224 protein-coding genes (2 of these 224 running past the window's edge) are annotated in these 230,686 nt (G+C 35.6%); 128 read left to right on the forward strand and 96 right to left on the reverse strand.

Annotated features, from left to right (window positions below; translation table 11 throughout):
• Positions 1 to 381: the 5' end (the start) of a sensor histidine kinase gene (locus ACTIEI_RS03715; RefSeq protein WP_439504936.1), read on the reverse strand. It extends 1,440 nt beyond the left edge of the window; only the first 381 of its 1,821 coding nucleotides appear in the window; it begins with the start codon at positions 379 to 381; its stop codon lies off the left edge, out of view.
• Between the two features lie 61 nt (positions 382 to 442).
• Here ACTIEI_RS03715 and ACTIEI_RS03720 point away from each other — a divergent pair, with 61 nt between their 5' ends.
• The 10 genes from ACTIEI_RS03720 to ACTIEI_RS03765 all read left to right on the forward strand — a co-directional run bounded on the left by ACTIEI_RS03720 (position 443) and on the right by ACTIEI_RS03765 (position 12,010).
• Positions 443 to 1,171, forward strand: a complete 729-nt coding sequence (locus tag ACTIEI_RS03720) for a LytR/AlgR family response regulator transcription factor (RefSeq protein WP_439504937.1) — start codon at positions 443 to 445, stop codon at positions 1,169 to 1,171.
• Positions 1,172 to 1,284: 113 nt separating this feature from the next.
• Positions 1,285 to 2,817 carry a sodium:solute symporter family transporter gene (locus ACTIEI_RS03725; protein WP_439504938.1) on the forward strand — a complete coding sequence of 511 codons (1,533 nt, stop codon included), beginning with the start codon at positions 1,285 to 1,287 and terminating at the stop codon, positions 2,815 to 2,817.
• Positions 2,814 to 3,731, forward strand: a complete 918-nt coding sequence (locus ACTIEI_RS03730; RefSeq protein ID WP_439504939.1) for an alpha/beta fold hydrolase — start codon at positions 2,814 to 2,816, stop codon at positions 3,729 to 3,731. Before ACTIEI_RS03725 ends, ACTIEI_RS03730 begins: the two co-directional genes overlap by 4 nt.
• 21 nt (positions 3,732 to 3,752) lie before the next feature.
• Positions 3,753 to 6,293 (forward strand): TonB-dependent receptor, encoded by a 2,541-nt coding sequence (locus ACTIEI_RS03735; protein WP_439504940.1) that lies wholly within the window; start codon positions 3,753 to 3,755, stop codon positions 6,291 to 6,293.
• Positions 6,294 to 6,363: 70 nt separating this feature from the next.
• A complete protein-coding gene (locus tag ACTIEI_RS03740; protein WP_439504941.1) occupies positions 6,364 to 7,908 on the forward strand; it encodes a class I adenylate-forming enzyme family protein in 1,545 nt (514 codons plus the stop codon).
• Positions 7,898 to 8,746 (forward strand): alpha/beta fold hydrolase, encoded by an 849-nt coding sequence (locus tag ACTIEI_RS03745; RefSeq protein ID WP_439504942.1) that lies wholly within the window; start codon positions 7,898 to 7,900, stop codon positions 8,744 to 8,746. The genes ACTIEI_RS03740 and ACTIEI_RS03745 overlap by 11 nt, the downstream gene beginning before the upstream one ends.
• Before the next feature lie 6 nt (positions 8,747 to 8,752).
• Positions 8,753 to 9,544, forward strand: coding sequence for an SDR family NAD(P)-dependent oxidoreductase (locus ACTIEI_RS03750; RefSeq protein WP_439504943.1), 792 nt, complete (start codon positions 8,753 to 8,755; stop codon positions 9,542 to 9,544).
• A 17-nt stretch (positions 9,545 to 9,561) separates the two neighbouring features.
• Positions 9,562 to 9,984: a hypothetical protein gene (locus ACTIEI_RS03755; protein WP_439504944.1), complete on the forward strand. Its 423-nt coding sequence runs from the start codon at positions 9,562 to 9,564 to the stop codon at positions 9,982 to 9,984.
• 71 nt (positions 9,985 to 10,055) lie between these two features.
• On the forward strand, positions 10,056 to 10,634 hold the full coding sequence (locus ACTIEI_RS03760) for a PhnA domain-containing protein (protein ID WP_439504945.1): 579 nt from the start codon (positions 10,056 to 10,058) through the stop codon (positions 10,632 to 10,634).
• Positions 10,635 to 10,648: 14 nt separating this feature from the next.
• Complete coding sequence (locus tag ACTIEI_RS03765; protein ID WP_439504946.1) at positions 10,649 to 12,010, forward strand: aldehyde dehydrogenase family protein; 1,362 nt, start codon at positions 10,649 to 10,651, stop codon at positions 12,008 to 12,010.
• Here the strand turns inward: ACTIEI_RS03765 and ACTIEI_RS03770 are convergent.
• A complete protein-coding gene (locus ACTIEI_RS03770; protein ID WP_439504947.1) occupies positions 12,000 to 12,776 on the reverse strand; it encodes an SDR family oxidoreductase in 777 nt (258 codons plus the stop codon). The genes ACTIEI_RS03765 and ACTIEI_RS03770 overlap by 11 nt on opposite strands.
• Positions 12,777 to 12,788: 12 nt before the next feature.
• Positions 12,789 to 13,121, reverse strand: coding sequence for a hypothetical protein (locus tag ACTIEI_RS03775; RefSeq protein ID WP_439504948.1), 333 nt, complete (start codon positions 13,119 to 13,121; stop codon positions 12,789 to 12,791).
• A gap of 103 nt (positions 13,122 to 13,224) precedes the next feature.
• Here ACTIEI_RS03775 and ACTIEI_RS03780 point away from each other — a divergent pair, with 103 nt between their 5' ends.
• Positions 13,225 to 14,262 carry a nucleoid-associated protein gene (locus tag ACTIEI_RS03780; protein WP_439504949.1) on the forward strand — a complete coding sequence of 346 codons (1,038 nt, stop codon included), beginning with the start codon at positions 13,225 to 13,227 and terminating at the stop codon, positions 14,260 to 14,262.
• Here the strand turns inward: ACTIEI_RS03780 and ACTIEI_RS03785 are convergent, their stop codons facing one another.
• Positions 14,263 to 14,736 (reverse strand): hypothetical protein, encoded by a 474-nt coding sequence (locus ACTIEI_RS03785; protein ID WP_439504950.1) that lies wholly within the window; start codon positions 14,734 to 14,736, stop codon positions 14,263 to 14,265.
• Between the two features lie 42 nt (positions 14,737 to 14,778).
• Between ACTIEI_RS03785 and ACTIEI_RS03790 the strand changes: the two genes are divergently transcribed.
• Together ACTIEI_RS03790 and ACTIEI_RS03795 are read left to right on the forward strand one after the other, a co-directional pair.
• Positions 14,779 to 15,693, forward strand: coding sequence for a TIM barrel protein (locus ACTIEI_RS03790; protein ID WP_439504951.1), 915 nt, complete (start codon positions 14,779 to 14,781; stop codon positions 15,691 to 15,693).
• A gap of 44 nt (positions 15,694 to 15,737) precedes the next feature.
• Positions 15,738 to 17,927, forward strand: a complete 2,190-nt coding sequence (locus tag ACTIEI_RS03795) for a penicillin acylase family protein (RefSeq protein WP_439504952.1) — start codon at positions 15,738 to 15,740, stop codon at positions 17,925 to 17,927.
• Position 17,928: 1 nt separating this feature from the next.
• Here the strand turns inward: ACTIEI_RS03795 and cysS are convergent, their stop codons facing one another.
• The 6 genes from cysS to rlmD are packed head-to-tail and all read right to left on the reverse strand — an operon-like array spanning position 17,929 to position 24,893.
• Positions 17,929 to 19,437, reverse strand: a complete 1,509-nt coding sequence (cysS, locus tag ACTIEI_RS03800) for a cysteine--tRNA ligase (protein ID WP_439505532.1) — start codon at positions 19,435 to 19,437, stop codon at positions 17,929 to 17,931.
• Between the two features lie 14 nt (positions 19,438 to 19,451).
• Positions 19,452 to 20,555, reverse strand: a complete 1,104-nt coding sequence (locus tag ACTIEI_RS03805; RefSeq protein ID WP_439504953.1) for an endonuclease/exonuclease/phosphatase family protein — start codon at positions 20,553 to 20,555, stop codon at positions 19,452 to 19,454.
• Positions 20,556 to 20,574: 19 nt separating this feature from the next.
• On the reverse strand, positions 20,575 to 21,699 hold the full coding sequence (locus ACTIEI_RS03810) for an endonuclease/exonuclease/phosphatase family protein (RefSeq protein ID WP_439504954.1): 1,125 nt from the start codon (positions 21,697 to 21,699) through the stop codon (positions 20,575 to 20,577).
• Entirely contained in the window at positions 21,699 to 22,622 is a 924-nt protein-coding gene (locus tag ACTIEI_RS03815) for a rhomboid family intramembrane serine protease (protein WP_439504955.1), read from the reverse strand. The genes ACTIEI_RS03810 and ACTIEI_RS03815 overlap by 1 nt, the downstream gene beginning before the upstream one ends.
• Position 22,623: 1 nt before the next feature.
• Complete coding sequence (locus ACTIEI_RS03820) at positions 22,624 to 23,466, reverse strand: rhomboid family intramembrane serine protease (protein ID WP_439504956.1); 843 nt, start codon at positions 23,464 to 23,466, stop codon at positions 22,624 to 22,626.
• A 2-nt stretch (positions 23,467 to 23,468) separates the two neighbouring features.
• Positions 23,469 to 24,893: a 23S rRNA (uracil(1939)-C(5))-methyltransferase RlmD gene (gene rlmD / locus ACTIEI_RS03825; RefSeq protein WP_439504957.1), complete on the reverse strand. Its 1,425-nt coding sequence runs from the start codon at positions 24,891 to 24,893 to the stop codon at positions 23,469 to 23,471.
• A gap of 67 nt (positions 24,894 to 24,960) precedes the next feature.
• Between rlmD and ACTIEI_RS03830 the strand changes: the two genes are divergently transcribed.
• The 6 genes from ACTIEI_RS03830 (at position 24,961) to ACTIEI_RS03855 (ending at position 31,415) form a co-directional block, all read left to right on the forward strand.
• Positions 24,961 to 26,451 (forward strand): redoxin domain-containing protein, encoded by a 1,491-nt coding sequence (locus ACTIEI_RS03830; RefSeq protein WP_439504958.1) that lies wholly within the window; start codon positions 24,961 to 24,963, stop codon positions 26,449 to 26,451.
• Positions 26,452 to 26,588: 137 nt separating this feature from the next.
• A complete protein-coding gene (locus tag ACTIEI_RS03835) occupies positions 26,589 to 27,236 on the forward strand; it encodes a response regulator (RefSeq protein ID WP_439504959.1) in 648 nt (215 codons plus the stop codon).
• 15 nt (positions 27,237 to 27,251) lie between these two features.
• The gene (locus ACTIEI_RS03840) at positions 27,252 to 27,647 is read left to right on the forward strand and encodes a response regulator (RefSeq protein ID WP_439504960.1); all 396 of its coding nucleotides are present in this window, start codon (positions 27,252 to 27,254) and stop codon (positions 27,645 to 27,647) included.
• A 7-nt stretch (positions 27,648 to 27,654) separates the two neighbouring features.
• Positions 27,655 to 29,559, forward strand: a complete 1,905-nt coding sequence (locus ACTIEI_RS03845; RefSeq protein ID WP_439504961.1) for an ATP-binding protein — start codon at positions 27,655 to 27,657, stop codon at positions 29,557 to 29,559.
• Positions 29,556 to 30,632, forward strand: coding sequence for a hybrid sensor histidine kinase/response regulator (locus tag ACTIEI_RS03850; RefSeq protein ID WP_439504962.1), 1,077 nt, complete (start codon positions 29,556 to 29,558; stop codon positions 30,630 to 30,632). The genes ACTIEI_RS03845 and ACTIEI_RS03850 overlap by 4 nt, the downstream gene beginning before the upstream one ends.
• 15 nt (positions 30,633 to 30,647) lie before the next feature.
• Entirely contained in the window at positions 30,648 to 31,415 is a 768-nt protein-coding gene (locus ACTIEI_RS03855; protein ID WP_439504963.1) for a response regulator, read from the forward strand.
• A 2-nt stretch (positions 31,416 to 31,417) separates the two neighbouring features.
• On the opposite strand, the gene ACTIEI_RS03860 is transcribed toward ACTIEI_RS03855, so the two are convergent.
• Positions 31,418 to 33,406 (reverse strand): sensor histidine kinase, encoded by a 1,989-nt coding sequence (locus ACTIEI_RS03860; protein WP_439504964.1) that lies wholly within the window; start codon positions 33,404 to 33,406, stop codon positions 31,418 to 31,420.
• Positions 33,407 to 33,504: 98 nt separating this feature from the next.
• On the reverse strand, positions 33,505 to 34,479 hold the full coding sequence (locus tag ACTIEI_RS03865) for a methylenetetrahydrofolate reductase (protein ID WP_439504965.1): 975 nt from the start codon (positions 34,477 to 34,479) through the stop codon (positions 33,505 to 33,507).
• Positions 34,480 to 34,504: 25 nt separating this feature from the next.
• Here ACTIEI_RS03865 and lptB point away from each other — a divergent pair, with 25 nt between their 5' ends.
• From lptB to ACTIEI_RS03940, 15 genes are all read left to right on the forward strand, one after another.
• A complete protein-coding gene (lptB, locus tag ACTIEI_RS03870) occupies positions 34,505 to 35,284 on the forward strand; it encodes an LPS export ABC transporter ATP-binding protein (protein WP_439504966.1) in 780 nt (259 codons plus the stop codon).
• Positions 35,281 to 36,789, forward strand: coding sequence for a GH3 auxin-responsive promoter family protein (locus ACTIEI_RS03875; protein ID WP_439504967.1), 1,509 nt, complete (start codon positions 35,281 to 35,283; stop codon positions 36,787 to 36,789). Before lptB ends, ACTIEI_RS03875 begins: the two co-directional genes overlap by 4 nt.
• A gap of 19 nt (positions 36,790 to 36,808) precedes the next feature.
• Positions 36,809 to 37,564, forward strand: coding sequence for a 3-oxoacyl-[acyl-carrier-protein] reductase (gene fabG / locus ACTIEI_RS03880; protein ID WP_439504968.1), 756 nt, complete (start codon positions 36,809 to 36,811; stop codon positions 37,562 to 37,564).
• Position 37,565: 1 nt separating this feature from the next.
• On the forward strand, positions 37,566 to 39,116 hold the full coding sequence (locus tag ACTIEI_RS03885; RefSeq protein WP_439504969.1) for a SulP family inorganic anion transporter: 1,551 nt from the start codon (positions 37,566 to 37,568) through the stop codon (positions 39,114 to 39,116).
• A 9-nt stretch (positions 39,117 to 39,125) separates the two neighbouring features.
• Positions 39,126 to 39,758: a carbonate dehydratase gene (gene can, locus ACTIEI_RS03890; RefSeq protein ID WP_439504970.1), complete on the forward strand. Its 633-nt coding sequence runs from the start codon at positions 39,126 to 39,128 to the stop codon at positions 39,756 to 39,758.
• Between the two features lie 111 nt (positions 39,759 to 39,869).
• Positions 39,870 to 41,591, forward strand: a complete 1,722-nt coding sequence (locus ACTIEI_RS03895) for a peptidase domain-containing ABC transporter (RefSeq protein ID WP_439504971.1) — start codon at positions 39,870 to 39,872, stop codon at positions 41,589 to 41,591.
• Positions 41,581 to 42,945 carry an HlyD family secretion protein gene (locus ACTIEI_RS03900; protein ID WP_439504972.1) on the forward strand — a complete coding sequence of 455 codons (1,365 nt, stop codon included), beginning with the start codon at positions 41,581 to 41,583 and terminating at the stop codon, positions 42,943 to 42,945. The genes ACTIEI_RS03895 and ACTIEI_RS03900 overlap by 11 nt, the downstream gene beginning before the upstream one ends.
• 2 nt (positions 42,946 to 42,947) lie before the next feature.
• Positions 42,948 to 44,330, forward strand: a complete 1,383-nt coding sequence (locus ACTIEI_RS03905; protein WP_439504973.1) for a TolC family protein — start codon at positions 42,948 to 42,950, stop codon at positions 44,328 to 44,330.
• Between the two features lie 87 nt (positions 44,331 to 44,417).
• Entirely contained in the window at positions 44,418 to 44,996 is a 579-nt protein-coding gene (locus ACTIEI_RS03910) for an RNA polymerase sigma factor (protein WP_439504974.1), read from the forward strand.
• Entirely contained in the window at positions 44,989 to 46,170 is a 1,182-nt protein-coding gene (locus ACTIEI_RS03915; RefSeq protein ID WP_439504975.1) for an outer membrane beta-barrel protein, read from the forward strand. The genes ACTIEI_RS03910 and ACTIEI_RS03915 overlap by 8 nt, the downstream gene beginning before the upstream one ends.
• Positions 46,171 to 46,241: 71 nt before the next feature.
• Positions 46,242 to 46,916, forward strand: a complete 675-nt coding sequence (locus ACTIEI_RS03920; protein ID WP_439504976.1) for a hypothetical protein — start codon at positions 46,242 to 46,244, stop codon at positions 46,914 to 46,916.
• A gap of 10 nt (positions 46,917 to 46,926) precedes the next feature.
• A complete protein-coding gene (locus tag ACTIEI_RS03925) occupies positions 46,927 to 47,292 on the forward strand; it encodes a c-type cytochrome (protein ID WP_439504977.1) in 366 nt (121 codons plus the stop codon).
• Between the two features lie 9 nt (positions 47,293 to 47,301).
• Positions 47,302 to 47,715 (forward strand): OB-fold protein, encoded by a 414-nt coding sequence (locus ACTIEI_RS03930; RefSeq protein WP_439504978.1) that lies wholly within the window; start codon positions 47,302 to 47,304, stop codon positions 47,713 to 47,715.
• Between the two features lie 3 nt (positions 47,716 to 47,718).
• On the forward strand, positions 47,719 to 48,255 hold the full coding sequence (locus ACTIEI_RS03935) for a YceI family protein (protein WP_439504979.1): 537 nt from the start codon (positions 47,719 to 47,721) through the stop codon (positions 48,253 to 48,255).
• A 9-nt stretch (positions 48,256 to 48,264) separates the two neighbouring features.
• Positions 48,265 to 49,170, forward strand: coding sequence for a DUF5777 family beta-barrel protein (locus tag ACTIEI_RS03940; RefSeq protein ID WP_439504980.1), 906 nt, complete (start codon positions 48,265 to 48,267; stop codon positions 49,168 to 49,170).
• A 9-nt stretch (positions 49,171 to 49,179) separates the two neighbouring features.
• Here the strand turns inward: ACTIEI_RS03940 and ACTIEI_RS03945 are convergent, their stop codons facing one another.
• The 3 genes from ACTIEI_RS03945 to ACTIEI_RS03955 form a co-directional block, all read right to left on the reverse strand.
• Complete coding sequence (locus tag ACTIEI_RS03945; RefSeq protein WP_439504981.1) at positions 49,180 to 49,956, reverse strand: enoyl-CoA hydratase/isomerase family protein; 777 nt, start codon at positions 49,954 to 49,956, stop codon at positions 49,180 to 49,182.
• 10 nt (positions 49,957 to 49,966) lie between these two features.
• On the reverse strand, positions 49,967 to 52,018 hold the full coding sequence (gene paaZ / locus ACTIEI_RS03950; RefSeq protein ID WP_439504982.1) for a phenylacetic acid degradation bifunctional protein PaaZ: 2,052 nt from the start codon (positions 52,016 to 52,018) through the stop codon (positions 49,967 to 49,969).
• A gap of 137 nt (positions 52,019 to 52,155) precedes the next feature.
• Complete coding sequence (locus ACTIEI_RS03955; protein ID WP_439504983.1) at positions 52,156 to 52,734, reverse strand: adenylate kinase; 579 nt, start codon at positions 52,732 to 52,734, stop codon at positions 52,156 to 52,158.
• Between the two features lie 179 nt (positions 52,735 to 52,913).
• Here ACTIEI_RS03955 and msrB point away from each other — a divergent pair, with 179 nt between their 5' ends.
• Positions 52,914 to 53,474: a peptide-methionine (R)-S-oxide reductase MsrB gene (gene msrB / locus ACTIEI_RS03960; protein ID WP_439504984.1), complete on the forward strand. Its 561-nt coding sequence runs from the start codon at positions 52,914 to 52,916 to the stop codon at positions 53,472 to 53,474.
• Positions 53,475 to 53,537: 63 nt separating this feature from the next.
• On the opposite strand, the gene ACTIEI_RS03965 is transcribed toward msrB, so the two are convergent.
• Together ACTIEI_RS03965 and ACTIEI_RS03970 are read right to left on the reverse strand one after the other, a co-directional pair.
• Positions 53,538 to 54,419 carry a bestrophin family protein gene (locus tag ACTIEI_RS03965; RefSeq protein WP_439504985.1) on the reverse strand — a complete coding sequence of 294 codons (882 nt, stop codon included), beginning with the start codon at positions 54,417 to 54,419 and terminating at the stop codon, positions 53,538 to 53,540.
• Positions 54,412 to 55,716 (reverse strand): DUF5690 family protein, encoded by a 1,305-nt coding sequence (locus ACTIEI_RS03970; protein WP_439504986.1) that lies wholly within the window; start codon positions 55,714 to 55,716, stop codon positions 54,412 to 54,414. Before ACTIEI_RS03970 ends, ACTIEI_RS03965 begins: the two co-directional genes overlap by 8 nt.
• A gap of 64 nt (positions 55,717 to 55,780) precedes the next feature.
• Here ACTIEI_RS03970 and ACTIEI_RS03975 point away from each other — a divergent pair, with 64 nt between their 5' ends.
• Positions 55,781 to 58,963 (forward strand): VPS10 domain-containing protein, encoded by a 3,183-nt coding sequence (locus tag ACTIEI_RS03975; protein WP_439504987.1) that lies wholly within the window; start codon positions 55,781 to 55,783, stop codon positions 58,961 to 58,963.
• Between the two features lie 63 nt (positions 58,964 to 59,026).
• On the opposite strand, the gene ACTIEI_RS03980 is transcribed toward ACTIEI_RS03975, so the two are convergent.
• Positions 59,027 to 60,178 carry a hypothetical protein gene (locus tag ACTIEI_RS03980; protein WP_439504988.1) on the reverse strand — a complete coding sequence of 384 codons (1,152 nt, stop codon included), beginning with the start codon at positions 60,176 to 60,178 and terminating at the stop codon, positions 59,027 to 59,029.
• 24 nt (positions 60,179 to 60,202) lie between these two features.
• A complete protein-coding gene (locus ACTIEI_RS03985) occupies positions 60,203 to 60,385 on the reverse strand; it encodes a hypothetical protein (protein WP_439504989.1) in 183 nt (60 codons plus the stop codon).
• A gap of 109 nt (positions 60,386 to 60,494) precedes the next feature.
• On the opposite strand from ACTIEI_RS03985, the gene ACTIEI_RS03990 reads away from it, so the two are divergent.
• The gene (locus ACTIEI_RS03990; RefSeq protein ID WP_439504990.1) at positions 60,495 to 61,754 is read left to right on the forward strand and encodes a pyridoxal phosphate-dependent aminotransferase; all 1,260 of its coding nucleotides are present in this window, start codon (positions 60,495 to 60,497) and stop codon (positions 61,752 to 61,754) included.
• A gap of 46 nt (positions 61,755 to 61,800) precedes the next feature.
• Here ACTIEI_RS03990 and ACTIEI_RS03995 read toward each other — a convergent pair whose 3' ends face one another.
• Entirely contained in the window at positions 61,801 to 62,040 is a 240-nt protein-coding gene (locus ACTIEI_RS03995; RefSeq protein ID WP_439504991.1) for a hypothetical protein, read from the reverse strand.
• Positions 62,041 to 62,221: 181 nt separating this feature from the next.
• Here ACTIEI_RS03995 and ACTIEI_RS04000 point away from each other — a divergent pair, with 181 nt between their 5' ends.
• Positions 62,222 to 63,310, forward strand: a complete 1,089-nt coding sequence (locus ACTIEI_RS04000) for a glycosyltransferase (protein ID WP_439504992.1) — start codon at positions 62,222 to 62,224, stop codon at positions 63,308 to 63,310.
• The gene (locus tag ACTIEI_RS04005; protein WP_439504993.1) at positions 63,307 to 64,209 is read left to right on the forward strand and encodes a DMT family transporter; all 903 of its coding nucleotides are present in this window, start codon (positions 63,307 to 63,309) and stop codon (positions 64,207 to 64,209) included. The genes ACTIEI_RS04000 and ACTIEI_RS04005 overlap by 4 nt, the downstream gene beginning before the upstream one ends.
• Here ACTIEI_RS04005 and ACTIEI_RS04010 read toward each other — a convergent pair.
• Positions 64,196 to 64,687: a SixA phosphatase family protein gene (locus ACTIEI_RS04010; RefSeq protein WP_439504994.1), complete on the reverse strand. Its 492-nt coding sequence runs from the start codon at positions 64,685 to 64,687 to the stop codon at positions 64,196 to 64,198. The genes ACTIEI_RS04005 and ACTIEI_RS04010 overlap by 14 nt on opposite strands.
• Before the next feature lie 38 nt (positions 64,688 to 64,725).
• On the opposite strand from ACTIEI_RS04010, the gene mnmH reads away from it, so the two are divergent.
• Positions 64,726 to 65,766 (forward strand): tRNA 2-selenouridine(34) synthase MnmH, encoded by a 1,041-nt coding sequence (gene mnmH, locus ACTIEI_RS04015; protein WP_439504995.1) that lies wholly within the window; start codon positions 64,726 to 64,728, stop codon positions 65,764 to 65,766.
• Between the two features lie 23 nt (positions 65,767 to 65,789).
• Here mnmH and ACTIEI_RS04020 read toward each other — a convergent pair whose 3' ends face one another.
• Genes ACTIEI_RS04020 through pxpB form a run of 4 tightly spaced genes read right to left on the reverse strand, consistent with a single transcriptional unit; the run spans position 65,790 to position 69,417 of the window.
• Positions 65,790 to 66,989, reverse strand: coding sequence for an NRAMP family divalent metal transporter (locus ACTIEI_RS04020; protein WP_439504996.1), 1,200 nt, complete (start codon positions 66,987 to 66,989; stop codon positions 65,790 to 65,792).
• Positions 66,983 to 67,738 (reverse strand): 5-oxoprolinase subunit PxpA, encoded by a 756-nt coding sequence (locus tag ACTIEI_RS04025; RefSeq protein ID WP_439504997.1) that lies wholly within the window; start codon positions 67,736 to 67,738, stop codon positions 66,983 to 66,985. The genes ACTIEI_RS04020 and ACTIEI_RS04025 overlap by 7 nt, the downstream gene beginning before the upstream one ends.
• Positions 67,719 to 68,699: a biotin-dependent carboxyltransferase family protein gene (locus tag ACTIEI_RS04030; protein ID WP_439504998.1), complete on the reverse strand. Its 981-nt coding sequence runs from the start codon at positions 68,697 to 68,699 to the stop codon at positions 67,719 to 67,721. Before ACTIEI_RS04030 ends, ACTIEI_RS04025 begins: the two co-directional genes overlap by 20 nt.
• 4 nt (positions 68,700 to 68,703) lie before the next feature.
• The gene (pxpB, locus tag ACTIEI_RS04035; protein WP_439504999.1) at positions 68,704 to 69,417 is read right to left on the reverse strand and encodes a 5-oxoprolinase subunit PxpB; all 714 of its coding nucleotides are present in this window, start codon (positions 69,415 to 69,417) and stop codon (positions 68,704 to 68,706) included.
• A gap of 90 nt (positions 69,418 to 69,507) precedes the next feature.
• Between pxpB and ACTIEI_RS04040 the strand changes: the two genes are divergently transcribed.
• Positions 69,508 to 72,708: a S41 family peptidase gene (locus ACTIEI_RS04040; protein ID WP_439505000.1), complete on the forward strand. Its 3,201-nt coding sequence runs from the start codon at positions 69,508 to 69,510 to the stop codon at positions 72,706 to 72,708.
• A gap of 74 nt (positions 72,709 to 72,782) precedes the next feature.
• On the opposite strand, the gene ACTIEI_RS04045 is transcribed toward ACTIEI_RS04040, so the two are convergent.
• From ACTIEI_RS04045 to ACTIEI_RS04055, 3 genes are read right to left on the reverse strand one after another with little or no spacing between them, the layout of a single operon-like run.
• A complete protein-coding gene (locus tag ACTIEI_RS04045; protein WP_439505001.1) occupies positions 72,783 to 73,976 on the reverse strand; it encodes a hypothetical protein in 1,194 nt (397 codons plus the stop codon).
• Positions 73,973 to 75,280, reverse strand: coding sequence for a UDP-N-acetylglucosamine 1-carboxyvinyltransferase (gene murA, locus ACTIEI_RS04050; protein ID WP_439505002.1), 1,308 nt, complete (start codon positions 75,278 to 75,280; stop codon positions 73,973 to 73,975). The genes ACTIEI_RS04045 and murA overlap by 4 nt, the downstream gene beginning before the upstream one ends.
• A 5-nt stretch (positions 75,281 to 75,285) precedes the next feature.
• Positions 75,286 to 76,062, reverse strand: coding sequence for a DUF4290 domain-containing protein (locus ACTIEI_RS04055; RefSeq protein ID WP_439505003.1), 777 nt, complete (start codon positions 76,060 to 76,062; stop codon positions 75,286 to 75,288).
• Between the two features lie 48 nt (positions 76,063 to 76,110).
• On the opposite strand from ACTIEI_RS04055, the gene pheS reads away from it, so the two are divergent.
• The 3 genes from pheS (at position 76,111) to recO (ending at position 78,801) form a co-directional block, all read left to right on the forward strand.
• Positions 76,111 to 77,163 carry a phenylalanine--tRNA ligase subunit alpha gene (pheS, locus tag ACTIEI_RS04060; RefSeq protein ID WP_439505004.1) on the forward strand — a complete coding sequence of 351 codons (1,053 nt, stop codon included), beginning with the start codon at positions 76,111 to 76,113 and terminating at the stop codon, positions 77,161 to 77,163.
• Positions 77,164 to 77,253: 90 nt separating this feature from the next.
• The gene (locus ACTIEI_RS04065) at positions 77,254 to 78,048 is read left to right on the forward strand and encodes an acyl-CoA desaturase (RefSeq protein ID WP_439505005.1); all 795 of its coding nucleotides are present in this window, start codon (positions 77,254 to 77,256) and stop codon (positions 78,046 to 78,048) included.
• A gap of 9 nt (positions 78,049 to 78,057) precedes the next feature.
• Positions 78,058 to 78,801 carry a DNA repair protein RecO gene (gene recO / locus ACTIEI_RS04070; RefSeq protein WP_439505006.1) on the forward strand — a complete coding sequence of 248 codons (744 nt, stop codon included), beginning with the start codon at positions 78,058 to 78,060 and terminating at the stop codon, positions 78,799 to 78,801.
• On the opposite strand, the gene ACTIEI_RS04075 is transcribed toward recO, so the two are convergent.
• Both ACTIEI_RS04075 and ACTIEI_RS04080 read right to left on the reverse strand, forming a co-directional pair.
• On the reverse strand, positions 78,798 to 79,469 hold the full coding sequence (locus tag ACTIEI_RS04075; protein ID WP_439505007.1) for a response regulator transcription factor: 672 nt from the start codon (positions 79,467 to 79,469) through the stop codon (positions 78,798 to 78,800). The two genes, recO and ACTIEI_RS04075, sit on opposite strands and share 4 nt — an antisense overlap.
• Before the next feature lie 31 nt (positions 79,470 to 79,500).
• Complete coding sequence (locus tag ACTIEI_RS04080; RefSeq protein WP_439505008.1) at positions 79,501 to 82,452, reverse strand: histidine kinase; 2,952 nt, start codon at positions 82,450 to 82,452, stop codon at positions 79,501 to 79,503.
• Between the two features lie 154 nt (positions 82,453 to 82,606).
• On the opposite strand from ACTIEI_RS04080, the gene ACTIEI_RS04085 reads away from it, so the two are divergent.
• From ACTIEI_RS04085 to ACTIEI_RS04105, 5 genes are all read left to right on the forward strand, one after another.
• Positions 82,607 to 84,328 (forward strand): hypothetical protein, encoded by a 1,722-nt coding sequence (locus ACTIEI_RS04085; protein ID WP_439505009.1) that lies wholly within the window; start codon positions 82,607 to 82,609, stop codon positions 84,326 to 84,328.
• Positions 84,329 to 84,380: 52 nt separating this feature from the next.
• Positions 84,381 to 85,367 (forward strand): hypothetical protein, encoded by a 987-nt coding sequence (locus ACTIEI_RS04090; RefSeq protein WP_439505010.1) that lies wholly within the window; start codon positions 84,381 to 84,383, stop codon positions 85,365 to 85,367.
• A gap of 272 nt (positions 85,368 to 85,639) precedes the next feature.
• Positions 85,640 to 86,377: a bacteriorhodopsin-like gene (locus tag ACTIEI_RS04095; RefSeq protein WP_439505011.1), complete on the forward strand. Its 738-nt coding sequence runs from the start codon at positions 85,640 to 85,642 to the stop codon at positions 86,375 to 86,377.
• A 60-nt stretch (positions 86,378 to 86,437) separates the two neighbouring features.
• On the forward strand, positions 86,438 to 87,580 hold the full coding sequence (locus tag ACTIEI_RS04100) for a lycopene cyclase family protein (RefSeq protein ID WP_439505012.1): 1,143 nt from the start codon (positions 86,438 to 86,440) through the stop codon (positions 87,578 to 87,580).
• Positions 87,570 to 88,544, forward strand: a complete 975-nt coding sequence (locus ACTIEI_RS04105) for a Brp/Blh family beta-carotene 15,15'-dioxygenase (RefSeq protein WP_439505013.1) — start codon at positions 87,570 to 87,572, stop codon at positions 88,542 to 88,544. Before ACTIEI_RS04100 ends, ACTIEI_RS04105 begins: the two co-directional genes overlap by 11 nt.
• Before the next feature lie 34 nt (positions 88,545 to 88,578).
• Here ACTIEI_RS04105 and ACTIEI_RS04110 read toward each other — a convergent pair whose 3' ends face one another.
• Positions 88,579 to 89,802: an amidohydrolase family protein gene (locus tag ACTIEI_RS04110; protein ID WP_439505014.1), complete on the reverse strand. Its 1,224-nt coding sequence runs from the start codon at positions 89,800 to 89,802 to the stop codon at positions 88,579 to 88,581.
• A gap of 188 nt (positions 89,803 to 89,990) precedes the next feature.
• On the opposite strand from ACTIEI_RS04110, the gene rplM reads away from it, so the two are divergent.
• The 4 genes from rplM to tsf are packed head-to-tail and all read left to right on the forward strand — an operon-like array spanning position 89,991 to position 92,699.
• Complete coding sequence (gene rplM, locus ACTIEI_RS04115; RefSeq protein WP_439505015.1) at positions 89,991 to 90,434, forward strand: 50S ribosomal protein L13; 444 nt, start codon at positions 89,991 to 89,993, stop codon at positions 90,432 to 90,434.
• 42 nt (positions 90,435 to 90,476) lie between these two features.
• Positions 90,477 to 90,866 (forward strand): 30S ribosomal protein S9, encoded by a 390-nt coding sequence (gene rpsI, locus ACTIEI_RS04120; protein ID WP_295187469.1) that lies wholly within the window; start codon positions 90,477 to 90,479, stop codon positions 90,864 to 90,866.
• Positions 90,867 to 90,923: 57 nt separating this feature from the next.
• A complete protein-coding gene (gene rpsB, locus ACTIEI_RS04125) occupies positions 90,924 to 91,829 on the forward strand; it encodes a 30S ribosomal protein S2 (RefSeq protein WP_439505016.1) in 906 nt (301 codons plus the stop codon).
• Positions 91,830 to 91,862: 33 nt separating this feature from the next.
• Positions 91,863 to 92,699 carry a translation elongation factor Ts gene (gene tsf / locus ACTIEI_RS04130; protein WP_439505017.1) on the forward strand — a complete coding sequence of 279 codons (837 nt, stop codon included), beginning with the start codon at positions 91,863 to 91,865 and terminating at the stop codon, positions 92,697 to 92,699.
• A 50-nt stretch (positions 92,700 to 92,749) separates the two neighbouring features.
• Here the strand turns inward: tsf and ACTIEI_RS04135 are convergent, their stop codons facing one another.
• Positions 92,750 to 93,283: a hypothetical protein gene (locus ACTIEI_RS04135; RefSeq protein WP_439505018.1), complete on the reverse strand. Its 534-nt coding sequence runs from the start codon at positions 93,281 to 93,283 to the stop codon at positions 92,750 to 92,752.
• Positions 93,284 to 93,456: 173 nt separating this feature from the next.
• On the opposite strand from ACTIEI_RS04135, the gene pyrH reads away from it, so the two are divergent.
• The 5 genes from pyrH to ACTIEI_RS04160 are packed head-to-tail and all read left to right on the forward strand — an operon-like array spanning position 93,457 to position 97,851.
• Positions 93,457 to 94,173, forward strand: a complete 717-nt coding sequence (pyrH, locus tag ACTIEI_RS04140) for a UMP kinase (RefSeq protein ID WP_295187479.1) — start codon at positions 93,457 to 93,459, stop codon at positions 94,171 to 94,173.
• Positions 94,174 to 94,230: 57 nt separating this feature from the next.
• On the forward strand, positions 94,231 to 95,535 hold the full coding sequence (locus tag ACTIEI_RS04145; RefSeq protein WP_439505019.1) for a TolC family protein: 1,305 nt from the start codon (positions 94,231 to 94,233) through the stop codon (positions 95,533 to 95,535).
• 10 nt (positions 95,536 to 95,545) lie between these two features.
• Positions 95,546 to 96,694 carry a methionine aminotransferase gene (locus ACTIEI_RS04150; RefSeq protein WP_439505020.1) on the forward strand — a complete coding sequence of 383 codons (1,149 nt, stop codon included), beginning with the start codon at positions 95,546 to 95,548 and terminating at the stop codon, positions 96,692 to 96,694.
• Between the two features lie 52 nt (positions 96,695 to 96,746).
• Positions 96,747 to 97,151: a helix-turn-helix domain-containing protein gene (locus ACTIEI_RS04155; RefSeq protein ID WP_439505021.1), complete on the forward strand. Its 405-nt coding sequence runs from the start codon at positions 96,747 to 96,749 to the stop codon at positions 97,149 to 97,151.
• Positions 97,152 to 97,173: 22 nt separating this feature from the next.
• Entirely contained in the window at positions 97,174 to 97,851 is a 678-nt protein-coding gene (locus ACTIEI_RS04160) for a response regulator transcription factor (protein ID WP_439505022.1), read from the forward strand.
• On the opposite strand, the gene ACTIEI_RS04165 is transcribed toward ACTIEI_RS04160, so the two are convergent.
• From ACTIEI_RS04165 to ACTIEI_RS04185, 5 genes are read right to left on the reverse strand one after another with little or no spacing between them, the layout of a single operon-like run.
• Positions 97,828 to 98,619, reverse strand: a complete 792-nt coding sequence (locus tag ACTIEI_RS04165) for a TIGR00266 family protein (RefSeq protein ID WP_439505023.1) — start codon at positions 98,617 to 98,619, stop codon at positions 97,828 to 97,830. The genes ACTIEI_RS04160 and ACTIEI_RS04165 overlap by 24 nt on opposite strands.
• Before the next feature lie 3 nt (positions 98,620 to 98,622).
• Positions 98,623 to 102,183 carry an efflux RND transporter permease subunit gene (locus ACTIEI_RS04170; RefSeq protein ID WP_439505024.1) on the reverse strand — a complete coding sequence of 1,187 codons (3,561 nt, stop codon included), beginning with the start codon at positions 102,181 to 102,183 and terminating at the stop codon, positions 98,623 to 98,625.
• A 12-nt stretch (positions 102,184 to 102,195) separates the two neighbouring features.
• A complete protein-coding gene (locus tag ACTIEI_RS04175) occupies positions 102,196 to 103,401 on the reverse strand; it encodes an efflux RND transporter periplasmic adaptor subunit (RefSeq protein ID WP_439505025.1) in 1,206 nt (401 codons plus the stop codon).
• Between the two features lie 19 nt (positions 103,402 to 103,420).
• Positions 103,421 to 104,821 carry a TolC family protein gene (locus tag ACTIEI_RS04180; RefSeq protein ID WP_439505026.1) on the reverse strand — a complete coding sequence of 467 codons (1,401 nt, stop codon included), beginning with the start codon at positions 104,819 to 104,821 and terminating at the stop codon, positions 103,421 to 103,423.
• 5 nt (positions 104,822 to 104,826) lie between these two features.
• Positions 104,827 to 105,432, reverse strand: a complete 606-nt coding sequence (locus ACTIEI_RS04185; RefSeq protein WP_439505027.1) for a TetR/AcrR family transcriptional regulator — start codon at positions 105,430 to 105,432, stop codon at positions 104,827 to 104,829.
• 169 nt (positions 105,433 to 105,601) lie between these two features.
• Here ACTIEI_RS04185 and ACTIEI_RS04190 point away from each other — a divergent pair, with 169 nt between their 5' ends.
• The 17 genes from ACTIEI_RS04190 (at position 105,602) to yidD (ending at position 118,902) form a co-directional block, all read left to right on the forward strand.
• Positions 105,602 to 106,210, forward strand: coding sequence for a DUF502 domain-containing protein (locus tag ACTIEI_RS04190; RefSeq protein WP_439505028.1), 609 nt, complete (start codon positions 105,602 to 105,604; stop codon positions 106,208 to 106,210).
• 27 nt (positions 106,211 to 106,237) lie between these two features.
• Positions 106,238 to 107,371, forward strand: a complete 1,134-nt coding sequence (locus ACTIEI_RS04195; RefSeq protein WP_439505029.1) for a glycosyltransferase family 4 protein — start codon at positions 106,238 to 106,240, stop codon at positions 107,369 to 107,371.
• Positions 107,372 to 107,395: 24 nt separating this feature from the next.
• Positions 107,396 to 107,740 (forward strand): gliding motility protein GldC, encoded by a 345-nt coding sequence (gldC, locus tag ACTIEI_RS04200; RefSeq protein WP_439505030.1) that lies wholly within the window; start codon positions 107,396 to 107,398, stop codon positions 107,738 to 107,740.
• Positions 107,741 to 107,746: 6 nt separating this feature from the next.
• A complete protein-coding gene (locus ACTIEI_RS04205) occupies positions 107,747 to 108,199 on the forward strand; it encodes a GatB/YqeY domain-containing protein (RefSeq protein WP_439505031.1) in 453 nt (150 codons plus the stop codon).
• A gap of 5 nt (positions 108,200 to 108,204) precedes the next feature.
• Positions 108,205 to 108,741 carry a CvpA family protein gene (locus tag ACTIEI_RS04210; RefSeq protein WP_439505032.1) on the forward strand — a complete coding sequence of 179 codons (537 nt, stop codon included), beginning with the start codon at positions 108,205 to 108,207 and terminating at the stop codon, positions 108,739 to 108,741.
• Positions 108,742 to 108,801: 60 nt separating this feature from the next.
• Positions 108,802 to 109,563 (forward strand): alpha/beta fold hydrolase, encoded by a 762-nt coding sequence (locus ACTIEI_RS04215; RefSeq protein WP_439505033.1) that lies wholly within the window; start codon positions 108,802 to 108,804, stop codon positions 109,561 to 109,563.
• A gap of 40 nt (positions 109,564 to 109,603) precedes the next feature.
• Positions 109,604 to 110,263, forward strand: coding sequence for a CBS domain-containing protein (locus ACTIEI_RS04220; RefSeq protein ID WP_439505034.1), 660 nt, complete (start codon positions 109,604 to 109,606; stop codon positions 110,261 to 110,263).
• Between the two features lie 18 nt (positions 110,264 to 110,281).
• Complete coding sequence (locus ACTIEI_RS04225) at positions 110,282 to 111,160, forward strand: NAD kinase (RefSeq protein ID WP_439505035.1); 879 nt, start codon at positions 110,282 to 110,284, stop codon at positions 111,158 to 111,160.
• A gap of 60 nt (positions 111,161 to 111,220) precedes the next feature.
• Positions 111,221 to 112,069, forward strand: a complete 849-nt coding sequence (locus ACTIEI_RS04230; RefSeq protein WP_439505036.1) for a DUF6089 family protein — start codon at positions 111,221 to 111,223, stop codon at positions 112,067 to 112,069.
• A gap of 76 nt (positions 112,070 to 112,145) precedes the next feature.
• Positions 112,146 to 112,916, forward strand: a complete 771-nt coding sequence (locus ACTIEI_RS04235) for an isoprenyl transferase (RefSeq protein ID WP_439505037.1) — start codon at positions 112,146 to 112,148, stop codon at positions 112,914 to 112,916.
• Positions 112,917 to 113,029: 113 nt separating this feature from the next.
• Entirely contained in the window at positions 113,030 to 115,765 is a 2,736-nt protein-coding gene (locus ACTIEI_RS04240; RefSeq protein WP_439505038.1) for a BamA/OMP85 family outer membrane protein, read from the forward strand.
• A 16-nt stretch (positions 115,766 to 115,781) separates the two neighbouring features.
• A complete protein-coding gene (locus ACTIEI_RS04245; RefSeq protein ID WP_439505039.1) occupies positions 115,782 to 116,300 on the forward strand; it encodes an OmpH family outer membrane protein in 519 nt (172 codons plus the stop codon).
• A gap of 32 nt (positions 116,301 to 116,332) precedes the next feature.
• The gene (locus tag ACTIEI_RS04250) at positions 116,333 to 116,941 is read left to right on the forward strand and encodes an OmpH family outer membrane protein (RefSeq protein ID WP_439505040.1); all 609 of its coding nucleotides are present in this window, start codon (positions 116,333 to 116,335) and stop codon (positions 116,939 to 116,941) included.
• Positions 116,942 to 117,031: 90 nt separating this feature from the next.
• Entirely contained in the window at positions 117,032 to 117,862 is an 831-nt protein-coding gene (murI, locus tag ACTIEI_RS04255; protein ID WP_439505041.1) for a glutamate racemase, read from the forward strand.
• Between the two features lie 99 nt (positions 117,863 to 117,961).
• A complete protein-coding gene (gene rpmH, locus ACTIEI_RS04260) occupies positions 117,962 to 118,117 on the forward strand; it encodes a 50S ribosomal protein L34 (protein WP_071840084.1) in 156 nt (51 codons plus the stop codon).
• 100 nt (positions 118,118 to 118,217) lie between these two features.
• A complete protein-coding gene (locus ACTIEI_RS04265) occupies positions 118,218 to 118,637 on the forward strand; it encodes a ribonuclease P protein component (protein WP_439505042.1) in 420 nt (139 codons plus the stop codon).
• Positions 118,621 to 118,902 (forward strand): membrane protein insertion efficiency factor YidD, encoded by a 282-nt coding sequence (gene yidD, locus ACTIEI_RS04270; protein ID WP_439505043.1) that lies wholly within the window; start codon positions 118,621 to 118,623, stop codon positions 118,900 to 118,902. Before ACTIEI_RS04265 ends, yidD begins: the two co-directional genes overlap by 17 nt.
• A gap of 44 nt (positions 118,903 to 118,946) precedes the next feature.
• Here yidD and ACTIEI_RS04275 read toward each other — a convergent pair whose 3' ends face one another.
• From ACTIEI_RS04275 to ACTIEI_RS04330, 12 genes are all read right to left on the reverse strand, one after another.
• Positions 118,947 to 119,543 (reverse strand): hypothetical protein, encoded by a 597-nt coding sequence (locus ACTIEI_RS04275; RefSeq protein ID WP_439505044.1) that lies wholly within the window; start codon positions 119,541 to 119,543, stop codon positions 118,947 to 118,949.
• A 68-nt stretch (positions 119,544 to 119,611) separates the two neighbouring features.
• On the reverse strand, positions 119,612 to 120,217 hold the full coding sequence (locus ACTIEI_RS04280) for a superoxide dismutase (RefSeq protein WP_439505045.1): 606 nt from the start codon (positions 120,215 to 120,217) through the stop codon (positions 119,612 to 119,614).
• A gap of 357 nt (positions 120,218 to 120,574) precedes the next feature.
• Positions 120,575 to 121,081: a hypothetical protein gene (locus ACTIEI_RS04285; RefSeq protein WP_439505046.1), complete on the reverse strand. Its 507-nt coding sequence runs from the start codon at positions 121,079 to 121,081 to the stop codon at positions 120,575 to 120,577.
• 12 nt (positions 121,082 to 121,093) lie between these two features.
• Positions 121,094 to 121,564, reverse strand: a complete 471-nt coding sequence (locus tag ACTIEI_RS04290) for a lysozyme inhibitor LprI family protein (protein WP_439505047.1) — start codon at positions 121,562 to 121,564, stop codon at positions 121,094 to 121,096.
• A 53-nt stretch (positions 121,565 to 121,617) separates the two neighbouring features.
• A complete protein-coding gene (locus tag ACTIEI_RS04295; RefSeq protein ID WP_439505048.1) occupies positions 121,618 to 121,989 on the reverse strand; it encodes a hypothetical protein in 372 nt (123 codons plus the stop codon).
• A gap of 20 nt (positions 121,990 to 122,009) precedes the next feature.
• Positions 122,010 to 122,552 (reverse strand): hypothetical protein, encoded by a 543-nt coding sequence (locus ACTIEI_RS04300; protein WP_439505049.1) that lies wholly within the window; start codon positions 122,550 to 122,552, stop codon positions 122,010 to 122,012.
• Between the two features lie 3 nt (positions 122,553 to 122,555).
• Positions 122,556 to 123,095, reverse strand: a complete 540-nt coding sequence (locus tag ACTIEI_RS04305) for a CIA30 family protein (protein ID WP_439505050.1) — start codon at positions 123,093 to 123,095, stop codon at positions 122,556 to 122,558.
• 244 nt (positions 123,096 to 123,339) lie between these two features.
• Positions 123,340 to 123,786 carry a nucleoside deaminase gene (locus ACTIEI_RS04310; protein WP_439505051.1) on the reverse strand — a complete coding sequence of 149 codons (447 nt, stop codon included), beginning with the start codon at positions 123,784 to 123,786 and terminating at the stop codon, positions 123,340 to 123,342.
• Positions 123,786 to 124,541, reverse strand: coding sequence for a 3-keto-disaccharide hydrolase (locus ACTIEI_RS04315; RefSeq protein ID WP_439505052.1), 756 nt, complete (start codon positions 124,539 to 124,541; stop codon positions 123,786 to 123,788). Before ACTIEI_RS04315 ends, ACTIEI_RS04310 begins: the two co-directional genes overlap by 1 nt.
• Before the next feature lie 5 nt (positions 124,542 to 124,546).
• Complete coding sequence (locus ACTIEI_RS04320) at positions 124,547 to 124,942, reverse strand: c-type cytochrome (RefSeq protein ID WP_439505053.1); 396 nt, start codon at positions 124,940 to 124,942, stop codon at positions 124,547 to 124,549.
• Positions 124,943 to 124,996: 54 nt separating this feature from the next.
• On the reverse strand, positions 124,997 to 126,052 hold the full coding sequence (locus ACTIEI_RS04325) for a sugar phosphate isomerase/epimerase family protein (RefSeq protein WP_439505054.1): 1,056 nt from the start codon (positions 126,050 to 126,052) through the stop codon (positions 124,997 to 124,999).
• Positions 126,053 to 126,055: 3 nt separating this feature from the next.
• Positions 126,056 to 127,222: a Gfo/Idh/MocA family protein gene (locus ACTIEI_RS04330; RefSeq protein ID WP_439505055.1), complete on the reverse strand. Its 1,167-nt coding sequence runs from the start codon at positions 127,220 to 127,222 to the stop codon at positions 126,056 to 126,058.
• A gap of 192 nt (positions 127,223 to 127,414) precedes the next feature.
• Between ACTIEI_RS04330 and ACTIEI_RS04335 the strand changes: the two genes are divergently transcribed.
• The 4 genes from ACTIEI_RS04335 to ACTIEI_RS04350 are packed head-to-tail and all read left to right on the forward strand — an operon-like array spanning position 127,415 to position 131,528.
• The gene (locus ACTIEI_RS04335) at positions 127,415 to 128,296 is read left to right on the forward strand and encodes a hydroxypyruvate isomerase family protein (RefSeq protein WP_439505056.1); all 882 of its coding nucleotides are present in this window, start codon (positions 127,415 to 127,417) and stop codon (positions 128,294 to 128,296) included.
• A gap of 38 nt (positions 128,297 to 128,334) precedes the next feature.
• A complete protein-coding gene (locus ACTIEI_RS04340) occupies positions 128,335 to 130,014 on the forward strand; it encodes a GMC oxidoreductase (protein ID WP_439505057.1) in 1,680 nt (559 codons plus the stop codon).
• A gap of 20 nt (positions 130,015 to 130,034) precedes the next feature.
• The gene (locus ACTIEI_RS04345) at positions 130,035 to 130,604 is read left to right on the forward strand and encodes a gluconate 2-dehydrogenase subunit 3 family protein (RefSeq protein ID WP_439505058.1); all 570 of its coding nucleotides are present in this window, start codon (positions 130,035 to 130,037) and stop codon (positions 130,602 to 130,604) included.
• Positions 130,605 to 130,658: 54 nt separating this feature from the next.
• A complete protein-coding gene (locus tag ACTIEI_RS04350) occupies positions 130,659 to 131,528 on the forward strand; it encodes a TIM barrel protein (RefSeq protein WP_439505059.1) in 870 nt (289 codons plus the stop codon).
• A gap of 47 nt (positions 131,529 to 131,575) precedes the next feature.
• Here ACTIEI_RS04350 and ACTIEI_RS04355 read toward each other — a convergent pair whose 3' ends face one another.
• Both ACTIEI_RS04355 and ACTIEI_RS04360 read right to left on the reverse strand, forming a co-directional pair.
• A complete protein-coding gene (locus ACTIEI_RS04355) occupies positions 131,576 to 132,286 on the reverse strand; it encodes a hypothetical protein (RefSeq protein WP_439505060.1) in 711 nt (236 codons plus the stop codon).
• Between the two features lie 65 nt (positions 132,287 to 132,351).
• A complete protein-coding gene (locus ACTIEI_RS04360; RefSeq protein ID WP_439505061.1) occupies positions 132,352 to 133,821 on the reverse strand; it encodes a Gfo/Idh/MocA family protein in 1,470 nt (489 codons plus the stop codon).
• A gap of 208 nt (positions 133,822 to 134,029) precedes the next feature.
• Between ACTIEI_RS04360 and ACTIEI_RS04365 the strand changes: the two genes are divergently transcribed.
• From ACTIEI_RS04365 to ACTIEI_RS04380, 4 genes are all read left to right on the forward strand, one after another.
• Positions 134,030 to 134,359 (forward strand): hypothetical protein, encoded by a 330-nt coding sequence (locus tag ACTIEI_RS04365; RefSeq protein WP_439505062.1) that lies wholly within the window; start codon positions 134,030 to 134,032, stop codon positions 134,357 to 134,359.
• 75 nt (positions 134,360 to 134,434) lie between these two features.
• Positions 134,435 to 136,057, forward strand: coding sequence for a peptidase dimerization domain-containing protein (locus ACTIEI_RS04370; protein ID WP_439505063.1), 1,623 nt, complete (start codon positions 134,435 to 134,437; stop codon positions 136,055 to 136,057).
• A gap of 31 nt (positions 136,058 to 136,088) precedes the next feature.
• Positions 136,089 to 137,465 (forward strand): aldehyde dehydrogenase, encoded by a 1,377-nt coding sequence (locus tag ACTIEI_RS04375; RefSeq protein ID WP_439505064.1) that lies wholly within the window; start codon positions 136,089 to 136,091, stop codon positions 137,463 to 137,465.
• 42 nt (positions 137,466 to 137,507) lie between these two features.
• Complete coding sequence (locus tag ACTIEI_RS04380; RefSeq protein ID WP_439505065.1) at positions 137,508 to 138,152, forward strand: glutathione peroxidase; 645 nt, start codon at positions 137,508 to 137,510, stop codon at positions 138,150 to 138,152.
• On the opposite strand, the gene dusB is transcribed toward ACTIEI_RS04380, so the two are convergent.
• The gene (gene dusB, locus ACTIEI_RS04385; RefSeq protein ID WP_439505066.1) at positions 138,145 to 139,185 is read right to left on the reverse strand and encodes a tRNA dihydrouridine synthase DusB; all 1,041 of its coding nucleotides are present in this window, start codon (positions 139,183 to 139,185) and stop codon (positions 138,145 to 138,147) included. The two genes, ACTIEI_RS04380 and dusB, sit on opposite strands and share 8 nt — an antisense overlap.
• Positions 139,186 to 139,268: 83 nt before the next feature.
• On the opposite strand from dusB, the gene ACTIEI_RS04390 reads away from it, so the two are divergent.
• The 5 genes from ACTIEI_RS04390 to ACTIEI_RS04410 all read left to right on the forward strand — a co-directional run bounded on the left by ACTIEI_RS04390 (position 139,269) and on the right by ACTIEI_RS04410 (position 142,238).
• Complete coding sequence (locus ACTIEI_RS04390; protein ID WP_439505067.1) at positions 139,269 to 140,171, forward strand: lysostaphin resistance A-like protein; 903 nt, start codon at positions 139,269 to 139,271, stop codon at positions 140,169 to 140,171.
• Positions 140,155 to 140,361, forward strand: coding sequence for a hypothetical protein (locus tag ACTIEI_RS04395; protein ID WP_439505068.1), 207 nt, complete (start codon positions 140,155 to 140,157; stop codon positions 140,359 to 140,361). Before ACTIEI_RS04390 ends, ACTIEI_RS04395 begins: the two co-directional genes overlap by 17 nt.
• Positions 140,362 to 140,385: 24 nt before the next feature.
• Positions 140,386 to 141,246, forward strand: a complete 861-nt coding sequence (locus tag ACTIEI_RS04400; protein ID WP_439505069.1) for a phosphatidate cytidylyltransferase — start codon at positions 140,386 to 140,388, stop codon at positions 141,244 to 141,246.
• A gap of 47 nt (positions 141,247 to 141,293) precedes the next feature.
• Positions 141,294 to 141,950 carry a phosphatidylserine decarboxylase family protein gene (locus ACTIEI_RS04405; RefSeq protein WP_439505070.1) on the forward strand — a complete coding sequence of 219 codons (657 nt, stop codon included), beginning with the start codon at positions 141,294 to 141,296 and terminating at the stop codon, positions 141,948 to 141,950.
• Between the two features lie 84 nt (positions 141,951 to 142,034).
• Positions 142,035 to 142,238 (forward strand): hypothetical protein, encoded by a 204-nt coding sequence (locus tag ACTIEI_RS04410; RefSeq protein WP_439505071.1) that lies wholly within the window; start codon positions 142,035 to 142,037, stop codon positions 142,236 to 142,238.
• A 57-nt stretch (positions 142,239 to 142,295) separates the two neighbouring features.
• Here ACTIEI_RS04410 and ACTIEI_RS04415 read toward each other — a convergent pair whose 3' ends face one another.
• Positions 142,296 to 142,991: a YjjG family noncanonical pyrimidine nucleotidase gene (locus ACTIEI_RS04415; protein WP_439505072.1), complete on the reverse strand. Its 696-nt coding sequence runs from the start codon at positions 142,989 to 142,991 to the stop codon at positions 142,296 to 142,298.
• A gap of 25 nt (positions 142,992 to 143,016) precedes the next feature.
• Here ACTIEI_RS04415 and ACTIEI_RS04420 point away from each other — a divergent pair, with 25 nt between their 5' ends.
• The 3 genes from ACTIEI_RS04420 (at position 143,017) to ACTIEI_RS04430 (ending at position 145,211) form a co-directional block, all read left to right on the forward strand.
• Entirely contained in the window at positions 143,017 to 143,715 is a 699-nt protein-coding gene (locus tag ACTIEI_RS04420; RefSeq protein WP_439505073.1) for an SDR family oxidoreductase, read from the forward strand.
• 69 nt (positions 143,716 to 143,784) lie between these two features.
• Entirely contained in the window at positions 143,785 to 144,342 is a 558-nt protein-coding gene (locus ACTIEI_RS04425; RefSeq protein ID WP_439505074.1) for a cupin domain-containing protein, read from the forward strand.
• Positions 144,343 to 144,365: 23 nt separating this feature from the next.
• Positions 144,366 to 145,211 (forward strand): helix-turn-helix domain-containing protein, encoded by an 846-nt coding sequence (locus ACTIEI_RS04430; protein ID WP_439505075.1) that lies wholly within the window; start codon positions 144,366 to 144,368, stop codon positions 145,209 to 145,211.
• Between the two features lie 18 nt (positions 145,212 to 145,229).
• On the opposite strand, the gene ACTIEI_RS04435 is transcribed toward ACTIEI_RS04430, so the two are convergent.
• Both ACTIEI_RS04435 and ACTIEI_RS04440 read right to left on the reverse strand, forming a co-directional pair.
• A complete protein-coding gene (locus ACTIEI_RS04435) occupies positions 145,230 to 146,117 on the reverse strand; it encodes a flavin reductase family protein (RefSeq protein ID WP_439505076.1) in 888 nt (295 codons plus the stop codon).
• Positions 146,118 to 146,126: 9 nt separating this feature from the next.
• Entirely contained in the window at positions 146,127 to 147,134 is a 1,008-nt protein-coding gene (locus tag ACTIEI_RS04440; protein ID WP_439505077.1) for a fumarylacetoacetate hydrolase family protein, read from the reverse strand.
• Between the two features lie 75 nt (positions 147,135 to 147,209).
• On the opposite strand from ACTIEI_RS04440, the gene ACTIEI_RS04445 reads away from it, so the two are divergent.
• Positions 147,210 to 149,720: a glycoside hydrolase family 9 protein gene (locus tag ACTIEI_RS04445; RefSeq protein ID WP_439505078.1), complete on the forward strand. Its 2,511-nt coding sequence runs from the start codon at positions 147,210 to 147,212 to the stop codon at positions 149,718 to 149,720.
• A 2-nt stretch (positions 149,721 to 149,722) separates the two neighbouring features.
• Here the strand turns inward: ACTIEI_RS04445 and ACTIEI_RS04450 are convergent, their stop codons facing one another.
• The 13 genes from ACTIEI_RS04450 to ACTIEI_RS04510 form a co-directional block, all read right to left on the reverse strand.
• Positions 149,723 to 150,007, reverse strand: a complete 285-nt coding sequence (locus tag ACTIEI_RS04450; protein WP_439505079.1) for a hypothetical protein — start codon at positions 150,005 to 150,007, stop codon at positions 149,723 to 149,725.
• Between the two features lie 8 nt (positions 150,008 to 150,015).
• On the reverse strand, positions 150,016 to 150,789 hold the full coding sequence (locus tag ACTIEI_RS04455) for a TIGR02757 family protein (RefSeq protein WP_439505080.1): 774 nt from the start codon (positions 150,787 to 150,789) through the stop codon (positions 150,016 to 150,018).
• Entirely contained in the window at positions 150,790 to 151,851 is a 1,062-nt protein-coding gene (locus ACTIEI_RS04460; protein WP_439505081.1) for a serine hydrolase domain-containing protein, read from the reverse strand.
• Positions 151,851 to 152,990 (reverse strand): cystathionine gamma-synthase, encoded by a 1,140-nt coding sequence (locus ACTIEI_RS04465; RefSeq protein ID WP_439505082.1) that lies wholly within the window; start codon positions 152,988 to 152,990, stop codon positions 151,851 to 151,853. Before ACTIEI_RS04465 ends, ACTIEI_RS04460 begins: the two co-directional genes overlap by 1 nt.
• Positions 152,991 to 152,997: 7 nt before the next feature.
• Complete coding sequence (locus ACTIEI_RS04470) at positions 152,998 to 153,573, reverse strand: DUF2911 domain-containing protein (protein WP_439505083.1); 576 nt, start codon at positions 153,571 to 153,573, stop codon at positions 152,998 to 153,000.
• A gap of 28 nt (positions 153,574 to 153,601) precedes the next feature.
• Positions 153,602 to 154,195 (reverse strand): ACP phosphodiesterase, encoded by a 594-nt coding sequence (locus ACTIEI_RS04475; protein ID WP_439505084.1) that lies wholly within the window; start codon positions 154,193 to 154,195, stop codon positions 153,602 to 153,604.
• 2 nt (positions 154,196 to 154,197) lie between these two features.
• The gene (locus ACTIEI_RS04480) at positions 154,198 to 155,634 is read right to left on the reverse strand and encodes an alpha/beta hydrolase family protein (protein WP_439505085.1); all 1,437 of its coding nucleotides are present in this window, start codon (positions 155,632 to 155,634) and stop codon (positions 154,198 to 154,200) included.
• Positions 155,631 to 156,293 (reverse strand): SdpI family protein, encoded by a 663-nt coding sequence (locus ACTIEI_RS04485; RefSeq protein WP_439505086.1) that lies wholly within the window; start codon positions 156,291 to 156,293, stop codon positions 155,631 to 155,633. The genes ACTIEI_RS04480 and ACTIEI_RS04485 overlap by 4 nt, the downstream gene beginning before the upstream one ends.
• Positions 156,294 to 156,297: 4 nt before the next feature.
• Positions 156,298 to 156,558 (reverse strand): autorepressor SdpR family transcription factor, encoded by a 261-nt coding sequence (locus tag ACTIEI_RS04490; RefSeq protein ID WP_439505087.1) that lies wholly within the window; start codon positions 156,556 to 156,558, stop codon positions 156,298 to 156,300.
• Positions 156,559 to 156,624: 66 nt separating this feature from the next.
• Positions 156,625 to 157,395, reverse strand: coding sequence for a hypothetical protein (locus ACTIEI_RS04495; RefSeq protein WP_439505088.1), 771 nt, complete (start codon positions 157,393 to 157,395; stop codon positions 156,625 to 156,627).
• The gene (locus ACTIEI_RS04500; protein ID WP_439505089.1) at positions 157,392 to 158,321 is read right to left on the reverse strand and encodes a glycosyltransferase family 2 protein; all 930 of its coding nucleotides are present in this window, start codon (positions 158,319 to 158,321) and stop codon (positions 157,392 to 157,394) included. Before ACTIEI_RS04500 ends, ACTIEI_RS04495 begins: the two co-directional genes overlap by 4 nt.
• Entirely contained in the window at positions 158,318 to 159,523 is a 1,206-nt protein-coding gene (locus tag ACTIEI_RS04505; RefSeq protein ID WP_439505090.1) for a glycosyltransferase family 87 protein, read from the reverse strand. The genes ACTIEI_RS04500 and ACTIEI_RS04505 overlap by 4 nt, the downstream gene beginning before the upstream one ends.
• Positions 159,520 to 160,284, reverse strand: a complete 765-nt coding sequence (locus tag ACTIEI_RS04510) for a class I SAM-dependent methyltransferase (protein WP_439505091.1) — start codon at positions 160,282 to 160,284, stop codon at positions 159,520 to 159,522. The genes ACTIEI_RS04505 and ACTIEI_RS04510 overlap by 4 nt, the downstream gene beginning before the upstream one ends.
• Positions 160,285 to 160,384: 100 nt before the next feature.
• Between ACTIEI_RS04510 and ACTIEI_RS04515 the strand changes: the two genes are divergently transcribed.
• Positions 160,385 to 161,359: a deoxyhypusine synthase family protein gene (locus tag ACTIEI_RS04515; protein WP_439505092.1), complete on the forward strand. Its 975-nt coding sequence runs from the start codon at positions 160,385 to 160,387 to the stop codon at positions 161,357 to 161,359.
• Positions 161,360 to 161,463: 104 nt separating this feature from the next.
• Here ACTIEI_RS04515 and ACTIEI_RS04520 read toward each other — a convergent pair whose 3' ends face one another.
• The 12 genes from ACTIEI_RS04520 to ACTIEI_RS04575 all read right to left on the reverse strand — a co-directional run bounded on the left by ACTIEI_RS04520 (position 161,464) and on the right by ACTIEI_RS04575 (position 172,773).
• On the reverse strand, positions 161,464 to 163,011 hold the full coding sequence (locus ACTIEI_RS04520; RefSeq protein WP_439505093.1) for a M28 family peptidase: 1,548 nt from the start codon (positions 163,009 to 163,011) through the stop codon (positions 161,464 to 161,466).
• A gap of 11 nt (positions 163,012 to 163,022) precedes the next feature.
• Positions 163,023 to 163,478 (reverse strand): ribose 5-phosphate isomerase B, encoded by a 456-nt coding sequence (gene rpiB, locus ACTIEI_RS04525; protein WP_439505094.1) that lies wholly within the window; start codon positions 163,476 to 163,478, stop codon positions 163,023 to 163,025.
• Positions 163,479 to 163,511: 33 nt separating this feature from the next.
• Positions 163,512 to 164,366 carry a twin-arginine translocase subunit TatC gene (gene tatC, locus ACTIEI_RS04530; protein WP_439505095.1) on the reverse strand — a complete coding sequence of 285 codons (855 nt, stop codon included), beginning with the start codon at positions 164,364 to 164,366 and terminating at the stop codon, positions 163,512 to 163,514.
• Positions 164,367 to 164,368: 2 nt separating this feature from the next.
• On the reverse strand, positions 164,369 to 165,628 hold the full coding sequence (locus tag ACTIEI_RS04535) for a hemolysin family protein (protein ID WP_439505096.1): 1,260 nt from the start codon (positions 165,626 to 165,628) through the stop codon (positions 164,369 to 164,371).
• 107 nt (positions 165,629 to 165,735) lie between these two features.
• Positions 165,736 to 167,061 carry a hypothetical protein gene (locus ACTIEI_RS04540; RefSeq protein ID WP_439505097.1) on the reverse strand — a complete coding sequence of 442 codons (1,326 nt, stop codon included), beginning with the start codon at positions 167,059 to 167,061 and terminating at the stop codon, positions 165,736 to 165,738.
• A gap of 10 nt (positions 167,062 to 167,071) precedes the next feature.
• Positions 167,072 to 167,848: a hypothetical protein gene (locus tag ACTIEI_RS04545; protein WP_439505098.1), complete on the reverse strand. Its 777-nt coding sequence runs from the start codon at positions 167,846 to 167,848 to the stop codon at positions 167,072 to 167,074.
• Positions 167,841 to 168,380, reverse strand: coding sequence for an RNA polymerase sigma factor (locus ACTIEI_RS04550; protein ID WP_439505099.1), 540 nt, complete (start codon positions 168,378 to 168,380; stop codon positions 167,841 to 167,843). Before ACTIEI_RS04550 ends, ACTIEI_RS04545 begins: the two co-directional genes overlap by 8 nt.
• 81 nt (positions 168,381 to 168,461) lie before the next feature.
• Complete coding sequence (locus ACTIEI_RS04555) at positions 168,462 to 169,451, reverse strand: potassium channel beta subunit family protein (RefSeq protein ID WP_439505100.1); 990 nt, start codon at positions 169,449 to 169,451, stop codon at positions 168,462 to 168,464.
• Between the two features lie 10 nt (positions 169,452 to 169,461).
• Positions 169,462 to 170,055, reverse strand: a complete 594-nt coding sequence (gene lptC / locus ACTIEI_RS04560) for an LPS export ABC transporter periplasmic protein LptC (RefSeq protein WP_439505101.1) — start codon at positions 170,053 to 170,055, stop codon at positions 169,462 to 169,464.
• Positions 170,048 to 171,427: a hypothetical protein gene (locus tag ACTIEI_RS04565; protein WP_439505102.1), complete on the reverse strand. Its 1,380-nt coding sequence runs from the start codon at positions 171,425 to 171,427 to the stop codon at positions 170,048 to 170,050. Before ACTIEI_RS04565 ends, lptC begins: the two co-directional genes overlap by 8 nt.
• Entirely contained in the window at positions 171,399 to 172,127 is a 729-nt protein-coding gene (locus ACTIEI_RS04570) for a type III pantothenate kinase (protein WP_439505103.1), read from the reverse strand. The genes ACTIEI_RS04565 and ACTIEI_RS04570 overlap by 29 nt, the downstream gene beginning before the upstream one ends.
• A gap of 7 nt (positions 172,128 to 172,134) precedes the next feature.
• The gene (locus tag ACTIEI_RS04575; RefSeq protein ID WP_439505104.1) at positions 172,135 to 172,773 is read right to left on the reverse strand and encodes an LON peptidase substrate-binding domain-containing protein; all 639 of its coding nucleotides are present in this window, start codon (positions 172,771 to 172,773) and stop codon (positions 172,135 to 172,137) included.
• 66 nt (positions 172,774 to 172,839) lie between these two features.
• On the opposite strand from ACTIEI_RS04575, the gene ACTIEI_RS04580 reads away from it, so the two are divergent.
• The 4 genes from ACTIEI_RS04580 to ACTIEI_RS04595 all read left to right on the forward strand — a co-directional run bounded on the left by ACTIEI_RS04580 (position 172,840) and on the right by ACTIEI_RS04595 (position 179,407).
• Complete coding sequence (locus ACTIEI_RS04580) at positions 172,840 to 173,712, forward strand: glycosyltransferase family 2 protein (RefSeq protein WP_439505105.1); 873 nt, start codon at positions 172,840 to 172,842, stop codon at positions 173,710 to 173,712.
• Positions 173,713 to 173,885: 173 nt separating this feature from the next.
• Positions 173,886 to 177,119, forward strand: a complete 3,234-nt coding sequence (locus tag ACTIEI_RS04585) for a SusC/RagA family TonB-linked outer membrane protein (RefSeq protein ID WP_439505106.1) — start codon at positions 173,886 to 173,888, stop codon at positions 177,117 to 177,119.
• 23 nt (positions 177,120 to 177,142) lie between these two features.
• A complete protein-coding gene (locus ACTIEI_RS04590) occupies positions 177,143 to 178,822 on the forward strand; it encodes a SusD/RagB family nutrient-binding outer membrane lipoprotein (protein ID WP_439505107.1) in 1,680 nt (559 codons plus the stop codon).
• Positions 178,823 to 178,849: 27 nt separating this feature from the next.
• Positions 178,850 to 179,407: a hypothetical protein gene (locus ACTIEI_RS04595; protein ID WP_439505108.1), complete on the forward strand. Its 558-nt coding sequence runs from the start codon at positions 178,850 to 178,852 to the stop codon at positions 179,405 to 179,407.
• A gap of 17 nt (positions 179,408 to 179,424) precedes the next feature.
• Here ACTIEI_RS04595 and ACTIEI_RS04600 read toward each other — a convergent pair whose 3' ends face one another.
• Positions 179,425 to 180,627: an O-antigen ligase family protein gene (locus tag ACTIEI_RS04600; RefSeq protein ID WP_439505109.1), complete on the reverse strand. Its 1,203-nt coding sequence runs from the start codon at positions 180,625 to 180,627 to the stop codon at positions 179,425 to 179,427.
• A 34-nt stretch (positions 180,628 to 180,661) separates the two neighbouring features.
• On the opposite strand from ACTIEI_RS04600, the gene meaB reads away from it, so the two are divergent.
• Both meaB and ACTIEI_RS04610 read left to right on the forward strand, forming a co-directional pair.
• Positions 180,662 to 181,573 (forward strand): methylmalonyl Co-A mutase-associated GTPase MeaB, encoded by a 912-nt coding sequence (meaB, locus tag ACTIEI_RS04605; RefSeq protein ID WP_439505110.1) that lies wholly within the window; start codon positions 180,662 to 180,664, stop codon positions 181,571 to 181,573.
• 3 nt (positions 181,574 to 181,576) lie between these two features.
• A complete protein-coding gene (locus ACTIEI_RS04610; protein ID WP_439505111.1) occupies positions 181,577 to 182,641 on the forward strand; it encodes a glycosyltransferase family 4 protein in 1,065 nt (354 codons plus the stop codon).
• Here the strand turns inward: ACTIEI_RS04610 and ACTIEI_RS04615 are convergent.
• On the reverse strand, positions 182,638 to 183,576 hold the full coding sequence (locus ACTIEI_RS04615; protein ID WP_439505112.1) for a glycosyltransferase family 2 protein: 939 nt from the start codon (positions 183,574 to 183,576) through the stop codon (positions 182,638 to 182,640). The genes ACTIEI_RS04610 and ACTIEI_RS04615 overlap by 4 nt on opposite strands.
• 66 nt (positions 183,577 to 183,642) lie before the next feature.
• On the opposite strand from ACTIEI_RS04615, the gene ACTIEI_RS04620 reads away from it, so the two are divergent.
• Positions 183,643 to 184,551, forward strand: coding sequence for a glycosyltransferase (locus tag ACTIEI_RS04620; protein ID WP_439505113.1), 909 nt, complete (start codon positions 183,643 to 183,645; stop codon positions 184,549 to 184,551).
• A gap of 34 nt (positions 184,552 to 184,585) precedes the next feature.
• On the forward strand, positions 184,586 to 185,326 hold the full coding sequence (locus ACTIEI_RS04625; RefSeq protein ID WP_439505114.1) for an FkbM family methyltransferase: 741 nt from the start codon (positions 184,586 to 184,588) through the stop codon (positions 185,324 to 185,326).
• A 33-nt stretch (positions 185,327 to 185,359) separates the two neighbouring features.
• Here ACTIEI_RS04625 and ACTIEI_RS04630 read toward each other — a convergent pair whose 3' ends face one another.
• Positions 185,360 to 185,605 carry a hypothetical protein gene (locus ACTIEI_RS04630; RefSeq protein ID WP_439505115.1) on the reverse strand — a complete coding sequence of 82 codons (246 nt, stop codon included), beginning with the start codon at positions 185,603 to 185,605 and terminating at the stop codon, positions 185,360 to 185,362.
• A gap of 75 nt (positions 185,606 to 185,680) precedes the next feature.
• Between ACTIEI_RS04630 and ACTIEI_RS04635 the strand changes: the two genes are divergently transcribed.
• Positions 185,681 to 186,976: an aminotransferase class V-fold PLP-dependent enzyme gene (locus ACTIEI_RS04635; RefSeq protein ID WP_439505116.1), complete on the forward strand. Its 1,296-nt coding sequence runs from the start codon at positions 185,681 to 185,683 to the stop codon at positions 186,974 to 186,976.
• A 55-nt stretch (positions 186,977 to 187,031) separates the two neighbouring features.
• On the opposite strand, the gene ACTIEI_RS04640 is transcribed toward ACTIEI_RS04635, so the two are convergent.
• From ACTIEI_RS04640 to ACTIEI_RS04660, 5 genes are all read right to left on the reverse strand, one after another.
• Positions 187,032 to 187,229 carry a 30S ribosomal protein THX gene (locus tag ACTIEI_RS04640; protein WP_439505533.1) on the reverse strand — a complete coding sequence of 66 codons (198 nt, stop codon included), beginning with the start codon at positions 187,227 to 187,229 and terminating at the stop codon, positions 187,032 to 187,034.
• 19 nt (positions 187,230 to 187,248) lie between these two features.
• On the reverse strand, positions 187,249 to 187,518 hold the full coding sequence (locus ACTIEI_RS04645) for an HU family DNA-binding protein (protein ID WP_439505117.1): 270 nt from the start codon (positions 187,516 to 187,518) through the stop codon (positions 187,249 to 187,251).
• Positions 187,519 to 187,818: 300 nt separating this feature from the next.
• Positions 187,819 to 188,124 (reverse strand): DUF4286 family protein, encoded by a 306-nt coding sequence (locus ACTIEI_RS04650; protein WP_439505118.1) that lies wholly within the window; start codon positions 188,122 to 188,124, stop codon positions 187,819 to 187,821.
• A gap of 2 nt (positions 188,125 to 188,126) precedes the next feature.
• Positions 188,127 to 188,894 carry an exodeoxyribonuclease III gene (locus ACTIEI_RS04655; protein WP_439505119.1) on the reverse strand — a complete coding sequence of 256 codons (768 nt, stop codon included), beginning with the start codon at positions 188,892 to 188,894 and terminating at the stop codon, positions 188,127 to 188,129.
• A gap of 5 nt (positions 188,895 to 188,899) precedes the next feature.
• Positions 188,900 to 190,240 (reverse strand): hypothetical protein, encoded by a 1,341-nt coding sequence (locus tag ACTIEI_RS04660; RefSeq protein WP_439505120.1) that lies wholly within the window; start codon positions 190,238 to 190,240, stop codon positions 188,900 to 188,902.
• 76 nt (positions 190,241 to 190,316) lie between these two features.
• On the opposite strand from ACTIEI_RS04660, the gene ACTIEI_RS04665 reads away from it, so the two are divergent.
• On the forward strand, positions 190,317 to 191,051 hold the full coding sequence (locus ACTIEI_RS04665) for a TIGR00730 family Rossman fold protein (RefSeq protein WP_439505121.1): 735 nt from the start codon (positions 190,317 to 190,319) through the stop codon (positions 191,049 to 191,051).
• 1 nt (position 191,052) lies between these two features.
• On the opposite strand, the gene ACTIEI_RS04670 is transcribed toward ACTIEI_RS04665, so the two are convergent.
• Positions 191,053 to 191,688, reverse strand: coding sequence for a response regulator (locus ACTIEI_RS04670; RefSeq protein WP_439505122.1), 636 nt, complete (start codon positions 191,686 to 191,688; stop codon positions 191,053 to 191,055).
• Positions 191,689 to 191,963: 275 nt separating this feature from the next.
• Here ACTIEI_RS04670 and ACTIEI_RS04675 point away from each other — a divergent pair, with 275 nt between their 5' ends.
• The 14 genes from ACTIEI_RS04675 (at position 191,964) to ACTIEI_RS04740 (ending at position 209,710) form a co-directional block, all read left to right on the forward strand.
• The gene (locus ACTIEI_RS04675) at positions 191,964 to 193,076 is read left to right on the forward strand and encodes a TlpA family protein disulfide reductase (protein ID WP_439505123.1); all 1,113 of its coding nucleotides are present in this window, start codon (positions 191,964 to 191,966) and stop codon (positions 193,074 to 193,076) included.
• Between the two features lie 51 nt (positions 193,077 to 193,127).
• Complete coding sequence (locus ACTIEI_RS04680; RefSeq protein ID WP_439505124.1) at positions 193,128 to 193,307, forward strand: hypothetical protein; 180 nt, start codon at positions 193,128 to 193,130, stop codon at positions 193,305 to 193,307.
• A 23-nt stretch (positions 193,308 to 193,330) separates the two neighbouring features.
• Positions 193,331 to 194,398, forward strand: a complete 1,068-nt coding sequence (locus tag ACTIEI_RS04685; protein ID WP_439505125.1) for a thioredoxin-like domain-containing protein — start codon at positions 193,331 to 193,333, stop codon at positions 194,396 to 194,398.
• Positions 194,399 to 195,015: 617 nt separating this feature from the next.
• Positions 195,016 to 196,287 (forward strand): TlpA family protein disulfide reductase, encoded by a 1,272-nt coding sequence (locus ACTIEI_RS04690; RefSeq protein ID WP_439505126.1) that lies wholly within the window; start codon positions 195,016 to 195,018, stop codon positions 196,285 to 196,287.
• A 330-nt stretch (positions 196,288 to 196,617) separates the two neighbouring features.
• Entirely contained in the window at positions 196,618 to 198,222 is a 1,605-nt protein-coding gene (locus ACTIEI_RS04695) for a vitamin K epoxide reductase family protein (RefSeq protein ID WP_439505127.1), read from the forward strand.
• Between the two features lie 173 nt (positions 198,223 to 198,395).
• Complete coding sequence (locus ACTIEI_RS04700) at positions 198,396 to 198,623, forward strand: hypothetical protein (protein WP_439505128.1); 228 nt, start codon at positions 198,396 to 198,398, stop codon at positions 198,621 to 198,623.
• Positions 198,624 to 198,679: 56 nt separating this feature from the next.
• Complete coding sequence (locus ACTIEI_RS04705; protein ID WP_439505129.1) at positions 198,680 to 199,831, forward strand: redoxin domain-containing protein; 1,152 nt, start codon at positions 198,680 to 198,682, stop codon at positions 199,829 to 199,831.
• A gap of 330 nt (positions 199,832 to 200,161) precedes the next feature.
• A complete protein-coding gene (locus tag ACTIEI_RS04710; protein ID WP_439505130.1) occupies positions 200,162 to 201,070 on the forward strand; it encodes a TlpA family protein disulfide reductase in 909 nt (302 codons plus the stop codon).
• Positions 201,071 to 201,327: 257 nt separating this feature from the next.
• Positions 201,328 to 203,580 (forward strand): peptidase domain-containing ABC transporter, encoded by a 2,253-nt coding sequence (locus tag ACTIEI_RS04715; RefSeq protein ID WP_439505131.1) that lies wholly within the window; start codon positions 201,328 to 201,330, stop codon positions 203,578 to 203,580.
• A gap of 9 nt (positions 203,581 to 203,589) precedes the next feature.
• On the forward strand, positions 203,590 to 204,927 hold the full coding sequence (locus ACTIEI_RS04720) for an HlyD family efflux transporter periplasmic adaptor subunit (RefSeq protein ID WP_439505132.1): 1,338 nt from the start codon (positions 203,590 to 203,592) through the stop codon (positions 204,925 to 204,927).
• A 258-nt stretch (positions 204,928 to 205,185) separates the two neighbouring features.
• Positions 205,186 to 205,386: a hypothetical protein gene (locus ACTIEI_RS04725; protein ID WP_439505133.1), complete on the forward strand. Its 201-nt coding sequence runs from the start codon at positions 205,186 to 205,188 to the stop codon at positions 205,384 to 205,386.
• Between the two features lie 58 nt (positions 205,387 to 205,444).
• The gene (locus ACTIEI_RS04730) at positions 205,445 to 206,638 is read left to right on the forward strand and encodes a TlpA disulfide reductase family protein (RefSeq protein ID WP_295234682.1); all 1,194 of its coding nucleotides are present in this window, start codon (positions 205,445 to 205,447) and stop codon (positions 206,636 to 206,638) included.
• A gap of 479 nt (positions 206,639 to 207,117) precedes the next feature.
• Positions 207,118 to 208,359 (forward strand): hypothetical protein, encoded by a 1,242-nt coding sequence (locus ACTIEI_RS04735; protein ID WP_439505134.1) that lies wholly within the window; start codon positions 207,118 to 207,120, stop codon positions 208,357 to 208,359.
• A 4-nt stretch (positions 208,360 to 208,363) separates the two neighbouring features.
• Positions 208,364 to 209,710: a TlpA family protein disulfide reductase gene (locus tag ACTIEI_RS04740; protein WP_439505135.1), complete on the forward strand. Its 1,347-nt coding sequence runs from the start codon at positions 208,364 to 208,366 to the stop codon at positions 209,708 to 209,710.
• Between the two features lie 2 nt (positions 209,711 to 209,712).
• Here ACTIEI_RS04740 and ACTIEI_RS04745 read toward each other — a convergent pair whose 3' ends face one another.
• From ACTIEI_RS04745 to recR, 6 genes are all read right to left on the reverse strand, one after another.
• Positions 209,713 to 210,903: an ATP-binding protein gene (locus ACTIEI_RS04745; protein WP_439505136.1), complete on the reverse strand. Its 1,191-nt coding sequence runs from the start codon at positions 210,901 to 210,903 to the stop codon at positions 209,713 to 209,715.
• Between the two features lie 61 nt (positions 210,904 to 210,964).
• A complete protein-coding gene (metH, locus tag ACTIEI_RS04750) occupies positions 210,965 to 213,670 on the reverse strand; it encodes a methionine synthase (protein ID WP_439505137.1) in 2,706 nt (901 codons plus the stop codon).
• Positions 213,671 to 213,673: 3 nt separating this feature from the next.
• Positions 213,674 to 214,705 (reverse strand): homocysteine S-methyltransferase family protein, encoded by a 1,032-nt coding sequence (locus tag ACTIEI_RS04755; RefSeq protein WP_439505138.1) that lies wholly within the window; start codon positions 214,703 to 214,705, stop codon positions 213,674 to 213,676.
• 202 nt (positions 214,706 to 214,907) lie between these two features.
• A complete protein-coding gene (locus ACTIEI_RS04760) occupies positions 214,908 to 215,429 on the reverse strand; it encodes a YceI family protein (protein ID WP_439505139.1) in 522 nt (173 codons plus the stop codon).
• Positions 215,430 to 215,471: 42 nt separating this feature from the next.
• The gene (locus ACTIEI_RS04765; RefSeq protein ID WP_439505140.1) at positions 215,472 to 215,888 is read right to left on the reverse strand and encodes an OB-fold protein; all 417 of its coding nucleotides are present in this window, start codon (positions 215,886 to 215,888) and stop codon (positions 215,472 to 215,474) included.
• Between the two features lie 64 nt (positions 215,889 to 215,952).
• Positions 215,953 to 216,567: a recombination mediator RecR gene (gene recR / locus ACTIEI_RS04770; protein WP_439505141.1), complete on the reverse strand. Its 615-nt coding sequence runs from the start codon at positions 216,565 to 216,567 to the stop codon at positions 215,953 to 215,955.
• A gap of 43 nt (positions 216,568 to 216,610) precedes the next feature.
• On the opposite strand from recR, the gene serC reads away from it, so the two are divergent.
• The 5 genes from serC to ACTIEI_RS04795 all read left to right on the forward strand — a co-directional run bounded on the left by serC (position 216,611) and on the right by ACTIEI_RS04795 (position 223,328).
• Positions 216,611 to 217,681 (forward strand): 3-phosphoserine/phosphohydroxythreonine transaminase, encoded by a 1,071-nt coding sequence (gene serC, locus ACTIEI_RS04775; RefSeq protein WP_439505142.1) that lies wholly within the window; start codon positions 216,611 to 216,613, stop codon positions 217,679 to 217,681.
• Between the two features lie 52 nt (positions 217,682 to 217,733).
• On the forward strand, positions 217,734 to 218,969 hold the full coding sequence (locus ACTIEI_RS04780; RefSeq protein ID WP_439505143.1) for a DUF1015 domain-containing protein: 1,236 nt from the start codon (positions 217,734 to 217,736) through the stop codon (positions 218,967 to 218,969).
• A 6-nt stretch (positions 218,970 to 218,975) separates the two neighbouring features.
• Positions 218,976 to 219,992, forward strand: a complete 1,017-nt coding sequence (locus ACTIEI_RS04785) for a tetratricopeptide repeat protein (RefSeq protein WP_439505144.1) — start codon at positions 218,976 to 218,978, stop codon at positions 219,990 to 219,992.
• 107 nt (positions 219,993 to 220,099) lie between these two features.
• Positions 220,100 to 221,884: an AMP-dependent synthetase/ligase gene (locus tag ACTIEI_RS04790; RefSeq protein ID WP_439505145.1), complete on the forward strand. Its 1,785-nt coding sequence runs from the start codon at positions 220,100 to 220,102 to the stop codon at positions 221,882 to 221,884.
• Complete coding sequence (locus ACTIEI_RS04795; protein WP_439505146.1) at positions 221,877 to 223,328, forward strand: response regulator; 1,452 nt, start codon at positions 221,877 to 221,879, stop codon at positions 223,326 to 223,328. Before ACTIEI_RS04790 ends, ACTIEI_RS04795 begins: the two co-directional genes overlap by 8 nt.
• Here ACTIEI_RS04795 and ACTIEI_RS04800 read toward each other — a convergent pair.
• Positions 223,315 to 224,874: a hypothetical protein gene (locus ACTIEI_RS04800; RefSeq protein WP_439505147.1), complete on the reverse strand. Its 1,560-nt coding sequence runs from the start codon at positions 224,872 to 224,874 to the stop codon at positions 223,315 to 223,317. The genes ACTIEI_RS04795 and ACTIEI_RS04800 overlap by 14 nt on opposite strands.
• A 208-nt stretch (positions 224,875 to 225,082) precedes the next feature.
• Between ACTIEI_RS04800 and ACTIEI_RS04805 the strand changes: the two genes are divergently transcribed.
• The 6 genes in view from ACTIEI_RS04805 to ilvD are tightly spaced (at most 37 nt apart) and all read left to right on the forward strand, a layout consistent with a single transcriptional unit that may run on beyond the window.
• On the forward strand, positions 225,083 to 226,249 hold the full coding sequence (locus ACTIEI_RS04805; RefSeq protein ID WP_439505148.1) for a 2-isopropylmalate synthase: 1,167 nt from the start codon (positions 225,083 to 225,085) through the stop codon (positions 226,247 to 226,249).
• A gap of 10 nt (positions 226,250 to 226,259) precedes the next feature.
• On the forward strand, positions 226,260 to 227,669 hold the full coding sequence (gene leuC / locus ACTIEI_RS04810; RefSeq protein WP_439505149.1) for a 3-isopropylmalate dehydratase large subunit: 1,410 nt from the start codon (positions 226,260 to 226,262) through the stop codon (positions 227,667 to 227,669).
• 13 nt (positions 227,670 to 227,682) lie between these two features.
• Positions 227,683 to 228,267 carry a 3-isopropylmalate dehydratase small subunit gene (gene leuD / locus ACTIEI_RS04815; protein WP_439505150.1) on the forward strand — a complete coding sequence of 195 codons (585 nt, stop codon included), beginning with the start codon at positions 227,683 to 227,685 and terminating at the stop codon, positions 228,265 to 228,267.
• A gap of 1 nt (position 228,268) precedes the next feature.
• Positions 228,269 to 229,381: a 3-isopropylmalate dehydrogenase gene (gene leuB, locus ACTIEI_RS04820; protein WP_439505151.1), complete on the forward strand. Its 1,113-nt coding sequence runs from the start codon at positions 228,269 to 228,271 to the stop codon at positions 229,379 to 229,381.
• Between the two features lie 37 nt (positions 229,382 to 229,418).
• Positions 229,419 to 230,300: a branched-chain-amino-acid transaminase gene (gene ilvE / locus ACTIEI_RS04825; protein WP_439505152.1), complete on the forward strand. Its 882-nt coding sequence runs from the start codon at positions 229,419 to 229,421 to the stop codon at positions 230,298 to 230,300.
• Positions 230,301 to 230,317: 17 nt separating this feature from the next.
• Positions 230,318 to 230,686, forward strand: partial view of a dihydroxy-acid dehydratase gene (ilvD, locus tag ACTIEI_RS04830; protein WP_439505153.1) — the beginning only. It continues 1,311 nt past the right edge of the window; 369 of the gene's 1,680 nt are visible here — the first part of the coding sequence; it begins with the start codon at positions 230,318 to 230,320; the stop codon falls past the right edge of the window.

Here is a 230,686-nt window from a genome sequence, read left to right on the forward strand (position 1 = left end):
TTTAGCTGGATTATATATGCTATAAACAGGCTCATAGTATATATCAACTTTATATGGTTGGTTTTTGATTAAAGAAAATTGGACTGCATTAATATTAGATGGATGGCTTCTTTTATTTAATGGAAGCAAAGCGCCTGTTAACAATTCTTGTGTTTTGCCTGAGTCGCTGGTTAGAACTACACGTACTTTTCCGGTTTTTGAAAATTGTATAATCAGGTCTTGATCTGTTTTTGTAGCACTGATTAAAGTAAATGAACCTTGATAGTAGTACTTGTTCGGATGATGTTTCTTCTTAGTCCAACTGACTTCTTTTTCAATAACAATTGGTTTCCCCTTAAATGATATAATGGCTTCTTTTGCATAGCTACTTGCAGCAAGCATTATAAAAAGGAATATGTAAAGGGATTGCTTCAGAAAAAAATATTTGCCCTAAATTTAACGAATGAGCGGTATTAAAATTTTATTAGTTGAAGATGATTGGATAATTGCCAAAGAGATTTCTCTTTCTTTAAATGATCTTGGTTTTGAAGTGCTAGCGCATGTAGAGTCTGGAGAAGATGCTTTAAAAAAAATACCTGAACTAAAACCAGACCTTGTTTTATTAGACATTGGGTTAAGTGGAGAAATGTCGGGGATTGAGACAGCACAGCTTATTAAAAAAGACTTTCAGATACCTTTTATATTTTTAACGGCTTTAGCAGACAGCTCTACAATTGAAAAAGCTAAGTTAACTGAGCCTTATGCTTATTTAGTAAAACCGGTCAAAATTGAAACCCTTTATTCTACTATTGAAATTACGTTATACAATGCTGCACAACGTAAAGAAGTGACTCCTATATTAAAAGAGGGGCTCACAATTGACGATTCTATTTTTGTTAAAACCAAGGGTAGACTTGAAAAACTTCAATTGAATCAAGTATTGTGGGTTGAAGCTTCTGATATATATGCGTTGGTTTGCACTGCTGCTGGAAAATATTTATTAAATACCAGCCTTGCTGCAGTTGAAGAAAAATTTCCTTCTTCTCACTTTTTAAGAGTGCATCGTTCATATATTGTAAATGTTGATAAGATTGAAGCCATCGAAAAAGATGAATTGTTTATTAACCAGCAACGTATTCCTATTGGAAAAACCTATAAGGATAAGCTAATGAGTAAATTATCTTTTCTCTAAAAAACACTTTGACCATTCTTTTTTTGCAGTTCGCCTTGTTTTTTTAGTCGTTGGCAAGGTTTTATAAATCGGAATTAGTTACAATGATAATTTCATAGTAACGATTTGCCATTATGAACCAACTTGCTTCGCCCGGTATGGTTACTGCCATCTGGATTGCCCTCATTCTTTACATGTGTACCATTGTTTTCTTTGTGGTACGCGGTGCTATGAAAACACATAGCATGAATGATTTTGCCTTAGGAAGCATGCAGTTTAATCCTTCATTCTTAGGTCTTTCTTTAGCTGCTTCTATGAGTAGTGCAGCCACTTTCATTATTAATCCTGGATTTGTAGCTTACTATGGGGTGAGTGGAGTATTAAGCATGGCTGTTTTTTTACCCATTGGCACATTGGTTTCTTTGGCTATTCTTTCTAAACGGTTTCGCAAATATGGTCAAACGGTAAATGCCAAAACTATTGCACAGTGGATGGGCATAAGGTACCAGAGTAAGGGATTCGCCTTATTTTTTGGCTTCCTTTCTTTATTGATGATGGCATTTATTGTAATGATTTGTGTTGGTTTAACCCAAGTAGTCTCAAGGTCACTTAATTTAGAAGTATTACCTACTTTAATTGGAGTTATTACTTTCACATTCACTTATATGATGTTTGGAGGTGCCAATAGTATGGTTTATACCAATACTGTTCAAGCGTTTTTGAAAATAATTGTGACGGTTATTTTACTTGGTTCTGGCTATGATTATTTTGCTGAAGGTGTATATGGATTTTTAAATAAGTTATCGGCTATTGATCCTCAATTAGCTAGTCCGTTTAATGCATCAAGTCCTTTGTTCAGGGATTTCTTTGAGGTAGCTATTTGTCAATTAATTGTTGGTACAGCAGTTGTATGTCAACCCCATATTTTAACAAGGTCTCTCCTCTTAAAAAATGATAAGGACATGAATCGTTTTTTAACGGTAGCTATTATTGCATTGGCTTTGTTCTTTTTAGTTGTTTTTGTTGGCTTGTATGCGAGACTGCTATTTCCATCATTAAGCTTGAATGGTAAGTCTATTCCGCTAGATGGAGTGATGAGTCAGTTTGTTGTGAGTCGTTTTCCTGTTTATATCGCAATTGTATTAGTGTTAGGCTTGATTTCTGCTGGAATGGCAACTTTAGAAGGATTGATTCAAAGTTTAAGTACCACTTTCACCTCTGATATTATTAAACCACTTACGGGTAATAGCATTATAAAAAATCCCAATCTTGCTGGTGGCTTAGTATCAGAGTTGGTAATGAATAGAGTGGTTATTGTTTTAATGGGAGTTGTTGCCACTTATATTTCTTATAATCAATTAATGGCACCCGATTTAAGTGTGGGGATATTTGCACAAAACGGTGTCTACGCTTATTTCTGCGGTGCTTTTGTTCCTGTTTTATTTGGAATATTTACCAAAGACTGTCCTAAAATAGCAGCTGTTGGAGCTAGTGTAACTGCGGTTATTGTGCACTTCTCTGTTTATTATGGGCGCCTAACTCCTTATATGCAAAATGGAACCAGAAATCCCGGAGTGGCTTCTTCCATAGCAATTGTTTGCTCTTTGGTGATAGGACTTATTTTATATTACGCCTTTAGAAATAAAACCAATATTCAAAAGGCATGAAAAAATTAGCAATCATATTCATTTTTCTGTTTAGCATCGGGCATTTGTATTGCCAGTGTTTACCTAATTATGGTATTGCAACTAAACAACTTAAGATTGACTCAGTCAATATAAATTATGTAGACCAGGGTGTAGGCAACACAATTTTGATGATACATGGTTTAGGTGGCAATGCTTCGCATTGGAACAAAATGATTGAAACACTTTCTATTAAGAATAGGTGTATTGCGATTGACTTGCCTGGATATGGTGGAAGTTCTTCTGTTAATATAATAGATGCTAATAAAGTATTAGATTTTTATGCAAATATTATTACACAATTCATTCAATCGATGCAGTTAAAAAATCTAACTGTAATGGGTCATTCAATGGGTGGGCAAGTAGCAATGATTTTGGCTTTACAAGAACCTAGTTTAATTACCCAATTGATTTTAGTTGCACCTGCTGGTTTAGAAACATTTACTGAAAATGAAGCGTCCTTATTAATTAAATATGCAACTCCTGCATTCTATGAATCGCAAGATAGTGCTACTATATTTCGAAATTATAGGGCAAACTTTTTTAAGTCTAATCAAGAAACAGATAGATTAATACTTGAAAGAATCAATTTAACCTATTGCCCAAATTTTAAAAATTATTGTGCTCAAATAGTGTTGGGTGTGAAAGGTATGTTAGGACATCCTGTAAAATCGCAACTAAATTTAATTAGGCAAAAGACATTGATTGTGTTTGGAGAAAATGATGCATTGATTCCTAATAAATTGTTGCATCCAACTTTAAGTGTTCAGGATATAGTAGATATAGGCAAACAAATTCCATCCGCCAAATTAGCCATTATTCCAAATGCAGGTCACTTATTACAATTAGATCAACCTGCTGCATTAATTAAAATTGTTCAAAACTTTTTACCATAAAAACCAATAAAACAAACCAAGATGAAAAAACTGTTTGTAATAATCGTACTTGCGCTGGTTCAGTTAACTGCAATGGCCCAAGGAACCAAAACAACTGGTCGAATTACTGATGCGGCAACAGGTATGCCATTAGAAGGTGCTAGTGTTACCATTAAGTCTACTGGTATGGGTACTTCTACTGATGTTAATGGAAAATTCTCCTTACTGTCTGCTAAAACAGGTAAAATCACTTTGCGTATTTCTTATGTAGGCTATGCAGATATCGAAAAAACAGTTGAAGCTGGTGCTGCGATAGAAGTTACTCTTAAAGAAGAGCAAGGCCGAGGAAATGATGTGGTGGTGAGTGCATCTAAGCGACCTGAAAAAATTACTAGAGCTCCTGCTACTATTAGTGTAATTAGCGCAAAAGATTTAGACCAAACTTCTTCATTTAATATTGGTGAGTTGGCTTCTAAAATTCAAGGGGTAGAGTTTGTTAGAACGGGTGTAAACGGAGTTGGTTTTAATGCACGTGGGTTTAACAATGCATTCAATGCTAAAATTCTTCAAATGACTGATGGTAGAAATTCAATGATGGCTGGTGGTAGTGGTTTGCCTTCTGGAATTATGAATACAGTTATTAAGGAAGATGTTGAAAGATTAGAAATTGTATTAGGTCCTAATTCTGCATTATACGGTCCTAATGCACATAATGGTATTGCCAATACAATTACCAAAGATCCGCGTAAACATCAAGGAACCACATTAGTTATTGGTGCAGGTAACCGAGATGTTTTCTCTGGAAGATTTAGAACTGCCTCTAAAATAAATAATAAATGGGCTTATAAAATTACTGGTGAATATACTACTGGTAGAGATTTTGAATTCAACGATAGTATTTATGCTGGTGGCAGTTTTTATGGTCCTGCAGTAGCTATTCCGGAGCGTATTCCAAATTACAATTTTAAACATGTTCGTGGTGCTGCTGATGTATATTATGCAGTTAATTCAAAATCGGATATCATTGTATCTTATGGTGGTAGTAACAACAATTTTTTAAGTGTAAATAACACCGGACGCAATCAAATTAAAGATTGGAAGTTCTCTTATTTGCAAGTGAAATATGTTAGCCCTCGTTTTTTTGCTCAAGCTTATGAAACTTGGACTAATGTGGGTAACTCTTATGGAATACCTGGCTATACCAGAGATTACTGGAATAGAACCCATAGTACTATTACAGACCCTGCTAATCCATTATTTGCTGCAGTTGGTCAGTTATATCCAGACCAAGCTGAAGCTTTTGCAACTCGATTAGGTAATCGTTTTAAGGAGACTTCTAAAAGATTTAATGCAGAAGCACAATACAATAATAATTTTGAAAAAGCAGGTTTAAGTTTAGTAGTAGGTATGTCTTACCAAAAAGATAAACCCAATACTTATGGTACCAGTTTAATTGATGCAAATCAACTGGTTGAGGTAACTCAATATGGTGGTGCTATTCAATTAGAAAAAACCTTGCCTTCTGATTTTAAATTGGTTGCAGCTGCAAGACTAGATCACCATAGCTTATTTAAGAATATGTTTTCTCCTAAATTAGCTTTAGTTAAAGGTGTTCCTGGCGGTAGTGTACGTTTAACCTATGGAAAAGCCTTTGCTGCACCTATCATTTTATTTCAAAGAGCCAGTGTGTTTGGTCTGGTATTTGGAAATGGTGATGGTATAAGTTATGTTCCAAATGGTGCACCACTAACTACAACTGCTAATACCGTTCCTTTGCAACCAGAGCAAATCAATACTTGGGAATTCGGCTACAAGGGTACTGTTGGTAAAAAATTATATGTAGATATTAATGGTTACTATAGCAACAGTAAAAATTTCTTAAGCCCTGCCATTACTGTTGGTGGAAGAGCTTTAAGTGTAGGTAATATTCCTATTACTACGCCTTTATTATTACCTGGGGCTGTTACTGGTGGTATATTGAATGGTGCTGCTTTCTCTACTTATTTCAATTATGGCGAAGTGGCTTCTTATGGAGTAGACTTAGGATTGAATTATTATTTTAATGATAATGTGAGTTGGGCTGTTAAATATTCATGGTTTGGTAGCGATATCACTAAGAATAATATTAAAAACGATGCCAATAGAGACGGTTATGTTTCTTTAGAAGAAAGAAGTTTAAATGCTCCTGCTAATCGTTTCTCTTCTACCTTAAGTTTCCAAAATATGGCAAAGGGTAAAATGTTCTTGAATATCTCTATGCGTTGGGTTGAATCTTATGATTTATATAGCGGTAACCAAATTGGAACCAAAGTTGGTGCTGGAAGCAGAGGTGTGGTATACGGCGGCATTAATCCCCTCACAAACCTACCTAGAAATTATGTCAAGAATTTTAACTGGGGCGCATTAGGTGGCTTTACTACTTTCGATATCAGTACAGGTGTAAAATTAAATAGTCAGTTATCTATTGGTGCTGGAATCAGCAATGTGTTTAATGTAAAACAATTAGAGTTTGTTGGTTCTCCTTCTATTGGAAGATTATTCTCTTTAGAGTTAAAAGCACATATCCCTAATAGTAAAAAATAGTTCATTGTTAAGTTTAGTTTTCAATTAGTGGCGGCCCTTAGGTCGCCACTTTCCTATTCAAATAAAGGTTATGTATAGCAATCATTTAACCATTCAGCATTGGCTTACTAATCATGCAAAATTTAAGCCCAATAAAACCGCTATAGTTTGCGGCCAGCATCGTTTAAGTTTTACTCAATTAAATGCCAATGTGAATCAATTGATACATGCTTTTAAGCATGTTGGCATTAAAAAAGGAGATAAAATAGCAACCGTTTTGCCCAATTGTTTAGAATTGTGGGAAGTATATTGGGCTTGTGCTAAAATGGGCGCAGTAGCTGTTCCACTAAGTCCTTTATTAAGAGGTCATGGTTTAGCTAATTTGATTATCAATGCGGATACTTCTTTAATTATTATTAATAAAGAAACGCTTCCTTATTTAAATGAAATTCAACCGCTTTTGCATTTGAATAATGAAGCTAAAATTTGGGTAACTAATGCTGAATCATCTACTGGTATTGGTTCCTATCATATGCAGAAAGCTGCATTTGATACAACTGAACCGATCGTTGAAACTTTAGTAGGGGATGATACTTATAATATTATTTACAGCAGTGGTACAACTGGATTACCTAAAGGGATTGTCATTTCTCATGCAGTAAGAGCGCTATATGGTTCTTTGTTTGCAAACTATTATAGAATGACTCCTGAAAGTGTAGTCATGCATTCGGGTTCAATTATTTTTAATGGCTCTTTTTTGACATTGATGCCTGCCATGTTTTTAGGCTGTACGTATATTTTGCAAGACCATTTTGATCCTGAGCAAGTTGTTTCAGCCATTCAACAAGAAAAAGTAACGCATACCATTTTGGTTCCCTCTCAAATTATTGCTTGTTTACAACAACCTGCTTTTGCAAAAGAAAGTCTTCCTTCCATTGAATATATTTTATCTGTTGGTGCGCCACTTTTATTAGAGCATAAGCAGGCTTTGAATAAACAATTGCCTGGAGTTTTTTATGAGCTATACGGTTTAACCGAAGGATTCATGACTATTTTAGATAAATCAGATTCAATGCGCAAAACGGGTTCAGTAGGGTATCCTCCTAGTTTTATGCAAATCAAAATTAAAGACGACCAAGGGAATGATTTACCTGTTGGGTCTACTGGTGAAATTGTTGGAACGGGCCCTCTTTTAATGGATGGTTATTATAAGAATGCCGAACAAACCGCTGCGGCGCTAAAAGATGGTTGGCTATATACAGGTGATTTGGGTTATATAGACGAGGAAGGTTTTTTATATTTAACTGGAAGAAAAAAAGATTTAATTATATCTGGTGGAGTAAACGTATACCCTGCAGATATTGAAGAAGTGATTATTCAACACGAAGCAGTTAGCGATGTTGCTGTTTTTGGTGTGCCACACTCTGAATGGGGAGAAACCCCTGTTGCAGCTGTTGTTCTTAAAGAGCATAAGCGGGCTTCTTCTTCCATTGAAATTCAAAATTGGGTGAATAATCATATTGATGCAAGATTTCAGAAACTTAGTGAAATCATGATAGTTGCAGAATTGCCTAGAAATATTGCTGGTAAGGTATTAAAGCATGAACTGAAAAAAAGCTATGAAAATGCAAAGTAAGTTTGTACAAACCAATGGCATTCAGCTGCATTTACTGGATAGTGCTGATGATTGTGTTAACCAGTTAGAGCCAATTTTATTCATTCATGGACTTACGGCTAATGCGCATGCTTTTGATGCAGTTATTCAAAGTGGTTTAGCTGGAAAATGTAGAATTATTTCGGTTGATCTTAGGGGCCGTGGATTCAGTGATCAACCAATTACTGGATATACCATGCTTGATCATGCAAAAGATATTATTGGTTTGCTCAATGAATTAGCGATCTCATCTATTCATATTGTTGGGCATTCTTTTGGTGGCTTTTTAGGATTGTATTTAGCTATTTACTATCCTGACATGGTAAAAAAATTAGTGCTACTTGATGCTGCAGTTAATATGCATCCCAATACCAAAGAAATGCTAGGTCCTGCTTTGGGTAGGCTTGGTAAAACCTTTGATAGTTTTAATGACTATATTAATAAAGTTAAACAAGCTCCTTATCTTTCCTTTTGGGATGAAGCAATGTTATCATATTATAAAGCCGATGTTTTTCATAATGCTGATGGAACAGTTACTCCTAGGAGCAAGCCAGAACATATGATGGAAGCGGTTTTGAAAGGAAGCTTAGGCTTGCCTTGGGGAGAAATCATTGGTTTGTGTAAACATGAAACCATTTTAATTAATGCGCCTGGTATATATAATTTAGGTGCTGCTTTATTACCTGAAGAGTTAGCTAAAGAAACGGTGAGTCTATTGCCCAATGCACAATATCATCAGGTAGCTGGCAATCATCAAACTATGTTATACGGGGAAGGGGCTAAACAAATAGCGGTTTTGATCCAATCATTTATAAAATAATTTAATATGCAAATTAAAAATAGTGTTGTAGTTATTACGGGTGCTGCTAGTGGGCTTGGGGAAGAAGCTGCTCGTTCATTGAGTTCTTTAGGTGCAAGCGTAGTTTTAGCTGATATGAATGAAGAAAAGTTACAGTTAATCACTAAAGATTTAATTGCCGTTGGATTAAATGCAAAATATAAAGTTACTGATGTTACTGATGAAATTTCGGTTAGTGCTTTAATGAATTTTGCTATGAATGAGTTTGGTGCAATCAATATTGTATTGGCTTGTGCAGGCATTATTAGAGACAGCTATATGATTACCCCGGATCGTGAAACAGGGAAAGTTAAAAAATTCATGAGTACTGAGCAGTTCAAACAAGTGATTGATGTGAATTTGACAGGAGTATTTATAACGCTAAGAGAAGCAGCTATTAAAATGGTTGACAATCAATGTAAGGGAGTATTGATTCCTATTTCTTCTATCAATAAAGTAGGCGAATTAGGACAACTCAATTATGCTTCTACTAAAGCTGCCATTGCGCTTTGGCCCAAAATTTTAGCTGGCGAATTTCATGCTCGTAATATCAATCATATCCGAGTTGCCGCCATTGCACCTGGTTATGTGGCGACTCCTATGTTAACTTCTATTAATCCTGATATTTTACAAAAAATTGTGGCCGATATTCCTTTAGGTAGATTGGTAAATCCTGAAGAGATTATGCAAACCATTCGTTTTATTATTGAAAACGAAGCTGTACATGGTACTACATTAGAAGTTAGTGGTGGAATTATTGGAAAGGGCTTAGCAAAGTGATTTTGTATCTTTGACCCATGCCTAAAGGGAAATTAGATATTATAGATAGGGTGCTTGAGATTTGTTATAAGCATAATCCTGATGCGCTATTTGTAATGAGTTTAATGCACCAATACGAAGAGAGGGGTAGTTTAAGCAAAAAACAGTTACAAGGTTTATTGGCTAAAGCGAGTAAAGTACCTGACATGCCTGCAAATTTATTGGCAACATTGGAAGCCACTATCAATAGAATGCATACCAGAGAAAAAGCACCTGCAACTGTTGGTAAGCCAATATTTGAAAAAGATTTACCATTGGGTGAAAAAATGGAAGCCATCTTGGCCAAGTATCCTCATCATAAAAGGGTCATATTTTTATTTGATAAATACAATCGAAAAGAACATTTAACGCCCATTGAAAAGGATGAAGTAATCAAATTCCATAAGCTATTGATAAAATAGCATATGATTTTTATCATATTGGTTAACTACTAAAAAGTATACCTTGGGCGTTTTAGCATAAAACATTTTTTATGAAGTTAGAACAGATCCTTGTCCAACGAAGCCAAAACCAATGCGAGCTTTGTGCTGCCACAACCCCATTGTCTTTATATGAAGTTCCTCCTGTAGACAGAACTACTGAGGATAATTGTATTATGATTTGCAGTAAATGCTTACAACAAATAGAAAAGAAAGAAGCACTTGATAGTAAACATTGGAACTGTTTAAGCACGGCTATGTGGAGTGAAGTGTCAGGTATTCAAGTTGTTTCATGGAGAATGTTGAATAGATTAAGTAATGAATCTTGGGCCGCAGATTTATTAGATATGCTTTATTTGGATGAGGATAAATTGGCCTGGGCTAAAGCCACTGGTGATCATGATAATGATGGCACGGTAGACTTACATTTAGATAGTAATGGCCAACAACTATTTGCAGGAGACTCCATTGTTTTAACCAAGTCTTTAGACGTTAAAGGCACTAGTTTAAATGCTAAAATGGGCACGGTAGTCAAAAATATTCGTTTAGTGCCGGATAATACCGAACAAATTGAAGGAAAAATTGAGGGACAAATGATTGTTATTCTCACAAAATATGTTCGCAAAGCATAACTTTATATGCGAATATGCGAGTTAGAAATCCTAGAACTGGAGCGTACGATTATGAATTTCCGGATTGTACTACAGCGCAATTAATTAAATGTTGCAAGAAATTACGAAATGGTCAAGATGCCTGGCTGCGAATGGGTATCAGTAACCGAATTGCCGTATTACAAGAGTGGAAGCAATTAATTATTGCTAATAAAGAATTACTAGTTGGTGCGCTTTCAACAGATACTGGCAGAAAATGGGAAACGACTGCTGAAGTGGATTGGGTAATTGACGCTATTGATAAGTGGTGTGTTACTGCTAAAGATTTTTATCAAGACTATGCCAATTGGATTCCCTATCAACTAGTGACAGTAATTAGTCCATGGAATTTTCCTTTGGCTTTATCTATGATGGATACAATTCCTGCTTTACTTTCTGGAGCTGCTGTTTTAGTAAAGCCTAGTGAAATAACCCCTCGTTTCATTGAAGTAATAAATAAAACTATTCTGTCGGTTCCTGGCTTACCTCAGGTACTTTTATTTACTCCAGGGGATGCTGCTATTGGCGCTTTAATGGTAGATCAAGCAGACTTGGTTTGTTTTACGGGTTCGGTAAATACTGCCAAGAAAATTGCGTTTGCCGCTAGTAAAAAACTGACACCTGTATTAATGGAAGTTGGCGCAAAAGATCCTGCTATTGTGTTAGCTGGGGCAGATTTGGAAATGGCTGCAAATGCAATTGTGAAAGGCAGCACTACCAATGCAGGCCAGAATTGTTTAAGCTTCGAAAGAATTTATGTGCATGAATCTATTCATGATCAATTGATAGATCATTTAGTTGAAAAAACAAAAGCATTAAGTTTAACTGTAGACAATCAGACTGACGGAAAAATTGGTCCTATCATTTTTGAAAAACAAGTCCTTACGATCAATACCCATTTAGAAGATGCAAAAGCATTAGGTGCTATTATTTTAACTGGGAGTGACCGTTGTGAAGAGATTCATGGGGGATTTTATTGCAGACCAACGATTGTGGTAAATATTACCCATAATATGTTATTAATGAAAGAGGAAACATTTGGTCCTATCATGCCCATCATGTCTTTTAGTACTACAGAAGAATTAATTGAATTAGCCAACGCAACACAATATTCTTTAGGGGCTGCAGTTTTTGCTGCAACAGATGAGGAAGCATTGGATATTGCTACTAGAATAAATGCCGCCTCTGTAAGTATTAATGAAGCAGCATTAACCGCGATCTTACATTATGGAGACAATCTTAGTTTTAATATGAGTGGGGTTGGGGGTCTCCGAATTGGCAAAGAGAATTTTAGTAGATTTTTGAAAAAGCAAACCATTCATTTGTTAAAGAAATCTAATGCTATAGTTAACCCATAATCCCTTTAACTGCACCACCATCTATTGTAATGGTTTGACCTGTTATAAACTTACTTTGCGGGCTCAATAACCAAAGGGCCAATCCAGCAAAGTCTGCTGCTTCCCCTAGTTTGCCTACTGGAATTTGCTGAATACCCAATTCTTTTACATGATCAAATGGTAATCCAGTTTGTTCTGCTTTTTTAGTGTAGAGTCGGTTGATTGCGGGAGTGTTATGTGAACCTGGTCCTAATACATTTAGCGTAACACCCGTTGTAGCTATTTCTTGTGAAAGTGTTTTAACCATACCTACAACCGCTAATCTTAATGAGGTACTCAAAACTAAATTTTCTACAGGTTGTTTTACAGCAACGCTTTCTATGTAAACTATTCTGCCATATCCGGCACTCACCATTTTAGGAACGATTGCTTGAGTTAGTGCCACTTTCCATCTTAAAATTGTATGGTAAGCTTTATCCCAATCTTCTAATGTGGTTTCTAATACCATTTTTGCTGGAGGCCCTCCAGCATTAACAACCATACCATGTATTGGCTGATCTTTAATTAAATCTAGCAACCTAGATAACGTATCTTCTTCCGCTAAGTCGCCTGCTAAAATTTTAATTTGGTTAGGAGCAGACAATTGAAGTTCTTCCAATTTATCCATTCCTCTTGCAATTGCGATAACCGATGCGCCTTCATTTACTAAAGCCTGCGTAATTGCTTTTCCAAATCCTGAAGTTGCTCCGCCAACTATGAAAAGTTGATCTTCTATGCTTAGATTCATTAAAGAAAAAAATTATTCTGCTGGTAATTCTGCGGCCACTCCTTTAATAAGAAGCTGAAACTTAGTATTAAGTGATACGGTAAACTCTCCGCCTTCTAAAATCAATTTAGTATTGGCATCATCTAGCATTACACTAGCCAGGTCAGACGCTAAAGCTGAGCTGCTGATTAGGTTAGCTACTTTACCATTTTTAAATTCAATGGTGAATTTGTACCCAGCTTTTCTTCCAGTTCCCATACGCTCAAAATCGATTCTGTTTAAATCAAGCACTTGATTATCCTGCTTGGTTCTCTTTAATAAAATGCGGATGATGGGTAGGTACTTGGTCCAAATCTGGGCGTACATGTAGCTGTGTTAAAGGTTAAGAATAATGCAAAGGTCCGAAATTTATTGACGATTTCCGAATTTGGTTTTTAAAAGGCTGCTTATCTTATATATTCGCAGTAATATGAACGAGATTTCAAGTGTTACCATTAATAAGCTAATTGTACACCAGGCGGGCAATGCAGCCCAAGGTGGCACCCTTATTTTGTCTGAAACCACCCATGATATTCCAGATGAATTTTGGCAACAGACCTTGGCCCATTTTTTCCTAAAACCCTTTAATGAGGCTGAACAATACCGTTTAGCCCTCGAAAATAACTTGGTTTATAATACGGTTGTACAGGTGTTTGAAGATCAGTCCTCATTTTTAAACGCCAGTAAAATACTTGCCGAGCATTTTCATTTAAAAAGCCAATCAGTATTTGCAAAATCTGGGGAGTTTTATACGGTATTTTTCGAAAACATTCCATTTGATGGAGGTTATACCGATGCAATTGGTCTTTTTCATACCAGCACAAAGGATCAATTCTTAAAAATTCATACAAAACCTACCGGTGTCAATTTGTCTATAGAGGATGGAATTGACCTAAAAAAGCCCGAAAAAGGGGTTCTTTTGCTTAGAAAAGACCAAAATCAGGGTTTTTTGGCCCTTATTCATGAATCTGCTGCCTCCAAACAAGGGGACGCTGCCTTTTGGAAAACTGCTTTTTTACAAGCTTCTCCTATCATTAACAGTTACCACAATACCAACGAAACACTAGGTATGTGCAAGCTTTTCATCAGTAAAGAGTTAAATGAGCATTTTGATACGAACAAGGCCGATCAAATTGATATGCTGCAAAGAAGTATGGATTACTTTAAAACACATGACCAATTTCAGTTGGAAGAATTTAACAAAGAAGTTTTATATCACCCCGAAGTCATCGAAAGCTTTACGCAATACAAACAGCAGTACGAAGTGGCTAAACAGGTGAATATTGAAGAAGAGTTTGCCATTAATCCAGCGGCTATTCAAAAACAACAACGTCATTTTAAGAGCATTTTAAAGCTCGATAAAAACTTCCATGTATACGTTCATGGCCGTAGAGACTTGATTGAAAAGGGATACGATGAAATGACTGGCAAACATTATTATAAACTTTACTTTGATCAAGAGCAATAATTAACATTCTTTGATCATTTGTAAGTAATCATATTGCAGGTCTTCATGTAGGGTACTCAATGCTGTATTCATTTTTTTGATTTGTTGTTTATACAAATTAGCTAATGCAGTGCTTTTCATAAACGGTATTCCTGATTTTTTTAAGCTCAAACAAAAATGCAATAAAATGGCTACTTCCGCCTGCTTAGAACCTATGTAGCGAATATGTTTATTGGCTATTCTAAGTATTTTCCGGATGGATTTTTTTACAAAATATAGATTCTGACCTGGATCAATCTCACTGAATTCGATGGTAATCTGTTGGTTTACTTCAGCAATATAGCCCTCCTCATTATGCGCTTCAAATAATAAATAAGTCAGTAATTCCTTGTTTTCTTTTTTAAATTTTGCCAGTCTTAAACAGAGTTCTGTTAACTGTTTGGCGGAGTTGCCCAATAATGCTTGTTTGATCTCGTGCACAGATGCTGCTTTCATACAAAATTTGCGTACTTTGGTTATTACAAAAAAAATAGAAATATGCAATTGAATCGCCGTACATTTTTACAACAAGGCACACTAGCTGCGCTAGCTACTGTAACAATTCCTTCTTGGGCTTCTGCAGCTGCTAAAAAGAAATTTATTACTGGTATTCAACTATATTCTGTGCGTGAAGATATGCGTAAAGACCCATTCGCTACTTTAAAAGCAGTAGCAGAAATGGGATATAAAAATGTGGAGCATGCTAATTATTCCAATAGAAAGTTCTATGGTTATACCGCTACTGAATTTAAAAAAATATTAGCTGATTTAGGTATGAAAATGCCTTCTGGTCATACGGTGATGGGTGCCAATCATTGGGATGCAACTAAGAAAGATTTTACTGATGTATGGAAGTATACCATTGAAGACGCAGCAGTAGTAGGGCAAGAGTTAGTCATAAGCCCCTCTTTAGAATCTGGATTACGTAAGTCTAAAGACGAGATGTTGCGATTCATGGAAGTTTTTAATAAATGTGGTGAGCTATGCAAAAAATCTGGGATGCGATTTGGCTATCATAATCATGATTTTGAATTTACTCAAATGATGGGTAATGAAACCATGTACGAAGTAATGTTGAACAATACTGATCCATCGATGGTAACTCAACAATTTGATATGGGTAATTTATATGGTACTGGTGCAGATGCCTTGGCTATTGTAAAAAAGTATCCTGGTCGTTTTGTTTCAATGCATGTTAAGGATGAAATTAAAAGGGCAAACGGTAATGGTTACGAAAGCACCATCTTAGGCAAAGGGGTTCAGCAAGTAAAAGAAATAGTGGAAGAGGGCTTAAAAAATGGAGGAACCATTCACTTGATTGTAGAACAAGAAGCATACCAGGGTATTGCGCCATTAGATTGTATAAAAGAAGATTTAAACGTAATGAAAAAGTGGGGCTTTAAGGGACAATAATTTTTTTATTGCTTTAGGATTAACCAAAAGTTTAAAATTAGTTTATGAAAATAGGGTTCTTTGCGTTTTGTAGTTTGATTGTAGTCTCCGCTTTTGCTCAATCGCCTAGCACGGCAGAAGTAAGGCGATGGGAAGCTCAAGCTAAACAAGTAAATATTGTTCGAGATAAGTATGGAGTTCCGCATATTTATGGAAAAACGGATGCTGATGCTGTTTTTGGATTAATGTATACGCAATGTGAAGAAAACTTTGAACGCGTTGAGCGAAATTACTTAGAAATGCTAGGAAGAAGGGCTGAGATGGAAGGAGAAAAAGTGGTTTATAATGATTTATTGATGCGAATGATTGCAGACAGCAATGATGCAAAAAAAGATTATTTACAAAGCCCTTTATGGTTAAAAAAATTATTGAATGCACATGCTGATGGAATAAATTATTTCCTGTACAAGCATCCCGAAGTAAGACCTGCAGTATTAAATAAATTTGAGCCTTGGTTTCATTTAATGTATACGGATGGTAGTGTTTCTGCTACAAGTACTGGTGGCGCGTCAATTGAAGAAATTAAACAGTTTTATGAAAACGGTCCTGAAACTAATTCAACAGCTTATCATCAAATAAAAGAGATAGAAGAAAGAGGCTCTAATGGCTTTGCTATTGGACCTAAAAGATCAGCTTCAGGAAATGCAATGCTCTATATAAATCCACATGTGCCTTTCTACTTTAGATCCGAAGCGCAAATAGTGAGTGAAGAGGGCTTAAATGCCTATGGTGCCGCTACCTGGGGACAGTTTTTTATTTACCAAGGATTTAATGAACATGTAGGTTGGATGCATACATCAGGTTATACCGATGTAGCTGATTTATATGAAGAAAAAATTACTAAAAATGCAAAAGGCTGGGTATATGAGTATGATAAAAAAATGCTGCCAGTCAAATCAAAACAGATTACTATTTATTACACAGTAAACGGCGAAAAACAATCTAAAACATTCACTACATTTTATACGCATCATGGTCCAATAGTAGCTAAAAGAAATGGCAAATGGCTGGCACTAAAAGAGTATAATCGATCTTTGAAAGCGTTGGTGCAAAGTTGGAAAACTACTAAAGCCAACAACTTAGAAGAGTATACTGTTGCAATGAAAGGATTGTCTAATACTACCAATAATACGGTGTATGCAGATGACCAGGGCAATATTGCTTATTGGCATGGCAACTTTATTCCTAAAAGAAATCCTGGGTTCGATTTTACCTTACCTGTTGATGGTTCTATTACTGCAACAGAATGGCAAGGCATTCATCCTCTGGAGGAAACAGTTCATCTAATAAATCCTGCAAGTGGATGGATGCAAAACTGTAATGCAACACCCTTTACTTTAGCAGGTGAAAGTAGTCCCAATAGAAATAATTATCCCTATTATATGGCTCCCGATGGTCAAAATGCTAGAGGAATAAATGCTATACGATTATTGAATAATAGAGACAGCATTACTTTAGATCAATTAATCGAAATCGGATATGATCGTTATTTAGCAGCATTTGATATTTTATTGCCTGCTTTATTTAAAGCTTATGATGCAACTAGTAATACTGATTCTATAAAAATTAAAGTAAAACCAGCAATAGACATATTGAAGGCTTGGAATAAGATTACCGATACAAGTTCTGTGGCAACAACATTAGCCATCGATTGGGCTACTAAAATTAATTCGCTTTGGCCTAGGGCTAAAACCCAAGAAGAAAATACAGAATGGATAGGCCGATTTAATGCAATGGCCAATGGAATTAATGGAAAAAAACAGTTAGAGCAATTGAATGAAGTAATCAATGAGTTGAAAGCAAAATATGGTCATTGGCAAGTTAGATGGGGATCAATCAATCGCTACCAACGATTGACTGGTAAGTTTTCGGAAATATACGATGACAACAAGGAAAGCTTAGCAGTTCCTTTGAGTTCTTCTAGATGGGGATCTTTGCCAGCCTTCGAAAGCAGGTCTATGTATAGTTCAAAGGGGCGTTATGGCTTTTCAGGTAATAGTTTTATTGCAGCAGTAGAGTTTGGTAAAAGAATAATAGCAAAAACAATTGTTACGGGCGGCCATAGCAATAATCCTTTGTCGCCTCATTTTAAAGATCAGGCTGATGGATTTGTTTATGGTAAGTTTAAAGATGTATTCTTTTATAAAGAAGATGTTATGAAAAATAAAGAAAAGGAATACCATCCGGGAGAATAATCTACTGGATGGTATAACTCATACCACCATCTTTTTCATCTTTTAATTGAATGCCCAAAGCATTTAATTCATTCCTGATTTTATCTGAAGTAACAAAATCTTTGCGTTGCTTCGCCTCTTTACGCATATTGATGAGTAATTGTAAAACACCTTCCAGTTTATGATTGTTATTAGCTTTGCTACTCTCTAAACCGAAAATATCTACAATAAATGCAGTTAGTTGTTTCTTCATCAATACCAATGTATGGCTGTCTAAAGAAGATGCATTAATATGTTTGTCCTTTAAAGAATTAATTATTGGCACCAATTCAAACATATTAGCAATCACTTTTGCAGTATTTATATCATCATTCATGAATTCATCAAACGCCGACACCAACTTTATTACTTTCTCATTTAATGCACTATCACTAGCCGTATTGTTTTCTGCATATTCAAAACTCATCAGCCACTCATAAGCATCCATTAATCTTCTAAGTGCTTTTTCACTTGCTTGTAAAGCTTCATTACTAAAATCGAGCGTGCTTCTGTATTGAGATTGTAAGATGAAAAAACGAACCGTAGAAGGTGCGTATGCTTGTTCTAATATTGGATGCGTTCCTGCAAATAATTCACTCAGTTTTATCACATTGTTATAGCTCTTCCCCATTTTTTTACCATTAATGGTAATCATATTGTTGTGGAGCCAATACCTTGCAGGCATTTGATGATTGCAAACAGTGCTTTGCGCTATTTCACATTCATGGTGGGGGAATTGTAAGTCCATGCCTCCTCCGTGAATATCAAATTCTTTGCCCAAATACTTTGTACTCATTGCTGAACATTCAATATGCCAGCCTGGGAATCCTTCGCCCCATGGACTCTGCCATCGCATGATATGTTCAGGTGGTGCGTTTTTCCAAAGGGCAAAATCACTTTTATTTCTTTTTTCTTCCTGATTATCTAATTCTCTAGTACTTTCAATTTGCTCGTCTAAAACTCTTCCACTTAAAATACCATAGGGTTGCCCCTTCGCACTAAAATCGGTATTATATTTTTCTACATCAAAGTAAACAGATCCATTAGATTCATAAGCATAACCATCCTCAATGATTTTCTTAATCATTTCTATTTGCTCAACAATATGACCGGTAGCTGTTGGTTCAATACTTGGCGGTAAATTGTTAAACTGATTCATGGCCCAATGGTACATATTGGTATATTTCTGTACCAGTTCCATTGGCTCAAGCTTTTCAAGAACAGCTTTTGAACTTATTTTATCTTCTGCAGCTCTACCTTCCTCTTCAAAATGCCCAGCATCGGTAATATTTCTTACATATCTTACCTTATAGCCTAAGTACATTAGATACCTATACAGCACATCAAAAGTGATAAAAGGCCTCGCATGTCCTAAGTGGCTTTCCCCACTTACTGTAGGTCCACAAACATACATACCCACATAAGGAGGGTTAATAGGTTCAAATAATTCTTTCTTTCGGGTAAGCGAGTTGTATACTTTCAGCGACATGATGCTGCAAAGTTATTTTATTTTTTTAAACGAATGTCAGCAACTAGCATGATATGATCGCTCAATGCCTCATCTACCATATCAAATTGCTTTACTTCAAATTGTTGATCTAATAAAATATAGTCAATCCTCAGGGTGGGTGCAATAGATATAAATGTTCGGCCTAAGCCAAAGCTTCTTTGTAAAAAGGCATCATTTTTTGATCCTTTAATATTAAAATAAGTAAACGAGTTAGGCACATCATTAAAGTCGCCAGTAATTATAGTAGGGTATGGGCTTCTTTCAAGCGCTGTACTTACTAAAGAAGTTTGTACCCCTCTTTTTTGATATGCTGCTTTCATCTTGCGCATTAAACTCAAAGAGGCACTGAATGAACTCTCATCTGTTTCTTTTATCTTTTCGATATCGGCATAATCTTTCTTTTTAAACTTAAAAGATTGTAAATGAGTCGTAAAAATTCTAATAGTATCGCTCCCCTTTAAAATATCTGCGTAAATAAGGCTTTCTTCAGATGGGAAAGTTACCCTTCCTGAATCTATCATAGGGTATTTTGAAAAGATGATACAGCCTGCTTGATAAGTGCCATCATTTCTTTGATAGTCTTTAGAAAAAAAATGATAAGGATGGGTTCGATTAAATAAACTGATATTGTTTTCTGCTGTAGCATTATTGAATTCTTGTAAACAGATGATATCTGGATAGGTTTTTAAAATGCTAGTGGCAACTTCGTCGCGAACCATTTTTTTGGCTAATGCATTCTTTGATAATCCATTAAAACTTTGAATATTCCAATTCACTATTCTAAAATGATTCTCTGCCTTTCTTTTGGTGAATATTGAATTACCCGTCCAAGCAAAAACAACTGCAATTTGTTGCCAGCCTATTAATAATGCTATAACCGGCAGAAGCGCCAGAATGGGCTTTGTAATTAGCCAAAATAAAACAAATAAAATTAGAGAAAGAATTAAGTAAGGGGTGGTTAAGGCTATTAATCCATGTAGCCAAAAATCATTGGGATTTATATACGGAGACAGGGCAGCAAGTAAAAAAAAGAATACCAGCAGTGCGTTGATTGAAATAAAAACTTTCTTAGTTGTTCTGCGAAACCAGCCTTTAGCCATAATTAAAATTACAAAAAAATTAATTGGCAAGTTGGATGTCTGCAATAACTGGATTGTGATCAGATAAATGCAACTTAGGAGAGTAATATTGTTTTACACTTATTTCTTTACCTGTAAGAATGTAATCTATCCTAGAAATAAATTCTGCACGTTTATAAGTGCCTCCGACACCTGCCCCTTTTTCTAAAAAAGCATCTTTTGTATTTTTTCTTAATAAACGGTAGGTATAGCTTCCTGGAACAGCGTTTAGATCGGCGCAAAAAATAAATGGAATACTTGTTTGATTAAATGCTTCTATTACTTGCTTTGCTTGATTGGTATGAATTCGATCATAATATTCTAGCCTTTCTAATCTGGTTGATTTAAAAAGAAATCCAGTATCTTCTTTCACATATTTTAATTCTCCCAAAACTTCTTTTGATAAAAGATTATGATGTAAGAACATTGATCTAAAGTGAGTATTAAATACCCTAAGGGCTTTTGTACCAATTAAGACATCCGCATAAGCAATGCTTTCAGGATGTAGCTTTTGATTATAAATGATTCTTCCGCTATCCTTTATCGGAAATTTAGATAAAATGATTGTTCCATAAGCAAGACCATCTTCACTAAAAAATTGATGCGTATATCCTAATGAGTCATGTAGAAATTTGGGTATATCTCTTTCGGCCCAGCCTGGAGCAATAATAAAATCTTGAAAACATAAAATATCTGCATTCATTTCTTTGATGAACGTAAGCATTTTCTGTTGATCATATTTCCATGATTCATCTTCTGGTCTGCTAAATAAAAACTCATTTACATTCCACGATAAAATCCTTACCTGATTGGTTGGCTTTTCAAGATTAAAATCTTGTTTTCTTTGAAAAGAATAAATATTGGTTAAATTAAAATAAGCGGGTAGTAAAAATAAAAAGCAGATCCAATAGGCTTTTCCATATAAAAAAACGCCAATCAAACACCAAATAAACGCAGCAATAAATACTATAGGAAAACCTATCGCTAAAAAAGTAATTCCTTTAAAAAAAAGGGGATTGATCCAACTGCTAAAACAACTTATTAAAAAAACTATTAAAAGAAAAATGCCTGATAAAGCAAATGCTTTTTTGAAATGCGTAAATAATGTTTCTTTATTTAAATTCATTATAGTTCTTGGTCGCTGGCTCTCTTTAGAAAGGCCTTCTCCTCTTCCGTTAAAAACGCATATCCATGCTGATTTATTTTATCGAGGATATCGTCTAATCTTTGTTGTGTTATATTGGCAATTTTTTCATAAGGTTTTCTATTGGCCCTATAAAAATGTTTCTCACTTTGTTTTTGTTGGGCTACTTTTTTTTCAGGATTAAATAGGTTGTCAAACCAATCTACTAAAGCAATCATCCATAAGCTCCAGTCTTTACCCTTGTTGAGCTGTTTTACAAAAAAGAAACCCATTGCGCCACCTGCTAAATGAGCTGCTCCTGTTCCTGCATTCCCACCTGATAGGGTAGCAAAATCGATTGCCACAAAAACTAAAGTAAGTACCCATAGCGGTATACCCCCATTGATTAAGGGGAATAATCGATAGTCTGGAGCAAGTGTTGTAGTGGCCACAGCAACTGCCATAACAGCGGCACCTCCTCCAATCATGGCTGGTGTTGTAAGTATATTTCTTTCTAAAACGGGAAATAGATTATTGGTTAGTAAAAACACCAATGCCCCTACAAATCCTCCATATAAATAGATGGGTAATAATTTGCTATTCCCTGCTAAGTCTTGTAAAATATATCCAAAAGCCCATAGCCACAATAATGTGCTAATAAGTTGCCAAATACTTAAATGAGTGAACATGGCTGTAAAAATCGTCCATGGCCTACTAAAAAAAACATCTGGAACAGGAGATAAAGTAAACCAGTCTAAGATTTGCTTATTAAAAAATTCCAATGGAATGTCTGAAAGGTAATAGACAATCCTGATGAAGTTAATCAATACAAAAACCAATGAATTGATGGCAAATAAGAATACCAATGCATTGTTGTCTTGACCTAATAGAATATTCCTTGGACTTCTTTGTGAAAGTAGCGACATACTAGTAAAACGTTTTTTTTCTGGTTTTGTTCCAAGTAATAACAATCAATAATCCAACAATAGCTCCTCCAATATGGGCCCATCTGGCAACATTGTCTCCTGCAGAGTTTTTTAAGGCAAAAAAGAATTCATACGAGAAATAAATCAACCCTATCCATTTTGCCTTGATTGGGAACAAAAAATAGATATAAATATAAGTATTAGGGAACAGGTAAATAAATGCAGCCAATATACCAAAAACTGCCCCGCTTGCACCTAATGTAGCCGTATTGATGTTTTTTTCATAGAAACTGGTTAAAGCTTCAAACATTTGTGCACTGGCAATGCCATTGTCTGGATTTAACCTTAAACTGCTAATGATTTCACTATGATTTTCAAATCGGATATTATAGGTATCTATAAAACGAATCATGGCATTATTTAAAGCAGCCCCTCCATCTTCGTGTAAGTTAAAAATGACTTTATAGTCGTTCATCAATGGAACAAATTCATAACTCAGGAACAATAAATGAATTAAGGCGGCACCTAATCCACAAATCAAGTAAAATGTTAAAAATCTTTTAGAGCCCCATAAATTTTCTAAAACGGACCCAAACATCCATAAAGCAAACATATTACCTAGAATATGTCCAAAATCTCCATGCATAAACATATGGGTGATCAGTTGCCATGGCTCAAACAAGCCACTTTGCCATCCATGTAAAGCAAAAATGTTTTCCATATTCAAGAGTCCATTAGGTCCTGAAATAACATTTTGTGCCAGAAAAAAAAGCCCGTTGATAATCAACAAGTTTTTAACGATGGTAGGTAATATTTCGAATCTACTGGGTCTAAACTCTGTCATAATTAATTAATCAATTTCAATTGAACTACATTCTCAATATGCAAGGTATGCGGAAACATATCTACTGGTTGAATTTTGGTTACCTGATATTTTTCGCTTAGTAAGGCCAAATCTCTTGCTTGCGTTGCAGGATTACAACTTACATAAACCACCGTAGGGGCGGCAATTTCTAAAAGCTTCTTTACCAACTTTTCGTGCATTCCAGCTCTAGGGGGGTCAGTAATCACCACATCCGCTTTGCCGTGTTCCTCAAAAAATGCATCATTGCAAATATCTATTACGTCTCCTGCAAAAAAAGAAGCGTGCTGTACCCCATTTAATGCTGCATTTTCTTTGGCATCTTCAATGGCATCGGCTACCATTTCTACCCCAATCAGCTTTTTGGCGAATTTGCTCACAAATAAACCGATACTTCCAGTACCACAATACAAATCATAAACAAGTTGGTTGCCATTCAGTTCGGCAAAATCTCTAGTTACTGCATATAATTTTTCTGCCTGTTTGGTATTGGTTTGAAAAAACGATTTAGGGCTTATCTTAAAAGAAAGATCTTCTAATTTTTCAATGATATAGCCTTTCCCATGATAAACTATGGGTTCTTGATCGTGTAAACTATCATTTCGCTTACTATTAATGGTATATAAAAGCGTAGTTATTTGTGGAAACGATTGTAATAACTGATCTAATAGTGCAATTCGATGTTCCTTGTCCTCATAAGCAATCACCATATTAACCATTAACTCTCCATTAGTGCTATTTCTCACAAGGAGGTTTCTAATCCACCCCTGATGGGTTTTAATATTATAAAATGGCAATTCATTGGCTAGAACATATGCTGCTACTGCCTTTCTAATGAAGTTAGTTGGTTCTTCCTGTAAATGGCAGGTATCTATTTCAACCACTTTGTCAAAAAAACCTCTCACATGAAATCCTGCAGCCCCAGGTTGATTATTAAAATCTATGCCTTCTGCTTTCATCCGTCTAAATTCATCTGTAGGGATGTATTTACGCGTAGCAAAAGTGTATTCCATTTTATTTCTATACCCACGCGTAAAATCGGCTCCTATAATTGGGGCTATTTCGGGGAGATTAATTTTTGCAATCCTTGTTAGGTTATCAGAAACCTGCTTTTGTTTATAAAACAATTGCTTTTCATAAGGAAGCATTTGCCATTGGCAGCCCCCACATACCCCAAAATGTTCGCAAAAAGGGGTCACCCTATCCGAAGAATGGCTGTGTACATGGATGGTATGACCTTCGGCCCAATCTGCTTTGTTTTTAGACAATTGAACGTCTACTACGTCGCCTGGTATGGCCCCTTCTATAAAAACCACTTTGCCATCTACTCTAGCCAAAGATTTTCCTTCGGCAGCATAATCTTGTACCAGTACTTTTTCTAGTACAACTGTTTTTCGTTGTTTTCTCACGGCGTAAAGGTAGGTCGTTTTCTTTTTAGCCCTCCAAATTGCGTAATTTTAGCTTTAAATAAGGATTATGCGTTTTTTGATGATTGTTATATTGATTTTAAGTCAATTGTTAGATTTGTATGCCCAACAAAAACCAGTAGCAGCAAAAGCTAGTATTAGTGCTAAAAAGCCAATTGTAAAGCGTCCGGTAAATACAAGTGGAAGGGAAATTGCTATTACGCTCACCCCCCTTAAAAATTGCACTGTATACTTAGGTAGTTATTTCGGGAAAGGCATGACGCTGGTTGACTCTGCTCGTTTAGACCAAAATAGTAAGGGGGTATTTAAAGGTCCTAAAAAACTTACCACTGGTATTTATTTTGTAGTATCTCCTAGTTATACCATTCAATTTGAATTGTTGATGGACGAAAAACAACAGTTTAGTATACTAGCAGATACTAGTGCAAAAGAATCGGTTATCATTAATGGTTCACCTGATAATGATTTATTTAAAGATTATGCCAGTTTTTCTAATGTAAAAGGGAGAACCCTGCAAGAGTTGAAAAAGGCTTTGCAAGCTGCAAATGGCGGAGAAGCTAATCAAATAAAGCTTTCAATAACGGCCACAGAAAAAGAAATTAAACAGTACCAATCGAATATTCATAAAAAATATCCCCAATCTTTATTATCTGCATTGTTTCATATTATGCAACGTCCTGAATTACCTCCAGTCCCTGTTGTTAATGGCAAGCCAGATTCTGTTTATCCGTATCAATATGTAAAACAACACTTTTGGGATAATGTATTATTTAATGAAGATAGATTATTAAGAACTCCGTTTTTTGAACCAAAATTAGATGAGTATTTTAAATATTATGTGTCTGCAGATCCTGATTCAATTATAGTTGAAGTGAAGCAAATGTTGCTTATGGCTAAAACTGGGAAGGAAATTTATCCCTATTTATTAACCAAATTCACTAATAAATATATCCAACCTGAATTCATGGGGCAAGACAAAGTATTTGTATATCTTTTTGAAAATTTCTATGCAAAAGGAGATACCGTCTTGTTGAATCCCGCTTCACGTAAATCCATTACAGAAAGGGCTTACAGCTTAATGGCTAATCAAATTGGTCAGCAAGCACCTGTATTAAATTTGACAGATACTAGTGGGAAAAAAATAGGATTATACAGTATTAAAGCGCCATTTACTATTGTAACATTTTGGGATCCTAATTGCGGTCATTGTAAAGATGAAATTCCTCGTTATGATTCAATTTATAAAGCCAAGTGGAAAATGAATGGGGTTGCTATTTATTCTGTTAATATTTACGAAAACGAAAACACCGCTTGGAAAAAATTTATCACAGATAAACAATTGTCTTCGGATTGGTACCAAGTATATCAAACAAAAGAAGATAAGATGGCAGAGGAAAAAGCAGGCTTGCCTAATTATAGGCAGTTATACGATATTTTTAAAACTCCTACCGTCTATTTATTAGACGACAAAAAACGCATTTTGGCCAAACAACTGTCCTTAGAACAGTTTGATGCATTGATGGATGCTAAGAAACGCTGATTTCGTTCAATTTTTAGTAAATTGTAAGTGGAGCGATATCCCTAGTTTAAGGGAAAAACGCGCATCCTTATTTAGCTAAATTTGTATAAGTTTTTAGTACAGATTCCTAATTATTACAAGAAACCTAAAAATCGAACATGTATTTAATTGGTATAATAGAAGATGATGTTCAACTGAGAAAGACGGTGGAGAATTATATCTCTCTACAGCATGATCTTTCATTGGTTTTTTCTTGCAATAGAATAGAAAAGTGGATTAGTATAAGACAAGATGCAGGAATTGTACCAGATTGTATTTTACTAGATATTGGATTGCCGGGTATTTCTGGTTTAGACGCTATTTCAATTATAAGTAGTTATTATCCTGGTGTGAAAATACTAGTTATAACTGGAATGGAGGATCCATTAGTAGCATGGCAAGCAATGATGAATGGTGCAAATGGGTTTTTGCTAAAGCCTTTTAGATTGGCAGAATTACAAAGTCAATTAGAAATTCTAAAATCTGGTGGTACCGTATTAGAGCCAGAAACAGTAACTGGATTAATTCAAACTGCAAGGTCAAGGTTTAATACTGATGGAGGAATTGAAAGGTTTCAGGAATTTGGTTTAACTCAGAGAGAGATACAGGTTGCAGAATTGTTGCTTGCGGGGTCTAGTTATAAGGAAATTTCTACTATTCTAAATGTTTCATACACTACCGTAAATGAACATATAAAGAACATTTACAAAAAAGTAAAAGTGAATTCTAAAATGGCTTTTATTAATAGGGTATCAAGAAAAAACTAAATTAACTATCACTGCATGACAGACTCAAATCACAAATACAAAATATTAATAGCAGATGATGATGAAATTAATAGGGTAATACTTAAACATATGCTGAAGTCATTGGATGTAGATATTAATAGTGCTTGTGATGGTTTAGAGGTTATGGAATATTTAAAAATACAAGAGGGCAAAGTGATTCTTTTACTAGATTTAAATATGCCTAATATGGATGGTACTGAAGTGATAACGGCTATAAATAACAATCTTGATTTAAGTAAAAGGGTTAAAATTATTGTAATTACAGCAAATTTATTATCTGGTTTTATGGGAGATGATTTAAATAGTAGGGTCTTAGCATGTTTTGAGAAACCAGTAGGTAGAGAAGAATTAATCAACACAATAAACATTGGCGTTGGTCAATTAAATTAGTTAAGTAATGAATCTGACGAAGGATCAATTATCTTTTATATTCAATAGTTTACCGCATGCGATACTATTTGAATCGTCGGATCATACTGTAGTATATGTTAATCAACCTTTTTGCACCATCTTTGGAATAGACGCTCCAAGCGAAATTTTAATTGGAACAAATTGCAAAGATAACGCAGTTGATTCTGCAGTATATTTTTTAGAGCCTTCTTTGTTTTTATCAAGAATTGAATCCATTTATGCTAATGGGATAGAAGTATTAAATGAAGAAATCAAATTTGCGAATGGTCAGGTATTGCTAAGAGATTATAAACCGATGACTAACAATGGAGATATCATTGGTCATTTATGGTTTTACAAAAAGCCAGAAGCTGAGATAGATATCATCAGTACTTCTCATTCGCAACGTCACTTTTATGAAGATTTATTAGATAATATACCAGCCGATATTGCCATTTTTGACCCGTCTCATCGTTATTTGTTTGTAAATAAATTGGCTATTTCAAAAAAAGAAATTAGAGAGTGGATTATTGGCAAAGACGATTTTGAATATTGCAGGTTCTACAATAAATCACTCGAGCCTGCCACTAGACGTAGGAAGTATTTTGAAAAAGCCATCCAAAATAAAAAGACCATCGAGTTCGAAGAAATCAATTTAGATGGTTTAGGTAATAAGGTATTTAATCTAAGAAGATTCTCCCCTGTTTTGGGAAAGGGTGGAATAGTTGAGTATATAATTGGGTATGGAATAAATATTACTAATATTAGAGAGAGTGAATTGAGGCTTCAGCAATATTATGATGAGCTCCGTTCTATGTTTAATAATATTGATCAGTTGGTTATTACCTTAGATATGACAGGTACGGTCAACTTTGTTAATTCCCAGTGGTTAAAATTAACTGGGCTGGGAAAAGATATGCTTGGAGAGAACAGCATATTTAGACTAATTGAGTCTGGGTTAGAGCAGTTTAGAAAAACCTTGTTTAGTGTATTCAGTGGATTTCCCGTTTTGCCCGGAAAAGAAAATCAAATTATTATTACCGATAAATCTGGACGGCTTAGAAATCTCCGTTATTATATGGCCAGGTTCAATCAAGTTGAAGAAAGGGGGCAAATAGTAGCCATCTTTTTTTCTGATATAACCGATCAATTAAATGCAGAAAAAGATTTGTTGGATACTGCACTGCGGGAGCGTAGCTTAAGTGATATGAAAACCAATTTTATGTCGATGGTTTCTCATGAATTAAGAACGCCGCTTTCTGTTATTTTATCAAGTGCAGAGATATTAGAAATGATTTACGGTAAGCTTGCTTCTAATGAAGCGAAAAAGGGTGAAACGTATATTAATAGGATAATTGGGCAGGTAGATAAAATGACCCAATTAATGAATGATTTTTTATTCATAAGTAAAATTGAGTCTGGCAAAATTCAACCGCAATTTGAATGGATTGATGTTGAGGAATTACTCGAAGAAATAAAAGAAGAGTCCTATGATCCTTGGAATGATGGACGTGTATTAGAAGTGCGCATAAAAGGGAATGCAAAAGTTGTCAAGTTTGATAAAACAATGCTTAGGCATATTTTGATCAATCTTTTGAATAATGCGTTTAAGTATTCAGTTAATACTACTGTAGCCCCTTTAATTAGAGTGAGTTATACTCCATCTTGGTGGTTTATAACAATCTCAGATAATGGTATTGGGATTGAAGAAGCTGATATAAATAAGTTAGGAGAGCCATTTATTAGAGGTTCAAATGTAGGTGATATTGAAGGCACCGGTTTAGGCCTAATGACTATAAAATATTTTACCGAACACCATAAAGGATTTTTACGAGTTAGAAGTAAAAAAAATAAAGGAACAATTGTAACGATTAGATTTTCTTATAATCTCAACAAAACAATGCAACCATGAATAAGCATATTTTAGTAGTAGAAGACGAAAAAGATATTCGAGATTCTCTAAAAACGATTTTAGAATTGAACGATTTTATTGTTGATGTTGCTGAAAATGGACAAGTTGGTCTTGAAAAAGCAACCGCAAATAAACCTGATTTAATTCTTTGCGATGTAATGATGCCCGTGTTAGATGGATTTGGTTTATTAGAGCAATTGAGGAGTAATGGAATTGAAACACCATTGATTTTTTTAACTGCAAAGGCACAGTATAATGATTTAAGAACAGGAATGAATTTAGGCGCCGATGATTATATCTTTAAGCCTTTTAAGAGTGCCGAATTATTACAGTCTATAGAAAGAAGGTTAGAGAGAAAAGATCAATTAGAGCAACACTTAAAGAGTTTAGTCAATAGCTTGGAACAAACCATTATGTTAATGGTTGGTCATGAGTTCAATACGCCAATGCATGGAATTCTTTCTTTTACTAATCTAATAAAAAAGAAAGCAAATGACTTGGCTAATCATGAAATAGAAGATTTCTGTAATTATTTAGAAAAGTCTAGTCATCGGCTGCAACAGACGTTTAGTAAAATAAAAGTGTATTATGATTTGAAATTATCGGGTATTGCCCCAATGAGTGACCGGACTAAGTTTAGGGTAGATTTATTGATTCAGAATTTGGCTACAAAGATTGCAGGAGATTATAATCGTTCATCTGATTTGGTTTTTGCGAATATAGAAGCATCTGAAATTAATGTTAGTTTAGAACTGTTCTCTATTGCATTGTATGAATTAATTGATAACGCATTTAAGTTCAGTGAGAAAAATGCTAAAGTAACTATCGCTGTTACCAATGATTCAAATAGAGTTAGTATATCAATTTTAGATCAGGGTACTATTTGTAAAGCTGCAGAGTTGCGTATCCAATCTGGATTTATAGGTCAAATTAAGCGATCTAAGTTTGAGCAACAAGGGTTAGGAATAGGTCTTGCCCTTTCTTTATTAATTATAAATAGCCAAAATGGTCAATTGTATTTTGAAGACATTGAGCCAAATGGTATTAGAACAGAAATTTCTTTGAATCAATAATTTTTACTCATGAGCATGAAAAAGAAGGTATTAATAGTAGAGGACACCAAAATGTTAAGAATGTCACTTGAGGTAATTCTTCAAGAAACATACGATGTTGCGGGGGCTGCAGATGGTAACGAAGCATTAGAGATTTTACGCGACTTTAGTCCAGATATTATTTTATTAGATTTAATGTTACCTTATCCTTTGGATGGGTTCTCTTTGTTAAGACTATTTAAAAGTAATCCAACTACCAATAGAGTACCCGTCATCATTATTTCGGGTATGTCAGGAGAAGATAAAATCATTCAAGGATTAGAATTGGGCGCTAATGATTTTTTAGTTAAACCTATTAAGTCAAAGGAACTCTTACTAAAAATCAGGAATCTAACTGGTATTGTTCAGGTTAATGAAGAAAATGCTAAGCAGAGTAGGCTTTTGTCTACCCGTGGAACTGCGGTAAATAATTCAAAAGATTTTTTTGAAGACTCTTTTGAAGCAATTGTAGAAAAATTGAATGAAGATGATTTAAATACCATACCGTCCATTGCCAAGAAATTGTCTGTTAGTGTGTCTACACTTGAAAGAATGATTAAGGCAAAATATAAAATGACTCCCAAGCAATATATTACCGAAATCAAGTTAATGAAGGCTGAAGTAATGTTGCGTCAAGGAAATACCAGTGTAAAACAGGTTTCATTTCAATCCGGGTTCAACTCAGTAGCTTATTTTTGTCATTGCTTTAAAAAGAAATATGGTAAACCGCCAAAGTCTTATTCAAGTGCATTTGTTTCAAAATAGGCTTATGCAATTGTAGGTAAACATAGTGTTACCGTGGTGCCTTTGTTAATGGTGCTTGTTAAACTGATTTTTCCTCCATGCAATTCCATAAATTGTTTAGCTACAGAAAGACCAAGCCCTGATCCTTGATAAGTGATGGTATTAGAAGCTCTATAAAATGAGTGAAATACTTTTTCAATTTCATCTTCAGGAATACCAATGCCATAATCTTCTACAATAATAATTGCTAGATTGTCTTTATATGAAATAGACAATTGAGGATTAGGACAACCTTTTGAATACTTAAATGCATTGGATATAATGTTGGTAAGTACATGCATGAATAATAATTCATCTGCAGCAACTTCTTTTTCCGCTATTTCTTCTTTAATAATTAAAATTCTTCCATCAGCCTCTTTCTGAAAATAAGTTTTTATAATCGAACGAATAAAGTCTGACAAATTAATTGGCTGAAGATTATATGCCAATTGTTTTGCATCATATCTACCTACTAAGAGGATATTATCCATTAATTGAGTCATACGGTCAATTTGATCTTTAATCATTTCGGCCGATTCTTTTATCGTGTTAGATAAAGCAATATTTAACTTTTTTGCAGTTAGTTCAATGACTTCTATATTAGAAAAGATGACTGTTAAAGGAGTTCTAAATTGATGGGAAGTTAATGATACAAACCCTGCTTTTAATTCTGCTAACTCTTTTTCTTTTTCTAATGCTATTTTTTTATCGTGAATATCAATGATACTGCCTGCTATAAAATAATCTTTTACAGATGCTGCTTTATTTTCTCTTAAAGTTAATTCTACCCAACGCCATCCATTGCCCTTTTGTTTTAGTTTAACCTCAATGGTTGTTCTGCCTTTATCTGAGTCTTTAAGTGATTCAATTTGTTCATAAATATAATCTGACTCCGTTCTTTCAAAAAAAGTAGTGATAGCTTCCATTAAACAATCAGATACTTTAAAGCCAGTTAATTCCTTCCAGTAACTGTTCATGAAAGTGATTTGGTTGTAACTATTTAGTCTAAAAACCGCTTCTCCTAGATTATTAATCAGCCTATCGAATTCGTTTTTTTGCTCTTCTAATATTTCTTGCTGTTTTTTTAATGGAGTGATATCTACATGGGTCCCAACCATATAAATTGGCTTTCCGGTTTCATCTCTTTTTGCAATACCGAATCCATTAATCCAAATATAATGACCGGATTTATGTTGAATCCTGAATTCGTTTTGATAGGTCTCAGTTGCATTAGTGAAATATTCTTGGAGGGTTTTTTCAGTATGTTGAACATCATCCGGATGAACCCTTATTTTCCAATTCTCATAGGTATGTTCAAATTCATTTGGCTCATAGCCAAGCATTTCCATGAAAATGGGAGAGTAATTTAATTTATTATTGGCTATATCCCATTCCCACATCCCTTGCTGAGATGCTTTGATGGTCATTTCAAATCTTTCTAATAATTTATTTTGTTCTATGGTTGCTTTTTCTCTGGATAATCTGATACCAATATTCCTTGCCACAGTGTAAAGCGACTGAACTACTTCTGGCTCCCATTTGTCTTTAGTAGTACAATTATCATATCCCATCCATCCCCAATATTCACCATCACAAAATATAGGAGTGAATAAATAGGTTAGAATACCTTGAGACTCCATTATTTCTTTAAAAATTGGATTAGTAGACTCTTCAACTAATCCATAGGTAAATTTGTCTTGTGATAATGTGTCGTATAACGTGGGAAATAAATCATAAGAGAGATTGCTTAGTTCTGGATTGCCAATTTGTACCTCAATCCCCTCCCTACACCATTCATGGGTATAAAATAATCTTACTTCGTTGCTGATATTTTTATTTGTGAAAACGTAAACACGATCTACCTGTGTTGCATAGCCCAAGATTGCAATTACTTCATTGATTGCTTTGTCTATATCACCTTCTGAAAGTAAGGCACTATTGGCTCGAGAAATGCTATTAAGTAAGTGAAGCATTGGGGGTTTAATTGATTTCCCCAAAATTATCAATATTTAAGCGGGAGGCTTATCAATTAATCGCTAATCAAATATCAATTATTCGGATTAAACAAATTTTAATAAACAGCCTTCACTACATTCCAAATAATCTTAGGTTTTCCGAGGGTATAATAGTGTAAAACGGGTACACCAAAGGCTTTGAGTTCTTTGCTTTGTTGTATGAGCCACTCAGTTCCTACTTGCTCACAGTCGGCATCTGTTTTACATTTTGAAATGGCATTGGATAAATCGGTTGGGATGTCTACATGAAATATTCTTGGTAATACAGACAACTGTTTTTTATTGGTAATAGGCTTTAGTCCTGGTATGATGGGCACCGTAATCCCCATATCTCTACAGGCTTTTACGTAATCGTAAAACTTTTGATTATCAAAAAACATTTGAGTCATGATATAGTCTGCACCTGCGTCTACTTTATCTTTCAATCGTTGTAAATCAATTTCTAAATTAGGTGCTTCAAAATGTTTTTCTGGATAACCTGCAGTGCCAATACAGAAATTGGTTTTACCTCCATTTTGTATGTCTTCGTCTAAATAAATACCACTGTTTAAATTCACCACTTGTTTTTGTAAGTCGATGGCATATTTATGACCGTCTGCCTCTGGTTCAAAACTGGCTTCATTTTTTGCAGCATCTCCTCTTAAGACCAATACATTATCAATTCCTAAAAAGTTGAGGTCTATCAAAGCGTCTTCACTTTCTCTTTTGTTAAATCCTCCACAAATAAAGTGCGGTACGGTGTCGATGCGGTAATGGTTCATAATAGCGGCACAAATCCCAACGGTACCTGGGCGCTTGCGCACTTCTACTTTTTCAAATGTGCCGTCTACCTTTTTCTTGAAAGCGGTTTCACTTCTATGATAGGTCACATTAATCCATGAAGGTTTGAATTCCATCAACGGGTTCAAATGATCAAAAACATGTTGGATGGTTTTACCTTTTAATGGGGGTAAAACTTCAAATGAAATTAATGTGTCTTTGGCCTGTTGAATATGTTCAGTAACTTTCATGCCGCAATATACAAACGACATATTACATTTGTACAAAGCGTTACCGGTGAACTTGACTATACAAACCAATAACCTCTACAAAAGTTACAAGGGCAGGACCGTTGTGAATAACGTATCTGTAAACGTAAAGCAAGGAGAAATAGTGGGTTTGTTGGGCCCTAATGGTGCTGGCAAAACTACCAGTTTTTACATGGTGGTTGGGTTGATTAAACCCGATGAAGGCAGTGTGTTCTTAAACGATCAGGATATTACCAAATTGCCTATGTATAAACGGGCTCAAATGGGTATTGGATATTTGCCTCAGGAAGCCAGTGTATTTAGAAAATTGACCGTTGAAGATAATATCATGGCGGTCTTAGAAATGACCACTTTAACAAAGGCAGAAAGACATCAGAAATTGGAGTCTCTATTAGACGAGTTCAATCTCCATCATGTTCGGAAAAATAACGGTGATAGCTTAAGTGGGGGAGAAAGAAGACGAACTGAGATAGCCCGTGCATTAGCAGTTGATCCAAAATTTATTTTATTGGATGAGCCATTTGCAGGTGTTGATCCTATTGCTGTTGAAGATATACAGGCTGTTGTTGCAAAGTTAAAATATAAGAATATTGGTATTCTAATTACCGATCATAATGTGAATGAAACCCTTTCCATTTGTGATAGGGCCTACCTATTAATTGAAGGTAAAATCTTTAAGCATGGCACTGCAGAAGAGTTAGCCGAAGATGAGCAAGTCCGCAGGCTCTATTTAGGAACTAATTTTGAATTAAAACGAAAAGATTGGATTATTGATATGGCAAAGGAAAATAGCGAACAAAACCTATGAAGTTATTAAGTCCTGCAATATCTCGTTTGGCCCGAATAAGGCATTGGCGCATAGAACAATGGGTAAATGAGCCTATTGCATCCCAACGTGAAGTACTCCAAGATTTAATCACCCACGGGCAATACACTGAGTTTGGTAGGAAGTACGGTTTCAATCAACTTTTCAATATTAGAAAGTTTAAAGAAGCGGTCCCGATTCATGAATACGAAGACCTAAAGCCTTATATAGACCGCATCATGGCGGGTGAAGAGAATGTGCTTTGGAATACTCCCATTAATTGGTTTGCCAAAAGTAGTGGCACCACAAATGATAAAAGTAAATTTATTCCTATTACTCAGGAAAGTTTAGAAGATTGTCATTTTCAGAGTGCAAAAGATGTGCTCACGATGTACTATAATAGCAGGACAGAAAGTGATTTATTAACTGGAAAGGGCTTGGTAATTGGTGGAAGTCATCAAATTAGTCAACTGAACGAAGACATTCAATTTGGCGATTTAAGTGCAGTTTTATTACAAAATACACCTATCTGGGCTAATTGGATTAGAACTCCGGAACTCTCCATTGCTTTAATGGACGAGTGGGAAGAAAAGATTGAAAAAATTGCCCAGCATACGATTAATGAAGATGTAACTTCTATTTCAGGTGTTCCTACTTGGACGTTGATTCTAATCAAAAGGATTTTGGCTATTACTGGCAAACAAACACTAAAAGAAGTATGGCCTAATTTGGAGTTGTATATACATGGTGGGGTTTCTTTCACGCCTTACAAATCGCAGTTTCAGCAGCTTATCGGAGAAGGTTGCAGTTACTTAGAAATGTATAATGCCAGTGAAGGATTTTTTGCTGCCCAGGTTTCTCCCGAAGAAGAGGGTATGTTGTTATTTACTGAAAATGGTATTTTTTACGAATTCATGCCTGTTCAAGAATATGGAAAACCTAATCCCAAAACAATTGGGTTAAAAGACGTGGTGGTTGGTGAGAATTATGCGTTGGTGATTAGCACTAATGGTGGATTATGGCGTTATTTAGTAGGAGACACCGTGCAGTTTGTAAGCAAATTTCCGTTTAAACTTAAAGTTACTGGTAGACTTAAACAATATATCAATGCTTTTGGCGAAGAATTAATTGCAGACAATACAGATAAGGCAATTGCAATTGCTTGCGAAAAAACGGGTTTATTGGTAAGTGATTATACTGCAGCACCTATTTATTTTGGAGAACAAAATCAGGGTGCACATGAATGGTTGATTGAATTTGAGCAAAAACCTAATTCTATTGACTCATTTGTGTTTGAATTGGATGCTGCTTTAAAAAGTTTGAACAGTGATTATGAAGCCAAACGGTATAAGGATATTGCGCTTTCTATGCCTGTGGTTCAAGTGTTAAGTCCTGGCTCTTTTAATAACTGGCTAAAGCAGAAAGGCAAACTAGGTGGTCAGCATAAAGTGCCTAGGCTAAGTAATGAGCGTATATTCATAGATGAAATAAAAAGTTTTTATTTGTAGACTATATTAATTGAATCAAATGAAATTGTTAGAAGGAAAAGTTTCTATTGTAACTGGAGCGGCTCGTGGAATAGGAGCAGCTATTGCATTAAAATTAGCAGAGCAAGGAAGTCATATTGTTTTTACGTATGTAAGTGATGGCAGTGCAGAAAAAGCTGCTGCATTAGCTTCACAAATAGAAGCATTAGGGGTAAGGGTTAAAGCCGTAAAAAGCAATGCAGGTGTTTTTGCTGACTGCGAAACTTTAGTAAATGATACGGTAAAAGAATTTGGTGCCATCGATATTTGTGTCAACAATGCCGGTATTTCAAAAGACAATTTGCTGTTGCGTATGACAGAGGAGCAATGGGATGAAGTGATTGATATTAATTTGAAGAGTATTTATAATATGACCAAGCAAGTAATTCGTCCTATGATGAAAGCAAAGCAAGGTAGCATCATCAATATGAGTTCAATAATTGGGATTAGAGGCAATGCTGGTCAAAGTAGTTATGCTGCAAGCAAAGCAGGTATCATAGGGTTTACCAAATCTATTGCAGCAGAGCTAGGTTCAAGAAATATTCGTTGCAATGCCATTGCACCTGGGTTTGTTGAAACAGATATGACACACTATTTAAAAGATGGGGAAGGTGCCACTCAATTTTTACAAAAGATTCCTTTGGGAAGATTTGGAAAAGCAGAAGAAATTGCCAATACTACCTTATTCTTAGCAAGTGATATGAGTTCGTATATTACGGGTCAAGTGATCAGCGTCTGTGGCGGATTAAATATTTAAAATGAAAAAAAATCTACAGCATACAGCATCAGATATTTTAGTTTCTATTGTTGTATTGCTGATCGGGCTGCCCCTTTGCCTAGGAATTGCCTTAGGCTCTGGGGCACCTTTGTTTTCAGGTATTATTGCTGGTATTGTAGGTGGAATTGTTGTTGGTTTTTTAAGCGGATCACAACTGAGTGTTTCGGGGCCAGCTGCTGCTTTAACAGGAATAGTTGTAGTTGGAATTAGTAATCTTGGTTCATTCGAAGCCTTCTTAGTTTCGGTTGTTTTAGCAGGTGTTTTCCAGCTAATTTTTGGTTATTTAAAAGCGGGGGTAATTGCACATTATGTGCCTAATTCAGTAATCAAAGGAATGGTTATGGCAATTGGACTGATTTTGATATTAAAACAAGTGCCTCATTTTTTAGGTTATGATGCAGACTTTGAAGGCGATGAAGGATTTTTACAAAACGACCAACACAATACTTTTACGGAGATTTCTTATGCATTTACTTCAATAAATACTTCTGCATTTATCATTGGATTGATAAGTCTTTTTACTTTATTGATTTGGCAAAGCAAACTGGTTAAAAAGAATAATTTCTCTATGGGATTACCGGGTCCATTATTGGTTGTTTTAATAGCACTTTCACTCACTTATTTTCTACCCTTTTTCGGATCAGAATTTATCTTAGCTCCTTCGCATTTGGTCAATCTCCCAATAGCAAAAAGTTTTACTGATTTCTTTACTTTTTTTACATTACCTCAATTTAATCATATAACCAATCCCTCTGTTTGGGTAACTGCTTTTTCGTTAGCAGTTATAGCAAGTTTAGAAACACTTTTGGCTATTGAAGCAGTTGACAAATTAGATCCTTTAAAAAGAATCACTCCAACTAACCAAGAATTGAAAGCACAAGGGATAGGAAATATTTTATCAGGCTTAATAGGCGGGCTGCCACTTGCTTCTGTAATTATTAGAAGTTCGGTAAATGTGAAATCAGGTGCAAAATCAAAATTTTCTACCATTTTTAATGGAATCTTGTTGCTATTCTGTGTGATATTTATTCCTGCTGTCTTGAGTAAAATTCCTTTGTCTGCTCTTGCAGCTGTTTTATTATACACTGGATTTCAATTGGTCAACTTTAATGAAATCAAAGCTATTTATGCCAAAGGCTTGGATCAGTTCATGCCCTTTTTGGCAACTGTACTATCGATCTTATTTACTGACATGCTTACAGGTATAGTAATTGGTATATTAGTAAGCTTATTCTATTTAGTTAGGAGTAATTTTAGATCGGCCATATTGGTAGCAAGTGATAATAATAATTTTTTAATCCGATTAAGAAAAGATGTTTCCTTTTTGAATAAGCCCATCGTTAAAAAACACCTAGAGTCTTTTCCTCCCAATTCAAACGTAATTATTGATGCTACCAGAGCAGATTTTATTGATAAGGATATCATAGAAGAGATCAATGATTTTATCAGTATTGCCCCCTCAAGAGGTATTTCTGTTTCTATCAAAAAAGGAAATTATCAACCCACCCATTTATTATTTAAACAGCCATAATCTTTATTTATGAATTCTTATGAACGTTTACTACTAGAAAATAAAGCTTGGGCGAAAGAAAAATTACAAGACGATCCAGATTATTTTAAACGCTTGGTTGATGTTCAGTCGCCTGATTTTTTATGGATTGGCTGTAGCGATAGTAGGGTACCTGCAAATGAAATTACTGGAACACAACCTGGAGAAATATTTGTACATCGGAATATCGCTAATATGGTCATTCATACTGATCTTAATTTATTAAGTGTTTTACAATATGCCGTTGAGGTTTTAAAAGTGAAGCATATCATTGTATGTGGTCATTATGGTTGTGGAGGAGTAAAAGCAGCCATGACTAACCATAATTTTGGAATTATTAACAAATGGATTCGAAATATTAAAGATGTACATCGTTTTCATCGAGACGAAATTGATGCAATTGAAAATGAAGATGCCCAATTGAATCGAATGATTGAACTAAACGTTCAAGAGCAAGTCTTAAATTTAGCCAAAACCTCCATTATTCAGAAATCATGGAAAGAGCGACAAGCACCCGACCTGCATGGCTGGGTGTACGACCTACATGATGGCATTGTTAAACCAATTTATGAGTTAAGCGCTGGCACTCATATAGATGATATTTATGAATTTGATGATTTATAATGAAAGTTTTAGCTGAATTATTCATATTAGGAATATCCAGAAGATTACTTTCACAAAAGCTTATTGACTTTAAACCTACTTTAGGTACAATACTTGTAATATTTGCCCGCAATGGAAAAAAATAAGAATGCTGTTTCACCCATGGGAGCTGCTCGAAAGATCTTGGAGCTCTTAAGTCTAGACAAGAAAGATGTTTCCTCCATATATGCATTTGCTATACTTGCAGGAATTCTTAGTCTAGCGATGCCTTTAGGTATTCAAACTATTATTGGATTCGTAATGGCTGGTTCTTTGTCTACCTCAATAGTCATACTAATTATTTTGGTGGTTGCTGCTGTATTAATTTATGGACTTTTACAAGTAAGACAGTTACAAGTAACTGAAAAAATCCAGCAAAAATTATTTGTTCGTTACTCCTTAGAGTTTGCGGATCGGTTACCAAAAATGAATATTGAAAAATTAGACGCCTACTATCTACCTGAATTAGTTAATCGATTTTTTGATACCGTCTCATTGCAAAAAGCGGTTGAGAAATTACTCTTAGATGTTCCTGCTGCTATTATTCAGATTTTCTTCGGTCTGATTTTGCTTTCCATGTATCACCCCGTTTTTATTGGGTTTGGAGCGGTACTTACCTTAATCGTATACTTAATCATGCGATATACTTTGCCAGCCGGATTTCAGGCTAGTATAGAAGCAAGTGATCAAAAATTTGCTACTGCTGCTTGGCTAGAAGAAATGGCAAGAGTAATTAAATCATTTAAATATTCACGAGGTACTAAGCTCAATATTCGAAAGACAGATGGAATTGTAACTAAATACTTAGATGCTAGAACCAGTTATTTTAAAGTACTTCTTACCCAATACTGGAGTCTTATTTTATTTAAAGTAGTTATAACCGCAGCTATGTTAATAGTTGGGGCTATATTATTAGTAGATCAGCAAATTAATATTGGTCAATTTATTGCTGCTGATATAGTAATCTTAAGCATTATTGCTTCAGTTGAGAAGCTGATTTTGAATATGGATAAAGTGTATGATTTGCTTACTTCGGTTGAGAAATTGAGTAAAATAACCGAAAGTGAAATAGAAAAACATGGCACTGTAAAATTGGCAGATACCAATAAGGGAGTATCATTATTATTTGAAAATGTAGGATTTACCTATGGAAATAACTCAAAAGCCTTAGAAGGATTGAATTTAAATATAGACCCAGGTGATAAAGTTTGTTTAATGGGTGAATCTGGATCTGGAAAGTCTACTATTTTAAGATTACTGACAGGGGCGTTTAATAATTTTACTGGATCCATTTTATTAGATGGCATGCCAATGGGGAACTATAATTTAAATTCTGTTAGAGCTCAAACGGGAATATTACTGAGCCAACAGGATATTTTTCACGGAACCATTTGGGAAAATATTACCATGGGCAGTGAAGAAATTAGTTATGAAGAAGTAACAGATTTGGTAAATAAATGCGGATTAACCTCTTTTGTTCAGAGTGTACCAAAAGGGTATGACACTATTTTAGATCCAACTGGAAAGCGATTGAATAGTAAAATACGCCAAGATATTTTATTGTTGAGAGCACTATTAGGTAAGAAAAGACTCTTATTATTAGAAGAGCCACTTAATTTTTTAGAGAAAACGTATAAGCGAAATATTCAAGACTATATATTTTCAGAAGAGAATGCAACAGTTATTATTGCAACAAATGATGTTGAAATTGCAGCTCGCTGTAACAAGATTATTTACCTAAAAGATGGCTTTGTTAAAGCATCTGGTAATTGGTCTACTATTGCTCCACTTTTAAATGAAAATTATGGACAGTAATAAATTTATCAGTACTGTAATAGAAGATGCTTTAGAGAATAGTCCAGTTCACTCTTACCAGCATATTTATAGAATACAGAATAAGAATAATGTTAAGAAATGGCTATGGGCTTCTTTGATATTATTGGTTGTAGTGTTGTTTTTGCCTTGGACCCAAAATATAAGAGCCAAGGGCGCGGTTACTGCATTAAGACAAGAGGATCGTCCACAAGAATTGAATACCATTCTTGCTGGTAGTGTAGTAAAGTGGTATGTAAAGGAAGGCGATTTTGTAAAAAAAGGCGACACCATTATGCAAATTGGGGAGGTAAAAACAGATTATTTTGATCCTCAATTACTTAATAGGACTAAGAAACAAATTGATGCAAAACAAATTGCCGTAGAAGGCTATGGTAATAAAGCAGCAACTGCTGTTTCTCAAATCAATGCTTTGGAAGAAGCTCGAGATTTGAAGTTAGATCAGTTAGATGTAAAACTTCGCCAACAAAACTTAAAAGTAATCAGTGATAGTATTGATTTAGGTGCTGTCATGAATGAAGTAGCTGTAGCGAAAAGACAGATTGATGCTGCTAAAAATATGTTGGATAGTGGGGTCATTTCTTTGGTAGATTTCGAAAGAAGAAAAGTTACTTTCCAAAATGCAATGGCTAAAAAAATCAGTGCTGAGAATAAGTTTTTGCAATCCAAACAGGAATTAACTGCCATTCGTATAGAAAAGAATGGGACAATTCAAGAATACACAGATAAAATTGCAAAAGCACAAGGGGAGCAATTTGGATCATTGTCTAATATGGCAACTGGCGAAGCAGATGTAGCAAAATTGCAGAATGCCTATAGCAATTATGATATTCGTAATAAGCTCTATTATATTACTGCTCCGCAAGACGGCCAAATTACCAAAGCTCGTAAAGCTGGTATTGGCGAAATGGTAAAAGAGGGTGATATGATTGTTGAAATTGTTCCAGATAAAATTAAATATGCAGTTGAATTATTTGCAGATCCCATGGACTTGCCTTTATTGGCAATTGGTCAAAAAATTCGATTTGTTTTTGATGGGTTTCCTGCAATTGTATTCACAGGATGGCCTGCTGCTTCCTACGGAACTTTTGGTGGTAGAGTTGCTGCGGTAGAAACTTCTGTAAGTAATAATGGAAAATTCAGGTTACTAGTGGTTGAAGATCCTGGAGAAAAACCTTGGCCAAGACAATTAAGAATGGGTGGCGGTGCAAATGGAATTGCATTATTAAAAGATGTACCTATTGGATATGAATTATGGCGAAATATCAATGGATTCCCTCCAGAGTATTACCAGCCTATGCAAGGCAATGATTTAAAAGATAAAAAAGGGAAATAGCCATGAAAAAAATGCTCTTCATTTTTTGCTGTAATTTGGCTGTTCAGTTAAATGCACAAATACTGACCCCTGATGCTTTTATATCACAGGTTAGGTCATTTCATCCTATTGCTAAGCAAGCTGATATAAAAGTAGATAAAGCAAATGCTGCGTTGTTAAGCGCGAAAGGTGGTTTTGATCCCACCATTGAAATGGAAGCCAGCAGAAAAACATTTGATGGAAAGAATTACTATTTCTATACGAATCCTGAATTTAAAGTTCCTACTAAATTGGGGGGATTAGATATAAAGGCAGGACTTGAAGACAATGGTGGTTTGTTTCTTAATAATCAAGTTACTCGAGGGCAAAGTAGCTATTTGGGTTTAGAAATGCCCTTATTAAAAGGCTTATTAATTGATCAACGAAGGGCCAATTTGCAACAAGCTACTTTGTTTACCAAGCAAAGCGAACAAGATCGATTGAAGATGCAGAACGACTTACTGTATGATGCATATAATGCATATTGGCAGTGGGCTGGATCTTATAAACTATATAGTATTTACAAACAGTTTTTGCAAGTAAGTTTAGACCGTTTTAGACTGGTTAAATTAGCTTATCAAAATGGAGATAGGGCATTGATTGATACTATTGAAGCGCTTACACAAGTGCAGCAGTTTCAAATGTTACAAGCTGATGCTAAAGTAAAATTAACTGCCGCACAACTAGAATTAGCGAATTTTTTATGGAATGAAAATGATGCAGCTTATTTGTTAAATGAAAAATTTGTGCCTGATACTGTTCAGTTTCAAATGTATTTAACGGTTGATAAGCCAGATGATATAATCAACAGGGCCAATTTAGAGAATCCCAGTTTAAGAAGTTTGGCTTTTGAGTTAGATGCACTTGAAGTAGAAAGAAAATTAAAACTTCAATCTTTGTTACCTTCTTTAAATATCAAAGCCAATATTTTAAATAGAGGATACAATGTGCTCAAAGATTTTGGCGGTGCATTTCTACAAAATAATTATGTGTGGGGAGTGCAGTTTAAAATACCCATTTTCTTGCGCGAAGGACAAGGCTCTTATAAACAGGCAAAATTAAAAATTGCGGAAACCAATTATGAGCTGAATCTTAAGCAATGGGCAACGGCAAATAAGATCAGAAATTACTACGCAGAGTCTTTACTCTTAAAAGAACAAATAGCGGCTGCACAACAAGCATACAACGGTTTTACGGCCTTGTTAAAAGCGGAAAGCCTCCGATTCCAAAATGGGGAGAGCTCTTTGTTTTTACTGAACACTCGCGAAAACAAAGTAATTGAAACTGCCGAGAAGCTGATTCAATTACGTGCAAAATACCTCAAAGCAACCTATGGAATTAGTTGGGCTGCAGGTGTTATACGTTGATTTCCAGCCAAAATTATATTTAGTGTAGGCAACCGGAATGCTAACTTTGCTGTATTATTAACAGAATAGATTAATTATTAGCAAGGCTTGAGTTTATCTGATGAGCAAATTAGGCATATAATTGATGGCTGTCGAAATAATAATCGACAAAGCCAAAGGGATCTTTATGAGTGGTTGCAAGGATATGCTTATACTGTTTGTAAGAGGTATGCAAATGAGGTAAACTTAGTAGAAGATTTGGTCATGGATGGCTTCATGAAAATATTTAAAAATATTGCACAATACGATATTCATAATTATGCTGTTTCAGAAGGCGCTTTCAAAGGCTGGTCTAAAAGAGTATTAATTAATAATTGTATTAACTATTCTAGAAAATATTTTTCAAGTACTGTTTCGTTAGAGGAAATAACCGAACATAATCAATATGAACCTGCAATTAATGAAGAATCTATTCAAAAATTGGGATACCAAGAAATCATACAAATGGTAATGAGTTTATCCTTAAGTTATAAAACTGTTTTTTGTTTGCACTGCATTGATGGATACACTCATCAAGAAATTGCCAGCTTGTTAGGCATTAATGAGGGAACTTCTAAATCTAATTTATTTAAAGCCAAGCGTCATTTACAATTATTGTTGTCATCTAAAAGCAAATTGAATGGATAAATTCTACTCAAAATCAATAGAAGATCTTGCCAAGAATGCTTTTGAAAAAGAAGCAGATGACGCCATTAGTAATTCTACTAATTGGGACAAGATGCAGGAATTATTAGATTTAGAAATGCCTCAAAAAAGAAAAAAAAGACCTGTTATTTTTTGGTTCTTTATTTTTTTAATGGCCGGATTATTGATTACAGGAGCTACTAAATACTTTACAGGGAAAAAATCAGCTGATACAGTTAAGTCTGTTGTAAATAAAAACGACTACACTGGTAATAGAGCACCAATTGTAGTAAATAAAGAATCTAAATCAGCAACCAAATTTGAATCAACAGAAGAACCTTTACAAAATAGTGAAAATAGTGATCCTAATAAGCATTTACAAGCAATTGTGCCCGATCAAAATCATCAAAAACAGGTAGAGACAGTAGATTCTGTAAAGCATGAATTTGTAAATATGCATACTGATTCAACAGCTTCAAAGGTTGAAAGTAAAAATCCAATAGCTGAGGATACAAGTATTGCGCAAATCAATAATGAAATTACTGAAAAGAAACCTTCTAAGTGGGAATGGAATTTAACCGTTGCACCTGATTTTCTATTGGCCAATGTGCAACCATTGTATCAACCTGGGTTTACGATAGGAGTAGGAATCAATTACCAGTTATCTCCTAAATGGCGTATCAGATCGGGTTTGTTGTATAATTATACCCCTGTAAATGCTTCTGGTGATGGGTATTTGTATAAGCCATCGCCTAATTTACCCAGTTATACTAGTTTAGAATTAAGAAATGTGAAAGGCAATTTGCATGTATTTGAAGTGCCACTATCACTAAGATATACTGCTCAGCCTAGTAAAAAAGTTTCCTTTATTTCTTCTGTAGGATTGTCTTCTTTGTTTTTTATAAAACAACAATATACCTATGATTTATTGTTAAATGGAAATACTCCTTTGCTTTGGAATAGTGCCAATGATACAGATGATGCTGGCGAGTCGCATATTTTAAATAACCTTACTATTGGTGCGGGTTTATCTGTTAAGACAAAGCGAAATCTAGTTCTAGAAATTGAACCAATGTTTAAGCTTCCTTTAGAAGAACTGGGCGAAGGACACAATAAACTTGGAACTATTGCTCTGTATTTTAATTTGCGCATGCCAATTTTCAAGCAAAAAAAATAATTTTTTGAGGCAACCCCTTTTTCAATAATAGTGTATTGACTATTATGAAAAAGCTAATAATTTCGAGTTTAATGGCCACAATATTCTTGTTGGCTTGTAAGCATGAATTTTTAAATTCTGCAATTAATCCTACACCAGTTGTTGTACAAGGTGGAGTAACAGGTGGAGGCACTACAGTTTCTGATACGGTATGTTTTCAAAATGATATCCTTCCTCTTTATGTTAGTTACTGCGCCAGTGCTGGTTGTCATAATGCCAATACAAGAGCAGACGGGGTTCAAACAACCGATTATACTTCAATCATGAAAGGCATTAAACCTAGGGATGCAGCCAATAGTAAATACTATAAAGAAATTACAAAAGGCGAAATGCCCCCAAGAGGTTATCCTGCTTTGAGTACTGCACAAATAAGTTTAATAAAAAAATGGATAGACCAAGGCGCTTTAAATACCAACTGTGTCAATAGCTGTGACACTACCAAGTTTACTTATACTACCTCTGTTCAAACCATCTTGTCTAATAACTGTAACGGTTGTCATGGTGTTGCTCCGGGTTCGGGCAATGTTTATTTAGGAACACTTGCTGCAACACAATCATACATCAATGCAAATAAACAATTATTCTTAGATGCCATTAATCATGCCCCTAGTTTGCCTGCTGCTAAACGAATGCCAATTGGCAATCCAATGGATGCTTGTAAGATTAAGCAAATGACAAAATGGATTAATGCAGGTATGCCTCAATAAAAATTTAATTATGCGAAGTTTGTTTTTATTATTTTTTACTTTATTACTTTTTTCTGCTTGTTATTATGATAAGGCCGAGTTAGTATATCCAGCTGTTGCAACATGTGATACAACTAATATAAAATTTAGTACCAGCTTAATGCCCATTTTAAATGCTTCATGTAATAGTTGTCATGGTGGAACAGCTGCAGCTGGCGCTGGAATTGTTCTGGATAATTACGCAGGTGTTAGGGCCTCGGTGTTGGGTGGTAAGTTCATGAACTCTATTATTCAAAATGGACAAGCTTCTGCTATGCCAAAAGGAGGAGGAAAATTATCGGCTTGTGATATTTCAAAATTTCAAGTTTGGATTAATGCGGGTATGTTAAACAACTAAATATCTTCTATGAAAAAATGGATAATAATAATTAGTTCTATTGTTTTAATTGTCGCTGCAATACTTTATTATGTATTTATTTATGCTGCACAATACAAAAGAAATATAAACGACGAGAAAGCGATTGCTATTAGTGCAGTGGAGCTGGTAAGTGCCTATAATAACAATGAGTCTGAAGCAAATACTAAATATTTAAACCAAGCATTATTGGTAGAAGGATTTGTGAAAGAGGTTGGTCAGAATCAAGAGGGTAATACTACTATTACTATTGATGGCGCCAACGATTTTTCTGCAGTTTTCTGCACATTAAAAGAAGCAAATAATACTGTTGAGGTTAATAAAAAAATTAACATTAAAGGAGTATGCATTGGATTTACCAGTGATGTGGTAATCACGGATGCATTTATTCAAATTAAAAATTAGTTTATGAGAAAATATCTTTTTTTATTCTTGTTGATGAGTTCAGCTCATTGTGTGAGCGCTCAATCATTGTTATCTACTAAATCTGGAGTTGCAAAATTTAATGCAACAGGTGGGTTAGTAAAAATTGAAGCAGTGAATAATCAGGTTGATTGTAAAATGCTTCCTTCTAATGGACAAATTGTTTTTGCCTTACTAGTAAAAGGTTTTCGATTCGAAAACCAGTTAATGGAAGATCATTTTAATGAGAATTATTTAGAGAGTACCAAATTTCCTAAAGCAAGTTTTAAAGGATATATCACCAATATTGCTACTGTTAATTTTACTGTAGATGGGGTTTATAAAGTAATAGCTGATGGAGTACTTACTATTCATGGCGTTGATCAAAAAATTCAAACCCCAGGTACTATTACTGTTAAATCTGGTAAAGCAATTTTAAAGAGTGATTTCAGTGTAAAACTAGCTGACTATAAAATCAGTGGTTCGTATATCGGCGAAAAAATTGCTCCTGAAGCTAATATTCAAATCAATTGTAATTTTTAAAATAGGGCTATGAAATTGAATCTAAGACAAGTCTTTTTTCTGGTTATTTGTATTTTAAGTACCGTTGCGCTTGAAGCACAAGAAGTTGATTTATTTAAAATGCAGGAAAAAGAAGAAAAGGAAAAAGAAAAAAACATTACTGATATTACCACAGCAATATTTAAGACCACTCGTATTGTAAATGGACATTCAATTGAAAATATCGGTGCTGGGTTGTTAGATGTAAAAATCAATCATCGTTTTGGTAGACTTAATACTGGCGGATACAATTTATTTGGATTAGATCAGGCTTCCATGCGAATGGGATTAGATTATGGTATTAATAGCAGATTAATGGTTGGAATAGGAAGAAGTACTTACCTAAAGCAATATGACGGTTTTGTGAAGTATAGAATATTAAGACAAAGCACTGGTAAGATTAATATGCCTTTATCAATAAGCTATGCAGGAGGAGTTATTTGGAAAACAATTGATAATCCTGCTGGCGCAGGATTTTATTACACCGATCGATTTAGTTATTTTAATCAAATTTTAATTGCTAAAAAATTCAATGACTATTTTTCATTGCAGCTAACGCCAACCATGGTTCATTATAATAATGTTCCTTTAGCAACCGACCCCAATGATCTTTTCTCATTAGGTATTGCTACCAGAATCAGAATCAGTAGAAGAGTAAATATTACTGGCGAATATTATTACCAGTTTCAACAGTTAAATGGTTATTATAATAGTCTTTCAATTGGGGTAGACATAGAAACAGGTGGGCATGTATTTCAAATGCATTTCTCCAATTCTACCGGTATGACAGAAAGAACTTTTATTCATGAAACAGATGGTCAATGGGGAAAAGGCGATATCCATTTTGGTTTTAATATCGCCCGTATATTTACTATTAAAAAAGCAAAAGTCATTTAGTTCACCACTTTAAGAAAGTTTCTGTTTAAATCGTTGAATAAAGGCTTTGCTGTGTTCGCTTAAAATAAGTCTACCACTAATGGCTGCTCTTTCTTTCAATAGTTCATCCCAGTGTTCCGTTCCTTTCCAGAAAATAGTTTTTAACTCATGCAAAGCAGCTGGATTGGAGTGAGATAATGTAGTAGATAGTCTAATAATTGATTCGTCCATACCTGCCACATCTGGATGTAACTCTGCAAATAACCCTTTTCTTCTAGCCCAGTCTGCTGGTCTAAAAGTTACCGCATCAATGGTCAATTGTGAGAATGCAGATAGACCAATTTTTCTTTCGACAGCAGGTCCTACAACAAATGGCCCTATTCCTACTGCTAATTCGCTTAATTTAACATCGGCGCCTTCGCATGCAATAGCATAATCCGCAGCAGCAGCCAGCCCCACTCCACCCCCAATACATTTACCCTGAATTCTTGCAATAATAATTTTTCCGCAAGTCCGCATGGCATTTATTACATGGGCGAATCCGCTGAAAAATTTCAAACCTGCTTCCTCAGAAGAAATCATAGATAGTTCATCAAATGATGCGCCAGAACAAAATACTTTTTCACCTCCAGAACGCAACACAATTACTTTGGTGTCTGGGTTGAGGCCTTCACTATATATTTCTTTTGCTAGAGTTTCTAATATTTTTCCTGGCAATGAATTGCTTTGTGGATGAAAAAATTCGATGGTAGCGATTCCGTGTTCACGGTCTACTTTTACAAATCCTTCTTTAATATGCTCTATCATACAGATGATTTTATGCGTTAGGTTTTTTTGCTACCATGGTTAAGATGGTTGCTATGCCAGTTAATTCATTGCTTTCATCAATCATTTCTACCAACCATTTAACAATACCCTTGTCTATATCAGTTGGTTCTTTTTTCTCTTGCCTAATTTTTTCTTTGCAGGTAAATCGAATATGCATTTCGCTTCCCGGATATACCGGTTTGGTAAAACGCAATTCGTCAATACCATAGTTCAATAGTACAGGGTTTTTTTCATAGCTGTCTACAAATAATCCTGCTGCCATACTCATGAGTAAATAACCATGTGCAACTTGTCGCTCAAACATGGTGCCATTGAAATCAGTGCCTTCTATATGCGCATAAAAATGGTCACCGCTTAAATCGGCAAAAGCATTGATATCTTCTGCTGTAATTAATCTTTTTTCGGTGATTAATTGATCACCTACTGAAAGCTCTTCGTAATATTTTTTAAAGGGGTGAATGGTGTTGGTATTTCCTGTTGCACCAGGCTGATAAACTTTACTGATAGCAGTAATCATATCTGGCGAACCCTGCACGGCTACTCGCTGCATATAATGTTTAACGCCCCTTAATCCCCCCATTTCTTCTCCACCACCTGCTCTTCCAGGGCCTCCATGTACCAATAAGGGCAATGGTGAACCATGTCCCGTACTTTCTTTTGCACATTGTTCATTCAATACCAATATTCTTCCATGATAATTGCCTGCGCCAATAACATATTCTGTTGCAATTTTTGGGTCAGCTGTAACAATACTGCTCACCAATGAGCCCTTTCCTAATTTGGCCAATGAAATGGCTTCTTCTGTTTGTTTATATGGCATTAATGTGGCTACTGGTCCAAATGCTTCCACTTCATGAACACTTGAATTACCAAAAGGATTCTCATTCAATAATAATAATGGACTTACGAATGCGCCTTTTACAGGATCTGCGTCTAATACTTCTACCGAGTCTAATGAACCGTATAAAATACTAGAAGTTTCTAACAGTTTTGCAACTTGAGCCTTTACTTCTTTACGCTGAGATTCTCCAGCCAATGAACCCATTCTTACTTTTGGATTCAACGGATTGCCAATTACATTTTGAGCAAGTGCACTACTTAGTGCTTTTTGAACTCCTTCAATTTTATTTTCAGGAACAAAAATTCTTCTAACCGCTGTACAACGTTGCCCTGATTTGGTGGTGATTTCTCTTCTTACTTCTTTAATAAAAATATCCCACTCTGGCATTTCAGGTGTTACGTCTTCGCCTAATACAATACAGTTTAATGAATCTGCCTCCATAGTGAAGGGTACATTTTCCGCTAATATTTTTTTGCCTGATTTTAATAATAATCCTGTTGTAGCAGAACCAGTAAATGTTACTACATCTTGTGATTGTACATGGTCTAATAAATCACCAGCACTCCCACAAATCAATTGCAATGCGCCATCTGGCAATATACCCGATGCAATAATTCGCTTTACAACAGCTTCTGTTAAATAAGAGGTAACAGTAGCTGGTTTTACAATGGCTGGAACACCTGCTAATAAATTCACCGCTATTTTTTCTAACATACCCCAAACTGGAAAGTTAAATGCATTGATATGTATTGCTACCCCTTCTTTAGGAATCAATAAGTGGTGCCCCATGAATGTATTGGCTTTTCCCAATGGATGGTGTTCTCCATCTAAACAATAAGGCGTGTCTGGTAATTTCCTTCTTAAAGAAGCATAGGAAAATAAATTGCCTATCCCTCCTTCAATATCTACCCAGCTATCTGCTTTGGTGGCCCCTGTTTGGTAGCTAATAGTATATAATTCTTCTAAATGTTCTCTTAAATAAATGGCCAATGCTCTCAACATTAACCCCCTTTCGTGAAAACTCATTTTTCTTAGGGCAGGATTACCCTTGCTTCGAGCATAATGAAGGGCAGCTCCAAAGTCTAATCCTTTAGAGGTAGCGTTTGCAATTGGGTCTCCAGTAACGGCATTATATAACAATTGTCCGTCCCCTTCGCCTTTTACCCATTGGCCCATTAAATAGTTTTCTACTGTATACATATGGTTCTGCTTCGTTTCGTTGCAAAGCTAACGATTGATAGCTTTATTTGTTGGGAGATAAAAAAACCCGTCCCGAGATTATCGGGACGGGTATAGCAGTTGGTTATTGGTCAAATAAACTTTAACAGTTCTTATAGTTAAGACAGTCTTTTATCAATTTCGCTGCAAAGATCAGAAAAAATTTCTTCAACGGTTCCTTCTCCCTTGATAGTCACCACTTTATCAAATTGTTCATAGTAGTTGGCAACAACGGTTGTCTTTTGCTTGTATTCAACAATACGTGCTCTAATCACCGTTTCGTTCGTGTCATCACTTCTTCCGCTAGTTAATCCACGGTTCAGTAAACGCTTTACTAATTCCTCTTCTGAAACTTCCATTGCTAGTAAAACCCCTATTTCCGTTTGTTTCAGTTTTAATAATTTATCCAAAGCTTCACTTTGGGCGGTTGTTCTAGGGAATCCGTCAAATAAGAAGCCTTTTGCATCTGGATTTGCTTCTAAAGCAGAAGAAATCATGCCTATTACAACTTCATCAGGAACTAACTGGCCCTTGTCCATTAAGTTCTTTGCTTCAAGACCCAGCGGAGTTTGGCGTGCTATTTCGCTACGGAGTAAATCTCCTGTAGACAAATGTTTTAAACCATATTTTTCGATTAGTTTCTCGCTCTGCGTTCCTTTGCCACTTCCGGGAGGACCGAATAAAATAATATTAAACATGTAGGTTCGATGCTTGCTTGAATTACAAATATACAAAGGGCTTGTTAAAAATCCTTTAACAAATGGGTTGAATACTTTAAAATCATAGGTTTTAGGCTTTTTTTAAACCTTATAGCTAAACAAGAGCAATCTTTAACTGTCATATAAACGTAGATTAGCTAAATACAATAATTATTTATATGAAATGGACTTCCACTTTGTTATTGGTTCTTTTAAGCCTTGTTAGTTGTCAGGCACAGAACAATTCAAGCAACAAACTTGTTAAAGATAGTATGAGCAAAAAAGACAACCCCTATTTTGCAAAAGGAGAAAAGGGAAAACTGACTGTAAAAGACAGTGAATGGAAAAAAGTACTCTCTCCTGAGGTTTACTACATTGCCAGAGAAAAAGGTACCGAACGTCCTTGGACTAGTAAGTTTGAAAACTTTAAAGAAGTAGGAACCTACTACTGTGCAGTATGTGGTAATGGTCTATTTAAAAGCGATACCAAATTTGATAGCGGCTGCGGTTGGCCTAGTTTTTATGAGCCACTTTCTAAAGGAGCCATTATTTATTTACCAGATAATTCGCATGGCATGCAGCGAACCGAAGTTCAATGTGGTCGTTGTAAATCACACTTAGGCCATGTTTTTGAAGATGGTCCTCCACCAACAGGTTTGCGTTTTTGTATTAATGGTGTGGTGTTAGATTTTGAAAAAGCTGCTGAAGCAGAAAAAAAATACAACGAGAAGACAGGATAGTGAGACTGAGAATGAAGGGGCCGGATTTATCCGGCCCTATTTTTTTGTATACGCAAGCTAGTGCTATGCTAAGATATCTTGTACATTCTTATTAATATTCGCTGCAATCCTTTCCATTGGCAAATCATTGTCGTCGTTGCCAAATGGATCTTCAATTTCTTCGGCAATCAATTCTAAACTAGCCAATACATAGGAAATAAATAAAGTGGCAGGAATGGTAAAATAGCCAAGGGTTAAAGCAAACCCAAGAGGCAATGTTACAATATATAAGAAAATGAATTTCTTGATGAATGCACTATATGAATAAGGAATAGGGGTGTTCTTAATTCTTTCACAAGCTCCGCAGATATCCATAAAGGATTGCAATTCATTATTAATGAACAAGAGTTCATATTCAGTAATAACTTGGTCTCTTTTCAATAAATGAACTTTATTCAAAAGAACTGCTACCACTTGATTGGGTATATGTTTACTGGTATCGAAGCCGGTGATTTCAGGATGCGGTTGTACATCTAATTCCAGTCTTGTTTTTTCGTTCAGTAAATGGTTTTTTAATTCGAATGCAAATAGGGGAATAATTTTTTTGAAAAAGCTCCTATTTTTTTCGTCATCTTGTGGCAGCAAACTATTCATTTTTAAGGCGAGATTGCGGCTGTTATTGACCAACGATCCCCAAAGCTTTCTGCCTTCCCACCAACGATCATAAGCCGTATTGGTTCTAAATACCAATAACATCGAAATGGCAAAACCCAATAAGCTATGCATCACAGTAATATTCTTTGCATAGTTGGTACTAGACAATCGCAAATAGTTGATTTCAATGTACACGATTGCCCAAGAAAAAATACCCACACCCAAAATCAATGGCAATAACTGTCTTGCCGTGTCAGTTTTATCAAATTGAAAAATAAAACGCAACCAATCTTTTGGGTTATAACTAATCATGAATTGCTTTTTGCTTATGGTAAAAATAATACATTGAATAACCGGTAATCAATACCCCTGCAACTGATAATAACATTACACTATTCGAAAAAAAATGTACCCAGTTTAATTGTACTTTAAAAATTTCTTTGCTCAATAAAACACTTACACTTCCTAAATAACCAAATGAGTCTGCAACATAAATTAAAAAACCTGCATTGCCCGTGAATCGGAATGCAGCAATCATGCGTTCAAAAAAAACAGAGTTAAAAGGAATATACACCATGTATAAACCCAGCCCTACCAATGTCATCCACCAAATGGGAGCAATGGATCCCTTACTGAACAACCAAGTGCTCAAACCCGCTACCACAAAGCCTAATCCAATAAATATATGTGCCAGCATAAATGCTTTGAAACTATTTTTAATCAACACCATACTTCCAATCAACACCAAAATAATTAAGGTAATAGGTGTCTCCGTTTTAGAAAAAATGGCTGGTTGATTTAAGTAACCCATTTCCTTCCACATATCTGCACTAAAATTATCTCTGATATCTCTGAAGATGGTGGCGAATGCATAAATCAATACTGCTGCAACAATGCCCGGTAAAAAATGCTGGATGAATTTTTTTCTATCCTTCGCATTCATAGCCGTTCGGTGCATGCGCAATTCAATGTCTTCTTGAGTGGGCGGAGGAATCCGCTCCATCAAATAAATAAATAATAATAAGGGTAGCGCAAATACCAAGCCTGTTGCAAAGGGCACCCAGAATTCACTCATATTAAATTGCATGATGAGCCAACCTCCCACCGACTTCACAAAACCCGATGAAAAAATAAAGCTCACTGCCAGTGCTGCGCCAATAAAATCAGTGGTTTTCCTTCCCTCTATATAAGAGAAAATAACGCCCCATAACATGCCCAATGGAAAGCCGTTAATGAAAAGAAATACTATATTAAAAGGAGCTGGCACAAGGGCAAATAATAACCAAGCCAACCAGGCTATGCCTACCAAGACCAAGACAATTTTATCGCGCCCCAATCTTTTTAATTCAGAAATAAATTTAATGCCGTAAAACTTCGCCATTAAATAGCCCATCATTTGGCTTAATACCAATAAGGTTTTATACCCCAAACCCCAATAAGCCATGCCGTCGAAAGTGCACACGGTAAAGGATTTGCGAAAACCAAAAATCATGGTATAAGTAAGAAACGCAACAATAGCAGCGTATATGCCTATCTTAAAGCTGCTCTGATCTAGGGATAAATTGTTTTTCAATGGCGTTGTTTCTACCGATAAATATAAGCCACTCATCCTTAGTTTTTGGCAATTGGGGCTTTATTTCAGAAATTACCCCCTCTTAAAACTAAACTTGAATATGAGAAAATTACTCTTGGCCTTAGTAGCAATCACGGCTGTATGCAGTGTGTATGCGCAACAGGTAGATTTTTCCAAGCATTTTAAAAGCATGAAGCCTCGTAATATCGGGCCTGCAGGAATGAGTGGTCGTGTTACTGCTATTGATGCAGTATGGACCAATCCCAATATCATCTTTTTAGGTACTGCCAGTGGTGGTGTTTGGAAAACAGAAAATGGGGGTGCTTCATGGACGCCTATTTTTGATGATCAACCCATTCAAAATATTGGGGCTATTGCATTGGTGCAATCTAATCCTAGTGTGGTTTGGGCAGGAACAGGAGAAGGAAATCCCCGTAACTCTATAAGCTTAGGTGAAGGCATTTATAAAAGCTTAGACGGTGGAAGAACTTGGAAGCGCATGGGTTTAGAAAAGACGCGCAATATTCACCGTATTATTATTGATCCAACCAATCCAGATATAGTATATGTGGGTGCCATGGGTAATCCATTTGCAGATCATCCGGAAAGAGGCGTATATAAAACAACCGATGGTGGTGAAACATGGAAACAAATTTTATACACTAACCAAAATAGTGGAGTAGGTGATATGGTGATGGATCCAGCCAATCCCAATAAGTTGTTCGTGAATATGTACGAGCACAAAAGAACTCCTTGGAGTTTAAAAGGTGGTGGTGCTGGAAGTGGTTTTTATGTAACCATGGATGGTGGAAAATCTTTTACCAAATTAGGTAAGGAGCATGGTTTACCCGAGGGGGATTATGGCCGTATCGGTATCAGCATTGCTCGCACAGATCCAAACCGTGTATATGCGTTGGTTGAAGCCACTAAAAATGGTTTGTACAAATCGGATGATGGTGGATTTAAATGGGAGCTCGTAAACAGTGATCCTGCAGTTGTTACCAATCGTGCATTTTATTTTCAGGACATCGCAGTTGATACTAAAAATGAAAATAGAATTTACAATATCAATCAAGTCATTAATGTGAGTGATGATGCAGGAAAAACATGGAAGCCTGTGATACCGTACAGTGGTATACACCCTGATCACCATGCATGGTGGATTCATCCTTATGATGCCAATTTCATTATTGATGGAAACGATGGTGGTATTGGAATTACACGCGATCGTGGTAAGACTTGGCAGTTCGACGAAAAATTACCTTTAGGTCAATACTATCACGTGAATGTAGACAACCAAATTCCTTATAATGTAATGGGTGGTTTGCAAGACAATGGTAGCTGGCATGGTCCTGCTTATGTTTGGAGAAGATCAGGAATCAGAAATGCATTTTGGCAAGGAGTAAGTGGTGGAGATGGATTTGATGTAATGCCCGATGCAGAAGACCCAAATTGGGTGTACACCATGAGCCAAGGAGGAAGTGTTTCTCGTTATAATATTGCAACAGGTGAACAATGGAGCATTAGACCTCCACGTCCTAGTAAAAATGTAAAACAACGTTTTAACTGGAATGCAGCGATTGCACAAGATCCATTTGATAAAGCCACCATTTATTATGGTAGTCAGTTTGTAAATAAGAGCACCAACAAAGGGGCTGCTTGGGAACAAATTTCTGGAGACCTTACCACCAATGATTCAGCAAAAATTGATCAAAGCAATAACGGCGGAATATCTGTTGACATTACTGGTGCAGAAAACCACTGTACTATTTTAACCATTGAACCTTCCCCTAAAGAGCAAGGTGTTATTTGGGTAGGTACCGATGATGGTAATGTTCAGTTAACCAGAGATGGCGGAAAAACTTGGACCAACTTTAGAGGCAAGTTACCTGGAATGCCTTTAGGAGCTTGGGTTCCACAAATCAAAGCATCTAAGCACAATAGTGGAGAAGCTTTTGTAGTAGTGAACGATTATAGAAGAGGTGAAATGCGTCCATTCGTTTATAGAACTTCTGATTATGGAAAAACTTGGACAAGAATGGTGGATGAGAAAAAAGTAGTGGGTTATGCATTGTGTGTGATTCAAGATCCAGTTGAACCCAATTTAATTTTTGTTGGTACAGAACAAGGATTATTCATCAGCTTAGACAATGGCGTTAATTTTCAACAATTCAAAAATGGCTATCCTTCCGTATCTACTTATGATATGGCCATTCAAGAAAGAGAAGCTGATTTAGTGATTGCTACATTTGGTCGTGCATTATGGATATTAGATGATATTCGTCCATTGAGAAAATTGGCTTCTAACAAGGGACAATTATTTGCAAAAAAATTAGTTGCATTTGAAGCGCCTCAAGCTTATCAAGCTAAAATGAAAAACGCATCTGGCATTGAATACAGTACTTATGGTACTTATGAAGGCGAGAACAAAAGAACAGGTGCACCTTTAACTTTCTTTGTCAATAAAACTGCAGCAGATACTGGCAAGAATAGAATTTCAGACACTTTACAAATTGCTATTTACGATGCCAATGGAGTGAATGTGAGAAACCTCAGAACCCGTGCAGATTCTGGCTTCAATAAATATTATTGGGGGATGGAAGGTCGCGGAATTCGCCAAGCTGGTGGTGGCGGAAGAGGCGGTGGCGGCGGTGGCCGTTTTGGAGGAGCCGGTGGTGGTGCTGCTGAACCTGGAGGTTTACCAGTTGATCCAGGAACTTATAAAGTAGTGATGAGTTTGGGTAGAGATTTAAAAGACAGTACCATGGTAGTGGTGAATGATGATCCAAATGCACCAACTCCGTTAGCTGTAAGAAAAGCCATTCGCGAAGCCAATGCAAGAATGGAAAAATCAATCATAAAATTAACTGCTTTGAATGATCGCTTAACTGAAGTTGATGAGATCATGAAAAAAGTAGAAGCAGGCTATGCAAGCATGGATCGCAAAGCAGCAGATACGATTCGTAAAGCAGCGAAAGCTGTAGCAGATGGTCTGAAAGAAATTCGCGAAATGCTGAATGGCAAACCACAATTAAAGCAAGGCTATGGCAATATTCCACAAGAGACCGTGAATGGACTTGTAGGAGAAGCTCGTCAAGTAGTAATGGGTAAAACTGCTATGCCCGGCGAACAAGAAAATCGCATCATGGGCTATGCAGAAGAAGCAGTCAATGGCGTAATAGTAAAAGCGAATGCCTTGTTTGAAGGCAGCTGGAAACAGTACCGCGCATTAGCAGAAGCTGCACCGCTTAAGTTCTTTAAAGATTATAAGCCATTGGAATAATCAATTGATTTATATTTCGACTTATAATAAACCCCCACTGCTTTAATTAGGAGTGGGGGTTTATTATTTCCAAACGCTATCAAACGCTGTATATCCTCTTAGAATAAATGAAAATTTTGCTCCATTGTTATCTATATACTTTCCTTTTTTAGTGTAGATGGCAATAGCACCCCCAAACCCTGTGGTAGAACTGTATTGAAAAGGAGGTCTGAATACTTTAATCATAGCAATATCTCTAGGAAACACCATCATTTGTTCACCTGGCATTACTTCAAATTCATCAATAAAAATGGTACAGAGCTCATCTCTCCATTTAAATACTTCATTATTAGCAGAATCAATAGCCACATTTAATCCTGGAACTTTTTGTTGTAAAAACCAGGCCAAAGATTGAGATTGCGCCAATTCATCGTTCTCTAATCCGTCAAATACATATGCGTTATCATTTTTGAATAATCCACTCGTGTAAGTCTCTTCGTATTGCTGCAGTTTCGTTTTTGCCTTTGTATATACGGTTACATTTGGTAAATCGCTACTTAAGTCAGGGTCATCTAATGAAAGCGTATAGTCGTATTTTTTTTCAATATAAGTTCCTTCTTTTCCTACATTAAAAAAAACCGTTTGTGTGACTACGGGTTCAAATACAGAATCAACAGGCGTTTTCAATAAAATAGCTAAATAATTTTTCTTAGGTTTTTTTGCAGGAGAAAAATAAAATGATGCCGTGTCTTGAAACAACATTGGTTTCATCGTGAAAAAGCCTTTTGCATCTACTTTTACTCGGTCTACCATCATTTGCTTGGTACTAGTACGCATCATATAGTTAATGACGGTATCTTGCTTTTCCCGTTCAACCACCTGCCCTTGCATTCTGTAAAATCCTGATTGAATCAAACAGCTAATAGCGTAGTTGCCGCTGGGTATTTGCTCACTTATTTTTAAAGCAGCATTTACTTCTCCTTCAATCATGGGATAGCGAAACTTCCATCTTTGTTTGGTACCTAAGTGATCTATCCAAATATGTGCAGTAGCCGATTTTAATTTCTTGTTGATATAATTTGGATAATATATTCTAAGCTCTAACGAATCACCTTGTATATAAACCGGTTTTGATAAATTGATAGAAATAGAATCATTTTCACTCTGACCATAAATTTTAGAAATACTCAGTGATGCTATCAATACAATAACAGTGACAAAATACTTTTTCATCATATACTGGCGTTGCGCTGAGAAAGTCTAAGATGCTTTTCTAGGAGTTACCGAAAATCCACCACCCTTTTTAGCAGAAGAGAAGTTTTTATTGTTCATAGCTCCGGGTGCTTTATTTACCATGCCAGATGGCCCAGTAGCTTTAGAAATCATGCCTGATGCAGGTGTAGCTTTCTTAGTGTTTTTTCTGGTTGATTTTGCCTTTCCCATATATTTTATATTTCACTAAAGTTAACAGCTTTTGGTTTAATGCAACATGTTAAAATAGTATGGTCGGTCATAAATAAATGCAATTGCTTAACTTGCATGAAATTTTTTTATGAGTCAGTTGAGCCATTTAGCGGAAACCTTAATAGGAAGTGAAATTGTAAAGTTGGGTAATGCCATCAACGAAAGAATTAGAAACGGAGAGACTATTTATAATTATACCATTGGTGATTTTAATCCGAGTGAATTCCCAATTCCTGCTGAATTGGAACAGTTAATTATTGAAGCCTATCAACAAAAAAAGACCAGCTATCCAGCAGCAGAAGGAATCTTAGATTTACGTAAAGCCATCAGCGGATTTATTCAAGAATGGGAGGGTCTTAGTTTTACTCCTGCTGAAATTCAAGTTGCTTCAGGTGGCCGCCCTCTCATTTATGCTTTATTCAAAGTGATTGTAGACAAAGGCGATAAGGTAATTTATGGTGTTCCATCTTGGAATAATAATCACTATGTTCATTTAACCGATGGCACACATTGCGAAGTGCCTTGTATGCCTGAAAACGATTTCATGCCAACAGTGGAAGATATCAGGCCGCACATTAAAGGAGCTACTTTAATATGTTTATGTACACCACAAAACCCTACAGGAACCACTTTAAGTAAGAATGCTTTAGCTGAAATCTGTGATTTAATCGTTGCTGAAAACGCAACAAGAACAGCTGATCAAAAGAAACTGTATTTAATGTTTGATCAAATGTATTGGACGCTCACATTTGGCGACACTGTTCATTATAATCCATTGACATTGAATCCTGCAATGAAGCCCTACACCATTTTTATTGATGGTATTTCAAAAGTGTTTTCAGCAACAGGCGTAAGAGTGGGATGGGCGTTGGGTCCAGAAAATGTGATTGCAAAAATGAAAGCGATTTTAAGTCATTTAGGTGCATGGGCGCCAATGGCAGAGCAACATGCGGTGGCTCATTATTTACCAATGAAAGAGGCTATCAATAACTACCTCACGCATTTTAAATCGGAAGTGGAGTATCGCTTAAGAACGATATATAATGGCATCAATGCATTAAAACAAAAAGGATACAAAGTAGACTCAATAGCTCCACAAGCTGCTATTTATTTGACTATTCAAATGAATTTAAGGGGGAGCAAAACCGCCGAAGGGCAAGAATTATCAACACAGGCAGATGTAACAAATTATATATTAAGTGAAGCAAAAATAGCGATAGTGCCGTTTTCTGCTTTTGGAGCTGGATCCGACAGTAGTTGGTATAGATTAAGTGTAGGGACCTGTAAGAAAGGAGATATTCCAACTATGTTGCAACAATTGGAAAACGCATTGAGTAAACTCGCTTAAAATTCAATTTTGGGGATTAATAATTAATATTGAAAGTAGCCTCAATTTAGTTCTTATTACAGATAAAGATAAATGCCTTGTTGGGCTTGTCTTGCAATATTTGCTTTACCAAGTGGGTTTTGGTAATTATTTTGTGCTTATTGATATCGATGATTTCGTTTGCTACACAAAAACTTACCCAATTTTCTACTGGGCCAAGAATTTTGTTTAAGCCAGCAATTACAGCAGCAGCTTGTTCTTCTGTTAAGTATTCTTGTTTAGTTAAAACCAGCAAATCTCTGTTCATATAGAATGAATTCAAAGTTTAGGGCAACCGCACGATTTGGATTTATTCGATTTCTGAAAAACACCACAAGATGAAGATGCCAATGTGATAAGTAACATTAAAAGAATAATTTGGTTTATTTTCAATTTCATATATGCATCTAAAGTAATAAAATAGCGTTAATAATTCAACAAACATCATTTTGAAAAATCAATTTAACATTACCAAAGTACTTATAGCCCCCCTAGATTGGGGCTTGGGCCATGCAACACGCTGTATCCCTATTATCAAGGCTTTCAGGCAATTAAACATTCAAGTAATATTGGCTGCAGAAGGCCATCAGGCCGCTTTATTGTTGAAAGAGTTTCCTGATATTACCATATTACCCTTAACAGGTTATCGGATACGTTATGCAAAGTCGAGATTACTCCTTTTGTTTAGCTTGGCACTCCAAATGATTAGAATTTATAGAACAATTAAGCAGGAAGAAGCCTGGTTAAAAAAAGTAGTGGAAGATTATCAGATTGATTTGATTATTTCGGACAATAGATTTGGATTGCATCACCCAAGGGTCCCTTCCATTTTCATTACCCACCAGTTATTGATTAAAGCACCTTATAAATGGGTCGAAAGCATTTTTCAGCGAATTAACTATCATTTCATTAATCAATATACAGCTTGTTGGGTACCCGATATGACCGCATCGCCAGGATTAGCTGGAGAGCTCTCTCATCCAGCTAAAATGCCCAAAGTGCCCGTCTCTTACATGAAATTATTGTCTAGATTTACTCGGGTTACGGGTCCTACTAAATATACTTTTGGCTTCATTTTGTCGGGTCCTGAGCCACAAAGAACGATTCTTGAAAATAAAATACTATTAGACCTAGCAACATTTACCAAACCGGTATTATTGGTTCGTGGCCTTCCCTCAGATTCAACACGAATAGAAGTGCCCGAGCATGTGACCGTTTTTAATCATTTAGACACCAATGATCTTGATTTCCATTTGCAACAAGCCGATTACATTATTGGAAGAGGCGGATATACTTCTTTAATGGAATTACTTTCTATTGATAAAAAACTAATTGTTGTGCCAACACCTGGGCAAACAGAACAAGAGTATTTGAGTAATTTATTAATGAAAACCAAGAGATTGATGCGATTAACACAAGATGAATTCAGCGTAAAAGAGTCTTATGCAAGTGCGCAACAATTTACTTTTAGCAAAATGAATCTTGATCAATTTGATTTGGAACAGCTAAAAGCTTTATTGATAAATTTGCCTAAATGAATCAATCCTATAAAGCATTTGCTGCTGCTCTTTTTGCTAATTTGATTTTTGGTAGTAGTTATAGCGCCGTCAAGTTTATTACACCTGCATTCATTCATCCATTTGCATTAAACTTTGTTAGGGTAGCAGTTACCTTATCTTTATTTTGGATGTTGTTTTTATTCAAGCCAGGCAAAATTAAATTTGATCGTAAGGATCTACCCCGATTTTTTATTTGTGCACTCACTGGTATTGTAATTAATCAACTGTTTTTTATTAAAGGCGTATCGCTCACTACGGTGATTCACAGTTCATTGCTTTCTTTAGGGTCACCTATTTTTATTACAATCATTGCCGCTTGGTTGTTAAAAGAGGGGTTTACGCTTTTAAAAGGAATCGGACTTGCGTGCGGTGTTGGCGGGGCAAGTATTTTAATTTTGATGAAAGATGGATCAGGTGGTAGTGCAGGAAGTAATATGCTCTTGGGGGATATTTTGGTTTTAATCAATGCTATTTCTTATGCGTTTTATTTGGTTTTAGTAAGACCATTAATGGCAAAGTATTCTGGTATTCAAGTATTGCGTTGGATATTTACCATTGGAGCATTGGGTATTTTGCCAGTTGGGTTTCCCTACATTTTGTCTACCAATTGGATTGCATTTGATGTCTTGCATTGGATGATTTTAGCTTATGTTGCCATATTTGCCACTTTTGTTGCCTACTTGCTAACGGTTCAAAGCATTCAATTAATTGGCTCGTCTGCAACTGGTGCGTTTATTTATACTCAACCTGTTTTTGCAGCAATCTTTGCAATGATTTTTACGGGAGAATATTTCACCATGTATAAGCTAATTGCAGCTATACTAATTTTCACCGGAGTCTACTTAGTGAATAGCAAAAAAATGGTTAAACCTGCTTAGGCCAATCTGCAAATAAATATTCTTTCTTAGCGGATTGCCAGGTTTTCCAACTATCCGTTTCAACTGAAACAGCGAATACTGCGCAAGTGGGCATATCATCTATTTTAGTTGATGTGAGTTGGTTCACAAAATCGGTAATACCAGGATTGTGGGCAAAAATAGCAACAGTATTTATTTCATCTGGTAATTGTATTATTGCTTTTACAAATCTTTCTGGAGGGGCATGGTATAAGAAATCGTACTCAATAATATTGCTAGTTGAGATGTTGTTTTCATTGGCAAAATATTTTGCTGTTGTTAAAGCCCTTAAAGCAGTGCTACTAACGATTAAATCAATGATCACGCCACGTGCTAATAACCTTTTAGCCATCATAGGGGCATCTAAATGTCCTCGCTCGTTCAAAGGCCTATCAAAGTCATCTTGGTCAATATTTGCCCAGCTACTTTTAGCATGTCTTACCAGTAATAATTGTTTCATGGTGAAAAGTTAGCTCATTTGAATTGTACATTTGTATTGTGGCAGTAACAAAATTATTAATAGACGAGTTTATTACACTAAGCAAGCAGCATCCAGTTTTTGATGTTAGAAGCGAAGGAGAATATGAGTATGCACATATACCCGGTGCATATAGTTTACCCCTTTTTAATAATGATGAAAGGAAGATAGTAGGGACTGCTTACAAACAAGAAAGCAAGCAAAAAGCCATTAAAATTGGACTCAAATATTTTGGAGTTAAAATGGTTAAAATGGTGGAAGCAGTTGAAAAATTAACTGCGTCAAACGAAAGTAAAACGGTATTGGTTCATTGTTGGAGAGGGGGAATGCGAAGTGCAGGAGTTGCTTGGCTATTAGATCTGTATGGATTTAAAGTATATACTTTAGTGGGGGGGTATAAAGTTTATCGAAATTGGGTTCTGAAACAATTTGAGCAAGATTATCCATTACAAATTATAGGGGGATATACAGGCAGTGGTAAAACAGAAGTAATACAAGAGCTGAGTAATAGAGGAGAACTTATTATAGACTTAGAGGGATTAGCGCATCATAAAGGGTCAGCATTTGGGGCTTTAGGACAGCCTCCACAACCCAGTCAAGAAATGTTTGAAAACCTTTTGGCTACAGAAATAAATACCAAAGCTAACTTATTAACTAGTGATAAAGTTATTTGGCTTGAAGACGAAAGTCAACGCATTGGTGAAGTCAATATTCCAACTGCTTTTTTTAAGCAAATGCGAACGAAGAAAGTCTTTTTCTTAGATATACCTTTTGATGAAAGACTCCAATATATTTTACAGGGGTATGGAAAATTTAGTAAAGAATACCTGGTTAATGCAATCATTAGAATTAAAAAAAGATTAGGTGGATTAGAAACCAAAACGGCTATCAACTGTTTAATTGAAGACGATACTATAGGATGCTTTGCTATTTTATTGAAGTACTACGATAAGGGTTATTATGCAGGGTCTCAAAAGCGAGAAAATCCTGATCAATTGATACATAAAATTCCATGTAATAGTGTGGATGCAAAAACAAATGCCATCAAGCTTTTGCAGTGATCAATTCGACTTGGCGATAAGTTTTAAAAATTAGCAATCCATTTGTATAAGGTAAGCCCACTCATCCAACTCATTGCAATCACCACTATCCATCCTGCAATGCTTAACCATAAAGGGTGCTTGTAAGAATGAACTAATTTTTTCTTAGTTGCTGCCAATAAAATAATTGCCAATGCAATTGGAAGAATCAAACCGTTAAGTGCGCCTACCGTAACCAATATTTTTACTGGGTTTCCAATAAACTGATAAGCAAGTGTACTGCTTACAATAAAAAAACTAATAATCCATTTCTCCTTTTTTTCTAACCAAGGATGAAAAGTTTTGATAAAGGATACAGATGTATAAGCAGCTCCTACAACGGAAGTGATTGCTGCAGCCCACATGACTATGCCAAAAAAACGATACCCTATATTCCCTGCAGCTAATTGAAATACAGAGGCTGGTGGATTTTTAGGATCAATTAATAATCCCTGATTAATTACACCCAAAACACAAAGAAATAATAAGAATCGCATGATAGAAGTGATAATAATCCCTGATACTGCGCTTTTATTTACTTGTGTTAATGCTGATTCGCCTTTTATGCCTGCATCTAATAAGCGATGTCCTCCAGCAAAACTGATATATCCGCCAACGGTTCCACCAACTAATGTTACAATGGCCAAAGCAGAAAATTGTTCAGGAACAAAACTCCGGTAAATAGCCGTTCCAATAGGCGGTGCTGCTTTAAATACAATATACAAAGTGAGTGCAATCATTAGTAAGCCTAAAACTTTAGTGAATCCATCTATCGCTTTGCCCACTTCTTTGTACCAAAAAATAAATAGTGCAATGATGCAACTTAAAATGCTCCCGTAAGCAGGATCAAGTCCTGTCATTACTTGTAGCCCCAATCCACTACCCCCAATATTCCCGATATTAAATGCGAAACCTCCAATAACAATTAGTGCGGCTAACAAATAGCCCATGCCAGGTAAGAGTTCATTGGCAATTAATTGGGCTCTTTTTTCGGTAACTGCAATCACTCGCCAAATATTCATCTGTGCCCCAATATCTAATAAAACCGAAATCAAAATAACAAAACCAAAGCTAGCAGCTAGCTGTTGGGTAAATACAGTAGTTTGAGTAAGAAAGCCTGGTCCAATGGCCGAGGTAGCCATTAAGAAAGCTGCCCCTAATATGGCAGATTTCTTTGAAGATGTTTGGGGGCTTTGCTTTAGCATTTGATGGATGAAGTGGGTTTAATCAAAATATTGTTTGCATGCATTGCTGTATAAATACTTTTTGCAAAAGAAATAGCATGGTCTCCATCTCCATGTATGCAAATGGTTTCAGCTTCCAATGGTACAATAGTTCCGTCGGTAGCAATTATTCTTTTATGTTGAATCATATTCAATACATGCATCAAAGAATCTTCCGTTTTATGAATCATTGCATTGGGAGCTGATCGAGGCGTTAATTGCCCCTTTTCGTTATAGGTTCTATCTGCAAATACTTCTGATGCTGTTTTTAAATTCAAAGCTTTTGCTTCAGCAATCAAATGGCTATTGCTTAATCCATATAAGATTAAATGTGGATCTAATTCTTTAATAACCCCAGCAATGATATAACTCATTGTTGCGTTTTTGGCAGCCATATTATATAAAGCACCGTGTGGTTTTATATGATGTAGAATAGCGCCCATTTCTTTGCAAGTATCTTGCATGAGTGTAATTTGTTCTGCTACTAAATCATACAATTCGCAATCAGATAAATGCATTTCTGTTCTACCAAAATGGGCTTTATCATTAAAACCAGGATGCGCCCCAATTGCAACTCCATTTTCTAAACAAAGTTCAATTGTATTTTTAATAGTGTCTATATCACCTGCATGGTACCCACATGCAATGTTGGCACTACTGATGAATTTCATCAGTGCTTTGTCGTTGGGGAATCCTTCTCCTAAATCACAATTAATGTCGATGGTATGCATTGAGTTGTAAGGTACAGGCATTCTTTAATTGCTGCAAATATTGCAAATGTCTATTATTAATTTTTTCAGCTGTTTCCATATTTACTGGAATCAATCTGATGGTTGACCCAGGTGATTGTTGAACCAGTGTAGGAATATCAGATTGTATTATATGCCCTATTCTAGGATATCCTCCAGTGGTTTGGTGATCGGCTAATAATACAATGCATTGGCCATTGGGAAGCAACTGTATGGTTCCATTGGTTACCCCGCTCGAAATTAATTCAATTGGTTTTTTGCATTTTAATTCGGGCCCTTTTAATCGATATCCCATTCTATCACTATCCGCATTTAGGGTAAACTGCGCATTCGTCATAAACTGTTGAGATACCATATTTAAAAGTCCAAACTCATTTCCAGGTAAATACCTCAACGACTGTGTTTGATACAATCCTTTGGTATCTGCCATCCAAGGAAGCACTTGCAAAGGGCTTTCTTTGTTTTCTTGAATGACAGTAGCTTTTAATTGAATCTCGTCTCCCTTTAAAAATGTTCGTCCTTCAATACCTCCCGCACCTGCGCGAGTATTGGTACTATAGCTATTCATCCATTCATTCAGTTCTAATCCACCCTGAATAGCTAAATAACCAATATGCCCTGATATTTTTTTAGTAAAACTTAAAACCGCATTTTCAGGAACAAAAATGGGATGATTAATGGGGACAGGAATATCATTAATGGTGGCCCCAAAATCTGCACCGCTCAATGCAATAAAAGCAGCTGCGTTAAAACGAAATACTGGCGCAGGGTAAAAAAATTCAATGACCGCTTCGTCCGATTTGTTTTGAATCAATACATTCGCAATTTGCATGGCTAATAGATCCATTGCGCCACTAGGATTAATTCCTAAGTGCTGAAAACCCTTTCGGCCAGTGTCTTGCACCGTACTAAATATTCCTGCTTTAATAATGGTAATACTCATAAGCTTAAACAGTATTGAATTGATGAAACTGTTCAAGCGTTATTGCTTTAAACTGAACGAAATACCCGGGCTTAAATAAACATGGATCTTCTTTTGTTATATCAAATATTTTCATTGGCGTTTGACCAATCAATTGCCAACCTCCCGGGGCGTCTATGGGATAAATACCTGTTTGCTCACCAGCAATACCAACACTTCCCGCTTTTACCATCTTTCTAGGATTCGATTTTCTGGGCATTTGTATTCGCTGATTTACCGATGCCATATAAGCAAAGCCAGGTAAGAATCCTAGCATGTATACTTTATATATTTTGCTTGTATGTAGCGCAATAATTTCTTCAATGGTACAACCCGTTAATTGAGTAGCTTCTATTAAATCTGGGGCTAAAGACAGGTCATAGCAGACTGGAACGATCTGTGGAGTTGATTCTTTAGCATTTAATGAAGGAGCTACCGTTAATGTCGCTAATTTTTTCTTCAGCCATTCAAAAGGAGAACCCCCCATTGCTTGTTTTCGAATAATACCTGGATTATAGATTAGCGTTAAGCTACTATAGGCAGGAATCATATCCGTTATGCCTTCAATGGGATTCAATCCTAAAAATTGAAATGAATGCATAACCTGATTATTCACTTCCTCAGAAATGGTTGATGACCATTCAATCGTGATAGCTTGGTCTCCTAATGCATAGATATGTGGAATCGTTTTTTTCAACATATAAAGTTACTTAATTAAAACCCTGCGTTCATACAAATGATTTTAAATTCAACCCGTTCTTCTTTATCTTTCCAACCAACAATCAACTGTATGAAAAAAATTATTTCACTATTTACACTTGCTGCCTTAATGGCCGGGCAGGTGAATGCCCAGTCTAACCCTAAGTGGCTTCGGTATTCAAATATTTCACCAGATGGTAAAACAGTGGTGTTTACTTACAAGGGAGATTTGTATACGGTATCATCAGCCGGAGGCAATGCAACTGCATTAACAATGCATGAAGCACATGATTTTATGCCGGTTTGGAGTAAAGATGGAAAAACCATTGCTTTTGCAAGCGATCGCTATGGTAATTTTGATGTATTCACTATTCCAGTAACAGGAGGCGAAGCCAAGAGAGTTACTTTTCATTCGGCGGCAGAGTATCCTTATGATTTTTCGGCCGACAACCAAAAAATTATTTTTGGATCTGCTAGAATGGACTTGGCAAGCAATAGACAATTTCCAACAGGTTCAATGCCTGAGCTCTATAGTGTGGGTGTAAATGGAGGCAGACCCACTCAATTATTAACGACACCTGCTGAAGAGGTAAAATTCAGCAAGGATGGATCTAAAATGATTTATCAGGATAAAAAAGGAGGAGAGAATACTTGGAGAAAACACCATACTTCTTCTATTACTCGAGATATTTGGATCTATGATGTTAAAACAGATAAGCATACAAAGCTGACCAACTTTAATGGAGAAGATCGCAATCCTGTTTTTGCCAACGCAGAAAAGGAGTTGATTTATTTAAGTGAAGAAAGCGGCAGTTTTAATGTCCATAAAATGCCAGTTACAGGGGGCAAGAGTGAAAAATTAACTTCTTTTAAAAAGCATCCAGTACGTTTTTTAAGCTCAGCTGCTGATGGTACCCTTTGTTTTAGTTATGATGGTGAATTGTATACCATGAAAGCAGGTGGCAATCCACAAAAATTAACGGTGAATATTTTAGCAGATGCACGCAAGAACGATGAGCAAGTAATGCGTGTAAGCAGTGGAAGTAATATAGCTGTTTCACCGAATGGTAAAGAAGTTGCATTCTTATATAGAGGAGATGTTTTCGTAAGTAGTGTAGATGGAGGAGTAACCAAAAGGATTACTGCCACCCCAACACAAGAATTGGGTATTGGGTTTTCACCGGATGGTAAATCAATTATCTATACAGCCGAGCGCAATAATAAATGGAGCATTTTTGAAAGCACTAAACTGCGTGCAGACGAGCCTTATTTTTATGCATCAACCCTAATTAAAGAAACACCTGTATTAGATAATGCAAATGATAATACCCAACCATTGTATTCTCCTGATGGAAAAGAAATTGCATTTGTAGAAAACAGAAATAATGTACGCATTTACAATATTGCATCCAAGCAAAGCAGAACAGTATTAGGTTCAGATCAAATTTTTGCTTGGACTGAGAATGATCAATACTTTCAATGGAGCCCAGACAGCAAGTGGTTGTTATTTGATTATGCAGTAGTAGGAAGTGCAGTAAGTGAAGTAGGATTGGCCAGTGTTGATGGGAAGAAAATCATGAATATTACCGAGAGTGGATTTAATGATTATCGCCCTAAATGGGTAATGGGTGGTAAAGCCATGTTATGGCAAAGTAATCGAGATGGATTAAGAGGAGCTGCAATGAGCGGAGGTGCACAAAGTGATGCTTACCTAATGTTCTTTACACAAGCTGCCATGGATCGATTTAAATTGACCAAAGAAGAATTGGCATTGGTAAAAGAAATGGAAGAGCAAAAAGCCAAAGCAGATACCAGTAAGAAAAAAACACCTACTGTAGAAGCTGTTGAAATAGAATGGGAGGGATTAACGCAACGAAGAGCAAGAGCTACCATTCATTCATCTGGAATGGGGGATGCCTTGGTAAGTAAGGATGGAGAAACATTGTATTATCTCGCTCGTTTTGAAAGAGGCATGAATTTGTGGACCACCAACTTAAGAACCAAGGAAACTAAAATGCTCGTTCCATTAAATGCCAATGGAGCAAGTATGGTATGGGATAAAGACCAAAAAAATATTTTCATCAGCAGCGATGGAAGTATTACCAAATTAGATGTGGCTAGTAGTAAACAAGATCGTATTGCCATCAATGGTGAAATGGCGGTAAATATGCGTGAAGAACGTGAAGCTATGTTTGAACATGTTTGGCGCAGAACCAAGAAAACTTTTTACAACAAAACCTTCCACGGAATTAATTGGGATAGTTATAAAACCGATTACGAAAAATACTTACCATCTATTGGCAACAATTATGAGTTCAGTGAAATGCTGAGTGAGTTATTAGGGGAATTAAATGTGAGCCATAGCGGTGCTGCATTTGGAAGCTTTAATGCCAATGGAGATGCCACTGCATCGTTGGGTGCATTTTATGATGCTTCTTACACTGGTGCCGGTGTTAAAATTGAAGAAGTAGTGTTGGGCGGCCCATTAGATAAGGCAGGATTAAATGTAAAAGCAGGAGCCATCATTGAAATGATAGATGGGGAAATGGTTACAGCAGATAAAGACCTTGCACAATATTTAAACAGAAAATCTGGCAAAACAGTATTGCTTTCTTTAAATGAAAATGGCGTTAAAAGAGAAATAACGGTTAAAGCCATTAGTACAGGAGAAGAAAATGGATTATTGTATAGACGTTGGGTAAAAAGAAACTCCGATGAAGTAGAACGACTGAGTGGTGGTGCATTGGGTTATGTACATATTCCAGGCATGAGTGATGGCACATTTAGATCTACTTATGAAGACATCATGGGTAAACATTTCTTAAAGAAAGGGGTAGTGGTAGATACCCGTAACAATGGAGGTGGAGACTTAGTAGCAGACCTTGCTGTTTTCTTGAGCGGTAAACAATTCATGAACTATACCAATGATGTAAGAAGCAATGGATACGAGCCCAATTTCCGTTGGACCAAACCAAGTATTTCATTGGCTAATGAAGCGAACTACAGTGATGGACATTGCTATGCGTTCATGGTGCAAGAATTAAATGTAAACAAGTTGGTAGGAACACAGGTTCCTGGAACCTGTTCATTTGCAGCATGGGAAAGCTTAATGGATTCAGGCATCCGTTGGGGAGCACCAACCGTGGGTGTTAAAACCAATGCAGGAAAGTATTTAGAAAATGCAGCCACCGATCCAGACTTCTTAGTATTCAATGAATACGAAGTAGTGAAGAAAGGAGTAGACCAGCAATTAGAAGTTGCAGTGAAAGAATTGATGAAGACGATTAAGTAAGCGTATTTCGAAAAGAATTTTGAAATACGGATATATGAATTATAGAAAAAGGCCTCGAAATTTTCGGGGCCTTTTTAATACTTGATTATCCAACGTGCTGGTGTATATCCTTTAACGGTGAAACCGGTATTGTTACTAGTGTTTTTAAATTCTTTTCTATTTGAATAAATCAAAATAGCAAATGGGTTACTGCCCCATCCGCCGATAAATGGAGGGGGAATAATTTTTATGATGGCAATATCAGACATTGGGAAGCTGATGAATTGTTCATTATCAACTAAAATTTCATCAATATATAAATTGACTTCATTAGAAGATCTATACGCAAATGACCAGTATGTTTTTTCGTTTCCCGTATTATCAGTTCTAGATTCACCCATTGAGAATAAGTTTTTGCTAGGCTTAACGGTTGACTCTGAAATCATTAAACCTGGAATTCTATCATTTAAATAATGTAAAACAGTTGGATAACCTATCATCGTAAAATTCTCAAAACCAGCAATAATTTTTTCATCCTCTCTCTTGTATAAATCAGTTGCATATTTTTCATTAAATAATGCTTCCCTAGTTTTTCTATTTCCGTACACGACTAAATCTGGAATGGTGTTATTATTAGTGAATTTTAATGGCTTGAATACAATATCAGTCTCGTTGGGCAGAGCTATATTTTTTTGACCAATCTGCACCACCATGGTTTTGGTAACTTCTGCTTTAAACATTGAATCAAGGGGTGTCATCAAACTGATGTTTAATGCATCATTTTTCCCTTTCTTTTTTTGCTTAGGGGTAAATTTGAAATTTACACTGTCCTCAAATACATACTTGTTAATTCTAAAATTTCCTAAATCATCTGTTTTAATATCATCCATGATGATGTCCTTTCCTGATGAAAGAATCATGCTTATTACTGAGTCTTTTTTTATGAAATTATTTATGCTGCCATAGATTGAAAGTGGTGTTTGTTGAACTAAAAAGTGCAATGCGTAAGCACTTTCTTTCATGCTGCTGTCTATTTTAATTGAACCAATGGCTTTACCGCCTGCTATAGGGTACCTGAATTTCCAAGTCTTTACACCATTTAAATCTTCAACCCATAAATGGAGTGTCAAGATACTTTTAGGTTTATTCAAATAAGGTGGGTAAACACATTCAAAATCGATTGATTCACCGTGCTGAATTTGTGAAGCTTTTAATTGAATATCTAAACTATCAGCAAACGCAGTATTAATTGCGCAAAGAATACTGATGGTTAAGAGGAAGTATCTCATCCTTTTCTAATTATCTCCGCCCCCAAACTTTGCAAGCGTTGATCTATAAATTGATAACCACGATCTATCTGTTCAATATTTTGGATGGTGCTTTTGCCTTCTGCACTCAATGCGGCAATTAAGAGTGCTTGTCCTGCCCTGATATCGGGGCTGCTCATGGTGATGCCGCGTAAAGTATTTTTTCTGCCGAGTCCTATCACGGTTGCTCTATGCGGATCGCACAAAATAATTTGTGCACCCATATCAATGAGTTTGTCTGTAAAAAACAAACGGCTTTCAAACATTTTCTGGTGGATTAAAACTGATCCGATGGCTTGTGTAGCCACTACCAATACAATGCTCAATAAGTCGGGTGTAAAGCCTGGCCAGGGATGATCGGAAATAGTGAGTATTCCTCCATCCATAAATGTTTGTATGGTATATGATTCCTGCGAAGGAATATAAATATCATCTCCTTGTATATCAAATTGAATACCTAGTTGCTGAAATTTTTCTGGTATGATTCCTAAGTATTTTACACCTGCATCTTTAATAGTGATTTCACTTTTCGTCATCGCTGCCAATCCAATAAAACTGCCTATTTCAATCATGTCTGGCAACAAACGGTGTTCAGTACCACCCAGCGTTTCTACTCCCTCAATAACCAATAAATTACTACCGATACCACTGATTTTTGCACCCATTCTGTTAAGCATACTGCACAACTGTTGTAAGTAAGGTTCGCAGGCTGCATTATAAATAGTAGTAGTGCCTTCTGCTAAAACAGCTGCCATTACAATGTTTGCGGTACCTGTTACAGAGGGTTCATCTAGTAACATATAGCAACCTTTCAATGCATCGGTGGTTAATGTAAAGCAACCAATGCTTTCATCATACGCATAGTGTGCGCCTAGTTTTTGAAAACCAATTATATGCGTGTCTAATCTTCTTCTTCCTATTTTATCTCCACCCGGTTTGGGTATAAATGCTTTTTTAAAACGAGCTAATAAAGGACCCGCCAGCATTACACTCCCCCTTAGTCTTCCGCTTTTTTGTCTGAATTTTTCTGAAGCCAAATAATCAACATCAATATCGTTGGCTTGAAACTGATAAGTATCTTGATTGATGCGGCTTACTTGTACACCCATTTCTTTCAATAACTCAATGAGTAAATTAACATCGAGTATATCAGGAATATTCGAAATAGTAACAGACTGCTTCGTTAATACTACTGCAGAGAGTATTTGCAAAGCTTCGTTCTTTGCACCTTGAGGGGTGATGGATCCCTTTAATTGCTTTCCTCCTATGACTTCAAAACTGCTCATGAAAATTAATAGCGCTTCTTAAATCCACCTGGGTTTCTGTCGTTGCGATTACTTCCACCACCATTTCTTGGATCATTACGTTGTCCACCACTTTGGTTTCTGTCATTGCGTTGTCCGCCACCATTTCTTGGATCGTTTCGTTGTTGCTGTCCACCGCCTTGGTTTCTGTTATTTCTTCCACCAAAGTTTTGTTTCCATCTTCCGCCACTACGTGCTGGATAATCATCACGTTCGAACGGTTGATTGCGGTGCTTGATATAAGGGGTGTTGCTGAATTCTAACTGACCACCAGTAATTTGATCTAACTCAGATCTTATAGCATCATCATGTACCAACTCTTTATGCCAGTTACTATATGATAATTTCATGTAGTAAGCAATTGCGTTGGCAAATCCTACTTTCTTTTCTGGATCTTCTTCTTTTAATGCCTTGTCTATCACCACTTCTAAATTTTTTCCTAAGTGGGCATATTTTGGATTACGCTTAGGATAAGGAAGTGGTTCGGGTTTTAACTTATAGGTTTCCTTTTGTGGGATTGGATAAGGGCTGTCTACATCTAGCGTAAAATTGCTGATGAAAAAAAGATGATCCCATAGTTTATGCCTGAAGTCTTCTACATTTTTCAGGTGTGGGTTCAAAAATCCCATTAGTTCAATCACAGATTGGGTCTGTTGTTGTCTTTTATCTCTGTCTTCAATTGTGAGGAGGTAATCTACCATCTTCTGTACGTGTCTTCCGTACTCCTTCATTCCCAGGAGTTTCCTGGAGGTATTATATTCCATGTAAAATTGCTTGGTGCAGCAACAAATATAAGTTTTTATATTTGCAACATGGAATCGCTTTTGCAACAAATTAATGATCATAAGTTAGCTATCACTGCTTTTACAGCAAATAACTCAGACGAAGTAGAACAATTCAGAATAAAATGGCTTGGAACCAAGGGGTTAGTAAAAACTATTATGGGCGAAATGCGCAATGTGCCTAACGAGCAAAAAAAGGAATTTGGGCAACTGCTCAATGAGTTTAAACTCTTTGCTGAAGCGCGTTTTCAGGCATTGCAAGAGCAGTTTGCAGGGGCTTCAACTACTACCAATGGTAAATCTGCACAAGATTTATCATTGCCGGGCGATTCGGTATTGGTTGGGAGCAGGCATCCATTAACACTGGTTAGAAATGAAATGGTTGCCATTTTTAAACGACTTGGTTTTTCTGTTGCTGAAGGCCCAGAAATTGAAGACGACTGGCATAATTTTGGCGCAATGAATCTTCCAGAAGACCATCCTGCTCGTGATATGCAGGATACTTTCTATATTAAAAAACCCGAGGATGGTAATGGCCCAACATGGTTATTGAGAACGCATACCAGCAGTGTTCAAGCAAGGGTAATGGAAAATCAAAAGCCCCCGATTCGGGTGATTTGTCCTGGACGAGTGTACCGTAATGAAACCATCAGTGCAAGAGCGCATTGCTTTTTTCATCAGGTAGAGGGATTATACATTGACGAAAATGTAAGCTTTGCCGATCTTAAGCAAACCCTGTATTTCTTTGTTCAAGAGATGTTTGGTAAAGACGTTAAAGTACGTTTTAGACCTAGCTATTTCCCTTTTACCGAGCCAAGTGCAGAAATGGATATCAGCTGTTTAATTTGTGAAGGAAAAGGCTGTAATATTTGCAAGCATACTGGTTGGGTTGAAATCTTAGGAAGCGGAATGGTACATCCTAAAGTGCTCGAGAATTTTGGCATTGATTCTAATAAGTACACTGGATTTGCTTTTGGTATGGGAGTGGAAAGAATTACCCAATTAAAGTACCAAGTAAATGACTTGCGTTTGTATTCTCAAAATGATGTGCGTTTCTTGAAACAGTTTACGGGAGTTGTTTAATCTTTTTTACCATTTTCAAGTTTTGTTTTAATTCTTAAGCAAGCTTGTATGATTTGTATTATATTCATTGAATATACTTAACTCATTTACATGCTTGCTATTCTTGTATTCTTTTTTGCCCACTGGTTTGGGTCCCTGTTTTTTCATTCTTTCTTTTTGCATCGCTTCGCATCGCATAAAATGTATGAGCTAACCAAAAATTGGGAGCGGTTTTTTTATTTGAGCACCTGGTTTGTGCAAGGCTCTTCTTTTTTAGTTCCAAGGGCTTACGGGGTAATGCATAGAATGCACCACGAATACAGCGACACGGAGGAAGATCCACATTCGCCACATTTTTTTAAGGATGTGTACCAGATGATGCAAAGTACTATTTTGATTTTCAGAAGTTTTTTAACGGGTAAGCGTTTGCCTGATCCTAAGTTTACGAAAGATTATTTACCTGTTTGGGATAGTTTAGACAAGTTTGGCCACCATCCTTTAACTCGATTAGTATTCATGGCAGCTTATACCAGTTTTTATATAGTTTTTGCTCCAAATGCTTGGTGGTTTTTATTATTGCCCATCCATTTCTTAATGGGGCCAATTCAAGGTGCAGTGGTAAATTGGTGTGGTCATAAATATGGCTACAGCAATTTTGATAATGGAGATCACTCTAAAAACAGTTCACCATGGGGAATTTTATTGATGGGAGAGCTGTTCCAAAATAATCACCACTATGCAAAAGACGATGCCAATTTTGCTAAGAAATGGTTTGAGTTCGATTTAACTTTCTTAATCATGCGCGGCTTTCACGCGGTGGGAATTATAAAATTAAATCCAGTTCATTTACCGCCAACCAAGCATTCTCCACAATCAACTGAATCAGGTTTGACTGCAACCAACTAAATTGCAGCAATGAGTACGGTGCATTCAACCAAAGGTGTTGTATTGCGTACAATCAAGTACGGAGATACCAGTATCATTACTTCTGTGTATACCGAGTTATTTGGTATACAACAATACATTGTTAAAGGGGTCCGCCAAAGCAGTAAAACTTCTGCGGGTAAAGCCAGTTATTTTAGTCCTGCTGCTATTTTAGAATTGGAAGTGTATCACAATGAGATGAAGCATTTGCAATTCATTAAAGAATATCGATGGGGATATATGTACGAGTCGGTTTTATTTAATGTAGTAAAAAATACAGTTGCCTTATTTGTAATGGAACTATTGCAGCATAGTCTAAAAGAACCAGAAGCCAATCCAGAGTTATTCTATTTAATTGAAGACACCCTTAAACAATTAGACAAGGGCAATGCTACTTTAACAGGTAATCTACCTTTATATTTCACTTTACATTTAGCAGCAGAATTAGGCTTTCAATTACAGGGCGAATACAATACTAAAACGCCCATCATCGATTTGCAAGAGGGAAATTTTGTGGAGAGCATACCATTGCATCCTTATTATTTAGAAGGGCATTTAGCGGAAATAACGTCTAGAATTTCTAATTTATCATTTTACAATGAGTTAGAAAATATTCAATTGAATAAAACTATTCGGAGACAATTATTAGAAGCTTATCAACTATACCTATCGTTACATATTCCTGGCTTTGGGCAAATGAAAAGCTATGCGATTTTACAGGAAGTCTTGGCTTAAATCCATTTTTGTTTTTGCGCTATATTAATTGCTTGGGTTCTATTGTTGACGTGTAATTTTTCATATATATGCGAAGCATGTTTGCGAACCGTTAAGGGAGAAATAAAAAGTTTCTCGCCAATGGCTTTATAATTTTTGCCACTAACCATTTCTTTTAATATTTCTATTTCACGTTCACTTAATCCTGCACTATTATTGTTTGACAAAATTTCATTTTCTGTAGACGGAATAATCGGCAATTTTTTTAATAGTTCAAGTGTTTTTCTAGCAATTGAAGGACTCATTGGAATTCCATTGTATTGAAAAACATTTGTGATGGCATCTATTATATTTATTGCACTATCTTCTTTTAGTAAATAGCCACTTGCGCCTGCTTTAATTGCTTCAAATATTTTATCATTTTCTTCAAATACAGTTAAAACAATAAACTTAATGCCAGGATAAGCAGCTGTTGCAATATTGATTGCTTCAATACCGTTCATTTCAGGCATTTCTAAATCCATTAGTACAACATCAGGTTTTACTGAAGCGGTTTTTAGCTTTTCTAAAAAATCATTTCCATTTCTTGCTTCAATTATGATTTCAATCAAAGAATGCCCCATGAGCTTATCCTTAACTGTTTGACGGTTAATTGGTTTATCATCAACTATGGCAATGAGTATGGACATAAAGCAAATTTGCTTCAAAAAAGTTAAAGGGTCAATACTCTTTATGGAGCATATCTTTTACAATACTAATAGTTGTCCCTTTATTTTCTTCTGAAAATATTGATAATCGAGCATTTGATTCATTTGCTCTCCACTCCATGTTTTCTAACCCATTACCATTTAATTTATTGCTTTTATCCAATCCTATTCCATTGTCATTTAATGTCATTGATAATTTATCTGAGGCATGAATTGTGAAACATATTCTAGTTGCCTTGCTATGTTTGATGATATTTTGAAATGCTTCTTGTAAAATTTTATTTAAATTAATCGCATCTGATGCTTTTAAAAGGTAAGATTTTTCTAAATTTTCAATTGCCTCAAAAGAAATATTATCAAAATTCCTTAATATCTTAAAGCAATAGTTTTTAAACTCATCTGAAAAGTTGGCAATATCTATTTCTTTATTATTTAATACCCAAATAGTTTCACGTAAGCTATTCAGAATGTGTTCTGCATTGTTTTGTATTTTATCCAGCTCTTTTATATTTCCTTGAATAATTTTAAGTTTTTCTACGTTGGCCATTAAAGCAGAAGTATAAGCACCCATATTATCATGTAAGTCCCTACTAATTCTTTGCCTTTCAAACTCAAGCTGCTCTTGTATTTCAATAGCTTGCATTTTTTTCCGATACTTCCGATTAGTAATGTATTTAGCAGCAAACCAAATAGTTAGAACAGATATACCTCCAAACAATAGTAGAAACCACCATCTTAAGTAAGTTGGGGGGAATATGGTTAATGTTATTCTTTTTTGTGCTAATCCCCTTTTGTTAAAAAATCTACCACTTAAAATTTCTAGTTTATATTTTCCTGGATTTAGTGCTAAGTTAATTTCACTAGTATTGTTTAAGTTTTTCCATTCTTTATCAATGCCAATTAATCTATATTGATAATTATATGATGTAGCCGTGCTGTTTCCAATAGTAGAAAGTTGAATCTTTATTCTATTGTTGGTATGCTTAAATTCAAGATTATTCAGATTCCAAAATGCAGTGTCTTCTGGTAAATAAGGCTCGTTTGAACTTATTTTAGTAATCACGAGTTTACTGTTGTCTTGATTTGAGTTTAGCTCATTAGGATAAAATGAATTTAAGCCATTTATGCCCCCAAAAAATAATTCGCCATCATCGGTTTTGGCTATAGCACCATAATTAAATTCATCATCTTGTAAGCCATCAGGTTTGCTTAAATTTGAAATAATACCGTTGCTATCAATTTTACTAATTCCTTTGTCGTGGCTGCACCATAGATTTTTATCGTTATCAATGATGCCAGCATAGATATAGTTGTTAGCCAATCCGTTTTTAGTAGTATAAGATTTTATTAAAATAGCATTACTTGAAAATTCATACAAGCCATTACTTGTTCCTAAGATCCAGTTCTTGTTTTTTTTGTCTATGTAGACGAGACTGGTTTCAATTAATCCCACTTTTTGTAAACAGGCGCGAATAAAACTGGAACTGCTGATTTCTAACAGTGCTTCATATTTAGTATAAATCGGAAATAAAGGGAGTTTATTTAAGCTGACTCTATTTTTATTTTTTTCGATTGAAATGGCGCCATTTAAATATTTTATACTCAGTTTTAAATTTCCTAAATTATATAGGTAATCGGTTGAACTTACTTTTAGTGGTATGGAATAATAATTGGGTTTTGCTTGGGCTAACTCTTTATTTTCATAATTAGCTTTAATGCTATTGATAGATAAATTCTTTCTGTTTAAGATATAGTAATCATTTCTACCATAAAGCATTATTAAACAGGTAAACTCGTCTAGTTCAATAATGGAGGTAACGATTGTACCCGTTTTCGTATCAGGATTTTTTAATGGGTATTTTTTTATGATATTCCCAATGGTATCGTAGATAATTAAACCAGCACCAAACGTGCCACAAATAATTGCATTATTTTTTTTATCTGGGAAGAAGCATTTAATAAAATTTTCTTCTTTTGTAGGTGATGCGAATAATTTGATTGGCTGTTTTTGAAGCAAAACTTTTTGTAGTCCATTTAAAGTAGTACTAGCCCATAAGACACCTTTTGAGTCAATAAAAATGCTATTGTAATAACCTTGATTTAGCATTGAAGTTCCATTAAGACTAACTAGTTTATTAGTAAAACACAAGCTAGATTTATCGAATTCCCAAATTTCATTTTCCATTATTATCAATAATGTATTGTTATTCTTATCGATAAAATCTTTATTCTTAATGAACGATTTCATTCCAAATCCAAAAGGGTAAGGAGATTGCTTAATTATTTTATAATGTTTTATATCATAAGCTAAGAAGTGTTTTTCTGCAAAAGCTAAAACAGTAGAATCATTTACACGTTTATAAATATAGTATTGAACTTGTTGGGGATTAGGAATTGTTATCTGGGTGTTTTTCTCAATATTTTCAATATGTATACCCGATTTGTCTTCTGTAAAAAATTCCAATTGGCCAGTATTATAATTTGATGCTAATCCAATAGCGCGAGAAGTTTTCTTGATTATTTTACTAATCTGCCTTGTTTTAGAGTTAATGATCTGATAATTACCATTATTGAATATGATGATATCTCTCTTGTTACGACTTACAAATACTTGTTCTTGCCAATTAACTTTTTGATTCGGAAGTGAATAGTGTTTAAATGAAAAAGTTTCAGGATTGTATATTGAGTAGCCGTAATTATAAAATATCCAAATGTCTTTTTCTAAACCTTGATGTAATTCATAAAATAAAGAACCTGGTATTTGATGTATTCCTTTTCCAAATGGAACTTGATGGAAATTTGAACCATCAAACCATTGAAGTTGATGGTCACTCAATAACCAAATAAAACCATTTTTATCTTCAGTAATTGCTTTTATTACTTGTTTGCCTAATCCATTATTGCTATTAAATACATTATACCTTACTCGTTGAGTTGATTGTGCACTAGTGTTTACTACACTCAACAAAAAACTTAGAAATGTTATTATTTGAATCAGCTTGGTCACTATTGTAAATGTACATTTTAGAATAGAAAGTAAGTAAGCTTTAAAATACTCTTAAGGGAGTATTTTTCTAACTGCGTTATACATTCATATTTGTATGAATAATTTATCATTTATGCAGTTTAAACTGATTATCTCTTTTTGTTTGTTATTTGTGGGAGTAGTAGCAGAAGCCCAATTTTGGAAAAAGGATAAAACCGAATCAAGTACAGAAGTAAAAAAAGATGAACCCAAAAAGGCAGGCAATATTTTTCAAAAAGCAATGTCTAAAGTAACTAAGATGGTGGGTAGTTTGGCAGGTGAGCTGGGGGGCTCAGTTGCCGAAGCCCCCAATTTGGATAATGTAGATGTACTTGCATCTGTAGGGACAAATATTTTCCCAAAAGATTTAGGGTTAGCAACGAATGATTTTTTAAAAGGTGAATGGATTGACAATGGTGATTTTACTATGTTGATGTTGAGTTCTCCTAATGGCTTTCAGTTTTTCAAATACGGAGGTACTATCAAGTTGAATGGTAAAGAGTTGAAGCATCAATCATTTGGTATTCATACTGCAGTTGAAGCTCCTAATAGTGGCAACAAAAAAATTAGTTTCGAAAAAAATGGAATTGAGGAGGGAAGCTTTACTGTACCTCCACCCACTAAAAACATTCAATTACTTAGTATTAATGGTTCAAAGTCTTCTGTAAACTTAGATTTAACAAAGGATGTAGTACTAGAACTAGCTAATTTTTCAACAAGCCCAGATGCATTAATTAGGGTAGATATTGTTACATCAATCATTGGTATGCGTTCCTTAACTATGGCTGCATATGTAAAACCTGCGTCTAAAGTAGTTGTTCCTGCTGCAGCATTTAGGAATATAGAAACCCAAAACAAGGGTATAGGTTTTAAGAATAGTTATTTAATGGTAAGCGATCAGCAGCTAGTAAAGTCTGTGGCACAATCGGGGGTTTTTAAAGAACCCATTATTGCAGTTACTGGGTCTAATGCAGGCATGTGGGTAAATGTCACTAATTCGCCTGAAATTGCAAAGGGTATTGCATTTACCGAAAATGAAAAAGTGAATGGAAATGAGTTGGAGGTATCAGTTAAGAAGTTAAATGCTGCGTACGCAATGCCATTAAGTTTTGCAAAAAAGATAGCAGTTGCGTCTATGAGTATTCAAGGGACAACTCAATTGTATGAGAGTAAAACTAATAATTGGACCAAAACTGAAACAACCAAATCAATAGATTTTCCTCAAATCCCGGATGAGTGGTTGCAAGAAGTTTTAGCTGGAATGTATACTCAATTTACGAAGGCAACTGCTGATGTAGTAAATAGTCAATTACTTCCAGAGAATGCCATTCCTTCAGCACCCTCTTATAATTTGGTTCAAAACTTTTTTAAAGATGAAATGAATACGGCTGATCAATTCTTAACGGTCTATAAAAACCTGAATCCTATAAAACCACTTACTTCTAGCAGTATGCGCTTATTTGGTGAAAACGCGTTGTTAAAAGAAACAGGCGCTGATGGCCTTTTGAAAGTAAGCGTTGCATTGCAATTGTCCTATGATGGAAAGCCTGCTATGACACCCTATTTAACAGTTGAAATGGATGGGGTATCCAATGGTGGTTTCCGTTCTTTTGTAGGAAATACAAAGTACTTTTCAATCACTATTAAGGGAGCTCCTTATATTATCAAAAAAGGAAAAACATTTACCAAAGACGAGTTAACCAATATTGTTCAAACCAATGATCTAGCCGCAGTATATAAGAAAGCTTTGATTAACTTAAAAGATAAAGAAGCCGCTATAGGTGACTATGAAACAGTTTGGAAACTCCAACAATAATTTGTCGTAATCTTTTAATATCAATTTTTATCATTTTTCATCATTAATTTTTATGCGAGTTTTCAAAGCATTTCGTTTTGTTATTGTTTTAGGTATATTATTAATTGCTTGTTCTAAAAACAGCTCCGATCCCAATGGTGGAGCCAATGGAACTGTTGCCAATAATGTAGTATACTACATAGATAGTGCCAATATTTATACGACTGATATCAATGGAGCAAATGCTAAATTGGTTGTTGCTGTGACACCCTCATCTAATTTGAATTCCTATATAGGTGATGCTTGTGTTTCAACTAATGGAAATAAATTGTATTTCTTTCACATCACCAGCGGCTCTAATCCATCCACTAAAATTGTTTCTGTAAACAAAGATGGGTCAGGGCTTACTACCATTGCCACTTTAGCTGTTTCAACAGGGGTTAATTATAAAAGTATCAAACAATTAAACAATGGGAAGCTTGCTTTTATCAAAAATAACTTCGGCAGTAATCCTTTTACTACTTCTATAGAAGTGATTAATGCAGATGGATTTGGTCAAGAAAAATTAGCAACAGTCCCCCTTGGATTTAGCAATCATCAGGTTGATGCTGATGGAAAGCGTTTTGTTCTTACATCTTCTGCAGCTATTCCTTTAGCCTACTCAGGTACAATTGTTAACGGTAATATAGGTGACCCTAAATCAATTGTAAATTCTAGAAATGTTTTGTCTACTAAAATCAGTAGCGATGGAACAAAAGTAGTGTACGCAAAAATGAATGGTACTAATAAAATTGATTTGTATAGTTATAATACTGGAACAGAAGCAGAAGTATTGGTTAAGTCAGTAAGCCTGCCAACAGATATAACTACTCTTTCTACTTGGACAGTTCGATTAAATTGGATGGAGGGGTCATCAAAAATTTTATTGAGTTTTGCTAAGGATAGCAATTTTGGTACAGTTGATGGGTATTTGAATTGTGTATTAATCAACGCCGATGGTTCTGGAGAAAAGACCTGGAAAATTAATAGCCAAGACGACTGGTTGGCTTTCACTGAGTAAGAAATTCTCTTTATGTTATCTCCTCATTCGAGTTTAATGCTTGAATGAGGAGTTTTTTTTATATTTTTTCAAAATTTTTTTGAAAATCATTTTACGCCTATTTGTTTAATTATTTATTCTTAAAAAACTTATATACTGTTCTTATATATATTATATTATTAATATCACGGAGTCCCTATTACTAGTGGGTTTCAACCATTTTTCAACTATTGCGTTTAACTTGTAGATGTTGGTTCTTAAACAAATTATTCTTTAACCTTAAATCTTCTAACATGCTACAAGTCCTCTTGAATGCAACTCCAATTGCAAGTGACAATTATGTTGCGTTTACCTTCTTCATTGGTACGATGGCCATGATGGCAGCATCGGTGTTTTTCTTTTTCGAATTAAATAACACCGACAAAAAATGGCGTACCTCTTTATTGGTATCTGGATTAATCACTTTTATTGCTGCGGTTCACTATTATTACATGAGAAGCTACAACTTAGAAACAGGTGAATCACCTACTTTCTTCCGTTATGTAGATTGGATTTTGACTGTTCCTTTGATGTGTGTTGAGTTTTACTTAATTACCAAAAAAGCAGGTGCAAAAGTATCTCTATTATGGAAACTAATTTTCGCTTCATTGGTAATGTTATTAACTGGATACATTGGTGAAGTGCTTGACCGTAATGGTAGTGTATTATGGGGAGTAATATCAGGTCTTGCTTACTTCTACATTGTATACTTAATCTGGTTTGGTGAAGTTGCTAAACTTGCTCAAAGTGCAGGTACACAAGTTGCAAAAGCTACCAAAGTTTTGTCATGGTTTGTATTAGTAGGTTGGGCTATCTATCCTCTAGGATATATTTTAGGTACCCCAGGTGGGTTATTTGGATGGCAGCCAGTTGCTGATACAGCAGCAGCATTAAAAGCAATGGATATTGTATACAACATTGCAGATGCAATCAACAAAATTGGATTCGGTTTAGTAATCTACGCTTTAAGCCGTAGTGAGGAAAAAGCATAATCTAATTCAAACTTAAGTAATACTCGGGTTGCAATAGTTTGATTATTGCAACCCTTTTTTATGAATACTACTCATTACGATATTGTCATTTTAGGTGGAGGCTGCGCTGGTATGCAATTGATGCACCAGTTGATCCATCATGACCAATATAATGGAGAATCTATTCTAATTATTGATGCTGATAAAGCTTACTTACAACATAAATCATGGTGCTTCTGGCATTCGTCGGAACCAAATACTTATGACTCCATTATTCATTCCACATGGAATAAATTAAGTATTGGATTTTCGAGTGGTATAAAAAAGGAATTGATAAAACCATACCGATATAGTTTTATTAAGAGTGAAACTTTTTTTGATTTTCATTTTGAAGAAATAAATCAATACCAGCAGGTTAAGTATAGTAATGATGCTGCTATAGCAATAAAAAAAGGGGAGACTGATTTTTTCATTGAAACAAATAATGAAATAATTACTACTCCTGCATTATATTCTAGTTATTGGAATAAGGAGAAAGTACTAAACGATCCAAGTATATTTCTGCAACAACAGTTTTATGGTTGGGAAATTTTTACCGAACAACCTGTTTTTGATTCAACAGCTGCAATATTGATGGATTTTGGTATAACGCAAGCTTACGGTGTAAATTTTGCATATGTATTACCTTACAATAAACATAATGCGTTGATTGAAATAACTGGGTTTAGTGCTGAGGAGTATAGTGTTGAGTTTTTTGAGGAAGTATTAAGACAATACATTCAGAAAATGTGGAATTGTACTTTTAAAATAGTCAAAATAGAACATGCAAGTATACCTATGACCAACTATTCGTTTAATAGGTTTACGGAGGAAGGTGCTATTGCAATTGGTACAGCTGCCGGAATGGTTAAGCCAACAACAGGATATGCATTTAATAGAATTGCTAGAGATAGTGTTTTATTGGCTAATCATTATTTTAATAAAGAAATACCTGCTGAATTTTCGCATAATCGATTTAAATTTTATGATCGGTTATTATTAGAAATAATTAAGCAGCGACCTGCTAAAGCCTTGCATATTTTAATGCAGCTTTTTCGAAAAGTCCCCTATCGGCAAATACTTCGTTTTTTAGATGAAGACAGTTCTTTGATTCAAGAAGCGGTTTTGTTTGCTAAATTGCCAAAGAAAGATTTTATTAAACAGGTATTAAAGAATGGCGAATAATATACAGCAAATACAATTTAACCGTTCTCTTTTTATTATATTAGTTTGTTTAACAGGCATTATTAGTATACTGCATCATTTTCTTTTTACTATTCCCGAAAATATACAGTGGATTTTCTTTAGCATAATTATTATCATCACTGGAATTCCTCATGGTGCCTTAGATCATGAAGTAGCTAAACAGACTAGTAACTTAAACAATCAAGTTTTTTCCGCAAAAAAATTTCATGTTAAATACCTCAGTTCAATGTTGGTATATGGTGTTGTATGGTTTGTATTTCCAACCCTATCTTTCTATCTCTTTTTATTGATTTCCGCTTTTCATTTTGGAGAAACCGATTTGCCTATTGATTCGCCAAAAGCCTCATTTATGGGGGTATTATTACAGGTATCTTACGGGCTATTGATTTTATTTATTATTCTATTTTTACATATTGATACAGTTCTACCAATTATTCAAAAAATCAATGTATTAAGTCCTTCATTAATTAGTTATTTAAGTAGCGAGCATATTGCTGTATTAGCTATTAGTGGAACTTTCTTGTTTTTTTTAGCAACGCTTATGCTAATTTTTAGCATCGATAAACAATTAATCGATAAAATTAAAAGCAAATTGCTCCTCATCATTTTTGTTTTTATTAGCGCGTTAATACTGCCCTTGCCTTTGTGCTTTATTATCTATTTCGGTTTGTGGCATTCGATTACTTCTCTAGAAAATATTCGACAGCATTTGTCCTATACAAAAACAGAACTGATTAGTTGGAAATCATTAATGATTAAATGTATTCCACTCACTGCCATTTCTTTAGTAGGACTCTTTTCCTTAATACTTTTCTTAGACCTTGATAAGAATATTAATTTGGTTATCATGGGCTTGTTCATTGGAATTTCTATCTTGACTTTGCCTCATCAAGAAGTAATGAGTAAAATGTATTTCCTCGTCAGACGAAAATCATCCAATTAATAAAGCTTTTCTAAGCTAGGATAGTGGCGGTATGTTAGACTAAGCGTTTAACAGTGGACTGCTGGCTTATTTGATTATTTTTTAGATGGTCTATCACAATCACGCCTGGTTTTTTACCTATTCCAAAACTTCCAAATTGAGATTCAAGTTGTAATGCCTTAGCACCATTTAGTGTAGCCCATTGAAGCATTTCTTCTAATGCGATGGCTGGGAAATGTTTAGTTATAGTTTGTATTTCAGACAAAATGCTTAATTCATGGTTGCTCGATAAACTGTCTGTTCCTAAAACGATTGTAGATTTTTTATTGCGCAATAATTCGATAGGCGGCAATTTATTTTCTATGTATAAGTTGGCATTCACACATAGGGTATAATATAAGTCTTGTGCATGTTGCTTTGACAAATGATTTGCATAATCCATGTCTGCTTCGCTGGTGGTTGTATTGTGCACCAATAGAATATTTTTGGCTTTTTGTAATTGGGGGAAGTAAGACGGCAGACTGTTTTGGCCTGTTGGGCTAAAATGGGACTGGTCTATGTTCATGGAATTGTACATACGTACAAAGTCTCCGGTACCCTTTGTAAATAATTCATTTTCGGCTGAGGTTTCCTGATTATGTATCGATACTGTAGTGCCTTCAAAATGTGGCATCATCATTTGCCAGAGTAGTGAAGAAACGGAGTAGGGTGCATGTGGGCTGAAAGAACTTTTGAGTGGATTGGTCGAATTTTTTAGTGGGTTCAATGATGCGGCGGCTTCAATCAACCTAAACTGAGATAATACTTGCAAGGCATTTGCAAAACGTGCTTCTGCTATCGACGGCTTCCAACCACTGATTTCTACAAATGTATGATAGGCTAAATTTCCTTTTTGTTTTTGGGCTGCTGTTAGGGCATTGTTACTGATATCGCCTACTGCCACAATTCCAGCTGCTAGCATTGCCTCTTCTCCTTCTACTATAGCTTCTAATATGACTTCTTCTGGGAAATGTCTTTCGTTTACAATTTTTAAGATAAAGTCGGGCAATCCAGTATGTTCTGGAATAATCCCTTTCATATGGCTTAACTCTAAATGGCAATGCGCATTAATAAACCCAGGTGCAATAATTCCATTAAGCTTTTGAACGTCTTCTCCAGCATCAGCCATTGGAATGATGGCTTTGATTGTCCCATCTGCTGTGGTGATAATTACTTGGTCTGGCCCTAAAAATCGGGTTCCATCAAAGATATTTTGCCCTGAAAATTGTAAATACGCCATGAATACAAAGGTAGATTAAAAAAAGCTATGCAAATTTTTATTGATTATCAATGAGTTGCAAATGTGCATGCTAAAATAGTTCCTAAATTTCTTGTTTTATCCATTGCAGTGTCAGACCTTTGCCCTCCCAAAAAATGGGAATATTCTAATCGGTGGGATAGCGCCGATTTCACTTAAAACAAAGAATCATGAGTAAACTTCATTTCACCACCAAGCATGCGAATGCGGCTACCGTTCAACACAACTGGTATGTAGTTGATGGTACTAATCAAACCGTGGGACGTATTGCATCTAAGATTGCTGCTGTTTTACGCGGTAAGAACAAGGCTTATTACACTCCTCACGTTGATTGTGGCGATTACGTAATCGTACTAAACGCTGAGAAAGTTGTTTTCACTGGTAATAAGTTAGAAGACAAAGTATACCTAAACTTTTCTGGTTACCCAGGCGGTAAGAAAGAAGAAGTTGCTGGAAGCTTATTAAAGCGTCGTCCAGAAGTAATTATGGAAAGAGCTGTAAAGGGAATGCTACCAAAAAATAAGTTAGGTCGTAAAATGATCAAAAAATTATTTGTGTATGCAGGAACTACACATCCTCATACCGCTCAGCAACCTAAGGAACTTAAATTCTAAAACATTGTCTGGTAGCAATGCCAGACGCCAAGCATAATCAAAATGGAAAAACAAAAAAATGCAGTTGGTCGCCGTAAAGAAGCCGTAACACGTGTCTTCATTAGCAAGGGCGAAGGAAAAATAACTGTAAACGACAAAGACTACAAAGCTTATTTCCCATTGGTTTATTTACAAAACCAAGTTGAAGCTCCTCTTAAAACAACTGAACTAGAAGGCAAGTTTGATATCGTTATCAATGCAGCTGGTGGTGGTTTAAAAGGCCAAGCCGAAGCAGCTAAATTAGGTATTGCCCGTGCATTGTTAGAGGTTAATCCTGAATTACGTCCTGCGTTAAAAGCTGCTGGTCAATTGAAGCGTGATCCACGTAGTGTTGAGCGTAAGAAATTTGGTCATAAGAAAGCACGTAGAAGCTACCAGTTCAGTAAGCGTTAATCGTTGTATTGAATATCTACTGAAATTAAATTTTAAAAAATTATATAATTCACCACAATGGAAAATAACACTTCACTACAACAGCAACTACTGGAGGCCGGCGTACACTTTGGTCACCTTAAAAAGAAGTGGAATCCTAAGATGTTACCTTACATCTTCGCTGAGAAAAAAGGTATTCATATCATTGATCTAAACAAAACAGTAGATTACTTACAAGAATCTGCTGCTGCTATTAAGCAAATTGCAAAGAGCGGTAAAAAGATCATGTTTGTTGCTACTAAGAAGCAAGCTAAAGAAATCGTTACTGAGTGTGCTAAGCGTGTTAATATGCCTTATGCTACAGAACGTTGGTTAGGTGGTATGCTTACCAACTTCAACACTGTTCGTAAGAGCGTTAAAAAAATGCAGAGCATTGAAAAAATGTTGGCAGATGGTAGCGCAGAAAGCTTAACTAAGAAAGAAAGATTGACCCTTACTCGTGATAAGGACAAAATGGAAAAAGTATTAGGCGGTATTGCTCAATTGGGTCGTTTACCAGCTGCTTTATTCCTTGTAGATATTGGTCATGAGCATATTGCTTTAGCAGAAGCTAAGCGTTTAGGAATCACTACTTTTGGAATGGTTGATACCAACTGTGATCCAAATAAAGTAGACTTTGCTATCCCTGCAAACGATGATGCTACTAAGTCTATTGCTATTATTACTAATTACATTGTTGCTGCAATTTCTGAAGGTTTAGCAGAGCGTCAAGCATCTAAAGATGAAGACGAAACTGATGACAACAACAATGAAAATGAAGCAAGAGCTCGTCGTTTGGAAGCAGAAGCACAATCTGAAGCTGGTCGTGGCGGAAGAGGTCGTGGTGCTGGTGCTCCAGCAGGTGGCCCAGGTGGTGCACCAAAGCGTCGTACTCCAGCGGGTGGCGGTAATCGCAGACCTGCAGGTGGTGGCGGTGGTAGATAAGCCTTATTTGAGAATTTTTAAATTGAAATAATTATGTCAACTGCAACTATTACAGCTGCCGATATAAATAAATTACGTCAGGCAACTGGTGCCGGAATGTTGGATTGTAGAAAAGCTTTAACTGAAACCAATGGTGATTTTGAAGCTGCTATTGATTGGTTACGTAAGCAAGGCCAGAAAGTGGCTGCAAAGCGTAGCGATAGAGAAGCAAAAGAAGGAGTGATCATCGCTCGTACTTCTGCGGATAACAAAGTTGGATTTGTAGTTTGTATTAGCTGTGAAACCGATTTCGTTTCTAAAAACGCTGACTTCGTTGCTTTTGCAACTTCTATTGCTGATGCAGCTGTCGCTAACGATGTTAAGAGCGCAGAAGAATTAAATGAAGTAACCATTAATGGCGCTAAAGTAGCCGACCTTATCAATGATAAGTTAGCTGCAATCGGCGAAAAAATTGGGGTTGCTAAGTTTGAAAGAATTGAAGCTCCTTATGTAGCATCTTATATTCATGGTGCAAACCGTATGGGTGTTTTAGTAGGATTAACTACTGAAGCTCCTGAAGCAGGTAAAGATGTAGCAATGCAAATTGCTGCTATGAATCCTTTAGCCGTTGATGCTAACAGCATTCCTGCTGAAACCATTGAAAGAGAAAGAGCGATTGTTATTGAAACAATGAAAGCTGATCCTAAAATGGCTGGCAAACCAGAAGAAATGGTAACTAAAATTGCTGAAGGTAAATTGAATGCTTTCTTTAAAGAGAACACATTATTAGCTCAAGCTTTTGTAAAAGATGGCGCTATTACTGTAGAAGCTTACTTAAAGAGTGCTGGTAACGTAACTGTTACTGAATTCAAGCGTGTTGCGCTAGGATAATTGAATTGCACTTAGAAAAATATAGGTCCCGCAGCTTGCTGCGGGATTTTTTATTGTGGCACTACCTTGTAGCGCCATTTTGTTTCATATTTGGTATGAAAATCTTCAGAACTAAGCGCTAAAAATGTACTACCCCCTGCCCAGAAACATAAAGCTGTCCATAGGTTTTCGTGAACATAGGCAAACCCCATACCGAATGTGGTGTAACCAACAATTTGACTGGTGGCTCTCAATATTTGTTTGCCCATGCTGAGTCTTCTGATGCCATCAATTTTATCAATTAGAATGGTTCTATTGTCTCTTACAGAAAGGTCTTTAATTTCTAAAGTGTTTTCATTGATGCCCGTAATTCTTGCTTTTAATACCGTCCGAGTATAACCAGTGTCAGTTGAGTTTACAAAAACAGCACTCGGTCTACTAATTGATTCGCTATTCAATTGTTTGAAACTAATCAACACTTTATCGCCTACTTTAATGCGATGTGTTTTATTATCTGAAATACTGCTTTGTTCTATTACCCATTTTTGAGCGACCACTAAATTAGTGTAAAATAAAAAAAGGAGTAGGTAGCTAAGTTGCTTCATGGTGATCATTTTACTAGCTAACTTAAAAAAGTTTTGTATTCAATTTTTTAATTATTCGAGTAAAGAATGAAACCCGAATTTTTTTAACAGCTGAATATGAAAATTTGATTTTCAAATCAGTTTGGTGACTCATTAAAAATTGAGGTTATTTGCATAATAAATAACCACTCGCTATGCTACCAAAATTCAAACGAATCTTACTAAAATTATCCGGAGAAGCTTTATTAGGTGACCAAAGAAACGGAGACCCTTTTAATCCTAAAATCATCGAGCAATATGCACATGATATTAAACGGGTAACCGATTTGGGGGTTCAAGTAGCAATTGTAATTGGTGGTGGTAATATTTACAGAGGAATGAATGAAGCAGATAGTGGTATTGAAAGAGCCCACGGAGACTATATGGGTATGTTGGCTACGGTAATCAATGCAATGGCTATGCAGGCTATGCTAGAAAAGATTGGAGTATATACTCGTTTACAAAGCGCCATCAATATGGAGCAAGTGGCTGAGCCTTATATCAGGAGAAAAGCTTTACGTCATTTAGAAAAAGGGCGTGTGGTGATTTTTGGAGCTGGTACAGGTAATCCATATTTTACTACCGATACAGCTGGTTCTTTAAGGGCCATAGAAATGAAGGCAGATGTTATTTTGAAAGGGACTAGAGTAGATGGTATTTATAGTGCTGATCCTGAAAAAGATCCTACTGCAACTAAATTTGAAAAGTTAAGCTTCCAAGAGTGTATTTCGCAAAACCTAAAAGTGATGGATATGACCGCCTTTACTTTATGCATGGAGAATAAATTACCCATCATTGTTTTTGATATGAATACACAGGGAAATTTATTGCAAGTGGTAGAAGGCGCTAATGTAGGTACTTTGGTAAGCTAGTGGTCCGTTCGTGTAATAATATAAATTATTCAATGATCCTATGGTAATTTCATGCTGATGCGTAAGTTAATTCTATTGTTATTTGTTGGAACGGTTTCTGTCGAAGCTGGTTTTAGCCAGAAAAGGCTTAGTTTATCTGATGCAGTATCCATTGCATTAAAGAATAGCTATGATATTCAACTAGCCAAGAACAATGTAGAAATTGCTAGTATTAATAATTATGTGGGGGTTGCTGGGGGATTACCAACCGTTACTGCAACCATCAATGATGTAGAAAATATCACCAGCATTAATCAACAATTTCCAGATCCATCTAGAAATATTACTAGAACAGGAGTTGCTTCTAACAATCTTAATGCAAATATAACTGCTGGCATATTGTTGTTTAATGGGTTCAGGGTAAAAGCGGCACAACAACGCTTGAATGAATTGCAAAAAATGAACCAAGACATGCTGAATGCACAAATTCAGGCTACCATGGCTTCGGTAATCACCAATTACTATGATGTAGTTCGTCAACAAAATTTATTAAGTACCATCAATAAATCTATTGAAGTATCACAACAAAGAATTGATATCATCAATAGCCGCAAAGAAGTGGGTCTTGCCAATAATGCTGATTTATACCAAGCACAAATAGATTTGAATGCATTGATACAAACTAAACAAGCACAACAATTAATAATTGATCAAGGGAAAACGAATTTGTTGAGTTTGCTATTTGTTAGCCCCGATACTACTGTAGTAATCAGTGACACTATCGTGGTAGATGAAAAAATTAATTTCAGTCAACTTAAAAATTTGGCGTTAAAGAATCCGCAAATTTTAGCAGCGGAACAACAAATTAAAATTAATGAGTTGATTGAAAGAGAAACAGCCGCATTAAGGGTTCCTACTTTAAGAGCAACAACAGGGTTTAACTTAACTAATACTAAAAGTGCAGCAGGTTTCATATTAGAAAATAGAACTTATGGTCCTTTTTTAGGGATCAACTTAGCTATTCCCATTTACAATGGATTGATCAGTAAAAAACAATTACAAGTAGCAGAAATTAATACCCGTAATGCAAAAGTGCAGCGTGATCAATTTTTATTGAATATAGAAACTGGTGCAGTAAGAACTTATCAAGCATATACTAATTCCTTGGCCCAATTAACTAAAGCAAAAGAAAATCAAGTGCTCAGTAAGCAATTATTGGATTTGGTAATGCAACGTTTTCAGTTAGGCCAAGCAACAATTGTTGATGTTAAATTGGCTCAACAGAGTTTTGAAAACGAATCATATAGATTGGTTAACTTGTCTTTTACAGCCAAGGTTGCCGAAGTAGAATTGAAGCGCTTGGCCAATATTATTGAGCCTTAATTTTAGAAAAGTGTCTATAGCTATACATTCCAAACTACCACTGGTAGGTACTACTATTTTTACCGTAATGAGCCAATTGGCTAATGAATATGGTGCAGTAAATTTAGGACAGGGTTTTCCAGATTTCATGATGAGTTCCGATTTAACTAGTTTGGTTGATAAAGCCATGAAAGAGGGTTTTAATCAATATACTCATATGAATGGGTATCCGCCGCTGCTATCTGCATTGTCTTTAAAAGCAGCTAATTTATATGGCGCTTCAGTAGAGGCAACTAGTGAAATTACGATAACACCCGGTGGCACATATGCTATTTACACTGCACTTACCACTGTATTGCAATCAGGTGATGAAGTGATTTTATTTGAACCTGCTTATGATTGTTATATACCAACTATTGAATTAAATAAAGCCATTGCGGTTCCGATACAATTGGAATATCCGAATTATGCTATTCCCTGGGACGAAGTGAGGGCTAAGATTACACCAAGAACCAAAATGATTATGATTAATTCGCCTCATAATCCAACTGGTGCAGTATTGTCCGAGAACGATATGCAAATATTAGCGCAAATTGTAGCGGGTACCGATATCTTGATTTTAAGTGATGAAGTATATGAGCATTTAATTTTTGATGGGATTGAACACCAAAGTATATTGAAATACCCTTCATTATTCGAACGAAGTTTTGTTTGTTTCTCTTTTGGGAAAACATATCATTGTACAGGTTGGAAGTTGGGTTATTGCATGGCGCCAGCAAACTTGATGAAAGAGTTTAGAAAAGTTCATCAATTCAATTGTTTTTGCTGCAACACGCCACAACAAGTAGCATTAACTGCATATATTCAAAATGCAGATGCCTACTTACAATTGGGAAATCAAATACAAAATAAACGAGACTACTTTAGAACCTTAATGCAGGACACACCCTTCACCTGTATTCCCTCACACGGCAGCTATTTTGAGTGCTATAGTTATGCGAACTTTAGTCAGGTTTCCGACAAAGAATTAGCCATCAAGCTTACCAAAGAATTTGGCGTTGCTACTATACCGGTTTCTGCTTTTTATCAAAATGGTCAAGATAATAAAGTCTTGCGTTTTTGTTTTGCTAAGAAAGAAAGTACTTTAGAAAAAGCAGTAGAAGGGTTAAAGCGAATGTAGCATTCGTTATTAAACATATTTGTACAAATTAAGGCGATAAATGCCCAATTAATTGAACACTATTGTTTATTTCTTTACGGTATTGAAAAACAATAGAGTAAAAATAGATCGTGGGCAATTGCTAAGAGATAGCGTTGAATCTAGTGGTATTTCGGTGACTAAGCTAGTAAAGAAGATTGGCATAAGCAGATCAACTTACTATAATCATATTAGTAATCCTGAACTTCCTTTAGACTTGCTTTTAAAATATGGGAATGCCTTGCATATCAACTTCAATGATTTCTTAAGTGATCTATTTGTTGAGAGTACAAAAGAGTCACAAGGATTGTATTTTGAAAATACAAATCCGAATAATTTTGAAGAGGCAATTGCACAAGCTCAATTTTGGCGAAATAAATACTTGGAGCTTTCCGAAAAGTATCAGCTTGTTTTAGAACTTCAATTAAAACATAAATAGTATGGGTGTAATTGAAATACCAATGCGTATTCTAATTGCAGATCATCATGTAATTTTTGCTGATGGATTAGCTACTCTTTTAGAAAAAGAAGCAACTGTTGAATGGATTAACGTTGAGTCTACACATCAACCACTAAAAGATTTAATTCTAACTTATCAACCTCATATTATTTTAATAGATGCGTATTATCCTTCAATAACAATGTCGTCACTTACCCATTTTTTACAGCAACATTCAATGAACACTAAATTGATTGTACTTGGTTCTGTGAAAAGTGATCAGCTACTACTAGACCTTTTAAAAATAGGTGTGACTGCATTTTTATTAAAGACTTGTACAAAGAAAGAATTATTAGATTCAATTATATCGGTAAATAATGGCAATACTTTTTATTGTAGTCAAACTAATAAGCATTTGCAACAACTGATTATAGAAGGCCGATACCATCCCCGTCGAAAGCAGCAGATGGCAGCATTATCTGAAAAGGAAAAAGTGGTTCTTAAGCTTATTAGTGCTGAATTTACTAGTAAAGAAATTGCGGCCCAACTCAATATGAGTTTTAGAACAATTGAAGCGTATCGGAAATCTTTACAAGAAAAAACCGGCTCGAAAAATTCGGCCGGTTTAATCTTGTATGCTATTCGAAATGGTATTGTTACCTTAGAACCTTCGTCATTACCATCTTCCATCTCCGTCTAAAATATTTCCTAATCCACCTAAGATGCTTCCCTCTTCTTTTCGTGGTCCAACACCATATTGTAAGATTCTTCCTGCTAAACGACTAATTGGTAATGTTTGAATCCAAACGGTACCAGGCCCAGTTAGTGTAGCAAAGAATAAGCCTTCGCCTCCAAACAAAGTGTTTTTAATCCCCCCAACAAATTGAATATCATAGTTAACGCCAGAAGTAAATCCGACTATACAACCTGTATCAATTTTCAGGGTTTCTCCAGGATGTAAATCTCTTTTGAACACATGGCCGCCTGCATGTAAAAAGCTCATTCCATCACCTTCTAGTTTTTGCATGATGAAACCTTCACCACCAAATAATCCTGTGCCAAGTTTACGTTGAAATTCAATCCCTACATTCACTCCTTTGGCTGCGCATAAAAAGCTATCTTTTTGGCAAATGATTCTATTATTGTAAACAGATAAATCTAATGGGATAATTTTACCAGGATAAGGCGATGCAAAACTCACTCTTCTTTTACCATGATTCACATTGGTAAAAGCAGTCATGAATAAACTTTCACCCGTTAGCATTCTTTTACCTGCATTCAATAACTTTCCAAAAATGCTATTGTTTTGTTGAGATCCATCACCAAACATGGTTTCCATAACCACTCCATCATCCATCATCATGAATGCGCCTGGCTCGGCAATAGCAGTTTCATTGTAGTCTAATTCTACTTCTACGTATTGCATTTCTTCTCCAAAAATGCGGTAGTCTATTTCGTGATTTCGCATAATTTAATTTTTTACTAAAATAGTTTTTTGTTCACCCATCCATACTTTTTTGCCTTGGATTTTTCTTACGCCAAACATAATTCCTACAAAAATAAAGAAGAGTGGTCCGGTAAATCCAAATAAGGCTACATATTTAGTACCATAGAATCTTTCCATAGGTCTTCTTAATCTTTCAGAAATCAGGTACATACTTGGTACCATGATAAGTGTTAAGAAGAATGAGAATACTAATCCATAGATGATAGTCCAAGCCAACGGCCCCCAGAATACAACTGAATCTCCACCAATAAAAATCTTTGGATCTAAATGGGTAAACATAGAAACGAAGTCTATATTAAATCCTACAGCCAATGGTAGCATACCCATTATAGTTGCTAAAGCAGTTAGTAATACAGGAATGATTCTAATTTTTCCTGCTTCAATTGCAGCTTCTCTTGTTTTATATCCTCTTCCTCTTAGTTCATCTGTAAACTCAATTAATAGGATACCATTCTTAATTACAATACCCGCTAATCCAATGATACCAACTCCCACCATAATAGTAGCCATACTCTTTCCGGTTAATGCATATCCTAAGAATACACCTATGATTGAGAAGAATATTTCTGTTAATACGATGAATGGTTTACTTAAACTATTGAATTGTAATACAAGAATTAAGAAGATAATTAATAAAGCACTTAAAAGAGCAGTACCCAAGAATGAACTGGTTTCTGCTTGTTGTTCTCCTTCACCCGTTTGTTTGATGGTGATATCAGCTGGTATTGGCGTTATGGCTTTAAACTCTTCAATTTTCTTAGCCAATGCTTTATTAATTTCTGGGGTTAGTGATGGATTGGTTACTGCTGATTGAATTTGAATGGTTCGTTTCAAATTTTTTCTTTTAACCCCACCAGCAGTATTGGTATACTCAAGGGTAGCCACACTGTTTAAAGGTATTTGCTTGATTGCACCAGTTGTGAAATCTCTAAATACGATGCGCATATTCATGAGTTCATTAATATTATTGCGCGACTTGGCATCAAATCGAAGCTGTATTTTATACTCATCTTCATCGTCTTTTAGTTTACTCACTTCCTTGCCAAATACAGCTGTTCTTAATTCCATTCCAATTTGAGCAGTACTTACTCCTTCTGCTAATGCACGTTGTCTATCTATATTTACGCTTATCTCGGGATTATTTAAGTCAACATCCATTTCTAAATTTTGCATTCCTTCTATACGATTTGTATCTAAGTGATTTTGCAACTGGATAGCTGTTTTAGCTAAAGCGTCAAAATTATCTCCAGCAATTTCAATATTCACAGGAGGATCTGTAGGAGGGCCAGCGTCTTCTTGTCTTACTTCTATAGAGCCGCCTGGTATTCCGTTCATTTGTTGTCTAATTGCTTCTTGAATAACTGAAGAACTTTTACCATGTCGCTGCTCAAATTCGACAAATGATACCTGAATTCTTCCTAAGTGGGATTGTGTGCTTCTATTATTATCTCTAGGATTATTTGCCCCTACTGCTACGTTAGAAATCACACTCTCCACAATACTGCCTTCTTTGCCTGGCTGATCGTTACCTAGAACTTTATAAACCCTTCCTTCCAATATTCTTAACACAGAATCGGTTGTTTGCGATTTAGTGCCTATAGGCATTTTTAAATACACATATACAAATTTTGGATCACCACTAGGGAAGAAAGGTTTTGGATTATCTCTAAGGATTAGTAAGAACAAAGAAATTGGGAATAAGATGAATAGGCCAATTAATAGATACACTGGTCTTTTTCTAACCAAGATATATTTCAATAGTGATTCATAACGATTCATTAAACTGGGTAGCGCCCTTTCTTGGAAAAAGTGAATAACGTTTCTTAATACATAACGCTCTAATACAACCAACAGCATCATAAAAATCAAGAAGTTTCCAAAACCATGCCATCCAGCTACATTAAATAAAATCCCTAAAATAGCTGAGCCCCAGAACCACCACTTTTTGAAAATAGCATTTTTAGGAGATTCGAATTCTCGTCCTTCTGGTTTCATGAAGCTTACTGCAAATACTGGGTTGATGAAAAACGCAACTACCAATGAAGCCGCTAATGTTAATATTAGCATGATTGGTAGGTATATCATGAACTTTCCAATAATACCTTTCCATAATAATAATGGGAAAAACGGAGCCAATGTGGTTGCAGTTCCTGCTAAAACGGGAATGAACACTTCTCCTGCTGCTTCTTTTGCAGAACGAATAATTTTTACTTTCCCATTATTGTAGATTCTATGCGTGTTTTCAATTACAACAATTGCGTCATCTACAATAATTCCGAGTCCAAATAGTAAGGCAAATAAAACAATGAAATTTAGTGTGATGGCGCCCCCCGCAATTATTTCACCCAATGGTAAAAACATAAAGGAAACGAAAACCGATAAGGGTACACTCAATGCCACAAAGAATGCATTGGTTACACCCATGAAAAACATTAAGATTAATAATACCAAAATAAAGCCAATAATGATTGTGTTAACCAATTCATTAAATGAAGTCTTGGTTCCTTTACTTTGATCACCTGTGATGACTACTTTTAAGTTTTTAGGTAGTTCATCGCTTTTTTGCATATCTGCCACAATTTGATTAATACCGTCAGCTGTATTAATCAAATTTTCACCAGCTCTTTTTACAATATTGATAGTAATAACATTTGCACCATCTAATCGGGCATAACTTTCTGTTTCTTTTACTGTATCAATAATTTGTGCAACATCTTGTAAATAGATAGGAGCGCCATTTACGTTTTTGATTTGGATATGTTGCATATCATAAGCACTCGTAAATTGACCCTTAATTTTGATATTACGTTTCATGGTTCCCACTTCAACCAAACCACCACTAATATCTTTGTTTTCTAGATTAACTGCGCTCTCAATATCTCTAAAAGTTAGCTTGGCAGCAGCTAATTTTGCAGGGTCAATATTGATCTGTATTTCACGCTCAGGGGCACCCACAATTTCTGCACGATTAACCTCTTTTAATTCTTCGAATCGATCTTGTAATTTGTCTGCGTATTGTTTTAATTTAACTCCGTCAAAATCGCCACTAATGTTGACAAACATGATGGGTTGATCGCTAATTGAAAACTCTTGAACATTGGGTAAAGAGGTTAAGTCGTTCGGCAAATCTGTTTGCGCCTTATCTACCGCATCTTTTACTTTTATTTTGGCGATTTCTGGTTTGATATCCGTATCAAATTCAACCACAATCAAGCTATAGTCTTGTTGAGATGTAGATTGAATCTTGTTCACTTTAGCACCACTTATACCTTTCAATTGTTTTTCAATTGGTCTGGTTACTAAGTTTTCTATGTCTTTGGGTGAATTACCAAAATACACAGTAGTGATTGATATTGTAGGTACTACAATATCTGGAAATTGTTCTTTTGGTAGGCTAGTGAACTTATTTAATCCATATAATGAAATTAAAATGGTGATCACATATACTGCCGTTCTATTGTCAATGGCCCAACTGGTGGGTTTAAACTCTTTGAATTTTTTGGCTATGCCTTCAATGAAATTCATGCTTAATATTTTTTATTGTGCTAAAACCTTAACTGTTTGACCATCATAAATATTCTGGTATCCTTCGGTTATTAGTAATTCTTTTTCGTTTAATCCAGACTTTACTTCAATGAGTTTGCCATATAATTCGCCAACAGTAATCATTTTTTTTCGTGCCACTAATTTTTTACCTTCTTGCACTGCTACATAAACGTATTTACCTTTTTCTTCGGTTTGTACTGTATTAACATTAATTGAAATAGCATTTGGCACTTCATAATCTTGAAACTTTACTTGAGCCAACTGATTAGGGCGAATATTCGCATCATATGGGATTTTGATTTCTACATCAAAGCTTCTAGTATTTGCATCAATAGATCTGCTTGCAGTTGAAACTGTTGCTTTAAATTCTTTATTTAAATCGGGTAAATTGATGATTGCGTTAGCGCCAGCTTTAATACGGTTACTGTAATTTTCTGGAACACGCGTTACTACTTTCATGTTTTGTGTATTCACAATTTTTATTTGAGGAGTAACCCCAGCAAGACCAACAAAAATCTCTCCTACTCTAACATTCAATTCGTCTACAATACCACTTACGTCTGCAACAATATTTGTTGCGCGTAATTGCTCTTCGGTAACTTTAATTTGTTCTTCTGATGCAGCTAATTGACGCTCTAGAGACTGAACATTGTTTTTAGCTGAAATTAATTGTACTTCCGTACCAATTCCTTCTTTCCATAAGTTATTCTGTCTATTGTAAAGATCTTTTGCAAAGCTCAGCTGGTTCTTAATGGTTTCAATTGATTTTTGTGCAGCTATTACTGATTGTCTAATTACTGCATCATCTAATTTGATTAACAACTGCCCTTGCTTAACAATATCTCCTCGCTTTACATAGATAGCCCTTACTTGGCCTCCACCCATTCTAGGTGAAACGTAGGAAATATTGTCTGAAGTGATATTTCCTTGTAGGTCTATATAATGAACAAAGTTCTCTCTGGTTACTGGAGTAATATTAATCAGTTTTGCAGTTGCATTGCCAATACTTGTATCTAATGAATTGATTTCATTTTGTAAAACTGAAATTTTTTCTGTTAGTGCATTTTGTTCAGATTTCAACTTTTCTAATGCAGCTTTTTTTGAAGCTAAATCGTTGCCTTGTTTATCCTCGCTTGCGCAACTACTTAAAAAAGTAATTGCAATAACAATATGTAATAAATAGGTTGCCTTTCTCATTGTTTATGGTTTAATAATTTTATAATTTTCCAATTGCGGTTAAATAATCTACTCTTGCTATAATGGCATCATATAGTGCGCTGATATAATTGGTTTGAGCAGCTTTTAAGTCAACATCAGAAGCGTTTATTTCTGTATTAGATCCTGTACCTGCTTCATATTTTTTCTTGGTTTGCTGATAAACTTTTTCTGCTAAAGCCATATTATTTTTTTGAAAATCTAATGTTGCAATAGCGGTTTTATATTTTAATCTAGCTTGCTCTACTGATTGATCAATATTTAATTTTAAATTTTCTAATTGATTGGCTGTTTGTTCTAGCTCTATTTTAGCTTTTTTAATTCTTGCATCTTTTGCAAATCCACTAAAAATTGGAACGGAAATATTCACTCCTATTGAAGATGAAGTAAACCAGTCTCCTTTACCAAAAAAGTTAAATTGATTTCTTTGCGCCAACTTGCTATAGTTTGCTCCAAGTGCAACGGTTGGCAATTTGCTTAATTCGTATCTTTTAACGTTAAATTGGTTCAATTGCTTAGCAGAGCTTAGGTATTGAAAATCCCTACGATCTTCATAGTTATACGCTCCTGTGGTAATATCTTCTTTAATTTGTTTGTAATCTAAAGTGTCAGTTAAAACTAGTGTATCAGCAACTGGCATTCCCATCAATGTTTTTAACCCAATATATCCCATTGAGATACTATTAAGTGCTTTCACTTTTTCTGTGCTTAAGTTATTTAATTGAACGGCTATTTTGTCGATATCAATTCTTTCTGCAAAGCCATTTTTGTATAAGGCTTTTACATCATAGTCTAATTTTTCTAATCTTTTAATATTGGCGTCTAGTAATTCAATTTGGGTTTTACTAACTACTAATTGATAATAAACTTTGTATAAATTAGTTTTTATATTTTCTTCAGTAACTCTTGCTGCAGCCTCTTGAAAATCAATAGACGCTTTTCTAGCTTGTAAACCAATAAAGACTTGACCATCAAATAATAATTGTTGTAATGATACACCTGCACTGGCGTTCCACTTGGTACCAAATTGGGCTGCAATAAAACCAAAGTCTCCAGGCATTTTGATTGGATTACCATTGCCATCTCTAACGCCTTGATCTATCAAAACCTGATAAGTAGCTGGTGAAATAAAGTTGGGTAAAGTTTGTACCGCAACATTCGGTAAATGTTGTGAACCAATGCTACCAGAAATGGTAGGCAATGCTGATGCGGTAATTTCTTTATTGGTTTGCATTTGTGCTTGTATAGCTAGTAATGCATTTTTGACTTGTACATTGTTCTTCTTAGCATATGCAACTGCTTGCTCTATACTGAATTCGTACCGATTGGCTTTTTGCGCCATTGCGGTTTGCATCATTGCAATCATGCAAAGCAGTGCGATTAATTTAATTTTGGTGTGCATATTGTTTATTTTTCTCTTTGCTGTTTATACTTGGTGATTAATTTTTGACCTTTGGGTGTGCATATTCCATATAGAAAATGTTCCATTAACTCCATTTCTACTTGAATTAGTGAGAACTTTCCTAGGGTAAAAACATCGGGATTGAAGCCTAAAAAAATACTTTCAACTCTATAGCGGGATATTATTTCTACATTGATGTCCGCTCTATAATTACCTTCTTCAATTCCTTTTTTTAGGTTTTCTCTCATGATGTTCACAAAAAATTTATTCTTGTGCGCATTCATTTTTTTATAGGCTTCTGGATGGTATTTCTGCATTTCAAAAATGATAGCAGGGTTCATGGTGGTCAACATTTCTTGTAACATATCGAATCCCTTAAACACTTCTTGAACCGCATTATCACAGCTACTCGCAATAAGGGTGCATTCATTCATATCTTGCTCAATTTCCCTCTGAACAACTGCGTCTACTAAGTGATCTTTGTCTTTAAAGTATTGATAAATTGTTTTTTTGCTGGCGCCCAAGTTAGATGCGATATCGTCCATTGTGACGCTCTTTAATCCATAACGGAAAAAGAGTTCCTGGGCTTTTTCTACAATTCTTTGCTCCATGTACTATTAATTTGGGAGCGCAAAACTATGGAAACTATTTTCGTAACCAAAGTTTCCAATGTTTATTTTTAATTAAATTATTGTTAAACGCTACAATGCTAGGATAAGTGGTAAACTTACTCAACTGCAATACTTGCTGTATCTTGCAGGTAATATGAACTTCAGGTTTTTGTTAAAACGCTTACTACAATACTTTTTTCAAGGCTTAATTGTATTGGCCCCCATTGGTATAACTATTTGGGTAGTAATCAGTTTGTTTAATTTGGTGGATGATATATTACCCAGTATAATTAGAAATGTTGCACCAGATTTAGCTAGAAGAGATGAGCAGGGTAATATTATTAGAATGCCCGGCTTGGGCTTTTTAGTGGTGATAGGGTTGGTTTTGATTGTTGGATGGTTATCTTCTCTATTCGCCATCAATCGATTGGTTGCACTTTTAGACACTATTTTAGAAAAGACCCCTGGTATTAAATTTATTTATTCATCTGTTAAAGATTTTTTGGAGGCCTTTGCAGGTAACAAAAAGAAGTTTAACCAACCTGTTTTGGTAAATGTAGATGGTGCAGATGTTTGGAGGATTGGATTTATTACGCAGCAAACCGCTACAGATTTTGGTTTAGAAGATCATGTTACTGTATACGTTCCACATTCGTATGCTATTTCAGGGATTACTTATTTTGTTCCAAAAAGCAAGGTGAAAACGCTTCCTAATATTGGTGCTGCAGATGCAATGAAATTCACTGTTTCTGGCGGAGTAACCGATGTGAATGATTAAGTGTTGATCTGCAATTAATTTTGTGTTATGACTATTGCTGTTAACGCCATTTTTTTTAATCCAGCTAATTTAGAAGGATACGGGCATTACACTTTATCCATATTTCATATTTTGGTGAAGCAACATCCCCATCACCAATTCGTATTTATTTATGATAGGCCTCACACAACTGATTTAATTACTGGTCCAAATGTACAGTCCATTACTGTTGGTCCTGCCGCACGTCATTTACCTGGATTTTTTTACTGGTATAATATCAGCGCTGCAATGGCAGTTAAAAAGATAAAAGCAGATGTATGGGTTCAACCTTATGGATTTTGCAGCCAAACTAGTCAAGTGCCACAGTTGTTGGTAGTACACGATTTAGCATTCAAGCATTTCCCACAATATATTAGTTGGATGCAACGATGGCATTATGCTGCAATGACACCGTTGTTTTTGAAAAAGGCAAAACGAGTAGTGACTGTTTCTGAATTTTCGAAGCAAGATATTATAGCCGCTTATCCCCAGTTATCTAAGAGCCCTTCAGTAATTGCTGGAGCTGCCCGAAAAGGTTTTGCTCCTTTAAGTTGGGAAGAAAAAGAGCAGGTGAAAGAAGCGTACACCGATGGCTATGAATACTTTTTATGTGTAGGCGGGATTCATCCTCGAAAAAATATGATTCATTTATTGAAGGCTTTTTCACTATTCAAGAAATGGCATAAAACCAATATGAAATTGGTTTTTGTAGGAAGGCTAGCTTGGCAGTATAAAGATTTTTTAGAAAAATTAAAATCATTCAAATACCGTAAAGATGTCGTTTTAACGGGCTATGTAGAAGAAAATATTTTACAAAAGCTTACGGGTGCTGCCTATGGGGCTTTGTATGTTACCCATTTTGAGGGATTTGGATTGCCGATTGTGGAAGCCATGCAATCTGGCGTTCCTGTTATAACGGCTAATAATTCGAGTATGCCTGAAGTGGGGGGAGATGCGGCATTATATGCTGAATCAAATAATCCAGCATCTATTGCAGCTCAGATGCAAATATTATATCGAAATGAACAAATGCGAGAAAAACTAATTCAAAAAGGATTAGAAAGAGCTCAATATTATAGTTGGGACAAGTCAGCGGCATTGTTTTGGGAGGAAATAATCGCTACAAATGCAGTTTCGTCTTAGTTTTGCTAACTATAAAAGACGAAAATGAAACAATCTACTATTACGGTAAATGTCACTTTAGACGAGAATAAAGTACCCCAACATATCGACTGGTCTGCATCTGATAGCACTGCAGATGTAAAGCAAGATGCTAAAGCAATGATGTTGGCTTTCTGGGATGGTGCTGATAAGTCTGCCATGCGTATTGATCTTTGGACAAAAGACATGATGGTGGATGAAATGGCCGATTTTTATTATCAAACCATGATGGGGATGGCTGATACTTATTTAAGGGCAACCCAACAGCAAGATTTGGTAGAAGATATGAAAAATCATGCCAAATCTTTTTATAAAAAATTCCGTGAATCACAATTAAATCAAAATAAATAAATCGCCATGAGCTTAGAAGAACAGGTAATGGGTGGTATGAAAGATGCCATGAAAGCTAAAGATGAAGCTTTGTTGAGGGGGTTAAGAGCTATAAAGGCCGAAATCATTAAAGCCAAAACAGAGCCGGGGGCCAATGGACAGGTTACTGAAGAACAAGAACAGAAATTGTTGCAAAAGCTAGTTAAGCAAAGAAAGGATTCGTTGGATATCTATCAGCAACAAAACAGAGCCGACTTAGCTCAAAAGGAATTGGAAGAAATTGCAGTGATAGAGAAATTTTTGCCCAAGCAATTAAGCCAAGAAGAACTGGAAACTGCAGTAGCCTCAATAATTACTGAAACTGGTGCTAGTTCTGCAGCAGATATGGGTAAAGTAATGGGGGTGGCATCAAAACAGTTGGCTGGTAAAGCAGATGGCAAGGCAATTGCAGCCACTGTAAAAGCGTTATTAAGCAAATAGCGTTTATGTTTTTAGATATCATTGTGCTGGCATTGCTGGTTCTTGCTTTAATAAAAGGATTAAAACAAGGATTAGTAGTGGCAGCACTCTCTTTTTTGGCAGTTTTTGTAGGCTTGGCTGCTGCATTAAAATTGAGTACTTGGGTAGCAGGATGGATAGGTAGTACGGTAAATATTGGGTCTTCTTGGTTACCTTTTTTAGCTTTTTTAGTAATAATGATTGCTGTTTTTATTGGGGTACGAATTTTAGCTGCAATAGTTGAGCAAGTATTGGTATTGTCTATGTTGGGTTGGGTCAATAGAATAGGCGGTTTCATTTTATATGCCCTATTATACATTACTGTATTTAGTGTAATCCTATTTTATACAGAAAAAATGGATTTGCTTAAACCCGAAACAGTATCAGCGTCTAAAACGTATACTTATATTCATTTTTGGGGCCCTTATGCAGTAGATTGGTTAGGGAAAGCGATCCCATTTTTTAAAGATATGTTTACAGACTTGACTGTCTTTTTTGGTGCTATTAATAAAAATATCAACTAAAAATCTCTAGTATTTTAACTACTTTAGCAAGAATTGCTAGGCCAAAAGAAAAACAACCCAATGAATTACGAGTTAAAAGAAGTTAATAAGTTTAAATTTATTGAAGAGGGGGAAGGTGAAACTTTGTTGCTTTTGCACGGCTTATTTGGTGCAATGAGCAATTTTGCTGACTTAATTGAACACTTTAGGAAAAGCTACAAAGTGGTAGTACCCATATTGCCGCTATTTGATTTAGATATATTTCATACCAGTGTTGGAGGATTACAAAAGTTTGTAAATAAGTTTATTGAAACAAGAGGGTATACTGATATTCATTTATTAGGCAATTCTTTGGGAGGCCATGTAGCATTGGTGCATGTTTTGAAGCACCCTGAACAAATTAAAACCCTTACCCTTACAGGAAGTAGTGGTTTGTTTGAGAATGGAATGGGAGATAGTTACCCTAAAAGAGGAGATTACGAATACATCAAGAAAAAAACCCAATTAACATTCTATGATCCAGCAATGGCAACCAAAGAGCTGGTTGATGAGGTTTTTGAAATCACCAATAGTCGTGTTAAAGTAATTAAAATTATTGCCCTTGCAAAAAGTGCTATACGCAATAATCTGGGGGAAGAATTAAACCAAATCAAGCAGCCAACTTGCTTAATTTGGGGAAATAATGATACCATTACTCCTCCATTTGTAGGACAAGAGTTTAACAAATTGATACCGAATAGTGAATTGCATTTTGTAGATCATTGCGGCCATGCACCTATGATGGAAGTACCAGTTGAGTTTAACACCATTTTAAGTGCGTTTTTAGATAAACATAAAGGCTAATAAACGCCTTTGCGTAATTCATTTGTACATTTGTATTTAAATGATCGTATCGCAACTATTAAATACTAGCTTTCCTACTCTGAACTTCTCGGATAAACCCTCTTTTGCATTACAGTTAATGGATGACTATGATGTATTGCATTTAGCCGTTTTAGAAGAAGAAAAGTTTGTTGGTTTAGTTGCTAAGGATGATTTAATTGATGCTATAGAATCAGATATGCATTTGTCTGATCCTAATATATTAAAACGTTATTGGATACATCAAGACGATCATTTTTTGAGCGCATTAAGATTAATCGCCGAACACGAACTTTCTTTGCTTCCTGTAGTTAGCGCTCAAATGGAATTGGTGGGGGTAATACTGACTAAGGAATTCTTAAAAAGCATTTCAACATTTTTAGGCAATGATGAAAAAGGGGCAGTTATTGTGTTAGAAACCGATAAGCGTAATTTTTCATTTGGAGAATTAAGTAGATTGGTTGAAACCAATGATGCTTATATCACTCAGTTAAATACTTATACTGAAGCCAGTTCAGGTTTAGTAGTAATAACGCTTAAAATCAATAAAATTGAAGTTTCAGCAATTGTTGCCACATTTCAACGATATGATTATGTTGTAAGACATTTTTATGGCGAAGAAGAATATGCAAATGAACTAAAAGAAAATTATCAGCATTTGCTTTCGTATCTCAACATGTAGTCAATTAAATTTCTTCTAATGAAAGTTGCCATTTATAGTCGTGGTTTAGATATTGAGCAGGAAAATCCGTTATTGATTCTATTAGAAGAACTCAACAAACACGATACAGAAATATTGTTGTTTAACACGTTATTTGAGCAGTTTAATATTCCCCAACAACTTTGTAATAAAATAAAACAATTCTCTAAACACGAAGATTTAGATGAAACGGTAGATTGTATTATTAGCTTAGGTGGCGATGGCACTATGTTAGATACGATAACTTTAATAAGAGAAAAAAATATACCTGTACTTGGAATCAATTTTGGAAGACTGGGTTTCTTGGCAAGTATTAGCAGAGAAGAATTAACCGTAGCTGTTGATGCGTTGGTAAATCATACATTCATTATTGATAAAAGAACCCTTATACATTTAGATTCAAATGTTCCATTATTTCAGGAAGCACCATTTGCACTAAATGAATTCACCATTCACAAAAAAGATACTTCTCCCATGATTAAAATTCATACGTATATGAACGGTGAATTTTTAAATACCTATTGGGCAGACGGGTTAATTGTTTCAACGCCAACTGGATCAACTGGATATAATTTAAGTTGTAATGGTCCTATTTTATTCCCAGATTCCTCAAGTTTAGTTATCACTCCGATTTGTCCGCATAACCTAAACGTTAGATCTATTGTAATTCCTGATAATAATATCATTTCTTTTGAGGTAGAAGGAAGAGCAGAAGAGTTTATTGTTGCGATGGATGCAAGAAGAGAATTAGTTCCTAAATCGGTACAATTGGCAGTTAGAAAAGAGGCATTTAACATTAGTTTAATCAGATTAAACGAAAATACTTTTCTATCCACGCTGCGAACAAAGCTTACCTGGGGTCTAGATAAAAGAAATTAACAATTTAGATAATGATTTTTGTTGCTATTTTACAAAAGCAACAATTGAACCCCAATATTTATGTTTAAAAAGCTTTTAGTAGTCATTGCCTTATCTGTAGCTACCAGTTCCACCAAAGCCCAACTAATGGAAAGCTTTTTGCATTCAGGTGAAATAGGAATTGGGGTGGGGATGGGCCATTACTTTGGTGATTTAAATTCTGAAATTAGATTCAATAGACCCAAAAGCGCTTTCGGCCTTTTTTATCGTAAACAATTAAGTAATTATATCAGTGTACGATTGTCCGGAGAATACACTTTCCTTGGATATTCAGACCGATATAGCAATAATGATGTGCAAAGAGCTAGGAATCTAAGCTTTAATAGCAATGTTTGGGAAGTAGGGATTTCCGGTGATTTTAATTTTTTTCGATACCAACCAGGATTTCAGGGATATAGTTTTACCCCGTATATTGGTCTTGGAATTGGCGCATTTTCATACGACCCCTATGCTTTTTTAGGTGGTCAAAAATATTTTTTACGATTATTGGGTACGGAAGGGCAAGGCTCTCCTCTTTATGTGGATCGTACCGTTTACAATCCAATAGCCATCAGTATCCCTTTCACTTTTGGTTTAAAATATGCATTAAATGCCAGAACAAATATATTTGGTGAGCTCATCTATCGATTTACCAACACCGATTTTTTAGATGATGTTAGTGGCCAAACCTATGCTCCTGACGCATTTGCGCTATTACCTGATGGGTCTCCAAGCCCAGCTTTCTTATTGCAAGACAGGAGTTATGAAACTGGAACTTCTATTGGCGTAAAGGGACGTCAGCGAGGAAATAGCCTTAAGGCAGATGCTTTTGCAACCATTAAAGTAGGTATTTCTTTCAATTTACAGCGCTACCGATGCCCTACTTATTAGTCAGTAAGCTAGTTTTATCGTATTTAAATCCTCAAAAACCATTGATTTTGTTAATTTTGCACACTAAATTAAACCCATGGTTAAAAAGGAAGACCTTTTGCCGCTAATAAACAAAGAGCGATTGCCCAAACATATTGCCATAATTATGGATGGCAATGGTCGTTGGGCAGAGGAAAAAGGGCAGGATCGGCTATATGGCCATTTTCATGGGGTAGAAAGCGTAAGAGATATTGTAGAAGGGGCGGCAGAACTAGGTGTAGGCTATCTAACCCTATATGCATTTAGTACTGAAAATTGGGATAGGCCTCAGCCCGAAGTAGACGGATTAATGGCATTACTAGTGGATACAATTAGAAAAGAAGTGCCGGTACTAAATAAGAATAATATCCGTTTGCACGTTATTGGAAATACCGAATTATTGCCTGAATTTGCAAGACTGGAGTTGCAAGAAGCTTTGCAAATGACAGAACAGAATACCGGACTCAATTTGATAATGGCATTAAGTTATAGCAGTAGGTGGGAATTGGTAAATGCGGTTAAAAATATTGGGATAGATATAGAGAAAGGGGTAATTAAGGCGGAAGATATTTGTGCGGATACTTTGCAACATTATCTGGCAACAAGTAATTTTCCTGATCCTGAATTAATGATTAGAACCAGTGGGGAGTATAGGATTAGCAATTTTCTTTTGTATCAATTGGCTTATGCGGAATTGTATTTTACCAATACTCGTTGGCCAGATTTTAGAAAAGAGAATTTGTATGAGGCCATTATTGACTTTCAATCGAGGGAACGACGTTTTGGTAAAACTGGGCACCAGATTCAGTCAGAGACCGAGATTGCTTAGTTTATTTAACAAACAGTTTTGATTATTCGGGGTAATTTGCCCAGCTTATAGAACCAAATTAATTGCTGCGTGTGCGGATTTAACCAACCGCCAACAGAACAAACAAAAACGGGATGCAGAAAGTGTTTAAATTATCATTGTTCGCTTTAGTTGTTTTATTATTTACAAAACCTGCTTTTGCACAAGAAACCTCCGATACAACCATCCGCTCTATTGACGCAGATTTGATTAACCTTTTTAATCAAAAGACGCCCAAGAAATATAGGATAGCAGCGATTAAAGTGGTCGGGAATCGTTTTTTTGATGAAAACTTATTGATTTCTATAGCTAATTTGAATGTAGGTGATGAAGTAACTATTCCAGGTGGAGATAATTTTTCTAAAGCCATTACCAAATTATGGAGTCAAAACTATTTTAGTGATGTTGAAATTTTTATCACTAAACTTGATGGGAAAGAAATTGATGTAGAAATTTCAGTAACAGAGCGCCCTCGTTTATCAAATTTCTATTTCAAAGGCATACCAAAAGGACAGGCTGATGAAATTAGAGGAAAAACAGGGCTGGTTCCTAATCGTGTTGTAACAGAAAATATGAAGATTACTGCAACAGAAGTAATTCAGAAATTTTTTGCTGAAAAAGGGTATAGAGATACTAAGGTTAAAATTGCAGAGAGAAAAGACACTACTTTCGAAAACACACTAGCACTTGATTTTTTCATTGATAAAGGCCCCAAAGTAAAAATTAATAATATTAATTTGGGTAATATCACTGTTGATGAAGCCAAGGTAAAAAAGCAATTTAAAGGATCTAAAGAAAGATCACGTTTAACCTTGTTCCCTGTGATGGACAGCGGCAGAATTGTTGTCCCTAAACATTACACTTTTGAAGAGTACTTAAAAGAGCGTGGATATTTAACCTTTAGCAAAACCAAAAGGGTTATGGATCCTTATGTTAGAATTAAATTCAGCTCTGCCAAATTTGATGAGAAAAAATATACCGAAGACAAAGAGTCGGTGCTGGAATTTTACAATACATTAGGGTATAGAGATGCTGTCATTGAAAAAGATACTGTTTATAGTGTTGGAAACGGAAACTTGAATATTGACCTCAAAATGAATGAGGGGCGCAAATACTATTTTGGAAATATTAGTTGGAGGGGAAATACCAAATATTCAGACTCCATTTTAACGACTATTCTCGGAATCCGTAAAGGCGATATTTATAACCTAGATGTTTTAAATAAAAAACTAGGAAAATCTTCTTCACCTGACGGTGCTGATATTAGTGGGTTGTATCAAGATGATGGTTATTTGTTTTTTAGGACAGAACCTATTGAAACAGCGGTATACAATGATACAATCGATTTTGAAATCAGAATTATTGAAGGTCCACAAGCAACCATCAAGAATGTTCGTATTGCAGGAAATGATCGTACCAAAGAGTATGTAATCAGAAGAGAAATCAGAACTATCCCAGGTGAAAAATTCAGTCGTCAATTATTGATTCGCTCGGTACGTGAATTGGCTCAGTTGAATTATTTTAACCAAGAAAAAATCACCCCCAATCCCGTACCAAATCAAGAAGACGGTACAGTCGATATTAACTATAGTGTAGAAGAAAAATCGAGTGATCAGTTAGAATTAAGTGCCGGTTGGGGAGGACTAATTGGATTAACTGGTACGCTAGGGGTCTCTTTCAATAACTTCTCTGCTAAAAACTTATTTAAGAAAACAGCTTGGGATCCATTACCTATGGGAGATGGGCAAAAGTTGAGTTTGCGTGTACAAAGTAATGGTAGAGCATTTCGTTCTTATAACTTCTCCTTTACTGAACCATGGTTGGGGGGTAAAAAAAGAAATGCCTTGACGGTAAGTGTTTTTAATACCAAATTTGGGCAAACATTTGATCCACTCACGGGAAGGTTTGATCCTAATATCGCTAGCCAACGATATATTTCTACCACAGGTGCAACAGCCAGTATAGCCAAACAATTGAAGTGGCCTGATGACTATTTCTCTCTTTCAATGGGATTGAACTATACCCGTTATAAGTTGAGTAACTATGCCATTGACCCTACCAACTTACCTGGTTTTGATAATGGTATCGTAAATAACCTAAACTTTAGAATTTCTTTACAGCGTTCTTCTATAGACCAGCCGATGTTCCCGAAAACGGGTTCAAATTTCATGGCTAGTTTACAAATTACTCCTCCTTACTCCTTAATTAATAGCAGCTTTAATCCTGCAGATAATCCATACAAATGGATTGAATATCATAAGTGGCGTTTTAATGGGGAGTGGTTTGTTCCATTGGGCAAACCTCATGGAGAAGATCGTAACAAGCAGTTTGTAATGCGTTTCGCTGCCAAATTTGGATTTGTGGGAAGATTTAACGAAAAACTTCAAATTTCTCCTTTCGAAAGATTCCAAGTGGGGGATGCTGGATTAACCAACCAATTTGCTTTATTAGGGTTTGATATTGTGGCCCATAGAGGTTACCCTGTTTATGACAACTCTAATCCACGGGTAAACCCAGATCAACAAAGAGCTAGTCAGTACTTTACCATTTTTAATAAATATACCATGGAAATGAGGTATCCGCTGAGTTTAAACCCCAGCAGTACCATTTTTGGATTGGCCTTTTTTGAAGCGGCCAACGGTTGGTATTCCTTTAAAGATTATAATCCTTTCCAGCTAAGACGCTCTGTGGGTGTGGGTATGCGCTTCTTTTTACCTATGTTTGGATTACTTGGATTCGATTATGGCATAGGATTGGATAGGTTTAATGGTACCAACCAATTAAGGGATGCAGCACGCTTTACCTTTATGCTTGGATTTGAACCTGAATAACCATAAAAAATTAGGTATGAAAAAAATTCTATTAACGGTCACTACAATTTTATTGCTTTCCACAGTTGCTCTAGCACAACAGCGTTATGCTATTATTGACACAAAGTATATCCTGAGTAAGATTCCAGAATACAGGGATGCAGATAAAAAGCTGCAGTTGGTTGGTGAACAGTGGCAAAAAGAGATTGATGATAAGCAGACTGTTTTAGATAAAATGTACAAGAATTATGAGGCTGAGCAAATCATGCTTACTGATGAATTAAAGAAAAAGCGCGAAGATGAACTATTCGTAAAGGAAAAAGAGATTCGCGATTTGCAAAAGAAGCGCTTCGGTTATGAAGGAGATTTGTTTAAAGAGCGCCAAAAATTAGTTAAACCTATCCAAGATAAAGTATACAATGCTATTCAAAAAATAGCCGTAGCAAGGGTTTATGATTTTATCTTAGATAAAAGTGAAGGAATTACCGTTATATTTGCCGACCCAAAACTGGATAAATCGGATGAGGTTTTACGAGAATTGGGTATTAAAAACTAGTCAATCAAAAACAAACAATAAATTTCATTACAATGAAAAAATTTCTCTTCGTGTGTGTGGCTTTTGCAGCGGTTACACTTTTTTCTAACAGCGCAAGTGCACAGGTTAAAATAGGATACTTTGATGAGCAAGCAGCTCTTTCATTATTTCCTGGTATTGCTAAGATTGATACCTTATTAAATAGCTACAGATTAGATTCTTTACAAGAAGAATACAAATACAATGTGGCAGACTTTCAGCGCAGAGACAGCATCTTTAAAAAAGATTCTGCTACAATGCCTGCTAAAGCTAGAGAATTAGCAACTAGAGAATTATTACAATTGCGTTACAAATTGGTAAACTGGCAAGAATATTCTCAGCAAATGGAGCAAGCTAAATACGAAGAGCTTGTTGGGCCATTCAGACAAAGATTATATACAGCTGTTCAAGAAGTTATTGCTGAGCAGAAATACACTATTGTATTAAAAGCTGAAGTTATTTCTCCTTATGGAACGCCTAATTTATTAGATAATATTACTATACGTGCTGCTCAAAAATTAAAGTTGGCATTACCTAAAGAAATTGAAGATGCATGGAAAGCTGCATCTGGAAGCGGTTCTGCTCCAACAAAGCCAGCTGCTAAGCCTGCAGGTAAAGGATAATTCAAATTATAATTACTTCTTGTTTTAAGAAGCAAAGAATACGACCTCTCTGAATTGTTTCAGAGAGGTTTTTGTTTTTATCTTTAACCCATGCAGCAAAATTGTCCTATTGGTGTTTTTGATAGTGGATATGGTGGGTTAACCATTTTAAAAGAATTGGTTCATCAGTTGCCCGATTACGATTACTTGTATTTAGGGGACAATGCGCGTGCGCCTTATGGTACCCGATCTTTTGATACGGTTTACCAATACACTTTAGAAGCGGTTCAATGGTTTTTTAGTCAAGGATGCGAATTAGTAGTCTTGGCTTGTAATACCGCTTCAGCCAAAGCTTTAAGAACGATTCAACAAAGAAATTTAGCTGCATTTGGACCTTCTAAAAGGGTATTAGGGGTGATTAGACCCACCGCTGAAGTGATCGGTCGTTTTTCGGAGTCTGGGCAGCTTGGTGTGTTAGCCACTAAGGGTACGGTTAATAGTGAGAGTTATGTGTTAGAGATTGCCCATTTTTTTCCTGATATGACCGTGTTTCAACAAGCATGCCCTATGTGGGTCCCATTAATTGAAAATGGTGAGCATGGAGGGGCTGGGGCAGACTATTTTGTAAAAGATAGTTTGGGGCAGTTATTGGGTCAATCACCTGCGATTGATACTATTTTATTGGCATGCACCCATTATCCTTTGTTAATCCCGAAAATAGAAGCTAATCTTCCTGCACATATTCAAGTGGTTGCACAGGGTGAAATTGTTGCCCAAAGTTTGGCTAATTACCTTGATAGACATCCTGCAATGGCGGATAATTGTTCTAAAAACAGGCATATTAGGTTCTGTACAACTGATTCAACTACCGATTTTGATGAAAAAGGGGCCATTTTCTTCGGAAAATCCCTTAAATCGGAGCATATAGTGTTGGGTCATTAACCTTTTTTACTTAATTTTGCCGTCCTTTCACAAGCGGCGGTATGGTGACTGCAGCAATGAAATGAAACCATATTTTAGGGTTAGTAAAAAAAGACATCAATGAAACGTACATTCCAACCACACAAGCGTCGTCGTAAAACCGTACACGGTTTCCGTAAACGTATGGAGTCTGCTAATGGCCGTAAAGTACTGGCAAGCCGCAGAGCGAAAGGACGCAAGAAACTTACTGTTTCTAGCGAAAAAGGATTAAAGTAATCCGCCACACCCTTTAGGGTACAGCATTCTGTTGAATGTTGTAGGGCACGATCATATTAAGCTCCGTCTTTGTGACGGAGCTTTTTTAGTTTTGTAATCAATGACAACAAACAATACTTATTCAAAGCAAGAAAAACTCAAGAGCAGAAAAGCACTGGAGCAATTATTTGCCAAGGGTAAGTCGTTCAGTGTTTTTCCGATAAAGGTATTTTATACAGTTGCTGATGTATCAGTTTCTGATGCGGCTTTGGTTCAAGCAGGGGTTGGTGTTAGTTCACGAATTTTTAAAAAAGCACACGATAGAAATAAAGTAAAGCGTTTGTTGCGAGAAGTTTACCGTACACAGAAGCAACCACTTTATTCTAGTGTTGCATCAAGTCAACAGCAACTCAATGTGTTCTTTTTATATATTGGAAAGGAGTTGCCCGTGTTTGCTGACTTACATATTGCAATGGAAAAAACCTTGGAAAAATTAATCCGAAAAATTAGTGAACCAACTCCGAATGTGCAGCAGCTGTAATCATACCACTACAAAAAAATACCAGCAGCTAAATAGCTTTTCTATTACGCGGTTGCTTGGATATTTATTCATTCCTTTTATTAAAATTTACCAATACATTATTTCTCCTGTAATGGGACCCAAGTGCAGATTTGTTCCAACCTGTTCCCAATATGGAGAAGAAGCATTGAAAAAATACGGTTTGCTTAAAGGGGGATGGTTGTTGATTAAAAGACTCAGCAAATGCAGACCTGGCGGAGGTTCTGGCTGGGATCCTTTACCATAATGCTGCTCCAATCCATTTTAAAAGACGCCTAAAAAAAGCTAAAGCTATTCAGGTGCAACTGTGAGCGCTTGCAGTTTGGCAATCATTTCTCTAATTTCTTTGATGCTGTAGAAACGATAAATCTCCGGATCTTTTCCATCTATTTTTTCTGCAGAACGCATCTGATGATAAGGTCCTACCACTTGTGCTTGTGCATTCGCAGTAATAAATGTTGCTTGGTTAGGAAGGATGAAAAAATTTCTATTAGCCGCAGAAACATTTTTTCCTTGACTTAATTGTTGTAATGAATCTATTTTTTGAACAAGGCTTTCTTGAGTAATTACTTTCTGAGCCTGGCCTGCGCTTGAGTACTGTTGATAGCTACCAATAATGGTATCATTCTTTACATTGATGATATACAAGCCATTTTCTTTTAATTGAACAGAAGCTTCGCCTGCTGGGGTGTTTAATTTAAAACTGATATCGGCTTTATTAACCGCTACTAATTTTTCTTCATGACCCGCGCCATCTTTTGCTTGTATGGTACCCGCGTTTAAGTCTACCGCTGCTTCTCCTTTGCTCATGATGATAATTGTTTTATCATTTCCAGCACACGCAATTAATAAACTGCTAACTAAAATAAACACGAGTAAGTTTTTCATATAAGTTGATTTAAAAAAAATCACGCTGCAGTTTGCTACAGCGTGATGTGAAAATACATGATTTTTATTTATTTAGCTGCTGCAAAACGTTCAGCAACTTTGCTCCAGTTTACTACATTCCAGAATGCAGCTAAATAGTCGGCTCTGCGATTCTGGTATTTTAAATAATAAGCGTGTTCCCAAACATCGGCTCCTAAAATTGGTGTGCCTTTTACTTCCGCAACATCCATCAAAGGATTGTCTTGGTTTGGAGTAGAACTTACTTCTAATTTTCCCTCTTTTACAATCAACCAGGCCCAACCGCTACCAAAACGAGTCATACCTGCTGCAGCAAATTTTTCTTTGAATGCATCAAATGATCCAAAAGCAGCATCAATTGCTTCTGCTAAAGCGCCTGTTGGGGTTCCACCTGCATTTGCAGCTAAGCTTTCCCAGAAAAAAGTATGGTTCCAATGGCCACCGCCGTTGTTACGAACTGCTGGGCTAATGCTGCCAGCTGCCTGTACCAATTCTTCAATAGACTTGCCTTCGTTGGGGGTACCAGCTATGGCTTTGTTTAAATTGTCTACGTATGCTTGGTGATGCTTACCATGGTGAATCTGCATGGTAGTGGTATCAATATGCGGTTCTAGTGCATCGTGTGCGTAGGGTAAAGGTGCTAGTGTAAATGACATATTTATCTGTTTAAATGGTATAATAATAGATTACAAATTTAAGCTGCATTGGTTTAACTAGGTGTTAAAGGGGGGATTTGTTTCGGAATTCGACATTATCTAAGTATTAGCTGAGTAAAATTCCACGTTCGCTGCCGATTATTGCATGCCCTTACTCAAACAATCACTTCATTCGCTGCCGATTATTGCATCTACTCATTCTAAGGCGTACTAATTCATGCAATAATCGAATGCTCATTCACGTGATTGTTTGAGCACATACATCCTTCATATTTGCGTGAAATGGTACTCCTCGAATGCTCATCCACGTGATTACTCGAGTAAATTATGTGTATTATCGTCTGTTTTTAACAGTCCTTATTCCTGTTTTAAAGTTAAACTAGCTTCTATGTACTTTTTTCTTAGTAAGCTATCTTTTGATTTGGGATATGCGCCTATAATGCAAATGGATATATTCTCAAATCCCATGATGGTAGTAATAGTGATAAAATTTTCATATTGTAATTGATCAGGACTTATCTCTTCTCTTATTATGCTTACAGCTTCCTGATTATTTACTTTGTGATATTCAATATTTAATATTAATGATGTCTCAGTTGATTTCTCCTCTAAGAACTCAGCTTTAGTTTTGGAATACAGACTTGGGAAAGTAATATATTTTATAGTAGCGCCAATGTTCTTATTAGAATAGCCATTCCCTTCTGATAAATGAATAAATCCAGTGTCTGGTTTATTGAATGAAAAGCTTTTTGATAGCCATTTCATAATACCTAAAGAATCAACTGAATTTTTCGTGTTGCTTTGTGCAACAGCTGACAGAGACCAAAAGAGAAAAAAGGTACTTGAAGTTAATATTTTAAACATCTGATTATTTCTTTATTTACTTGATTGTACAATATTATTATAGTAATTATAAATGTCTATGCATCTTTTTACAACTAGATCAGCATAAGAACTTGTTACGATATTTGATTGTATTGTACCTCCTCCTGAGTATTCATCTTTAGAGAGGGTTCTGATTAATTTAGATTCTGTATCTCTGAATTGCAACCAAGCTTTTTGTGCAGTCACAAGTGTTGTTTTATCTTGAAGCTTTAATAGTTTTAAAAGCCTGTTATAATATTTATTGAGCAATTGGTCATAAGAGGAAGCCATCTCTTGTATAGCTTTATTCATGCCAACTGTGGTATAATCTTTTTTCATTCGTTTCATTAATACTTGTCCTATGAGAGAAGTGTCTTTTGAAAACTCAATTTGAGGATTTAATTCTTTAAGTTCAACAACTTGTCCCGCTGACAGCTCAGCAATTAATGAGAATAGGACGAAAAAAACTACTTTTTTATACATGACATAAATAGGGTTTAAATGGTTTTCGGATTCGTTTTTTATTTATTCAGGGTTTACCAAAAACTAAAAAGTCTTTTGAAAATGATTCTGTCAAAAAAGGCCGCCAATAAACCACCTGCTGCATACATGATAAAATCTAAAGGGTCAAAGACACGGGCGAGTGCGTAAATACCGAAATATTGTAGTGTTTCTGAGATTGAACAAAGTAGAAAAATGGCCAATGCTTTTGAGTGCCATTTTTGGAGTCTCTTGAATTGATCTTCTACAAGAAACAATAGCATATAGTATCCAAATGGGATAGCAATGTCTGCAAAATAGCTGTGAAAAAGAATACGAATTCTTTCATTTGCCCAATCTGCACCTATAATAAATAAGACTGCAATAATTAAGATATTAAAGACTACGACCTGTTTTTTTGTTTTCAAGATGAAAATTATTTGTGTTTCTAAATCAAATATTCTGAAATCGCAGTATCAGTATACCAAATACCTTTAGCATTCTTTTTAATTACAATCGTCATTGCACCTGATTCTGGTGAATATATATAAACGATGAAAGTATTCCTGTCTTTTGAATATACTGGGTTGCTTACATAATATACAGGAACGTAGTGAAATTTCTTTGTAATGGCTCTATAGTGTTCTGATTCGGTGGCGCTGCTTAGCTTGGGGAAGTGGATTGTAAAGTCTTTTAAGCGAATGTTTTTATTAAGCCAAGGTGCGCTGGCTACTATTTTGGGTAAACTATCTTTTGCCGTTTCTGGAAAAGACTTTCCCAGAATATGCCAGAATTGTCTTTCTCTTTCTGTGTCTTCCGTAACCATTTTAATGTCCTTAGTTTCCATCGGAATCAGCACAATAGATCCTTTTGTTTGAAATCGCAAGAGCACTTTTCTAATGAAATATGCTTCTGGATTATTGTCTGGATTTTCATGCACACGACTAGTGGTACATGAGATAAAAAGTACGAATGCAATTAGAATTCTCATGATTTAATTCATGCTTATATTATCAATTAATAACTTAAAATCTTCTTCTTTTTTATTTGAAATTAAAAAGCTGATTTGCTCAATATTTTTGTAATTGAAATTGGGTCTATTTAATTTTTGACCAAAAAACTGCGGATAAAATTCGCTAATGGCTAATCGAATGATTTCCCATTCTCCTGAAGTTTTAAATGGGTGTACATAAGACACAGACTGATACAAATCATTCTTGAGTCTAAATTCATATTGCTTGCCATCTCCTTTCACTCGTAAAACAATGTATTTAATTTCATCAGGAATAGTGGTGGATTGATTCAATTGAATGGATGCGAATCCTCCATTATTTTCCAAAGAAACATGACCAGAAAATTGACCATAACCTTCATTAGTAATCAAAAGATTGCTCTTGGATATTCCACCCATTACCCCATCATTTACAATTCTCCATTCTCTTAAATTTGATTTAGCTGAAAAACGATAAATTTCTTTCATACTTTCTTTCGGATAGAAATTGAATGTAAGTAGTAGTAAAGTCCATTTAATCATAAGTTAAATTAAAGCTTTAATATCAAATTACTCACTGCAACAGATTCAATCATTGCTCAAACAATCACGAAAATGAGCATTCGATTATTGCATGTATTAGTAAGCCATAGAATAAGTAAATGCAATAATCGGCAGCGAATGAAGTGATTGTTTGAGCAGGGTTTGAGTAAGTTATAATAAGTAAATGCAATAATCGGCCGCGAGCGAAGGGTTTGTTTGAGTAAGACTGAGTAAGTTGAAGCAGTTATCGCTTCGATCTAAAAAAAGACTTCATTAAAAAAGCACAGTCTGCTTCAAGAATGCCGGCGATTAATTCAGTCTTAGGATGAAAAGGCCATTGCTCTTTAGTGAGATGACGATAACCATTTTTTTCATCTGAAGCACCATAAACAATGCTGCCTATTTTGCCCCAGTAGATGGCTCCGCAACACATAATGCAGGGTTCAACAGTAACATATAAAGTAGCTTCAGGTAAATACTTTGCACCGAGTGAGCTGTAAGCAGAAGTAAGTGCAAGAATTTCTGCGTGGGCTGTAGAATCGTTTAATAGTTCTACTTGATTGTGTGCCCTTGCAATAATTTGATTGTTCATTACCACCACTGCGCCCACGGGTACTTCATCGGCATCAAAAGCTGCTTGGGCTTCCTTCAATGCTTGTTGCATAAAGTACTCGTGGTTCAGGGTCGACATTATAATTCTCTAATTTGGATATTGCGGAACCATACATCATCACCATGATCTTGTAACGCAATATGTCCGCTGAAATTTCTTCCAAATGCTGGCATGGTTTTGAATTTGCTATTGCCTATTAAGCTGTACCAAATTTCATCTCCATAACTGGTTTTAACAGTGGTTACGCCATTGAGTTTTAATTCAAGTGTTCCATCTTTTGCAATGATTTCTGTTTTGTTCCATTCACCTACTGGTTTAACGGCAGTGTCTGGTCCTTCAATTAAATCATATAAATCGCCAGCGCGGTGTTTTCTAATTTTTGCGTCGGGATGTCCACCATTGTCTAATACTTGCATTTCAGGACCTGTATGCCAAACTGCTTTGTATTTAGATGGATCATTCTGTGCCCAAAATATGATGCCGCTATTTCCATTTGGTGAAATCTTCCATTCTAATTTCAAATGAAAATTTCCAAATGATTTTTCATGAATAATATCACCACCTCCTAGTTTCTGTTCTTTTTTAGCTTTGGAATCTAAATACAAAACACCGTCTTGTACTTTCCATGCACCCCCAATACTGTCTTTCGCATAGGTTTTCCAACCGTTGGTGGTTTTTCCATCAAACAATTTGATCCACTTACCTTTTGAGTAATTAGTACGCGTTGAAGAAACTGCTGCAGACTCATTTACGGAAGCAGATAAATTTTTCTTTATTACCGGTGTTGATACCAATGCAACTGCAATGGTAGTGATCCATAGTAGATTAGTCATGTAAATTACTTAAGTAATAAAACGTATTTCACCATTGCTTTTGCATCTTCTTCACTCACTTGTGGATGTGGTGTCATGGGTACTTCACCCCATACACCTTTACCACCTTTTATGATTTTACCAGCTAGCATACTGATGTTTTCATCCGTTGCTTCGTATTTGTTGGCAACATCTTTATAAGATGGTCCAATCAATTTATCATTTACTTTATGGCAGGTTAAGCAATCAGATTTACCCACTAATTCTAATCCTTTGGTGTAGTCAGGATTACTGCTTAAATCTGCCACTGGAGCTGCTGCTGGTGCAGTTTCTGCAGCTTTTTCTTCTTTCTTTTCTTCACTACCGCCGCAAGCTGCAGCTACTAATCCTGTGATGGCAAACAGCACTAAGTACTTTTTCATAATCGTTTATTTAAAATTTATAATCGCAACACTTTTCGTGCGCACAAGTTAAAGTTAGTTGATACCTAATATTTTTTTATTAAAATTTTCGTCTGATCCGGTTCCAGCAAAATCATCAAATGTTTTATCGGTTACTCGAATGATATGCTGCTGAATAAATGGTGCTCCTTCTGCTGCGCCTGTTTCAGGATGCTTCAATGCACATTCCCATTCCATCACTGCCCAACCAGTATAATTGTATTGAGCCAATTTACTAAAGATGGTTTTGAAATCTACTTGCCCATCTCCTAATGATCTAAAGCGCCCTGCTCTGTCTACCCAACCTTGGTATCCACCATAAACTCCTTGTTTACCTGTTGGATTAAATTCTGCATCTTTAACATGAAACATTTTAATTCGTTCATGATAATGATCTATATAGGCTTTATAGTCTAAGCACTGTAGTACAAAATGGGAGGGATCGTATAACAAACAAGCACGTGGGTGATGGTTTACTTTTTCAAGAAACATTTCATAGGTAACACCATCGTGTAAGTCTTCTCCTGGATGAATTTCATAACACAAGTCTACTCCATGTGCATCAAATTCGTTGAGTATTGGCATCCATCTTTTTGCCAGTTCAGTAAATCCTGTTTCTACCAATCCTGCTGGTCTTTGAGGCCAAGGGTAAACGGTTTGCCACAATAATGCTCCGCTGAAAGTAGCGTGGGCATTGAGTCCTAGATTTTGTGAAGCTTTGGCAGCATACTTTAATTGTTGCACTGCCCATTCAGTTCTTGCACTAGGGTTTCCTCTCAGGCCTTCGGGAGCAAAGCCGTCGAATAACGCATCATACGCTGGGTTTACGGCTACCAGTTGTCCTTGTAAGTGGGTGGATAGTTCAGTGATTTCTAATCCCGCAGCGGCTACAATCCCCCTAATTTCATCCGCATAGGTTTTGCTTTCTGCAGCTTTTTGTAAATCAATACAACGCGCATCCCAAGAAGGTATTTGTACGCCTTTAAAACCCAATGATGCAGCCCATTTACAAATAGACGCTAAAGAGTTAAATGGGGCTGTATCGCCCATAAACTGAGCCAAAAAAATACCTGGTCCTTTTATATTCGTCATTATTTAGATTTTATATTCAGTCCACTTTAAATCGGATTGCGCAGAAGCAACTACATTGTCAATAAATGCCATGCCTCTGATACCATCTTCTACACCTGGAAAATCCAATTGTTCTTTGGTGGGTGTAGTGCCATCTATTTTTGCTTGAACAGTAGCGGTAAAGTTTTTATAGATATTGGCAAATGCTTCTAAATATCCTTCTGGATGTCCGCCTGGAGTTCTGCAATTGCTAGTAGCAAAACTGGATAAACGATCTGTATAATTTGCTCCTGCGCGAAGTATTTGCATAGGTGCTTCCAACCATTTTACTATTAATGTATTGGGTTCCATTTGTGCCCATTCCAATCCGCCTTTTTCTCCATACACGCGAATTTTCAATGCATTCTCTTCACCTGCTGCAACCTGTGATGCCATTAATACACCTGATGCGCCATTGCTGAAATGCAACAATACTGCACCATCATCATCTAACATACGCCCTTCCACTTTGGTATTGAGATCTGCACATAGTTTGGTGATTTGAGCGCCTGTTATATATTCTGCTAAATGGGCTGCATGTGTACCAATATCGCCCATGCTTCCACTCTTGCCCGATTTTTTAGGATCGGTTCTCCAAGCTGCTTGTGCATTGCCTTCTCTTTCGCTGAGTTTACTCAACCACCCTTGTGGATATTCTACCCAAACTTTTCTAATTTTTCCTAAAGCGCCATCTGCTACCATCGCTTTAGCCTGTTTAACCATTGGGTAACCAGAATAGGTATGCGTTAAGCAAAGCGTTAACCCAGTTTCTGCTACTTTGGCTTTTAATTGTTTTGCTTCATCTAAAGTAAAAGTGATGGGCTTTTCTATTACTACATGAAACCCATTCTCCAATGCCATCATTGCAGGTGCAAAATGAGCAAAATTGGGTGTTACAATCGTAACAAAATCCATGCGTTTGTCTGCTGGAAGTGCAGCTTCCTTGGTAATCATTTCATCGTAAGTAAGGTAAATACGATCCTGCGGTAAATAGAGCATTTCACCCGATTCTTGCGCAATGGTTGGATTGATACTCAACGCTCCGCAAACCAATTCAATCTGTCCATCCATATTGGCAGCCAAACGGTGGATTGCTCCAATGAAAGCATCTTTACCTCCACCCACCATTCCCATTCTTAATTTTCTAGGCATAGTATTTTTTTTATAATGATTTGAAATTTTATAAGAAGCACTAATTTAAACATTCTCCCCGATTATATTCATTTAACTCTTATTAATCATTGTTGCAATCTGTTTACCGAATGATTCGGGTTATTAAAGGATTTATAAAATTCCTAGTGTTTTGATGCAAACAAATAATTATATTAGGGTTCTAATTGCTATATGAAAAATTCATCGAATAGGCGTTCTGTCATTAAAAACATTATTACAGGTTCTGTTGCAGTAGCATCAGCACCTCTTATTCCTACACTAGCTTCTTGTGCTACTGTATCAACTACTATGAAAGGAAATATCAATCATTCAGTTTGTCGTTGGTGTTTTGATGGTTTATCATTAGATGAATTATGTGTTGAGGCTAAAAAAATGGGCATTACTGGTATAGATTTAGTAGGTCCAAAGGATTGGCCGATTTTAAAGAAACATGGATTGATGTCTACTATGTGTAATGGGGCAGAAATTAGTCTGGTAAAGGGATGGAACGATCCTCAATACCATGATACCCTCATTAAAAATTATACTCAGCATATTAATTTAGTGGCTGATGCGGGTTATAAGAACTTGATTTGTTTTAGTGGCAATAGAAATGGAATGGACGATGCAACTGGGTTAAAAAATTGTGCGGAGGGCTTGAAAAAAATAATGCCACTTGCCGAAAAAAGAGGGGTTGTGCTTGTAATGGAACTTTTTAATAGTAAAGTGGATCATAAAGACTACATGTGTGATAACACTAATTGGGGCGTAGATCTATGTAAGGCAGTTGGCTCAGAAAGTTTTAAGTTATTGTACGATATCTATCATATGCAAATTAATGAAGGTGATGTAATCAGAACCTTAACTAAACAAGCTCCCTATATAGCGCACTATCATACTGCAGGTGTTCCCGGAAGACATGAAATTGATGAAACACAAGAATTATATTATCCTGCCATCATGAAAGCAATTGTAGCAACCGGATATAAAGGGTATGTGGCACAAGAGTTTATACCAATTGCAAAAGACAAACTTGGGTCACTTAAAAAATCAATTGAGATCTGCGACATTTAAATTTTTTATAAACATCTATCAACGTTTAAACCACCAACATGGCTGAACAAAATTTTGACGCGATTGTGATTGGCTCTGGCATCAGCGGAGGCTGGGCAGCAAAAGAGCTAACTGAGAAAGGCTTAAAAGTACTGATGCTCGAAAGAGGGCGCAACATTGAGCACGTAAAAGATTACGTGAATGCCAACAAAGAAGCTTGGGATTATCCGCACCACGGAAGAAAAACGCAGGAAATGATTGCGGAAAATCCAGTCCTCAACCGTGATTATCCTTTGAATGAGCAGACTTATGGTATGTGGGTAAAAGATACCGAAAGTCCTTATGTAGAAGTAAAAAGATACGACTGGTTTAGAGGCTATCATGTAGGTGGGCGCTCTTTATTGTGGGGTCGTCAAAGTTATCGTTGGAGCGACTTAGATTTTGAAGCCAATGCTAAAGATGGTATTGCAGTTGATTGGCCTGTTCGTTACAAGGATATTGAGCCATGGTATGACTATGTAGAAAAATTTGCAGGCATTAGTGGTAATAGAGATGGCTTGGCTGTTTTACCCGATGGACAGTTTATGCCTCCTATGGAAATGACCTGTGTAGAGAAAGATGTTGCTAAGCGATTGAAAGAATACTATAAGGGCCAACGTGCAATGATTATTGGTCGTACGGCAAATATTACACAAGAATTAGAGGGCAGATCTGCTTGTCAGTTTAGAAACAAATGTTGGTTGGGATGCCCATTTGGTGCCTATTTCAGTACACAGAGCTCTACTTTGCCTGCAGCTATGAAAACAGGTAATCTTACATTAAGACCTTGGAGCATTGTTACAAAAATTTTATACGATAAAGACAAAAAGCGTGCAACTGGCGTTGAAATTTTAGACGCGGAGACCAATAAGACTTATGTATACAATGCTAAAATTATATTCTTAAATGCATCCACTTTAAATTCTGCTTGGATTTTGATGAATTCTGCAACAGATGTTTGGGAAGGTGGTTTAGGAAGTAGTAGTGGTGAGTTGGGTCATAATATTATGGATCACCATTTAGGAGTAGGTGCTGGGGGAAGAATGGAAGGCTATGAAGATAAATATACTTTCGGAAGAAGGGCTAATGGTATATACATTCCTCGTTATCAGAATATTGGTAATGACAAACGTGATTATTTAAGAGGATTTGGTTATCAAGGAAGTGGTAATAGAGGCGGATGGGGAAGCAAAGTAGCTGAATTTACTATTGGTGCAGATTTTAAGGAAGCTATTTCTGAGCCTGGTGGTTGGAGTATGGGAATGATGGGATTTGGTGAAGTATTGCCAGATCATAAAAATTTTGCTACTCTTGATAAAACGGTAAAAGATAAGTGGGGTTTGAATGTGTTGAAAATTGATGCCGAACTGAAAGAGAATGAAATGAAGATGCGCAAAGACATGCAGGCAGATGCCATTGAAATGCTTACCAATGCTGGTGTTAAGGATGTGAAAGGATATGATGCCAATGCAGTACTCGGACGTGGAATTCATGAAATGGGTACAGCAAGAATGGGTGCAGATCCTAAAACTTCTGTGGTGAATAAGCACAATCAAATTTGGGATGCACCAAACGTATTTGTAACCGATGGTTCTTTCATGACTTCAGCTGCATGTGTGAACCCCTCATTGACTTATATGGCATTCACCGCAAGAGCTGCAGATTTTGCAGTGAGCGAATTGAAGAAAGGAAATTTATAAAATCATTAAACGCATTTATCATGATGAATAGAAGAGAAGCATTATCCAGCGTTGCGCTATTATTAGGCGGAACCATTTTAGGATCGCAGGCTTTTTTGTCTGGCTGTAAGTCTGCAACAAGTGATGCCCTTACATTTACTAAAGAAGACATTGCTTTTTTAAACGAAGTTGCCGAAACCATCTTACCTAAAACCAATACACCTGGAGCTAAAGAAGCCAATGTAGGTGAGTTTATGACGGTAATCGTAAAAGATTGCTATAAGCCTGAAGAAGCAAAAGTATTCATGGAAGGCATGGCCGCATTGAAGTTTAAAGATTCAAAAGCAAAAATTGGCAAAGCCTTTATGGAAGCCAGTGCAGAAGAGCGCACCAAATTATTAACTGAATTAGATGCAGAAGCCAAAGCTTTTCAAGAAAAGAAAAAGCCAGAGGAAATGCCGCATTATTTTAGAATGATGAAAGAGCTTACTTTATGGGGCTTCTTTACTTCTGAAGTGGGTGCTACAAAAGTATTGCGTTATGTAGCTGTGCCAGGCAAGTTTGAAGGCTGTGTTGAATACAAAAAAGGAGACAAGGCTTGGGCAACCTAAATGGGTGGCATCAAATTTGTTTTAATGCATTTTGTTGACTATTAAAAAAATTGTATGAGTAATAATAGAAGAGATTTCTTAAAAACAGCTGGCCTTGCTGCTGCAGGTTTAAGTTTACCCTTTATTGGGAAATCTAATTTCCTAAATACTTTAGGTGAAACAAAAAAGCTTTCTGCATTTGGTTTGCAACTATGGACAGTCAAGGAAGACATGATGAAAGATGCCAAAGGCACTTTAGCAAAGCTGTCTTCCTACGGGTATAAGCAAATCGAAAGTTTTGAGGGTCCCAAAGGATTTTTCTGGGGCTGGAAGAATACTGAGTTCAAAAAATATATGGACGACTTGGGCATGAACTTGGTTTCTGCTCATTCTAATAACACAGTTGATTTTGAGCGTAAAGCTGCAGAAGCTGCGGAAGTTGGAGTGAAGTATTTGATTTGTCCTTATAAAGGTGCGCAAAAATCGATTGAAGATTTTAAACGCTTTAACGATGAGTTTAATAAGAGCGGAGAAATTTGTAAGAAAAACGGTATCCGTTTTGCTTATCACAACCACGATTATTCCTTCAAAGTATTAGACGGTCAAGTTCCTCAAACAGTAATGATGGAGGGAACAGATGCTGGCTTAGTAGATTTTGAAATGGATATTTATTGGGTGGTTGCTGCCAATGAAGATCCCATTGCATGGGCTAAAAAATACCCGAATCGTTTTAGATTATGTCATGTAAAGGATCAGACTAAAACAGCCAAAGGCATTGAGTCTTGCCAAATTGGAAAAGGCCAAATAGATTTCAAAAAGATTCTTGGTCAACTACAGAAATACGGCATGAAGCACCATATTATAGAGCAAGAGGCATTCACTGGAACCAATCCAATGGAAAGTGCTGAAAAAAATGCGGCTTATATGAAGGATTTTTCAATTTAATTTTTTGCAGCAAAGCATACACTATATAAAGGGTTAGCATAAAAATGCTAGCCCTTTTTTTGTAGGAGCGGCAAAATATTATAAGTGGTTTCAACTGACCGTTCTTTTCTGTTCCATTTGGTTTTTACTGGAATTTTTGCACCAAAGGGTAAACCCCAAGCTTGATTAAAGTCCATATTAGGCTGTATAACAGCAATTTTAGAGGGATAATTTGGAATAATGTTTTTTAATTCCTGAAACTCTTCTTTGTAGAGTGCTTTGTAAGCATAAATCATCCAAGGCATGATAATGGTAAACTCAGCTGAAGGTAAATCCGATGCTTTTATAGGTTGTCCATTCAGTTGTTGAAAAGATTCAGCCCATTTGATTATGTTAGATTTGTTACTATCTATTTTTTCGTAGTAAGTAGTTAGAGAATCTTTTTGTTTTGCTATATGTAAAAAACGAAACGCATCTTGGTCACCATCTTTTGCTATCCATTCAATCCCCTGTTGATCAAAAAAACGATTTGTAATAGAATTAAATGGAGAATTTAAAAAACTAGAGTCAAAAGCAAGATTTGGGATATATATGGGCTGTCCAAAGTGAACAAATTCACTTTGCATGAAAGTTAAAATACTACTTGCATTTTCTACCCTAGCAGTTTTGACTCCGCTCAGTTTATACATCGTTCTTCCGCATCCACTGCTTAAAAGGGTTATTAAGAATAGCAGTATAAAGTATTGACGCAATTTACTGTCTTGTATTTTATGCTCCATATTGTAAAATAAAACCCACTTTGTTAAAATCCAAAGTGGGTTTATTCAAAATAGAAATAATAAAATTAGAAAGCTCTATATTCTTTTTTTACAAACTGATTGGCTTCATCAAAGTTGGTGATTTTCATGTTTGGTCCGTCCCAAAGCAGTTTGATGTTTCTGCCAGGGTAAGACACTCTACCTGATGATTTCTTTTGAATATCAAAACTGCGAATGGCTAAGTTGCCCATTAACACACTTTCCGTTAAAGGACCTGCAATATCAAAATTGGAACTTAATTCTTTCGCTTGCGCTGAACCATATCCTGCAATTGCGGCTTCTACCCATGCAGCGTAGTGGCCATTATCGCCCTTGGGCACACGCTTAATGGTTTGTGGCACACCATCGTATTCTTTGCTTTTGCTGGTTGGCAATAAGTTAGGTAAAGCGCCATAAGTGCCACAGATCATTTTACCCTTTGTGCCTTCAAAAATGGCTCCATTACCTCCATCTCCCATCATTTCATTTGGTCCTAATTCTTCAGGACGAGCAGGTTGAATTCCTCCATCCATCCAATGTAGTTTTACATCAGGCTTTCCATTCTGCCCTTTAAAGGTTAGGATAATATGTGATGCTGTTGGGCAGCTCTCTGGATAATAAGCACGGGTCCATGGTTGTAAATATCTGGTGGCAACACTACACTCTGCAGAAACAGGATATCCTAATCCTAACACCGCAAAAGCAGGGGCCATAATATGACAAGCCATATCTCCTAATGCACCGGTGCCGTAATCCCACCAGCCTCTCCAGTTAAATGGCAATAAGCCATCTACATAATCTTTAGCAGGTGCAACACCTTGCCAAAGGTTCCAATCTAATCCTTCTGGAACATTGCCTTTAGTTGTTGGCCAACCAACTCCTTGTGGCCATACTGGTCTATCGGTATAACAATAAATGGTGTGTACATCGCCAATTAAGCCTGCATTGTACCAATCAATTAATTTTCTCACCCCATCTCCACTTGCACCTTGGTTACCCATTTGAGTAACTACTTTGTATTTGTGTGCAGCTTCTGTTAATTCCCTGGCTTCAGAGATATTGTGTGATAAGGGTTTTTGAATATATACATGCTTATTTAATTGCATAGCTGCTAAGCCTTGTATAGCATGCATATGGTCAGGTGTTGATACTGATACTGCATCAAAATATTTATGCTCTTTATCGAGCATTTCTCTATAGTCTTTATAGTATTTTGCTTTGGGATAACGCTCTCTACTTTTTTTAGATTGCCTATCGTCTACATCACACAAGAAAGCAATATCTGCTTTTCCACTGTTGTAGAAACTCCATAAATCACTTTCTCCTTTACCTCCGGCACCAATACCTGCTATTTGAAGTTTATCACTGGGTGCAGTAAATCCACGTCCTAATACATGACGAGGTATAATGTAAAACCCTGCTGCAGCAAGGCCTGCGTTACGCAAGAACGACCTACGCGAATTGGTTTGTTCTGCTTGTTTGTCTGTAGATACAACAGCTTTTTCTTTCTTTTTCATATGGCGCAATTGTGAAGTATGAATATACTGAAAAATGTAAAATGTTGCTTTAGCGATTTTACATTACTAATGGGCTATGTCTATTTCTGAATATTAGTGCTAAATACGTGAATCATAGTACTTATTTCTTAAATCATGTAACGGCAAAATGCTTTCAACTTTTAACCTTTATATCGTAATAATTCAGTTACAAACTAAAATTATAAAAATGTTAAACAAAACAACTCAAGACTGTGTAGATGCTTGCAAAAAATGTGCAGAAGCTTGTGAAACATGCTCAACTCATAATGAAGGTAAAGAAGGAATGGAACACTCGGTAGAACTTTGTTTGGCTTGTGCCGATGCTTGCAATGATTTAATCGCTGCGAGTGAAACCAATTCAAATCTTGATGCTCTTTGTAAAATATGCGAGGAGGCTTGTGTTGCCTGTGCTACTGAATGTGAAAAACATGCTGACATGAAACATTGTAACGATTGTGCCGATGCTTGTAGAAAATGCGCTGATGAATGCAAATCAATGCTCGCTTCAGCAGCATAATCAAATCAAATTCATTCAAATCTGGCTGGTTTATTTTATTTATATATCTTACAGTAATCATTAATAATCCAGCCAATGATTACTGTAAGATTATTCCTCCTAACAGCTTTTTTAGTTTTTACTTTCGGACTGAGCGCCCAAAAAAAATCAACCACTGTTTCTTCCAAAGTAGATGTTTGGAAAACCGAGGTCTTAAAATCTTTAGATGATAAAAAGAAGACCGCACAGGAAATGGTTGACATGGTTTTTAGTTTTTCTGAACTCGGCTTTCAAGAAATTGAATCTTCTTCCTATTTGATTGGCATCCTCGAAAAAAATGGTTTTACGGTAGAAAAAGGAATTGCTGGAGTTCCTACAGCATGGATGGCTAAATGGGGTAATGGTAAACCAGTGATTGCATTGGGAAGTGATATTGATGGTATTCCAAAAGCTTCTCAAAAGCCTGGCGTTGCTTATAAAGAACCAATCGTAGAAGATGCACCGGGTCATGGGGAAGGGCATAATTCTGGATTACCCTTGGTAATACTATCTGCTATAGAAGTTAAAAAAATTATGGAGCGGGAAGGGTTGTCTGGCACACTGATGATATGGCCTGGAGTAGCTGAAGAATTGGTAGCTACAAAAGCATGGTATATTAGAGATGGGTATTTTAAAAATGTGGATGCCTGTATTTTTACGCATGTTGGTAGTAATTTGGGTGTATCATGGGGCGATGCAGGAAATAATGGATTGGTATCTGTTGAATTTAAATTTGAAGGGAGCTCTGCCCATTCAGCTGGTGCACCATGGCGAGGGAAGAGTGCATTGGATGCTGTAGAACTGATGGATATAGCATGGAATTTTAAAAGAGAGCACCTGAAACCAACACAGCGCTCACATTATGTAATAACAGATGGTGGTGATCAACCCAATGTCGTTCCTTCTAAAGCTTCTGTATGGTATTATTTAAGAGAAAGAACTTATGAGGATATCAAAAACATGTATGATGATGCAATTTTGTATGCAAAATCAGTTGCAACCATGACGGGTACCAAAGTATCTCACCAATTATTAGGAACAGCTTGGCCAGGTCATTTTAATAAATCTATTGCCGAGGCAGTGTATAAAAATATTACCAAAGTTGGCTTACCAACATGGGATTCATCCGATCAACAATTGGCAAAAGCTGTTCAAAAATTAGTGAATGCGCCAAAGAAAAATCAACGGGGAGAATCCATTGATGGTTTAGCAATGAAATTAGATACTTTGTATGGACCAGTTCAATTTTCGATGGGCGGTGGTAGCGATGATATAGCTGATATCGCATGGAATGTTCCCACTGTTGTTTTACGCTACCCTTCTAATATTCCTGGCACCCCTGGGCATAATTGGGCAGACGGTATTGCAATGGCAACACCCATTGCACACAAGGGGGTAGTGAGTGGGAGTAAAGTGGTAGCAGCTACTTTACTTGATATGTTTACCAATTCTGCGATTATAGAAAATGCTTGGGACTATCACAAAAATGTGCAAACCAAAGACATAAAATACATTCCTTTTGTTGAAGCTTCTACTCCACCGGCAATCCATCTCAATAAAAAGATCATGGATCAGTTTAGACCTCAATTAAAGAAGTATTATTATGATCCATCAAAATATAAAACATACTTAGAACAACTGGGTATTCAATACCCACAATTGGAAAAGAAAGGCTTATAAGTGTTAACTTGTTCATCTAAATATTTGATGAATGCAAGCCCTTTTAGCACAACTTCAGCAACAGCGACAATTTTTTGAATCTGGATCTACCAGACCATATGCTTTTAGAAAGCAACAGCTCTTGAATTTAAAGAGGGCAGTAGAAAACCATGAAGAAGAAATTTATGCTGCTTTATTTGCAGACCTGCACAAAAGCAAAGAAGAATGTTGGGTTACAGAGAATGGATTTTTTTTGGCTGAGTTAAAAGATACTATGGCCAACTTAAAACAGTGGATGGAACCTGAAGCAGTGCCCACTAATTTATTGAACCTCCCTTCTAGCTCTAAAGTAATGCGAGAACCTTTGGGTGTGGTCTTGATTATTGGTCCTTGGAATTATCCTTTTCAATTATTGTTTACTCCTTTAATGGGAGCGCTTGCTGCAGGAAATACAGTGGTATTGAAACCCAGCGAGTTTGCTCCCGCCACTGCGGTAGTGATGGAAAAAATAATTCATGCAGTGTTTCCTCCTGAGCAAGTATTGTATGTGCCTGGGGACGGCGCTACGGTGATTCCAGCAATGATGAATCAGTTTGCGTTTGATCATATTTTTTATACCGGTAGTACCAGTGTGGGGAAAATTATTTATAAAATGGCTGCTGAAAAATTAGTTCCTGTTACATTAGAATTGGGAGGCAAGAGCCCATGTGTAGTAGAAGAAGATGCCAATATAACTGTTGCTGCAAAACGAATAGCCATGCCCAAATATTCGAATGCTGGGCAAATGTGTGTGGCTCCTGATTATGTATTGGTGCATGAATCTAAAAGAGTAGAATTAATAGAGGCACTTAAAAAAGTAGTACCAACATTTTATGGTACTGACGCATCGAAGGAAGAAGGCTATGGAAGAATCATTAATGAAAAACAATTCAATCGGATTGTTCAATATTTATCGGATGGAACCATTGTGTATGGGGGTAATTATGATGCTGCTTCTCTTTATATAGAGCCTACTATTTTAGACGGTGTATCTGTTGATTCTAATATCATGCGTGATGAAATATTTGGCCCTTTACTTCCAATTCTAAGTTTTAATACAATGGAGGAAGCCAAAGCTATTATTTCAAAAAATCCGAATCCTTTGGCTTTTTATATTTTCACGGGGAGCAAAGCCAAAGAGCAAGCTTGGTTGCATGCGGTTCCTGCAGGAGGCGCTTGTGTAAATACGGCAACACTTCATTTAACCAATCCGAATTTGCCTTTTGGTGGCAGGGGTTTCAGCGGAACTGGCGCTTATCACGGTAAATACAGTTTTGAAACTTTTAGTCATAAAAAAGCCGTGATGAAAACACCAACCTGGTTTGATCCTGCAATGAAATATCCTCCCTTTACTGGGAAGTTAAAATTATTAAAGTGGTTGATTGGCTAATAAGCTTGTTTGGATTAAACCTTTTCATTTGAATAAACGTATATGAAGCGAGTAGTTATTATTCTTATTGTAGTGTTGGCAGTTGCTGGCCTGCTAATAAAAAAACCTGAAATGACCTGGAAACAATCTATACTGAAAGCCGCTTATCCAATAATTATGTTTGTTGGAAAACTAACTGGGCAGTCTAAAAATATTTTACTTAATAAGGATCAAGCCAAACCTACAGCATCTTTCTATGATCTACATGCGGTTAAGAACAATGGCGATACACTACATTTTAGTGATCTAAAAGGAAAGAAAGTCTTGTTGGTGAACACGGCTAGTGATTGTGGTTATACAGGTCAATACGATGAATTAGAACAGTTACATCAGCAATATGGAGATCGCCTTGTAGTGATTGGTTTTCCTGCCAATGATTTTAAAGATCAAGAGAAAAAATCGGATGAAGACATTGCTGCATTCTGTAAAGTCAATTATGGAGTAACTTTCCAATTGATGAAAAAAGGACAAGTCATTAAGGGAGCTCAACAACAACCAGTTTATGAATGGCTTACTAATCCTACTAAAAATGGTTGGTGCAGTAAACAGCCAGATTGGAATTTTTCTAAATACCTAATCAATGAGAACGGAGTGTTAGATAGCTATTACTCTCAATGGGTTTCTCCTAAAGATATTCCGACTAATTAATAGGACATTTTTGGTGGTAGTCTATTAATTCAATAGGCATGCGTTCGAACTCATAACCCTCATAATTGGCAGTAACTTCGTCTAAAACCGATTCAATTTCTTCTGGTTCCATTAAAGTGACTAAACGAGCTCTGTAATCTTTGATGCCCGGTAATCCCTTTAGGTAATTGGTATAATGTCTACGCATTTCGAAGATGCCCACTTTAGGTCCTTTCCATTCCACCGATTTGCGTAAATGTTTTTTACAAACAGCCACACGCTCGGCCAATGTTGGTGCTGGTAAAATTTCACCAGTAGCCAAGTAATGTTTTATCTCTCTAAAAATCCAAGGATATCCAATGGCTGCTCTACCAATCATGATGCCATCAACTCCGTAACGTTCTTTGTATAATTTGGCTTTTTGCGGGCTATCAATATCTCCGTTTCCAAATATGGGTATTTTGATTCTTGGGTTATTTTTCACTTTGGCAATTAAAGTCCAATCCGCTTCGCCCTTATACATTTGCGCCCTAGTTCTTCCATGGATGGCCAATGCTTTGATGCCTACATCTTGTAAGCGTTCTGCTACTTCTTCAATATTTTTAGTTTGATCATCCCAGCCTAGCCTGGTTTTTACTGTAACGGGTAGCTTGGTGCTTTTGACTGTTGCTTCTGTTAAGCGAACCATTAAATCTATATCTTTTAAAACCCCAGCTCCTGCACCTTTGAGTGCTACTTTTTTAACTGGACATCCAAAATTGATATCTAGTAAATCGGGGTTAACCGTTTCAACAATCTTCGCGCTCAATGAAAGGGCTTCTTCATCCCCCCCAAATATTTGAATACCTACCGGACGCTCATATTCGAAAATGTCTAATTTTTGACGGCTTTTGATGGCATCTCTAATCAGCCCTTCGCTACTTATAAACTCAGTATACATCAGGTCTGCTCCGTTGTCTTTACATACCGCTCTAAATGGCGGATCGCTTACATCTTCCATAGGAGCCAACAAAAGTGGAAAATCAGGCAGTACTATTTGATCTATTTTAACCATATTGCAATACACTACCTTTTATCATTTATTCCTTTGCGGAAGATAAAAGGAATTGCAAATTTACAACCTTATTACTCAATTTAATGAATCAGAAACCTGTTGTTGCCTATTCTAGTCAGTTTGCCATGCTTTTGGGCTTTTTAGGAGTGGGATTAATTTTAAGTGGATTATTGATGAGTTGGATTACTTCTGTGATTCTTCGAGTTCCCTTTTTTCAGGTTCCTGAAGCACTGCTTAGGCCAGAAAATGTTCAATTTTCCCGTTTTGCCAACGCTTTTACCACTTTTATAGCCTTTTTTATACCTGCATGGGCTGTTGCAAAAATTTCCTACCCAAAAGCCCTTCCAGCATTAGGCTTTAATAGTCAAATGAATATTAAGCAGGTTGTAATAGTAGGTGCTATTTCTTTTGGAGCTCTTTTTTTAAGTGGTTCATTGGCAGCAATAAATGAAATCATTCCTATGCCAGCCAGTTTTTTAGCTAAAGCTAGGAAATTGGAAAATGAGTATCAACAAACGATGATTGCGTTGGCTACCATGAAAAATTTAGGCGATTTATTTCTTGGATTATTGGTCATTGCTGTGGCTCCAGCCATTTTTGAAGAAGTACTATTTAGGGCAGGTGTGCAAAGGATTTTGGTAGGGCTCACCAAAAATGTGGCTATTGGAATAATTATTTCATCCATTCTTTTCAGTGCAATACATGCTTCTTATTTTGGGTTTTTGCCAAGGGTTGCATTGGGGGTGGTATTAGGCCTTATTTATTATTTAACTAGTAATTTATGGTTGGCTATTTTAATGCATTTTTTAAATAATGCGGTAGTGGTTATTCAAATTTATGTGTACACACAAATGGGCAAACCTATAAAAGAAGCCATGGACGAGTCTATGCCTATTTGGTATGGAGTCCTTGGTTTAATGATTGTTATTCCTGCATTTATCTTTTTAAAAAAGCAGCTACCTTTAACCAATGAATCAGTGGACTAAAGTTTTTGCTACAAAAAGTATAGCCGAGGCGTGCATTTTAGAAGGTATGCTTTTAGAAAATCAAATACCTGTTCAGCAATTGAATAAACAAGATAGCAGCTATGTCATTTTTGGGGAAGTTGAAATATATGTACCTTTTCATTTAAAGGAAACAGCAATTCAGTTGATACAACAGACTTTCAGTCAGTAAGAACAATATCTTTATCCTCGTTTTATGGCATTAAATCTTCAAACATTAAGAACCAGGGCAATTACTGCGGTGGTATTTGTAATAGTGATGTTGGCTGGTCTCTTTTATAATGAGTGGAGTTTTCTGATTTTATTCACAATAATTATGGTGGGTTGTTTGGTTGAATTCCATCAGTTAATGGGGAAGATAAACGCAACGTATGCTGGGGCTCCTATCATTTATAAATCACAAAATATACTTGGAAGTTTTTGGGTGATGCTCATCATTGCGGGCAAGGGTACACTGTATCAATCTTTGCCGCTTTGGTATTGGGGTTCATTCATTATTTATATACTCATCATTGTTTTGTTGGTCACTATTTTCTTCTATAGGCCAAAGTTGGGCTATCCTGTTAATTTATATTCGGCATTGGGTGTGCTGTATATTACCATTCCTTGTGCCATGATGGTAGATTTATACGATCATAGCATACAATTTTTTAAAGGCCCAGATTGGATTTTACCCATGGTGATCATAGCCTCTATTTGGATTAATGACACTATGGCCTACCTTGTTGGTTCTTTAATTGGGAAAACACCACTTAGTCCCATTAGTCCTAAAAAGACCAAGGAAGGTACTTATGGAGGAATGGTTTTAGCCGTTCTAGTTGTGAGTTTAGCAGGTCATTTTTTCTGGAACTTACCCATTAAAACCTTAATAGCAATATCGCTTACTTCGGCAATTGCTGGAACTTTGGGCGATTTATTGGAAAGCAAAATCAAGCGAACTGCCGGTGTTAAAGACAGTGGAAGTTTTATGCCAGGACATGGAGGCTTTTTAGATCGGTTTGACTCATTATTGATTGCTGTACCAGCCGTTTGGATTGTTTTATTTCTTTTTTTCTAAGAGTATCTTAATCGAACCATACATTTGCACTTTAATTTTTACCATATATGACTATACATAGGGAAGGATATAAAACCATTGCGATTACAGCATTATTATTTGGGGCTATTAACCTGATCTCATTTAGCTTTTTAAGTGCGTCATTTCCAATTATTGCAATGATCATTTTTGGACTTACGTTGGCGTTGTTTCTTTTTATTATTTCATTTTTTAGAATCCCCAATCGTGTTCACACTTTAGATGATAATAAAATCATTTGTCCTGCAGACGGGAAGGTAGTGGTAATTGAAGAAATAACCGATGTGGAATATTTTAAGGATAAGCGCATACAGGTGAGCATTTTCATGAGCCCAGCCAATGTGCATGTGAATAGATATCCAATGAATGGGGAGGTAACGTATAACCAATATCATAAAGGGAAGTACTTGGTTGCCTGGCATCCAAAGTCTTCAACAGAAAATGAACGTTGGAGTGTAGCAGTAAAGAACCAATATGGAGAAATATTATTCAAGCAAATTGCTGGAGCTCTGGCAAAAAGAATATGCAATTATTCTATAGTTGGTCAAAAAGCCACACAATGTGATGAATATGGCTTTATTAAATTTGGTAGTAGGGTAGATGTATTATTACCTGTTGGAACAAAAGTGAATGTTGAGCTCAATCAGGTTGTAAAGGGTGGGGTTACTGTTCTTGCAAGTTGGTAATCAATACGTTAAAAAATTAACATAAATTCTTCGTCAAAATTGAACAGAATTAGTATTTTTAATAATAAATCAAAATCAAATCATATGAAAAAAGCGTTTTTATTCGCTACAGCTGCATTTTTAATGAGCGGTGTAGCATTTGCACACGGTGGTGGTAAAAAATGCGCGAAAGGCAAAGAGTGCGCAAAAGATGGTAAGGAAATGAAGTGCGATATGAAGGGCAAAGAAATGAAAGACTGCTGCAAGAAAGATGCGGCTAAAAAAACAACAGAAACTAAAAAAGCATAATCAATCCCCCCAATTGTTACGTACCCGTACTGATTTTTCAGTACGGGTTTTTTTGTCTTATAGTATCTGCTCTAATTCTTTTAAATGAAAAATGGTGTAAGTAGGTTGAATATGCGGAGCTGCATTTATATGATTTACAAATACAGTATCCAATCCTGCATTAATGCCACCTTGAATATCCGCATCTAAATTATCGCCAATCATAATACTATTCTTAGTATTGGCTCCCGTTTTATTGAGGGCGTATTCAAAAATCTCTTTGTTGGGTTTTAAACTATTGCTTACTTCTGAAGTAATCATTTCAGTAAAGTAATTGTCTATATTACTCTTCAATAATTTATGTTGTTGCACTTTTTCGAAACCATTGGTAATCAAGTGAAGGATATATCCTTTTTCTTGAAGGTATCCTAATATTTCGTGCGTATACGGGAAGAGTTTATTCTTATTCGGTAGAATATCTAAGAATTCCATTCCCATAGAACGAGATAGCTTTTCGTCTGCAAATTTAAAATCGAGCATGGCCAAATACATTCTTTTCCACCTCAATTCATCTTGTTTTATTTGACCTTTTGCATACCTCTCCCAAAGCAAATGATTGTGGAAACTATATCGTTCAAAAAAATCATCAAAATGCTCAATTCCCTTTTGGTGTAATTGGTTATTGTCGTAAAGGTCTTTTAAAGCTTCTTTAGAATTGGTATCGAAGTCCCAAAGGGTATGATCTAAATCAAAAAATAAGTGCCTGTATTGCATTGTGTAAAGTTAGTAACTTTAGTAGATGAATATAGTAGTAACTGGCGCATCTAAAGGGATAGGAAAAGCTATTGCCGAAAAATTTGCTACAGAAGGCAATACCCTATTGCTCTGTAGCAGGGGCGAAAAAAGTTTGTATGATACCGTAAATGAATTACAAACCGCTTACCCAAATAGTATTATTAAAGGGATGTCTTGTGATATGTCCAATAAAGAAGAGGTGCTGGCATTTGCCCAATGGTGTTTAAAATATGGTACGCCTGATATTTTAGTAAACAATGCAGGTCAATTTATTGCAGGAAGTATTCATGATGAAGCAGAAGGAATCTTAGAAGAGATGATTCAAACCAATTTGTATAGTGCATATTATTTAACCAGGGCATTGTTACCTACCATGATACAAAAGGGGGCTGGTCATATTTTTAATATTTGCTCCATTGCATCGTTAAATGCCTATGCCAATGGAGGAAGCTATAGCATTAGTAAATTTGCTTTATTAGGGTTTAGTAAAAACCTTCGAGAAGAATTAAAACCCATGGGCATAAAAGTAACTTCGGTTATGCCAGGCGCAACATTGAGTGCAAGCTGGGGTGGTTTTGAGATTGATCCCAATAGAATCATGGAAGTAAATGATGTAGCTGAAATGATTGTGGCAGCTTCAAAACTTTCTCCAATGGCTGTTGTGGAAGATATTGTAATGAGACCTCAGTTGGGAGACCTTTAGGAAAAATGTCGTTTTTTTACCACTACTATTGACCGAATTCGTTGCAGCTTTAGGTTAAATAACTAAAGTATGAAACGGAAAGAATTTTTTACCAAAACAGCCATGTTATTGCCTTCTATTGCAATCATGGGAAATTTAGTAGCTCAAAAAGGCTCTTCTAAATCATCTAAGTCATTTGTAGTGGATGCAGGAAAATCTAGGTTTGGAGAAGTGGTTAAGTTTCTCGGAGTCCATCCAAATGATTTGAAAATTTCATCTAAAGACACCAATGGACATTTATCTGTTTTTGATTATGTGGGTACTGCTAAAGTTGGCCCCATGCTGCATGTTCATTTTGAACAGGATGAAATATTTACGGTGATAGAGGGCAGTTATCGCTTTGTTGTAGGAAATGAAACACATGTATTGAATGCAGGGCAAACCATTTTTTTACCACGAAATATTCCACACACTTGGATTCAGTTAACCGATTATGGTAGAATGATCTATTTTTTACAGCCAGCTGGTAAGATGGAAGAATTCTTTAGTGTGATGAACAAAATAACAAGCAAGCCAACAGAAGACGAAATGAATAAAATTCATGCAGCACACGGAATGAAAGTAGTTGGTCCACCACTTAGCTTATGATTTAATTGTAAATTAGAAATTGTATGATTTTAAAGGATTTTCTTCCTGCACCTGATGTACAATCATATGTACAGCTTTTTCGGATTGTTCATCTAGAATTTTCCAAAGGGGAAGCCATTCCAATAAAAGCCTATCCACCTAGGCCAGAACAGTGTTTAGCATTTTATCCTTATGATAAAGAAACAGTACAATATGCTGGTTCTAATAAAATTGTTCATCATTTACCCGTTGTATTGTACGGGCAATTTACTCAGGTAACCAATCGATTGATTGGCCATCAATTTCTGGTTTTTCAAATAGTATTTTATCCTGGGGCACTATACACATTAACTGGAATACCTTCCATTGAATTAGTCAATGAGTATTTAGATGGCAGTATTTTTTTTGGTAATCAAGTGCATGAAGTGAATGAGCAACTGTATGAAGCAAAAAACTATGAGACTATGATTTCCATTGGAAATCAATTTATTCGAAAATTAATTTCTACCATTAAAAAGCCTATCCTTCCAATTGATTGGGCATGTGCTCAACTCTTGAATAAAACCAGTCAGTTGACTATCGATCAAATTGCTAAGCAAGCTTGTTACAGTACTAGACAGTTAGAAAGAAAGTTTAAAGAAAGAACTGGCGTGAATCCAAAACTATTTATGCGAATTATCCGGTTTGATAATGCATTTCGTCAAAAGAATAGTAATCCTGCAATGGACTGGTTACGCATTGCTATAGAATGTGATTACCATGACTATCAGCATTTAGCGAGAGATTATAAAGACTTTACAAATTTGACGCCCAACCAATTTCATCTGATTGAAGAGAACGCACCTGAAAGAAAATTCGGACTAAACGAAGGGTTCTATAAAAATGAATAATTGAATTACACAAAATTTCTATAAAGTGCCTGAAAGCAGTATTTGCCAAGCTTCCTGTACTTTTTCTTGCATCAACAACTCAGCAGCATATTTATGCAATTCCTGTTCCATTTCAGTAGGGTTAATTGAATAGTATTGAATAATATTTTTTAAACGATCATCGTGAAATGCAGGGTCAATGCTGGGTAATTCGTGTACATTTCCCAACTGTCCTAAATGATTGCCGGTTAAAATGGAGCTATGTTTTATGCTTTCTGGAATTGAGTCTATCCCTATACCCAATGCGGTATTTGGTTTGGCAACTTTAAATAAATTATGTGCATTTACTTTACAGTACCAATCTCCTCCAAGTCTTGCAACCAGTTCTAATTTAGTTTGGTCTATCATGGTTCCCTCAGCATTAAGAATAGCATCATCTATATGCATGCAAAGCACTTCTGCAATGACTAATTGACCTGCTCCACCTTGGTCTCCTAAACTTTTTACTTCATTTATTTTGCACTCTAACTTTATTTTTGCTTCTTTTACCATAGGTGATTTAACCATCGTAGCAGCCTCTTTGCTGAAGCCTGCTTTAATGAATTCATCAACTCCTTTTGGGTATTCGCAACTCGATAAACTCATTTGTTGTACCATACTATAATCTACTATGTTAATTACACATTCTGGTATGGCCAACACATTCTCTAAAGTATGTTTAGTAGTATTGTCTCTTCCTCTTCTAGCAGGTGAGAAAATAACTATTGGAGGGTTTGAAGAAAATAAATTAAAAAAACTAAAAGGACTCAAATTAATATTACCTGCTTCATCAATAGTACTCGCAAAACAAATAGGTCTTGGGGCAATTGCGTGTTGCAACCATGCTTGCTTTTGCATGATAGGTAACTCCGATAAAACTATTTTCATAAAATAGGATTAAATTTTCTTTTTAGCCAAAATAGAAAAATCATCTTCGTCTTTCACAATGGTATTGCTCAATTTGCCTAAGCCAGTAATTTCCATTTCAACTACATCACCAGCTTGTAACCACTGCTCTTGGTAATTAGGGTCATTCAACTTGCCCGTACCATTTAATTCTAAAAAGCAACCTGTTCCAACAGTTCCACTTCCTATTACATCTCCCGCTTGAATGTTTACGCCATAAGAACAACGTTCAATAATTTCTGCAAAAGTCCAATCCATATCTCCTACGTTGCCATCGCTTACTTGAACCCCATTCACCCAACATTTCATATTTAGGTTCCAACTTTTACCTATATGTCCCTCTTTTGCAGGAATTTCGAATTGCTCTAATTCGTCTAGTGTTACCAAACAAGGTCCAATCACGGTAGAAAAATCTTTTCCTTTGGCTGGTCCTAAGTTTAATAACATTTCTTCCATTTGTAATCTTCTAGCACTCATATCGTTCATGATCATTAAACCTCCAATATATTGGTCTGCATGTTCTGCTCTAATATTTCGACCATTCTTACAAATCACAATCGCAGCTTCTAATTCAAAGTCTAATTTTTCAAAATGATCGGGCATACAAACAATATCACCAGGCCCTTGTACACTATGATGATTGGTAAAATAAAAAATAGGGTATTGATCAAACTCTGGAATCATGTCTACTTTTCTATTTCTTCTTGCAGCAGCCACATGTTGTCTAAAAGCATATCCATCTCTACAAGAAGTAGGAAATGGTACTGGTGCTAAAAGCAGGGCTTCTTCTATTGGTAGCCCCCTGTCTTTACTCAAACGTCCAGATTTAATGGCAGCTTCTGTTTGTTGCGCAATGGGAAACATATCGTCCCAATAGTGCAAAAACATATTCATGCTATTAGGTAATTCAGGATGCATTGCATCGCAGTCGAATAACAATCCATCAACTAAAAATGCCAATTGATCATGACCGTTGGATAAGTAAGAAACAAGCTTCATTATGGAATATTTTGGTTGCAAAAATAGGTTAAAAAACCCTGTAGGAGGCTGTATCTTTAAAGCATAATTACCCATATGAAAAGATTGTTATTGGTTGCTTCTATGCTTGTTTTTCTTTCCTTTAATTTAATCGGATCCGATAGTAGTTGGATTAGAATCAACCAATTAGGCTACTTACCTAAAGGCAGCAAAGTAGCCGTGTTTGGCAGTAAATCTTTTAATACAATTGTTAGCTTTCAATTAGTAAATGCATCAACTAATAAAGTGGTATTACAAGCACCTGCAGGAAAAAATTTTGGTAGTTATGGTCCATTTAAATTAACCTATCGTTTAAATTTTAGTTCAGTTACCCAATCGGGTCGATATTATTTAAAAGCAGGTTCTGTTGTTTCACCTGTTTTTAGGATTGATCCATCTGTCTACGATGGTACAGCAGACTTTTGCCTTCAATATATGCGCCAACAAAGAAGTGGCTTTAATCCATTCCTAAATGATAGTTGCCATACGCATGATGGGTATACCCTATACGGAGCCAATGCGGGTATTAAAGACAGTACTATTATTGATGCAAGCGGGGGTTGGCATGATGCCAGTGATTATTTACAATACAGCAGCACTACTGCGAATGCAACGTATCATTTGCTTGCTGCGTATAAACAATTTCCCAATGTTTTTGCAGACCAATATGAATCGAATGGATTAAAAGGAAAGAATAATCGTTCGGATATTTTAGATGAAGCCAAATGGGGATTGGACTGGTTGGTTAAAATGCATCCCAGAAAAGATTGGATGTTTAATCAATTGGCAGATGACCGAGATCATATGAGTATGCGGATACCCAAAGAGGATAATTATTATGGTAGAGGATTTGAGCGACCTATCTATTTCATCAATGGACTTCCACAGCAAAGAGGAAAATTTTTAAACAATACCACTGGTACTAGTTCAACTGCAGCAAAATTTAGTGCTGCATTTACATTAGCTGCCGATATCTTTAAATCAACTCCATTTGCAAAGTTGTATAATGAAAAAGCTTTTTCAGCTTATCAGTTCTCTTTAATTAAACCAGGAGTAACACAAACCGCCTCGGTTAGATCCCCCTATATTTATGCGGAAGAAAATTGGGTAGATGATATGGAATTATCTACTGCAATGTTGTCTAAAGCCAATAAGCTACCAGTCAATATTGCTTATGAATACGCTAAGCAAGAGCCCCTCACACCTTGGCTCGGAAAAGATACGGCCAGTCATTACCAATGGTATCCTTTTATTAATTTAGGACATTATGAATTGGCTAAGCAACTCAAAGGAGCGCAACGCGATACCATAATCGGATTTTATAAAAATGGTATTGAAGCAGTTTGGCAGAAAGCGAAACAAAATGCTTTCTATAGAGGAGTGCCTTTTATTTGGTGTAGTAATAATTTAACCACTTCTTTTGCTATTCAATGTAAATGGTATAAGGAGTTATCAGGTGATAATACATACGATCAATTAGAGCAAGCTAATTTAGATTGGCTTTTTGGTTGCAATCCTTGGGGAACAAGTATGGTATATGGCTTGCCTACTTTGGGGGATACGCCTGTAGATCCTCATTCAGGATTTACCCATTTAAAAAATTATCCCATTAATGGTGGCTTAGTAGATGGACCTGTATACACAAGTATCTATAAAAACTTAATTGGAATTCAATTGAATGAGCCAGATGAATATGCGGCATTCCAAAGTGATCTGGCCGTGTACCATGACGACTATGGTGATTATAGTACCAATGAACCGACTATGGATGGAACAGCAAGCTTAATTTATTTGCTGGCAGCACAAGAAAATAGCGCAAACAATAGTGCGAAGCCCAAGGTCAATAAAAATGCCTCAAGCTCTATTCCAATAAAGCAAATGGGGGCTATTATTAAATCTATAAACCCTTCACAACCTTCGGTATCATTGGTATTTACAGGAGATGAGTATGGAGAGGGATTAGAAACAATTCAACAAATATTGGTTAAAGAACAGGTAAAAGCAGGGTTCTTTTTTACTGGTAAGTTTTATGCAAATAAAGCTTTTTCAAAAAGTATTAAGGCTTTAGCAAAAGACCAACATTATTTAGGGGCACATAGCAATGACCACTTATTGTATAACGATTGGACCAACAGAAATAAATTATTAGTAAGCTATGATTCTTTTAGTACCGATTTAGATAAGAATTATTTGGCAATGGAAAATCTAGGAATCCATTCGCAGCAACGAAAGTTGTTTATACCACCATTTGAATGGTGGAACGATAGTGTGGCAAGTTGGAGCAACTGGAAAGGATTAGAATTATTCAGCTTTACTCCTGGTACTTATACCAATGCTGATTATACTTGGCCAGAAATGGGTAGCAGTTATAAAAGCAATGCGGTATTAATGAATCAATTGAACACCTTGGCCAATACTCCTGATAAGTTAAACGGTAATATCTTATTGATACATGTTGGAACCGACCCCAGAAGAAAAGAAAAATTATACAATGAGTTGCCTGCTATTATTCGATTGTTACGGAGTAAGGGATATGCTATTAAGCGAATTGATGAACTTATAAATTAAGATTACCATTTTTCTTCATCAGATGCCGAGGGATCTTGCCTGTACTTTTTTCTAGAAGCTTTCTTCTCTTCTAATCTTTCTAGAATAGCATCTGCAATAACTGTTGCAGCAAAATTGGTATTGTTTTTATTGAGTAGTATTTTAATTTTTGCCTCACTTACATCAATTCGATAGAGTATGAATACCAGTTTTTCAAAATCATTGATGATTAACCAATTGATTGCATCCACTAATTCTGATTTATTTAGCTGCTCAATTTGTGCAATATCTAAAATAGGTAAGGCCATAATTAAAATTAGTATTTCTCTATCACACCCAAACCAAAGAGGGCAAAATCATATTTGGCGGGATCTTTTGGGTCAAGCTTTTTTAAATAATTCGTAAGCTCTTCTGCTGCTAACCAGTCTGTTTGTTTTCGATCCAATAAATTGAATCTTTTTGCTACTCTAGCAACGTGTAGATCTATCGGACAGATTAATTCATTCGGTTTAATGTTTTTCCAAATCCCAAAATCTACACCTGCTTTATCTTTTCTAACCATCCAACGTAAAAACATATTTAGTCTCTTACAACTCGATCCTTTCTCCGGAGTAGAAATATGTTTCTTGGTTCTTAATGGAGCATCTTCTAGTGAAAAGAAGTAATGGTGAAAATAACTAAGTGCTTCTTTTATGCTTTCAGGACTTTTGTTGTCAGGCATAAAAGCATTTTCTAATGAATCATATTGCTGATAATGTTGTTTAAAAAATTCAATGCAATACAAAAGATCGGTTGTGTTAAAAGTTCTATGCTTAAAGCCTTCTAGTTTTTTTAATTTAGCTGCACTAGCATTTAAACAAAATAAATGCGGTTGCATTTGCATTAATTGCATTAACTCTTTCGACTTATTAATAATGGTTGTTCTATTTCCCCAAGCAAAAATGGCTGCAAAAAAACCGGCAATTTCAATGTCTTGTTTTTTTGTAAATAAGTGTGGAATACAAATTGGATCCGACACAATAAAAGAAGGCTGGTTATATTCTTCTACCTTCTTATTAAAAAAATCTTGCAGTTTTTCCTTGGCTTTCATTTATTCATTTAAGAGATTGGTCATGATTTCAATGCCTAATCTATCTGCCATATCATTTTTGTTGAAAGCATTGATCACTACAATAATGCTATTTTGAGTGGTCGGATTAAAAGCCGCAAAAGTAGAGAAGCCATATGTGCCACCGTTATGCCAATAAAGTAAAGTTGTTCCATTTTTTTCAATGGTATGCCAGGCTTTTGCAATTGCTACTTGTTTGTTTACTTCGGTGGTTTTTTGTAACACAGATTTGACAATTGGTAGAGACTGATTGAATGCCATAAAATCTAAGTATGTTAAAAGGTCTGTTGCGTCCGATTTAATACCACCCGCACCCACTAACACATTCATGTTCCAATAGCTTGCAACTTCATTGCCAAAATAGCCAGTGGCTTTGGGCATTTTCTTAGCAGACTGAATACCTGTATGCTTTAATTGAAAAGGTTTATTAATGTATTTGGATAATAACTGTTCATAGCTTTTACTACTTATATTTTCAGCTACGACGCCTGCAAGTCCTGCGCCCAAATTAGAGTATGTTACCCTGCCAAAAGTTTTAGGCTCTACTTTACTTAAATAATAATACAATTGTTCTTTATCATAATTGGCGTATGGCTGCAAACGATCTTGGGGTATGCCAATATTTTCAGGAAGCCTTGGTAATCCAGAAGTATGGTTTAGTAAGTGCAATAATTGAATAGAAGCAATTTCTTTATTTTTTGCAAGGCTATCTGGTAAATATTTGGTAATTAAACTGGTATCGGCAATGCCATTTTCTTGCATTACCGACTCTAATAAGAATGCAGTAAACGTTTTACTAATACTACCAATTTCAAATTGGGTTTCAGGAGTAAAAACAAGATTTAATTTTTTATCGGCCAACCCAACTGTATAAAATTGATGCTTGCCTTTTACTGAGCTACCAACTAAAATACCTGGTACTGTATTTTGTTTAAATAAACTATCCAGTTTTGCTTGAATTGAATGGGCAATATTTACCTGTGCCATACTGATTGTATAAACAAATAATATCGCACAAGTAAGTATCCAGGATTTTTTATTCATTAAGCCAATGCATTTTCTAAATCAGCAATTAAATCATCTACGTCTTCAACACCAATACTTAATCTAATTAGCGTATCACTTAAACCGTTGGCTAATCGTTTCTCTCTTGGGATTGAAGCGTGCGTCATCGAAGCTGGATGATTAATCAAACTTTCTACGCCACCTAAACTTTCAGCTAAAGAGAATAATTTGGTAGAAGACAAAACCTTTTTAGCAGCATCCATGCTATCGTCTTTTAACTCAAAAGAAAGCATGCCACCAAAATCGCGCATTTGTTTTCTAGCGATAGCATAGTTAGGATGATCTTCAAATCCACACCAGTACACTTTACCTACTTTAGGATGTTTTCTTAACCAATGGGCTATCGCTCTTCCGTTTTCACAATGTCTTTGCATTCGTAAGTGTAAAGTTTTAATACCTCTTAATACTAAGAAGCAATCCATTGGACCTGGAACAGCACCACAACTTTTTTGAATAAAGTAAAGCTGCTCTCTCAGCTCGGCATTATTCATCATCAATGCTCCTTGAATAACGTCACTATGCCCACCTAAATATTTAGTAGCGGAATGCATAACAATATCTGCACCCAGGTCTAGCGGATTTTGCAAATAAGGAGACGCAAAAGTGTTGTCTACACAAAGCAATACGTTATTTGCTTTAGCTATAGCTGCCACTGATTCAATATCTGTGATATTCATCAATGGGTTGGTGGGGGTTTCTATCCAAATCAATTTTGTTTTAGCAGAAACAGCAGCTTTTATATTAGCTACATTGGTGGTATCTACATAGGTAAATATGATTCCAAATTTTTCAAACACTTTGGAAAAAAGACGGTAAGTGCCTCCATACATATCATTGGCTGCAATTACTTCGTCTCCGGGACTTAGTAACTTGATAACCGCATCAGTTGCAGCAACACCACTACCAAAAGCCAGACCGAATTGTCCATTTTCAATTTGTGCATATGCTTCTTCTAAGGCTTTTCTAGTTGGATTTTGGCTTCTAGCATATTCAAACCCCTTGTTTACACCAGGTGCTTCCTGAACATAAGTAGATGTTTGATAAATTGGCGTCATGATTGCTCCAGTGGATGGATCTGGTTCTGCTCCAGCATGAATGTATTTGGTTGCGGTCTTCATAGTATTTTTATTTTTTAGTTGTTACAAGTGTAATGGGTAATTCGGCGCGTTGGTTATCCCAAAGCATTACCAAATTTGCTTTTCCAGCGTTTTCATTAAAGTAGATCGTAAAGGTTTCAACAATTTCATCTGTTGTTTCTGGTTTAATATCTGCCCTTACAACGTCTTTTTTAGTATCATAAGTAAAACTTCCCCAACAAAAATTTTCCTTGCTTACAATAATGGTCCATCTATTTTCAGATGGTACACAAAATAAGGTATAACGACCTTTAGGAATTATTTTATTTGAGATCTTTACTGGACTAAATATTTCTAATTCGGTAGCTTCATTAGCTCCCAAACGCCATAGTTCATTGTACTTTATAATCCCACCAAAAATAGTTCTACCATTTTTAACAGGCCTTCCATAAATTACTCTCGCTATAGGTTGATCCTTGGCTTTTCCACTCATTTTTAATAAGGGGTAGTTATCAGGCCAATAACTCATGTCCATGGGAGATTTATCTAATTCGGTTGGCTTTTGTTGACCAAGTGCAACCAAACTGATGCAAGCAAATGCTAAAAAAAATGCTATTTTTTTCATTTGAATGATTTTTTACAAATATACCTAGCTATTGTTCTAACAATTGTTGAAATTGACCAATGGCAAATTTTTTAACATCCGGTATGAAATCGGCTGATAATTGACTGATCTCTGAATAATTAGCTAGGAATAGCTCAAAAGCTTGATCTGCATTGGTTAAATATGCTGCCCTTCTTTGTAAGCCCTTAAAACTATTTTCCATTCCCCATTCAAATCGATAATTGTATAACCAGTTTTGCTCTTGCATATAGGGAAACATCTTTGCAAAATATGGGGGAAACCATTCTTGATGTACACTCAGTTGTGTATATGTTGTTTCTGTAAAATCCATCCATTCTCTGGCAGTTTTCTCGTTAGGGTCTAATGCCAAAAAATGATCATATACAATATCAGCAAAAGCCCCAGCATAAAGCCTAACCAAAGGAGAGAAAATCTGTTTTATTGATTTTGTAGCAGGATGATCATCGGTGAACTGATCAATAGCCCTGTGTAGTTTTATTCCTTTTTGGATGGTTATTGGATAGTCAAATTGTTTTTTACCTTTTACGTAATCACTAATCATATTTCCAGTTAGCATTGCAGGATCTCCAAATGAAAAATACGCATGGGCTAAATAATTCATGATTACTGATTTATCTTATTAATCCAGTTGCTGATTGCTTGAAGTGCTAATGGAGAAAAACTTTCCTCAATTGTTTCATAAGGCTGTTCCGGACTGGTACAAGTTTGAAATAAATGATTCAATGAAGGAAATATTTTTACTTCAAACTTTTTATTCTTTGCTTTCTTAAGTGCTTGTTCAATCCCGTTGATATTTTCTGTTGCTGTTACTTGAATATCTGATGCGCCATTTAATGCGAGTACTGGTATTTTTAATTTTGATAAATTTTCAGCAGGATCATGATTCATAAAAAATTGTAACCAAGCTAAAGCAGGTTTAAATTGATTTACCAATCCAATGTATGGTTCAATCCCTCTTACTTTCAATAGAGTAGATTCGTCTTTATTCGGGTTAGCTTGCTTCCAATTAGTGTATGTTTTTTTCATATTAGCTTTAATAGTATCCCCTTGTGTGCTGTATCTAAAGTGATTGTTCATTTCATTAACCAAAGACGCTGCAATTGCGTAATCATTGGCTGATAATTTTTCTTGTATAAAATTCCTTCGCATTTGATAGTTCCATATTTCATAACCTGGAATGCCTGGTCCTGCTAATAAGCAAATGAATGCAATCTGTTTATTTTGCACAGCTACCATTGGGGCAATGGCACCTCCTTCACTATGACCTATTAAACCAATTTGTTTGGGATTAATTTCTTTTCTTGTTAAAAGAAAATTCACAGCAGCTTCTACATCTTTTGCAAAATCTTTACTAGTGAGTAATTGCGGATTAGGCCCTAAACTTGTTTTGCCAACCCCTCTATCGTCCACTCTTAAAACCCCAATACCTGCTTTTGTTAAATGATCTGCTAATACCCAGTAGGTTTTGTGATCAAACATTGATCCATCTCTGTCCTGAGAACCACTTCCAGAGATTAACACAACCGTTGGGTAATTCTTTTTGTTTTTAGGGAGCGTTAATGTTGCACCAAATTGAACAGATTGATCTGCATTGGTATAACTTAATTCTTCAGTAGTATAATCAAATGGGGGCTTAGGGGTTTGTGGTCTGATGATTGATTTTGGCGTAATGGCTTTAACTGTTTCGGTTGTTCTACTTAACACTAATTGAGCATTAAAATTCCCTTGCTCAAAAACACCATCAATCTGGTCTTTAGCATTCCATTTTCCTTTATATCCTCCACCGATGGCAGGTATAGTTATATAGATACTATCATTGATCACTCGTGTAGAGCCAGTTGGAATACCTAATGCATTTTGTGCAGGGCTATCAAATTTTGTAATCCATTGCTGATTGGTTTGTGTTATATGAAATACCAGTGGCAATAGATTCCCACCCGCATTAATATTCCCTTTCCAAGATCCAATAATTGATTGTGAACTACCTATCAAAGTAGAGAATACCAGTATTAATAATGCTAAGAAATGTTTATGTTTCATGACCGTATGGTTGATTTTTTAAATAATTGATAAGAAAAAAAGATTGGATAAACCACCATTACCGATAATACAATCATTGAAAAAATGAACCCTTTTGTACTAGTCATTAAGGGTGAACAGACTGCTATTAGAATTCCCCCAATCATCCATAGTTTACTACCTACTTGATGGGTTTTTCTCCAATTTTCAGGGTCTTCAAGGGTCCAAGGCAAACGCATGCCAATAAAATAATTGGGTTTAATGCTATGCATGAAATTACCTAGTCCTGCAAATAGAAACCCAATTAGTGGCATTAAAAGTTCATTGGGTTTGATAGAACCTGTTTTTGCAGATTGTATTATTACTATCAATACCGCACTTATAAAAATAACAATCATGTACGCAATCTTTTGAAGTAATTCAGGAGATTGAATGTTTTTTTTAGGGTCTATTTTGTTCGCGTTTTTAACTACTAAATAAGTAAATACTGAAACGCATGACATAAAAATCGACACTACCCATAGTGTAGCTTTTTCACCCGTACCATCAACCTCACCCTTATAATTAAAATGGGTAGGGATTACGGCTGGTAAGGAATTATATATACTACTTAAATAAATAATGGGGAGTCCAATTAAGAAGACTACCACAAAAATTTCTCTTATTGAAGTTGATTTCATAGCCTTATTTTTTCGATTTAAACTGCATAATCCATTTGAGCATTTCATCCATTACTGTAGTGTTGATAGAATAATGAATAAATTGACCTTCTTTATTTGCTATCACTAAATCAGCTTGTTTTAACAAGTCTAAGTGATGCGAAATACTGGGTTTAGTCATATTGAACTGATCGGCTATTTCCCCTGCCGTCATATCTCTATCCCTTAATAGTTCAAGGATTTCTCTTCTGGTAGCGTCGTTCAGTGCTTTAAAAACAATATTCACCTTAATTCAATATTTAGACAAATATCTAAATACTTGTTTAATAGAGCAAGTTTTTCTCTTAAGACTTTAAACTAGGGTATCGGGATTGGCCAATTGATTCATTGTGCTAAAATCGGCATCGGTAGATAGGTCTTTGATTAATTTAGTTAATCGTTCCACCAATACAGGTCCACACCATCTTCTAGTATACCCCGGTAAACCATATTGTTCAATCGAAGTGAATTCCCAGGGATGAAAATAGAGGCAGAGATAACCGTCTTTTGCCAATGTTTGTTTACACAGTTGTAAATACAAAGCATATGGCATATTCTTAAAGCTTAACCAAAAAAGTGGGACCCTAATACCAGGGCTTACCGATGCTGGAATTCTTTTAACTCCGCCCTCCACATAAGATGTTCTTGGCAAATGAAAATTATTATATCTACCAGGCAACCAAGTTGGGTTAATAGAAGAATCATATTGGTATCCTGCAGCTAACACGTCTTTCATTAATACAGGACGCATTCTCGGCATTCTTAAACCTATTACTTTTTGTTGAGTAATTTCTTCTAATCGCAACCTAGATTTTAATAAATCTTCGGTTTCGTAGGCAGTATGATAAAAGGTATGAGAAGCAATTTCATGCGATATAGCAAGTTGGAAAATCCTCTCAGGAAAATGATTGGCAAAATTAGCTGTGGTAAATAAGGTACAAGGCACCGCTTCTAATATAGGTGTTATTGCGTTAAGCCCCTCTATCCCTACTCTCATTTGATCTTCTACCGAAATTAAATGCTGATATTCTAAAGGCATATCAAATTCTTCTACGTCAAAACTCAACAGCACTTTCCTTCTCATTCTCCCAAATTTGTTTCTTTAATAAGGTAATGTGGTCTACTCTTACTTTGCATAAATAGTTTGCCTAAATAGAGTCCAATGATTCCAAGAATCATCAACTGTAATCCCCCAAAAAATGCAATTGCTGCAATAATTGAAGCCCATCCAGAAACAGTATGGCCCTGATAAAAACTATAAATAATATATGGAATATATAAAACGGAAAGTAATGCAAAACTAAATCCGAGGTAAGCCGCCATGTACAAGGGTTTGGTGCTAAAAGAAGTAATACCTTGTAAGGCAAACCGCACCATTTTTTTTAATGTATATTTCGTCTCACCTGATAATCGTGGTGCTGGATAATACGCTACTCCTGCTTGGCTAAAGCCCATCCATTTAACCAACCCTCTGATAAATAAATCATGTTCTCTGATTTGTTTGAATGCCTCTACTACTTTGCGATCCATTAGTCTAAAATCAGCAGTTCCTTGCTCTAATTCTATATCAGACATATTGTTGATTATGTCATAAAACATAGCTGATGTTTTTCTTTTCAGTAGCGATAAATCTGTTTGTTCTTTTCGGATTGTATAAACGATATCCGTACCTTCTTCCCATTTTTGTAATAATAAAGGAATTAAGTCGGGTGGATGTTGTAAGTCTGCATCCATCATGATTACACAGTCTCCATCTGCAAAATCCAATCCTGCTTTTAAAGCATTCTGGTGTCCAAAATTTCTAGATAGACTGATGAATTGAATATGATTATTTTTTTCGGCCTCTGCTTTTAATACGGAAAGTGTTTGATCTGTACTACCATCATCAACAAATAGAATACGATAATTATATAACAATGGAGCCATTGTATTTTTAATAGCTGCTGCTATAACAGGCACATTGGCTTGTTCATTACAAGCAGGAATTACAAATGTGACTAACTTACTCATTGTATGGACTGTTTAGGCCAATTAATTTTCCAGCAACTGACAATTAACCAACACCAGATGATAAAACAAGGTAAGGCTTTCAAAGAATAGGCAAGTATAAAATTGATTCTAATATAGGGGGGTATTAAATCGGTTGGAGATAAAATAGTAAATAAAAATAAAAACCATAACAAGCGTTTTGCATTTGTTGATATGGGTTTTTTTTGGGTGATGAACCATAGCGCTGCTCCAGTTACGGCTATAACAAATGTTGGGCTCTCTGCAGCAGAACTAAAAATCACCACCGATATTAATACTAATGCCAAGTAGTACAATTTAAAGTTTGGATGTTCCTGATTTTTATTTTTTAATAAGGGAATGCCAAATAAAATTCCAGCTCCTGCAATAATGGGGAAATCAATCGGACCATAAAATTTAAATATTCTACGAATCATTCCTGGTACTGAAATATCTTGCATACCTGCAGTTCTTGAATTGTCAATATTTTGCTGGTTTCTTCTAATGATTTGATAATACCAATCTTCATAGCTCTGAACAATGTAATCATAACTTGAATAAAGAATTGGGGCTGCAACAATCACTGTTAACCAAACCAATAAGGAGATAATAAATTGAAATTTATTTTTTGAGAAGAAGAAAAAAGCCAATCCTGCGATTCCATATAATTTCGTCAATATGCCTAAGGCAATAAACAATGTAGCAATCCAATCTTTTCCTCTTAAAGTGAATACAAAAGTGAAAATGAAAAATGCGGTAAACATTGGATTAAACTGCACGCTGTGAATGGATGTCATCATTTCAATCACAACAATCCAGTACGCCATAATTTTTTGTTTTTCTTCTAAAGGGAGCATTCTTAGCGCAACAAATAATGCAATTGCATTGGCCATAGCCCACAAAAAACATCCTAAATAGGTTGGGAGTAATGCAAAAGGTGCAATAATCAAGGAGAATGCAGGCCCATAATTATTAAATGAAACATATTCATCGGGGTAGTAGCTGAACAAATATTTTTCTTGAACTACATGTTTGAAAACACCTTCAAAAATCAAATAATTATCTATACCCGTAAGGCCTCTACTCATTTCAGAAATAACCGCAATGGCTGCAAGTAAAAACCAAATACAATAGATGAGATATACTGATCCAAATTGGGAGGTTTCCCATTTTTTAAAAATTATATTTTCCAATTTTGCGCTCATTCCCTTTCTTTTTTAAAGAATACCATTATTGAAACGCCAGCAGGAAAATGAGCCCCCCATTTCAATAAATAGTAGTCTATGGAGAATATTCCTGCTAACAAGTTATTAAAAAATCCCTCAGTGCCAAATATGGCATGGTCCGATTCAACAGTTTTCTTTTTTGCCCCCCTTAACTTATTCAATCCAGTTGCCAATAATCTAAATGCAGCAATCGGTATAAAAAGGATGGAGTTGAAATAGGTTTGATAAACAATTTTACCCGAATGATTTTTTAGTAATTTCAGTAGTTCGGTTTTGGTATACCTTCTAAAATGCTGATTAATTACATCGTGTTCGCCCCATAAAAATTGATAAGCTGGAACCGTTATGGCTATATAGCCCCCTGGTTTACAAACGCGCATCATTTCTTCCACTGCTTTTGCATCATCTGAAACATGTTCAATTACATCAAAAGCGCAAACTAGGTCATAACTATTATTCGCAAATGGTAGTTCGGTAATCGATCCCTGAATGAGAGGCGTGCTTAAAAAAGTTTTGGTAAAATCACAGCATTCTTGGTCATACTCTACAGACATTACATCTCCAAATTCAGTAAGCATATCAGAAGTGGTTCCTGTTGCTGCTCCAATATTTAAAGACTGTATTCCCTTTGGGGATTGTAGTAGGCGGTGGATTCGATCCCTCAAAATCCTTCTTCTGACAGTAAACCACCAGTTTACCCTCTCCAAATGATAATATTCTTTAAAGTATTGTTGGTCCATGAGTTTCTAGGTGCATTGCAAGTAACGAAAAATCTACTACAATTTAAGAGAGGCATACCAGCTAAAAAATTTACTTTTGCTCCTCTTAAATTTTATTAATATGAGTAAAGGACCGGTTTCTCAGTTTGTTGAGCATCATTATAGACATTTTAATGCGGCTGCCTTGGTAGATGCAGCTAAGGGGTATGAGACCCATTTATTAGAAGGAGGAAAAATGTTAGTGAGTTTGGCTGGTGCTATGAGTACTGCTGAACTTGGGATTAGTTTAGCTGAAATGATTCGTCAAGATAAAGTGGCCATCATCAGTTGTACTGGTGCCAATTTGGAAGAAGATATCATGAATTTAGTGGCGCATAGTCATTATAAGCGTGTTCCTAATTATCGCGATTTAAGTCCTCAAGAAGAATGGGACTTATTAGAAAATCATTACAATCGTGTAACGGATACCTGTATTCCAGAAGAGGAAGCCTTTCGTCGTTTACAAAAGCATATTTATAAAGTTTGGAAAGATGCCGACAATGCGGGAGAGCGTTATTTTCCACATGAGTTCATGTACAAAATGTTATTAAGCGGTGATTTGGAACAGTACTATGAAATTGATCCAAAAAATAGCTGGATGTTAGCCGCTGCTGAAAAGAATTTGCCAATTGTAGTACCAGGATGGGAAGACAGCACCATGGGAAATATTTTCGCTTCTTATGTGATTAAACAAGAGTTGAAAGCATCTACCATGAAGAGTGGTATTGAGTATATGGTATGGTTAACTGAGTGGTATCGTGCCAATAGCGCTGGAAAAGGCGTAGGGTTCTTCCAAATTGGAGGAGGTATTGCTGGAGATTTCCCTATTTGTGTAGTGCCTATGATGTACCAAGATTTAGAATGGCATGATGTGCCTTTCTGGAGTTATTTCTGCCAAATTAGTGACTCAACTACTTCATACGGATCATATTCTGGAGCAGTTCCTAATGAAAAAATTACCTGGGGTAAATTAGATATTCATACCCCTAAATACATTGTAGAGAGTGATGCAACAATTGTAGTGCCTCTGATTTTTGCGTATTTGTTGGGATGGTAATTAAATCTATTCAATCAATTTAAAAGCCCCGGCACTATTACAAGTCCGGGGCTTTTATTTGCTTCACTTTCCATATATCGGAAAGTTGTATTGTTATTCTATTATTATCTAGCAGGCATTGTCAAAGGAATATCTCTCTTTAACATCTCATCTCTATTTGCCATTTCCCATGCTGTATGAAAAACAAGCTTTGCTCTTTTCTCCATTAGTTCAAAGTTGATTTTGTCAACTGTGTCACCAGGTTGGTGGTATTCAGCTTTTAGCATTCCATCATAGAAAAACAAGATTGGAACTCCTTTACGAGCAAAATTGTAGTGGTCACTTCTATAGTAAATTCTGTTCAAGTCTTTAGGATCGTCGTATTTGTAATCCAAAGTCATGTTCAAGTACTTGGTATTTACTCCTTCATTAATTTTTACTAAATCAGAGCTTAATTTGTCGTGGCCAATTACATAAATGTAGTTCAATGTATCAGCAGATTTTCTTTCTGTATCCACACGACCAATCATATCGGTATTTAAATTAACTGTTGTTTTTTCTAGTGGGAAGATTGGATTTTCAGAATAGTATTGAGAACCCCAAAGCCCTTTTTCTTCACCAGTTACCGTCATGAATGCCAAGGTTCTGCGAGGCTTATTTCCTTTTTTAGCTGCAGCTGCAAAAGCTTCTGCCATCTGCATTACCCCAACAGTTCCAGAACCATCATCGTCTGCTCCGTAATAAATTACATCGCCTCTTTTACCAAGGTGATCATGGTGACCTGTCATGAAAACGTACTCGTCTTTCTTGTCGGTTCCTTCAATGATTCCAATAACGTTACTGGTTTCTAGTGTGGTAGATTTCTTATCTGCATTGATGCTTAGTTCTGCCACATATTTTCCTTTTGATAAAGCCGCTAAACCATCACTTGATAATTTAGTAGTTCTACCTGCTAAAGCAGAAGCAATTTCTTCTGAAACAGTTAGCATCATAAATGGAGCACCAGTAGGCTTATTCATATAAATATTTCCCTTTGTAGGTGTAGCTGTTTTACGCGGAAAATCTTTTGAAACCAATACTACCCCAGTTGCCCCAGCAGCTCTTGCAGCTCCTGCTTTTGCAGCGCCTGAAACAGGGCTTGGAGTTCTTGTTCCTGGAGCTGGAGTAGGTGCTTTATAACCTGCAGGAGCGCCATCCAACATCATTACAATTTTGCCTTTTACATCCAATCCTGCATAGTCGTCTATAGAAGCAGCTTTGTCAACAATGCCATATCCTACAAAAACCAATTCCTTAGAAGTGTTTTTACCATTTACAATTGATTGCAAAGAAGTCATATAGTCTTTATCCCAATTGTACAATTTACCATTCACTCTTAATTCAAAACTTGTTAACTCGTCTTGATATACATTAAAGAATTGATGGTAGCTATTGCCATTACCAGGTTTAAGCCCCATTCTTTTAAATTCAGATTCAATATAAGCGGCAGCTTTTCTTTCACCGGGCATTCCGGTTTCTCTACCTTCCATTTCTGGTCCTGCCAAAATGGTCAATTTTTCTTTCATTGAAGCGGGGGTAATTAATGCAGCAAACTTGGCTGATGCATCTGCTTTTTGTCCGTATGCAATTCCTGTAGAAAGGAACATTGCACCAAACAGGATTTTTTTCATCATGGCTTTTTGTTTTAGTTACAGCTAATTTTATTCACTCTATGGGCGTGTCTACCGCCTTCGAATGAAGTATTCATAAAAAGATCAATCATTTGTTCAGCAAGGGGTAATGCAACAAATCTTGCAGGTATGCAGATCATATTGGCATTATTATGCAACCTAGATAATTCGGCTACATCGTTTTGCCAACATATTGCGGCTCTAATTCCTTGGTGCTTATTTGCAGTAATAGCAACACCATTGGCACTTCCACAAATCAAAATACCAAATCCAGCTTCCCCTTTTTCTACAGCATTCGCTGTAGGGTGTGCAAAGTCGGGATAATCTACAGAATCTAAGGAAAAAGTTCCATGGTCGGTAACTTGGTAGCCTTTTTCGGTTAACCAAGTAATTAAAGCAGATTTATAAGTAAAACCTGCATGGTCACTTCCAATGGCAATAGGTTTAGTAGCATCAAAAATATAAGGCATAAAATAAACTTTATTATAAGATATATAGGTTGATTAATCCCACTCTTTGTCTTCTTCTTTCTCTAATTTTTTAAATACTCTAGCAGACACTAGTATACTCAATTCATATAAAAGGAATAAAGGAATGAACACAATCAATTGGCTAATCCAATCTGGGCTAGGCGTAATAAATGCGGCAACAATTAAAATAATGACTACTGCATATTTACGGGTAGCTCTTAAAAAACTTGGAGTGATAATTCCTATCTGTGTTAAAATATAGGCCAATACTGGTAATTCAAAAGCAAGGCCACAGCCCAAAATAATATTGGTTAGGTTATCTAAATAGTCGGAGAAAGTGGGAATTGTGACAATCATATTCTCTGTACCCAACTGAAACCCAGCCAAAAAGTTAAAGGTGAATGGGGCCAATAAGAAATAGCCAAAAGCTGCGCCACAAAAGAAGAAGAAAGAAACCCAAAAAATAATAAAGCGAGTATTTTTAACTTCTTTTTCTTTTAAAGCAGGTTTCACAAAGCGCCAGAACTCCCAAAAAATATACGGGAAAGCCAAAATGATCCCGCCTACAACGGCCATGCTGACGGCACTTACAAATTGACCACTAAATTTGGTACTTTGCATTAACACATCCACAGGTGGCATACAGAGTGATTCACCAATGCCCAGCCAATGACTAAAATCGCAAAGGGCTTTATAACTAACAAAGTCTTTATTAACCGGACCTCTGATGATATTTTCAAAAATCCACTTGCGGTATATAAAAATGATCAACGCCATTACTAAAATGGACAAGACTGATCGAATGATATGTCCTCTTAATTCTTCAAGATGATCAATAAATGACATCTCCTCTTTTTCTCCCGATGTTGTTCTATTAAATAGTGCCATATTTATTGTAATACTTTCATCTTAACCATTTCTATCCTACGTTCAGATACAGTTAAAATATCAAACTTGAAATTATTGATGATAATGGTTTCTTTTTGTTTAGGAATGGTTTCATGTTCATTAATGATATATCCACTTAAGGTTTCAGAGTCACTAGCAGGAAAATCTAAATGATATTTTTCATTCAAATAATCCAATTCCATTCTGCCGCTAAAAATAAATTCGTCTTCTGCTAATTGTTTTTCTACAAATTCTTCGGTATCATATTCGTCTTGAATTTCACCAAAAATTTCTTCTAATAAATCTTCCATGGTTACTATACCAGAAGTACCCCCAAATTCATCTACCACCCATGCAATACTTTTTCTTTCTTTGGAAAATTTATTCATCAAATCGGTAGCGCTCATGCTTTCTGGAACAGCAACAATTGGATGCAGCATTGCTTTAATGCTTTCAGGACGGTTAAATAAATCTAATTGATGAATGTATCCAACAATATTATCAATACTATTTTCGTAAATCAAAAGTTTACTCAATTTAGTTTGTATAAATAAATTTCTTGCTTCACCAATTGAGTCTGTTATTTCTAGTGCTACTATTTCTGTTCGAGGCACTAAACATTGTCTGATTTTTATGGTTGGTAAACTAAGTGCATTTTCAAAAAGCTCAGTATTCAACTCTTGATTTTCATCGTCTTGATCCTTAGTCTGTTGAAAAAAATGCTCCAAATCAATTTTAGTGAACGCTTCGTTTTTGTCTTTTACTCTAACATTAAAAATGTATTTCAATATCCATTGCGAAATGTTTACGAATAAATTGGTTAAAGGAAGAAAAAGGTGATGAAAAAAATTAGCAACTGGTGCAAATACAAATAATAAGCTATCACTCTTTGCCCTAAAAATGGCTTTTGGTAAAAATTTACCAATAACTAAAACTACAAACGTAGAAACCAATGTGTCAAAAGCAAGTTTCAATAAATTGTTTTCAATTTGTAAAGGGAGCCAAATACCTGTTTTTAGTAATTCGTCGATAAGTAATCCGTAGATAACTAAGAATAAATTTACCCCAATCAAGCAGGTTCCAATAAATCGAGCAGGCGATTCTATGAATTGGGCTAAAATTGCTCCGCTTCTTTTGCCTTGTTTTTTCTTTAGTTCAATGCTAAGCCTATTAGCAGTTACGAATGCAATTTCATACCCCGCAAAAAAGCCGATAAAAAGCAAAGTACCCACTATACTAAGAATGGTATAGATATGCGTCATAATGGGTCAAAGTTAAGGTATATACAATAACAAAGTACCCCGTTGAAACGGGGTACGATACCGACTTAACACATGAGATTCGGTGCTGTAAATGTTATATGGTTATTTTATTTAAAGTCAACTGTGCAGTTTTGGCAATTCATGTCTATTTTAAGCCCTTTGCCGTCACCCACTTTAGCATTGAACCTAGATTCAGCATCGCCTGTTTGGGCATAACGGGTAATTGATCGATTAATTTCAATTAGTTGCTTGGCAAGAGCATCCGTTTCTTTTTCTTTTACAAGAGGTTTGGTTTGTTCTTCAATAAAAGGCTCTTTTTCAAAGTTTCCATAAACAGTACTGTAAGCACCACTGTATTTAACCGAATAGTTTTTGATGTTTTTTAGTGGGATACGGATATCGGCGTATTTGTTATCAATTTTTATTAAATCGAGATTTGCTCCTACGTTTCGGATTTTAATATCAGCATTGGTGCCATCTATTTCAAGTGAACTGTTTAATTTAGTAATCCTGAAATTGCCGTAGTTCTTTCTTCCTCTTAATTCATTGGCATCTTCTATTTCATACTCATCGTTGGTGCTTCTAAATACTGCTTTTTTAACGCTGGTAATATCAATGGTAGCATATTTTGTATCCAAGTCTGCTTCACCAATTTCTTTGGCCGAAAATCGTCCATTCATAAATTCTATTTCGGCAATAGCGGCATCCTCAATAGTTACATTGGAATATTTAGAACGTAGATAAAGTTTACTAAAATTTTCTGCTTCTAAATTCCCGTTGGTTAAATCTATTGTTGCACTACCATAATTGCCCATAAGTTGAACATCTGCATACTTGCTATCTATGTCTAATTTGCTAGCAGCAGGAACATAAATAGTAACCATTCTTTTTGTGTTCGATTTGCTACCAATGTTTTCTCCTTTGTCGTTAAATACTGTTACGCCAGTACTACCACTCCAACCAAAAGTATTGCCATTAATAGTATAGCTACCGCCAGAAATGGTACCAGACTTAATACGAACTGCAGTCCCCATAGATTTTAAAGAGAGATTCATTTTTTCGAACCATTCTTCATCACTTAGTTTTCCCTCCCCTTCAAAATAAACAGTGGTCACCACTTTTACTTTCGACTGATCCCAAATTTTAACTTGAATATTTCTAGAAGTATTGTCTAAATAAATTTCGGGGGATTTAGAACTACTAATTTCCTGACTTACTTCTTTTGCTTTAACATCTTTACGGTCTCTAAAAAAATTATCAAAATCTTGATTTACATTGATGGGATAACCTACAACTGTTTTAACTCTATTGCCCTCCAAAGGATAACCTTTAACAACAATTTCTTTTGAAGTAGTTGGTTGCTGTGCACATACATTCATTGATCCTATGCAAATAGCACTTAAAATCATGGTACTAATAATGGTATTTTTCATTTTCAACAGTTTAAATATTAATAAAGTAAGTACGAGTAGAATCTACTGGTCCTCTGTTTTGTTTGTAACGATTATTGGTTTTGTTCATCTCAAGCTGCAGCTGTTTCAGAACAGTTAATTTATATTGATACAGATTTATCAGTTGATCAAGCTGATGATCTGTTAGACCCTTTTTAGCAATGTCTTTTTTAATTTGGTTCTCATCTTGCTCTAATTGATTTATTTGTGCTTTGAACTCATTAAAATAGCTGGCTGATTCAGCATACATGGGGGTGGTGCTAATTTTCCCTTTTTGTAAATTGATGATTTGAATAAAACCACTCTCCATATTGGCTAGTGCAGTCATTGTATTTTCAACGTTATTTGCTTTGTTGAATGATTGTGCTGATGGATTAGTTGCTTTAGCAAAACGACTATTTGGAGTAGGGGTTGATTTTGCAGAAGCTTTAGCGTCTTCAGGGGTACTTACGGTTGGACTCTCTACTTTGGTATTATTAGTTGGCGAAGGCATTGGCGATGACTCATTGTTGATGGTCACTTGCTCTTGTACGGGCTTAATAACTACTGACTGATGATTCAATAAATACCAAACTCCTATTCCCGCTAAGCCCAAGATACAAGCAGCCGCGGACCATTGGACCAGCTTTCGCATTGAAAAAACTTTTCCAGTAGTAGTAGATTTCTCCAATTTCACACTCTGTTGCACTTTGCTCCAAACAAGGGGGCTTGGCTCATCAGCATTGAATTGATCTTGATTTTCTATTAAATATTTTTTAAACTCATCCATGTATTTGTACTTGTTTGTAAATTCTTTGTTTTAGCAATACCCTTGCTCTTTGATATTGGCTTTTACTGGTTGATTCTGAAATTCCCATGCTGGCTGCAATTTGTTTGTGCGAATAATCTTCAAATACATACAAATTGAATACCTGTCTACATCCATCAGGCAATTGCTTAATGGATGTATGAATGATGTTGAAATCAATCGTTTTCCACCACTCCACTTCCTCATTTACCCAATTGCCTTGTTCGTTGCTATCCCATTCTTCCCAGCGAATATTTTTTTTGCTGAAACGAATGCATTCATTTACTACAATTCTTTTGAGCCAGCCGCCAAATTGCGCTTCAACTTTAAGCTGGTGAAGATTGCTAAATGCAATAACAAAGCAGTCTTGTAAAAGGTCTTCTGCGTCTGAAATATTACCAGTCATTCTGGTACAGATATTAAACATGGCTTTACTGTATTGCTCGTACAACCAAGCCTGGGCTTTTGCATCTCCATTGCAAGCCTTTTTTACAGCAGCTATTTGTATGTCCATTACCTGTTCCAAGCAGTTTTCATAAATAAGAGAAGGATTGTATGAAAAGTTGGAAAGAAGGTAGAACTATTTTTTTGCTTTCTAATATTCTGCTAAAATGGGTTTATTCTGCATGATTGCTTCTATTTTGGCAATCACTTCAGCACTTAAAAGCGCTACAGCTTTTAAAGCGGTCAAATTATCAATCAATTGTTCTTTTTTGGTAGCACCCAAAATAGCAGTAGTTACATTTGGGTTTTTAATACACCATGCAATGCTTAATGCGGGTAAACTGCAACCCAGCTCGTTGGCCAATATTTGTAGTTGTTGTACTTTTTCAATTTTATCTTGCATGATCCAACGCTCTTTCAGCCAATCGAAACCTTCAATGGCTAATCGGCTGCCTTCGGGAATGCCATTATTGTATTTGCCAGTGAGTAATCCAGCAGCTAAAGGACTCCAAATAGTAGTACCTAAACCTACATTTTTAAAGACTTCTAAATAATCATTTTCAACTTTATTTCTTTCAAATAAATTGTATTGAGGTTGTTCCATGGAAGGTCCAATCAAGCGATAGTGCTGTGCCACTCTATGCGCTTCCATTAATTCAACGCCGCTCCATTCACTAGTTCCCCAATATAAAATCTTTCCTTGTTGAATTAAGGTATTCATGGTTAACACCACTTCTTCAATAGGCGTGTTTTTATCGGGTCTATGACAGAAATAAAGATCTAAATAGTCAGTTTGTAAACGCTGTAAAGCTTCGTTACAAGCTTCAGTTAAATGCTTTCTACTAAGGCCTGTTTGATTGGGTTTATTTTCTTTGCCTCTCCATCCAAAAAAAGCTTTAGAGGAAAGCGTGTAAGAAGTTCTGTCCCAGTTTTTTGCTTTTAACACTCGCCCCATCATTTTTTCACTCTCACCCAATGCATAAACTTCTGCATTGTCAAAAAAGTTGATGCCATTATCGTAAGCAATGCCCATTAATTCGTCGGCACTATTATCGTTAATTTGTTTATGAAATGTTACCCAACTTCCAAAGCTTAATACGCTTAATTGAAGGCCTGATCTTCCCATTCTTCTGTATTCCATAAAAATTATTTTATTGTTTTTTATCTGAAGTGCTATCTGGTAAAAATAGAAAACTTCCTAAATCTAATTCGTAATAAGTAATATCTGTTAAAGTTTGATTAGAGCTGAAGCCTTTTCTTGCAAATAGCTTCTGACGAGGGTTACGTTGACTGGTAGTAACTGATTTGTCTGTATGAAATCTTCCTAGTGTTTGATCCCAAAATAATTCGGATGTTTCTAAAGTGTCTCCATTGATTCGGATGATGACCACACTATCCCTCAAATAAATCTTATTCTCGTTCTCAATATATCTTCCATAATTGGCTCTGAGGGTACTCTCTAGCTTCATACTATCATTAAAAAACTCTACAAACAAGGTCTTGGGAAATTCTGATTTGAGTGCACTGTCTCCTTGGTATCTTAACAAAAGTGGAGCAGTTAGTTTCGCTTTCATTTTGCCCCCCATACTTAGATAGCTGGTAATATTTTTACCTTCTTCAATACCAGGTTTTTTCTTTCCTAATTCCCTTACCACATTTACATCATTCTCGCATGCCAGCATAAAAAAGCAGCCTGATAAGAAGGCTGCAAATTTATTTTTATTATGGAAAATCAAATTAATCATATCTACGTTTAATGAACCACATATCACTTAAACTAAATCCTAAAGTTATTTGAGTGTAGTTCTCTGTAATATTATTTACGGCAGAACCTCTTTTCCCAAATTGCATGGCAGCCTGAACTACAGTGAATTGAGTTTCGTAGTTTCTCCATTTTCTAATGGGGAAACCTGCACCTAGTGTGAAGGAACTATGATTAAGTCCGTTACCATCTGCATTAATATAGTCTTTCCCAAACTGGAAGCCAAAACGGTAGTTGACATTGCTTAAATAGCTAGTAGAGCCACCATCCGGATTTGGACTAATTTGTGCGCCTAATTTTAATGCCCAGCTATTATTTAACGCATCGGGCTGCCCATAAGATCTAAACTTAGTCCATTGTGTGGTAGTGTATTCAACACCAGCAGACCATAATTGGAAATTGCCTCTTGTATTAGATATGGTTTTCATGAGCATGAAACCTGCATCGTAAGTGGCAGGCATGATAATGGTACCTTTAATATTATCTTGTTTAGCAATACTATCTACTTCTATTAAACCACCAGAAGCATTTAAGACATAGGTTTGATTGCTGAGTCTTCTAACTGCATTCATATTTTGCTGAAAAGAAGCCGTAGCACCTATTCTCATCAACAAATTTTTAGAAGATTTATCTGCCGCATTTTCTTTTTTCGATAAAGTGAATTCGTACTGAATACCCGCTTGGAGAAACATACTCCCAAAATTGATTTGCGAAGCACTTCTAGATTGGAAATAGAGTAGGGTGTCGTTATAAAAAGTTTTAGAAGTACTAATTTCTTGTCTTCCAAAAGTGTAGCCTGTATTAGCACCAATACTTAAGTTCTTCCATTTTTTACCTACCCCAATAAAAGCTTGATTGGTACCACCAGTTCCTTCATAAATGGTTCCAATACTATCGCCTGCTAAGCGAGCCCTGCTTTCTACACCGTAATTCAATCTAGTGATTGGCCTTAATCCAAAAGCCAAACCCAATCCCTTTAATTTATTTAACGGAACACTTACCGCTAAATAGCTAGGGATAACGTAGATGGAACTGAAAGAACCACTAGGATTATTACTTTTCAATTTTCTTGAATCAATTGACAAACCTAAATCGTAGGTAACCATATAATTGGCACCGTACGTTGCAGGGTTATTAAAATTGACAGCCTGCCCTACATTATAGTTAGCGCCATCTGCATAAGCAGCTGAAAGCCCTCCCATTGAACGACTAATTACGTGTTGGGAACCTACTAAATTGCCCAATCCGTAACGGGAAAATGGTGAATTTACCTGAGCAGATGAACTGATTGCGAAAAAAGAGATGAAACTAACCACAAAAGCCAGCCTACCTGTTGTTGAACTCACTGATTGCATATAAGCCTTTAAAAATTAGGTTTGGGTCGGCAAATATCCTGTTTTTTAGGTGCGGTACAAAAAAAGGCATATCCCCCCCGGTTAATAGCACGTTAAAGTTGCTGTATTTTAGCGCATATTCATCAATTATTCCATCAATTTCTTTGGTCATTCCCCAAATTACCCCACTCAAAAGATTGGTTTTGGTATCATAACCCACTAGTGGAAAGGGGGATTCTGCTTTAATATAGGGTAATAATGCGGTTTGTTCGTGCATTGCCCTGAACCGCATATTCATTCCAGGAGAAATACTTCCGCCCAAAAATTCATGACGATTGTTGATAAAATTATAAGTAATACAAGTTCCAAGACCAATCACAAGGTTATGTTGTTGGGGAAAAAGGTCAACTGCGGCAGCTACCAATGCCAAACGATCGGCTCCAATGGTTTCAGGTTTACCAACTGGTGTGGTTAATGGAAGGGAGCTAGCATGGCTTAAACGATGAAACGCGGTTTGCTCAGCCATGACTTTTTCTATTGCAGGATCATGGTTAATTACTGAGGAAAGGATCACTTTCTTTGGCTTCCATTCATCCATTAACGATGAAATGGTTGTTATGGAAGCATCGGGTAAACTAATTTCTTGTTGAAAATCCCTACCAGTAAATACTGCCACTTTTAAACGCGTATTCCCAAAATCCAAACAAAGTGAAATGCCCATAAAATATTTAGTTAAGGTTGTACCCTTTTAATTTTTTAAAAGAACCATTGATAATAATCCTTTCTTTTAATTGTTCCATGCCTGTGATAACTGGAATTACTTTTTCTAAATGCCTTCTTAAATATTCTAGCCGCTGCTCTTCTTTAAGCAAACACAATAATTCGTACTCCTCATCTAGTGATAAGCCTGCATGATGGGCCATATCATAACTCATCATATCAGCCACTTTTTTATTAAAATTCTTAGTAACATTTAGTAATCGATGCAAAACATAAATTGAATCTAAAATTTTAAACGATATAAAGGGCTTGGTATTAGTATCATTATTCGGATACGTTACTATAGCGCCACTGAATAATTTATCGGGAATGGATTCTATCAGCTCTAACACTTGAAACACCCTTATCCCTCTGGTTTTAATATCCATTCTGCCATCTTCGTATACTTGAACAATCTCTGTTATTTCAACCATGGTTCCAGTTTCAGCAATTCCTTTATCTAGTACGGTGGGTATGCCAAATGGTTTTGCTTCCGCAAAACATTCGGTAATTAATTCTTTATAGCGAGGCTCAAATATGTGAAGGTTCAATTCTTCACCAGGATAAACAACCAATGCCAATGGAAAAATGGGAACGAAATTGATCATATGCTCCACAATTTAAGTAAAATGGAAAGAGCTTGTATAAACATTGATTAAACATTAATATTGCGTATGAAAATTTCGGGGTTTACCATTATTAAAAATGCGGTGCTAAATGATTACCCCATTGTAGAAGCGGTAAAATCTATTTTACCGATGGTTGATGAAATGATTATTTTAATAGGGGATTGTACTGATGGAACTATTGAACTAATGGAATCAATCAATGATCCTAAAATCAAGATTCATCATTCTATTTGGGACCCCAATTTGCGGTCTGGCGGTTCGGTTTTAGCTGTAGAAACCAATAAAGCCATGCAGCTGATAAGCAAAGATGCTGATTGGGCATTTTATATACAGGGTGATGAAGTGGTGCATGAGCAGTACCATGCCGCAATATTAAAAGGTTGCGCCGATTACAAAGATCAGTATCAAGTAGAAGGATTGTTATTCAAATACCTCCATTTTTATGGAACATACGATTACGTGGGGGATAGTAGAACCTGGTACAGCAAAGAAGTGCGAATAATTCGAAACGATCGCAATATCTCAGCTTATAAAGATGCCCAGGGATTTAGAAAAGGTGGGCAGAAGTTAAAAGTTAAAGCTATTGATGCTTATATATATCATTACGGTTGGGTAAAGTCTCCAGCACAAATGATGAAAAAGCAAAAAGAGTTTAGTAAGCTTTGGCATAAGGATGAAGCCTTGAAAGACTATATGGCACAGCCCGATTTTTTTGATTACAGTCAATTTGATTCATTAGAAAAATTCAATGGAACTCATCCACAAGTAATGCAAGAACGAATAAATAGGGCTAATTGGCCAATCAGTTTTGATCCCTCAAAGAAAAAGTTCAGTCTGAAAGATCGTTTCTTATATTATTTTGAAAAAGCAACCGGAATAAGGCCTTTTGATTTTAAGAACTATCGACTACTTCCTTAACATTTAGTATTTGTATTTTTTACACATTCAGCCAGTTGTAGGCCTTTTTATGCCTATAACTGCTGCATTTCTATACCTTTTATACATTTTGTTTATAAAAATGTTAAATTTTAACAATTACTTAATATATTGTTAGCGCAACACAATTAACTGGCAAAACTAAAACTAAGTACATGATTAAAATCTTGTCTACCTTTTTGCTATCAATGGTATGTTTTACCATTGTAGTAAGCGCCCAGAACCTAACAATTTCGGGCAAAATAACTGATGGAAAAGGGGCAGCTATTCCATCGGCTTCTATTGTGGTTAAAGGAAAAAAATCGAGTGGTGCATCTGCAGACGCTCAAGGAAATTTTAAAATTTCTGCGTCAAAAGGCGATGTATTAGTAGTATCAAGCTTGAATTTTATTAACAAGGAAATTGTAGTCGGAACACAGACTATATTGAATATTTCCTTGGAAAGTTCTGAATCTGCTTTATCCGAAGTAGTTGTTACAGCTATGGGAATTAAGCGTTCGGAGAAAGCATTGGGTTATGCGGTATCAACTGTTAATCCAACTACCTTATTACAAAAATCTGAACCCAATATCTTGAATGGCCTTGCAGGTAAAGTTCCTGGGGTAGATATCAGAGCAGGACAAGGTGCTCCAGGAGCAGCAGCCAGTATTCAAATTAGAGGGGTTTCTTCATTCAATGGAGGTGAACCTTTAATTGTGGTGGATGGTGTACCATATAGTAATCCAATTGTAAATACTACTAGTCCATTTTCTGGTGGCGGTACTTATGGTTCTGGATTAGGCAACTTAGATCCGAATGATATTGAGTCGATGAACATTTTAAAAGGAGCTGCAGCTGCATCCCTTTATGGATCAAGAGCTGCAAACGGAGTATTATTAATTACTACAAAGTCTGGTGCTCCTAAAAAAGGTGCTAAATCTTTAAATGTTACATATAGAGCAGGTTACAGCTTTGAGAAGATTTCTGATATTCCAGAATTTCAAAATTTATACGGAGCGGGCGCCAACTTTAGAACACAATCTTCTAATGGTTCTTGGGGTGCAAGATTTGGCAAAGGGGTAGTGTACAATGCAAGTGGTATACCTATTCGTACTTCTGCTTCAGGCGTAGACTCTATTCCAGCTACAACATGGGCAACTATGTACGCTTCTTATCCAGAATTATTTCCTAATGGACAAATTGCTTACAAAGCCTATCCAGACAATGTTAGAAACCTTTTCAATACGGGTAATTTAGTGGAGAATTCTATTGGCCTTAATGGTGGAGAAGGTAGTACCTTATTCAATGTAACGCTTTCAAGAGTTGACCAAAAAGGATATATCACTAATTCGAGTTATACAAAAAATAATATTAGTGTTGGTGGACAAACAGCAATTGGTAATCTTACCATTGGCGCAAACCTTTCTTATGCTCGTACAAAGCAAATTGGTGGATTTATTGGACAAGCGCAAAGCTTTATTTCTCAGTGGGGCCGTACTTATACCATGGCAAGAAACTGGGATATAGTGGGCTTCCCGTCAGAAAACAGAGCTGGTCAACAAATTGGTTTTAACGATGGTCAGTACACCAATCCTGTTTGGGGAGCAAAGAATAACGTTATTACTTCAATTGATGACCGTATTGTAGCTAATATTAGAGCTAGCTACAAATTCAGCAATAGACTTAAACTTGATTTTAATGCAGGCGTAAACAGTTATGCTTTATTTAGAGATCAGATTATCAACAAATCTTCTTTAGGTAGTGCAGATAATTTACTAGGCACTTTAACTGAAGTGGTTAATAGACAACAAGAGATACAAGGTAAAATAGTTTTAGTTTACAATAATCCTAAGTTGATAGACAATGTTACCCTTGATTTCAACATTGGTAGTGAAGTGAATGAAAGAACTTCAAGAGCACAACAGGTTTACGGAGTTGATTTTGTTGTTCCTAATTTATTCAATTTAACCAACACGCGCAGACAATCATTTAGCGGAGACAACCGATCAACTAGGCGTTTGGTGGGTATTTTTGCCGATGCGTCTTTTGGTTATAAAGGATTTGCTTACTTGAACTTAACTGGTCGTGCAGATCTTACTTCAACCCTACCTTATAAAAATGCCAAGTATTTCTATCCAGGCGTTTCTGGATCATTGGTATGGTCTGATGCGTTTAAATTGAAGAATAATTGGTTCGATTATGGTAAACTGCGTGTTGGTTATGCTAAAGTGGGTAATGATGCTGCACCCCATAATGGAGAGCCCATTTTTGGTCTGAATGCACTTGGCTTCTTGGGTCAACCTTTAGCTACAAGAGGGGGTTCTACATTTGATCCACAACTAACTCCAGAGTTTACTACAGAACTTGAGTTAGGCTCTGATGTTCGTTTCTTTAAACAAAGGCTTGGATTAGAAGTTACTTGGTACGACAAAAGATCTACCAATTTGATTTATGCGATTAGTTTGCCACAAACAACCGGATATAGTTCATTCTTTACCAATTTAGGGGCAATACGTAATACGGGTATAGAAATTGGTTTAGATATTAAGCCAATTATCACTAAGAACTTTATATGGGATACAAGGGTAATATTTACTAAAAACAGAAATACAGTTGAAAGATTGGCTGCTGGATTAACTCGCGCACAATTAGGAGGATTTAACTGGATTGAAGCGGGAATGCCTTATGGATATTTAAGAGGTTCTTATTCTGCTAGATCTGCAGATGGTCAGTTATTGATTAGCACCGTTTCAGGAATGCCTTTAGTTGATCCTAATCCAGGTATGGTAGGTGATCCTACCCCGAATTATAAAATGGGTATCACTAATAGCTTTTCATACAAAGGATTTCAGTTAAACATATTATTCGATATGACTAAAGGAGGTGCTTTCTATTCTGAAACCATTAGTAGTATGTTAGGAAGAGGCGTTACAAGAGATGTTGAAGATAGAGAGAAGAATAGAGTAATCACGGGTATTTACGGAAATCCTACACCAGTTACTGGTGCGGATGGACTTAATCGTTTCACACCACTTTTGGTTGGTGGTAAAACAGTTCCCAATCAAACAAAAGTTACCACGAATGATTTATTCTTCACTGCTGGAACTGGAGGAAGTTTTGCAACCAACGGTGCATTTGAATATGCAGTTTTTGATGGTACAGTTTATCGTTTAAGAGAAATGGCATTGTCTTATACATTGCCACCAACATTGGTGAAAAAGTTAAACCTAACCAATGTTACACTTTCATTAAGTGGTCGTAATCTTTGGTTTTGGGCACCTAATATTCCTAAGTACACCAATTTCGATCCAGAAATCAACTCTGTTGTTGGAACTGGAACACAAGGGGTAGAAACAGGAGGAGCTCCAAGCACGAAAAGATTTGGGATTAACTTAAACGTAACTTTCTAATATCATACAGTAAATTAAATATTATGAGAAGGAATTATTTCATATACACTTTTGTTGCAGTCTCAGCCATAGCAATAATGGGAACTGGCTGTAAGAAATTTCTTGATGTAAATAAAAATCCGAATAGCCCAACTCCATCTTCAGTTCAATTGTCGATGGTATTGAGTGCCGCTGAAAGAAATATTTCGAATAACCTAGCATTGGGTTCAGGAATGGGAAATACTATGGCGGTTTATGTTCACCAACAAACTGGAAGAGTTGGAGCAGATAGATATGGTGCCGGAGCACAAGGTTGGGATGGATTGTATGCTGCTATATCTAATCTTAATGTAATCATTGCTAGAGGCACCCAAGAAAAAAGGTTTAAATATGTTGGGATTGCAAAAATCTTAAAAGCATATACTTTTAGCATTTTAGTAGATGTTTACGGTGATGTTCCCTTTTCTGAGTTTGATAAATTTGAAGAGGGTATTACACAGCCTAAATTTGATAAAGGGGCAACCATTTATCCTAAACTATTTACTTTGCTAGATGAGGGTATTGCAGATTTAAACAATACTACTATTAATCCATCTGTTCCCGCAGCTGATGATTATATCTATAAAGGAAATGTAACCAATTGGATCAAAGCAGCAAATACCATCAAATTAAAGCTATACACACAGGTTAGACTAGTACAAGATGTTAAAACACAGGTAGCTGCATTGTTAGCCAGTCCAACTACTTTGATTAACTCGCAATCAGAGAGCTTCATGATGCCTTATGGTCCTATTGGAGCAACAGATGATAGACACCCTGCATTTGGAGATTACAATGCAACTCAACGCGGTGGTCAATTGTTTAGCCCATGGTTGTATGAAATCATGAAAGGAGTAAATCCAAATATTCTAACCAATGCGGTAGATCCTAGAATTCCTTATTATATATACAATCAAAAAACACCAATTGGTGGTTCAAATGGTATTCCAGAAAACTGTACCGAATACCGTGACGGTGGATTTATAACTATCGTTTTTGGTTCTACTGGTCCTTGTAGAGATGGATCAAATAGCCAAACATATTCTTTATTAGGAATTTATCCTGCAGGTGGTCGTTATGATGAAGGATTGGGTCGATCAATCAATTCAATCGGACCACAAAACTCTGGAACAGGGGCTTTACCACACCAATTCCTAACTTATGCAGATAGATTGTACTTAGAAGCAGAATTAATTCAAACAGGTTTAGTTTCAGGTAATGCAAAAGCTGTATTTAGTAAAGCATTGGATGAGTCTTTTGGACAGGTTGATCATATTGTTTCAAACTATGTAAAGCCAGGATCTGCGGGTGCTGCACAAACTGTTCCAGCGATATCTACCTTGCCTGCAACTGCTGCATATAAAACTGCGGTGCTTGCATTATTTGATGCAGGAAGTGATGCTAAAAAGCTAGAGTATATTATGACTGAAAAATGGATTAATCGTATAGAAAATCCAGTGGATAGTTACAGCGATTATAGAAGGACGGGTTACCCTGTTTTATTTGCACCGGCTCCTGAAGGAAACGTTTCTAGTGTAACACCTCCAAACGGCCCATCAATACCAGTATCAAATGATCGAAAGTATCCTTGGTCTTTGCCTTTTAACTTGAATGAGCTTCAACTTAATAGTAATGCTCCACCACAGAAAGTACCTGAATCATTTAAAGTATTCTGGCAACTATAATCGTTCCTTAAAATAAAAACTTAGATTATGAAAATCAATAAAATAATTATACTATCAGCATTCATTTTTGGGAGCATGGCATTGATGACTAGTTGTTCCAAAGACGACGGTGCTATACCTAAAAGAATAGGCATTGAAGATGTTCCTGCCATCAGCGTGAATTTTGAAACAGGTCCAAATAATGTGCTATCTAGTCAAATTCCATTAGCATCTGCTGGATCATTCCAAGGTAAGTTTGTGGCATCTGCTTTTTTTCCTGGCACGCCACTTCCTACCAAGATTGATATTACAGTTAGAAAGAATACCATGACTTCTATTACAGGAGTAGCAAACAATACCAATGTTCGAGTATTTAAAACGAATATCACGTCATTGCCATCAACTTTCTCTGTAACTGCTGCAGAGTTAGAAGCATTGTTTGGGGCACCTATTGCTACCAATCAAGCCTATGATTTTGGCGTAGATATTTATGTGGGCACCAAAAAATACGAAGCTTTTCCAGCAGGTGTATTTGGTTCTGGATCTGGTATATCAGGTATGAGTACTATCGGATTTGGAGAATTTGTACGTTACTATTTTAAGTAAAGAATTATCCATTAAAATTAATCAATAGCGACTTCAATTTTTGGAGTCGCTATTTTTTTATTCCAACAAACTACAATAGGCCAAACATGCAGTAAAACACCGTACTGATAATTCAAGGTGGTTTCTACAAGGCATGAGAATGCAATGGCTAATGTCCAAATAATTAGGTAAGGATTCTTGTGCTTATATCCATACCAAGCAGGGTAAAATAACCATGCGGTAAATAGAAACATGCCCCACCAGCCACTGCCCATCCACCAAAATAGCCATTGATTAAATGGCCAGCCGTATTGGGTGTGCTGACCATTCCATACTTGTGTAAATTTTTGTTGCAATGCAGATGGAATAGCAGACCAACCAATTGAAGTAGCATGATCTTCTGAAATGGCTTTCCAGGCCACTGTATTAATTGCTCTTCTTACTCCATCTGAATAAGTAGAATCATATCCCTTTGTGTTATAAGTGTTCCAATCGTAGAGGGTGTACCTGATTTTTTGTTGAACAGTTGGTGTTATTGCAAGTACGGTGATTAAAGCAATTATTACAATCAAAATGTTGCGAGTACGATTCCTATTTGTTATAGTTTTTGATTTCAAATAATATATGCCGTAACCAGCAACGATAATAGCCGCGATGACCCAACCTGTTCTAACTGCCAATAAAAGAATAGCGCCTAGTAAAACAATAAACGATGTTTTTTTATACCGTGCATTACTAATGGGTAATAGGGTAAACAACAAGGCGCTACATAAAAAAATACTGAAACGTACATGATCGGTATCCATGAATACGGGTAATGTTCTACCTTGTCCATATAGCTCAAATGCTTCACTAGCATGCAACACAAGCCATCCAAACGGGTACAATAAAGCAATTAAAGCAGCATGTATCCAAGGTTGAGAAATGGTTTTACTAAAAGCAAATTTTTCCCCCGCAATAGCGGTAATGCCTGCAATAGGATAAACTATTAGGGTAAGTAAAAAAGATAAATTGGCTTCTGTAAAACCCGCTTGATAAATTCCAATGAATGCCAATAGTAAGGGAGATAAACACCAAATAAACAGCGGTGAAAAAAGATCAGCGTTATTTTTTTTAAAATAGTAAATAGCATAGATGGCCATTAAGCCCATACTGATAGACAAGATGGCCCTACTCCATAATAGCCCACCCAACATAATAATGGCCAATACTAATAAAATATTTGTTGCTCTTTTTGGCATACAGTTGGCATAAATTTACATTTACAGCAGTTATATGTGGAAACAATTATTAGCAGGCATACAAATAGGCAATCATCAATCCATTGCAAGAGCTATATCATTGGTAGAAAATGAAGTGGAGGGGTATGATCATTTTTTACAAAGCTTACCCGTTGGGAAAACCCCAATTACAGGAATTACTGGACCTCCTGGTGCGGGAAAAAGTACTTTAACCGATGCGCTCATTGGGCATTGGACTGCTCAAGGAAAAAAAGTAGCCATACTCTGTATTGATCCCTCTTCACCATTTAATATGGGTGCCTTACTAGGTGATAGAATTCGAATGAGCGATTGGTATAATCATCCGGGCGTTTATATTCGATCATTGGCCACCCGTGGATCCTTAGGCGGCCTGCATCCATATATCATAGAAATAACGGCTATTTTACAAACAGCAGGCTTCGATGAAATTATTGTTGAAACGGTTGGAGTAGGGCAGAGTGAAATTGAAATTGCAGGATTGGCCGATACCACAGTTGTTGTAGTAGTACCCGAAGCAGGCGATGAAGTGCAAACTATGAAAGCAGGCTTAATGGAAATAGCTGATGTATTTGTGGTGAATAAAAGTGATCGACCTGATGCAGATACTTTTGTAAAAAACCTGCGCTTGATGATGGCACCAGCGTTTAATACAGATAAAAAAATTGAAGTGGTTAAAACAGTGGCTTCACAAAAAGAAGGCATAACGGAATTAGCAGCCGCTATTGAAGCACACCAACAACATATATCTATCAACAATCGAAAAATTTGGTTATTAACCGAGCGAGTATATCAATTGATTGCAAGAAATAGGATGAAGCCCTACGATAAGAAAGCCATTTACCAAGCATTACAAGCCAAAGCAAGCAAAGAGCAGTTCAATCTTTTTACTTTTGTAAACGAGTATGCAAATACAGGGAATGCTTGATACATGAATAAACCAACCACCATTTTATTTGATGCGGAGCGGATGAAATATCCCCACACGGGCTTGTTTTATTTTTGTAAACAATTGGCCCAATCACTTATTACAAAAGCCGCTGCAGCGAATATTCGGGTTCAATTATTCTTACCAAGCAGCCAACAACAACACTTTACAGCAGACACTAAAATATTGCCTATTCAATTTTGGTATAAATACCATTTGCCCATTTTCAAAGAGGTTGATATTTGGCATACAACCAGTCAAGACAGTGCTTATTTTCCTTTTCATTTTAAAAAGCCCATTGTATTTACCATTCATGATTTAAATTATTATCATGATGAACGTAAGTCGATGACCAAAAGAAATAATTGGTTAAAGCAATTACAAAAAAAAGTAGACGCAAGCAGTCATATTGTATTTATATCGGCGTACACAGCAAAAGATGTACAAGCGCATATTAATTTACAAGGCAAGCCATTTTCAATCATTTATAATGGATGTAATTTTAATGAAACTATTTTGCCAACCATTCCAATACATGTTCCTAAAGGACCATTTATTTTTTCCATTGGCACGATTGCGGTAAAGAAAAATTTTCATGTATTGCCGACACTATTAGCTAACAATCAAATGCAATTGATTATTGCGGGTATTACCCAACAACCAAGGTATGTAGAACAAATTATTGCTGAAGCCAAGAAATGGGGTGTTGAAAATCGATTGATTTTTGCAGGAGCCATTTCAGAAAATGATAAGCAATGGTATTATGCAAATTGTAGTGCATTTGTATTCCCTTCTTTATCTGAAGGATTTGGGCTTCCGCTGGTGGAAGCCATGCACTTTGGCAAACCAGTCTTTATCTCGAACGCCACTTCATTGCCAGAAATAGGCGGAGATGTGGCGTATATTTTTCCTGATTTTAATCCGCAAAATATGCAAGCTGTTTTTGCAGCAGGTATGAAAGATTTTGAAGAAAACAATCGCGCTGAAAAAATAATAGCAAGAGCATCATTATTTAATTGGGATGAAGCAGCACATGCTTATTTAAATATCTATCAACAATTGGCTTAAATAATTTTCAAGAACATTTTTAAGCAAAACAACCATTGCCTTACTTGGGATCTTTTTTTAGAAGCCAATAATTGTTGATGGTACTTGAAAAACAATACCATCCTTTGCAAATTATTGAAGATGCCTGATCCATGGTAATATTGATTCAGCTTGCCCAATACCATTTTCTCCTGTGCTAAATCCGCAGGACAATAGGAATAAAATAATTCAATTCTTTCTTGGGCAATTTGTTTTTTCTTTAAAGCAGCTTGTGCTTCTTGTGCTTTATTTCTTTTGCCACCTACTGCACCAAATACATTGTTGCTATGTTGTCTGTACCAAGCTAATTGGTCTGGAATATAGCGGATGCCACCGTTTACCGTGGCAGTGTATGCAATCCACCAGTCATGTGGAATAATGGTAGGAAACGGAAAAATTCGTTGTAAAAATTCATTCCTAATGAGCATGGCGTGGCCATAAATTCTACAGAAAATAGCTTGTTCTAAAGGGCTTGAAAAATCTTTGCAAGTAACCCTATCAGCAATGGTTACACCAATGGGCTCCATGTTTTCATTGCATAAAACAGAATTGGCATATGCCAACGCAGCATCGCCAATGGCTGCATACAATTTACTTATTTTTTGAGGATGCCATTGATCGTCTTGATCACATAGAGCCACGTATTCACCCTTTGCTAACTTACAACCCCGTTCAAAATTTTTGATATAACCTTGGTTGGTTCTACTCTTAATGATTTGTATGAAGGGGTGCTTTGACTGGTAAGATTCAATAATAGCAAGCGTATCGTCGGAACTATTGTCGTCTGTAACAATGATCTCCAAATTGGGATAGTCTTGTTGTAAAACAGAGTCTAATTGTGTTCGAAGAAATTTTGCTCCATTGTAAGTAGCCAACACAACGGAGATTAAAGGGAATTGCGTTTGATTCGTCAACATCTTGCTTGCTCTAAGTAGACTAAATTAAATATTATATTTACAAATTGGCAATAAAGCTAAACAATCATGCAATCATCTTTATCGATAGTGATGTGTACCTATAATGGAGCCGCATTTGTGGAAGCACAAGTGCAGTCTATATTGGCACAAACTTATCCTTTTGAAGAGTTGGTGATTGTAGATGATGCTTCCACTGATGGTACTTATGCGTTGTTGCAACAATTGGCTTCAGCCAATACAAGAATTAAATTATTTCTGAACCCAATGAATATAGGGTACAATGCCAATTTCGAAAAAGCGATTCGCTTATCTGTTGGTGAATATATTGCTTTTGCAGATCAAGATGATATTTGGGAAAAAGAGAAGTTGGGATTGATGATGGACGCCTTGCAACCCAATACTGCATTAATTTATTGCGATTCAGTAAGATTTAGTGATGCCATTCCAAACCATCCAGCACCCAATAAAAAAAACAGGAGAATTGACGGGAAGGATCCCTTGTTGTTGGGCATGTTTAATACCGTGAGTGGGCATGCCAGCATCATGCGCAGATCGGCATTAATGCCCATACTACCTTTCCCCAAAGAAGTATACTATGACTGGTGGATGGCCATGTATGCCACCATTTCAGGCGGCATTCAATTTATTCCATTTATTGGGGTGTATCAACGAATGCATACCCAAAATATAACCATACAACAAGGGTTAACGGAAAGTGAACATCGCAATCGGTATAGAATAATGTTGAGCAAGCATTTGGCTGCATTTGCCACTATTCAAGGCTTTCCAGAGCCAGTTCAATTGTTTTTTGGGCAATTCAGCCAATTGTGGAATCGTTCATTAACCAAGAAGCTGAATTGGCGCTTATTTGTTTTTTTGCTTCAGCACCACCGCAAACTTTTTTATTATAAAGTAAGACAAGTGCCCATAATCTCTGCATTTAAAGTGAGTTTTTTATTTTGTTTTAGGTGGTAATGGGTTATTTTCGGGCTAGTTAATAAATACCCACATGGCATCTAGGTTTAAACCATTAATAAAAGCATTTGGATTAGTAGACGGCATCAAGTTCTATATACATTTATTATTTAAGAAATACGGTGCATTTACTTCTTCTAAATACCAGACTACATTTTATTTACGTAGTAAAACCACAGATAAATACACATTTAAGCAGGTGTTTTTAGACGATCAGTATAACGTGTCATTGCCATTTACACCCACCCGAATTATTGATGCAGGGGCTAATATAGGATTGGCAGCAGTTTATTTTTCACATCGATATCCAGAAAGTAAAATCATAGCCGTAGAGCCAAGCAGGGATAATTTTCAAGCATTGCTAAAAAATATTCAAGGCCATCCTTCCATCAAAGCCAATTGTATGGGCTTATGGAATAAAGACGTCTACTTATCTATCATGAACCCAACAGGTCCGAGCAGCTCATTCATGGTAACCGAAACCAATCCAGACAATCCAGATGCCATACCAGCAGAATCGGTGGAAACCATTATGCGAGGAGAGCAATGGGATACCATTGATTTATTAAAGATAGATATAGAGGGGTCAGAGAAAGAAGTATTTGAACAGAATTATGAATATTGGTTACCTAAAACAAAAGTCATTTATTTAGAGCTGCACGATCAAATGAAAAAAGGCTGTTCCAAATCGGTATTCGCTGCCATTAGCAAATACAATTTCTCTTTTTCCATCTCAGATGAAAATCTGGTATTTATTAATGATGATTTGATATAAATCAGCTGTTTTTCTTAGCGAGATTTGAGCTACTTAGCTGTTTCGATTCTCTTCCGCCGCAATAATAGTTTGTTCTTTTTTCCACCAACGGAAACCAATAAAGCCCATGATGGCAATAGGCGCAAATGCTAAGTAGATGATAGCAGAGTTTAAAGCCTTAGCAGGGCCTTCACCTAATTGAGAAGCTGTTTTGGTACAAATAGAGCACTGGGCTTGAATAGATTCAGTTGCCAAAAGAAAAACTACCATCAATAGTAAAAACAGCCCTTTCTTCTTCATATTCGGTGTATTAAAGCACAAAGATATAACCGTTTTCTGAGGATAATGTTTAACTTAAGCGTTAAAATTAAACCCGTGGAGCCAAGAAGGAATTTCATCAAGAAAGCAGGCGCAATGGCCGGCGTATTTGCTGGTTATGGCTTTTTCAATCAATTACAAGCTGCTCAGTTTAAAGCGGCGGCTGCAATCACTTCAGATAACCCAATTATTGCTGCATCGGACGAAGATTACTGGCAGGTGATACAACAAGCTTATACGGTACCCTCTAATTTCATCAATCTGAACAATGGCGGGGTAAGCCCATCGCCTAGCGTTGTGCAACAAGCAGTAGAACGCTACAATCAATTATCGAACCAGGGCCCCTCTTATTTTATGTGGCGGATTTTAGACCAAGGTAGGGAGCCCCTCAGGCAAAAATTGGCTTTGCTAGCAGGCTGTTCACCTGAAGAAATTGCAGTGAACAGAAATGCCACAGAAGCACTGAATACGGTCATTTTTGGACTCAATTTGCAAAAAGGCGATGAAGTAATTGGCACCAAGCAAGACTACCCCAATATGATACAAGCTTGGCGGCAACGGGCATTGCGAGATGGGATTGTGTACAAACAAATCAGTTTTGATTTTCCTATTGAGGACGATGAAACCATTGTGAAAGCATTTGAACAAGCTATCACCCCTAAAACCAAGATCCTGCATGTGACCCATATCATTAACTGGGTAGGGCAAATTTTACCCGTTAAAAAAATATGTCAAATGGCGCATCGAAGAGGGTTAGAAGTGATTGTAGACGGTGCACACTCATTTGGTTTGCTCGATTTTGCCATACCCGATTTAGAATGCGATTATTTTGGCACCAGCTTGCATAAGTTTTTAAGTGCTCCTATTGGATCGGGCATGTTATGGGTTAAGAAAGAACATATAGCCAAGATATGGCCCTTGGTATGCAATGATAAACCGCAGAGCCCAGATATTCGAAAGTTTGAAACCCTTGGTACACGAAGCTTTCCAATAGAACAAGGCATTGGGGAAGCCATTGCATTTCATACAGCCATTGGCAGTAAACGAAAAGAAGAAAGAATTCGGTATTTAAAAAATTATTGGGCCAGTCGAGTTCAAAATATACCGGGGGTGCAATTACACACATCTTTGAAACCCGGCTATTCCTGTGCTATTTGTGGAGTAAGCATCAAGGGCTTAACACCGGCACAATTAGACCAACAATTGTACAATACCTATAAAATACATACCGTTGGCATAGTATGGGAGAATATCAGTTGTGTAAGAATAACGCCGCATGTTTATACGCGAATAGCAGACTTAGACGTATTAGTGGCTGCCATTGAAAAAATTGCGTCGGGCGTAAAAGGATAATACAATAAGTGGATCAGCAACTCCGCGTAGCGGTACTGACCCACTTGTTATTGAATTAAGAAGCTTTTGTTGCTGCTTTTTTTGCTGCTGCCTTTTTTGCTGCAACAGGATTAGCTGGCCTAGACTTACCGAAAGACCCTTGGAAACGTTTTCCTTTAGCTGTTTTTTTGTCACCTCTACCCATGATAAATAATTGAATAAGTTGTTTAATAAAGTGTAAAAATAGAAAAACCCCGCGAAAGCGGGGTTCAATTCTTTTTGGAAGGCAAAAATTATAACTTACCGCTTAATTCTTTACCAGCTTTAAACTTAGCAACTTTCTTAGCTTTAATCTTAATAGTCTCACCAGTTTGAGGGTTACGACCAGTACGAGCAGCACGCTTAGATACAGAGAAAGTACCGAAACCTACTAAAGTTACTTTATCACCTTTCTTCAACGTTTTAGTTACCGCATCAATAAAAGAATCCAAAGTAGCGTTTGCTTGTGTTTTGGTGATACCCGCATCATCAGCTAAGTGTGCGATCAATTCAGCTTTGTTCATAGAATGTATTTTTTAAAGTGTTTTTTGATAACAGAACAAATTTATTGGCTTTTAGCTACCAACAAAATTTTTATTCTTTTTTCTAGATTAGTTTCTTTCGCTTAAAACCCTTATAGATAAAGGGATAGCAAGGATTTAACACAAATGATTATTGTGTCATTTTCACATTATAATTCAATGAAACCCTTTATGGTAAAGGATTTCATTGAATTTGTTCTGCAATTCAATACCCGTAAGGGTTTCAAAGGAATATAAGGAAGATTTTTAAATACCAAATTTGTTTTCTAAAACTATCCACACTCAATTCACAACCTGCATAATTGACCTAAATGCCATCATTTGGTTGCCCCATTTCAGAATAGAATCGTTGCGCAGAGCGGGTGCGTGCAATTCAATGTAGCGGTTATAATCGGCCTTGGCTTCAGCATGGTATTGCACAGCATAGGTAATGCCATCTTCCTCGTCGGTTTCTAATAAACGAACAAATTGAAAATGGGTAAAGCAACCAGTTGCCATAACTGCAGGAATATGTTCGTTTTTCATCCAATGAAACCAATCGGTATGAATGGTGTGTGCTACTTTGGTCGTTACATTATATATAAACATGATTAATTGATTTCAGCATAAATAGGACAGTGGTCGCTATGTTTAACATTGGGGTAAATAGCAGCAGCTTTTAATTTTTTGCCCAGTTCTTGGGTTAGGCAGATATAATCGATTCTCCAGCCTTTGTTGTTTAATCGGACAGAAGGGAAACGCTGACTCCACCAACTATAAGCACCCGTAGTTTCTGGATGCAATTGCCTAAAACTATCTACCCATCCATTGTTTAAGAATTGGGTCATCCATGCTCTTTCTTCGGGTAAAAACCCAGATGATTTTTTATTTCCCTTTGGGTCATGAATATCAATTGCTTCGTGCGCAATATTATAATCTCCTACTACAATTAAATGAGGCCTGGTTTTTTTTAGCTCATCTAAAAAAGCTTGGAACTGGTTTAGCCATATATATTTATAGGCTTGTCTTTCATCGCCACTGGTGCCAGAAGGATAATAAGCATTCACTATAGTTATGTCACCAAAATCTGCACGGATTACACGACCCTCCAAATCACTCTGTTCCATATTACTGCCATAGTGTACTGCGTCGGGTTTAATTTTTGTGAGTATGACCACCCCACTATAACCTTTTTTTTGTGCAGTAAACCAATAGCTATGATAGCCTGCTTTGTCAAAAACAGCATGGTCAACATCTTCTTGGGTAGCTTTACTTTCTTGCAAGCAAATAATATCAGCAGGATCAGACAGCAACCATTCGTCAAAGCCTTTCTTTATGGCAGCCCTGATGCCATTCACGTTGTATGAAATAATACGCATAAAAACTATTGTAAGAAACGATTATAACTGAGTAAAATTAATTCGTTTATCAAATCGTTTGATAAAGTTGAATCAAAGATAACCATCCTTTCGGGTTGTTGCATTCCCCCAATGAGCCCTATTCTTTCATTGTTTAAATATATTTCTCTAAAGAATTCATTAACTACAATTTTAAAAGGTTGGTTGCGGATTTTTCCTTTCAAGCTATACAAAGAAGAAAAATTAACCACATTGTTTAAGTCGTTGATCCTGGTTAATGAATTACTGTCAATTCCATTACTCGATAAAAAAGGGTATATTTTTTTAGTACTGTCTAGTTGATCAGTTTCAATATTAAATTGAGCAATGGTATCTTTATCATGAATCATAAAATTATGATTGCCCTTTAAAGGTTCTACAATCGGCATATTCGTAATTCTAATATTAGTATTCGCAGAAACACGAGCTGGAATTACTAATAGATAATTCTTATTTAAAACGATATTCCTGGCTTCTTGCATCAGAAAAACAAATACTGCTTGCGGGTTTTCTTTTTCCATTGCAATGAAGCTACTATAAAGCAAAGGGGATAAAATGGTTTTATTTTTGCCACGCAAAGTAATTTCTTGGTATCGTTGTTCATCCCATCTTATTAATTCAGTTTTGCCATTGAATACATACTTACTGAAGAGCCCCTTGCTTTCAATTGCAATTCTAGGTAGGTTTGTGATGGTACCAATAATAAAATTATCACCCATAAAAGGAGGAGATGCTTTTAATTCAATTTGTTCACTTTCATTGGTGCTATCTAAAATAATTTCAACAGATTTTTTCATCAATTCACTAAATCCTTTTGCACTTAAATGCAAATTATTAAACGGAATGCCAAAGCCGATGGCATTGCTTTTCTTAATAAAAACTTCAAGACTTCTATTGAGGAGTTCAGAACTGCTATTTGTTTGTATACTCAATTCTACTATAAGAACAGATTGTATACTTTGCTGACTAGAGTCTTTCAGTAGATCAGGATAAAACTGTTTGAGGTATAAGCTGGCGGGATATTCAGCTAGCTTCAAATGAATGACTGGGAAGCTTGTGGTATTCTTGTTGCTACTGTTGAATTCTTTGATATTTTTTAAAAGCGAAAATTGAATTTGGTTGGTTCCTAAAGAATATCCTTTTTTAGCAAGTAGTTGTTGGTTTAGGTCTTGCCTAAACTGTGCAACAATAGTTGGATTGTTCCAGTAATACATTAATGGTCCATGCAAAGAAATGCATTGAAAGTTTCCAGGTTGAATAATCGTTTGTGATTGAGCAACAACCATGCTGGCTAACGCTATACAAAATGTGAAAATTAATTTTTGCATACAACTAATGATACAATTATTAAGTTAGACTTGTAAGAAAGTATTAATTTGAATTCAGTATTAAATGTAAGTCAAAATGAAGACAAGGTTAGATAGAATCATTCCTCCAGAAGAAGCAGTGTACTTAGATGGTCCAAAACCCAGAATTAACGAGTTGAAGTTTGCCTGGGATGTGTTTTCGGAATTTATCAAGTCTTTTCGTTTTCTACATTTTCTAGGTCCCTGTGTAACGGTATTTGGGAGTGCAAGATTCAAGGAAGATCATCCCTATTATAAAGCAGCAGAAGATATTGGGAAACATATAGCTGAGTTAGGATTTACCACTATTACAGGAGGAGGCCCTGGTATCATGGAAGCAGCCAATAGGGGCGCTTTTGAAAATGGTGGACAATCGGTGGGCATTAATATTAAACTACCTTTTGAACAACACGAAAATCCCTACGTACACAAATCGATTACGCTTAAATATTTCTTTGTAAGAAAAGTGATGTTGGTTAAATACTCATATGCATTTGTGTGTATGCCCGGCGGATTTGGCACCATGGATGAGTTTTATGAAGCATTAACCTTGATCCAAACCAAGACCATCAATGATTTTCCAATGGTATTGTTTGGGAAAGAATACTACCAGCCCTTAATGAATTATTGTGCATTTATGGCAGAGCAAGGCACTATTTCTAAAGAAGATTTAAAACTGGTTCTGTTAACTGATGATGTACATGAAGCAGGCCACCATATCAGCACTTATGTAAGAAAGAATTATACCGTAAAACCCCGCAAACGTTTGTGGTGGTTTTTTGAGAAAAGGTAATTTATTGAATCATACCCACTTTTTTTAAAAAGTTAATTACACCAACGGTGGTTTTCTGATTGGTTTTTTTAAAGATCCGTTCCATTTTTTTATTAATCGAAGAGGCAGAGATACCCATATCTGAGGCCACTTGTTTTCTTGATAAATCATTAGCGAGTAATTGTGCAGCTTGAATTTCCTTTTTTGTTAAATGTTCAACCCAGGAAATTTTTTGCTGCTTGATGGTTTCAATTTCTTCAGTGCTAAACATGAATTCAGGTGGATAGTATTCTTGACCACTTAATATTTTTCGAATAATTTCAGCAAGCTCTCTGGGTTTAATATTTTTAAAGGCAATGCCGTTTACTCCTAAACTAATCATTCCCTTTACTGCATCGTAGTCGCTAAGAACAGAAAATACCAGAATTTTAATTGATGGAAATGTTTTTTTTAAATATTGTGCTACTTTATATCCAGGCATTTCTGGCATACTGATGTCTAAGACTAATAAGTCGGGTGGTATTCCATTTTCAATAAGATCAATACAAGTTTTACCAGAATATACTATATCGGTAACATTTATTCTTTGCTCTCTTAATGACTTTCCCAATAGCTGCGTGACTTCTATCGCGTCATCACATAGCATTACTTTTTGCATCTAAATATTTTAGCAATTAAAAAATCAAGCAGTAAAACTTTAAACAATTGGGGACATAAAGTTATTGAAAATTAGGATGATGAAGCAGGGCAGTATGTTAAATATATTGTATACTATTTGGTAAAATCTATACTCTTAGTTGTTTCTATGTTTAAATAATACTTTATGGTCTTACGGGGGGTAAAAATACCCCCCTGTGATTTTTTTTAGTTTGGAAATTATACTAGAAGTTTACTCATCTCTATAAAAAGATGTGGGAAATCAATTATTTAAATATGTACAAACTATATCTTTTCACTTTCTCTCTTTTTATTTCAATAGTTTGTAATTCTCAAAAACAAACTAATACTCATTTAATACTTCCAAAAAATGTTTTGTTGAAGACTTTAAGGATTTTATTTGATGATGGGAAAAAAGAAGAAAATATATTACATAACGATATTGACGGATTTATCAATAAAGAATTCATATCTGAATATGCTTCAATTAAGATTAGTTATAACCTAAGTAATGGCGAATTAATTAATGACCTATTTTTTGTGAATGATCAACCATCAGTCATTAAGTATTTCTATTCGAGCGCTGAAACTACTAAATTGAATTATACATTATTAAATGCGTATGATTTTAAAATTCAAAAAAATAAACTTTTAGAATATACAAAAAATGAAGTTCAAGAGTGTAAAGAATTTCTTGAGAAGTATTCAGATAGTATTTTTATTAATATACCATTAATTGATAGTATTTATCGTTCTAAATTTTCAGCATTGTCAACAAAAGAAATGCAATACATTTCTAAGAATTCAAGTGATTATTATTTAAAGTGGTATTTTAGAAGGAATCTTTTAAAATCGAATCTAATTGATAATAAATCTGTATATAATGTTTTTAAAAGATTTCCAAAATCTTATATTGATAGTGAGGAAGGTATTTTTATTAATAATTATTTAAACAGTTTTACGGCTTTTAAAAAAGGAGAAGAATTGCCATTTTTTAGAGTGAAGGATATTGCTAATAATTTTGTTTCCTTACTTGATTATAAGCATAAAAGTAACGTATTAGTTGTTTTTTGGGCAACTTGGTGCGTTCCTTGCATAAATGAGATTCCTTCAATTCGAGCATTGAAAAGCAAATATAAAGATCTCGAGATTATCTTTATTTCCTATGATACTGACAAGTCATTATTTCTTTCTAAGATTAAAGAATATCAAATGGATTGGATTCATATATTTAATGATATTGATTTAATCAATTCATATGGAAGTTATAAAGCTATACCAAGGGTTTACGCAATTAATAAGAATGGTCAATTAATATATGATAGAGATCAAGACAGTGACAAAGATTTATCAATGCTAGATATCGCATTATCTAAATTATATAAATAAACATATTTCTTCTCGACTAGTACCCGAAAAGAAAAGCCCAAAAATTAATTTATGAAACAGAGAATGGAAAATTTAGGTTTCCTTGTACTTAGGAATGCTCAAAAGAAAATTTTAGATTGGGAGCTTGAAGTTGAAGCAACAAAACGCTATGAATGTTCTGCTGGAGCAAAAGAATGGGGATTCGATTGCCCTATGCCGTTGAGATCTGATTGTAAATGCGAGAAGTGTTAGGAATTGATTTTAAATAAAATATTATGAATTTCATACTTACTTTTTTAATGGTTTTGTGTACTAATATTTCATTGTACTCACAAACCACAGATATTTCGATAAGTGGTAAAATTAATGGCACATACCCTGATAAAATATTTTTATTTTTTGACGGAAATATAAATGCTAAGGATAGTTTAAGTTCAGTAATTGCTAATGGGGACTTCCAGTTTAATCTAAAAACAAAACTTCCAATATTATGTAGGGTACATTTTAGCGAGAATACTAATATAGTTGAATTTTATATCGATAACCCAACTACATTAATTTTCTTGAATAGTAAAATTGAAACTAATAGTGAGAATAAAACAAAACGTACATATTTTCAACTTGACAGTATTAAGGGATCAGTTATCGAAGTAAATAGGCAGTTATTCGAAAAGTCCTTAACGAAAGTAGAAGCATTTAATATTTCTAATATAGAAAAAAGAAATTTACATTATAATTTGTTAGATAGTTTTATTACAAAAAATCCTAAAAGCAAACTTGCACTATACTTTTTGGCAACAAATAAAATTCTTTCTTTAAATCAAGTTAACCTTCTAAAATCAAATTTTGATACAAGTCTTTTATCATCTTATGAAGGACAAAAGTTAAATCGATCAATAATATCGCTATTGCGCTTAAAAAATAGAATGATAGGAGAGCAATTTCACCATGTTAGTCTTCCTAATAAATTTGGAAAAAAGATTGAAACTTCAATATATACTGGTAAAATTGTATTAATAAATTTCTGGGCTTCCTGGTGCGTTCCCTGTAGGGAAAAGCATCCGGAAGTAATCAAGTTGTTTGATTCTTATAACAGATCTCAATTTGATATTATTGGTATTTCCTTTGATGATAATCTAAAATCTTGGAGAGCAGCTATAGTAAAGGATAAGATAAAATGGTTACAGTTAATTGACACGGAATATACAAATGGTAAACTTTCTTCCTATTATGATATAACCGCAGTTCCATCAAACATCCTTATAAATAGGGATGGAAAAATTTTGGGCTTTGATTTAACATATCAAGAAATCAAAAAAATCACTGATGATAATCTTAAATAATAGAACTGAATATTAATTACAATATCCTTTTAGTTGTAATCTAGCGTTTTTGATTAATACTGAGTTTAAATGATAAATTTTTTATCCCTTCTTCGTCAATTAATTTAGTATTAATAAGGTTGTGATTTTTTTTAAATCATTTTACTATTGCGCCCCTACATGTCTATCTATGATAAGTAGGTATTTTGGGCGTGTATTAGTTTTAAAAAAGATTATGAAGTACCTTTTACTTTAGCTTGATGTCAAAAACTACAAGGATTGAGTTTCTAGGGGGTATTTTTACTGCCCTTAATTGATTTTTACGTCTGAAAAATGCTTTCTATAATGCCAGGGGGTAAAAATACCCCCCGGTGATTTTTTTTAGTTTGGAAATTAACCTTGAAGTTTACTAGATAATTAGATATCATGTTATTGGGTGTTTTATTCGATTTCAGACTATCCCTGCCGTTTATTTATCTCAGATATTAAATAAAGGACATCATTTTTCTTTTCGACTAGTACCCGAAAAGAAGAGCCAAATGGTACTACACTTAATCGCCAATAAGTGGTTTGGCGAGCCAATAACCTGCTGATGATTAAAGCAGCAGAAACTATTTTAATGTTTTTAAAAACATAGCATGTTAAAAATATTAATGTTCATTTTATTTACAATGGCTTTTTCGCTTTGCTTTTCGCAATTTAATAAAGTCCATTTATCTATTAAGCCTGGAAAAAATGAGTTTAATTATATTACTTATAATTTCCATTTATCCAATCAAAATATTAATAGTTTTGTAACTCCTACCTTAAACCATTTTTTACTCTTTGATTCTTATACTAACGATAATAAATTATTCTATATTAATTATAAGAATGGTATTGTGCCGGATTCCATCTTTACATTAATTAAGAGGAAAAGAAATCTAGATTCTAATGATTTTCTTGTCCTAGATAATGATGATGTTTTAGAAATTTTAGTTGGTATTGATTCATATAATAATTTAGTGATAATTCCTAATGCTAACAACAATAAATCATTTATTGATGACTCTGTTTATCTCTTTAAAAGAAATTTGCCTGGAATTAATCAATTTGAAATAAGCAATATTGAGTTTAAGAATATCGACTATCGGATTGGTAATAATAGTTCTATTTTGAAGACTTATTATAGATTAAACGTAGAAGTTGATTTTGATAGCTTTGACAAGTTAAAAGTAGTCTCTACAAATAATTATTTTTACGAAGGAGTTATAAGGATTGATAATGATAACTTTATTTTAAAAATTCAATTAATTGGAGCAGGATTAGATTTTAAATATAAAAATGGAATTTCCTATAAACTCATAAGTCCACTTTTAAATACTGCTCCGAATTTAGTTCCCGAAAGGGAAATCAAGAAAAGCACAACATTGGATAAATATACGTTTACCCTAGATAGTGTAAGTCTTTTCGGTGATACTGCTTATGTAAAAATTAAAAAAAACAATAAATTATTTAGTGAAACTTCTTTTATTAATAATCTTGAAGGTTATAATTTATTAAGTAATTCAACTTTTAAATTCCTCAATAATAGAAATTTTAAAGTTCTTGACTTTTGGGCTTCTTGGTGCTTACCATGTTTGTCAGACCATAAACTATTGATGAATGATATTTTTAAAATTAAGGCGAAAAATATTTTCTTCTTTGGTGTTGTTACTGATGAGAGTGATATAGTGAATTCAAAAAAATACTTATTAAATTCAAATTATTTATGGAAAAACTATTTTATTAAATCCCAAAAGCATATTGAGTATTTTAATGTCAAATCATTTCCAACGTATATTGTTTTGTCAAAATCAAATCATATAATCCTCCGAACAAATAGTTATCAAGAATTAATGAATTTCATTGATCAATTAGATGTAAAATAATTTTGATTGGACTAATTTAGATATATGTATTATCACAATTAGCAAAGAACTCTTTTTCTAAATATAGTTAAATGATAAAAATGCTAATAGGGAGCCTACAGTTATTGTCTTTTCAACGAGCCTTTTAAAAAATATTATGAAGTAACCTTTACATTATTTTAATGTCAAAAACTACAAGGTTTGAGTTTCTAGTGGGGGGTATTTTTACCCCCTTAGTTAATTTTTACGTCTGAAAATAGCTTTCAAGAATGCGCGGGGGGTAAAAATACCCCCCGCTATTTTTTTTTAATATGAAAGTTTAAGATGAAGTTTACTCAATAATTAGAGATTATGTTATTGGGAGTCTTATTTAATAGTTTACATGAAAATCAACCATTAATTGTTGCCGCTTTATTAAAGGGATTAAAAGTGAACGTAAGCATGGAAACGATTAATGATACATTACAATCACATCCAGACTATCCAAGTTTTTTATCTATTTCAGATACATTGAATAATTGGAAGGTTGAAAATCTGGTGATACAAACTTCGGCAGAAAAATTAAAAGAGATTCCAACACCATTTATCACAAGCTTTAAACAAGGTGTTTTTGTAGCAGTATTAGAAGTTGTAGAAAATGAGCTACTTATTGTAAACCAACATGGCAAAACTGAAACGATAACTAAAACAATCTTTTTATCTCAGTGGACAGAGAACATCTTAGTTGCTGAAGCAAATGAGTTTTCTGGAGAAATCAATTACCAACAAAAGATTAATGCTACTAGTGTAAAAAAGGTTGTTTATAGTTTAATCCCACTAGGTATTTTGGCTTCCTTATGGATACCATTCATGAATGGCTCCATTACCATTTTGCCCACATTGTATTTATTGGCTAAGTTAATAGGATTAACTGCATCTGTATTATTACTATGGTATGATATAGATAAAGGCAACCCTTTATTGAAGCAAATCTGTTCAGGTATACAAAAAGCCAATTGCAGTGCTGTATTAAATACCAAAGCTGCAACGCTAGGGGGGATAGTAACTTGGAGTGAAGTTGGCTTTGTATATTTTGCAGGGTCATTAATATTCTCAGCGCTCGCTGGTATAAATACGGTATTGCCTGTTTTAAGTATATTCTCTTTATTAGCCCTGCCTTATATCTTTTTTTCTATTTATTACCAGTGGAAAGTAGCCAAGCAATGGTGTGTACTCTGCTTAATGGTGCAGGTGGTTTTATTGACTGAAGGAATATTGGTTATAGCAAATAACAGTTTATCATTTTCTCAGACAAAGGAAGCATTTGCAAACAATTACATTTTTGCACTTTACGCTTTATTCATTCCCGCAATATCTTGGTTTTTATTAAAGCCTTTGTTGAAAAGATTACAGGTTGCTAAGTATGAAAAGAGAAGCCATTTAATGCTAAAGTATAACGATCAAGTATTTTGGTCATTGCTTAAAACTCAGCCATCAATTTTAGAACATTCTACGAGTGAATTAGGTATAACAATTGGTAAACCCAATGCAAAACATACTATTATCAAAGTTTGCAATCCTTATTGTGGGCCTTGTGCAACAGCACATCCTGAGTTAGAGAAAATTATTGAACTAAACCATGATGTAAAGGCACAAATCATTTTTACAGCAACTAATCAGGAGAATGATAGAGGTGCAAAACCTGTTAAACATTTATTAGCTATTGCTGAAAAGGGCAATGAACATACTACTCATAAAGCATTAGATGATTGGTATATAGCTAAAGAAAAGAATTACGATGTTTTTGCTAACAAATACCCAATGACTGGAGAACTAGAAAAACAGACAGACAAAATCAATCAAATGAAGGATTGGTGTGAAAAGGTTAAAATTGAATATACTCCAACTATTTTTATTGATGGTTTTTTATTACCAAAAGGATATCAAATAAAGGACATTAACTATTTTCTTTCATGAGAAAGAATAAGCATATTTCTTTTCGACTAGTACCCGAAACGAAAAGCCAAATGGTACTACACTTAATCGCGAATGAGTGGTTTGGCAAGCCAATAATCTGCTGATGCTTAAAGCTGCAGAAACAATTTTAATTAACCGTTATTCATTATAAGTGAATAGCTAAAACTATTATCATGAAAAGCAAATTGTTAAATTTAGGTACTGCATTGAGCAGAGATGCTCAGAAGAAACTAGTTGGTGGTTCAATTGCAGATAATTGTGGCTCATCTGCAAGAGGTGGATGTTGCAATGTCTACTGTGGTACAGGAACTGGTGTTACTTGTTCTGGATCTTGTGGGACTTGTGGTAATGCTGGTAATGGTTCAGGAAATAAACCTGGTCAAGATAAACTTTGCCAATAAATTCCATATCGAGGCTAATTGATATTAGCCTCGATTTAATCATAACATTATTTTTCATGAAACACACTTTTTTATTAATAATAATTAGTTTTTTTGTTTGTGAGTCTAATTCACAAAATATCTCTTTGAATAGATTTAAACTTGATGGAGAAATAAAAAATTGTGATTCTGGTTTTGTTATTTTAGGCTATATTAACAAAGCGGGTAAAAGAATTAGCGATACTGGGCAAATAAAGAATGGAAAGTTTACATTTTTTGGAGAAATTTCTGAACCTACATTTGCAACAATATCGGGCGTTAAGAAAATAGTTGATTTTAAAGATATTAATAGTGTTGATTTTTTTATTGAACCTATTCAATTGCTCGTAAAACTTGATGCGAATAACTATAGTGATGCAAAATTAGTTGGGTCAAAAACAAATTTAGAATTTAAAGCTCTAATAAAAAGTCTTGATTCTTTAGAAAAAAAATATTTTCTATTAAATAGGAAAATAATCCAAGAGAAAAAAGCCTATGTAACTGCTAGGACAAATCATTCAAGGTTAAAACATGAACAATATACAAATGTTTTAATCGGAAGGCTTCAAAAGAAAAATATAGAATCTAGAAAAGTTATAATTAAATTTATTAAGCATCATCCTAATTCATATGTCAGTCCATATTTCTTTTATTCTTTAGCAAATCAATTGCCTTTAGATTCTGCAAAAAAGATTTATTATTCTTTTTCTGAGAATATACAAAATAGTTCAAATGGTCTTTTTATAAAAGAATTATTTCAACAAAAGGAAAAAAATAAAATTGGAAATCAAGCGTATAATTTCATGACTTTTGATTACGAAAATCAAAAGGTAGAGTTGAATCAATTCAAAGGAAAATATCTTTACATTGATTTCTGGGCAAGTTGGTGTATTCCATGCAGAGAACAATTCCCTAAGCTCAAGAATCTATATTATAAGTATAAGAGTAAAGGATTTGAGGTTCTTACAGTATCAATAGATAAAGACACAATTCAATGGCGCAGAGCCATTGTTAAAGACGGCTTAAATATTTGGTCTAATATATCTGTGTCAAAAGAGATTGAAGATAATTATGATAATGTTAATAATCCTATACCCTCGGGTTTGCTTATTAATCCTGATGGTAAAATTGTTTGGAAAACCGGTACATCTGATAGGCTTGAAGATGTATTAAAGAGGATTATTAAATAGTATAATTATGTATTCAGGAAATCAGCCTGATAAATTTAAAGATTATGGTACAATTATTTTTCAATAAGTATAACTAAATGTTACCTCACTTAATCGCGAACAAGTAGTTTTGTGAGCTAGTACTCTGCTGATTATTAAAGCTGTAGAAAATTTTTTAATTTACCGTTATTCATTATAAGTTGATAGCGAAAACTATTATCATGAAAAGTAAATTAGCATATTTGGGTTGTGTGTTAAACAGATGCAAAATTAATTAAGATACAATATTAACTAGTGATTTTAAAATGTAGCTAATATTTTTTATTATCTACTTATAAATATTCAATTCAAATGTTTATTAAGATATTTACTTCCATATTGATTTTTCATATCTCTATTTCTAAAATATATTCTAAAAAATTGGAAAATGAAAATATTGTATTCGTAGATACAACACTTGATTTTAAAAACTTATCCAGTTTAAACAAGTATTGGGAAATTCAAAATAAAAAGATTTATACCTTTTCTAAAATTATACCGTCTAGCTATTCTGATAAAAACAAAGCTCGATTTTATTCCGACTCAGTGATTTTATTTCAACAAGATTTATATACTGTACTTTTGTTTAAGACACTACGAAAGATAAAAAAAGAAGCTAAAAATATATATGCTATTACTTATAATATATCCTTTTCTAATTTAGTTTCTATTAATGATCGAATAGAACTTTTTAATACTTTCCCATTTGAAATAAGAAATTCAAAAGATGGTAAAAAGGTTCATGATCAGTTGTTAGATTATTCAAATAAGCTGAATCTCGTAACTGCAAACAAATATTTATCAGACTCTTATGTAAAAGGACAAAAAGGGGAATTTTATAAACTCTCAAAAATTTTTAATTCAAATAAACAATACTACTTATTTATAATTGGTGCATCTTGGTGCTCACCTTGCCGACATGAGAATCGGATGTTAAATGGCATTTTCAATTTGATTGATACGAGTAAAATTCAAATTATTGGACTTTCAATAGATGATGATGAATCAAAATGGAAATTAGCTTTAAAACAAGATGCATGCAAATGGTCAAAATTTTTATTAATTGGTGGTGCAAATAGTAAATTATATACTGAAAATGTGAAATACGGGATTCCTTATAATTTGTTATATAATTCTAGCCAACAGCTGATAAGTTCACACAGCTCATTGCAACTTCTTTTAAAACAAATTCCTATGAAAACTAAAACTAAGTTCCATTAATAAGTACAATTCTTAAAGGAAGTGCAAAAAATTGCTTTTTAGAAAATTACGTTGTAGAAATTCCCCACCCGTAATTAATGTTGTGTAAGTTTATCGATAGTAGAGCATATGTTAATTTATCAAATCAAATTGTAATTATGATCCATTTACTGCAACCAATTAAACAAAATAATATTTGTTAATTCTTGAGGATACTGGTAAATCAGATTTATACCTCAGTTCATTTCTAACCGTTAAAAAATTTATTGTTTAAATAAATGTTCCTTTTCCAACCTCAACAAAACCAAATGGATTGCGGTCCTACTTGTTTGTATATGATAAGTAGGTATTATGGTCGTGTATTTGCTTTAGAGAAGTTAAGGGAGTTAACAGAGATAGGTAAGGAGGGTGTTAATTTACTAGGTATTAGTGATGCCGCAGAAAAGATAGGTTTTCAAACATCTGGGTTAAAGTTGAGTTTTGAAAAATTAATTGAAGAAGCACCAAAACCCGCAATACTACATTGGGGTCAAAATCATTTCATTGTTTTATCACCACAAAAGAGGGGTTTTTTTTCAAAGCCAAAAAACATAACAATAGCTGATCCAGCTAAAGGGATTATAACCATCAGCAAAGAGCTGTTCTTACAAAAATGGATAAGTGATAAAAATGAGGATGGAGAGTCTACCGGTATAGCCTTAATTCTAGAACCTGGCCAAAATTTTTACAATGCCAATTACGGGCATGATTTTAATGAGGTATCAACCAATCATGCTAACCAACTATGGGGTTATATAAAGCCACATAAAAAACTGGTTTTCCAACTCTTTCTAGGGGTTATGCTCGGCAGTTTATTGCAATTGGTATTTCCTTTTCTCACACAAAGTGTAGTTGATGTAGGTATCAACACTCAAAACATTCAATTTGTATATATTGTTTTATTAGCTCAACTGGCTTTGTTTGTTGGACGTTTGGGTGTAGAATTTATTCGCAGTTGGATTTTATACCATATCAGTAGTCGAATCAATATCTCTATTCTTACGGGTTTTTTGATAAAGCTGATGAAGTTGCCTTTGGCTTATTTTGATAGTAAAAAAACAGGGGATATTCTTCAAAGAATGAATGACCATAAACGCATTCAAAACTTTTTGACTGGCACTTCACTTAGTACTTTGTTTTCTCTATTCAATTTATTGGTATTTTCTGTTGTGTTGCTTAATTATAGTGTACTCATTTTTGGTGTTTTTACAGCAGCCAGTGTCCTTTATATTTTATGGATTTTGATTTTCTTAAAGAAAAGAAAAGAGCTTGATTACCAGCAGTTTGATATTGCTGCTGCAGAACAGAGTAGTACCATTCAATTGGTACAAGGTATGCAGGAGATTAAGTTGCATGGTAGCGAAAAGCAACAACGATGGCAATGGGAACACTTGCAAGCATCACTATTTAGGGTAGGAATGAAAGGGCTTGCTTTAAATCAATGGCAACAAGCGGGTGCTTTCTTTATTAACGAGGGAAAAAATATATTCATCACATTTGTGGCTGCAACAGCAGTGATTCAAGGGCAAATAACCCTTGGCGCAATGCTTGCGATTCAATATATTATTGGGCAATTAAACTCCCCAATTGAACAAATGATTGGGTTCGTTCAAAATTGGCAATTGGCTAAAATAAGTCTGGAAAGATTGAATGAAATTCATCAATTGGCTGATGAAGAACCAGTAAATTTGAACAGTGATGCTCCATCAGTCATGGTTTTTGAGCTTCCAGAAAATAGATCTATACATCTTCATAATATCAGCTTTACCTATCCAGGTGCTGGTAATGAGCCTGTGCTTAAAAATATTTCCATGCAAATACCACAAGGAAAAGTAACAGCAATTGTAGGGTCTAGTGGTAGTGGTAAAACCACCTTACTAAAGTTATTGCTTAAATTTTATGAGGCGAAGTCTGGGGATATATATATTGGTGATCAAGCAGAATCATCAGGTTTAAACTTGTCAAATATTAGCCATCGTGCTTGGCGTAAACAGTGTGGTGTAGTAATGCAAGACAGCTTTATTTTTTCTGATAGTATTGCTAAAAATATAGCTGTTGGGGAAGATTATCCCGATAAGGCAAGGTTAAGATATGCTGCAAAAATTGCCAATATCACTTCGTTTATCGAAAGTTTACCACTGGGCTATAATACCAAAATTGGTGCAGAAGGAACGGGGGTAAGTGCAGGGCAAAGACAACGAATCTTAATTGCAAGAGCTGTTTACAAAAATCCTGATCTAATTTTATTAGATGAAGCTACCAACGCTTTAGATTCCAATAATGAAAGTACTATTTTAAAAAACTTAAACCTTTTTTTCGAAGGTAAAACAGTCGTAGTAGTAGCACATCGCTTAAGCACTGTTCGTAATGCTGACCAAATAGTGGTATTACACAATGGGGTGATTACCGAGCAAGGTACACATGCTGAATTAACAGCAATGAAGGGTGAATATTTTACTTTGGTTAAAAATCAATTAGAACTAGGCGATTAAAGACGAATTATGCCTCAACAAGAAGAATCATATAGTTTAGATGCAATGCTTGAAGCTGCAAATATTGAACGCTTAGATGAGGCAGATCGTTTTTATAGCCATGAGGTTCGCGAAATCATTAGCAGTAAACCTGTATGGATAGTTCGAAATGGCATTGCAATGTTTTTTGTGATTATTGGTTTGTTATTTACGTTAACCTTTTTTATTCAATACCCAGATATCGTTAAAGCACCCATAAAAATTGTTGGGAATAATTTGCCAAAACAAATTATAAGTAAATCTGAAGGACGAATTGTTTATTTAAATGCACTTGAAAATAAAAAAGTTATTGCTGGTGATGTTTTAGCCATTTTACAGAGTAATGCAGATTACAAACAAGTGCTGTTGTTTAAAAAATGGATTGAACAGACAGAACTTCACTTAAAACAAAACAATTGGAATGCGATTAGCCAGTTAGAAACACTCAATCAATTGGGAGATTTACAAAAAAATTATCAAGATATTGCCCAACAAATCTATCAGCTCTCTTGGGCAAAGACTAAAGGGTACTTTTACCAAAAGCGTGATGCCATTGCTCAAGATATTAGGCTGATTAATCTGTCTAAGGAGAATGCGAATAATCAAAAGCAATTGATTCTTCAAGATTTAACAATGCAACAAGGATTATTGGCCATTAATGAAAAACTGGCTAATGAAAAAGTGATTGCACCTCTTGATTTAATTAAGGATAAATCAACAATATTATCCACAAAACAACAATTGGTGCAAGTTGATGCTGCGGATATTAATCAGTCTGCTAATATTGTTGCCAAACAAAAAGAATTATTGGAAATTGATAAGCTAAATGCGGATATCCAACTAAATTTTATTGCAGCTCTCTTTAATGCCAAAAGTGCGTTGACCGAATGGGCAAATCGATACATATTAGTTGCCAGTGAAACAGGTACTTTGCAGTTTGCCAGTTACTTTCAAGAGAATAGTTGGATCAAAACGGGACAAGAGCTCTTTTATATTATTCCAAAGCAACCCACCTATTTTGCAGAGCTAATTGCATCTCAACAAAATTTTGGAAAATTAAAGCAAGGTCAACAGGTGAATATTGCACTTAATAGTTATCAAAGAAATGAATTTGGTGTGTTACAAGGAACTATCATTAATATTCCACAAGTTCCCTATAAAGACACCAGTTTCTTAATTAAGGTTAAGCTTACTAATGGTTTGCAAACAAATTATCAAAAGACCATTCATTTTAGTAATAGTTTGACTGGAACTGGAGATGTGATTACAGCCGAAGCAAGTTTAGCCGATCGGTTATTGTATCAATGGAGAGGCTTATTTGCTCGTTAATCTCGGGGGGTAAAAATACCCCCTGGTTATATTTTTTTAATTGAATATAATACTTGAAGTTTACTGCACTCAAAAAACACATAAAATACTTTTAATTATTTTCTTTAAAGAGGAAGAATTGTCATATTTCTTTTCGATTAGTACCCGAAAAGAACAGTCAGATGGTACTATACTTAATTACGAATAAGTGGTTTGGCGAGCCAACAATCTGCTGATGCTTAAAGCTGCAGGAATTTAGTTACTTAAAATTATTCAAAAATGAAACAGAAATTCGAAAAACTAGGTTCGGTTTTATCAAGAAAAGAAGCCAAATTAGTTGTCGGTGGAGAAATAATAAATGGCTCCAATGTCGCCCCTTGTTTAACTGACTATACACTTGATTGTTCCGCAAATTCTGCATGTTGTTCTAATAAGTGTGAGAGAAACGGAACCAACACTGGTACATTGTGTATGCCTTAAACTATAATTTTTGAGCTGCACCATTTGTGCAGCTCTTTTTCTTTTTAGATTTTATATTATGAAAAAAAAATTTCTTTTTTGTTTTCTGTTAATATACTCAATAGCTTTTGGTCAAAAAAAGGTTGATGGTTCCCGTTTTAAAATAGTTGGATTTATAGAAGGACAAGAAAATGGGATTGTTGTGCTGAGTTATTTAAATTTTGAAGGAAAATTCATTCATGATACTTGTAAACTAAATAAGGGGAATTTTTTATTTACTGGCAAAATCAAAGAACCCACGAATGCCTATCTAGACGGCAATATAAAATCTAAATCTATCAATGACCCGAACACAACTGATTTTTTTATTGAGCCATCAATGATGAATATATCCCTATTGGTTGATAACTTTAAGAAGGCGACAATAAGCGGATCTAGTGTTCAAAATGAAATGTCTAGACTTCAAAAGTTTAAGGATAGTATATACGATAATATGGGAATCAAATTACTTGAAGCCGAATATAGTAATGCTATTGAACTGCTAAATAAATCAAAAGAGAATATTGTGCTACAAGAATTAGCTAAGAATGCATTTGATAAGCTTATTCCGTACAGAGACAAAATTAAATTAATCGATTTTGATTATATTGAAAAGAATCGAGACTCTTATTTAAGTGCATACTTATTGCGTTATTATTTTTCATCACTTTCTGTTGATTCGCTTGCAAAATTTTATGATAATTTCAGTTTTAAAATTCAACAATCTGTTTTTGGTGATTTAGTTCGTCAACAGATTATCCTTAAATTAGGTGCTGGTGTTGGGAGTAAGGCTAAAGTCTTCTCAATAAACGATATTAATGACCGACTCTTAGATGTTTCAAAATTAATTGGCAAGAAATATATACTATTAGATTTTTGGGCAAGTTGGTGTTTGCCTTGTAGAAAGGGTAGCCCTTATTTAATTGAGTTATATAAAAAATATCAGGATAAGGGCCTAGAAGTAATTTGTATAAGTTCTGATAGAAATAGTGGAGATTGGAAAAAAGCTGTCGAAAAAGATAAAACTAGCCTTTTTTATCACATACGTGATAATCTAGATATTGGTGAGTTTCAAAAAGGTAATATCAATCAATTTAATGTCAATAAAGAATATGCAATATCTGTCTTGCCAACTAAGATTCTCATTGATACAAATGGAATCATAATTTTTCGACAGGAAAATGACGATGACACTCAATTAACTGAACAACTTCGTAAAGTATTTAGATTTTAAGTACCATGATTTGGATTTATATTTTAATTATCATTTTGTTTGTCAGGAGCGTTAGAATATATCACTACCACTTAAGAAAATTAATATGAGACTTATATTTTTTCTATTGCTTCTCTTCTTTTTTAGTTGCTGTTCAATTCAAAACAAAAAAGACTACATCGGTAAAAGAGGAGAGCGCGTTTTTAATCAGTATAAAAATAATAGTACAATTATTTTTTCAAGCCAAGCTGCTAAATTAAATACCATATTGCGAAACGATAAATTTCTTGATACTGTTTCCTTTAGGGAATTGAAAATAAGAATCAATGTATACGAACGATTTATTGCTTTGCATCCTGACTCCACAATTGTAAGACAAATTGACTTTCCTCAGAAATCAAGTCAGATTGACTCATTTTATCTAAATAAGAATAAAATAAAGTACTTAAAACGAAATAAGATTAAATCTCACAATATTCATTTCTAAATTCAAATAATTAGTGCCTGCATTAAAAACGTTTATGTTAAAAAGGATAAATAGCAAATTAAGGTATAGTGTTATAACTTCAGCTCTCTTGCTAATTAATGCAGTATTCTTTCAATTAGCTGTAAAGGGGAATCCCATCTATGTAAACAATAATCCTGTATATAATAAAAGTTATGCATTACAGGATAGTCTTATTTATTTTAAAATCATTGATTCTATTACAAAGGAATCTATTCCATTTGCAACGATTGTTTTTATTGAAAATGACATAAATGAAATGTCTATTGTTTCAAATGAAGATGGCTCATTTTCTATTCCCAATTCAAGCTTCCCCAAAAAGGTCAAAATTTCTGCAGTTGGTTATGAAGAACAACTGTTTTATTTGTTTCATGTTAATCGGTTGCTTTTGAAGCCATTAAAGAGCTTATTACCTGAAATTATTATTAGAAGTAAGGCAATGAAATCAAGGAGCGCAAACGCAATAATTAAACACGTAGCTAATCGCTTTGAGGATAACTATGGCAATTTTTCTTTTAGTCAAAATTTAAAATTTTCCTCAGTAATTTATAATTACGACTCTTTAAAAGAAAAGGCTGAAGAATTTGTAAAGGTATATTATCGAAATGCTGATAAAAGCATGAAATCTCCAAATTGGATTAAAGACACTTTATATCAGGATAAACTTTTCACCAAATTTATTGGAGTTCCCCGATTATGTACAGGTGATATTATTCCATGGTTTGATATGCTCCGAAAAGGGTTACCAATTGATGGAAATAATAATAAAGGATTAGACTTTAAACTTGTTTCCAAATACCAGGATGAAAAATATGGTCTTATTTATATTGTAAGTTTCATGCCCAATCAATCTTTTAAAGATTCATTTTTAGGTAGAACTGTTGGAGGGTTAGCAAGAGGGTACCTGAAAGGAGAAGTTAGGATAAGAGAATTTGATTATTCAATTATTAGATTGAAATTTATCTGGGAAATGAAAGTTGAATCTCTTAATAGAGCCACAACCAATTTATTTCATACTAAAACATGGAATGCAAATCGTGTTACAAAATTGATATCAGATAAAATAATTTACAAGTATGATTATATGTATAATAAGGATGTTCATACTGGTAAATACTTTATCGACTCAATCAATGCGGAATGCTTTAATTCAGGGTATCAAATCGAAACTAATCGTAACTTACTTTTAAACATAAAATTTAATGTTAGTAATAACGGAATTGAGAAGGAAAAATGAATCTATGAAAAAGCTCAGCATCTTATTTTGTTTATTTGTCTCTTTACTTTCTGCCAAGGCACAAGAATTTAAAGCAGTTAAAATTTCTGGTAAAGCCATTAATTTTAATAATTCGGTTGAAGTGGAAGATATGACTGAGTTTAAGGACATTAGCTTATCCTCTAACGAACGAATTTTCGTTCCTGACTCAAATAAAAACTTTTCAATTCAATTTAAAATAGCAATACCTGGTTATTATCGTATAGGTCGAAATATTATATATATATCGCCTGGTGATGATATTAACGCTACCATTGATCGTATAAATCCAACTAAATCTATTTTTAGTGGTTCTCGTCAAATTGAAAATACTTATTTGAAGCTTACACCTTATCCGAAGCAGGGATCTTTTTTAGATGGCGAAACGGGTATCCAATCGTCTATCGCAAAAACAATTGATTATATTCTCACTAAAAGTAAAGAGAGAAGCCAGCAATTGGATAGTATTAGACGAATGGTTTCGCCTGATTTTTACCGATTAGAATCGGTTAGAATTAAAGCGGATATTATCAATAGCTTTATGAATATACCTATTTATTATAGTTGGGTTCATAAAACTTCAACAGATAGTGCTTTAATGATTCAGCAACAAAGAGATTCTTTGACTAAGCCGATTATTGCAAAACTTTCGAAGGGGTTAGTTGATCCCCTTCATTTGAAATTAGTGGTTTACCGTGATGTATTAAACACAATCCTCCAAAATCAACCTTCAACTTTTTCGATACCACAGAAAATTAATGATTGGTTTAAGGCAAGTGCTATTAAACAGAAAGCCATTACTTTGGATAATAAAAATGACTTAATTGCCTTATATAAAGGAATCGATTCAATTAATACTGATGTGTATAAAAATGCAATTGCATCTACCATAGCTCAGTTAACTCAACTCAATCAGGGAGACCCAGCAATTGATATTTTATTTACAAATACGGATAATCAAACAATTCCACTTTCCAACTTTAAAAACAAAGTAATTTACTTAGAGTTTTGGGCAACTTGGTGTGGGCCGTGTTTAGCCGATAAACCAAAAATGGAATTATTAAAACAACAATTTAAAAATGATGATTCCATAGTATTTTTATCCGTTTCCATTGATGACAACCTTGATGCATGGAAAAAGTATTTGATTAAGCAGGGTGTATCCAAAGATGAGTTTATTGTTGACCGAAACAAACTTTCTAATTACAACTTACTTTCTGTGCCAAGGATGATTTTAATTAATAAAGACTTTACTATTGAACAATTGTATGCACCAGGTCCTGGTAATAAGCAACTCATTCCTTTGTTGACTAAAATGAGACTAAAACCATAGTTTTAATACATAAACCCAAATAGCCATAACGGTATTTTGGTTCCAATTCCTATTTCAATTTCATCTGCTGCAATGATGTGTTTTTCAGTTGCTTTCACTTGTTTAGCCGTTTTATTTTTTCCGCCTACTTCTATATGATAGCCTTCTGTCAAGAAATCACCTTCTTTAGGCGCAGATACAACCAAACCAGCATTTTGCAATTGATTAAAGAGAAATGTCTCCCTTAAATTACCTATATCTGGGGAACTGGTTAATGCGTATGATAGATTCGTATTCTCTAAATAGATTTTTTCCGGTTTTTGCAAAGTTGAAATTCCTTTCCCCGAGGCTTGTAAGGTGTTGATTATTCTTGCCTGTGTTAGCTGAGATATATAAGTATAAAGACTGTCTCTACTTATGTCTAATTTTTGCGCTAATGCACTAATATTTGGTTTGAATGGAACCGACTCTGCAATTACAGCAATTAATTTTTTCACTTTTAGCGCAGTGCCTGGTCCATAAGATGCAATAAATGCTAAATCTGTTTCAATTACTGCATTGATGATTTGATTCAGCTTTATAGGATATTCTTTTTCACCTTCCGCTGTAATGGGCAAATAACCATACTGTAAATATTTTTTGAATAGCGGGAGGGGGTGTAGGTCTTCTGTTATTTTAGCTGCTATTTGGTGATGATTTTTTAGTAAGTCTTTAAACGAATAAGCTTTTAATTTTTGTTGTGTTGAAAATTCTATGAACTCTCTAAATGATAATCCTGCTAAGCTATAGTGAATCACTCTTCTGCTTAAATCGGCTTCTCCTCTATATATATCTAGTGCACTTGAGGCGGAGAATATTATTTTTAAATCGGCAAACCCATCGTAAATATTTTTTAATTCTCTTGACCAATTCGGATACTTATGAACTTCGTCAATTATTAAAATACGCCCTCCCAATTTATACCAATCTTCTGCAGTTTCTAGTAAAGAGTGATTATAAAACCATGTATGATCTGTTGTTACATACAGCGCATTTGCTGGTTGTTTTAAATCAAATTTTAAATATTGTAGTAATAAGGTTGTTTTGCCAGAACCCCTTGGGCCTTTAATACCAATCATTCGTTGGTTCCAATTAATATTGGCATGAAGGTACCTGCGAAAATTATTGTGAATGCCTTTTAATAAGCCAGCCTGAAAACTAAATAGGGTTTCCATAAATGTCGTTTGTATTCGACAAATATACTATTAAAATGTCGAATATAAACGACAAAAATTCTTACAGTATCGGCCTCAACCACTTCTCAGCAGTTGCTTCGTCCATGCCTTTGCGGGCTGCATAGTCCTTAAATTGGTCTTGCTCTATTTTGCCAATTCCAAAATACTGACTCTGCGGATGCGAAAAATACCAACCACAAACTGATGATGCTGGATACATGGCCAAGCTTTCTGTTAAGGAGATTCCTGCATTGTCTTGTGCACTCAGCAAATCAAATAATTTATATTTCTCTGTATGGTCTGGACAAGCTGGATAGCCTGGTGCTGGGCGAATACCCTTGTATTGTTCTTTAATTAACTCTTCTGGGCTCAATTGTTCTTGTGCATCGTATCCCCAATATTCTTTACGGGTATGCAAGTGCAATGCTTCTGCAAATGCTTCTGCAAATCGATCGGCCAATGCTTGCAACATAATTTTATTGTAGTCGTCGTGTGCCGCTTCAAATTTTTCTAAATGTGGTTCTATACCATGAATGCTTACTGCAAATGCACCAATATGATCTTTTTTATTCGCAGTTGCTGGGCTAATAAAATCGGCCAATGATAAATTGGGTTGTCCGGGTGCTTTCTTGATTTGTTGACGATGAAAACACAATTGCACTTTGTTATTTTCTGTTCGTACTTCTACATCGTCATGGTTGCTGGCTGCTTCCCAAAATCCTATCACACCTTTTGCTGTTAACCATTTTTCTGCTATGATTTTATCTAACAAAGCATTGGCATCATTGTACAATTTGGTGGCTTCTGTTCCAACCACTTCATCGGTTAAGATGGCTGGAAAATTGCCATGCATTTCCCAAGTAATGAAAAATGGTTTCCAATCTATAAATGTTCTTAACTCATTCAAATCGTAATGGTCAAATACTTTGGTGCCTGTAAAGCTAGGTGTAGGGGGAGTATAACTGTCCCAATCAATAGCCACTTTATTTTTCAATGCCTCTGCATAAGGCAGGTATTGCTTCACCGATTTTTTGTTGTCGAATCCTTCTTTTAGTTTGCTGTACTCTTGTACTAACTCCTCTAAGAATGGGGTCTTTAGCTCTTTATTCAATAAAGAACCCGCAACCGTTACGCTTCTAGATGCATCTAGTACATGCACAACACCATTTCCATATTCTGGTGCAATCTTTACAGCTGTATGCATTCTGGATGTAGTAGCCCCTCCAATTAATAATGGCTGCTTCATATTCCTGCGCTTCATTTCCTTGGCTATATGCACCATTTCATCTAAAGATGGTGTAATCAATCCACTCAATCCTATAATATCTGCTTTCTCTCTTTCTGCTGCTTCTAAAATTTTATCTGCTGGTACCATTACCCCCATGTCTACAATATCATAGCCATTACAACCTAGTACTACACCCACAATATTTTTTCCAATATCGTGTACGTCTCCTTTTACAGTAGCCAACAAAATTTTTGCTGCACCTGCGGTTTCCTCATTCACGGTTCCTGCCGCTAAGTGTGCTTGCTTTCTGTCTTCTTTTTCTTGCTCAATATATGGGGTTAAAATGGCCACACTTTTTTTCATTACGCGGGCACTCTTTACCACTTGTGGTAAAAACATTTTTCCTGCTCCAAATAAATCGCCTACGATATTCATGCCATCCATCAATGGTCCTTCTATCACATCCAATGGTCTTGGATATTTTTGTCTGGCTTCTTCTGTGTCTTCGTCTATATAATCGGTAATACCATTGATTAATGAATGCGCCAATCTTTTTTCAACGGGCTCTTTTCTCCAGGCTTCATCTTTTATTTCTACTTTTCCCTTGGCCTTAACGGTTTCTGCGTGTTGGATTAATTTTTCTGTGGCTTCGTTGTTGTCGTTGTTTCTATTCAAGATCACGTCTTCGCATAAAGCCCTTAGGGTGGGTTCTATTTCATCGTACACCACCAACTGTCCTGCGTTTACAATCCCCATATCCATACCCGCTTTAATGGCGTGTAATAAGAATACAGAATGGATGGCTTCTCTTACATGGTCGTTGCCTCTAAATGAAAATGATACATTTGATACACCGCCTGAAACTTTTGCCAATGGCATCAATCGTTTGATTTCTCTGGTGGCTTCTATAAAATCTACTGCATAGTTATTGTGTTCTTCTATACCTGTTGCAATCGCAAAAATATTCGGGTCGAATATGATATCCTGTGGATCAAAACCTACTTGCTCCGTTAATATCTTATACGCGCGATGACAGATTTCTATTTTTCTATCCTTGGTATCTGCTTGTCCTACTTCATCAAATGCCATTACAATGACTGCTGCCCCAAATGATTTACAAATGAATGCTTGCTCTATGAATTTTTCTTCTCCTTCTTTCATAGAGATAGAGTTCACAATACATTTTCCTTGCACACATTTTAATCCTGCTTCTATGATCTCAAATTTGGAGCTATCAATCATGATGGGAATACGCGCGATATCTGGTTCGCTTTGCAGCAGGTTTAAATAAGTGGTCATGGCACTTACGCCTTCTAACAAAGCATCGTCCATGTTCACGTCTAATATTTGCGCGCCGCTTTCTACTTGTTGTCTGGCAACAGATAGTGCTTCTTCAAATTTATTTTCTCTGATTAAGCGTGCAAATTTCTTTGAACCTGTTACATTGGTTCTTTCGCCTACGTTTACAAAATTGGTCTCTGGTCTAATAACCAAAGGTTCTAATCCGGCAAGCCTTAAATATGGTTTGATTGTACTCATTGTTTAAATGGTTGTTTCAACCACAGGTAATTGTCTGGGTTGCATTTTTCGAACGTTGTCTGCAATATGTTTAATATGATCGGGTGTTGTTCCGCAACATCCACCTACAATATTCACGAAACCTTCTTTGGCCCACTCTTCAATAAAATGGGCTGTTTCATGCGGTGCTTCATCGTATTCTCCCATTGCATTGGGTAAGCCAGCGTTTGGATAGGCCGATGTATAACAGGCCGCTATTTGTGATAACTCTTCTATATGACTTCTCATTTCTGCGGCACCTAATGCACAGTTTAATCCAATGCTGATGGGGTTCGCGTGCATTACGGAAGTGTAAAATGCTTCTAATGTTTGTCCACTCAGGGTTCTTCCTGATGCATCGGTAATGGTTCCGCTGATCATGATGGGTAGTTCTGGTATGCCCTTGTCTCTGAAATATTTTTTAGCTGCGTAAATAGCTCCCTTTGCATTCAGTGTATCAAAAATGGTTTCGATTAATAAGATGTCTACACCTCCATTCACCAATCCATCAATTTGTTCGTAATAAGCATTGGCCACTTCGTCAAATGTGACAGCTCTATATCCTGGATTGTTTACATCGGGTGATAAGCTCAGTGTTTTATTTAATGGGCCTATTGCACCGGCTACAAATTTGGGTCCTGTGCCTGGATGTTTTTGCATAAACTCCGCTACTGCTTCGCGGGCACATTTAGCAGCGGCTACGTTCAACTCATAAGCCAAACTTTGCATATCGTAATCTGCCATTGCAATGGTAGTACTACTGAATGTATTGGTTTCAATAATGTCTGCACCTGCTTCTAAATACAACAAGTGGATGCCCTTAATAATTTGTGGTTGTGTAATGCAAAGTAAATCATTGTTTCCCTTTACATCTAAATGCCAATCTTTATACTGCTCACCTCTGTAATCGGCTTCGGTTAATTGATGCCTTTGTATCATTGTGCCCATGGCACCATCTATTACAAGGATTCTTTTCTGGAGTTCTTCTTTTATTAGCATAGCTATTGGTTCAATCACTTTTAGTAAGTTAAATAACCAATAAACGCCAGAATGTGTGTGGGGGATGCACTTCAAACGTTTATTAGTTCTAAAAACTAACCCATAGCGGTATACTACCGTATTGGCTAGGACCTTGGCTGAACAATAAACAAATCCACCAAAGTCGGTGCAAAGATACACCCATATTGTATTCTAGCAAAATATAGCCCTTCGTAAATGCCTATTGATACACTGCATTGATGTCTGCATTCACTTTTTCTGTAACTGCTGATGCATCAATATTAAAGTCTTTCATTACAATCGGAAATTTTCCGGTTGCTGAAACTTTGCCTGCTTTTACAGTGATTAAACCATTTACGGTTAAAGGTTTCGTTACGCCGTGTAGCGTAAGTGTTCCTTTTGCAACCACTTTGTAAGTTCCATCTTTGGTAAAGTTTACGTCTTTGATATTGCTGATATTTCCTTTGAATTCTGCTCTTGGAAATTTATTGCTCTCTGCATAATCGTTGTTGAACTTCTCTTGCATTTCTGCGTACTCAAACTTGAACCCTTTAACCAATAAACTAAAACTCATTTGTCCATTATCGGATAATCTGCTGGCCACTTCATTGTTCACCGCTTTCACGTCTTCATCGTTCGTGGCAATGAAACTTACTTTTGCATTTCTTGTTCCAAATTGTTTTTGGGCATTTAATTGAGTAAAGCCAATGGTTAGAGCGGCTATTAATATTATTTTTTTCATATTATCTAATTAGCTGGGTTTATAATTTTTATAAATGTTCAATTAAGGTACAAGCACGCCTTCGTTAATCACCACATTGGCGTCTGGTATATAGCCGGTACAAATTCCTTTGAAACGGATGGTAGTTCCGGGTTTTAGTGCTCCTGGGTTAGTTTTAAACGTACAATTAATCACAAAAAATGCATCGTCTGTTTTAAAATTCACCACCGATTGTCCGTCTTGATTGGTGCTTTGGTCTAATACTTCTCCCTCTATTTCGATGGCTTTGTCTAAATATTTTGTGTTGGCTGCCGCTTCATCATTTTTAAATGCTTCAAATAAAGCTTGGGCCTTGATGGCAATCGCATTTTCGGTGGTTACGTCACGGTGCGGCTTGGTAAAGATTCTATAAACGATGATCCCGCCGGTAACGGCGCCAACCATTACCAGGGTTAATATGATTTTAGTCCACTTTTTCATGTGTCAGCTATTTTAATGTTTAAACAACGAAGTTAGGTTTTTGTTTGGATTTGGGTTTCAAAACTTACTGTACATACTGCTGAACGGGCAATCTATTGGCAATGCTGCGGGCTAATGTCATTTCATCTGCATATTCCAACTCTCCTCCAAATGCTATGCCACGTGCGATGGTAGTGACTTTACATTTTAAATGAGCAATCTTTTTCTGTATAAAATAAATGGTGGTATCCCCCTGAATATTGGGGCTGAGTGCAAATACCAGTTCATCCACTTGTTCATGGGTAATTCGCTTCACGAGCAACTCAATGCTCAATTGATCGGGGCCTATTCCATCCAAGGGCGATATAATCCCCCCCAACACATGGTATGTTCCATTAAACTGTTGGGTACTTTCTATGGCTATTACATCTCTGATATTTTCTACCACACAAATGATTTGTTGATTGCGCATGGTATTGGCGCAAATGGAACAGGTTTCGCCATCGCTTACATTGTTGCAGCGTTTGCAAAATTGTATATCCCTTCTCATTTTTGCAATGGTATCTCCAAACAATGCTACATCGTTGATGTCTTGTTTTAATAAATGTAGCACCAGTCTTAACGCCGTTTTTTTTCCAATGCCGGGGAGCTTAGAAAATTGTGCTACTGCATTTTCTAATAAGGTTGATGGGAGTTGCATTATGTAAAGATAATCGGTTTACTTTGTGCTTTAGATTTTGTATATGAAGCTGCATAATTTTAATTCTGGTCCTTCCATTTTACCTCAACCCGTTTTAACCCAAGCGGCTGAAGCCGTATTGAATTATAATAATACTGGTTTGTCTTTGTTAGAAATTGGCCATAGAACGGCTTGGTTTCAAGAAATTTTACAAGAAGCCAAAGATTCGGTGAAGCAATTAATGGAATTGGACGACTCTTATGAAATACTTTTTTTACACGGGGGAGCAACAACGCAGTTTATGCAAGTGCCTATGAATTTGCTCGACACCCAAGCTACCGCAGCCTATTGCGACCATGGTGTTTGGGGAAACAAAGCTTGGAAAGAAGCCAGTTTATTTGGCCATGTAAAAGTGGTGGCCGATAGCAGTGATCAACAATATCGTTACATAAATAAGGGGTTTGATATTCCTTCCGATGCCGCTTATTTACACTTGACTTCTAACAATACAGTAGAAGGTACACAATGGCATGCTTTTCCTGAAACTGCCGTGCCATTGGTGGCCGATATGAGTAGTGATATTTTTAGTAGGCCTGCCAACTACAATCGATTCAGTTTAATTTATGCGGGTGCGCAAAAAAATATGGGTGCTGCGGGTGTGAACCTGGTGGTGGTTAAAAAAGAGATCTTAGGAAAAGTAGCGCGTACAATCCCAACGATAATGAATTACCAGAAACATATTGAAGCGGGTTCTTTAATGAATACCCCTCCTGTTTTTGCGGTTTATGTAAGTATGCTTACCCTTCGTTGGATTATTCAAGAAGGTGGTTTAGATGCAATGGGTATTCGTAATCAAAAGAAATCTTCTTTATTATACGATACCATTGATGCCAATCCTTTATTTGATGCGCCTGTTGCGGTTGAAGATAGGAGTCAAATGAATGCGGTTTTCTTTTTAAAAGATTCTGCTTTGGAAGCGCCGTTTTTAGACCTTTGTAAAAAAGAAGGCATGATTGGGGTGAAAGGGTATAGAACGGTTGGGGGTATCAGAGTAAGCATGTACAATGCTTTACCTATTGAAAGTGTGACTAGTTTTTGTGATTTGGTTCATTTCTTTACTCAAAAGCACGGTTAATACTTCCCTATCATAACTTTTCATTTAAAAATATATCACCGATATTTGCCCAATGGCAATTATTAAACCTTTCAAGGCATTAAGACCTCAACCTCAACTTGCTAAACAAGTTGCTAGTTTACCTTACGATGTATTAAATAGTGTAGAAGCCAAATTGGCTGCCCAAGGAAATTCTTACTCTTTCTTGCATATCACGAAAAGTGAAATTGATTTATCGGATAAGATTGATATTCATGCACCCGAAGTATATGCGCAAGCAAAAGATAATTTAGATGCTTTTATAAAGCGTGACGTATTATTTAGGGAATCTAAAGACTGCTATTATATTTATCAGTTAGTAATGAATGGCAGAAGTCAAACGGGTTTGGTTTGTGTGAGTAGTGTAGATGATTATGAAAATGATATCATTAAAAAGCACGAGTTTACACGCCCTGAAAAAGAACAAGATCGCATCAATCATATTAAAACCACTGGTGCTCAAACGGGTAATGTTTTTTTAGCTTATCGCAATCATGCTGCGGTGGATGCTATTATAGATCATTGGAAGCAAGCCAAGTCTCCTGTGTACGATTTTACTGCTGAAGATGGTATTCAACACAGTATTTGGATTGTGAGTGATTCTGATATTGTTGCTTCAATAACGGCTGTATTTGAAAAAGAAATTCCTTGCACTTATATTGCAGATGGTCATCATAGAGCGGCTTCTGCTGCCAAAGTACGTATGCAATTACAAGAGAAAGCACCTGCAGGAGCGAGTTATTTCTTAACTACACTTTTCCCTTCGAATCAGTTGCATATCATGGATTACAATAGAGTGGTAAAAGATTTGAATGGATTATCTGTTTCAGATTTTTTAACTGCTTTGGAAAAGTCTTTTGAAGTAAGTTTAGTAGGCAAACAAATAGTGAAGCCCGAAGAAATTCATACCATGGGTTTATATGTAGATGGTCAATGGTATAAACTAACTGCAAAAGAAGGTACTTATTCGAATGACCCAATTGGTGTGTTAGATGTATCAATTTTACAAGAACAAATCTTGGGCCCAATCTTAGGTATTTTAGATCAGCGTACCGATAAACGCATCGATTTTGTAGGTGGTATTCGTGGTTTGGGTGCATTAGAACAAAGAGTAGATAGTGGCGAAATGGCTGCTGCTATTAGTTTGTATCCTGTTACGATTGATCAACTATTTGCTATTGCCGATAGTGGTAATGTAATGCCTCCTAAGAGTACTTGGTTTGAGCCTAAGTTGAGAGACGGTTTGTTAACGCATTTAATTGCAGATTAATACAAGATGAAAAAATTATTCTTTATTCTAATCATGGCGGTTTTTGCGGTTAATGTTAACGCGCAAAACCCTACTGTTAAACAGTTTCAGGAATCTGCTATGTCTTTAATGCAACAAGGTGATTTTGTAAATGCGATGGTTGCTTTAGAAAAAGCAAAAGCCTTAGAACCTCAAAATTTAGAGACTTTAAAGAATATTTCGTTTTGTTATTATTTGCAAAGGGAATTTGCGCAATCAATTGATGCTGGCAAATTAGCAATTGAATTACCCAATTCCGATCAACAAAGTTTTCAAATTTTAGGCATGGCTTACAAGTCTATAGCAGACTACGCAGCGGCCAATAAAATTTATAAGCGTGCCCTGAAAAAATTTCCTAATGGGGGTATTATTTACAGTGAATATGGGGAGTGCTTATTGCAAGAAAATAAAAAAGACGAAGCCATTGCTACTTGGGAAAAAGGGATTGAACTAGCACCTTCTTATAGTGGTAATTATTACCATGCTGCTAAATACTATTTCAAAGAAATGAATTGGATAAGGGTGTTAATTCATGGAGAATTGTTTGTGAATTTAGAAAGCTACTCTACTAGAACTTCAGAAGTTAAAAAAGCTATGCTTGAAGCTTATAAAAATATTTTAAGACCAATTGTAAAAACGCCTTACCATTTGGTTCCTAAGTATACAGAATTCGAGAAAAAACAATTGGCTATTTACGAAAAGACAAAGCCATTGGTTGCAGATGGTTTAACTATTGATCATATCAGTAGTATTAAAACCCGCTTACTCATGGAATGGATGTCTGAAAATGCAACCCAATTTCCTTATCAATTGTTTTTGCATTGGCAACATATGATTAGAGAAGGCATTTTTGAAGCCTATAATCAATGGCTATTTGGGGGAGCTTTTGGTGAGGAAGATTACCAAAACTGGCTTAGCACGCATGCCGAAGAGGCCAAAAAATTTACAGAATTTCAGCAAAGTAGAATTTATAGACAGCCTGCCGGTCAATATTATTTTAACTAGTATATACCTATAAGTTGTTAAGCCAGTGTAAACTGGCTTTTTTATTTGTTTTTAATTGCCTAATTTGACTGTTTAAATAAAGTGTGCTCACTTTTAACGATTGCATTATGAATACAAAGCGTTTATTTGATGCGGTAGCTCATCAGTTAGAAAATTTTCCTAAGAATGATATGTTGGCTGCCAAAGAAAATGGGAAATGGAAAACCTATAGTACGCAACAAGTAGCTGAAACAGTGAATCGGTTTAGTGCTGGGTTATTATCATTGGGAGTAAAAGCCAATGATTTCACTCCTGAATCGAGCGATAAAATTGCCATCATCAGTAATAATAGACCTGAGTGGGTTTTTACCGATTTAGCAGTTCAACAAGTTGGCGGCATATTAGTTCCTGTTTATCCAACTACCAATCCCAATGAATTGGCTTTCATTCTAAATGACGCTGCAGTTAAATATATTTTTGTTAGCGGCGAAGATTTGTTGTTGAAAGTGCAAAGCATCATCGACAAAGTACCTTCCATTCAGGGGATTTATACTTTTGATACTATTGCTGGTGCCAAACATTGGACCGAAGTTACTGCGCTAGCTACGGATGATTTATTGACCCAAGTAGAAGCGATAAAAAAACAAGTTCCTGCTGAACAGTTGGCTACCATTATTTATACTTCTGGTACAACTGGAACTCCTAAAGGGGTAATGCTGTCTCATTCTAATATTTACACGAATGTGCAGTTTAGTAAAAAGAGTTTTCCATTTCATGATTCACCAGAATCTAAGGTTCTTAGTTTCTTACCCTTGAATCATATTTTTGAAAAAACTTGTACCTACATTTATTTATACAGTGGCATCAGTATTTATTATGCTGAAAGCCTTGAAACTATTGGAGATAATTTAAAAGAAATTAAGCCCAATGGATTTACTACGGTTCCCAGGTTACTCGAAAAAGTGTTCGAAAAAATTATGGCCAAGGGGAGTGAGCTCACTGGCACTAAACGAAAATTATTTTTCTGGGCAGTTGATTTAGCAGAAAAATACGACAACAGGGTTAGTGGTGGTGTTTGGTATAATATTCAATTGGCTATCGCTAATAAATTGATTTTTTCTAAATGGAGAGAAGCTCTAGGGGGGAATATCTCTTTTATTATTACTGGTGGTGCTGCTTGTCAGGTAAAATTATTGCGCATTTTTAATGCTGCTGGTGTGCCTGTTTACGAAGGGTATGGTCCTACTGAAAATAGTCCAGTGATTTGTGTCAACCGACAAGAAAAAGGCGGAACCAAATTTGGAACGGTTGGGCCTCCTATTGAAGGCATTCAAGTGAAGTTGGCAGAAGATGGTGAAATTATGGTAACTGGTCCTTGCGTAATGAAAGGCTATTATAAGCGCCCAGACCTAACTGCAGAAACCATGAAAGACGAATGGTTGCTCACAGGGGATATAGGTGTTTGGGATGAAAATAAATTTTTGAAAATAACCGATCGCAAAAAAGAACTCTTCAAAACTAGTGGTGGAAAATATGTTGCTCCTCAACCCATCGAAAATAAGTTAAAGGAAAGTCCTTTTGTAGAGCAAGTTATGGTGGTAGGATCTGAACGCAAGTTTGTAGGAGCATTAATTGTTCCTTCTTTTGCAACGCTTAAAGAGTGGATGCGAGAGAAAGGAATTCCATATACCACTAATGAAGATGTGATACATCACCCTAAAGTATTAGAACTGTATCGTGAACTGGTTGAGAGTTTCAATAAATTTTTTAATCATGTAGAGCAGATTAAAAAATTTGAATTATTGCCAAGAGAATGGACGGTTGATACGGGAGAAATGACTCCTAAGCTCAGCTTAAAACGCAAAGTAGTGAATGAGAAATTTAAAGATGCCATAGAACGAATCTATGCCTGAACCTAATGCATTATTGCGCATTCTTGTTGTAGAAGATAATCCTGCTGATTTATTTGTATTAGAAGGACTCTTGTGGAAAACCAGATTGCCTATTGGACAAATAATAAAAGCAAAAAGCAATGAAGAGGCAAACTTCTTGCTGAATAATGAACAGCCTAATCTGATTCTATTAGATCTCTCTTTGCCCGACAGTGCCGGTATTGAATCATTTAAGCATATCAATCATATTGCGCCTGCAATCCCAATCATTGTGTTAACGGGTTTGTCTGATATGGAAATGGCCCTCGAAACAATGGCTGCTGGAGCGCAGGATTATTTGGTAAAGGGTGAGTTTGATGAAAAATTGCTTTCCAAATCTATTCAATACAGTATAGAACGTAAACGCAATTTGGAAAATATTAGAATTAGCAATGAACGGTATCGTAGCTTATTCTATTATAACCCGATGGCTATTTTCATTTGGGATTTAGCTTCACACGAAATTTTGGAAGTGAATGATATGGCCGAAAAAGAATATGGCTATACGCGAGATGAATTTGTGAAATTGACGCTTTGGGACTTAAGAACGCCAGAGAATTATAATAAGCTAAAACTTTTTATTGAACATATTGCTGCATCGGAAGATTTGGATTCAGGTGGAATATGGGAGCATATCACTAAAAATGGGGAACGTATTTTCATGAATGTGTTTTCTCACCGAATTCAATTCAATGAAAGAAATGCAGTCATGGCCATTGCTCAAAATATCACGGGTAAATTATTACTAGAGAAAAAACTAGAAGAAGAGCGTTTAATTAAACAAAAAGAAATTGCAGAAGCTGTTATTAAGACTCAAGAACAAGAGCGTCACGATATTAGCAGAGAATTACATGATAATGTAAATCAACAATTAACTGTTGCAATGATGTACATTGCTTCAGCTGAAAAAAAGCAAGCACCAGGCGCTGATTTATTGCGACAATCTGCCGATTTTATTTTGCATGCTATTGAAGAAATAAGAAGATTATCGAAAGGATTGGTTACGCCTTTGATTAAAGACTTTGGTTTGGTTAAAGCAATCGAAAGTGTTTTAGAAGATGTGAATGGAGTGAATACCATGAAAATTGAATTTGTTTCTGATACTTTTTTTGAAGAAGATATTCATTATGATTTTAAGTTAAGCCTTTTTAGGATTGTTCAAGAGCAAGTGAATAATGTGCTAAAACATGCTGAGGCAACTGAACTAAAAATAGAATTAGGTAGAAATATTAATAGTATCTATTTATCTATTTGCGATAATGGAGTCGGTTTTGATTTAGCAGTACAAAAGAAGGGAATTGGGTTATACAATATAACGAGTAGAGTAGAACTATTTAATGGAACCATAAGTATTCATACTGCTCCAACTTCTGGCTGTGCAATGCATATGAGTTTTCCCATCACGCAAGCAATCATGCGTCACTAGTTCGTTTTTTAGCTTCCAGAAATTTTTGTCTAATGATAGTCTGTACAGGTTTACGCTGAATTTTACTTTCGAGCCATGAAATAAAATCGAGGTACATAAATGCCCTGGTTTCCATCCTGTCATTTGCCATACCTTTTAATTCGGTCAACAAATTTTGAAACAGCGGTTTAACTTGATTAGGTGCACTATGAAAGGATTTCTTTAAGAAACTAAATACAGCTTCTTCTGCTGCACTTAAGTTTTGCATTTTTGCCATGAAACGGTAAACAGATTTAAGCAAATATTTAAGTAAATCATAATTGCCCATTTCATAGTGTGCTATCATATGCAATAGTCTTGCATAACACTGTAAATCGGTTCTGAGGTCTACTTTTAAGTGGATGATTTTATTTAGATAGTCAATGCTTTTTTCTGCATCACCACTTCCAAAATACAAGGAGGCAATTTTATAGTAAAAGACCAATGTTCTGTGTCGGTCTAAGTATCCCTCATAATCAAATAGTTTTTCTTCTATTTCTGGAATAAGGGAAAGCCCTTTGGTAAAAGTTCCTTCCATGAAGTGCTTATTCAGTTTAGCAGTATACAAATAGGTGAAACTTTGTACTTTATTGTTGATGTTATTTTGAACAACTGAGGTTTCAATAAACCGTTCAAATTCTTTAATCGTTTCATTGAATTTTCGATAGTTCCTCAAATCAAAATGTGCTCCTAATAAATTATGCATGCCTTTAATAAAATGCGCCGTTTCAATTTCTATCATCTTTGGCTCTGCTTTAAATAGTTCTGTCCACTTAATGCAATAGCGATAATACATTAAAAATTCTTGGGTAATAAATGCGTACCAGCAGTAGCATTGATATAGATAAAGCTTTTCATAAAACGCCTTTCCTTGTTCGCTTTCGTGTAATAGCGGATGATTAAAATAAACAGCTAGTGCATTTTTATCTTCCTCGTTTCGCGCATGTCCGTTTCTGATATACCATTCGTATAGTAATAATGACAAATTGGATAATGTACTAATATTGACTAATCGCTCATTGGTTTCTTCCGATTCGGCACAAAGTTTCTGCGCTCTATCCTGCATACTTCTGGTAATATACAAGGATTCAATTTTTTTCTCTAAAAACAGTACTTGTTGAATATAAGTTACTTGGTTATTTGCTTTAGCTAATTCTTTTACCTTGTCTAGTATTTTTAAACTTTGAATATTTAATCCCTTATTATATAAAATTCTGGCAAAATCTAACTGCTCATGTAGTTGCAGGTCTATATTTTCTTCCTGCTTTAATAAACGAACACTTGCTAGTATTTCTTGGTATAAATGTGCTTTTAAATTAGAGAGTTGTTGCTTCTGAATGCTGGGTGTTTTCTTCAATAAAATGGCTTCATCATATTGTGGCATTTTATCTAAAGCGTCAAATAATTGAACCACTTTTAAATTACTTGTTCCAGAGTTGCGGGTCATATACAACTTAAAATTGCGTTTTTCGGCCCTTTCAAGCGATTGAATTAATTGAAATAAGGGGTCTGTTGATCTGTTGGGCATCGTAAAAAAGTTAAGCTATAATTCAATACAGTATTGACTTTTAAGGTTTTTGAATGGGTTTATACATCGTAAAAACCTACCTCTTTTGTTTCAAATCTAAAGATAAGGCAATCTAAATTCGAATACGACAGGCCGTACTGTTGTTATTAAAGGCAATCAATAGCAATAGCATCGCGCCTGTCTTTTTATATAAAAAATTCGATAGAATATGGCTGAAAAGATTCACATTTTTGATACGACCCTTCGTGATGGGGAACAAGTACCTGGCTGTAAACTCAATACCAAGGAAAAGCTAGGTCTCGCTTTGCAGTTAGAAGAATTGGGTGTAGACATTATTGAAGCAGGCTTCCCTGTATCTAGCCCGGGCGATTTTGAATCAGTTACTCAAATTGCTAAACATGTCAAAAATGCAACTGTTTGTGGTTTAACTAGAGCAGTTCAAAAAGATATTGAAGTGGCAGCGCAAGCCTTAAAATATGCCGTACGACCAAGGATTCATACAGGAATTGGTACTTCGGATTTTCACATCAAAGCTAAATTTAATTCTACTCAAGACGAAATTTTAGCTCGTGCTATTCAATGCGTTAAATGGGCTAGAAATTTTACCGATGATGTAGAGTTTTATGCAGAAGATGCAGGAAGAACGGATAATGAATATTTGGCGAGAGTGGTGGAAGCGGTAATTGCTGTTGGTGCTTCTGTAGTGAATATACCAGATACTACAGGCTATTGTTTACCTCATCAGTATGGAGAAAAAATTGCCTATTTAAAGAACAATGTTCCCAATATTGATAAAGCCATTCTTTCTTGTCATTGTCACAACGATTTAGGATTAGCCACTGCCAATTCAATTAGTGGAGTAATGAATGGAGCACGTCAAATAGAATGTACTATTAATGGGTTAGGCGAACGGGCTGGTAATACTTCATTAGAAGAAGTAGTGATGATTATTGCGCAACACAGGCAATTGAATTTATATACCAATATCAACACCCAAATGCTGAATCCATTGAGTAGGGAAGTCTCCGATATCATGCGGATGCCTGTTCAACCCAATAAAGCCATTGTAGGTTCGAATGCATTTTCTCATTCATCTGGTATTCATCAAGATGGATTTTTAAAATGTGCTGAAACTTACGAAATCATTAATCCTGAATTGGTAGGTGCTGAGGGGAGCAAAATTGTTTTAACTGCAAGAAGCGGACGAAGTGCATTAGCACACCGTTTTCAAAAGTTAGGATTTGAATTCAACAGAGATGATATTGATGCATTATACGAACATTTTTTATCAGTAGCAGATGGTAAAAAAGAGGTAGTAGAAACCGATTTACAACATTTAGCAAACAACTACAATAAAGTAAGGGCAATAGCATAATCAACATAAAATGGGAAAAACATTATTTGATAAAATTTGGGATGCACATGTGGTAGAAAAAATACAAGATGGTCCTTCCGTATTATATATTGATAAACATTTTATTCATGAAGTAACCAGCCCGCAAGCATTTAATGGGATTGAAAAGCGAGGCCTTTCTTTGTTTAGACCAAAGCAAACCATTGCAACGGCCGATCACAATGTGCCTACATTAAATCAGCACCTCCCTATTAAAGATCAGTTGAGTAAAATGCAAGTAGATCAATTAATAGAAAATTGCGAAAAGCATGGGGTAGAATTGTATGGATTAGGACATCCTTATCAAGGTATTGTGCACGTGATTGGTCCAGAATTGGGTATTACTCAGCCGGGTATGACCATTGTTTGTGGAGATAGTCATACTAGTACCCATGGGGCATTTGGTACCATCGCATTTGGAATTGGAACCAGTGAAGTAGAAATGGTTTTTGCTTCGCAATGCGTGTTACAAACCAAACCCAAAACCATGCGCATTAATATTGATGGTGAATTGTCTAGTGGGGTTGTTTCTAAAGACATCATTTTGTACATCATTGCAAAAATTTCTGCAAGTGGTGCTACCGGATATTTTGTGGAATATGCGGGTAGTACTATTCGTGCGCTTTCAATGGAAGCCAGAATGACCATTTGCAATATGAGTATTGAAATGGGTGCGAGAGGAGGCATGATTGCGCCGGATGAAATTACTTTTGAATATATCAAAGGAAGAGCCTACGCCCCTAAAGGAACTGCTTGGGATAAAAAATTAGCTGAATGGAAGGAATTGTATTCAGATGAAGATGCAGTTTTTGATTTGGAATTAACTATTGATGCAGCAGCAATAGCGCCCATGATTACTTATGGTACTAATCCTGGATTGGGCATGGCAATTGATGCAAATATTCCCTTAACTGACTCCATCAGTAACGAAGGCGAGCGTAAAAATTTAGCACAAGCGTTAACCTATATGGGATTAAATAGTGGTGTAGCTTTATTGGGAATGCCTGTTCAACACGTATTTATTGGAAGTTGTACTAATTCTAGAATTGAAGACCTCCGATTGGTAGCAGCATTGGTAAAAGGAAGAAAAAAACACGACGGCGTAAAAGTGATGATTGTGCCTGGTTCTCAACAAGTAGCCAAACAAGTTCATGCAGAGGGATTGGATAGAATATTTGCTGAAGCAGGATTTCAAATAAGACAAGCTGGTTGTAGTGCTTGTTTGGGTATGAATGAAGATAAAATTCCAGCTGGTGAATATTGTATTAGCACCAGTAATAGAAATTTTGAAGGTAGACAGGGCGCTGGCGCAAGAACATTGTTGGCTAGCCCTTTAACGGCTGCAGCTGCAGCTATTACAGGGGTAGTAACCGATGTAAGAGATTTAATTAATCCTAATTAGTAGTAAACATATTATGCAAGCTTTACAGCAAATAAAAAGTTCATTTGTTCCACTTCCCATTGAAAATGTGGATACGGATCAAATCATTCCTGCACGATTTTTAAAAGCTACCACCAGAGATGGTTTTGGAAAAAACCTTTTTAGAGATTGGCGCTACGAACAAGATGATGAATTGAAACCTAAGCCTGATTTTGTGTTGAATCAAACTACTTTTTCCGGAGATATATTGGTAGCAGGAAAAAACTTTGGTTGTGGTTCTTCAAGAGAGCACGCTGCTTGGGCTTTATTAGATTATGGATTTAAAGCGGTGGTCTCTAGTTTTTTTGCAGACATTTTTAAAAATAACGCACTCAATAACGGCGTATTGCCAGTAATTGTATCAGATGATTTCTTACAGCAAATTTTTGCTTTATCTGCTACAGATACGCTTACTATTGATGTAGAAGCGCAAACTATCACCATTGATGCTACTGGCGCAAAAGCTTCTTTTGAATTGAATCCGTATAAAAAAACATGTTTATTAAATGGGTACGACGATATCGACTTTTTGATTAGTCGAAAAGCAGCAATTGAAAAATTTGAATTAGAAAAAGGCTAATATGGAAAAGAAAATAGCAGTCATCAATGGAGATGGGATTGGTCCGGAAGTAACAGCACAATCCATTAAAGTACTCAATGCAGTAGCAGAAGAGTTTGGACACCAATTTACTTATACGCATGGATTAATGGGAGCAGTTTCTATTGATGCAACAGGATCTGCATTACCTGAAGAAACATTGGCTATATGCAAAGAGAGCGATGCCATTTTGTTTGGTGCAATTGGTCATCCAAAATTTGATAATGATCCCTCTGCAAAAGTGAGACCAGAGCAAGGGTTATTACAATTGCGTAAAGAATTAGGGTTGTTTGCGAATATTCGTCCAATTAATACTTATCGTTCGCTGCATCATCTTTCTCCTTTAAAAAGTAAACAATTAGAAGGAGTTGATTTTATTATATTCAGAGAATTAACTGGCGGTATTTATTTTGGTAAGCGAATGCTTACCGACGATAAAACCTATGCAACGGATGAATGTGCTTACCATGAATTAGAAATTGTTCGGGTGTCTAAAATGGCTTTTCAATACGCTCAGAATAGAAGAAAAAAACTAACCTTGATTGATAAAGCCAATGTATTAGAAACTTCCAGACTTTGGCGCAGAATCGTACAGGAAATGGCGCTTCAATTTCCTGATGTAGCCGTAGACTATATGTTTGTAGACAATGCTGCCATGCAAGTAATTCTCAATCCTGCTCAATTTGATGTGGTGTTAACCGAGAATATGTTTGGCGATATCATAAGTGATGAAGCAAGTGTTTTAAGTGGTTCTTTGGGTTTATTGCCTTCCGCATCTGTTGGAAAAACAGTCGCGATGTTCGAGCCTATTCATGGATCCTATCCGCAAGCTGCAGGAAAAGACATTGCCAATCCTTTAGGATCTGTTTTATCTGCTGCTATGATGTTAGATCATTTTGGTTTAATGGAAGAAGCTAATGCAGTTAGAGATGCAGTGAATTGGACATTAACGCATGCTTTTGTTACCAAAGACATTGATCCAATCAATAATTATGGTACCGAAGCAGTAGGTGATTTATTGGCCGACTATATTAGAAAGAAGCACGAAACCAATCAAGGAACGAATGCTTCTTTGAATGCTTCTACCATCATCTAGTCGGGGTCTTGTAAAGTACTCTTTAAAATCAACTACAATGAATTATTATCAGCCCACTACCATTATATATCTTAATGGTGAATTTGTAAAAGCGGAAGACGCTAAAATGGATTTGTATAGCCAATCACTCCATTATGGCTATTCAGTATTTGAAGGGATTCGTTCTTATACAACAACCGATGGGTCTACTGCAATTTTTAAAGCCCTTGAACATTTTGAGCGTTTGAAAATTTCTGCTGAGTCTATTAATCTTCCCTATTCATTTCATACACAAGATTTAATTGACGCTACTTATGAAGTGCTGAAACAAAATCATTTGGGAGATGCATATATACGACCAGTAGTATATGCACCTGCGAATATGAGTTTTGCTCGGAATACTGAATCTTTTCTTTTTATTGAAGCATGGGAAATGGCTCCATTTTTAGGAGATCAATTATTGCGCATCATGACTTCTTCATTTCAGCGTCCGAATCCTAAAGCGTTTAAAATTCATGCTAAAGCTGCTGGGCACTATGTGAACTCCATATTAGCTAGTCAGGAAGCCAAAGACAAAGGATACGATGAAGCTTTTTTATTGGATATGAATGATCATGCTGCGGAAGGTCCCGGCGCCAATGTGTTTTTTGAAAAAGACGGTGTGTTGCATACCCCTCAGGCTGGTCATATTTTAGTAGGAATCACAAGGGCTACTGTTTTAGAACTTTGTGCGCAATTGAATATTGAAGTGAAAGAAGGTGTGTATTCCATCAATGATATTAAACAAGCAGACGCCGCGTTTTTCTGTGGTACTGCTGCTGAAGTAATTGGTTGGAAATCTTTAGATGAATATGAATTTCCTAAAGCATGGAACCAAACCAATAGTCATAAAATACAACAAGCGTATAAACAATTAGTGGTGAAGCCTTTGTCTGTTTAGTATAAACAACAATTATTATGGAATTAAATAGATATAGTAAAACAATTACGCAAGATCCTACGCAGCCTGCCGCACAAGCCATGTTTTATGGCATTGGGTTAACGGATGCCGATTTAAAAAAAGCACAAGTTGGTATTGTAAGCATGGGCTATGATGGCAATACTTGCAATATGCATTTGAATGACCTGGCTAAGTTGGTAAAGAAAGGTGTTTGGGATAATGATTTAGTGGGATTGATTTTCAATACCATTGGCGTAAGTGATGGTATGAGTAATGGTACGCCAGGTATGCGTTATTCGTTGGTGAGCAGAGATGTAATTGCAGATTCAATTGAAACGGTTTGCGGCGCACAGTATTATGATTCAATTATTGCCATACCTGGTTGC

Origin of the sequence: Sediminibacterium sp. (assembly GCF_051860225.1) — a bacterium.
Classification (GTDB): Bacteria; Bacteroidota; Bacteroidia; order Chitinophagales; family Chitinophagaceae; genus Sediminibacterium.

Excerpts from the sequence above, each read along its gene's own strand:
- ACTIEI_RS03720 (WP_439504937.1), top strand. The coding sequence starts at position 443 with ATGAGCGGTATTAAAATTTTATTAGTTGAAGATGATTGGATAATTGCC.
- ACTIEI_RS03725 (WP_439504938.1), top strand. The coding sequence starts at position 1,285 with ATGAACCAACTTGCTTCGCCCGGTATGGTTACTGCCATCTGGATTGCC.
- ACTIEI_RS03730 (WP_439504939.1), top strand. The coding sequence starts at position 2,814 with ATGAAAAAATTAGCAATCATATTCATTTTTCTGTTTAGCATCGGGCAT.
- ACTIEI_RS03735 (WP_439504940.1), top strand. The coding sequence starts at position 3,753 with ATGAAAAAACTGTTTGTAATAATCGTACTTGCGCTGGTTCAGTTAACT.
- ACTIEI_RS03740 (WP_439504941.1), top strand. The coding sequence starts at position 6,364 with ATGTATAGCAATCATTTAACCATTCAGCATTGGCTTACTAATCATGCA.
- ACTIEI_RS03745 (WP_439504942.1), top strand. The coding sequence starts at position 7,898 with ATGCAAAGTAAGTTTGTACAAACCAATGGCATTCAGCTGCATTTACTG.
- ACTIEI_RS03750 (WP_439504943.1), top strand. The coding sequence starts at position 8,753 with ATGCAAATTAAAAATAGTGTTGTAGTTATTACGGGTGCTGCTAGTGGG.
- ACTIEI_RS03755 (WP_439504944.1), top strand. The coding sequence starts at position 9,562 with ATGCCTAAAGGGAAATTAGATATTATAGATAGGGTGCTTGAGATTTGT.
- ACTIEI_RS03760 (WP_439504945.1), top strand. The coding sequence starts at position 10,056 with ATGAAGTTAGAACAGATCCTTGTCCAACGAAGCCAAAACCAATGCGAG.
- ACTIEI_RS03765 (WP_439504946.1), top strand. The coding sequence starts at position 10,649 with ATGCGAGTTAGAAATCCTAGAACTGGAGCGTACGATTATGAATTTCCG.
- ACTIEI_RS03770 (WP_439504947.1), bottom strand. The coding sequence starts at position 12,776 with ATGAATCTAAGCATAGAAGATCAACTTTTCATAGTTGGCGGAGCAACT.
- ACTIEI_RS03775 (WP_439504948.1), bottom strand. The coding sequence starts at position 13,121 with ATGTACGCCCAGATTTGGACCAAGTACCTACCCATCATCCGCATTTTA.
- ACTIEI_RS03780 (WP_439504949.1), top strand. The coding sequence starts at position 13,225 with ATGAACGAGATTTCAAGTGTTACCATTAATAAGCTAATTGTACACCAG.
- ACTIEI_RS03785 (WP_439504950.1), bottom strand. The coding sequence starts at position 14,736 with ATGAAAGCAGCATCTGTGCACGAGATCAAACAAGCATTATTGGGCAAC.
- ACTIEI_RS03790 (WP_439504951.1), top strand. The coding sequence starts at position 14,779 with ATGCAATTGAATCGCCGTACATTTTTACAACAAGGCACACTAGCTGCG.
- ACTIEI_RS03795 (WP_439504952.1), top strand. The coding sequence starts at position 15,738 with ATGAAAATAGGGTTCTTTGCGTTTTGTAGTTTGATTGTAGTCTCCGCT.
- ACTIEI_RS03805 (WP_439504953.1), bottom strand. The coding sequence starts at position 20,555 with ATGGCTAAAGGCTGGTTTCGCAGAACAACTAAGAAAGTTTTTATTTCA.
- ACTIEI_RS03810 (WP_439504954.1), bottom strand. The coding sequence starts at position 21,699 with ATGAATTTAAATAAAGAAACATTATTTACGCATTTCAAAAAAGCATTT.
- ACTIEI_RS03815 (WP_439504955.1), bottom strand. The coding sequence starts at position 22,622 with ATGTCGCTACTTTCACAAAGAAGTCCAAGGAATATTCTATTAGGTCAA.
- ACTIEI_RS03820 (WP_439504956.1), bottom strand. The coding sequence starts at position 23,466 with ATGACAGAGTTTAGACCCAGTAGATTCGAAATATTACCTACCATCGTT.
- ACTIEI_RS03830 (WP_439504958.1), top strand. The coding sequence starts at position 24,961 with ATGCGTTTTTTGATGATTGTTATATTGATTTTAAGTCAATTGTTAGAT.
- ACTIEI_RS03835 (WP_439504959.1), top strand. The coding sequence starts at position 26,589 with ATGTATTTAATTGGTATAATAGAAGATGATGTTCAACTGAGAAAGACG.
- ACTIEI_RS03840 (WP_439504960.1), top strand. The coding sequence starts at position 27,252 with ATGACAGACTCAAATCACAAATACAAAATATTAATAGCAGATGATGAT.
- ACTIEI_RS03845 (WP_439504961.1), top strand. The coding sequence starts at position 27,655 with ATGAATCTGACGAAGGATCAATTATCTTTTATATTCAATAGTTTACCG.
- ACTIEI_RS03850 (WP_439504962.1), top strand. The coding sequence starts at position 29,556 with ATGAATAAGCATATTTTAGTAGTAGAAGACGAAAAAGATATTCGAGAT.
- ACTIEI_RS03855 (WP_439504963.1), top strand. The coding sequence starts at position 30,648 with ATGAAAAAGAAGGTATTAATAGTAGAGGACACCAAAATGTTAAGAATG.
- ACTIEI_RS03860 (WP_439504964.1), bottom strand. The coding sequence starts at position 33,406 with ATGCTTCACTTACTTAATAGCATTTCTCGAGCCAATAGTGCCTTACTT.
- ACTIEI_RS03865 (WP_439504965.1), bottom strand. The coding sequence starts at position 34,479 with ATGTCGTTTGTATATTGCGGCATGAAAGTTACTGAACATATTCAACAG.
- ACTIEI_RS03875 (WP_439504967.1), top strand. The coding sequence starts at position 35,281 with ATGAAGTTATTAAGTCCTGCAATATCTCGTTTGGCCCGAATAAGGCAT.
- fabG (WP_439504968.1), top strand. The coding sequence starts at position 36,809 with ATGAAATTGTTAGAAGGAAAAGTTTCTATTGTAACTGGAGCGGCTCGT.
- ACTIEI_RS03885 (WP_439504969.1), top strand. The coding sequence starts at position 37,566 with ATGAAAAAAAATCTACAGCATACAGCATCAGATATTTTAGTTTCTATT.
- can (WP_439504970.1), top strand. The coding sequence starts at position 39,126 with ATGAATTCTTATGAACGTTTACTACTAGAAAATAAAGCTTGGGCGAAA.
- ACTIEI_RS03895 (WP_439504971.1), top strand. The coding sequence starts at position 39,870 with ATGGAAAAAAATAAGAATGCTGTTTCACCCATGGGAGCTGCTCGAAAG.
- ACTIEI_RS03900 (WP_439504972.1), top strand. The coding sequence starts at position 41,581 with ATGGACAGTAATAAATTTATCAGTACTGTAATAGAAGATGCTTTAGAG.
- ACTIEI_RS03905 (WP_439504973.1), top strand. The coding sequence starts at position 42,948 with ATGAAAAAAATGCTCTTCATTTTTTGCTGTAATTTGGCTGTTCAGTTA.
- ACTIEI_RS03915 (WP_439504975.1), top strand. The coding sequence starts at position 44,989 with ATGGATAAATTCTACTCAAAATCAATAGAAGATCTTGCCAAGAATGCT.
- ACTIEI_RS03920 (WP_439504976.1), top strand. The coding sequence starts at position 46,242 with ATGGCCACAATATTCTTGTTGGCTTGTAAGCATGAATTTTTAAATTCT.
- ACTIEI_RS03925 (WP_439504977.1), top strand. The coding sequence starts at position 46,927 with ATGCGAAGTTTGTTTTTATTATTTTTTACTTTATTACTTTTTTCTGCT.
- ACTIEI_RS03930 (WP_439504978.1), top strand. The coding sequence starts at position 47,302 with ATGAAAAAATGGATAATAATAATTAGTTCTATTGTTTTAATTGTCGCT.
- ACTIEI_RS03935 (WP_439504979.1), top strand. The coding sequence starts at position 47,719 with ATGAGAAAATATCTTTTTTTATTCTTGTTGATGAGTTCAGCTCATTGT.
- ACTIEI_RS03940 (WP_439504980.1), top strand. The coding sequence starts at position 48,265 with ATGAAATTGAATCTAAGACAAGTCTTTTTTCTGGTTATTTGTATTTTA.
- ACTIEI_RS03945 (WP_439504981.1), bottom strand. The coding sequence starts at position 49,956 with ATGATAGAGCATATTAAAGAAGGATTTGTAAAAGTAGACCGTGAACAC.
- paaZ (WP_439504982.1), bottom strand. The coding sequence starts at position 52,018 with ATGTATACAGTAGAAAACTATTTAATGGGCCAATGGGTAAAAGGCGAA.
- ACTIEI_RS03955 (WP_439504983.1), bottom strand. The coding sequence starts at position 52,734 with ATGTTTAATATTATTTTATTCGGTCCTCCCGGAAGTGGCAAAGGAACG.
- msrB (WP_439504984.1), top strand. The coding sequence starts at position 52,914 with ATGAAATGGACTTCCACTTTGTTATTGGTTCTTTTAAGCCTTGTTAGT.
- ACTIEI_RS03965 (WP_439504985.1), bottom strand. The coding sequence starts at position 54,419 with ATGATTAGTTATAACCCAAAAGATTGGTTGCGTTTTATTTTTCAATTT.
- ACTIEI_RS03970 (WP_439504986.1), bottom strand. The coding sequence starts at position 55,716 with ATGAGTGGCTTATATTTATCGGTAGAAACAACGCCATTGAAAAACAAT.
- ACTIEI_RS03975 (WP_439504987.1), top strand. The coding sequence starts at position 55,781 with ATGAGAAAATTACTCTTGGCCTTAGTAGCAATCACGGCTGTATGCAGT.
- ACTIEI_RS03980 (WP_439504988.1), bottom strand. The coding sequence starts at position 60,178 with ATGATGAAAAAGTATTTTGTCACTGTTATTGTATTGATAGCATCACTG.
- ACTIEI_RS03985 (WP_439504989.1), bottom strand. The coding sequence starts at position 60,385 with ATGGGAAAGGCAAAATCAACCAGAAAAAACACTAAGAAAGCTACACCT.
- ACTIEI_RS03990 (WP_439504990.1), top strand. The coding sequence starts at position 60,495 with ATGAGTCAGTTGAGCCATTTAGCGGAAACCTTAATAGGAAGTGAAATT.
- ACTIEI_RS03995 (WP_439504991.1), bottom strand. The coding sequence starts at position 62,040 with ATGAACAGAGATTTGCTGGTTTTAACTAAACAAGAATACTTAACAGAA.
- ACTIEI_RS04005 (WP_439504993.1), top strand. The coding sequence starts at position 63,307 with ATGAATCAATCCTATAAAGCATTTGCTGCTGCTCTTTTTGCTAATTTG.
- ACTIEI_RS04010 (WP_439504994.1), bottom strand. The coding sequence starts at position 64,687 with ATGAAACAATTATTACTGGTAAGACATGCTAAAAGTAGCTGGGCAAAT.
- ACTIEI_RS04020 (WP_439504996.1), bottom strand. The coding sequence starts at position 66,989 with ATGCTAAAGCAAAGCCCCCAAACATCTTCAAAGAAATCTGCCATATTA.
- ACTIEI_RS04025 (WP_439504997.1), bottom strand. The coding sequence starts at position 67,738 with ATGCATACCATCGACATTAATTGTGATTTAGGAGAAGGATTCCCCAAC.
- ACTIEI_RS04030 (WP_439504998.1), bottom strand. The coding sequence starts at position 68,699 with ATGAGTATTACCATTATTAAAGCAGGAATATTTAGTACGGTGCAAGAC.
- pxpB (WP_439504999.1), bottom strand. The coding sequence starts at position 69,417 with ATGTTGAAAAAAACGATTCCACATATCTATGCATTAGGAGACCAAGCT.
- ACTIEI_RS04040 (WP_439505000.1), top strand. The coding sequence starts at position 69,508 with ATGAAAAAAATTATTTCACTATTTACACTTGCTGCCTTAATGGCCGGG.
- ACTIEI_RS04045 (WP_439505001.1), bottom strand. The coding sequence starts at position 73,976 with ATGAGATACTTCCTCTTAACCATCAGTATTCTTTGCGCAATTAATACT.
- murA (WP_439505002.1), bottom strand. The coding sequence starts at position 75,280 with ATGAGCAGTTTTGAAGTCATAGGAGGAAAGCAATTAAAGGGATCCATC.
- ACTIEI_RS04055 (WP_439505003.1), bottom strand. The coding sequence starts at position 76,062 with ATGGAATATAATACCTCCAGGAAACTCCTGGGAATGAAGGAGTACGGA.
- pheS (WP_439505004.1), top strand. The coding sequence starts at position 76,111 with ATGGAATCGCTTTTGCAACAAATTAATGATCATAAGTTAGCTATCACT.
- ACTIEI_RS04065 (WP_439505005.1), top strand. The coding sequence starts at position 77,254 with ATGCTTGCTATTCTTGTATTCTTTTTTGCCCACTGGTTTGGGTCCCTG.
- recO (WP_439505006.1), top strand. The coding sequence starts at position 78,058 with ATGAGTACGGTGCATTCAACCAAAGGTGTTGTATTGCGTACAATCAAG.
- ACTIEI_RS04075 (WP_439505007.1), bottom strand. The coding sequence starts at position 79,469 with ATGTCCATACTCATTGCCATAGTTGATGATAAACCAATTAACCGTCAA.
- ACTIEI_RS04085 (WP_439505009.1), top strand. The coding sequence starts at position 82,607 with ATGCAGTTTAAACTGATTATCTCTTTTTGTTTGTTATTTGTGGGAGTA.
- ACTIEI_RS04090 (WP_439505010.1), top strand. The coding sequence starts at position 84,381 with ATGCGAGTTTTCAAAGCATTTCGTTTTGTTATTGTTTTAGGTATATTA.
- ACTIEI_RS04095 (WP_439505011.1), top strand. The coding sequence starts at position 85,640 with ATGCTACAAGTCCTCTTGAATGCAACTCCAATTGCAAGTGACAATTAT.
- ACTIEI_RS04100 (WP_439505012.1), top strand. The coding sequence starts at position 86,438 with ATGAATACTACTCATTACGATATTGTCATTTTAGGTGGAGGCTGCGCT.
- ACTIEI_RS04105 (WP_439505013.1), top strand. The coding sequence starts at position 87,570 with ATGGCGAATAATATACAGCAAATACAATTTAACCGTTCTCTTTTTATT.
- ACTIEI_RS04110 (WP_439505014.1), bottom strand. The coding sequence starts at position 89,802 with ATGGCGTATTTACAATTTTCAGGGCAAAATATCTTTGATGGAACCCGA.
- rplM (WP_439505015.1), top strand. The coding sequence starts at position 89,991 with ATGAGTAAACTTCATTTCACCACCAAGCATGCGAATGCGGCTACCGTT.
- rpsI (WP_295187469.1), top strand. The coding sequence starts at position 90,477 with ATGGAAAAACAAAAAAATGCAGTTGGTCGCCGTAAAGAAGCCGTAACA.
- rpsB (WP_439505016.1), top strand. The coding sequence starts at position 90,924 with ATGGAAAATAACACTTCACTACAACAGCAACTACTGGAGGCCGGCGTA.
- tsf (WP_439505017.1), top strand. The coding sequence starts at position 91,863 with ATGTCAACTGCAACTATTACAGCTGCCGATATAAATAAATTACGTCAG.
- ACTIEI_RS04135 (WP_439505018.1), bottom strand. The coding sequence starts at position 93,283 with ATGAAGCAACTTAGCTACCTACTCCTTTTTTTATTTTACACTAATTTA.
- pyrH (WP_295187479.1), top strand. The coding sequence starts at position 93,457 with ATGCTACCAAAATTCAAACGAATCTTACTAAAATTATCCGGAGAAGCT.
- ACTIEI_RS04145 (WP_439505019.1), top strand. The coding sequence starts at position 94,231 with ATGCGTAAGTTAATTCTATTGTTATTTGTTGGAACGGTTTCTGTCGAA.
- ACTIEI_RS04160 (WP_439505022.1), top strand. The coding sequence starts at position 97,174 with ATGCGTATTCTAATTGCAGATCATCATGTAATTTTTGCTGATGGATTA.
- ACTIEI_RS04165 (WP_439505023.1), bottom strand. The coding sequence starts at position 98,619 with ATGCGAAATCACGAAATAGACTACCGCATTTTTGGAGAAGAAATGCAA.
- ACTIEI_RS04170 (WP_439505024.1), bottom strand. The coding sequence starts at position 102,183 with ATGAATTTCATTGAAGGCATAGCCAAAAAATTCAAAGAGTTTAAACCC.
- ACTIEI_RS04175 (WP_439505025.1), bottom strand. The coding sequence starts at position 103,401 with ATGAGAAAGGCAACCTATTTATTACATATTGTTATTGCAATTACTTTT.
- ACTIEI_RS04180 (WP_439505026.1), bottom strand. The coding sequence starts at position 104,821 with ATGCACACCAAAATTAAATTAATCGCACTGCTTTGCATGATTGCAATG.
- ACTIEI_RS04185 (WP_439505027.1), bottom strand. The coding sequence starts at position 105,432 with ATGGAGCAAAGAATTGTAGAAAAAGCCCAGGAACTCTTTTTCCGTTAT.
- ACTIEI_RS04195 (WP_439505029.1), top strand. The coding sequence starts at position 106,238 with ATGACTATTGCTGTTAACGCCATTTTTTTTAATCCAGCTAATTTAGAA.
- gldC (WP_439505030.1), top strand. The coding sequence starts at position 107,396 with ATGAAACAATCTACTATTACGGTAAATGTCACTTTAGACGAGAATAAA.
- ACTIEI_RS04205 (WP_439505031.1), top strand. The coding sequence starts at position 107,747 with ATGAGCTTAGAAGAACAGGTAATGGGTGGTATGAAAGATGCCATGAAA.
- ACTIEI_RS04210 (WP_439505032.1), top strand. The coding sequence starts at position 108,205 with ATGTTTTTAGATATCATTGTGCTGGCATTGCTGGTTCTTGCTTTAATA.
- ACTIEI_RS04215 (WP_439505033.1), top strand. The coding sequence starts at position 108,802 with ATGAATTACGAGTTAAAAGAAGTTAATAAGTTTAAATTTATTGAAGAG.
- ACTIEI_RS04220 (WP_439505034.1), top strand. The coding sequence starts at position 109,604 with ATGATCGTATCGCAACTATTAAATACTAGCTTTCCTACTCTGAACTTC.
- ACTIEI_RS04225 (WP_439505035.1), top strand. The coding sequence starts at position 110,282 with ATGAAAGTTGCCATTTATAGTCGTGGTTTAGATATTGAGCAGGAAAAT.
- ACTIEI_RS04230 (WP_439505036.1), top strand. The coding sequence starts at position 111,221 with ATGTTTAAAAAGCTTTTAGTAGTCATTGCCTTATCTGTAGCTACCAGT.
- ACTIEI_RS04235 (WP_439505037.1), top strand. The coding sequence starts at position 112,146 with ATGGTTAAAAAGGAAGACCTTTTGCCGCTAATAAACAAAGAGCGATTG.
- ACTIEI_RS04240 (WP_439505038.1), top strand. The coding sequence starts at position 113,030 with ATGCAGAAAGTGTTTAAATTATCATTGTTCGCTTTAGTTGTTTTATTA.
- ACTIEI_RS04245 (WP_439505039.1), top strand. The coding sequence starts at position 115,782 with ATGAAAAAAATTCTATTAACGGTCACTACAATTTTATTGCTTTCCACA.
- ACTIEI_RS04250 (WP_439505040.1), top strand. The coding sequence starts at position 116,333 with ATGAAAAAATTTCTCTTCGTGTGTGTGGCTTTTGCAGCGGTTACACTT.
- murI (WP_439505041.1), top strand. The coding sequence starts at position 117,032 with ATGCAGCAAAATTGTCCTATTGGTGTTTTTGATAGTGGATATGGTGGG.
- rpmH (WP_071840084.1), top strand. The coding sequence starts at position 117,962 with ATGAAACGTACATTCCAACCACACAAGCGTCGTCGTAAAACCGTACAC.
- ACTIEI_RS04265 (WP_439505042.1), top strand. The coding sequence starts at position 118,218 with ATGACAACAAACAATACTTATTCAAAGCAAGAAAAACTCAAGAGCAGA.
- yidD (WP_439505043.1), top strand. The coding sequence starts at position 118,621 with ATGTGCAGCAGCTGTAATCATACCACTACAAAAAAATACCAGCAGCTA.
- ACTIEI_RS04275 (WP_439505044.1), bottom strand. The coding sequence starts at position 119,543 with ATGAAAAACTTACTCGTGTTTATTTTAGTTAGCAGTTTATTAATTGCG.
- ACTIEI_RS04280 (WP_439505045.1), bottom strand. The coding sequence starts at position 120,217 with ATGTCATTTACACTAGCACCTTTACCCTACGCACACGATGCACTAGAA.
- ACTIEI_RS04285 (WP_439505046.1), bottom strand. The coding sequence starts at position 121,081 with ATGTTTAAAATATTAACTTCAAGTACCTTTTTTCTCTTTTGGTCTCTG.
- ACTIEI_RS04290 (WP_439505047.1), bottom strand. The coding sequence starts at position 121,564 with ATGTATAAAAAAGTAGTTTTTTTCGTCCTATTCTCATTAATTGCTGAG.
- ACTIEI_RS04300 (WP_439505049.1), bottom strand. The coding sequence starts at position 122,552 with ATGAGAATTCTAATTGCATTCGTACTTTTTATCTCATGTACCACTAGT.
- ACTIEI_RS04305 (WP_439505050.1), bottom strand. The coding sequence starts at position 123,095 with ATGATTAAATGGACTTTACTACTACTTACATTCAATTTCTATCCGAAA.
- ACTIEI_RS04310 (WP_439505051.1), bottom strand. The coding sequence starts at position 123,786 with ATGTCGACCCTGAACCACGAGTACTTTATGCAACAAGCATTGAAGGAA.
- ACTIEI_RS04315 (WP_439505052.1), bottom strand. The coding sequence starts at position 124,541 with ATGACTAATCTACTATGGATCACTACCATTGCAGTTGCATTGGTATCA.
- ACTIEI_RS04320 (WP_439505053.1), bottom strand. The coding sequence starts at position 124,942 with ATGAAAAAGTACTTAGTGCTGTTTGCCATCACAGGATTAGTAGCTGCA.
- ACTIEI_RS04325 (WP_439505054.1), bottom strand. The coding sequence starts at position 126,052 with ATGACGAATATAAAAGGACCAGGTATTTTTTTGGCTCAGTTTATGGGC.
- ACTIEI_RS04330 (WP_439505055.1), bottom strand. The coding sequence starts at position 127,222 with ATGCCTAGAAAATTAAGAATGGGAATGGTGGGTGGAGGTAAAGATGCT.
- ACTIEI_RS04335 (WP_439505056.1), top strand. The coding sequence starts at position 127,415 with ATGAAAAATTCATCGAATAGGCGTTCTGTCATTAAAAACATTATTACA.
- ACTIEI_RS04340 (WP_439505057.1), top strand. The coding sequence starts at position 128,335 with ATGGCTGAACAAAATTTTGACGCGATTGTGATTGGCTCTGGCATCAGC.
- ACTIEI_RS04345 (WP_439505058.1), top strand. The coding sequence starts at position 130,035 with ATGATGAATAGAAGAGAAGCATTATCCAGCGTTGCGCTATTATTAGGC.
- ACTIEI_RS04350 (WP_439505059.1), top strand. The coding sequence starts at position 130,659 with ATGAGTAATAATAGAAGAGATTTCTTAAAAACAGCTGGCCTTGCTGCT.
- ACTIEI_RS04355 (WP_439505060.1), bottom strand. The coding sequence starts at position 132,286 with ATGGAGCATAAAATACAAGACAGTAAATTGCGTCAATACTTTATACTG.
- ACTIEI_RS04360 (WP_439505061.1), bottom strand. The coding sequence starts at position 133,821 with ATGAAAAAGAAAGAAAAAGCTGTTGTATCTACAGACAAACAAGCAGAA.
- ACTIEI_RS04365 (WP_439505062.1), top strand. The coding sequence starts at position 134,030 with ATGTTAAACAAAACAACTCAAGACTGTGTAGATGCTTGCAAAAAATGT.
- ACTIEI_RS04370 (WP_439505063.1), top strand. The coding sequence starts at position 134,435 with ATGATTACTGTAAGATTATTCCTCCTAACAGCTTTTTTAGTTTTTACT.
- ACTIEI_RS04375 (WP_439505064.1), top strand. The coding sequence starts at position 136,089 with ATGCAAGCCCTTTTAGCACAACTTCAGCAACAGCGACAATTTTTTGAA.
- ACTIEI_RS04380 (WP_439505065.1), top strand. The coding sequence starts at position 137,508 with ATGAAGCGAGTAGTTATTATTCTTATTGTAGTGTTGGCAGTTGCTGGC.
- dusB (WP_439505066.1), bottom strand. The coding sequence starts at position 139,185 with ATGGTTAAAATAGATCAAATAGTACTGCCTGATTTTCCACTTTTGTTG.
- ACTIEI_RS04390 (WP_439505067.1), top strand. The coding sequence starts at position 139,269 with ATGAATCAGAAACCTGTTGTTGCCTATTCTAGTCAGTTTGCCATGCTT.
- ACTIEI_RS04395 (WP_439505068.1), top strand. The coding sequence starts at position 140,155 with ATGAATCAGTGGACTAAAGTTTTTGCTACAAAAAGTATAGCCGAGGCG.
- ACTIEI_RS04400 (WP_439505069.1), top strand. The coding sequence starts at position 140,386 with ATGGCATTAAATCTTCAAACATTAAGAACCAGGGCAATTACTGCGGTG.
- ACTIEI_RS04405 (WP_439505070.1), top strand. The coding sequence starts at position 141,294 with ATGACTATACATAGGGAAGGATATAAAACCATTGCGATTACAGCATTA.
- ACTIEI_RS04410 (WP_439505071.1), top strand. The coding sequence starts at position 142,035 with ATGAAAAAAGCGTTTTTATTCGCTACAGCTGCATTTTTAATGAGCGGT.
- ACTIEI_RS04415 (WP_439505072.1), bottom strand. The coding sequence starts at position 142,991 with ATGCAATACAGGCACTTATTTTTTGATTTAGATCATACCCTTTGGGAC.
- ACTIEI_RS04420 (WP_439505073.1), top strand. The coding sequence starts at position 143,017 with ATGAATATAGTAGTAACTGGCGCATCTAAAGGGATAGGAAAAGCTATT.
- ACTIEI_RS04425 (WP_439505074.1), top strand. The coding sequence starts at position 143,785 with ATGAAACGGAAAGAATTTTTTACCAAAACAGCCATGTTATTGCCTTCT.
- ACTIEI_RS04430 (WP_439505075.1), top strand. The coding sequence starts at position 144,366 with ATGATTTTAAAGGATTTTCTTCCTGCACCTGATGTACAATCATATGTA.
- ACTIEI_RS04435 (WP_439505076.1), bottom strand. The coding sequence starts at position 146,117 with ATGAAAATAGTTTTATCGGAGTTACCTATCATGCAAAAGCAAGCATGG.
- ACTIEI_RS04440 (WP_439505077.1), bottom strand. The coding sequence starts at position 147,134 with ATGAAGCTTGTTTCTTACTTATCCAACGGTCATGATCAATTGGCATTT.
- ACTIEI_RS04445 (WP_439505078.1), top strand. The coding sequence starts at position 147,210 with ATGAAAAGATTGTTATTGGTTGCTTCTATGCTTGTTTTTCTTTCCTTT.
- ACTIEI_RS04450 (WP_439505079.1), bottom strand. The coding sequence starts at position 150,007 with ATGGCCTTACCTATTTTAGATATTGCACAAATTGAGCAGCTAAATAAA.
- ACTIEI_RS04455 (WP_439505080.1), bottom strand. The coding sequence starts at position 150,789 with ATGAAAGCCAAGGAAAAACTGCAAGATTTTTTTAATAAGAAGGTAGAA.
- ACTIEI_RS04460 (WP_439505081.1), bottom strand. The coding sequence starts at position 151,851 with ATGAATAAAAAATCCTGGATACTTACTTGTGCGATATTATTTGTTTAT.
- ACTIEI_RS04465 (WP_439505082.1), bottom strand. The coding sequence starts at position 152,990 with ATGAAGACCGCAACCAAATACATTCATGCTGGAGCAGAACCAGATCCA.
- ACTIEI_RS04470 (WP_439505083.1), bottom strand. The coding sequence starts at position 153,573 with ATGAAAAAAATAGCATTTTTTTTAGCATTTGCTTGCATCAGTTTGGTT.
- ACTIEI_RS04475 (WP_439505084.1), bottom strand. The coding sequence starts at position 154,195 with ATGAATTATTTAGCCCATGCGTATTTTTCATTTGGAGATCCTGCAATG.
- ACTIEI_RS04480 (WP_439505085.1), bottom strand. The coding sequence starts at position 155,634 with ATGAAACATAAACATTTCTTAGCATTATTAATACTGGTATTCTCTACT.
- ACTIEI_RS04485 (WP_439505086.1), bottom strand. The coding sequence starts at position 156,293 with ATGAAATCAACTTCAATAAGAGAAATTTTTGTGGTAGTCTTCTTAATT.
- ACTIEI_RS04495 (WP_439505088.1), bottom strand. The coding sequence starts at position 157,395 with ATGAGAAGGAAAGTGCTGTTGAGTTTTGACGTAGAAGAATTTGATATG.
- ACTIEI_RS04500 (WP_439505089.1), bottom strand. The coding sequence starts at position 158,321 with ATGAGTAAGTTAGTCACATTTGTAATTCCTGCTTGTAATGAACAAGCC.
- ACTIEI_RS04505 (WP_439505090.1), bottom strand. The coding sequence starts at position 159,523 with ATGAGCGCAAAATTGGAAAATATAATTTTTAAAAAATGGGAAACCTCC.
- ACTIEI_RS04510 (WP_439505091.1), bottom strand. The coding sequence starts at position 160,284 with ATGGACCAACAATACTTTAAAGAATATTATCATTTGGAGAGGGTAAAC.
- ACTIEI_RS04515 (WP_439505092.1), top strand. The coding sequence starts at position 160,385 with ATGAGTAAAGGACCGGTTTCTCAGTTTGTTGAGCATCATTATAGACAT.
- ACTIEI_RS04520 (WP_439505093.1), bottom strand. The coding sequence starts at position 163,011 with ATGATGAAAAAAATCCTGTTTGGTGCAATGTTCCTTTCTACAGGAATT.
- rpiB (WP_439505094.1), bottom strand. The coding sequence starts at position 163,478 with ATGCCTTATATTTTTGATGCTACTAAACCTATTGCCATTGGAAGTGAC.
- tatC (WP_439505095.1), bottom strand. The coding sequence starts at position 164,366 with ATGGCACTATTTAATAGAACAACATCGGGAGAAAAAGAGGAGATGTCA.
- ACTIEI_RS04535 (WP_439505096.1), bottom strand. The coding sequence starts at position 165,628 with ATGACGCATATCTATACCATTCTTAGTATAGTGGGTACTTTGCTTTTT.
- ACTIEI_RS04540 (WP_439505097.1), bottom strand. The coding sequence starts at position 167,061 with ATGAAAAATACCATTATTAGTACCATGATTTTAAGTGCTATTTGCATA.
- ACTIEI_RS04545 (WP_439505098.1), bottom strand. The coding sequence starts at position 167,848 with ATGGATGAGTTTAAAAAATATTTAATAGAAAATCAAGATCAATTCAAT.
- ACTIEI_RS04550 (WP_439505099.1), bottom strand. The coding sequence starts at position 168,380 with ATGGACATACAAATAGCTGCTGTAAAAAAGGCTTGCAATGGAGATGCA.
- ACTIEI_RS04555 (WP_439505100.1), bottom strand. The coding sequence starts at position 169,451 with ATGGAATACAGAAGAATGGGAAGATCAGGCCTTCAATTAAGCGTATTA.
- lptC (WP_439505101.1), bottom strand. The coding sequence starts at position 170,055 with ATGATTAATTTGATTTTCCATAATAAAAATAAATTTGCAGCCTTCTTA.
- ACTIEI_RS04565 (WP_439505102.1), bottom strand. The coding sequence starts at position 171,427 with ATGCAATCAGTGAGTTCAACAACAGGTAGGCTGGCTTTTGTGGTTAGT.
- ACTIEI_RS04570 (WP_439505103.1), bottom strand. The coding sequence starts at position 172,127 with ATGGGCATTTCACTTTGTTTGGATTTTGGGAATACGCGTTTAAAAGTG.
- ACTIEI_RS04575 (WP_439505104.1), bottom strand. The coding sequence starts at position 172,773 with ATGATCAATTTCGTTCCCATTTTTCCATTGGCATTGGTTGTTTATCCT.
- ACTIEI_RS04580 (WP_439505105.1), top strand. The coding sequence starts at position 172,840 with ATGAAAATTTCGGGGTTTACCATTATTAAAAATGCGGTGCTAAATGAT.
- ACTIEI_RS04585 (WP_439505106.1), top strand. The coding sequence starts at position 173,886 with ATGATTAAAATCTTGTCTACCTTTTTGCTATCAATGGTATGTTTTACC.
- ACTIEI_RS04590 (WP_439505107.1), top strand. The coding sequence starts at position 177,143 with ATGAGAAGGAATTATTTCATATACACTTTTGTTGCAGTCTCAGCCATA.
- ACTIEI_RS04595 (WP_439505108.1), top strand. The coding sequence starts at position 178,850 with ATGAAAATCAATAAAATAATTATACTATCAGCATTCATTTTTGGGAGC.
- ACTIEI_RS04600 (WP_439505109.1), bottom strand. The coding sequence starts at position 180,627 with ATGCCAAAAAGAGCAACAAATATTTTATTAGTATTGGCCATTATTATG.
- meaB (WP_439505110.1), top strand. The coding sequence starts at position 180,662 with ATGTGGAAACAATTATTAGCAGGCATACAAATAGGCAATCATCAATCC.
- ACTIEI_RS04610 (WP_439505111.1), top strand. The coding sequence starts at position 181,577 with ATGAATAAACCAACCACCATTTTATTTGATGCGGAGCGGATGAAATAT.
- ACTIEI_RS04615 (WP_439505112.1), bottom strand. The coding sequence starts at position 183,576 with ATGTTGACGAATCAAACGCAATTCCCTTTAATCTCCGTTGTGTTGGCT.
- ACTIEI_RS04620 (WP_439505113.1), top strand. The coding sequence starts at position 183,643 with ATGCAATCATCTTTATCGATAGTGATGTGTACCTATAATGGAGCCGCA.
- ACTIEI_RS04625 (WP_439505114.1), top strand. The coding sequence starts at position 184,586 with ATGGCATCTAGGTTTAAACCATTAATAAAAGCATTTGGATTAGTAGAC.
- ACTIEI_RS04630 (WP_439505115.1), bottom strand. The coding sequence starts at position 185,605 with ATGAAGAAGAAAGGGCTGTTTTTACTATTGATGGTAGTTTTTCTTTTG.
- ACTIEI_RS04645 (WP_439505117.1), bottom strand. The coding sequence starts at position 187,518 with ATGAACAAAGCTGAATTGATCGCACACTTAGCTGATGATGCGGGTATC.
- ACTIEI_RS04650 (WP_439505118.1), bottom strand. The coding sequence starts at position 188,124 with ATGTTTATATATAATGTAACGACCAAAGTAGCACACACCATTCATACC.
- ACTIEI_RS04655 (WP_439505119.1), bottom strand. The coding sequence starts at position 188,894 with ATGCGTATTATTTCATACAACGTGAATGGCATCAGGGCTGCCATAAAG.
- ACTIEI_RS04660 (WP_439505120.1), bottom strand. The coding sequence starts at position 190,240 with ATGCAAAAATTAATTTTCACATTTTGTATAGCGTTAGCCAGCATGGTT.
- ACTIEI_RS04665 (WP_439505121.1), top strand. The coding sequence starts at position 190,317 with ATGAAGACAAGGTTAGATAGAATCATTCCTCCAGAAGAAGCAGTGTAC.
- ACTIEI_RS04670 (WP_439505122.1), bottom strand. The coding sequence starts at position 191,688 with ATGCAAAAAGTAATGCTATGTGATGACGCGATAGAAGTCACGCAGCTA.
- ACTIEI_RS04675 (WP_439505123.1), top strand. The coding sequence starts at position 191,964 with ATGTACAAACTATATCTTTTCACTTTCTCTCTTTTTATTTCAATAGTT.
- ACTIEI_RS04680 (WP_439505124.1), top strand. The coding sequence starts at position 193,128 with ATGAAACAGAGAATGGAAAATTTAGGTTTCCTTGTACTTAGGAATGCT.
- ACTIEI_RS04685 (WP_439505125.1), top strand. The coding sequence starts at position 193,331 with ATGAATTTCATACTTACTTTTTTAATGGTTTTGTGTACTAATATTTCA.
- ACTIEI_RS04690 (WP_439505126.1), top strand. The coding sequence starts at position 195,016 with ATGTTAAAAATATTAATGTTCATTTTATTTACAATGGCTTTTTCGCTT.
- ACTIEI_RS04695 (WP_439505127.1), top strand. The coding sequence starts at position 196,618 with ATGTTATTGGGAGTCTTATTTAATAGTTTACATGAAAATCAACCATTA.
- ACTIEI_RS04700 (WP_439505128.1), top strand. The coding sequence starts at position 198,396 with ATGAAAAGCAAATTGTTAAATTTAGGTACTGCATTGAGCAGAGATGCT.
- ACTIEI_RS04705 (WP_439505129.1), top strand. The coding sequence starts at position 198,680 with ATGAAACACACTTTTTTATTAATAATAATTAGTTTTTTTGTTTGTGAG.
- ACTIEI_RS04710 (WP_439505130.1), top strand. The coding sequence starts at position 200,162 with ATGTTTATTAAGATATTTACTTCCATATTGATTTTTCATATCTCTATT.
- ACTIEI_RS04715 (WP_439505131.1), top strand. The coding sequence starts at position 201,328 with ATGTTCCTTTTCCAACCTCAACAAAACCAAATGGATTGCGGTCCTACT.
- ACTIEI_RS04720 (WP_439505132.1), top strand. The coding sequence starts at position 203,590 with ATGCCTCAACAAGAAGAATCATATAGTTTAGATGCAATGCTTGAAGCT.
- ACTIEI_RS04725 (WP_439505133.1), top strand. The coding sequence starts at position 205,186 with ATGAAACAGAAATTCGAAAAACTAGGTTCGGTTTTATCAAGAAAAGAA.
- ACTIEI_RS04730 (WP_295234682.1), top strand. The coding sequence starts at position 205,445 with ATGAAAAAAAAATTTCTTTTTTGTTTTCTGTTAATATACTCAATAGCT.
- ACTIEI_RS04740 (WP_439505135.1), top strand. The coding sequence starts at position 208,364 with ATGAAAAAGCTCAGCATCTTATTTTGTTTATTTGTCTCTTTACTTTCT.
- ACTIEI_RS04745 (WP_439505136.1), bottom strand. The coding sequence starts at position 210,903 with ATGGAAACCCTATTTAGTTTTCAGGCTGGCTTATTAAAAGGCATTCAC.
- metH (WP_439505137.1), bottom strand. The coding sequence starts at position 213,670 with ATGAGTACAATCAAACCATATTTAAGGCTTGCCGGATTAGAACCTTTG.
- ACTIEI_RS04760 (WP_439505139.1), bottom strand. The coding sequence starts at position 215,429 with ATGAAAAAAATAATATTAATAGCCGCTCTAACCATTGGCTTTACTCAA.
- ACTIEI_RS04765 (WP_439505140.1), bottom strand. The coding sequence starts at position 215,888 with ATGAAAAAGTGGACTAAAATCATATTAACCCTGGTAATGGTTGGCGCC.
- recR (WP_439505141.1), bottom strand. The coding sequence starts at position 216,567 with ATGCAACTCCCATCAACCTTATTAGAAAATGCAGTAGCACAATTTTCT.
- serC (WP_439505142.1), top strand. The coding sequence starts at position 216,611 with ATGAAGCTGCATAATTTTAATTCTGGTCCTTCCATTTTACCTCAACCC.
- ACTIEI_RS04780 (WP_439505143.1), top strand. The coding sequence starts at position 217,734 with ATGGCAATTATTAAACCTTTCAAGGCATTAAGACCTCAACCTCAACTT.
- ACTIEI_RS04785 (WP_439505144.1), top strand. The coding sequence starts at position 218,976 with ATGAAAAAATTATTCTTTATTCTAATCATGGCGGTTTTTGCGGTTAAT.
- ACTIEI_RS04790 (WP_439505145.1), top strand. The coding sequence starts at position 220,100 with ATGAATACAAAGCGTTTATTTGATGCGGTAGCTCATCAGTTAGAAAAT.
- ACTIEI_RS04795 (WP_439505146.1), top strand. The coding sequence starts at position 221,877 with ATGCCTGAACCTAATGCATTATTGCGCATTCTTGTTGTAGAAGATAAT.
- ACTIEI_RS04800 (WP_439505147.1), bottom strand. The coding sequence starts at position 224,874 with ATGCCCAACAGATCAACAGACCCCTTATTTCAATTAATTCAATCGCTT.
- ACTIEI_RS04805 (WP_439505148.1), top strand. The coding sequence starts at position 225,083 with ATGGCTGAAAAGATTCACATTTTTGATACGACCCTTCGTGATGGGGAA.
- leuC (WP_439505149.1), top strand. The coding sequence starts at position 226,260 with ATGGGAAAAACATTATTTGATAAAATTTGGGATGCACATGTGGTAGAA.
- leuD (WP_439505150.1), top strand. The coding sequence starts at position 227,683 with ATGCAAGCTTTACAGCAAATAAAAAGTTCATTTGTTCCACTTCCCATT.
- leuB (WP_439505151.1), top strand. The coding sequence starts at position 228,269 with ATGGAAAAGAAAATAGCAGTCATCAATGGAGATGGGATTGGTCCGGAA.
- ilvE (WP_439505152.1), top strand. The coding sequence starts at position 229,419 with ATGAATTATTATCAGCCCACTACCATTATATATCTTAATGGTGAATTT.